This window comes from Nocardia tengchongensis, from assembly GCF_054781395.1.
The window spans coordinates 55,136-284,485 of the sequence record NZ_BAAGUM010000020.1 but is presented as its reverse complement, the minus strand read 5'-3'; the positions used below and the strand labels follow the sequence as shown (position 1 = coordinate 284,485).

The window sequence follows — 229,350 nt, the reverse complement described above, 5'->3', positions numbered from 1 at the left end:
GCGGCGCCGATCCGGCTGTCGAGTGCGCAGCCCGCCGCGCCGAGTACCTGCACGGCCCGTTCGCTGTCCGCCACAGCGACGGCGGCGGCGTGTTTCGCGGCAATGGTGAGAATGAGGGCCTGCGATGGCCCCGTGATCGGCGCCCGCGCGTTCGCAGAGGGCTTGCGCACCTTCCGCATCCGCCCAGCAGCGGCCGAGCGTGGCGCGGATCAACTGGTGTTCGCCCAGCGCGGTGCTGTAGCCGCTCGAGACTGTTTCAGGGGGTGGGGCGCGCAGCGGAGTTGGTGGCGCGATCGATTTTGGCGGCAAGGGCCGACAGCAGCCCGGTGAGCAGGTCGATGGTGGTCTCGTCGATGAGGTTGCCGGCGTCATCGAACCGTTCGTGGGAACGGAATGCGATCAACTCGGGTTTGACGACGATATCGCTCTCGGTCCATACGAAGACCTGGCGCAGCGCGAGTTGTGCCCGCACCGAACCGAATTGGGTGGGCGCCGCGCCCATGATCGCGGTGGGTTTGTGTCGCAGCGGAACTCCCTCGGTGTTGGTCCAGTCGGTGCTGACCCAGTCGAGGGCGTTCTTGAGTACGCCGGGGATCGAGTAGTTGAATTCCGGGGTGGCGATGAGCAGGCCGTCGACGGCGGTGATCCGGTCGCGCAACTCCGTCACGACGGCCGGGCGCAGGTCGGGGGTATCGAGATCCATGTCATAGGGCGGGATTTCGCGCAGCTGGTCATAGATCTCGATGTCGAGACCGGCGGCGAGCTTCTGGGCCGTGCGCAGCAACGCGGTGTTGTGGGAATCCGCGCGCAAGCTGCCGGAGATCGCGAGAATCTTGTGGTCGGTCATGCGGCGGTCCAATCGTTTTCGGTCGCGGCGACCTTGTTGCCGTCGGTGGTCATGTTCGGCACCTGGTCCGTGTGTTGCTGCATCTGATCGAACAGCGGGTGGTCTTGCACTGGAGCAAACATCGTCTGTCCCTCACTCGTTGCCGTCTGTGCATGACGACCTGCGGATCAGTGACACGTCTCCGACCCTAGGTTCGTGCCGACCCATCAGGAGCGGACGATTCACGCCAACAAGATGACTTCGGACGCCACCGATTCCACAAGGGTGGATCCGGTCCTGGGCCGGTAGCCCCTTCAATCGCCTCGGCCCTCCACCGCAGTCGGGCAAGGGTTGTGGAGACCGAGTCGGCGCCGCCGTTTCTTCCCGGCTACCCCGAGGCTTGGGCATGAGACAAGGCGCTGTAGGTGACGTGGCTGGCCGACACCATCTCGATGCTGGCGACCGTGGCCAGGCGCTCTTCGGTATCGAGCGGGCTTCGCCCTTGCGGGAGCGGTCTCATCGGTGCGCCTACTGGCGCGCGTGCGAGAGGCGGCCCAGCGCGTGGCAGCAGGAGTACCCGGGGCAGCAGATCTCGCTCGCCGCGCCGCTGCTGCGGTGGGTTCCTATTGCGATGCAGCTGTGAACTTCTCGACCCAGTCCGCATAGCGTTCGATTGCCCACTCGACCGGTGACGCGATGATCTCCGGGCCTCCCGCCCAGGGGTGCAGCTCGAGAATCCGTTCGGCGAGCCGGTCTTTGGCGGCGGCCGATGTCTTGAGGGTGACGCGCCACTCCTGACCCTCGCCGAGTTCGTCGTTGTGCCAGAACACCGACATGGCTGGGCCGGTGACCTCCGCGCCCGCGGCGAGCCGCTCGGCGACCACTGTGCGGGCGATCTTCTGTGCGTCCTCCTCGGTCGGAGTCGTCGAGGTAAGTGACCACACCCTTGCAGCTGCCATGGGGAAACAGTAGGCCCTAACGCACATCGATGCGGCTGCGGCGCGGCGCGGCCGCAGTGCGCAGCGCACAGTACGGATTGTCTTTCGCGGAGACATATCGCTGCTATGGGTGGGGCGCATGACGCCGGACACCCCACCGCCCACGGGGGCCGTGGAATGAGCAGTAATCTGGGATCGGAGGCGCCTTCGGCGACAGCATGGTCGAAGAACTCGACTACAGCGGCGCCTTCGAGGTCGATGAGCGCGACGACGGATTCGTTGGGGTCCATCGGCTCGTCCGCTGTTTCGCCCATTCCGTTGAGTAGCCAGACCTCGAGAAGGCCGCCGTCGACAACACGGGGTGGGCGCGTCCTCGACCGCAGAACCGGAGCCCGGGGAAGCCGCGCGTGAACTGCAGCAGCGCGGCCAACTGTGTTGCCCGTCGACACCTCACCGCTCGGTATCCAGGTCTGCCGTGGCCGGGGTGTCAACGCCATCGCCCTCGGCACGATCTTCGACCTTCGCGCCAACGCAGGCCCTTCGACAGCATTCCGATACTCGGGGGCAACCTTGGATTCCTTCAGAACGCAACTACCGCACGAGCATTCGTCGACACCGCCGCTGTTCCCACCGCCCCCGGTGCGCGAATACAAGGGATCTCGACAGCCCCCTGCCTCACCACCGACCCCGCACACCTGTGTCGCGGTAGCTCTAGATGGGGTTCTGGACTGGTGCGGCCGCCAGCGTGCCTTTCACACAAAGGTAGACGTTGTCGACGATGATGTCGGCGGCGTTGGGAGCTGCGACTATACGGAGTTGAACCGAGGCGGGGGCAGTGCCCGTGGTGACCAAGGTCTCGGTTTCGAGGCGCAGCCGGTGCGGCTCGGCGGGTTCGAAAGTCGCTGTGGCGATGGGGTCGCCGCCGCGCAGCAGTTCCAGCCTGAGGGCTTGCGGATCACAGTCCGGCACGAAATCGACTCTGGCGTAGAGGAAATATGCCATGCCCGGCGCCTGGCTTCCACCGTGGAGCTGGATTGCCGTGTCGGTGTCGTCGAGCTCGATGAGTGGCCGGCGTTCTCCGGTGGACCCGAAATGAGCTTGATCGCCGCCGGATCGGCCGTAGTTGCGCAGCGGGATCGGCGAACTGCTGCGCGCGCGCCGACCGTTCGGATGCTGCGCGGCGTCGAATCGGATACGGTCGTCGAATACCGCAGAGGGTGGTTTGCCGTAGTCGTGTACCCAATCTCGCAGTCGGGTCCAGCGTGGCCTGCTACGGTTGGTGCCGATCAACAGTGCGGCTTCGGTGAGGCTGCCGTAGGAGCTCGAGGCGCCGTGGGCGAGGGTGGTGAGGAATTCGGCCATTCCACCATCGAATCTGCGCCAGCGGTCGGCTTGGTCCAGGTGATGCAGATGCATGGCGATCGGCCACGAATCGGGGTTGTCTCCGATGCGTTGCCAGAAGAGCATGTCCCCGTTCCACGTCTTGCCCCACATGAGCAGCTCCGCGTGCTCCATGCCTGCGGTGACCTGGTGGCGGGGGCCGGGGCCGAATTCCTCGAAGAAGCCGATGCGTTTCAGAAAGCGGTTCCGGTCCAGTAGGGAGGTCATGGAGGGCCGGATTCCTGTCTGGTAGCCGGGAAAGAACACCGACAGCTCCTGGTTGATCTGCCCCTCGCCGTAGAGGTCGATGAAGTCGCGGTAGTCCGAGGGCAGGGCAAAGCCCATGGCGCGCTCGATGTCGTCCCATGGCGGACCGACTACCGGTGGCAGTGGGGGAGGCGGCATGAGCGAACTCAGATGTGCGACAGCGGGATGCATGGACGCCCTCTCGGTCGATCGTGCCGAACCGTAACAGCCGAAACGTGTTTCACCAGCGGTGAGAACAGGCCAACTAACGCCTGTCGCCGTCGCCACCGTCAGGCCGGCGATTCCTTCGGCAGCCACAGTGGCGGGCCGACGGTCGCAGTGTCGACGCGTTGTGGTCGACGCCGAAACTCGTCGGGCTCTGCCCGGTCCAACGGCGGAAGGCGCACCGCAATGTCCTGGTGTCGGTGTATGCGGGTGTTCGTGTATCCGAGACGAGCGGTCCCCGACCGGGTGGACAGGTCTTCTCGCATCAGCCTCACGGCATTCGTACTGGAGGGACTCGACCTCCGGGCGTCAGTTGGTCCCGAGTTCGCGCAAGCGGCGTTGCAGCGTGCGTCGGCTGATCGCCAGCTGCTGCGCTGCTGGGTCGAGAGTGAGGTTGTCCGCGCGGAGCCCGATCTCGAACGTGGCGTGCAGGTTGTCCCGCCAGCTCGGAGCGAGACAGGAGGTAGCCAGGACGGGTTCGGCGAAGAGGGGCAGCACACCTGCCAGATGCAGGTGCGCAGTGCGCCCGCGTCGAGGACGGCTATCTCGGCGTGGGGTGCGCCGAAATCGATTCGGCTGCGGTCCGGGTCGCATTCAGCCGACGACGGTGGAATACGCTGAGCGACGAATATACTGAGCGACCGTAAGGTGCGCACGTTTCGAAGGCCGGTCCAGCCACAACACCGCAGCAGTCACCTCGCTCCCGGCAGCAACTGTCGGGAGCAGATTTCAGCGATTCCCAACAGCCAATAGATAAAGAAGCGGAACCTCTTCTCCACACCAAATTTTTTTCACAGTGACAAATAGCCGAGGCGATTTTCACATTCAGGCTGGCGGGGTCAGCGCGCTTCAGTAGCCCAGGGGCCTCGTGTGAGGATTTGCTTGCTGAACATTAGCTGCTAGATTGGAGCCATCCTCTTTCACCCCGTATCTGTTCATTACGTACCTCATACTGGCGACGACGCTGGCTTGCGGATCAGTCATGTCTTCTTCGTTACCCTCCTTGAAATTGGACAAGAAGGTGCCCTGAATGGTCTGCGTCAGACCTTTCGATGGGTGTCCAGCCTTGGCATTGGAATCCCAGTTATTTACTGCGTCGGGATCACCTCCGGATTCACGATCGATCAAGACCAGATAGCCGTCCGTCCAGTTCTTTCGAGCCAGAGGATCCGTGATACCGAGATAGTCCAATGCACCGTGGATGACAGCCGTCAATTGATTTCGGTCCAGACGTTTATGCGAACCCTTGACATATTTCCAAGGGTAGATGGGAGGCGTGTACGTAGATCTATCTGCGCCTCCATTATTGGTAACTCCCGAGTAGTCGCCCGAAGGGGAGACGGGGGTGCTATATCCATTTGGGCTCGCCAACGCGGCACCGTCGTCGGCACCGGGAAATGGCGATGCGTTTACATCGTCTGCGTGCGACTGGAGTTGATCGTAGGCTTGGTCGACTGCGTTTTGAGCGTCACCTACGGTCTTTTCGATTTTGCCGGCTGCGGTAAGTTGGTCTCCAATGCTCGGCTGATCGAGCATATCGTTGATACCGGTGATGATGGCCGTGACCTTCGTGTAGACGTCCGAGACCTGGGCAGTGACGGTGTTGGCGACTTCGGCCGACTTCGCCGCGATGTCGGCCACCTGGGCATCGAGGGTGTTCATGTCGGTCTCGAGGAGCTTCGCTTGCTCGGCGGTTGTTTTGTAGTTGTTGTGCAGCTCGCCGGCCCCGGGCAGCTGCGGTCCATCGGTCTTCAAGCTGTCGACGGTAACGCCCTGAGCACCGCCGTCACCGAGCACCTTCTGCAGTCGTTGCAGGGCGTATTCGGCGTGGGCGACAGCGAATTTCAGGATCGGCGCGTCAGGTCGTAGCGGCGGCAGGGTCAACAAGGTTGCCATGATTCACCTTCCGCCACGCGCTCGGAACAGAATTTGACGATCGCGAAGCGTTGCCACTCGCTTCAGGAACGGGTTGGTCACTTCGCGATCGCCGTGTCCTATGAGTTATTCAGCGATTTCGGTGTCGATGAACGAGTTGAACGGCAGGTTCACGTTGTCACGCTTGCCGTTGAGCCCGCGCTGCACTGCCGATCGCAGTGCCGGGGTTGCCTGATTGAGCAACTTCTCGAGCTCCACGGTCGACAACTCGGACAGTGAGAGGGTGCTGCTCTGGCTCATGATGGTCTCCTATCGATATGGAGCCGACCCGGGCGGGTGCTGGCTCGGACATAGTCGCCAGTATGAACGGCGCGCCATCACCGGCATCCTCCCGTTGATGGGAAGAACTCGGTGATCTGTTGCACCAGAGCTGATTTCACGATCCTGGGTGCCTTGGAGGGCGGCGTTTTCGATCGCGCTCTGTCGCCATTGCCGGGATCAGTTCTGCACCGGCGCTGGTTCGTTCTGCCGGCGGTAAGCAGTGGCAACCTCGGAGTGGATTCGGCCGCGGGGCGCTATGTCGAAGCCGTTGTCGCGGGCCCATTGTCGGATAGCCGCGTTTTGTTCACGCTCGCTGCGGGCTTGGTGTTTGTTCTTCTTCGCGCGTGGCGCTCGCGTGACTTCGCGGGCGTGTGTGCTCCATTCTTCGAAGGCGCTGCGCAGGTCGGTGGCGTTCGGGGCAGAGAGATCGAGTTCGTACACCACGCCATCGAGTGCGAACGAAATGGTCTCCACCGCTTCGGAGTTGCCGTCGATGTCATCGATGAGGCTGACGACTACCTTGCGGACCATATATGGGCTTCCTTTCGTTCGAGGGTGGGGTTGAGAATATGTCCGGTGGAGGCGGTCCGCGACCCAGCCGAACCTGTAGCATCCCGGACCTCACCCGTCGTCCGACTAGTACCCAATAGTATTCCCACACATGGGAATAGACCGGGGAGAGTGTGGTGGGATCCGAGTACAGTCCTATTCAGTCCGGGGGTGCGGCTACTCGACTTCCTGCAACCCCGGACCAACCACGATTTGCCCCTATATCGCTGCGGCCAGCCTCCAACTCTTGCCGTCGGGTGACTGTTCGGGGCAATTCAACGAGCGCGGCGGACTACCCTCCCCCCCGTGCGAGATCGTGGTCTTCTCCCGTCCCCGGGCTCCATTCAGTGCGTGGAGTCCGGGGACGGGCCCCGCTGACTCGATGTCTGCGGACCGTACCCTGTGGCCGTAGCTCCTTTCCCGGGGACGTGCGTCGGATCTCAGGTCAAAACGCCGTCGATGCACAGGCTTGCCGAGCGCCAGGTGGGTGCCGGCTTCACCGATTCCGCGTCGAACGTCCATTGCGATACCGGGCCGACCGATCGCCATAATTGAGAGCCGCCGGCGGAAACGACTTCGAAGAGGTCTTCGGAACCGTCGATGAGCTGGCTTCCCACGCAGTAGTCGTTGTAGGCAGTGCCCGGCTGGCGGGCGCCGGGGCTGAACTGGCCGAACGGATTTCGGACCGATCCCGGACTCGCGACGGTGCTGCGATGACCCTGTGCCGACCGTGCGATCCAGTTCGGTGCGCCGAAAGTATCCGTATGGCAGCTGAATGCGAGGCCGCCCGCGTAGACGGTGCTGCCGGGGACGTAGCCGGCGCCTGCCCACAGGCAGGCGGCTGCGGGCATATCCGCCGAGGCCGGCGTGGTGGCCGCACCGAGTCCGAATGCGCCGAAGACGATCACCGAGGCGACCGCGAGGCGGGTTCGAATTCTGGATGCGCGGCTGCGGCCCAGGCTCTGATTACGTTTTGCGAAGGTGACCATCGACGTCTCCGTTGTGCGAGGTGTGCGCGCCGATGTCGTTTCGCGTGACGGCGCTCTCACTGACCTGGTCAATGTACCGATAGATAGCGGCACGTTAAGTCGGGAGCGTAGCCACGTGTGGGAAGATCGCGAGCGATCAGGAGTTGTTCAGTACCTCGGCGAGGTCCTCGTCCTCGTCGATGCGACGCTCGATGAGACGCTTGACCAGTTCTCCTGCCGCCTGTCCCGGTATTTCTCTGAGGGCAGCCACCTGCGTGGCGAGCTGCGCCAGATCCTGCGAGCCACCGGCGGAGGCGGCGAAGGGCTCCCACGCATTGCGGCGCAGGAGTTCGACGAATCGGCGGGCGATGCGGTCACAGTCGGATTTCAACCGTTCGATCTCGTGCAGAGCCTCGTCGCATGGCACACCCAGCGCTGTGATCCGATCGAGCAGTCCGGCCATCACGGGATCAGCGACATGGTAGGTCGTGGCATCGACCGGTTCGAAGATGCCGGCGGCGACTACCCGGGCAAAGCCGCTGGGGATGTCGGCGAATCGTTGCTGCAGCTCGGTCGCGGAGATGGTGGCGCCGTTGCTCGTGTGGGTGCTCGGCGGCTCGGGTTCCTCCACTCCGAGGACTGCGCCGAGGTCGTCGCCGCGGTCCCAGGCGGCGAGTAGTTCCTTGATCCCGTTGAGTTTGATGCCTCGGTCCAGGAGCCGGCTGATCGTTCGGACCCGGTTGAGGTGCTCGGCGCTGTAGTAGCCTGTCCGGCCTCGTACCTGGGGTGGCTGCAGCACGCCTCGTTCGTGGTATACGCGGACGCTGCGCACGGTCGTACCGGCGGCCTGCGCGAGTTCGTCGATGGTGTATTCGGCCGCTGCTGCCATACCTCAAGGAAACCACATCGACCCTCGGCGGGTGCGCGCACTGTTGTCACATCGGCTATCGTGCCGATGTCCGGCGATTTCCAGCCGAGTGTCACCATGACCGGCAACAACTCACCGTCACCGGGTCGCTACGAGCGGAAATCCTTCCCGCTCTTGGTGATTCGTTTCGATTGCGCGGCGACGACGGTCCTATTCTTTCCCGATGAATGACTCGTCACACGCCCTGGTGAGTGCCACAGATCGTGAACACGCGTTGGATGAGTTGTCGCGGCACTTCAGCGTGGGGCGGCTGTCGGCGCAGGAGTTCGAGGAGCGCAGTTCCCAGGTCTGGCAGGCCCGCACGCGACGGCAGCTGGCCGAACCGTTCGCCGATCTACCGGCCCCTCCCTCATCTGCGGAGGACCTGAGCACTACCGACACTCCTTTGCCTTCCCTGGTGGTGCGGGTCGGTGCGATCGCGGTGGCGGCGATCGTGTGCCAGCTGGCGCTCGGCAGCGCGTGGTGGTTGTTGCTGCTCGGGGCCATCCCTGTGGTGCTGGTGGTGGGCATGAGACGCCGATGATCGCCGCTACCAGCGTGTTCGGGGCCGTACATAGTTGGCGAGATCGATCAGTCGATAGCGGTGGAGCCGCTCGGGAGCCGAACGGGCCACGAGACGAAGACAGCTCTCGAGGCCCCGCTGGAGTGCTTTCTCGGTAAGCTGATATCCCAGGATCGTCGTGTCGGGGTGTTCTGGATGGTGGCCGCGGCGTAGGCATTCGAGCGCGGCTCCCACCACGAGGACGCGCAGTTGGGGGGCGCGGGGTTCGTCGGCGAGTTCGTCGAGTCGTGCCGCGGCGGTGGCGAGTTGCGAGGGTGTGATCGCCGCGGGTGGGCGCGAGATCAGTAGCAGGCATCCGGTCAGCGCGGCCACCGCGAAGTGGCGGGAGGATGTGGGTACCTGGTCGAGGATCTCGACTGCCGCGAGGACCTCACCGGCGGCGACCAGCCCTCGGGCGTGGCCGACCGCGGCAGCGATCGCACCATGATTGACCTGCCATACGGCCTGGAAGTGCTCGCAGGCTGTGGTTTGCCAGCGGTCGCGATCAGGGCCGGCGCTTAGGTCTTGCGAGACCAGCTCTGCGGACGCGGCCAGCGCCAGCGCCGGTGCGATCTCGCCGGGGAGCATGGCGTGGACGGTCTCGAAGTGCCGATGGGCTCGGTCGGGATAGCGGTCCAGCAGTGCGGCGATGCCGATGTACCACTCGATTCGCCAGTCCTGCAGGTATCGGGGCCGCAGTTCGGCCAGCAGCTCACACGCCGGTACGGTTTGGCCCAGGTCGAGGTGGGCGCGGACTGCGGTGAGGGCGCCTTCGAGTTCGTAGGAGGGTGGTGCCGGGATGGTTCCGGCGAGAATGCGGCTGTGTGTGCGGTGCAGGGCGTCGAGGGCGTGGCGGGCTTCGGTGTGCAGCAGCGGGGACAGCAGCGGTGCGGAGGGGTCTTCGGAATCGATGAGCGGCACCGGTAGCGCGGCGACGACATCGGATGGGTCCAGTCCGGCGTGCTGATGGATCCCGCTGACTATGCCGTCGGTTTGTGCGACGAACGTGTCGATGCCGAAATCGCCTCGCATGGCGCTGAATTCGACTGATGACTGGGGATGCTCGCCGCCGGTGTCGGCGGCGAGCACCATGCGCAGCACGCCAGCCAACTGGCAGTACATGGCGTATGCGGAGGGAAAGCGGCGCTGGGGTTGGGGGTCGGTGGCGCGTTGTAGCAGCCGGTGCAGTGCCGGATATCGGCGCAGGACCGGCTGTTGGGCGGGGTCGAGGATGTCGGGGGGGAATCCGCTGTCCTCGCTGCGGGGTAGATCGAGGACCAGCGCGGCGAGGGTGCGGCCGACCGCGTGGATGTCGGAGGCGACCGTTGGCCCGGTCGTGGTGAGTTCGGGGGCCATGTATCCCGGTGTCCCGTAGATGCTGCCGTAGGAGTCCATCGCGGCGACCGCGCCGAGGTCGATGAGTTTGACCTCCTCGTCGGTGACCATGACATTGTCGGGTTTGAGGTCGTTGTAGGCGAGCCCGAAGGAGTGCAGATAGTCCAGTGCGGGAAGGATTTCCATCACGTAGGCGATGGCTTGCGCGGCGGGCAGCACATCGGGTACGCGCTGTTCGAGCATGGTCTTCAGTGAGCGCCCGCCCACGTATTCCATGACGATGTATCCCTCGGGGGCTTGGTCGTCGATCGCGTGTTTGACGAAGTTGTAGATCTTGACGATGCCGGGATGGGCCATCTCGGAAAGGAATTGGCGTTCGGCGACCGCGACGATGTGTGCCTCGAAGTCGAGGGGGTTCTGCAAGCCTTTCAGGACCACCCATCGGTCGCTGACGTTGCGGTCGACTGCCAGGTAGATCCATCCGAGGCCGCCGTGGGCGAGACAGCCTTGCACTTCGTATTGGTCGGCGACGAGATCGTCGGCGCGCAGTGGCGGGCGGAAGTTGAACGGTGATCGGCAGTGTGGGCAGGCACCTGTCACCGGGCCCGGGAGGTCCTCGGTGCTGCGGCCGACCGGGTGTGTGCAGTTCCAGCAGAACCGTTTGGGTTCGGGAACTTCGGGATTGCTGAGTACCACCTGTCGGGGATCGAGCGGCGTCACCCGGGGCAGGGACACCAGGCCGCCTCCGAGGCGGCGCACGCTCGGGCGCGAGCGAGTGCTGCGACCGGACAGCGATTCGCCGTCGGGATCGCCTGCGGCGTCGGGAGTTTCGGTCGAGGTTTGCGGCCGCGGGGACATTTCGACCGGTGGCATGCCGGGCGGAACTCGTTGTATGACCGAGGTTTCGGCGAACGCGATGCGCGTGGAGTTCATTGGTCGCTGTGCGGGGTCAGGCTCGGGTGGTCGCCGTGTGGCCCAGGGATGCAGCTGTCGCGGGGGTGCCTGGGTGGCGCGCCTGCGTCGGTCGGCCCAGGGGTGAGGCGGCGGACCACCGTAGGTGCTGGGTTGATCCGGCATGGAAACCTCTCGCGCCCGCCGTGCAATCGAGGTCTCATTCTCGGGTCGGCGGCCCGACTGTGCGCGTGAGCTGTTCCCGGGCATGGGAAGTGACCGCCGTGGAGGACGGTGGGTCCGCCCCGAGACAGCTGTCCCGGGGCGGAGGGTGGCGCTACTGCCCCTTCGGCTGGTGCGCGGTGTCGGGTTCGTCGATCGCGTCCTGGGGTCGCGGGCCGGGCTGGGGAACGACGGGGTATTGGAGAGGCGCGCTGGGGCTCTCGCTGGGATCGGGCGAGTCCTTCAAGCGGGGCCGTACTTCGACCACTACCGGGTACTGGCCGGTGAATCCCTGCCGCTCGGTGGCGATGCGCAGTACTCGGGCGCGGACCGCGAACCATCCGATGGCGAGCAGCGGGACCATGACCACGAGCGTCGCCAGCACGGCGCGCCGCTGCACGGGGTCGTTACTGAATGCCATCAAAGCGACCACGCCGGCCAGGAATATCAGTGTCGCGATGCTGGTGTAGGGCGCTCCCATGAGCCGGAAGGCCGGGCGGTCGGCTTGTCCTCGGCGCCACCAGCGGTAGAGCTGTAGCTGGCAGAGCACGATCGCCGACCACGCGGCGATGGTGCCCAGTGCTGCGATGTTCAGCACGATCTCGAAGACCTGGTCGGGCACGGCGGCGTTGAGCGCGACGCCGAGTAGGGCGATGGCGCCGGTGGCGAGGATGCCCACGTAGGGCACACCGCTGTTCGACATCCGTGCGGCGAGCGCGGGCGCGCTGCCGTTCATCGACATCGACCGCAGAATGCGTCCGGTGGAGTACAGGCCGGCATTGAGGCTGGAGAAGGCGGCGGTGAGTACCACCAGGTTCATCACCGATCCTGCCGCGGGCACACCGAGTTTCGAGAAGAAGGTGACGAACGGACTCACCCCCGCGTGGTAGGCGGTGTAGGGCAGCAGAAGTGCCAGCAGGACCAGCGAGCCGACGTAGAACAGGGCGATGCGGGCGATCACCGAGTTGATGGCCCTGGGCATGATCTTTTCCGGGTTCTCCGCCTCACCGGCCGCGGTCCCTACCAGTTCGACTGCGGCGTAGGCGAAGACAACGCCGGTCGTGACGAGGATGAGTGGGGTGATCCCGGTCGGGAACAGGCCGCCGTGGTTGCTGATCACGCTGAGCCCGGTGGGCTGTCCGGCGACGGTGAATCGCCCGACGAGGAAGATGGCGCCGACGATCAGGAACACGATCAGCGCCACGACCTTGATGATCGCTGCCCAGAATTCGAGTTCGCCGAACCACTTCACCGAGATGAGGTTGATGCTGACGACCAGGGCCAGGGCGACGAGCGCGATCAGCCATTGCGGGATCGCCTGGAAGGTAGTCCAGTAGTGGACGTAGGTGGCGATGGCGGTGATGTCGACGATGCCGGTCATGCACCATTGGAAGAAGTACATCCAGCCGACGACGAAAGCCAGCTTCTCCCCGTAGAACTCGCGCGCGTAGGACACGAACGAACCCGAGGACGGCCGATGCAGGACGAGCTCGCCCAGGGCCCGCAGGGTGAAGAACACGAATACACCGCAGATGGCGTAGATCAGGAACAGCCCCGGCCCGGCGCCGGCCAGGCGTCCGCCGGCGCCGAGGAACAGACCGGTGCCGATGGCTCCGCCGATGGCGATCATCTGTAGCTGCCGCGGATGCAGGGACTTGTGGTATCCGGCGTCCTCGGCAGCGAAGACTTCCGCAGACGTATCGGGAGGTCGGACGGTAGTCATGACGGAGACCTTTCACGTGACACGGGTCATACCCGATTTAATGTACCGTTATCGAACGGCGCAATCAACAGGTGGATCAATGTTCCGGTCTTGGCAAACGGCTCTTCAGCGAGCCGTCGAGGGTAGGTCCGAGTTCGAGGTCGATTGAGTGAGCCGCTAAACATCGATACGCTCAGCAAGTCAAATACTGATGGAGTGGCCGTATGGCATGGTTCGAGCGCGAGTTCATCGCAGTCCCCGAAGATCAAAAGAACCAGTTGGTCTATAAATGGCCGGATCTCAATATCCGCCGCTACAGTCGCGCGATCGTCAATGCCGACGAGGCCGCCGTCTTCGTGCGCTCGGGCCGGGTGGTCGGCACGCTGGGCCCGGGGCGCCATCGTATCGACGCCGAGGAGTTGCCCGTCCTCGGAGCATTGGTCGATACCTTGACCGGCAACAATTACTACCGCGCCGAACTGTACTTCGTGTCCACCCGGGAGTTTCCCCGAGTCAAGTTCGGAGGGCGGCTGTCCGACATCACCGATCCGGTCAGTGCGCAGGTGGTGACGATGCGCGCGTTCGGCGAATTCGCCCTGTCGGTGCGGGACCCGGCCGGGCTGATCACCGCGCTGGTCGGTACGGCGCGCCCGGCTGATCCCGCGGCCACCCTGGCCTGGTGCGCCGATCAGCTGCTCAAGGTCATGAAAGTTGCTGTTACGCAGGGTGTCTCGCGTGGGGATTGGCCGGTCCTGGGTGTGTCGGCGCATTTGCCCCAGATCGAAGAGGCGGTGCTGCGGCCGACCAACCTGGTGTTGTACGAGTACGGGCTGCGTGTCGCGCGGCTGGGCAACTTCGATATCACGCTCGGTCCCGAGGACGCCGAACGGCTCAAGCGCCTGGCCAAGGACACTACCTATGTGCGACTGGCCGGAGACTACCAGCGTTACGCCGTGGGCGAGTTCGCGCTGGGCGCGGGCCAGGGTTTGGCTCGTGGTGTCGGGGACAGCGGGTTTCTGGGTGCGGCGCTGGGAATGAATGCGCTGCAACAGCAGACCGTGTTGTCGGCGGCGCGACCGCTGGGCACGGCGGCTACCGGAGCGTTCTGCCACACGTGCGGAGCCGCCAATTCCGCCGCGACCAGGTACTGCACCCATTGTGGTCTCGAGCTCGCCGGGGCCCGGTTGTGCCGACAGTGCTCGGCGGCGCTGTCGGAGGAGGCCAACTTCTGCGGCAATTGTGGAACGGCGGCGACCTGAGCGCAGCAGCCGAGCTGACCGAGGACGCGCCGTCGATCCGATTTCTGGGCGGACGGGCGGAGGTCCGGGCCGAGACCGTGGCCCGGACCCTGTTCGGTCAGACCAGGGCAGATGATTCGACGCCGCCGGCCATGCTGCGTACCTGCCGTGCCGCGACCGACAGCGAGGCCAGATCGAGTGTTCCGGCGGCGAATATTTCCTCCAACGCCGTTTTGGCCCGGGCCAATCGCGACCTGTTGAGCGATTCCCAGAAGGCGATCTTCTCGGCCGGGTCTTCAGCGGGTGAGGTCACCTTCAGCACGTCGAGGGTGAGCGAGCGCAGCGAGTCGTAGAGATCATCGCGAACGGCGAGTCGGGCGAGGGTGTGCCAGCGGTCGCTTCGCTGCAGACCCACGACGGCATCGAGCAGGCGCAGTACCTCGAAGTGCCGCTGGAGGTGGTAGTAGAGGGCGAGTACTTCTCGTTGTTCGCGTTGGGCGATCTCGGCGATGTCGACGATGTCGAGCATCGGGAATCGGTAGATCATCAGGTAGACCTGCTCGGCCAGGCTGCGCGGTGCGCCGCGTTCGATGGCCGATCGGGAGCGAGTGATCAGGTCGTCACGAATCGTGCCGGGCTGCCAGGCCGGCACCAGCGCGCTCATGGCTCGCATCGCGTGGCGGTATCGGGCGATGTCGGTGCCGATGGCGATGGGCTGCGGTCGATTTGTCAGCAGCCATCGTGAGGCCCGGTCGAGGGTTCGTTTGGTCTCGAGCTCGAGTTCATCGCGCACGGCTGTGGGCATGGGGACGGTGCGGATGCGATGCCACAGCTCGTGCATATCGAAGATCTCGGTGACCGCGGTGAACGCGCGCACCGCGTCCTCGACCGTGACGCCCATCTCTTCGACGAGGCGGAACACGTAGGTGGTGCCGCCGTCATCGACGACCCGGTTGACCACGGTGGTGGCGATGATCTCGCGTCGCAGCGGGTGACGATGCACAGTGCTGCCGAAACGTTCGCGCAGCGGTTCGGGGAAGTAGTTCGGCAGTACCGAGGCGAAGGCCCCGCTGTCGGGAAGGTTCCCCGCGAGAAGTTCCTTCTTGAGCGAAAGCTTCACGTGGGCGAGCAGATTCGCCAGTTCCGCCGACGCCAGACCGGTTCCCGCGGCGATCCTTCGGCCCATTTCGGCATCGGAGGGCAGTCCTTCGAGGTCACGGTCGAGCCCGTGGCGGCGTTCGAGGTCGGCCAGGAGCCGGCGATGGACGGCGGCCATGGCCGGTGCGTGCGCCCGTGAGAGCCCGAGGCGGAGGTTCTGGGAGATGTTGTCGCGCAGGACGAGTTCGGCGACCTCGTCGGTCATCGAGGCCAGCAGTTCGTTGCGTTCGGGCAGGGCCAGCTCCCCCGCCGCGACCACTCCGTCGAGCAGCACCTTGATGTTGACCTCGTGATCGGAGCAATCCACCCCGGCCGAGTTGTCGACGGCGTCGGTGTTGCATTTGCCGCCGTGGCGACAGAACTGGATCCGGCCCAGCGCCGTCACACCGAGGTTTCCGCCCTCACCGATCACCTTGACACGCAACTCGTTCGCGTTCACGCGCACCGCGTCGTTGGACTTGTCGCCCACATCGGCGTCGGTTTCGGTGCTCGATTTGATGTAGGTGCCGATACCGCCGTTCCACAGCAGCTGCACCGGTGATTTCAGGATGGCGCGGATCATCTCCGGCGGCGACAGTGTGTCGGTATCGGGATCCAGGCCGAGCGCGTTGCGCACGGCGGCGGTGACCGGAATCGACTTGGCTGTGCGGTCGTAGACGCCGCCACCGGCGCTGATGAGGTCGCGGTCGTAGTCAGCCCACGACGAGCGCGGCAGCGCGAACATGCGCTCGCGTTCGGTGAAGGAGCGTTGGGCATCGGGGTTCGGGTCGAGGAAGATGTGGCGATGGTCGAACGCCGCGATCAGGCGGATGTGGCGAGACAGCAGCATGCCGTTGCCGAACACGTCACCGCTCATGTCGCCGATGCCGACGACGGTGAAGTCCTGTGACTGGGTGTCGATGTCGATTTCGGCGAAGTGCCGCTTTACGCTCTCCCACGCTCCCTTGGCGGTGATGGCGATGGCCTTGTGGTCGTAGCCGACCGACCCACCCGAGGCGAAGGCGTCGCCGAGCCAGAAACCGTAGTGTCGCGCAACGTCATTGGCGATATCGGAGAACGTCGCGGTGCCCTTGTCGGCGGCGACGACCAGATACGTGTCGTCGCTATCGCGGCGCCGGACCTGCGGCGGCGCGATGACCTCGCCGGTGGTCCGGTCGATGTTGTCGGTGAGGTCGAGCAGACCGCAGATGAAGGTGCGGTAGCAGGCGATCCCCTCGGCCTGCAGTGCGTGGCGGTCGGCGACCGGATCGGCGGTGGCGGGGGGCGGCTGTTTGACCACGAATCCGCCCTTGGCCCCGACCGGGACGATGACGGCGTTCTTCACCGCCTGCGCCTTGACCAGGCCCAGGATCTCGGTGCGGAAGTCCTCGAGGCGGTCCGACCAGCGCAGGCCACCGCGCGAGACCGGGCCGAAACGCAGGTGCACGCCCTCGACCCGCGGGGAGTAGACGAAGATCTCGAATTGCGGTCTGGGCTCGGGCAATCCGTCGATCGCGCGGGCGTCGAACTTGAACGACAGATAGTCGCGGCGGCCTGCGGACTCGTCGGTGCGGAAGTAGTTGGTGCGCAAGGTCGCACCGATCAGGCCGAGGATAGCGCGCAGAATACGATCGGCATCGAGGCTCACCACCTTTTCGATGTGGGCGCGGAGCCGCTGCTCGATCGCGTCGGCGCGCTCGGCGGCGATATCGCTGTCGGTGGCGGGGTCGAAGTGAGCCTTGAACAGTTCGATGAACGCCGACGAGGTTGCCGGCTGGCCGAGCAATACTCTGCTGATGTTGGCGAAGGAGTAGGCAAAACCCGTCTGCTGCAGATATTTCGCGTAGGCGCGCAGGATCGAGATATCGCGCCAGTGCAGTCCCGCGCGCAGCACCAGTTCGTTGAGGCTGTCTATTTCGGTGTGCCCGGACCACATCGCAACGACGGCCTCGGCGCAGAGCCTGCGCAGTCTCGTCTCCGGCAGGCCGGGCGAGTCGGTCAGTGCCGCAGGAATACGCAGACCGAAGTCGTAGATCCAGCGCCGTGATCCGTCGGGCAGGGTCAGCGGGTAGGGCCTCTCGTCGACGACTTCGGTACCGAGACTGTGCAGGATCGGCAGGACACGGCTCAGTGACACGCCGTCGCCGTGGACGTAGAGGGTGAATCGCCACTCGCCTTCGGAGGTGTCGAGCGAGCGGTAGAGGTCGGTGTCTATCGCCCCGTCGTCGAGGGCGTAGAGGCGCCGCAGATCGGCCAGAGCCCGCGACGGCGGGAATTCCTGCTGATAGGTGGCCGGGAATGCCGCCGAGTACACCCTGGCCAGCTCGCCCGGGAGCTCCGGAGTCAGCGCGAGTTGCGCGGCCAGCAGGTCGACCCAGGTGCGTGTCGTCGCGAACAAGAGGTCTTGGACGCGTTCGCGATTGGACTCGGAAGCGTCGGCCGGTCCGGCGTCGGCACGGCGGTGAACCGTGAAATAGACGACGGCCAGATCCGATTCGCTGGCCCGCGCGGAGTAGTCGATCTGTTCGGCGTCGAACTCGGCCTGCAGAATGGCGCGCATCCGCAGCCGCACGTCGGTGGAGTAGCGGTCGCGAGGCAGATAGACCAGGCAGTAGAGCGCGGTGCTGCGCACGTCGGGTCGCAGAAACAGCCGCACTTGACGCCGCAGACCCAGATCCATGATCGCGGAGACGGTTTCGAACAATCGGCGATCGTCGGCGGCGAACAGTTCGGCGCGCGGGAAGGTCTGCAGCGTTTCCAGCAGGGCCTGGCCGGAGAAGGAGTTCAGTCCGAATCCGGCCCATTCGATCACCTGGTGCACACGGCTCGAGATGACGGGGATGTCGAGGATGTTCTCGTGCTGTCCGGTGACGGTGAGGGTGCCGATGAACACGTGTTCGCCGCGCACTCGCACGGATTGCTTCGGATCGGCCGAGCCGACGTGGTCCGACACGGTGATGACGTAGCCGTCGGAGGCGCCGGGCAGGATGGGGTCCAAGGAGCTGTTGGACAAACGCAGTACCGGACGATCCGGTCCCGAGAGCGGGACGTCGATGTCGGCGTCGAGCCGTCGATGCAGCACGCCTAACCCCGCGTCGGGCAGCAGTTGCGGGCTTGCCGCCGAGCCGGAGGCCGGATTCTGCGGGACGGGGTCGGCATCGATGCGGTGGTAGCCGTATCCGAGCAGGGTGAAGCGGCCGTCGGCGAGCCAGCTCAGGAGTTTGGCGCAGTCCACGGCGTGCGGGTCCGGTGCGGCGAGGCTGTCGAGGGCCTGCGCCACCGCGAGCAGCGTGCTGGTCATCGCGGGGGTGTCACCCGATACCCGGCGCAGTGCCGCCAGCAGTGGTGGGAGCGCGCGCTCGATGCGGTCGAGCTGGTCGTCATCGACCGACTCGGCCAGTTGGATGTGGATCCACGATTCGGTGATCGTGTGGTCTCCGATGTCCGGTTCGGTACCGCTGGTGGGCGCGATGGCGCGCAGTAGGCCATGGTTGTCGCGCAAAGCGTCGATGACCGGGTGCACGATGTCGGTCACGGTGGCGCCGAAGCGGCGCAGCATCGAGGACACCGAATCGACGAGCAGGGGCATGTCGTCGTTGACGATCTGGATGGCCGGCCCCAGTCCGCTGATATTGCCCAGGCGATAGACGCGGATACTCGCGGCACCGGGTCGGCGTGAGGCAGCCAGATCCAGGTGGTGCCGGAAGATCCGGCTCGCCCGTGCGGTGACCTCCGAGGCCGGCGCACCGGATGGGAGCCACCGGAAATAGATGGCTTCGAAGGCGGTCGGATCCTCGCGGAGCTTCTGCCATGTGATCGTCTGCAGCGTGGTTGTCACCATCGACCGCACCTTCCCGAGATTTGAGCCGGACCCAACAGTCACAGCAACCTATTTAACGCGCCGTTAAATAGTGGACCATTATTTAATGTAGCAAACCTGTTCGGCGTGGGCGAGGGTGTCGACGCAGGACGGACGGGCGCCTTCGAGAGGTGCGCCTTCGCGGTGGCTCACCCGGTCAGTGCGGCCCGCCGCAGGAACGTGCGAGCCGCGGACTGATCGGCGAAAGGGGCTGTCTCGATCCGCAATCCGGTGCGGGTGTCGGCGTACCAGAGGGCCATCGTCGGCGCAATGGACGCGAAGACAGCGCCGTCGCTGACGATCGACGCTCCCGCGGCTCGCCACCGGCCGATGTCGGCGGTCATCCGGTCCTGCGAGACGACGCGAATGGTCAGCGACAGATCACGGCCGCGGCTCAGACCGCCCGCCAGCAGTGCGTCGTGAGCGGACAGGACGCATTGGTCGGCGTCGGCGGCGGCGCTGTCGGGGCAGGATAGGGCCACCCGCAACGATGCCGGCAGTAACCCGGCCGGACTCGTCGTGCCCAGCGGCAGCAGTGCCGGGGAGCACCACCGCAGAATCGCGAACGCGAAAACCGCCAGCACGACGATTCCGGCGAGAGCGGCGGGATATCGAGTGAGCAGCGATCGTGCGGTTCGTTCGACGCCGGTCACCGTTTTGCCGACCTCGGCGACAGCGCCCCCGGCTGCCCGGGCCGCGACACGTTCGGCGTCGGCGACGACCTTCCGCAGGCCCGGCAGTCCCGAATGCGCCGCTGCGGGCTCGAGTGGGGCGCCGCAGTGCGCACACGTCGATTCCGCACCGGAGCTGCGGTGCTGGCAGTACTGGCACAGCGAATGGAGAACGCTCAATGTCCTTCTATCACAATCGAAGACAGGGCCGTGATGTTCACGGTGGGATCACCTTTGGACGCGAGGACGGTGACCGTGATCCTCGATGCGCTCACCGGCGGGCTCATCTTGGTGACCACCAGGCTGCGCTGGTCGAGGGTCTGCTGGGTGTAGATGGTGGCGTTGGCGTCATCGAATCGGTACGAAATGCGGCTGGCCGTACGGTATTTCGTCCACTGGTCGACACCGTCGGCGCCGATGGCGTCCCAGCCGGGCACGATCCCGATCGACTCGACCTGGTAGGTGCCACCCAGATCGATGGTGAGGACCTGACCGTCGACCTTGTAGGCCCGTGCACACGACCATGCCTTTCCTGGTCCGGCGAAGGCGTCCATCGCGGGCGTTCCGCCCGGTGGACAGTGCGATTGCGCGGACTTGACCTGCAGTGCGGCCGCCGCCGAGGTGGTCGTGGTCGTGGTCGTGGTGTTCGGCGCGGCGGCGGTGCCCGCGGAGGTCGGTGCCGCCGTGGCGTACACCGGGGCGGCCGGGGGGCTGGACTCCCCCGCCGACACCAACAGGGCAACGATCACCACCACCGTCAGCGCGGCACCGATCGCCAAGACGGCTTTCGGTTTTCGGATGACAGCGACTAGTTCGCGCGCCCGATCACTGCGCGGTGGTGTGGTGCGGCGGGGCGGCTCGGGTTCGGTCCGGTTGTCGGGCGCGGATTTCGCCGAGCCGGGCGCGGACAGTACGCCGGACAGGTCCAGGCCGGCGGAGTTGTCGCCGGTCTGGCCGTTGAGCAGGGCGAGGATGCGTTCGCTGGCTTTGGGTCCACCGGCGCCCGGGTCGGGGGCTGCTACGGTCGAGCCGCCGAACGCCGGGTCGGCGGTGGAAGGATCTGGGCCGAGGTCGAATTCGCCGACCGACTCCTTGGTGTCGGGTTTGGTGGTGCGTCCCAGGGCCGGATCAGCGAGAAGTGCGTCCAGGACCGCCGTTCGGTGCCGGAGAAAGTCATCCCCGCAGTCCTCGTCGGGCATGTCCGGGATCGTATCGAGATGCGGGCCACATTCGATTCACCGCTACTCTCGCTGATGGGAATGGCCCGCCGAGGAATTCAGCGTTTCCTTTCTCCGGTGACGAAATACTCCGGGGGCACATCGAATACCCGGGCGAGCGCGATGATCAGATCGAGCCTGGGAATCGCGTCACCGTGGATGAGCCGGTAGAGACCCGATTGCGACACGGGTACGTCGGGGTAGGCCAGCTCGAGATGCTGGGCCAGGGAGTACAGGGTCAGCGACCTGGTGGCTCCGTCCTCGGTCGAGACCATCGATTCCGAGATCAGCGCCGAGAGCCGGCTGGAGAAGATGGCCGCGGCGGCTTGCCGCGGTGCGAGTTCGTCTGCGTCACCGAGCAATTGGACCTCATCGCCGTGCGGCTCGGATTCGGCTACCACATCGGCAGACATTACCGTCCCCTCTCCCTGTAGCTCAAAGCGCGGCTATCGGAGCCGATGGTGGTGTGGACCGCACCGACGGCTCGCCAGTTTCGCCGGTGACCGCTGCAGTGGTGGTGGATTCGACATAGCGAGTCTCACCGCGCGGCTCGATGAGATCGACTCGAACCGTGCGCATGGGGATTCCGACGTCGACGGTGTGCGCGTCGACCTGCTCGATCGCCAGATCGGCCGATCGTCGCCGCGGTTCGCCGGGCTCGCTGATGGTCAGGGTGGTCGGGGCGTCGGAGCTGCTCGGCGGCAGTTGGTCGAACACCGCGATGGTGGCGCTGTGCGCGGTCGTTGCGTCGTCGTCTTCTTCGCCCGGTCCGGGGGCCAGCCGCAGTGAGTGCGGGTCACCAACAGCCGCGACCAATTGCCACCAGCGGTGGGGCCGGGCGGAATGGACCACCACGTCCGCGCCGACCACCATGGCGCGCAGGACGATCTGCTGGGCGACTGGCAATTCCGCGCGGACATCGATACTGCGCCGACGCGGGTTGTAGCGAGTCGGATCGAACAGTGGCAGGGCCAGAGTGTGTCGGGGCTGTCCGCTGATGGCGCCCAGGATCTGGCCGTTGGGTCCGATGGGCACGGCGAGTTCGGCGAGCAGCTCGGTGGGCGCGGTGCCGCCGTGGGGATCGGGGGGTAGGTCCCGGACGGTGGTCGTGGTGGGCAGTGAGGCCAGCAGCGCGGTCGATTGATGGCCGACGAGCGGACGTAGGTAGTCCGGTGGCGCCTGGGCGAGGTCTGGGCCGATGAATCGGACCAGTCCGCGTGGGCCGCGCGCGTGGCCCGACAGTGACACCACCAGTGTCGTCCTGCCTCGATCCCAGCTCCAGCAGTCATCGAGGCCGCCCTCGCCCAACCGGTTCCAATCGACGGCGAAACTGCTGACGGTGCGACCGGGTTTGGTCGAATCCAGGTGAGTCCATGTTTCGTGCAGGTCGGGGAGTTCGACGCCGGCGTGGAGCATGCGGATCGCGTCGCGCATGGCGGCCGCGGGGAGTACGTGGGCGGAGATTCCGTGTTCCCGGAGTCGCCGGGCGATGCGATGTGCGGCCGCGGCAAGGGTGTGGGGGCCCGATATCTCGCAGGGGGCGCGCTGGGTCAATCGTGCCAGGTTGGCTTCCTGGTCCAGGCGCACGACAAGCCAGGTGAGTCGGTCTCCCACAATCGGATGGGAGCCGATGAGCTGGTCGTAGAGCATGCTGTAGCCGTTGGAGGCACGGGCTCGCCGGCCGGTGGTGACGATGTCGATGTCGAACTCGATGCCGTATTGCTCGAGCATCGGCAGCAGTGCGGTCACTGCGACGGTGTCCTCGGTGTAGACCTGTCGGTCGGCGATGACGGTCGGCAGGTCCAGATCGGGTGCGAGTTGGATCATCGCGACCAGTGTCGGGTCGCCGAATCGAATTCCGCAGGTCCCGTTCGCTGTGTGGATGTCGTGGATCTCGCTGGCAGCGTTGCGTTCGCGGGCGCGTGCTCGCCGGCCGATTCGATAGCTGCTCCAGTCCAGGCACCATCGGACCGGTGTGCGTTCACCGACGCGCACCGACACCATCGCGAGGGACAGCGACGCGGTCAACGCGATGGCCCACCACGGGGTGCGCCCCAGCATGGCGGCGAGCAGCGGAGCGCCGCCCACGACCAGCACCGCGAGGGGTCCGCGGTCGATGCCGGCGACCCCGATCCGCGTACCGGTCACTGTCGCCTCCGAATCGCCTTGTGTGCCACGCTGATTCCCGACCCGAGCAGTACGCAGCACAGCAGAACGCCCGCGGCTACGCCGCCGGGCCGCCCATCGGCGGGGCGGGCCGGCGGGGGAATGACCAGTGGTGCGGCACGGTAGGGGCCGGTGGCCGACTGGGGTGGGGTGCGAAAACTCAAGGCTGCCAGCGGATCGATCATTCCGGCGCCGATGCTGTTGTCGGTGCCGCGCGCGGGTGCGTGCGCGCTGGCCTGCAGGCGCACGGCGATCTGGGCCGGGGTTTCGTTGGGGAATCGGGACCGCAGCAGTGCCGCGGTTCCGCTGACGTAGGCGGCCGCGAACGACGCTCCACCGACGGGGACAAGTTTGTCGGGCGCGCCGACACCGTTGATGAGTCCGCCTCCGCCGGGTCCCAGCGATTCGATTCCGGTTCCGGGCGCGGCGAGCGACACCCACGGTCCGGTGAGGGATTCACCCATGGGATCGCCGGTCGCGCTGGTGAAACCGACTGTCAGCACCTCGTTTGCGAACCATCCCGGGGTCGCGATGGTTTTGACACCGTCCCAGTTGCGGGGGTCGTTGGGACGGCCCGGGTCGATGTCGGGGTTCTGCGCGCACCCGCCGCCGCCTGCGGTGCTCCCGGCGCCGGCGACGATCAGCGCGCCCCGGATGTGGAAGGCGTAACCGACCGCGGCCGAGAGCGTCGATTGGTCGACGCCGAGGTCGGCGGGCACACAGATCGGCAGGGCCACGGTGATCACGTCGGCACCGAGGTTGGCGGCATGGGTGATGGCGCGTGCGAGCTTTCTGACCTCGAGGGAAAGCTGCTGGGCGGCGTCGAGATTCTGCGCGGCGTCGGGTGAGAAGGCGCCCGAGCGGTAGCGGATGGAGATGATTCGGGCATCGGGTGCGACGCCGAGGAACCCGTCACCGGGATCGGCGGCCGCGCCGATGATGCCCGCGACGAGCGTGCCGTGCGCGTCGCAGTCGGACAGACCGTCACCACCGGTCTGCATGTAGTCCCCGCCGCCGACCAGGTTCGGCAGGCGCGTGTTGGGGCTGATCCCGGTATCGAGAACAGCGACGGTGACTGCGGTGCCGCGGCTGAGCGCGCGTGCTCGCGGCAGGTCCAGGGCACGATCGGGTGGAGGGCTCTGCGACAGGTCGCTGTCGGGCAGCACCCCGGCCGCGAGACAGCCCTTGACCTGCTTCATCGGGTATTCCGGGCTCGGCGGGTCGTCGGGGGGGTTGGTTGCCACCACCACGGTGGGTGGCGCTACCGCCGCGGCGGGACCGGCCGCGATCGCCGCGGCGAGCAGGGCCGCCAGCAGCGACCCGGTGCGGCGGGGTGTCATCAGATCCCCCGGATCGCAGTGTAGATGCCCATAATCCAGCACGCGAGGACCGGCACGACCAGGATGAATGCGTACTCGATCAGGTCGATGATTCGGCGCAGTACCGGGGACAAGCGCACACCGGGAAGCCGTGCGCCGGCCAGACATCCGGCCACTGCTGCCGCGGTGATCGCCAGGGCGACGGCCGCGCGTGACGGCGCGGTCGTGTAGGCACCGGTCTCCACGAATCCGACGCCGGCCGCGATGGCGACGGCGCCGATGACGAGCGTGATGGCTTGCACCCGGTCGGGGTACCAGCGTGGCCGCATCACGAGCAGGCCGGAAATCGCTGCGGCCATGACGATTTCGCGCACGCCGCCGGGACTGACCCGGGCCGCGATGATGGTCGAGGCCGCCAGCGTGAGCGAGGCCGCGATGATGAGTCCGCGCAAGCTGGTCACGGCGAGGCGGGCGCGGGCTTCGATTGCGTTGCGGTAGCGGGCGCGCTGCGATTCTTCTGCTGCGGTCCCTGGTTCGTCCGGGTCGACCGACTCGGCGTCGAAGATGTCGGTCAAGGTCGTCGCGGTGACCTCGCGTCCGGGATCGGGCAGATCCGGTGGCCGGATCCGCGCGATCACGGTGGCCAAACGTGGTGCGCCGGACAGCAGTACCAGTCCGGCGAGGGTAGTGGCGCCGGCTGCCTGGCGAACCGACAGATCGAGGTAGACGATTGCGCTCGCGGCCGCCGCCGAGATCAGCCCCAGCGTCGTCATCGCGATGAGGATGCTGGTCCCGGTGTTGATCGAGCGCAGCAGTGACGCGGCCGCGACCGCGGTGACCGCGCTGCCGGCGACGAGGTTCGCGGCGGTGAAGAAGCCGGGTTGCCCGTAGGGGGGCGGAACGATCATCGCGGCGCCGGCGAAAACCAGGGGCAGCGTCGAGAGCGCCAGTCCCAGACATGTACGGGGTGAATGGTTTCGGCGTCGCGCGATCAGGGCTGCGATCCAGCAACTGGCTCCCAAAAGCAGTGCCGGGGCTGTGCACCACAGCAGTGACGCGGTGCGCGTCCAGGACCACGTCAGTACTGTGGCGACGGCGACGGCGCCGACCCCGAAGGCGGTGAGGCTGGTCAATGCCGCGGTGGCCGAATCGAATTCCGCGAATTCCTGCTCGTTGGTCAGCGCCAGCGCGTCGGTGATGTCCTCGACGACGGGGGTGAAGACTTCCGAGGATTCGACAGTGGAGAGCACGAGCAGGGCGCCGTCGGCGATGTCGTGGTCGGCGAGGCTGCGCCAGCGGGGAATCGGGGCCTGACCCGGCCGGGCCAGGGTCCACTGTCCGCTCGGCGGGGTGAAGTCGACCGTGTCGTCGTCGATCGCGTCGGCGAGGACGGCGAGGAGGTCGTCGATGAAGGTTTCGATGCTGAATTTTGTCGGTACGACGGCGTCGACCTGGAATGTCGCGACCATGATCGCGACTCGTGCCCGCGCTACGTCCGCCGAGGGCGATGTGGTCGATGCTGCCGGTACCGGGGCGAACGCGGTGCTCACTGCCAGCCGCCCCGATCGCCGCGACCGGCCAGATGGTTGGGGAATCCGTCGGCGAGCGCTGCGGCGAGCTCCTCGAATGCCAAGGCGGTCTCTTTCTCGAGCAACCGGAGATCGATCTCGCCGCCTTCGGCGAGATGTTCGTCGTAGGGGAGGACGAAGGTAGGTCGTTGTGCGGCAGCGAAGAGTTCTTCGATCCGTCCGGTCTCGACCATGGGTTTGGCCGGGTGCTGGTGCACGATGGCGATGATCGATTCGGCGGCGAGCCGGTGCATGCCGTGGGTGTCGAGCCATTCGAGGGTGGCCACCGCGCCGGTGACACCTCGCACGGTGGCCGGTGTTACGACCAGGATCGCGTTGCTGTTCTGTAGGACGGTGGCGGTTGCGGAATCAAGTACGCCGGTGCCGCAGTCGATCAGCAGCAGATTGAAATGCCGCCGCAGGACCTCGGTGGCGGCGAGGTATTCGCGACCCGAGAGTGCTTCCACGGCGGTAGACGACCAGGGGGATGCGATGACCGCCAGGTCTGCTTGGTTGATCGCGGTGAACGATTGCACGGCGGAGAACGCGTCGAGGTGCGGGGCTTGGGCGAGATCGCGCAGCGTCAAGCCGTAGGGGTGCCGGCAGGTGCGGCCGGAGAGGTCGCCGAAGTCGGGGTTCGCGTCCACCGCGACCACCCGATCGGGGCGCAGGTCGGCGAAGGTCGAGCCCAGTGCGGCGACTGTCGTAGTCCGTCCGACTCCGCCCTTCACATTGACCACCGCCACCTGGTGGGTGTTGGTGAGTTGGCGGCGAATGCGGGCACGGCGGTCCTCGGTGCGCTGTTCGGCTGGGGACAGGCCGAGGTTGAAGCCGACCTTGTTCAGGGCTCCCCGCATGCCGCTGGTCGAGCGCAGGTGTGACTGTCTGCTCGCCACGATCTCCGAGAGCAGTTCGGCCGGTGTCAGAGCGATCGGGAATGCTGCGGGCCGTTCGGGGGCGGCGCGCGAGGGATCGGGAACCAGCGCGCCCGGGGTGAAGGATTGCCGGTTCGGTTCCGGGACAACGACTCCCGCCGCGACCATGGGCGGCGTGGGCGGGTGTCCGCTCGGATGTGGCGGCGCAGGTGGCGCGAACGGGTGTCCGCTCGGCGACGGCGCGGGATGCGGGTTTGTGTGTTCTTCCGTCCAGCCTGGCGTGTAGGGGGCTGCCGGACGAGCGTTGTGATTGTAGGAAGGGTCCCCGGTCTGCGGTGGCGGTCCGGGGACGGGAGCGTCGAGGTCGTGGTGGGCGAGGCTACCGGCGAGGCGCGGCATGGGTCCCGCCTGTCCGTTCGGTGGCGCGGCGGGCGCGGGGGTGGGATTGGGGGCCGGGTTCTCCCCCGCTGTGGGTGTCTCGCCCGGGGTGTTGGGCTCCGGTGGTGGCCGATGGGTGCGGCCGGTGACGGTGTCGCGCCAGCTGTTGGCGGTGGCGGCGGTGCTGGTGGGTGCCGGGGGCTGGGTGAAGAAGTTGTCGTATCCGCCGCGTGGTCGTGTCTGCCCGGCTGTGTCACCGTTCGTGCTCGGTGCTCGGTTCAATTCCCTCATCCTCTCGACAATCCCAGAGGGACAATCACCTTCGGCTGGCCTCGAACCAGCTGCCGCCGGGCAGCAGGTCGGCCAGCGCTCGAACCGCCGCGGACAGGCCCGCCGTGTCGCCGGGCAGCAAGGTCGCGCGCACCTGCCCGTCGAGCGCGCGCTGGGGGACGACGGCGATTCGTCCGGCCCGGGTGTCGAGCACGTTCAGGGCCAACTCCGGGGTGGCCGTGCTGCCGTCGTGGTGTTCGAGCATGTACACCTCGGCGCGCCGGGCCACGGTGTCGAGAGCCCCGGTGAGCACGCGCGCGGTCCGCGCCGAAGCGCCCAGTTCGATCAACGCCTGCCGTCGCTGGACCGGGTCGGCGGGCACGGTGTCGAGCTGGTCGGGGGTGGTGGTGAACGCGTCGAAGGTCAGTGCGGGGACCGGCCCCAGGGCAGCGAGCAACGCATCCGCGACGGCATCGAGCCGTTTGCCGCGGGGGAACAGCGGCTGGATGACGATGTGATCGCCGTAGCGCAGCGCGAGCACGTGGGTGTCGCCGCCGCGGACCAGCGAGAACCGCAGCATTCCCCGCGGGCCGTCGTCCCATCCTGTTTCCGCGACGCGGGCGACGAGCTCGACATCGGGCCTGTACAGACACTGCAGCCACTGTTCGACCTGCGGGTGCACCCGGCCGTCCTCGACGATGCCGGCTTCCGTCAGCTGATCGAAGACCAGAGCGCGTACGCGGTCGAGGTCCTCGATGCGGAAGATGTTGGGCAGCACAGCGAGCACGGCGGGATAGGAGTCGATGCCGGCCATGTCCTGAAGGAGCAGGGCGGCATCGACATTCAGGTCGATCGCGATGAGATCGTTGGTCACTACTTCACCGGTGAATCGTCACTGCGGTACAGCCCGACGCGCGCAGGCAAGCACCGCGCGAGCTATGGCCACACAACGCCTATCAACCGACCTTGATGCTGGAGATTGAGGACGCAACCTTCTTGTCCACGATGTCAATATCGCCGTTCGAACCAAGGGCGGCCACAATTGCGCCGTTCAATGAGGTCAGATTCGACTGGTGCACAGATGACTTGTCATCGAACTGCTTCATCACGGAGGCATAGCCGTCACCACCCGCACCATCGAATCCGGCGGCTCGGAGCCGATCCTTGAGCTGGTTGATCTCCTGGAGATTCTGCATCATCTTGCCGATGAGACCCTTGATGGTATCGTGATGCGAATCGACTGCACCGAAGCTGGCAGAAATTACTGGTTGCGACATTTACCAAACCCTTTCAGTAATAAATTTCAGATGGCTTGCAATCCGTGTTATTGCCAAGTGGAACTGTCGACCTTGGAGGCCGTTTCATCCTGGCCGTACTGTGCGATAATCCTGTCTTTCCCCTGGAAGTCGGTTGCATCGAACTGCACTCCCGCCGCCTTCACATCGTCCGCGATCTGACTCAAAGTCCTGGCCAGCGCCTGGCCGCTTTCGATCGATTCACCCAGCTTCATGGTGGCGGCTTGGGCCGCCATCCCCTTCGCCACCGACGGGAATGCGTCACGCACCCCAGCCAATTCTACGAGGTAGGAACTCAAGTCACCATGAAGGAGCAGCGTCTGATCGCCGATTTCCTTCATTTCGGCGGGTGAAGCGGTAAAATGCCCAGAAGCCATTTGTAAGTCCTTTCAAATATGAACTGAATTTCGCCTCGGATGAAGTCGACCGAGGACGTATCGGGTGCGCTCTACTCGAAATCCGATTTCGCATCGGAATCGAGCACTCCGGACGCCAGGACCCTTTCCGAGGCGGACACCGGCTCGGTGTCACCGGCGTCGTATTCGATGACACCGAGCCCGGGTGGGTGGTCGAGTACGGGAACGTCGGTCGCCCCACCCGCCACGAATGTCTTCGACCCGTCGCGCTGTTCGTCGCGCCTGCGGCGGAGCTGGGCCCGGGGCGCGCTCGCTCCGCGCGGCGGCGACCGCTGCGGGAGAGGTTGCTCGGCCGGAGTTCCCGCCCCCGCGCCGAATGCCTGCGTGGCGGCGGGCTTCCAGCCGACGGGCATCCGGGGTCCGGTCGCTGTTTGCAGCACGGTGCCGCCACCGCGGGTCACACCGAGTGCGGCCGTGCTTGCCGCACCGCCGTTCAGTCCGACCAGCGTGGTCGAAGTCTGCGGGGTGCCGTAGAGCCCGGACTGCTCGGGCACTGCGGGGCCAGCGCCGGTGGGATCGGCGTCGCCGCTGCCGGAGGGCAGCGGCGGGGCCTGCATGTCCGAACCGAGCTGTTGCGGGTCCACCGGACCCGGCTGCCCTCCGCCACCTCCGGGTTGCCCCGCACCGGGTTGCCCACCACCAGGTTGGCCACCAGCGGGGGGACCCGAAACCGGCGGGGAGCCACCAGGATTCGACACCGGGCTGTCCAGGACCCGAGCACCGCCGCCTGACGCGAGAGCCCCGCCAGGGCCGGTTGTACCGATGCCCGGACCCGACCTGCCGAACAGGTCACCGATTCCGGTGGGGAGGTTCTCGAAACCTGTCAGGGACGCGGGTGTCACCGGCGCACCGCTGGCGATGGCGGGCGGTGCGGACGAGGGCGGCAGCGCGCTCAACCCTGACATCGCGCTCTCCGCGTACATGGTCATCACCGTTGCCGCTTCGAGTCGTACAGCCATATGCGCCACCTCGCTGGCCGCCAACGCCGACGCGGCCAGTCCCGTAATGGAATTCGAGGCGACCGCTGCGATTTTGGCGGCTTGGATAGCGGCGAGTTCTGCCACAACGTGCACCATCGCGGCCTGCGCGGTCGCGGCGGCGACTTGCAGGCCCTGCATCACCAGGGCGGTGTGCGCGGCCTTTTCTGCTTGTCCGCGCAGCCAGGCGGTGAGGTTGTAGAACGCCTGACAGATGCTGGTCCCGGCCGGTCCGGTCCAGGCCAGCGACATCGCGTAGGTAGAGCCATCGGATGCGTCCGCGGCGGCTGTCAGCGCGGTGGCGAGCACGGCGTACGCCTCCGAGGCGAGCTGTAGCGGGGCCGGGCCGGGTGAGAGAAGTAGCTGCGCGGCATTCACCTCCGGCTCTTGCGCGAAGAAGTTGACGCAGACAGGCAACATTGCGTGTACTCCGGCCTTTCGGACGGGCGATGCGTGATCAGCGGGTCAGGGTCGAGTGCCCGCCGACCCGATCTCGGCCGCGCCGCTGGCATCGGCGACTTCGTAGCTGCAGCTCGCTGGAAGCAGCAGATTCGATCCGCCCTGCCAGTTCACCACCGCAGTTCCGATATCACGGTAGATCGTGTTTCGGTGGTCGTTCAGCACGCTCCAGATGCTTTGGCTAACAACGTCGCAACCCGTGAAGGCCACTGCGACCGCGGGCAGCGATGCCGCGGGCATCATCGTCTCGACGACGACGCTGGTGAAGGTGACCTGGTGAGCGCTCTGCTGGGCGCCGGTCGCCCGGAGCTGATCGGGAAGGACTGAGACAGCCATGAATCGTCTCCTCAAGACTGATTTGCCGACCCGGATCGAGTGGCCTGCGCTTACGCTATTTCATTCCCAATGGTGGGAAGATGTGTCGCTCGGGTTGAAGAAGAACCCGGGTACGGGACCTAAATAGACCGTGTTTCGAGTGCCTGGCGGATCAACCGCCGGGCAGGTTCACCGGTCACGGACTGGCGAGCGAGCGTATCGAACGCCCGCAGGTACAACGCGATCTCTCGTGGCTGGGTAACGGTCAGCTTGGCGGTAGAGCCTTCTTCGGCGGCTAGCCGGTTGTCGTACAAGACGAAGTTGTTGAACAACACTCGTGCTTCGGCTGTCATCGGGATGATGCCGAAGGTGACTCGGGGAAGGCTTCCTGCCGTCAGGAGCCGGTCCAACTGACCGATCATCACTTGGTCGTCACCGACCGTGGTGTACAGCGCGGCCTCACCGATCAGGAAGTGAAATCGCTTGTCTCGCTTGTACAAAGCTTGCTGCCGCTGCATCCGAGCGGCTACCGCCTGATCGATGTCACCGGGTAGTTGGTGGAACTCACCGACCCACCTCAGCATTACTTCGGCGTACTCCGGTGTCTGCAAGAGCCCGGTCACGATGACCGGCTGGTAGTTGCGGATGACCCGCGCCTCAGCCTCGATTCGCTGGAGCCGCTCTTGTCCGGCCTTCAGGCTGGAGCCAAGAAGCCGCTTCCACTCGACGTACGCGGAATCGACCGCGTGCAGGGTGGCCAGAAGGTCTTCCAGCTGGTCTTCGGCATCAGAGTGTTTGCAGTACGCGCGGATCACAGCATCCGAAGCGTGCAGCTTCCCGAACTCGTACTTGGATACCTTCGACTCGTGCCAGCCTTCGAGGCGGGCAAGCTCCCGGCCGGATAGCCCCGCGCGTCGCCGGATCTCGCGGAGACGCTTACCGAGAGCCTGCCTTGCCTCCTCAACAGAATTTGTCACCGCACGTACTCGGCATACGGTGTCGCCAACGGCCAGAGGCGCTTGCGCACCTCACGGGAGTAGGCAACGATCCGCGGATCGGTCGTGACAGCAACACCACCGACCGCGCGCCCGTCCTGGTCAGCCAGCGTGAACCCCACCCGTTCGTCATCGAGCAACCAGAAGTCATCGGGTGGAACCTCCCCGGCTGTATGCCGGGGCAGGTACCGGATGATCTCCCCTGCTTCGGTGTTCAGCTCCGCGAGCGTCAACAGCCATCGGTGATAATCGGTGTGCGGCACCGTCACAACTCGTACACGGCTTACGGTCACGCCGCGCTCGCCCAACTCACCGATCAACTCGGACCAGTCCCGGAACCACTCCCGAAGGTCGAACGGTTCATCGTTCAAGAACCGTTGCAGCGGTTCGGATTCACCGGGGACGCCGTACGAGTCCCGGACTTCCAGCCGGAACGCTTCGTGTTGCCACTCTCGCAGTAGGTCACGAGTCGGCCGGAACTCCACCGAAATACGTCCTCTCTGCTCGGGTCACCTCGATAGCGGTCTCGTAATCTTCCATGGTCATTTGGTCCAGGGTTTCCGGGTCGGTGATCGGCCGGCCGGACACCCGGAAGGCCCCGCGACCGGTGTCGGTCAAGGTGGCACCGATGAAGTTTCGAGACTCCGCGAAACCTGTTAGCAGGTGCGGAATCTCCACCGCGTCAGGGTGATCGGTCTTCCATCCCTGGAGGACGTACGTTCCTTCGTCCGTCGCGTACAGGGATGGACAATCGTCCTTGCCGGAGCCACCTTTACCGAGCAGATGCAAGCACATGTCTTGTCTCCTGTCGAGCTGTATGCCAGTTCTTGCAGAACATCTTCATGGTGGCTGAACCGGGGTTATGCCCGCAGCGAGACAGCTGGATTTTGGCAAGTATTGGCACACTCGTAGCCCGGCCGCTGGTGCCGTTCGTAACGTCGGTTGAGGCGTCCAGGGCCGGTGCGAGAGGCCCAGCCCTGGACTGCCACACCACGGGAGAGGGGCGGAGATGGAACCAGACGCGTTGCCCGAATCACTCCGGGAGGCAATCGAGATGGCCCGCGCCACGGCTGAGCCGGACAAGGCCGTGATCTACATCTTCCGGCCGTTTCTGACCACGAAAGCGGATCTGGACTGGGCGGAGTTCTACGCCCGGCAGAGAGCCCAACAGCTGGGATTGCGGGTGTCCTGGGTTCTGGTCGTGGACAACTCGGACTCAGACCGGATGGGGATGCTGTACCGGCTTCTCCGCCAGATCGATTGTGCTGTCGTGATCACTCCGACGCTGGCGCATATCGGCGGAAACCCCAGGCGTCTAACGGCTTTCGAGGAACTCCACACCGTGAACCCTGTGGAGTGCTTTCAATGGCGGACCAGGGTGGCCCGGTGTGAGCTCGAAGAAGCTGTGGCGGAGGACCATTGCGATGCTCGGGTAGCCGCGGAGAGGGGTGGTCTATGACCTGATCCGACTTTGTAATACCCTTGAAGACCCTCCGGTTCGCTCCACAGCGGCAACAGCCCCGGGGGTTTGCCGCTGAAGTGCTGCAAACCGATGTTGCATGACCATAGGATCGGGTTGATCTGTCTGCGGGGTACGTGTGGTTTCACCGACGCTGGTTGCGATGCCAGGTTTGGAGGATGGGCGCGGTGGTCCGTATGAGCAAGAGCTTTGGTCCGCTGCGGGTGACGGCATCGCGTAGAGGTGTCGGCTACAGCGGAAAGGTTGGCCCTGTCCGCGTGACGCGGCGGGCGGATGGCCGGGTGCAGCGGACGGTTGGCATCCCCGGGACGGGGATTTACGACACTCGTACGATCGGCTCCAAGGCCCGCTCGCAGGCCCCTCCCCCGGCGCAGGCCGATCGCTCAGGGGCCTCGGACGGCAACCTCACGCCGCGCCAATTCATCGTCACTTTCGTGGTGCTTCTAGCAATCGACCTGGGTTTGAGCTATCTGGCGGTGACATTGTCCGGCTGGTTCTTCATCGGGGCGCTGGTTGTCTCCTTTCTTCTCGTGGGCCTGTTTGCCGGCGTAGGTGCCGTGTAGTCCTGGCGGTCTCGTGTCTATTTCGCAATGTTCGGCTCACGAACGGGGTCTGGAGGGCCCTCGCGTCATGCCTGATCCGGCGCCATGGCGGCCTGTACCAGGTCTCGTCTGGAATGCAGGGGCTCGACCAGAATCCCGCGTCCCGCAGGCTGTTTGGTGGCTTTCACGTCTCCGATGAGCGTGCCGTCGAGTTTGGAGCCGTCCATGATGAATCCGGAGGAATTCATGTTCTTGATCTGGCCGAGCACGTTGTCGTAGAGGGCGGTGTCGGCTTGGGCGATATTGCGTGCGGCGATGATGTGCAGGCCGGTGTCTCGGGCGTCGACGATGAGGCTCTTCAACGGGTCGAGCGGGTTCATCTGCCCGCGTTGGGCGACCATGTGGTAGTCGTCGATCACGACGAAGATCTCCGGGCCGCTCCACCAGGAACGGTGTTTGAGTTGCTGGGTTGTGACGCCGTCGGGCGCGCGCCGGGAGATCATCTTCTGTACGAAGGCCGGCAGCCCGTCGATGAGATCGCGTTCGCTGGTGAGGTATCCGATCGATAGTTCGGCGGGCAGCGCGTCCATGTGCCGGCGGCGGTAGTCGACGAGCAGCACCCGCGCCTGGTCGGGGGTGAACCGTCGCCGTATGGATTCGAGCAGGCTGGCGATGACGGTGGATTTGCCGCAGCCGGAGGATCCGAGCACTACCAGATGGCTGGAAACGCCGAAATCGATTGCGGCCGGGCCGAGATCGGATTCGCGGATGCCGAATGGGACGATGAGGCGTTCGGCGAGTGTGCTCGCGGGCCGCAGCATGGCGGCGATCTCTTCGTGGGTGACGCGGGTGGGCAGCAGCCGCACCTCGGGTGCGTGTCTGCCCGTGTAGGTGTGTTGCAGGGCCTCGATCGCGGCGTTCATGCCCGCGGCGGCCGATTCCGGGTCGCCCACGCCGTCGATGCGCGGGAGTGCGGTGAGCATGTGTAGTCCGTCGGTGGAGACGCAGCGTCCGGGGCGGTTGGCGGGGACGGCGGTGACGATGTTGCGGTGGCCGGTGAAGACGGTGTCGCTGAGATCGCCCAGGCGCATCTCGAGGCGGGTTTGGATCAGGTCTTTGATCGCCGGGCGGATGGCGACCCAGCGCGAACTGCTGACGACCAGGTGGACTCCATAGTTGAGGCCTTGCAGTGCAAGCGATTCCACGAAAGCGTGGTACTCGTCGAAATAGGGTCCGCTCATCGCGAATCCGATGTCCCAGCCGTCGATCACGAGGAAGACATCGCCGTAGTGGTCGCCGCGGGCGGTGAGTTCGGCCGATTCGAGCGGGCGGGAGCGGCGGCGGCGGAACTCCCGCATGGAGTCGATGCCCAGTTCGGCGAACAAGGTCTGCCGGTTGGTCAGCAGTGAGTTGATGAGGGCGAAAGTGCGCCGGATGCGGTCGCCGTCGCGTGCGGAGGCGACCGAGCCGGTGTGTGGCAGTGCCCGCAAACCGGTCAGACCGCCGGAGAAATCGAGGCAGTAGAACTGCACCTGTTCGGGTGTGTGGGTGAGTGCCGCGGACAGTACCAGGGTTTGGAGCGCGGTCGATTTGCCCGACTGCGGACCGCCGACGACCGCCACATGGCCGCCGGCGCCGGACAGGTCGACCGACCATACCTCTTGGCGCTGCAGGCGTGGCTTGTCGATGAGTGTCCAGGGGATCTGTAGGGTTCCTGGCTCCACCGCTCGCGCAAGCCGGTCGAGTGTCGCCGGGACGTTCAAGGGCGGCAACCACATTCGGTGTGCGGCGCGGCCGTGGCCGGCCAGTTGCTGCAGCGCTGTCTCCATGATGGTCACCGGCTCGGTGTCGGGGGTCTCGGGTTCGGCGACCACCGGTTCGGGTGCGGCCCGCCGTGTTTCCTCGATCTCGGCGGCGGTGAATCGCTGTGGTGGCCGGTAGCCGCCGCCGGTGCGGCGGGCACGCTGGGTGCTCGTGGCAGCGATCTGGGCTGGTGCGGAGTAGTGCCCGCCGACGTATGCGGCTTGGAATCGTTGCAGGTCGCCTGCTCCGACGCGCAGGTATCCTGCACCGGGTTTTTTGGGTAGGTGGTAGGCGTCGGCGGTGCCGATGGCGTCGCGGGAGTCGCTGGTTTGGTTGGTGCGCAATGCGATTCGATACGAAAGGTGTGCTTCCAGTTCGCCCATGCGGCTGGCTGGGACCTTTTGTGAAGCGAGCAGCAGGTGGATGCGCAGCGAGCGGCCCAGGCGTCCGATCGCGACGAACAGTTTCGCGAAGTTGGGGTGTTGTTCGAGGAGTTCGGCGAATTCGTCGAGGATGATGAGCAGGGTGGGCATGGGGTCGAGTTGGGCGCCCTGTTCGCGGGCTCGCTCGTAGTCGGCGACGCTAGCGAAGTTGCCGGCGTCGCGCAGAATGCGTTGCCGTCGCGCCATTTCGCCATTGATCACGTCTTCCATGCGGGTGACGAGGTCGGCTTCCTCCTCCATGTTGGTGACGACGGCGGTGACGTGTGAGAGTCGGTCGAAGCCGAGGAAGGTCGCGCCGCCCTTGAAGTCGACCAGCAGCATGTTCAAGACGTCGGGTGAGTGTGTCGCGACGGCGGAAAGTACCAGGGTGCGAAGGAATTCGGATTTGCCTGAGCCGGTGGCGCCGATGCACATACCGTGCGGGCCCATGCCCTCCTCGGCGGATTCTTTGATGTCGAGGTAGACGATGCCGCCTGCGGAGTCGTGGCCGAAGGGGATGTTCAGCCGTGACCGGTCGGCGTCACGCCTTGTGACCCAGTGGCGTCCGACGCGGATGTCACCGGGATCGGCGATGCCGACCATGTCCTCCCAGGAGGTACTGCCGGCCTGTTCGGCGGTGACCACTTCGACGACTGTCGACAATCGATAGGGAGAAATGGTGCGGGCCAGTGTTGTCATGCTGGACAGGGGCATGGCATCGGCGTGACCGACCTGGCGTGTGCCTCGCGCGGTGAGTTCGTGCAGGGCGTGGTCGGTTTCGACGGTGAACCGCAGTGCCCGCGGTAGTAGTTGCTCGGTGGTGGTGAGCCGTAACCAGGTGCAGCCGTCGACCCCGGAGATGTCGCGCTCGTTGGCCGCGCCGCCGACAGCGACGATCAGCAGGAAGTGTTTACGCTCGAGCGAGGGTTGACTGTTCGCCGAGAACGGGCCGCGATTCAACCCGGCAAGCACCTTCGTGCGGAGTTCGGCGACGCTGCGGTAGACCATTCGGGTCGAGCCGATGGCGTCGGTCTCGGTGGGATGCTGGGTGTGTGGCAACCATTTCAGCCAACCCCATTCGGGGGCATCGGGGTCGGGCAGGACGGCGGCCACGCCGACCTGATCGGGTCCGTGCAGTACAACGGTTTCCGCGACGAGGGCTCGTATGAGGGCGGCGACGGCTGCGGGGTCGCCGTCGAATCCCACTTCGGGTGTGGAGAGCAGGTTGATCGCGATCGGCATGCCACCGACTGTCGAGTACGCTTTGGCGAAGCGTGTCACCTCTACCACGCCGACGGGATCGAGGTCCGCCAGCGGCGCCGCTTCCGGGACGATCACCCGCACCTGATTGGCGATCCGGCCCAACCCTACCCGGACGCGCAGGAATTGCGGACTGGCGACCTGTACTTCCCACATGCGTTGACCGCCGATGAGTCGCGCGATCCCGGCGGGACCGGGGTGGGTGTAGTGCAGATAGGTGTGCAGTTCCGCCTCGGAGGCCAGCACTGCCTTGCGGCTCTCGGCGATGCTGCGCAGATAGTCCTTGCGTTCCTCGTTGAGGGCGGCCGCGCCACCGGATCCGTTGCCGCCGATGGCGCCACCGGCCATGCCGAACACCGAGACGAGCATCATGATCGGGAAGAACATCGTGGAGGGTGACAGTGTGCCGCCGCCGCGGAACATCATGACCATCATTCCGGCCATGCCCGCCATCATGACAACCGGCATGATCATCTTGATCCGTGATGGTGGAACAGGTTTCGGGAGTTCGGTGGGGGGCTGTAGCCGTAGTTCGGTCACTGCAGGGGCCTTGGGGCCCCGGATCATCCTGGCGGGCCGCACGAATCGGCGAGTGCTGGTCACGGTTGTCCTCCGGGCAAGGCCGTGGCGGCTTTGTCGGTGGCGATGCCGTCATGTTGGATTTGAGCGTCCTTCTGCGACAGGGTGGGTCCGATCGCGAACAGTGACACGATGTTCCACGGTGCGGGGATCGGATTGCGCAACGCCAGCGCGGTCAGGGTCTGGTCGGTACTACCGGCGGCGGCGACGCCGTAGCGGACGCCGCTGTCGGAGATCCAGAACAGCGACTCCCGCAGTGGCGAGGCCGGTTCGGTCCCGGTCACCCGGATGAAGCGGCCCGTGTCTCGCGGCAGGTAGGCCGCATCTGCGGTGGTGCCGCGGGGTCCGGTCGCTGTCACCAGGGGGACGGTGCGGGTGAGTTCGTCGGTGGTCAGTGGCAGTTGCCCTCCGACGAGCAGTTCGGTGGTTGCGTTGGCGTCGTTGGCGCCGCGCGACCAGTGATAGCAGGTGACGTGGTAGCGCTGTGGGTCGAGCAGGTGAACGGCCGCGACGGGATAGTCCGCCGTGCCCGGCCATCCGCCCGGTCGTAGATTGGCCGCGATGACGTCGGGGCCGACCGCATTGGTCGATACCTCGCCGTGGGAGTTCGCGTTGCGGAACATGGCTGCCAGCGCGGGGGTTATCTGCACGACTCCGGATTGGGATACCAGGTAGTAGGCGGTATTCCGGTCGAGGGTGGAGGTGGTGAGCACCGAGCCGACCGCAACCGACAAACCCGAAGCGAGAGTGACCGTCTGGCCGGAGCCGGGCACCTCGGGTACCCGCAACGGGGGGGCTTCGGGGATGGCGCCGAGCAGGCCCTTGGATGCCGGGGCCACGGGTGCGGTCGCGTCGAGACCGAGGGCGAGCGTGACGGCGGAATCGGCGAGATCGATGGCCGCGCGCAGGATGCCCCGATCGTGATCGGCGTAGACGAGCCAGGTGGTGGTTCCCTCGCGCAACAGGCGGGCTTCCCCGTCGGCGGGGCGCCTGGTCGTTTCGCCGTCGGAGGTCAGTGGGCTTCCGATGACGACGGTGCGTACCGGTGATCTGCTGGTGGTCGGCAGTCCGGTCGCCTGATCGACGGGCGCCGCGGAACCTGTGCTGGTGCTGTCGCAGACGGTCCAGGTGGAATCGCGGGTGCCGTTGTCGACGATGGTTGCGGGGGCGCCGGGGATGCCGACGATCGGGCCGCGAGGATATTTGGCCAGCTCGTCCTGAGAGACCGGGACGGGTTTTTCGGGCGCTCCGACGATCAGGCGCGCCGAGGTCAGATTCAGTGCGGGGTAGAGCCGATTGCCCACGTGGACGAACAGCGCCCCGCTGTCGCGTTCGGCGACGATGTGGGCGTTGCCGACCTGTTTGACGGGTTTGAAGAATGCCATCACCGCGGATCCGGCGATGACCACACAGGCCAGGGCGATGCCGATGGACAAGGCGGTGGCGCGTCCGCGCTGTGGGTCGTCGATCATCGACGCGTCGCGTCGGACCAAGGCGTGTTCGATGCGGCGGAACAGGAACCGCCACCCGGAGATCTGGTGTTTGGTCACCACGCGGAAGCGCGCCACCATGGTCGTTCCTTCCGTGGCGGCGTCAGACCGAGGTGGCCGGCGCCAATCCTTCCAGCGCGGCGGTGATGTCGTTCTCGGTGATGGTCATGAGCTCTTCGTTGGTCATGACCGCGATATCGGCATGCTGTCGCGTGAATCGGTAGTCGCGTTCGGCTTCCGCGGATTCGACGACGTTGCGCACGAATCGGCCGTTGCCGGCGAGATCGATGAGACTGCGGCCGTTCCGTGTTTGTCCCGAGAGCCGTTCACATCGATCCCGCAGGGCCTCGCGTGCCTGCGGGGACAGGATCGAATCCTTCTTGCGGGCAATGTGATCGGCGATCTGTACCAGTTCGCCGGGGTCGTAGCTGGTGAAGCGGATGCGTTTGGTGAAGCGGGAGGCCAGGCCGTCGTTGGAGGCGAGGAAGCGGTCGATCTGATCTTCGTACCCGGCGATGACGACCACGAGTTTGTCGCGATCGTTCTCCATGCGGGCCAGCAGCGTGTCGACGGCTTCCTTGCCGAAGGCGTCGCCGCCGGAAAGGCCTTCTTGGACAAGGGTGTAGGCCTCGTCGACGAACAGTACGCCGCCGAGCGCCGAGTTGATCAGGGCATTGGTCTTGGGTGCGGTGTGGCCCAGGTGAGTACCGACCATGTCGTTGCGAGACACCTCGATGACCTCGGCGTTCTCGACGACGCCGAGCCCGGCGAAGATCTTCGCGATGACACGGGCGATGGTGGTCTTGCCGGTGCCCGGAGGGCCGGAGAAGATCAGGTGGTGTGAGCGTGAGTCGACGGCGAGTCCGCGTTCGGCGCGGACCTGGTCCATCAGCACTCCGGATTTGAGCCGGTCGACCTGTTCCTTGACGGAGTCCATGCCGATTTGGGCCTGCAGCAGCTGCGATGCTTCCGCCAGCTGCGTCTCGCGCTCGGAGCGCGCCGCGGTGGCCGCCACTTCGGCGGGGTCGTCTCCGGAGGTGGGGTCCCAGCGATTTGTCCGGGTGGCGATCATCTCGGCGTTGGTGATGTCGAATCGGTAGGTCTTGTCGGCGAGGGCCTGCTGCCACTGCGGTCGTTGCGGCCAGAGCGAAGAACCCCGCAATCCCTTCAGGATGCGGTCGGCGGCGTCGTGATCGCCGTTGTGGCGCAGTACCATTCCGAGGAGAAAGTGTGCGTCGGCCCAGATGTAGGACAGGCTGCCGGAGGCGCTGTCCTCCACGATGCGTTGCGCGCGAGGTAGTGCTTCGCCGAACCGGCCGAGCTGTGCGAGGGACTGAGCGGTCATGAGTTCGGCCGCGATGTCGAGCAGCGCGTCCTCGAGCACCGGGGTCGCGTTGCGGGCTTCGAGGACGTCGAGCCAGCGCTGAGTCCGGAAATACAGTGAGATCCGCACGAATTGGGCGACGTCGTCGCGCGGCACCTGGTCGATGATGGCGATGGCTTCGCCCCACTCGCCGCCTTCGGCGTATTGGCAGGCCTGTGCGATGGCGATCTGATCGCGGTCGGCCATGGCGACGCGCAGACCGTAGACTCCGATCTCCACCTGGCACCACAGGGAACGGTCGGAGAGTCCGGCGCGCTGCTGGTCCCGGTAGAGGTTGTGGACCGATCGGTAGGCGCCGTAGACGACTTCGGCGTTGATCTCGCCGGCCATGGCTCGCCCGAGCCAGGCATCGCACATGTCCGGGTCGAGATCGGTGGCGGCTCGGAACGCGGCCAGCGCGTGGTGGTCGTTGCGTACACCCCCGGCGACCATTGCGAGACTTTGAACTCCGGTGTAGAACGCGTCCTCGGCCGCTGACAACTCGCGCTTCCCTTCCGCCGATCCGGTCTGCACGAAGGGTAGACACGCAACCGACGCTCATCTTTCCCATGGATGGGAAGGTTCATGGCTGATTCCACAGGTTGAATGGCGAAATCATGGCAATACCGCTACAGATCGATCGCGTTCACGCGACCACGGCCGCACTCTCGACGGCTTCCGGGCCACTGACCGCGGAATTGGTCGAGTATGCGTGCGTGGTACGGCTCCACGAGGTCGATTGCGTGACACCTGGCATACGCGAGTTGCACGGCTATCCCGCCACGGGTCCGTTTTCCATTGTGTCGCTGCGTATTCCGACCGGGAATGACGCAGACTCGGCGACGTCGCTCACATTGACTCCGAGAGCGGGCATGCGTTTCTACCAGTCCGATCTCGAGCAGCGCGCGCGCCTTTCGCGCGATCTCGTCGAGATCGATCCGCGGATGCCGCCGGAGGGCACGGTGTCATTTCGCCAGCAGCGAGGCAGCAGAACACTCGTCTTCGAATTCACCGCCCGGACACGGTTGCTGCGGAAGCTGACCGTCCGGGAGGACCGCGACAGCACGGCCATGGTTTCCCCCAGCGCTGGGAATGGGCGGGTCGATATCCTACCGAGCTTTATGCCATCATTTGACGAGCCGCTGAATAGCGGCTAATGCGATCGACGGTGTGCACCCCTCATCACACACCGTCGATCACAGACTGGGTCACCACAGCCCAGCCATCTGTGGGAGTCGGCTACGTCGCTCCTCTCCGACGCGACTTCGACGGTGTCCGGTGGCCCTGGGACAGTCACCGGACACCACCCGGACCGCCGGCTACGCACCGACCGTGGCTGCAGGCGACGACGACTTCTCCCGAAACCGCTGCGCAACAGGCACATCCAAGGCGGCGACGACTCCGCCGTCGAGGGCCGGGTCGTCGACGCCGAGGCGGATCGAGCGCTGGGCATGCGCGCTGTTGGCGATGTCCGCGTGGGTGCTCGCACGCCATCCGAAGGGTATGACGTGGATACGGCCGCCCTCGCTCACGAGCAGGTCGGCGATCTCGGTGAGCAGGTCCAGGGCATCGGCGAGCTCGGCGAGGACATCGATTCTGGGACGAGCACTTTCACTGCGGGAGGGTGGTCTCAGGTAGCCGTCGACGACGATCGCCGTGGCTCCCGTCTGCGCCGCGATACGGCGGATGAGCTTCACTGCGACACTGCCCACGGCGCGGTCGCCGTGCTCCATCGCGATCGTGACCACCAGGCAATCCGAAAAGCGATTCACCGCCCCGACTTGGGCGGTATCGAGTCCGATTGCGCACGGGCTCGGTGCTGTCACGGTGTACTCGAATGCGTGGCAACGGCTGGTGATGATCCGCATGATGGTCGAGCTTCCTTCCGGGATTCAGAGCACCACCGAGCTCGACGCGCGGGGAATTCCGGCGGATGGTCGTCGTGCTATCAGGTGTCATCGATTCTCCGAGCCGTCCGATTCCACACCTGCACCGGTAGAGGAGGTGCGCGCTCACCGGTGGCCCCGCCGGAGAGCGTTCTCCTGAAGCTAGGTCACCGTGCAGTGCGGCGCGCATATCCGCATGCGCCAACTTGCGGATGATTCGCGACACCCGGAATCGACATCGGAACTCGCCCGGACCGCAAAGTCCGTGCAGCCCACAGAAGTCAGGTCTTGCACAGCATCTCACGTCACCGCGTCGTCGAATTCTCGCCATTGGGAATGGTTGTCCGGTATTTGTGCGACGGCAAGACGCTGCAATGGTGCGATGGGAGTCAGCGCGCGAATGGGATCGGTTCCGACTGTGGTCGCCGTATACGAACTCGATGGCAATGACGGCTGGGAACGGGTGGCCGAGTTTCGGCTCTCGGCAGCGAATGTGGTCGAGTTGTTCCTGTTCGGTGAGCGCCGATGCCCGCTGGCGCTGCACTGGTACCGAGCGGGCATCGAAACCCCGGCGACGGCGCCGCCGGTGACTGTATCCGACGGCCCGCGTTTCATGCGCGCGTTGCTGCGTCCGTACCAGATGAGCTACTGCCGGCTGGTGGACGAGAGCGGTGATCACCACGGCGTCAAGACGTAGAGCGCGAGCACGACGACGCCACTGCCGAGGGCGCCCGCGGCGGCCTCGATGGCGAGGTGGCGGTGGGAGTGGCCGTGCAGCCACAGCGCCCACACCGGGGCGAGGGTCCGCAAGACCGCGAACATGAGGGCCAGCGCGCACGCGCCTGCCAGTCCATTGCCTGGCAGCAGTGGATGCAGCCACGCGAATCCGATGGTCATCGCATAGATTTCGGTCTGGGTCCCGAGGAGTTGCAGGGTGAGGGATCGAGGGTGACGGTTCTCGACCTGCGCAGTACCCGCCGCATAGCGATTCCCGTGATTGTTTGCCGTCCACGGGTTTGCATACAGGATCACCATCGCGGCGAGGTGGAGGATCCCCGCCGCCGCGCCCCACACGGCTATGAGAAGTGCGGTCATGACCGTGTAGGACCCATCACAGGACCCGCACGACGATGGCGTTGCGGGGCATCCGCGAGTATTTGACGGTCGAACCCGAGTTGGGTGCTTCGATGACCAGGCCGTTGCCGGCCGCCAGTTGCACGTGCTCGGGACCGTGTCTGCTGAACGAGCTCGCCGGAAACACGAGGTCGCCCGGTTGCGCGTCCTGAACCGAGACCCGTGAGCCGCTGTATATCTGCTCATATGTCGTGCGTGGCAATACGACACGACCGGAGGATGCCTGCGCGATCGCGTACTGGGTGAGCCCCGAGCAGTCGAATCCGCCACGGCTGGGTCCGCCGATACCGCCGCCGCCCCAGACGTAAGGGGTGCCCAGCCATCCGCTCGCAGCGCGTACGGCATCGCCGCCCGAGGTCGCGTCCGACAACACCGGCGAGCGGCGGCGCGACCGTAGTCGTGGTCGCCGACGCCGTCGCGGGCTGTTCGAGGCGGTGATCATGGCGGGCAGGGCGGGAGGAACGATCCGTGCGGCGAGGCTGCGGGCCGCGGCGGTATCGGAATCGACTTGTTTGGCGGCCTTGGTGATCGCGTTCTGCGCGGCATCGAGCAGAGCCGGGCCACTGAACCGGGTGTCGTTGACCGCGGTGATCGCCTGGACCCGGGTCCGCAGATCGGCGATCTGATCGGTGAGCCGGTTGCGGCCATCGACGGTATAGCCGCCCCATTCGGCGACTGCCCGATTGACCACTGCGTCTTTCCTCGCGTGTGTCTCGGCGATCAGCTTCTGCACCGCACGCGCGTCGGAGTACCCGACCGATATCGATCCGGACAGGGTGTTCGGTTCGGCGGCGATCGGCGGCGCCGCTGTGGGCTGGACCGAGTCCGGCTGGCCCGCGCCGTAGAGGCCGAGCAGTGAATCGAGCACGTCGTGCAGGTTTCCGGTCAGAGCGGTCGCCATTCGCACCCGCCTTTGCCGCGCATCATCGATCGCCTCCAAGTGCAGCAGTTGCTGTGTGGCTCAGCCGATTTCGACACTCTTCTGCATCATGCGCATCGGCTGTGCCCGCACATCGACTATGCCTGAGCCCCACCGTTGGGCCTTCCCATCTTCGGGAACCTCGGACAATGGGCTCGATACGCATAGGAGGCGGAACCGACGGATATGACAACCCCCCAGACCACACCGCAGCCGTCGGATGGGACTGCCGGTGATACCTCCACCGCCGCTCTCGGTCCGCCCTATTGGCCGGTACCGACATTCCCGTGTCCGGCGGGAGCAAAGCCGGGAGTGCAGAGCTTTTTCGCGATGGTGCACATCGAGATTCAAACGGCCGTGGATCTACTCGGGCGTGGCACGACCGAACCGCCACCGCCGGTGGACGATCCATCGACCGAGCAGATCATCACCGATCTCGGCCAAGGTTCGGCGAGCCAGCCGTACCAGCAGGCGATGGCACAGATGAAGAGTCGCCAGGACGCACTGGTCCAACTCGATGACCAGGTCTTGCAGGTAGCGAATGTGGTTGCGGCCGGGAAGGATCAGACCCTGGCCGCGATCCAGCGGATCGTCGAGCGTACGGTGACCGATCTGCAGGCCAAGTCGGCCGCGTTGGGAACGCAGACGTTGCTCCCCGCGCAGGAGAGCGATCTCATGCTGGAGGTCTCCGATACGGTCGACGCGGTGTACGCGCAGGTCGACAAGGCTGCCGCGGCGAACAAGCAAATGGCCGGAGGCGGCCAGAGCGGAGGTTCGAACGGCGGCGCGGGCTCGGGGACCGGAACCGGGGCAGGGACTGGAGCCGGGTCGGGCGACAGCGGAATGAGCGGAATCATGAGCGGCCTGATGTCGATGCTGCAGATGCTGCCGATCGTGGGCATCTCGATGTTGCCGGAGCTGATCAAGCTGTTGAAACCGGATGATAAGAAGAGCAACACCCATCACGACGATCAGCAGCACCCGGATGCGAAGACACCCGGCCAACCGGGCGCGCCGCAAGCCGACCCCAATACCCCCGCGGTGACCGCGCCCGGGTCACCGGGAAGCCCGGCCGCCGCGGATCCGAATGCGCCCACTGCGAACGCCCCGCAGTCGAACGTGCCGGCCTGACAGTCAGCCGCTGGCGAAATGCCCTGTAGTACAACGCGTTCAGCTACTTCTTGCTGAGATCAGACCTGCTGTGGGGGCTGCTGCGGTGCGAGGTTCGCGGGTACCGGCGTGGCGTCGATGCCGGCGCCCGGGGGGTGGCGGTACCCCTCGAAGGCACCGTAGGCGCCGATTCCGGCATTCGGCGGGTTCCACGGATCGTCCAGCTCGACCAGCTGGCCCTTCATCACGATCCACTGTTTGCCGTTCTCGATCCACAGCAGTGCCGAGCGATTGGCCCATTTCACGACGTCCCCGGTGTGGACTTGGGCGGGTTCGATCGGGGTCCAGGTGGATGCATCACCTGGGGTTCCCTGGTATGCCGCTGCGGCGTCGGCGGCGCCGTCGTTGCTGTGTTCCTTCGCGAATTTGAATGCCTCCGCCACGACCGGCGACAAGCTCTGCGACGGGTGACCTGGAAACAGGTTCGGGTCGCCCGCCGGGTCTTTCGCGTCGGTAGGCGCTGTGGTCGATGGGGGTGCGCCGTTGTCCGGTGCGGCGGCAGGTTGGGGCTGGGCAGGCGCGGGGTCCTGCGGTTTGCCGTCGCGGTCGTTGGTCTGCTCGGCGGGGCGATTGTTGCCATTGTCCTGCGATGTGAGTGACTTCATCGCATTTATCATGAGCAGTGTGTTCATCAGGCCACTGCTCTGATCGCCGGAGCTACCGGATGTCGCCCCGCCTGTAGTCGTTTGGCTGGTCGCTGCTGCCTGAACGATCTTCGCGATGCCTGCATTGACCGCGTCGGTGATGCTGGTGTCCGTGCCAGGAGTCCCGGGAGTCGGAGTGCCAGACGCCGGAGTGCCGGGGGCCGGGGTACCAGGAGCTGGCGTCCCTGGCGTCAGCGGCCCCGGAGCCGGAGTAGCGGGCCCTGGTGCGGCCGGGCCCGGCGTAGCGGGCCCCGGCGTCCCCGGACCAGGAGAACCGGGCCCCGGTGTGGCCGGCCCCGGAGTACCAGGCCCTGGAGCACCGGGAGCCGGAGCAGGCTTCGCGGGTCCCGGATCAGCGGGATTCGGAGCAGTTTTCGTGGGTGGGCTTCCTGGCGCTTGATCGCGGATTTTGGTGGCGGGGGTGTCGAGCTCTTTTTCGAGTGAAGTTTTGATGGTGTCGACGTCGTCGAGGCAGTTGTTCAGCGCGCCTATCAGACTGGTCACCGTGTCGGGACTCAGTTTCGTGTTGTTGATGTCGATGTTGCCCGCGGGGGTGTAGTGGATGTCGATGGGCGGTGCCTTGCCCGATGACGGTGCGTTCTGCGCGTGCTGCGGGGCCTGGAGCACCTCCTTGAGGTGTTTGATCTTGTCCCAGATGCTGCTGACCGACGCCGCGATCGTGTCCGCTGTGCCTTTGAGGTCGAGCTTTACGACGATGTCATTGTTGTGCAACGCCTGTCCGGCCTTATTGATCGCGGTGATGTTCGCCTCGTATTGGCGGGCCACCTCTCCGACGTCACTCGTGTCATGGAATCCAACGGCGCGAAGTTCCGCACGGGTATCGGGGGCGTCCTTCGGCCTCCCCGATTCGACGTAGTCGAGCGTGTCCTGCAGCCCATTCTGCACTGTCTTGACAAGGCTTTTGAGGTACTTGGGTGAACCCATCGGAGCTTGCAGAACGACCGAACGGGAGTCCTTGTCGCGGATGGTCTGCAGAACTGTGCCGTTTTTGTCGACCACGACGAGGCTGCCGTCGTCGTTGAGTCTCAGGGCCGCGGCATCGGACAGTCCGGCGAGACTCGACCATTTGCTCAGCTCCTGATAGGGCGTCGCAACCTTGATGTCGAGCGACCCATCCGCGCGGAATACCACGCGCGATGCGGCACCGCCGTCGTCGGTCGTGCCCGACTCCCATAGGACGTTCCCGATCTTGTCTTTGAGGACGAGGTTGCCCTTTTCGAGGCCGAGGGAGTACTGCCCGTTGACGAGCTTCTGACTCGGGTCCAGCGAGTCGCCCACTTCGAGTGTGTACTTCGAGGTCTGCGAAGGCGGGCCTTGCACCGGGCCCGCATCCTGTCCGAACCATTTCTGTTCCCAGGAATCCAGGCCTTGCTGCGTGCCCGCAGGTTTCGCGATCCTTTCCGGTGCCAAGGAATCCCCGCCTGGCTGCGTGTCCGCATGTTTCGTGGACGGCGCCTGCGGTTGCGGCGGCTGCAAGTGCGGGCTTTGCGGCGAGTCTGCAGGTTTCGACGGCGCCTGCGCCTGCGGCGACTGCGAAACCCGCGGGCTTGGCGGCGTGTCCAGAGGTTTCGTGGACGGCGCCTGCGGTTGCGGCGGCTGCGAGATCGACGGCTTTGGCTGCACTACCAATGGATGTAGCGTCGTGTCCGAGAACGGCCAGCCCACTAGCGGTTGCTTTGATTGCCCCGCATCAGGCTTCTGGTCGGCCGTCACCGGAGTACCGAGCCTTCACCAGGGCTGGACGGGGCCGAGGCTGTCATCGGATGTGTCGTTCCTCCAACGGGTTCACCGATGCCGGTGGTGCGTCCCCTGGGGTGCTCGTGGCTCCGGTCGGTGGTCCGGTGAGGACCACCGGGGGCGTGATGGAACCGCCGGTGACCGCAACGGATGCCTGATCGGCGGTGGGTGCGTGCACTGTCGCCGGCTTCTCGACGTACTGGGGGTGGGCCACGATTTGTTCGTTGGCGTAGATGGCGTCTCGCAGTGTCTGGCGGGTGGGTTCGGCGGCGAGCAGCAGGGCCAGTTCGGTGCAGCGGCGTTCGAAGACCATGGCGCGCAATAGTTCTGCTTCGTTGTCGATGCGCAGGGCGCCGAGTTCGATTCGCCCGGCGTCGACCCGGCGAGACAGCATGGTGGCGGCCAGCAGGTCGTCGGCGTCTCGGAGGTCTTGCCATAGTTGCGCGGGCACAGGATGTCCGGTGTGGACGGCGTCCAGGATGCGAGCGCGCAGGGCGCGGGCCGGCGCCGCCTCGGCGGGTGTGTTCTGCGAACGACCGACCTTGGCGTGTGCGGTGGCGGCCAGTTCGATGCAGTGTCGACCGATCGCCGAATCCGGTACTGCGGCAATGGTTTCCAACACGTCGGTGGTCGCTACGAGGGCGAGCCGGTCGGCGGTGTCGGGGGTGGGATTTCGCAGGTCGACATCGTAGGCGGGAGCGACCATGCCTTCAACCGCGACATCGGTGAGCGCGGCGCGCAGGCTCGCGTCGATGGGTCCGGAGGAGACCAGTGCCGACATCGTGGTGTCTGCTTTCGGTCCCCACACGAGTGCGAATTCGGCGAGCACTCGCGCCGGGTCGGCTACACCCTCCCAGGGTGAACCGCCTTCGGCGTTGAGCAGTTCGTCCCAGACCCACGGTGTCGAGACCTGGCTCGGCAGGTACAGCCCGGCCGGCAGCCAGCCGCGGCCTTCGTTGGAGGTGATGAACACGGCGATGCCGGTCGGTCCGCGCATGACCGAGACCGCCCAGGTCAGTCCGACCGTCGGCGCGTCAGCGGCGGCCAGCACAGCGCTGAGCAGAGTGCGTGCGAGCACGAGGTCTGCGTTGACCGCTTCGTTCACCACGTACGCGGGAGCGGAGTCCTTGTCCTTGGCCGCGGCGACTGCCGCGGCGAACGGTGTGGGCATCGGAGCCATCGAAGCGCTGTCGTCCGCATCGGCCGTTGCTCCCAAGGGCGGGGTGGGAGGGTCGCCTGCAGCGCCGCTGACGGGTCCCATGGGCATGTCCGAGGCCGGGGCGCCGGCGTTGCGGGCGGGGTCGAATGCGGGATCGCCGGTTGGCGTGCTCACCGGCGAGATGCCGCCCGGGGCCTGTGACTCGGGCGACGGGGAGGACGAAATGGCAGGCGTGATAGGCGCTTGGGGCGTCGAGTCCGGCGCGGCGGGGTTCGAAGGTGCGCCGGTGTGTGTGGGGGTTGCGGGGTGTGTGGGGGTTGCGGGGTGTGAGCCGACCTGTGTGACTGGATCGGAGGTCGGTCCGCTCGGTGTATGCGCCGCTGGTGTGGCAGGTCCGCCGGTGGGTGCGGGTCCACCGCCCGGCGATCCGGCTCCGGGCGCGTTGTCGGTGCCCGCGGCCCGGATGGCGGCGGCGCCCGCGTCGTCGGTGGCGGCGTACTTGGCCGCGGCGTCACTCAGGATGCCCGCGAGATGCTTGTAGTGGTTCGCGTGCGCGACGCCCGCATCCTCGCGTGCCTGGTAGTAGGTCTTGAGGGCGTCGTGGACGTGGTGTGCGATCTTGCCGTAGTTTTCGGGGAAGCGTTCGAGCCAGTCGGTCGGCTGCTTCGACCAGTTCATGACTTCGTGATACTGCTGCTCGAGCTGAGCGCTGAGCTTCGTCAGCACCTCAGGGTCGATACTGATTCCCTCTGCCATGCGTTCTCGAGCTCCTTCCCGCGTCTTCGACTCGACAATTGTCGAGGGTCCACGGCCTGGCGACCCGAGCCGGATTCCCGCCTGTGGGAAGCCGGCTTCGGCGACGCCGGTCAGAATCGTTGCGCTCGGCTGTGCGGCGCGAAATGGGGTCACCGTGTCGTGGGTACCGCGGTTCGGGGGGTCGCGCAGCCGAGCGTTTCCGGCGATGCGCGCCCGCCTTCACAGCTTGGTTCTCGTGGTGGTCACCCGGCGCGGATCCGGTTCGATATCTGTTGCGGCGGTTTTCTTTTCGGAGAAGACGGGATGGTCGGCGAGGTGGGAGTGGGTGTAGACCGCATCGCGCAGGCGGCGTGGGTCGGGTCCCTGTGCCAATAGGAGCACCAGTTCGTTGCCGAGTCGTTGAAAGTTCAATGCGCGCAGGGTGGCCAACTCGGGGGGTTGTTCGGTTCTGAGCTGTCCCAGCGGAGTACGCGCGACATCGATCCGCTGTGCCACCGTGGTGGCTGCCAGCAGGTTGTCGGTGTCGCGCAGTTCGTCCCACCATTCCTCGGGGACCTGGCGGCGGCCGCGCATAGTGGTGAGAATGCGTTCGCGAAGGTCGCTCGCCCCTGTCGCGTCACCGGCTGCGGCGGTGGTGCGGGCCACTCGTGCATGTGCGTCATGAGCGAGGTCGAGGCAGCGGTCGCCGATGGAATCCTGTGCGATCGCGGCCACCCGGTCGAGCAGTCGTGCGGAGGCGGTCAATTCCAATCGGTCGACCAGTCCTGGTCCGGGTGCGGCCAGCGCCATTTCGGGGACGGCGGTGACCGCTCCTTCGAACGAGACGTCGCGCAGTGCGGCGCGCAGCCGTGGTTCGATCGGCAGTGACGAGGTGATCGCCGAGATCTCGGTACCTGACACCGCGGCCCGGGCGAGCCCGAATTCGGCCAGGATGCGGGCGGGATCGGCCAACCCTTCCCAGGCCGGCGTGGCCGAGTCCTCCCACATCCACGGTGTGGATAGCTCGCGAGGCAGATACAGCCCGGCCGGAAGCCAACCGCGGCCTCCGCTGGAGGTGAGATGGGCGCTGACTCCGCTGCGATGCTGCACCACCATCACCGCCCACGCGGGTGCGATCGGTGATCGGTCGACTGCCGCCAGGATGCTGCGCAGCAGTGTCCGCGCAAGCAGCAGATCGCCGTCGACCCGCTCCCCCACCACGAAGTGCGGACCCGCGGCGGCTGCCGCCGCGGTGCCGACGGCGTCCGTGACCAGTTCCGCCGCAACGTCATCGGTGTCGGTGTCGGTGTCGGTGCGGTCGGGGCGGTACGGGCGGGGCGGTTGCAGCCGAGTGCGGTGCTGAGTGGAGTGTGCAGACCCTGCGGATCCGGTGCCGGCCGGTGCCGGACTCGCTGGCGAGCTCGACGCTATCGCCCGGGGCGCTGGTCCCTGGCCGCGGGCCTGGGACGACAGCGAGGTGAGCGGCGGTTGATGCGAAACCGATTGCGGTACACCGGCTTGCGTGGCAGCGGGTGCGGTGACTCCGGAGAATTGCGGTGTCATGCCCATCGGTGCGAGGACGCCGCCCGCGTCGGCGGTGAGCCCGGATGCGGTCGTGGGGTTTTGTGCTGGTGGCGAGTCGTGCTCTGGCTCGGGCGAACTCACCGAGGTTCGGGGTGACCCGGGAGGGCCGGGTACCGATTCGGTGTCAGTCGCATGATCGGGTTCCTCGGCCGGTTCGGCTTCGGAGGGGTGGTCCTGGGTCGTATCGGGGCGGGCGTGGGGCAGGGCGGGTGATGTATTCGACTGTGCTGGAACGGTTCCCGCGCCATGTGGTTGCGGTTGCGCGGCAATGTCGACCGGGCCCGGCGATTGCGGTTCATCGGTCGCGAGATTGTCGAGCAGGTTCGCGTCGGTCGCCTCACGCACACGATCGGGGAGGCCGGATCGACGCGGTCCGCAGAACGAGTCCTGTTCGGTCGGCGTTGCGCCTGGGATCATCGCCTCCCCCGCCCGGTCGTGCACGAGGTTGGTGAACGGTTGCGGTGTCGCGGCGGGCACGGTGGTGGGCGGGTCGGCGGTCGGCGCGGACGGGTCCCGGCCTTGTTCGTCGGGCCCACGGTGCGTGTTGCCCGGCGTGGGCGCGGGCGGGCCTGCCGGTGCGTGCCCGTCCGGTTGAAGGCCTGGTCTGTGCTTGCCGGCGGGGCCGGCATCGTCGTGGCGATCCGATTGCCCGAGTAGTTCGGCGGCCAGGGCCAGTCCGGGAATGTCCTGCGGACCGACCATGGTGACTGCGCGAGTCACATCGGCCTGAGCCTCGCGCAGGATGGCGATGGTTTCGCGGGCCCGCTGCTGGTCGTCTCCGCCCGGCGGGTCCTCGGTCTGTGCCGCGGGCAGGTTTTCCAGGCGTGCCTCGGCGTTCTCGACGATGGCGCGAATGCGATGGCGAGTCCTGTGTACGAGGTCGGCTATCTGATCGAAGGCGTCAGCGGCGGCGTCCAAGGCCCGGGCGAGTTCCTCGGCTCGGTGTTGTTCGGAGCGCATGATCGCGTCCACCTGCTGCAGCCCGTCGGCGCGAACTCGTTCGTTGAACTCGGAGCGGGCCGCGCCGAGCCCGATCGTGTCCAGATTCTGCGCGGCTTCCCGGGCGATCAGTGCCTGCGAACCCCAGAGCTCCGGGCCGAGGGCAGGCCAGTTCTCGCCGACTATCGTGTGCCAGTGCGGGTGTTCGAACGGCGGTTGCATTCGGCGGTCAGATCGATGTCCCGGCCTGCTCGATGAGGCCCGCACCCGCGTGGTCCGCCGCGCGGTAGGCGTGCGCGGCGAGGACCACCTGTGGGTGGGTGGCGGCCGAGCAGACGCCCAGTGACGATCCCGCCTCCACGAGGGGCACGAGTATTCGGGTGGACACCGCGGTCACCAGCGCACTGTCCAACGGCGACGTCGGACTACTGTGCGGCACAAAACTGTTCACCGTATCCAGGACACACCCGGTGATGGCGTCGCATGCGGCGGCGACGCGAGCGGAGGCGGCGATCACCTCGTCGGGGTCGTCGATGTCGAGCGCGTCGGTCATCATGAGCTCCTGTCGTCTCAAGGCCGGAAGTTGCCGAATTCGGCGGCTTCCATGGCCCGGTAGGAGGTTTCGGTCGGCAGGTCGAACGAATCGATGGTGTAGGAGCGGGTTCCGTTGCGTTCCATCTCCGATCGCAGCCCCAGTCGCGATTTCTGATGCGCAAGCCGGGCCAGACGGACGATTTCGGCGGCGAGCCAGATGTCACCGTTGTCACGGGCGTCGTCGGTGAGGTGCAGGCCGACGATCTCTCCATCGCGGTTGCAGGCGACGCCGGCGGTGTGGTCGGGGTTGAACACCTCGTAGGTGAGGCTGCGCCAGTCCGGGGCGGCCTGGTCGTCTGTGTCGAATTCGTCGGGGTGGTCTGTCATGGGCGTGACCTTTCAGTCTGCTCGGCCGGGCAGCGGCGAATCATGGTCCATCGCAGGCATTTCCAACTCTGCGGTGAGTGCGGCCCAGGTGAGGTTGTTGACGCTGAGCACGCGCTGCAACTGCCAGAAGCGGGTGCGCAGATACAGTTCCGCGGATCCGTCGTCGGCCACGTCGAGGTGGTCGGGGCCGTCGATGGCGGGGTTGAGGGTGATCGTCGTGACGGGCGGCGCCGTGTCGTCGACGGTGAACAGGGTGGCGCCGCCGGGGATGAAGGTGTGCCGGCAGCGCGTCCCGGCCGGAACGGCCAGTTCGGCGCAGTTGGTGGTGATGGTGATCTGTGGGTCGAGCAGCAGTTGCGCGACCCATGCTCGTGCGGTGGCCTCGGGTCGATCGGCGTTGATGCCCAGCGCCGCGATGACGGCCAGATCCAGCACCAGGACGGAGTCGGTGGCGGTGACCCCGACGACGATCAGCCGTTTCGGTGTGCCGGTCGGGTCGGGGAGGTCGTCGGCGGGCAGGGTCATCACGTCGGTGCCGGGACCGGTGACGGCAGCGGGAAATGCGGTGATGGTGCCGGTGGCGATGTCGACGGTGTAGGCGATGATCGGGCTCAGTGCCCGTTCGCCGATGCCGCTCAATCGCACCAGGCCTTCGTTGTGCAGCCAGAGCACCGCGTCGGCGACGGTGACCTCGTCGACATCGCTCATGAGGCGCGCTCGGCGGCCGTGTCGGCGGGTTCGGGGTCGGCCCAGGGGTCGGAGTCCATCAGCGCCTGGTACTGCCGTGCGGCGTCGGCGGTGCTCTCGCCGATCGCGGCCATGATCTCGGCGACCAGTTCGTGGTTGTCGAACCGGGCGGTGGTGCCGGGGGCGAGGTAGAGGCCGGTCAGTCGGCCCATGGCGTCGATCTCCGGCACGACCGCGCCGGTCGGTGACGGGCGGCGGGCGCGGATGGCGTTGATTCTTTCGCGCATCTCGGCGATTCGATGCCGTAGGTCGCGTGCGGCATCGAGAGCGGCTTGGACGTCGGGGTGCATGTCGCTCATGTGGAGCCTCCGGTGTTGGTCGGCGCGTGATTGGCGGGGGCCGGGGTGGGTGGTGTGACGCTGGGCGCGATGGTCGGTTTCTCGCCGATCACGGCCTCGGTGTGCGCGGTGTCGTCGACGTACATGAGCCGGTCGGGGTGCCAGGCCACGACGCGGGAGCGGTTGTTGGCGCCGGCTGCGCCTGCCATGCCCGGTGACATCGGCATATAGGGCGGCGAGTAGCCGGTGCCAGCGCTGGGTCGGGCGGTGGCCGTCGCGGGCAGTGCGTCGATGACGGGAGCGCGGGCGACGGTGGCGGTGTTCGCAAGCGCGGGTGCCTCGACGACAGGCAGTATGCCGGCGTCGTAGGGAGCAATCGATGGAATGCTCGGCGACCCCGGATCTCCACCGGGCCCGCTCGGGCCACCGAGGTCCGAGAGCGCCGGAATGGTTGGCAGCCCACTGTCGAGGTAGGGGGATTGGTCGGTGGCGGGGTCGGTGATGGTCGGATCATGCTGGGACAGTTGACTGTTCGCGCCGGTCAGTGAGCTCAGCAAGGTGGGCAGGAGCTGGGTGAGCATGCTGGCGTCGCTGTTGGCGTTGTTTGCGGATGTGGTGCCGCTCTTGGTGGGACCACTACCGGTGGTGGCGGGATTGCCGGTCTTGGTGGGGTCGCCACCGGCGGTGGGCTTACCGTCACCGGCCGTGGTGCCCAGCGCCGCCGTGTAGTCCGCGGCCGTTTGTGCCGAGCGCGCGTTGTGCTCGTTGAATTCGGCGAGCGCCTGTTCGATCGCGGCGGCGTTCTTGGAACGTATCGCGGCCAGGAGCTTGTTGCGGGTCGCTTGGATTTCCTGCGGGGTGGGGTGACGGTTCTTGGCGGTCTGAAAGGCGTTCGCGTAGTCGTCGATGCTGGTGGCGTGGGCATCGAGTGCGTTGCCGAGATCGTCGAGTTGTTGCCAGAAGTCGCTCATGTGGGCGGCCACCATCGTCCCGACCGGTGTCCAGTTGTTCAGCACCGGAATGGTCCGTTGCAGCTCGTCGAGCCCGGAATTGTGAGCGCCGGCGCGGTATTGGCGGATCGCATTCGCCAAGGCGCGCGCGGGTGCAGTACCGGGACCTGAATGCAGTTGCTGGGCGAAGGTGAGCGGATCGACGGCCACCGAAGCGGGCGGCGGCATCGTGGGTGCCGACCGGGGTGCGTAGGGCTGCGGGAGCGCGACCCGATTCACGGGTGCGTCCCCGCCGGCACCGCCACCGAGAAGCTCCGCGCCGGACTGATCGGCTCGGGTGTAGTCGACCGCCGCGGCACCGACCTGGTAGGCGTGCGGTGCGATGCCGTTGAGGGCCTGGATCAAATCGTTGACCGTGGATTCGTACCTCGGGTTGATACCGGTGACTGCGGCGTGGGAATCCGCGTCCTGGCCAGCGGGCTGCAGCCAACCCGAAGGCAGCGCCGAGTGCATTCGGTGTACCAGCCCGGCCAAGATCGCGGCCGCGTCGAGCAGCTCACCGGGATCGACGTTCAATTCCACGCTCGTGTTCCTTCTGCGGCCGGTTTCAGGTCGTCATCGCCGCAGCGGGTCCGTCCGCGGGCGAGGCATCGGTGGCCGGACCTGTTACTGCCGCGCCGGGGCTGGTTCGGTCCAGTTCGATGCCGCGCGGACGCGCGAAGCCTGCGAAGCCCTTGAAACTGCCTGCGCTGTCCGACATTTCGTCGGCGAGGATCTGAATTAAGCGGTCAACGATAACTTCGACCTGGTCGGTGTCGGGGTTCGAACCATCGAGTCGCCGCACAATGGCGGTCTTTTCCGGGTCCTGCCAGGTCACGACGTCTCCGGTCATCAGCTCGCTCGGATCCTTGCTGTCGCCGATCTTCTTGTCGTCCGACCACTTGGCCGAGGTCTTGGCATAGGCCTGGCGCGCGTCGAGGACGGCCGGGTCGTGGAAGGCGGCATCGAGTGCTTGCCACACCGTCGGGGAGACCTGCTGGGTCTTGCCGTCGTAAAAGGTGAAGGGCACCGACCCGTCTGCGGCCGGGGTCGGCATCGCCGAGGGGACCGCGGGCTGTGTCGCAGGGTTGTTGCCGACCGGTGTCACCTGCTGGGGACCCGTGGGCGAGTTGCCCGGTGTCGCGGGCGTCGTGACGGGGGATTGCGGAGTCACCGGTGCGGCCTGCAACGGCATGGGGCCCTCGGGCATCTGCTGCTCGGAATACGGATCGCGCCCGTAAGGGTCCTGGTTGGCATTGTCGCGCTGCCCCATCAAGTCCTGGAGCGCAATCAGCGACCCCATATCGCCCAATCCCGACGTTGAGGGGCTATTGGACCCGCTCTGTGTCAAGCCTGCCTGGGTCGGTGTATCGCTGGTGTTGATGGCCGGATTGTTGAGCGGATTGGCCGACGGCGTTCCCTCGGGGGTCGCCGGGCTCGGCGCTGCAGGGGTGCCCAGCGTGCCCGGCGTGCCCGGATCTCCCGGTGTTTTCGTCGGACTGTCGAGCCCCAGTGTGCTGAGCAGCTTCGCGGCGTCGTCGGCGTTCGATGCAGGGGCGCCTGGCGTACCGGCGCCCGCGGGAGCCTTCGCTTGGAGCGCGCTCAACGCGTCTTGGGCGTTCTGCTGCCCGTTCTTGAGGGCGTCTATCGCGTCCTGCAAGCCTTTCATCTGCGTCGCCAGATCGTTAGCAGCCGCCTGCTGGGGCTTGATTCCATCGTTAGCCTGCTGGAGCGTTCCTTCTACAGCAGAATGGGCGTCGTTCAAAAATTTCATTACCCACAGATTCTCATCCATATCGGCAGGCGGAACGGTTCCTGCACTGTCATTGATGTTTTGGATGATCTGGTTCACTGCCGCTTGGGCATTCTGAGATACGGTCGAGGTTTGCTTCGCGAGGGGCGGCAGTTTTTCGTCGAGAGCCTGCATCTGTCCCAACAATTTATTGAGACTCGACACCAGCGACTGATATTCACTCCACATTTGACCGTCACCGCTCGAGCTACTTGCCGACGGAACGAATGTGGGGATTGCAGGTGGAGGCGGTGGCGGGTTGGGGTTCCCATTCCCGAATTGATCGTAGAATAGGCTGTGATAAAAAGCGGGCAGCCTCCTGTATTCCGTCTCCAACGTCGGACTCATGATGTATCTCCGATCCCAGGGTGGTGGCGTTTGAGCATTCTGCCGTCTCATCAGGGCGGCATTGGGCATGAGAAGATCAGTGAGTTTTGGGATGGGGCCGGCGTCCACTAAAGTTACCCGACTTCATGACGAGCCGCGAGCGACGGAGTGGATATATTCACAGTTGGGATAGAATCAGGAGTCGGGACTTTCGAGGCTCCTGGTGTACTTCCGGCCGGCAATTTCAACATCAGCGAATTCGCCATTTCAGTTAACACGCCGGTCTTCACCGACCGCAAAGCTAGTGGCTTTAATGTTTTGACAGGAGATTTTTTTAATGCATTGAGCAGAGGTTTTTTTAATGCTTTTACAAGTGGCTTCGATCGGGCGGCGAAACCATCAGTCACTGCATCGACAAGTCCGGTAGCAGTGGCTTCATACCAGTGCTGCCCCTCGTGGGACGCAACCAGCCCGCCGACCAGTCCAGCCGCCGCGCCGGAAATCCAGGGCGCGGCCGGCGCTAGAACCGGAATGGCGGTCGCGGCCGCCAACCCGACCATCCCCGCCACGCTGGGAGCCCAGTCCTTCACGACATCCAGAAAGCCGCTCATACAATTCCTCACCCATCGCGCGTCGAAACTGGGGCGGCTAGGCAGGTCGACCTTCTCAACTCATCAACCAGCGAGCCGACGATGCTCGACGTTCTTCGCACCAATTCTCAGGGCTTCTCAACGCTGGGAACGTGCCGTCCGCGGCCGACGATCGGAGAGGATCGTTCACACGTCAATGACCAAGGATTAGGGCGATCATTTCCCGAAAGCTCGCTACCCTGCAATGGACACGCGCGAACGACGAAGTGCTGCGAGAAGCGGTCCGGACATAAGGGTCGACCTGATGCTCGCGCGTCACTGACCCGGGGATGGTTCACGAGAGCCAGCGCAGCAGCTTCAGTGGGTCGGTTTCGGGGCCGACGGCTCGGTAGAGCCGCGCCGCGACCTCGGCGCGTTCGCTGAGAATCGTGGTGTGGTCGGCGCCGAATATCTTCGGCACGGCCAGCGCCAGTCCGGCCCACGCCTGTGGGCGTAGTGGATCGGTGCGCAGTTCGCGGGTGTAGAGCGCGACTGCTTCGCTGCGGTATCCGGCGAGATAGGCTCGGTCGCCCTCGAGTTGTCCGGGCAGGCGGCGGGTGGCCGGCGCGGCGGTGCTGGTTGTCTTCAGCAGGGCCGCCAGGGGCAGCTGCCGGTGGTGGTTGGGGATCCGCCGCTGGTCGGTGTGGGTGACTGCGGCTACTTCGGCGCTCGGCGGCTGGTTCGCCGCCCATCGGGTGGCCAGGTCGGCGATCCACGCCGGGTCCGGTTCGAGGTTGCGTACTCGCCAGAAGGTTCGGTGGGCGGTCATGGCTTCGGCGGCGGCGTGGACGGCCTCGGGTGGGATGGGTTCGTTCTGCCAGGGCAGCATGGCCTGGGCCAGGGCGTTGATGAATCGGTGTCCTTCGGCGGTCAGCAGCCCGGAGGTCTGTGCCTGGCCGACGGCGACCGCGACTTGGGCGCGCCACAGTTCGAAGTCGGTGTGGGCTTGCTGGGATCCGTGGCAGTCGGAATTGCGGTGTACACGCCAGAAGTCGGTGACGCCGAAGAAGGCGTAGATCCCGTGCAGCAGCCCGAAGATCGGGCGTGGATCGTCGCGCCACGGCGCGTAGAACCGGCATCCGGGATCGGCGTCGAACAGTTGGACCTGGTCGGTCAGGAGGTTGAATTTCGTGTGCTGAATCTCGTGGATCAGGGTGAGCGCCAACTGGCATCGGTCGGCGGGGGCGGTCGTGTAGACACAGCCGACTCCGTGGGATGCGGTGTGACTTGTGCTGGCTACCACCGGTTTTGCGCTGAGTGGGGCGAGGCTGCGCAGGGCGCTGCGCATCGGCGGGAGATACTGTCGGAGGTTGTCGCGCAGCAGGTGCCACGCGTCGGCGAAGTCTCGCTGCCAGATGCGGGCCTGCTCGGCGTCCAGTCTGGGTGGTGGGGTCTGTGCCGGCATCAGATGCCGGAAGGGGTCGAGGTCGTCGAGCCAGACGTGTGGTTCGCCGTCGGCTGCATGTATGCGGCGCAGCGGTAGCCATTGCGGGTGTGATTCGTCGGCCGGTGAATCGATGTCGATGCTGCCTTCGGCCCAGGTGAAGCTCAGCGTGCCGGTGGCTGTCCAGCGCAGCTCGCAGGGTCCGTTGTAGCCTTCGGCGGTGAGCTGGGCCAGTCCCAGTGTGGGAAGCATGATCACGCCGTTGCGGATCACCAGTCGCATGGTGCCTTCGGGTAGGCAGGTGATGCACGCTGCGGCGGCGAGCCATCCCAGGTAGCCGCAGTCGGCCCACAGCGGAACCTCGCAGTCCCCCGGTTCGGCGGTGGTTCGCCCCAGTACGTGGGTCAGCCATGGGCCTGTGTGCGGGTAGCACAGCATCGTGGCGACCGTGTCCTGGTGCGTTAACTGGAGGTCGGCGAGAGTCCGGTAGGCCTCGTGTATCCCTGCGGTCGCGGCGGTCTCGGGTGCGTCTGCGTCGAGGGTGTCGATCAGGGTGCGCAGCAATATCATTCGCACGCCGAGCATGCCGTCGGTGAGGGCCGCGACGCTTTCCGCGGAACCGTAGCCTGAGCTCAAATCCATGATGATGGTGTCGATTTCGGGTGCCGCGCCGGGCATTGTGTGTCTCCTGTGGTTGCGGGTCGCGCGCCGCGGGTCATTGCGCGGCTGTGCCGAGTGCCGCGCCGATGTCGGCGCGCAGGCGGCCCTCGATGTGGGTGATGAGTGCGGTGAGGTCGGGGCAATACACCGACGGGTTGCGGAATCCGGTGTCCTCGCGATAGCGATGGACATAATGCCCACCGCCGCAGACGGTCTGGAACGTGCAGGCGCGGCAGGTGTCGCTGAGCGCGGCGGCGCCGATCTGGCGGGCCGCGATCGCGGGTTCCCACATCGCCTCGTCGAGCGGGTTTCCGTCACCGCGGACCGGCAGGCCGGCGGCGCCCTCGAAGGCCGATTTCAGCTCGTCGACCTGTTCGAGCGAGCCGTCGGTTTCGATGACCGCCAAGCGAATAGGTTCCAGCCCTAGGGTTTCCGACGCCACGGTTCTTCCGAGCAGGAGGTCGATGATGTTGTCGAACAGGCGTACGCGGGTTTCCAGTTCCGGTGCCCGGTACCACCGGTCGAAGATCTCGATCAGCCAGTCCGCGTACGGGGTGGCCGAGGACCCGGGAGTGCGGCCCGGTGGTGGTGTGGTCCAGTTTCCGTGGGGCAGCAGAAAGTCGACAGCGGGTGGCCGGTGGCGTGTCAGCGCTTCGTAGGTCCGCAGGGGATCGTTGGCCAGGTCGATGGTGCACAGCAGCCCGGAGAACAGGCGCCGGTGCTCCGGTGCCCGTAGCCGTTGCAATCCGGCGACGATCTTGGCGTGGCTGCCACGTCCCGCGTGGTCGAGGCGGTGCCGATCATGCTCGCTCTCGCCGCCGTCGAGACTGACGCCGATCCTGACGTTCCAGCGCGCGCAGACGCGCAGGACATCCTCGTCGATCAGCACGCCGTTGGTCTGCATTCCCAAGCGCACCGTCGCGATCGGAGCGATGATCTCGGTCGCGGTGCGGGCGAAGTAGTCCAGGTCGAGGGGGCCGACCAGTAGTGGTTCGCCACCGTGGAATACCAGATTCACCGCGGGCAGTGCCTGGCGGGCGGCGTGGTCGGCGATCATCCGGCAGGCATCGGTGAAGACGTCACGACTCATGGCTTTGGGCTTGGATCGCCAACTCTGATCGGCCATTTCGTAGATGTAGCAGTAGTCGCACGCCAGATTGCAGCGGCCGTGAATTTTCACGATGAACTCTTCGAAGGCCAAGGGACGCCATCCGCCCCGGCGCAACTCCGCAAAGTCCAATCCCCACCCTGGCCACGGTAATTCGCTCGTGAGGTGTTCCATGGGCTCGGTCCTCTCGAGTTCTGGTCGCTACCGGAATTGGGCAGCATCGATTACCCGTTGTCCCGCGCGTGTATCGGGGTTGACGGAAGGCGTGATGTGTTCCGGGGAATATGGCCGTGTCCCAGCATCGCGGACTTTACTGTTTCCCGCTCATATTCGCTGCTCGAGGCTCCCCATACCTGAGAACTGGCTGGCAGCGGGACCGCTCGGCCGTAGGTTGCGTCGCGCCCGGCGTCGGGTGACCAACAGGAGAACACAGGTTTGCCGGAAGGCGTTGATACACAATGTAATTGTCGGTAGTCTCGCTGATATGGCTGAGCGTTCATCGAGCAGCCGATCGGGTCGGCTGCGCCGAAAGCCGAAAACGTCAATGGGTTTCGAGGGGTGTCGGGGACGCGTCATCGCGGGTCGTCTGCGCGCACGATTCGCTGACCGACGATGGCGGCGGCGAGTCACCTGGACGGTTTCGATCCTCTTCGTACTACTGATATTTCCCGGCTTGGTGGGCGCAGTGGCGTCGGCGCAGAGCGGCGGTAGCTCGCAAATCGACGGGCTCAGCTGGATGGATGTCCGCGACTCCTACAATGTCCCGCTGGCGAACTACCAGTTCGTCACGGACCACGGCGGTCTGCTCGACGCCGGCACAACCGCCTTGTGGACCATCATCTCCATGGAATTCGCCGGATATATCGTCATTGTGATGACAGCGATCTGGCTGATCGGCTATGCGCTGAGTTTCCAATGGCTGAATATATTCGCGACCGCGCTGCGCGGTGTCGCACATACTTTGAGTTTCCAGATCGCGACGCCGGCTCTGCTGATCGTGGCCGCGACCATCGGCGCGTTCTGCGTGGCATGGTTCGTACTTCGTGGGTTCCATGCCAAAGCCACCCTCCAGGTGGTGACGATGCTCGGTGTCGCCGTCATCGGACCGATCTTTCTGTCCGATCCGCTGGCCGATGTGCTGTCGCCCGACGGAATTCTCTCGCAGGGACGCGATGTCGGCCTCACGGTTGCCGCCGGACTCGACGGCGACTCGAACCCGAGCCCGACCCATCTGGTCGTCTCCATCCAGCACGATATGGCAGACAATTTCGCCCGCCGCCCGCTTCAGCTGTGGAATCTGGGTCACGAGGTCGATACCACGCCCGCCTGTCGCGATGCGTGGTCGACCGGGGTCGTCACCGGCAATCGGAAGTCGATGGAGACGATGCTGAAGAACTGCGGTGACGATTCCGCCGCTGCCAAGGTCGCAGAACCGTCGGTGGGTCAGGTCGCGACCGGTCTCATGCTGCTGATCTGTGGCACATTGCTATTGATGTTCGCGGCCTTCCTCGCATTCCGTGTCATCAAGTCTGCGCTCGATTCGATCTACCACGCCCTGCTGGCGATATTCGGTTTCGCCGCCGGTGGATTCGTGTATGGAGCGCCGCAGACGTTTCTGGTGCGCAATGTCGTGCACAGCATGATGTCCGCTGCGCGGATGACGGTGTTCGTGATCTTCCTCGGTCTCTATACGCTGGTCATCGGCAGCTTGTTCAAGCAGGTGCCCGGTCACGAGATGGCGGTGATGGTGACGGTGTCGATCTTCCAGACCGGCGCGGTCTTACATGTCAAGGACGTCAACAGCGGTATCACCAAGGGCGGCGATTGGTTCGCCAACCGATTCGCGGTGGCGATCCAGAGCGGCATGAGCACATCCTCCGCCGGCGGCGGGTCCGCGCTCGGCATGGGCGCGGCAGGGGCGAAGGGGCATGGCCTGGTTGCTCGGCTGGGCACGGTCAACACGATCAACCAATCGCCGGTGACGGCATGGCTCGCCGGTGGTGTCCCCAATCCCCTGAGTCCGATGGCGCGCAAGCGCGCCAAGGTCGAGAGGCAAAATCTCGCGGTCGCACCGATGAACAACGAGGCGGCCCGCTGGAATCAGTTGGCGCGTGACAACGCCCGAATCAAGGTGGGCACGACTGGGCGGCCTCGTCGGAGGACCGCGCTCGAGCTGGCCACCATGATCGACAAGCTGGGGGACGAAAAGGTCCCCGAGAGCCAGTGGATCCCGATGATGGTGGAGGCCGGTGCAACCCCGACCCAGGCCAGCCAGACGATGCGTGCGCATGCCGTGCAGAAGGCCATGCTGATCGACGGCTACGGGGTTCCGGCAATACAGAAGGCCATTGCGGCGGCCTACGCCATCGACAATCATCTCGACCACGACCCGGCCACGAGAGAAGCGATCGCCGCGAAGTCTGTCATCGGCGCCAACAATGCCAAGACAAGCTCGTTGAAGCCCAACCGTGCCCTGTCACCAGCCGAAAGAGAGTATGCCAAGAAATTCATGGCTCTGCCCGAAGACAAAATGAGGAAGGAGGTCGAGTCCAAGATATGGAAGACAAAGAGCAAAGATCTCAAGTGGTACATCGGCAGCAGCATGACCAAGAGTCACGCGGACCTGACCACACAATACGAGAAGACATTCAGCGATCCGAAGATGAGGGGCACCGCTCAGGAAGAGATTGAACGAGGCCTTGTGAGGCAATCGGCTCGAAAGATGGCGGCCGCGGGTGACGATCCGTGGAAGCCTTGATGCTGAACAGTGTTCAGCTTGCGTTCCCACCTCCGCTTGTCGTCTGCCCTGTTCGGCGGGGTTTGACGTAGAGCCGCGGCCCACTCGGTCATCTGTGTTCTCACACCAACCCTGTGCAGGTGCAAGTTCGGCGCAGAATCAGTCAGATGAGGTCGCTACGTCCACCGCCCGGCAGTGAAACTGCTGGGCAGGGCAACAAGTTTCACGTTCGCGCCGGTGTGCGGGGCTTCGACGCACTGCCCATTGCCGATGTACATCATGACGTGGCCGGGTCCGTCGCTCTGGAACTCACAGAAGATCAGATCTCCGGGCCGGATGTCGGCGGGGTTCACCGCGGGCAGCTGCCGATACTGCTCTTGGGAGGTGCGCGGCAGCGCTACGCCTGCGGCGGCTGCCGCGTATTGGACCAGGCCCGAGCAGTCGAAGGCGTCAGGTCCGGTGGCGCCGTAGACGTAGGGTTTGCCGAGTTCGGACAGGGCCACCGAAATCGCTGTCTGCGCAGTCGCTGTCGTTGCCGGTGAGGTGATGCCCGCGTGGCTGTGTCCGGCGATGTTGAACAGGTAGAGGGCGGTGAGTTGATCGATGGCCGCTGCGGTGTCGGCCGCACTGATTTGCCCACCGGCGACGATGGTGCCGCCTTGCTGTAATGCGGCGGCGATGATGTCGTGGACGCGTTGCTGTCCGGCGGGGGTGTAGGCGGAGGCTCCGAGTGCGCTCAACGCCGTGTTGAGCTGGCCGAGAAGGCTTTTCACAGCGGCGTAGTCGAAGGTGTGAGTGCCGGCGAGCGCCTTGAGGTAGAGGGCGAGCTGGCTGTCGATGTTGTAGTAGGCGGTGGCCACATTGTGTTGATAGAGCTGGGCGGCGGACAGCGCCGCCGCGGCCCCGGTCGCTGAATCGCTGGACTGCGCGCCGCCGGTGGGTGCGGGTTTGGTCGACGTCGACGGCGGCGCGGTGGTCTGACGATTGCCGTACGTGTCGCGCAGCAGCCGCAAGGCTTTGATCGCGGCCTGCGCGCTCGGCGAGAGGTTGGCAGTCGATCCGGCCGGAGCATGTGCCGCCGCGGATGTCGGTGCGGGCGAACCGTTTGCGCTTGCACCGCCCGCGCCGGCCAGAGCTGCGGCCAGTATCGGGAGCAGCGCGGCCCCCGTCAGCGGGGAAGGCGCGGTCCGGTGTGCGTCGGGCTGGGGCCCGTCGGCTGGCGGGTCCGCGGGCCGGGCATTGCTGGGTGGTGCTGGTGTCGTGACCGATCGAGGCGGCGGATTCTGCGCTCGAGCCACGGTGGCCCGGAGCGCGGTGGGTGACGCGGGTGCGGCGGCGGGCGCGGGCCGTGTGGTGTCGCTGGCGAGACCCGGTGCGGGCGAGCGTGGTTCGGTCGCGGGACGGTCAGCCGACACTGCGGGTGTCGTGTCTTGCGAGGGTTCGATGGATGGTGCCGGGTCGATATCGGCTGACGGGTTCTTGCGGAGGGTCCACGGTGTCTTGGGACTGGTCCGGTCCTTGCTGACGGTCGCAGGGCGGGGTGTGTTTCCGTCTGCCGGACCGGTGTCGGTGTCGGGTCCGGGTTCACTTCCGGCCTCGGGTGCTGTGTCCTCGGATGGTTCCGCGGCACTGGTCACGGTAGGCCACCGAGAACTCGTTTGATGCGGACATCATCTCCGGTCGGCAGGCTCGCTTCGGTGACCTGTCCGGAGACCGGATCGCAGCTCACGATGCGCGCGGACCCGATCGAGACGCCGACACGAGTGGGTGCATAGCCGCGGTAGCCCCAGAACACCAGATCACCCGGCGAAACCGCCGAGGGATCGACTTGTTGTCCGCACAGGCTTTGCGCCGCGAGGGTGTCCGGCAAGTCGATGACCGCGCGAGCGACAGGATCCTGGCATCGTGGCGACGCGGTCATCGTCGAATCGTCTTGCGCCACAGCGCCGTCGGCGGCGCTGGTTCCTCGCGGGCCGGCCCCGGTAGTGGTCTGCTGGCATGTGCCGGTCAGCGAATCTGTTGAGGCGCTGTGGATCACCGCTGCGGTCAATGCTGCCGGATCGAGGGTTTGTCGTTTGCTGTTCGCAGGCCCGCTCGCCTGTGTGAGGGCGGCCTGTCGGGCGCATTCGGAGGCCAAGCCCTGGTATCGGATTGTCAGCGGCGGCTGTTGGAAGGGTGCCGATCGCATCGCTGTCGAGCAGGCCCGGTACCAGTCCGATACATGGGTGTCATCGGGTGCGAAGGTGACACTTGCGTAGGGGTTGGTCGTCGGTACCGCCTCCGTGGGCGGTGTGCTGCTCGAGCAGGTAGAGGACCCGGCGGCATGTGCTGATGCCTCGGGATCGGGCCCGACAGCGGTTTCGCATTGGCAATGGAACTTGCCGGATGTCGCAGAGGCGCCGCCGACGGCCAAGATGATCACGGCGAACGTCGTCGCCAGGAGCACGAACGCGCCCGCGATGATTCGCCGTAGCAGGCGCGCGACGCCGGGTATCGCCAACAGTCGAATCATCGTCTGCTCTTTCCTTCGGTTGTCTCGAAAGGCCCGCCGGGTGGCGTGAGTTACTGGAATACGGAAGGCATCCCGGAGGGTGTCCAGTCTTGGGTCTCGGTGGCGTCCTCGACGGCCTGCATGGTGACTTCCAGCCTCATCGGGTTGGTCGGATCATCGACGAGGTCGGTGACGGCTCGGTGGACTCGCGTGGCGTGCTGTTCACCGAGCCGCACCCACATGCGTCCTGCTGCGGCCCGGTCGATTCCGTTGTTCTGGAGCCTCGCGACGCCCTCGGCGATGGTGCCTCCGCTACCGTTTCGCGCCTTCCATTGCCCGCTTGCGGTGTCGTATTCGGTCAAGCCCGCGGTGTGGGCGAGGTGGCCCAGGATCTCGAGTTTCTCGCGGGTGGGGTCGGTGAGGTAGTCCTCGAGGTATCGCTGCTGGTTGTCGTCGAGCTGCCCGCCGTGGTGCACGCCGCGCGCGTTGGCGGACTGGAGTTGGTGCGACATCGCGTGCAGGGTGGCCACTGCGGCCGCGACGTCGCCGGTGTCTTCCTCCGTGAGCCCGGAACCGGATCCGGCCGATTGTGAGGCAAGATCGTGTACCCGGCGCATCGCGGCGGCCGTATAGCCGAGTCGTTCGTCCTTGCCGGCGCGGTTCGTGTATCCGCTCTGGGCTTCGCCCCATGCCTCGACGGCCTTGCGGGTCATTGCCTCGTCGCGAAACCCTGCGCCCGACAGTGCCGCGGACAGGTCGGCGCGCCCTGCACCCTCGCCGATCGCAGCCTGGATGGCGGCCGCCGCACCGATGTAGGTATCGGTGCCACCGCGTGTGCCCGAAGCCAGAATGCCTCGGCGTGCGGCTTCCACGTATCGCCTGCGATGGACGTACCTCTGTGCCTGCCAACCACCGCCATCACCGATGCCGCGCGCCGAGCCCGCGCCCGGCTCCGGGGTGTGGTTGTCCGGTTCGGGCCCTTCGGACCTCGGTAGCAAAAGACGCAAACCGCGCATGGCCATTCCTGTGACCGGGGAGCCGACGACGGTATTGATCGCGCTGAAGGTTCCGATCACTCCGAGCCCGTGTCTGCGGGCTCCTATGGTGCCCATCCCCAGGGCGAGTCCGCCGGGCTGGTCGTCGCCCTGTATTCGTAGCGCGAATCGGTTTGCGAGCCAATCGTTTCCGCGGTCAAGACTTTCGGTGAGACGTTTGAGTTGGATGATGGCGACGACTTCGAGGATCGCGCCGATAACGAAGACCGGCATGACCTGACCGCCGGCCTGCCGGAACAGGTCACCCAGGACCAGGACATAGATGCCGAGGAAGACGATCTCGGCGGACATGCGGGCGGCGGCGAAGAATCCGTGCACCAGGTTCCGGACCAGGAAGGTCTGGCTGGGTCCGTAGATGAACCCGCCCGCGGCGAAGCCGAAGATGCTCATCAGGCCGTGGTAGACCGAATCGAGTCCCGAACGCACGATCCGCAGCGACAGCACCGCGGCGAAGGCCAGCAGCAGGGTTCCGGTGAGCAGGACGAGCAGTCCGGCACCGATCTGCCCGAAGGACGGATTCTTGGTGGCCGAGTATGCGTCCCGATCGCCACAATCGTGGATTCCGGTTTTGAGTTGGTCCTCGTCGCCGACCTTGACTGCTGTCGTCCAGGCCTGTCGGCATGCGGGTTCGCCGTCGATGACATGTCCGAAGTTCCAGGTTTGCAGTGGGCGGCGGGCGAAGTTGTCGGCCAGGTCTTGCTGCATCGTCGAGATCAGTTGTCCTGGTTGTGGACTCCGATCGCCATTGAGCCCGGCCGCGACCGAGATGCCCACGTCGCGTGCTTGACTGAGCCAGCCGTTGGATGAGAGCACCTCCGCCAGCGGGTCGGCGAACATCACTGGACCGAGAATCGCTACGCACAGCATGGTGACCACTTGGACGGTTGCCTTCGCGTGAAGGCCGCGCAGCACGAACCAGGCGACACAGAACGCGCCTACGGCGACGGCGGTGATCAGTATCGAGGACGCGCCGAACGTCTGGGTCAATGATCGGGCGACGGTCCGCAGCGGGGCGGCGAGCAGGTCGAGCCATTGGAACGAAAGCACGTATCCGATCAGCCAGATGCCGGTGGTGACGATCACAATCCAGCCGGCGAATTCGACGCCGATGACCACGATCAGTCCGGCGCGGGCGGGATCGAGGAGGCTGGTGTGGGTGTCGGTGGCGAACATGTAGTCTGACAGGTCCACCCCGGTCGAGTCCCGGACGTTCATCCAGCTCAGCGCGCTGTTGGACGCTGCGCCACCCGATCCGGTCTGGGCTTGTGCGACCGTTCCCAGCAGCCCGGGGAAGACGAACAGCCCTATCACGATTGCGCTGACGGTCACGCTTCGTCGGCGCGGTGGCGAAGAGGTGATCCAGGTCCTGCCGCGGCGCAGCACGGCGCGAGGCTGCCATCGCTGTTCATCCCAGAACTGCTCCGGGTCGAACCGGGCGGTCACCGTCGGCGAATCATGGTGGCGCCCAGCCGCGTCGGTGGTCATGGCATCGTCTGCTGACTCGCCGTCGCGACGCGTGCGGCTGCGGGGGTGCTGGTGATCGCGACCGCGCGATCGGCGCGGGCGGGGCCGAGGACCTTCCCGCGGCCGATGCGATTGAGCGCATCGCGCATGAACATCTCGCCGCGACGTTCCTCGGGTACCTGGCGGCCGGGCCCGATGGGCGGCGAGGTTTCCTCGCGCAGGATCTGCACCAGGTAGGGCGCTTCGTCGAGATCGACGCCGAGCCATTCGAGACTGTTGCGAGCCAGTGTCTCGTCGCGTTGACGGAAGACGAATCGGTTGGGGATCAGATTGTGGGCCGCGCCTTGGAAGTCGGTGGCCGGATCGTGCGACGCCAGGGCGATGGCGGCCAGGTGTTTTCGGCCGTCGCGGCTGAAGTCGGAGGTGACCGCCGCACCGACCTGTGTTTGGGTGAAGTGGTGCGCTTCGTCTCCGACCAGCAGACCGAATCGCCCGCTGTCGCTGAGGAATGCCTCTCGGGCGGCGACTCCGACGAGTTCGTAGAGTGCGGTCCCGAGCCTTTTGGTCAGGGGGAGTCTGTTGTAGAGGTGTGGGGTGGTGAGTTCCTCCGCGCTCGGTAGCGCCACGTTGTGGCTGCGGATGACGGTGGCGGCGGCGTCGAGCCGCAACGGGGGCAGGTTCGGATCGAACAGCACCGGGACGCGATCGACGACGGTGCCCAGGCGGGCGGCCAGATCGGCGTATTCGTCGCTGATACCGGGTGTTTCGCGCAGGTGGCGTACGGCGTGGAACAGATCCAGCAGTGACTGGATGCGGTGTTCGGCGATTCCGCGTGGTGTGAGCAGGGTGCTGGCGGCGGCTCCGGCTCCGGAGGTGGGTGAGAGATCCAGCAGCGGCAGAATGGAATCGAGGGCCCGCTCCCCCGCGATGCGTGGTTCGAACATGCGCAGCGGATCCAGCGACACTGTCGGGTTGGCCAGGTCGATGACGACCGCGTTGTCGATGGCGGCGGCGAAATGTTCCCATTCGCCGACCTGGCTGCGGTCGATCGCCAGGAACTGGCCACCCATGTCGTGTACCAGTGCGGCGATCAATTTCAGCAGATACGACTTGCCGGAGCCGAGTTCGCCGGTGACGGCGAACGAGGCGGACAGGTCGTGCAGGGCGGCTTCCATGATGCCGAAGTGGATGGGCTCGAAATTGCCCGACATCAGGTTGATGCCGATGACCGGACCGCTGTCGTCACCGATCTGGCTGGTGGTCAAGGGCACGAATCCGGCCCACATATCCGAGGGGACGATGTGGGCGTAGTCGTCGAAGGCACGACGGGATGGGCTGCCGGGCACCAGCATCGACCACAGATCGACCTGTGCGCCCAGCGGTGCGGTCAGGTCGATTTGGAATCGTTTGTACCGGCGTTTGAGGGTGTTGACCGCGTCCATGGTCACGTCGCGGGCGGCGCCGCCCACCGCGATCACCGTGGTGAACGAGACTTCCGATTCGCCGCCGTTGACCTCGAAGTGGTGGTTGTACTCGCCGAGCATCTGGGCTTTGGACAACAGGGTGTTGTGCGCGAAGGACACTTCCTGATCTCGTTGGTCCATCTGCTCGCCGAGGCGGCGCAGGTTGGTCTCGTTGGTCTTGAGGACCTGGTCGGCGGGTTTGGTCGATACCCGGATTCCCCAGTCGACGGTGACGTCTTCCAAGCCTTCGAGCACATTGAGGAACTCGCTACCGCCGGGAAAGGTCATGCCCGCGTACGGAAACGAGTGCGGAGTGAGCATGGCCTGATAGGAGGGTCGGGCTTCGAGGTCGGGTTGGACCACCTTGATCACCGGCACGAACGAGGGCCGTAAGCGCCGGCTGTTGTCGGCTTGAGCGCCTTCGTCGAGCGCGGCGGACCGGAACACGGCCGCGGTCGCGTCGTCGAGTGCGCCGACTCGCGTCGGTGCGATCGGATCGCCTGCGGCGCCTCGGGACAGGTAGTGCTCCCACAGCCATTGAAATAGCGCGGCCGGCACCGGGGTCGGGTCGAAGTCGCTACCGATCCTGGACAGGATCTCGTTCGCCTTCTGCTCGTAGGCGTCCAGGTCGGCGCGCGCGATGGCGGCGGCGTCGGCGGATGCCCTGCTGCCGCGCCACATCCGGGACAGGGCAGATACTCCGGGGTTGGTCGATCCGACCGGTATCGACAACAAGAAGATGCGGGTCTGCGGCTGGATCGCTCGCACGCGCTCGAAGGCGGCGACGACTTCGACCGCGTAGGCCTCGCATTCGTCGAGGTCGACGCCTTCCACCATTTTGCTCAGGACATCGCGAGTGTTGAGGCCGGCTTGGATGCCCAGTAGCAGAGAGCCGCTGGGCACGTTGTTGATCAGCGCGTGATGGGCGGCTTTCACATCATGTTTGTCGGCGGCCTTGCGCAGGCCGTAGCCGAGCGGGTTGATGAAGTACGTTGCGGTGACCAGGCCCTGGTGGGTGAACTGCAGGTGGCCTCGGATCGCCGCGGTGGGTTGCAGGTCGCGATCGAAACTCATCGGGACCGTCCTTCGGTGATCGCTCGACGGTCACCGACGAGGAAGTCCAGCAGTGTGTTGCCGGACTGTTCGGCGGGTGCCGGTCGCTCGATCATGGGGGTGGCGGGCAGGATGATGACGACCGATTCCTCGATGAACAGGGTGTTTCGTGCCGAGGCGGAGTCGACGGGCATACCGGAGGCCGATACCGGCTTGCGGTCGAGGATCAGCCGGCCGACCCAGAGCGCGCGAGAGGTCAGGCGAACCCCGGTGTAGGGCACGAGGCCGAGTGCGAAAACGATCACCGCGGTAACGAACAATCCGGCGATGAAGGTGATGGCGGGGTTGACCGGGAAGGACATGGAGCTGACCGAGGTGACCAGCAGCAGAGCCGCGGCGGCGGCGACCTGTGGGAGGGTGTAGGGCCCGAACGGCAATTTCTGCCCGTTCTGCGCCTTTCCGATCATGGTCGGGACTCGTTTGACCGGTGTGAAGACCTTGATGACCTGGCTCATCGGCCGTACTGGCCGATAGGCCGTTCAGGCACGACGTGGCTCGAGTCCGCCCTGGCGAAGTACACCAGGCTGGGTAGCACCCAGAACAGGACCGCGGCGACCAGCGCCGATCCGACGACGGAGATCACCTTGCCGGGTGAGAGCTTGTTCTTGGTGGCCTCGGAGATCAGGATCGCCATGCTCGCGATCGTGAGGATGAGGATGCCGATCCATCGGACCATTTGCAGGATCAGGGACAGAATGGTTTCTAGGCTGGTGCCCATGCGGGGTCCTTTCCCGGTCACTTTTGTGTCGCCGGCGGAATCTGCACCGCGCTCGAGGGCGTTCGTGCCGACGGGGTCGGCGTCGCTGACGTGTCCCGCAAGGGTTGGTCGGTCGTGGCTTGCAGCGGACTCCGAAGTGCGGGAACGAGATCCAGCGACTGCACCTGCCATTGACCGGCGGCGCGAACCATGACCAGCGGGTAGGCCAGCGTCGGTGCGACACCGCCGTCGATCTTGGGATTGACGGTCGCGAGGACTCGAGAGTGATCGGCGGTGGTGCCGCAGCCCGGGTCGTCGGCGCGGACGGTTGCGGTGTCGACCGTGGTGAACGGTGACGGGCGCAGCGACACGATCCCCGAATCCGGTGTGACGTAGCGGGTGATGTCGCCGGAACCGGTCAGCATCGCCTGCAGGAAGCCGGCGGCGACCTGCGCGAGCGGGGTGTCCTGGATGCACGAGGTGGCGTAGTCCAGGGCCAGATCCGCGCCGCGACCGGGAGGCTCGACCGCCGAGGGCAGTGCCAGGGCCCGCAGACGTCCGTCGACCACCGACACCGCGACCCGGTAGTACTGGCGTGCGTCGTCGGTCGCACCGGGCCGTTTGGCGATGCGCACCGATATCGTGACGGTCCAGATGTCGGTGTTTGCGTTCGACAGGCTACGTGCGACATACACGATGGCCGGATCTGTCACTTGTCGTGCTGTGGTGGGCAAGCTGACCTGCTGTGCGCCGCCGACGTATTCGGCGATCCGATCCTGCTGGCCGGTAGTGGCGCTCAGATATACGACGACGAATTCCCGAGCGAACCATTCCGCGAGGTCGGCGCGGCCGATCAGCGAAATCGTCGAATTGTCCGATGGCCCCGGTGGTGGTGTGGAAAAGGCGTCCAGCACCGCGTGGCCGCCGCCGAGAACGGCGAGTACTGCCACTATCGCAACGATTATGTTGTCGCGACGGCGGCGAGCGGTCATCCTGCGGAGCAGGATCTCCCCTGAATCCGCGCGTCTGCCGCCGGTGGTAGTCACCCTCGAAATGGTAGAGACCGCGCGCCCGACCCTATTCGGTCTTGTTCCCATTGATGGGAAAGTTGTCAGCAGATCACGGTGCGCCGCATTTGCTCGGCGACTTGGTGGCGCAATTGTCGGTCATAACCGATAGGTGGCAGATACTCACTCGCTTCCTCGGGTGGTGGCGGAAGTCGTGAGACGGGAGGCTCGCCGGTGGTGCAGGCGAACTGGACCAGCGCCAGTGGCTGGTTGGAGTAGCCGGGATAGGGGTAGATCATCAGCGAGCTCGGGGTGTAGCCGCCGTCATAGTCGAGGGTTCGGATGGTGGCTGCGACGGTGTGACCGCCGCGGACTCGGTCGGTCAGCTCCTTGAGCCGGGCTGGTTCCTCCGGGTGGAAGACGTCGCTGGGCTTGAACAGATAGTCCCACCGTATCCACGGCGCGGGGTCGGTGAGCCAGTGCGATATGCCGGCGTGGTCGAGGTGAACCACGGCGAGATGGATACCCGCTCGACGGTGCGCTTCGCGTAATCCCACGCTTTCGAGCGTCGGCCATTGCATGACGGCCTGGCGGGAGGTGATGTCCTCGATCAGCCACCAAGCACCGCGGCCGCGCTCGTCATCGCGCGCTCGAATCGTCACGCACCAGCGGCCGGGCGATCCAGTTTTGTCGGTCACCGAAGCCTCGAACTGTAGCTTCGCGCCGGGCTTCGGGTCGTAGAGGAGATCGAGAACTTCGACATGGCGGTCGAATCCCGATATCCGATGAAAGAACTCGGCAATGGATATCGCTGGTGTGTATTCCTCGGGAGAAATACCGGCGAGTTGTGCGATGCCGCTGGGAACGGCGATCGTCTGGGATTCGAGATCCCAGATCGCCCCGACGGCATGTGTCGGCGGCGGCAGGGAGATACTGCCGGGGCCCATCCACAGCCGCACGGCGTGCACATCTGCGGCCGGGCCGAGTACCGGTCGGATATGCAGGACGTGTGCCCCGGATTTGGTCGGGATGCTCAGATCGACGTCCTGCGCCAGCTCTCGGCAGACCTGCACGGCGTCGGTGAGAGAGGCCGTGCTCAGGCCGTCGTAGAGCGCGGGAGTCTTGGCCAGCTGCCGTTGCAGCACGCGCTGCCACCCAGCGAAGTCACGTGGTATGCCTCCCATCGACGCCACCGAGATGGCCTCCGGCGTGAGTATCTCTGCCGTTATCCACGGAATCACCGAGCCGCTCTGCATAACACCCGCCCGTACCAGCCGTCCTCACGATGCGAACTCTCCTCGATCACATCCGTCTGTCAATGTACCGTTATCCAGCGGCTCGTTCAACACGTTTAGCTTGCTGTCGTTCGGCGGATCTTCGGCAAATGCAGGTGATCGGTGGACCGGGGCCGTTGTGCGGACGCCGAACTCAGTCCCCCGCAACGGTTGCGGCGAGCACACCGGCCCCGGCGAGGACGCCGACCTCGCCCAGCGTGGAGGGCACGACCCGCAGAGCAGGAAGGTAGGCCTGTTTCGCGTGGGCGGTGACGGCCTCACCGAGCGGCTTCCACAATGCCCGACCGGCCGCGGCCATGGTGCCGCCGACGACCACCAGGTCCACATCCAGCAGCGCGGCGGCAGAGGCGATCGCACGGCCCAACGCTGTTCCTGCTCTGCCGACCGCCGCTACGGCAATATCGTTGCCGCCCTGGGCATCACGTGCCAATTCGGCTACAGAGCTGCCTCGCCAGCCTTGTGTGCTCGCCCAGCGGACCGCGGCGCCGCCGCCGGCTACGGCCTCCAGACAGCCACGTCCGCCGCATTCGCACCGCTCGTCATAGCCCGGAACCAGTGTGTGACCGATACTTCCGGCGTTGCCGGTGCGGCCCACCACCGTGAAACCGCCCACCGTGAGCCCCCCACTGATGCGATCGGACACCGAGATGGTGACCGTATCCATGACGCCTTGCGTGGCTCCGAAGTTCTGTTCGGCCACCGCCAGGCACGCACCGTCGAGAGCGAGCGGCACCGTCGCGGCGGGAAACACCTTCCGCACAGCCTCCACGATCGCGAAACCTGCCCGCCACTCCGGGATTTCGGTGGGGGCGACCACTCCGGCGGCCATATCGATCGGACCAGTGCACGCGATGCCGACAGCGTCGACGTTTCCACCCGCGGAGACCTCCATCAGAAGGTCGCGGCAGCTGTCCCATGCCGCCCGGGCGGGATAGCTGATTCGACGGACCTGATCAGTGCCGACGTCTGGGGCCACACGGCAGGCGGCGAAGCGTCCGTCACCGATCTCCAAGGCCAGTACGGTCATGAATCCCCTATCACTGCAAAGAATTTCATTCGAATCGGCTCCGGCGCCCTACGCGCTCTCGGTTCCGGCGGGCAGCAATGGACGTCCGAGGACGAGATGGCGTCGGGGCGCGGACGGCGCGGACTCGATGCGTGAGGGACTGGTGCCGTTGTGGATGATCCGCATGGGCCGCTTGCGGTCGAAGGGGGCGATGCGGTGGCGGTCCAGATTTTCGACCACCTTGCCGGAGTTGTCGTAGGGCACTCCGGCCCAGATCATCGATCGGGGTGCGTCGCCGCGGTCGATGAAGCCCTGTGCGAGCTGGGCACACTCGACCAGCAGGGGGCAGTCGTGGCAGATCTCGACGGCGACTCGCCAGGAGTCGGGTGTGCCGATATCGAGGTCCCAGTCGTTCGGTCCCTCCGCACACGGCGGGCGGTCTGGCCCGATCGTGTGAGCGGTCGTATCGGCCGCGCGAGTGGTAACCCCGCGCAGCGCAGGGGTATGGGTAGAGCTCATAGCCGTCTCCGGAAAATGCGAGGGCACAAAGGCTTTGGTGGTGCCCCAGTGATCGGACGGGCGTCAGGGCTGCTCGACAGTCCCCGGAAAGCCGGCTGCCATCGCCGGCAATTTGCACGTTAATCGACGCATGTGCCGCCCCGCAAGGTTTACGCCGTTATATAACGGCTCATTGACTTGGGCGCCGTGTGTGTTGCATCGTTGTACGATTGCGTTTTACACCGCATGCCAGAGCTACGTGCAGGTTTGATCCCGAGGACGATCGCAACAGTGGACTACACCATCGATGAACTGGCGCGAGCGGCCGACACTACCGTGCGCAGCGTTCGCGTGTACCACGAACGTGGGTTACTCCCCTCACCGGATGTCCGCGGCCGGATCGGCTACTACGGCCACAACCACCTCGATCGGCTGCAAACCATCAGCCGGCTGCTGAGCCGCGGTATGAAGCTGAACGGTATCCGCGAACTGCTGGACGCGTGGGACCGCGGCGACGGGTTGGCCGAGGTTCTCGGGGTGACCGATCAACCGGTGTCCGAAGCGGTCGAGGACCCGATTCCTCAGGAGTACTCCCCCGACCTTCCGGACTATCTCAAGAAGGCGCTCGCAGCCAGCGATGATCCGCTGGAAGGGTATCGGCTGGTCAATCCGCGCTGTTGCGATCTTGCCACCCGGCTCGTGGATGCCGGGCTCCCCGTTTCGGCAGTGGTTGAACTGGTCGAAAGGCTCCGGCACGACTGCGAGCGGCTGGCCGATCGCTACGCCGAAGCGGTGTTGTCTCCCCTTGCAGGCCAACCGTATGCGGCGTCGGAACGCGCTCCCAAGGACCGAACGGTCTTCGACACGAACGTCGCGATCGCGCGACTGATGACGACCAGGGCAGTCGCGGAACTGATCGATCAGGCATTGGCCCGGCGAGAAGGGCTACCCCCGACAGCCGCCTGAGGCGGTCCGGTGAGCTCGGGTCACGACCCGGTTGCGGTGGTCTCGACGAAAGTCCGCCGGGGCCTGACCCTGCCACCGCAGCAATGCCCATCGAACCCACGAGCATCGTGGTATCCACGTCGTGCCGCCGCCACCGACTGAACCGGAAGATTCGTCTCGTGCAGCAGGGTGAGGGGTCCCCGTAGCATGCGCCGAATTTCGGGTGGATATGGCGTAGCCGCTGGTCAGCGACGGTCGGTCCCTGGACCGATTGGGCTGATGAGCTCGCCGTATGGCCTGCGGTGAGGGTTGGACGTAGCGGCGCAGGTTCTCGGCCTTGCGGTGGCGGGACTTGGCCATCGGTTCCAGCAGACTGGCGCCGGCCTCGCCGAGGTGAATGAGGCCGCAGTGACGGAGGTCGTGCAGGTCCCGCCCGGTTCCGGGGCCGTCGATGGCGGCGTCGAGTAGGTCGCGGGCCTGGTTGTAGGACGACCGGGCCAGCCGGTGTCGGGGCACACGTCGCGGTCGGCGAGGTACTTCCCGGGTCCGGGCCGCCGGTGTGTGAGGAACAGTGGTCCGTGGGTGCGGTCCTTGATCAGCCGTGGCGCAGCCGCGCGGCGTTGGCGTCCCAGGAGTGGTGGCCCGGCAGCCAGTTCGGCCGCGAGTTGGCCCTACATCCACACCGGCGGTACCAGGAACCCCCGGGTCGAGGGGCCGGGATTCATGGGTTGGAACTCGGGCACGCCAAGCGGGAAAGCGCATAGACGAGCTGTGGGCGGTCCCGCAGCCTGGACTGCGGGACTCCGCGATGGTCACATGGTGATGTCGCCGTGAAAATCGTGGCCCTGCACCACCTTTCCGGACACCGTGCCAGAGATCTCGTTGCTGACATTGCCCTCCCCGATGGCCCCGCCGAGCGAGATCCGCGCTCATTCGGTGCGCAGCTGCGCACCGAATGCCGGATCGGTGAGCTCGGCATGCTGGAGCGCCTGCGCCAGCTGCCGCACCTGGGGCGAATCGGTGCCCGCGCAGACCGCCGCCTCCAGGACCGCGGTCTGCTCCGCGCTCTTGGCGAACTTCTTGCGCACCAGGTCATACAGCCCGGTCGCGGCCATCACGGTCAGGACAGGTTCGACCATTGCCGTTCTTCACACTCGAGTGGCTCACTCACAGCGGATCGCCACGCTACCAAAGGGTTTCACCGACATTGCCAGATTTTGCCCGTCCGGTCATCTCCGGCCGGGATGGGACCTTCGGCTCGAATACATCGGATACAGCTGAAAGTTCCAGCGCTCGGGGACCCGGGTCGTGCTGCGGCGACGAGCACACGTCCAGTCGAGTTCGAGCGCCCATTCGACCTCGTTGGCAGTGATGGTGGGCTCGAACACGAAAACCTCCGGATTACTGTCGGAGATCTTGAACGGGAAGTCCGCGCTGTGGGCAGTGATCCGCGGCGGATCCGGGTCGAGATCGACCGCGAAGCCGCGCACCGGCATCAGCCCCGTGAGCCCATCCACGTCCACGGACGGTCGCGGAGGGGTCCGAGCAATCACTACCACCTGCATCCCGTGCAGCACGACCGCTTGCCGAATACGGGTCTCGAGCAAGACCTCGATCTGCTGGCCGCCACTGACCGGGAGACGCTCCCCGTCAGGGCCGTCCGGGACGAGCGGTTCGATTGTCACCGAGTTCGTCGAGAGGATTTGGGTGCTCACCGTGATCGGTGCATCGAGCAGGGGCGCGGAGCTGTCGTGCATGACGGTGACGTCGCCGTGAATGTCGCGAGCCTGCACCACCGTTCCCGCATGGTCGCCGGTGATCTGATTGCGCACCGAGTCGTCGGTGATCGGGTTGTTGTTCTCCGGCGGCGGACTTCCCCACCACCGGCGTCGTTGACCACTCACTGACGCCCCCTTTCGGCTACTCCCGGCACTTGATCAGTGACAGGCCCAGCTCCCCAGCACGGTGGGCCGGTCAGGGAGTTGGCGTGGAAGGAACGTGATGAAACCTGGCGGGAAGGGGCGTCGGTACGAAGCGTGTCACGAGCAGGAATCGTCCCCGACTGATCTCCGGGAACTCCCGCAGACGCGCAAGTTCCTCGTCCGCGAACACCCGCCTCGCCACGAACCCCAACCTCCAGCACACCTACCAACCTCATAGGCCGCCAAGCCAACCACCAACCATCCTGGCTCGCAGCAGAACCCAGCGAATCATCCCTCACCAGGTGCAGGGCCATTTCGGCGATTTGTTACTGGGACCCCGTGAGGGTCGGTGTAGGCGGCATTGAGGTCGGCGAGTCGGTCCTGGTCCCGCCCGGCCATGTAGCCTCGCCTGTCCAGGGCATGTTCGCCGATCTCGACCTGTAGGCCCCAACTGCTCAGGACGCCGGCCGACTCGTCGATCGCGCCCGGATTCTCCGGGAAGCTGGCTGGACAGACGAGCCGCAGGTGGTCACCCACGCCCAGCTGGGGCCATGACAGTGCCTCCGGCCGGGTTGGTCAAGTCATGTGTGGGTCGGTAATGAAGCAGTTGGCGCAGATCGGGCCGCCGTGCGGGTCGTGGGTCACCGGTCGGCGCCTGGCCTTGGCGCGTGAGTATCTGTCGATGCGGGAATGCGCGATGTAGGCGCGGCAGACGCGAACTCCATTGAGTGGCTTGTCGATACGGGATCGAGCTGGGCGACAACGGCGTGAATCACCGACACCGGGTCACGATCGTCGATGTCAGAGCATTGCGCGCATCACGGCTTCGGTCGGGGGACTTCACACGGTTGGTCTCCCCGCGGGCAGCGCGGGGCACTCGCGGTGCTCGCAAGGGCCGCAATACGAGTCCTGACCTTTGCCGGCCGAGGCAGCACATGCCGGAATGGTGTGCCGACGACGATCATCGCCGGAAGATGACGCAGAGGCTGGCCTTCCCAGCCGGAGCGGTCGGTGGCCAGCTGAGCGAAAGACATTGGGGCAGCCTCGATTACTGGTTAGCCGATCCGTAGCAAAAGCCTGCGAAAGGCAGGGCTGCGATGATGGGACGGCGTCCGCGTCCGTGTGCAATCTGGATGCCAGGACGTAGCGGGGCCAGATCAAGTGCGTTGGGCGTGGGCAATCACCGGGAGATTCCGCCCAGCTGCGATGGCCGGGACCGGGAGCAGGGAAGCAACAAACCTGTGGCACTGAGCGACCGACAACGGTCGGCAAAGCAGGTTGAAGCTTTAGGGAAGGTCATTGGGGGTGGGCTGAGGCGTGATCTCTATCCACAGCCGACGCCAGCTTACTACAGGTTTCTTTTCTAGGAGAAGAACTACATGAGGGCCCGATTTTGTGCGTGTCACCTGCGGAAACCATAGGGCGTCGTCCGCAAGATATGCGTGGGGTGTCCGCAAGATATGCGCGGCTTCCTGGGGGAATGCGGTGAGCGGTGTCCGCAGGATATGCGTGGATAACCTGCGGACGCGGTGAACTCACAGCACAACCCTGTGGATGGTGTCCGCAGGATATGCGTGGATAGATGGCCTATCTATCCGTCCGCTGGTTATGCGTGATGTCTTGCGAGTCTTCCGGGATGTTGCTGCGCGGCGGACGGGCGAGAAACAGTTGCGGACCTGCGAGAAGCCGCCGGTTCCGCGCACCCGGGCCGGTGGCACGCTTCGCATATCTTACGGACGCCGGTTATCCCCAGTCCGCAGGATATGCGTGGACAACCCCTCGGCGTCCGCGAGATATGCGCGGCCGCCAGCTTGTCCGCGAGGTATGCGTGGGTTTCGGCGTTGGTGAGGACGATGCGACGCGTGTCCGCAAGATATGCGTGGCCTCGGGGTGTCCGCGAGATATGCGCTTCCCGCCCCACCACTGTCATCGCAACCTGCCCGTGTCCGGTATGTCCGCGAGTTATGCGTGTCGCTGGTCCCGAGCCGACAGTCCTCGGGTGCTGTGACCTGCGACTACGTGAGTTTCGGTGGGATGGGTGCGTCGGCCGGTGGAGGTGGCATGCCATCGAAGATGGCGCGCGTCACCTCGGAACGCCCCCGCCGGTTGTGTGATGTCCGCTTATTATGCGTGGGCCCAGGGCGCGCCAAGGCCTCTTGACCTGCGCCGATTCATCGATGTCCGCGATCTATGCGTATTGCCTGGACGCGGGTCGGTCCGCGATTATGCGCGAGGTATTCCCGGACACGGGGATAGTAAGAGCTGGTGTTTTCCGGTCAACGTGCAATGCTAGGGTCCATGCCCCGCCCCAAACGCAGCCCGTTGGACATTGTCCGCGCGGCAGCGGAGGTTTGGGATGGCGAGCAGGAAGTCGGTTACCTTGCTCGCGTCTTCACCCAGACTTCGCTGCCCTACCGCGACCCGGGCGACGTGCCGGCTTGGGGTCGACGCAACGGCGACCTGTCATTGACCGTTCAACCCGGTATGACCACCGATTCGAACAACAAGACGGTGTCGATCGGCTATCCCTATGGGACCATGCCGCGGCTCATACTGACCTTTTTGTCGACCGAGGCGGTTCGGACCGGCTCGCAGGAGATCGTCCTCGGCGACAGTCTGACCGACTTCATGCGCTCGATGGGTCTGGCCGCGACCGGGGGGAAGAACGGGTCGCTGACCCGGATGCGCAACCAGTCGCATCGACTGTTCAACGCTACCTTGACCATCGAGTACAAGGGTGATGCGAACCGGCGGATCGGCGCCAAGCTGTATGTGGCCAGCGCCTACAACATTTGGTGCGGGGCCGATGACGAAGATGGACACCCGTCGTTGTTCAGCTCGACCGTGCGACTCAGCGACGAGTTCTTCCGTGAGGTCACCGCGCACCCGGTGCCGCTGGACATGAATGCGATCAAGGCGTTGGGCGGGTCGGCCCTGCGCTTGGACATCTATGCCTGGTTGACCTATCGCATGTTCTCAGTGAAGCGAGAGACGACGGTGCCGTGGGAATCGTTGATGATTCAGTTCGGTTCCGCCGCGGACAGCTCCGATCGCCGTCGGCGACACCAGTTCCGACGCGACTTCACCGAGGGGCTCAAACAGGTGATGGTGGTGTACCCACAAGCGAACGTGGACACGACGGATGCGGGTGTAGTCCTGCGCCCAGGCCTTCCTCACATCCCGGCGTCCCCTGGGTTCCGTGCCTTGGCGCGTTGATTACCGACATCTGCCGCCGCCTGACAGCGGCCGGATCCAGCATGAAATCTTTTGCGGTGGAGCATAATTCGGCAGACCGAAGTGGCCGGCGTTTTCGGATCGCGGTGTCCGGTGTCGACGATTTGGGTCCGCTACGGTAGTCGCAGTCAAGGGACTGCTCGCCCCCCTGTTCGACGGCTACCCTCGTCGGTGCCGCCCCAGGGTTGGTACGACCTGGGGCGCCACGACCAGCAATGCAAGGGAATCGATCTAGATGTCGGTGCCGGCTTCGTCGTCCGGGTCGGATTGGCCCTCGAGTCGCGCGATATCGTCCGACAAATACAGCTTCAGGGCGTAGTCGACCAGCGCGCTACGGCTTCCCGCCTGCCATTCGACGGCCAGTGAGTCGAGCATCTCGATGTCGGCGGGGATGATGCCGGCCAACGGAATCTTCACGGGCGGCTCTTCATGGCGGCGGCGCCGTGGCCGGGAATGGTCGACTCGCTTGAACAGTCGCCCTGTGGGCTTGGGATTGGCCTGGGCCGCAAAGTGCTGTTGGATGTCCTGCTCGAAGGTCTCGATGGCGTCGAGCACCACCTCACCGTAGCTGCGCCCCTTCCCGCGGCGTTCCTTTTCTCCATGGGTGCGCTTGCGCAATGCTTCTGCCACCACACTTGCGACATGGGCCTCGGCGGTGCCTTGACCGGTCTTGGCGCGTGTCTGCGTAGCTCGGGGACGCTTGGTTGCCTCGGGTGGGCCTGCGGTGGCCCGGGGAGCTGCTTTACGAGGCTTGGGGGCGGGATTCGGCCGATGTGGTGAGCCGTGCGGTGGATCGCTGAGCTCGATCGACGGCACCGGCGGTGGCGCGACAACCGTCTCGGCGGGAGGCACCGGAGGAAGGAGGTCGTCGATGTCGTCGAGATCGTTGTCCCTGAATGCGCCTTTCCTGGCCATTTACACGCCCTCCTTCGCGCGTTCGCCGGCCGCGAGGCGGACGAGTACTTCCCTGGTCAGCTTCTGGTAGTCGGTGGCCAAGGGCTCGGTGTCACGTGACCATTTTTTCGAGGGCTGGTCGTCGGAGTCTGCGCCATCACCGTTGCGGGGTGGTGCGAAATCGATGAGCTCCTCGGCTGTGCGGTGGAAGGCACGAGAGTCGAGAGCGGCGGCTTTGTCCTGGCGGATGAAGTTCTTGAACGGTTCGATCCCCGTGCCCTCGAGAAGGTCCATGATCTTGCCGAGTGTGTCCTCGTTGCGTCGGACTGCGCGTGGATTGCAGTCGAACAGAACCATTCCCATCAGTTCGACCATGGCGCCGTTCTTCCGAGCCCACAGGTACCTGCGGGCCAAGAGCTCTGCGCCGTCGATGCTCGCGTCGTCTTCCTTGGTCGGGACGATCAACCAGCTCACGACCTGCAGCAGCAGATCGAGCACCCCGCGGTCTCCCGGGCCGGAATCGATGAGTACCAGGTCGTAGCCCTCGCTGTCGACCAGGGCCGACAGCGCGACCAGCAAATTCTGCCGTGGATCGATGCCGTGCTGTTCGGCGTTGGTGACAACCGTTCCCGCCATCGCGAGAAGCTTTCCGCCGCAAACGACGTCGAGTCCCGGTCGCACGTCCCGGACCGGCTCGAGGGCGGAGCCGTACTGCAAAGTCATTGCCAGGGAACGGCCGTCGTCGGAGTCTGCGACGCCGAGGTCACGTACCGTGCAGTTGCCCTGCTGGTCGGCGTCGACTACCAGCACACGCTTGCCGCGCAGCGCGACCGCGACTGCGATGGCCGCGACGATCGAGGACTTCCCCACTCCCCCTTTTTGGTTGGCCACCAATATCGTTCGTCGGACCGCACGGAGATCTGACAGCAAACGCGTACTCGTCACGCCGTGGACAGTACCGGAGGCAGTGCGGAAGGAACAACCATCTCGGAGGGGTGTGTCGCAGGCAGAGCGATGGCGACGTCTCCGCCTCAGTTCAGGGTGAAATCTCCTGTAAGCCAATTGCTCCGAGCTCCGGCCAGAGATTCACCGCTTTCGATGGTTCAGGCCGAGATCGATAGACCGACAGTATCGCGCATCAAATGTCGCGTACTTGCTCAGGTGGTTGTTGATATCGCGGCTCAGCAACTATCAAATGCCTTGTCGAAAGACGCTTTTGATGGCCGATGGACGGCCGATGACATGGTCGGTACCGAGAGACTTGTATGGACGCCAACAAGGGTAGGCGAGTACCCCCGATATCCACCCTCGTCCACTGTCCGGTCATATGCGCTCATCTCGACTTCACCAGCGTCACTGCATGTCATACGTGGTATGAGCGGTTCTACGAGCAGAAGATGCGTCGGCATCCTCGCCTGTGGATTTGCCGATGAAGGCGTAGTGGGACGACTCGGAAACATGGCTCGCGCAAAGAGTTCTGTAATGGACTTGGGAGGGGGTGAAGCGATGGGGTGATGATTCCCCATTTCATGGGTAGTCGTCAGGGTAAGTAGTGGCGTCGTGGAGCTGGTCCTGAGAAGAAGCTCGAAACAGGTAGCACGATCAGTCGAAGCATGGTTCTGGACCTGGATCTTGTACCTGATCATGTTCAGAGCTTCATGTCCGGTGCAGTATCGGGTGGAGTCGCCTGCCTTGACATAGGTTGAGGCAGTGGACGATTCCCATGTCATGCCCACGGCATCTGACCCTTCCGCTGACAGGGTCCGCATCATCGCCAGCAGTAGGGTCGCTGCAACGGTACGAGGCATTGCCGCGTGCTTGTCCCTTCTCGTCGCCAGTGCACAGCTCAGTGGAACGCTCCGACGATGCGCGCAGTTGACGCCCAGATAAGAGAGCGTCTGAATGGCAGTTCCGGCCGCACGACCGAGAACCCGGTATCTGATGGTCTCTGCGACTGGCCAACTGACCCCACCTTCAACCATCATGTGCGCCTTGCATGGAATCAGTGTTGCCACCCGGAACAGAGCTTTCTCAACGGTAGCTGAGAGGATCGATCGGGTGGACGCTGCAACAGTCATCGAACCGATCGATTCAGCAGCCCCATGAGCTGTCAGAGCTCCTGGGCAAGCGATGTCCTGTCTTAACGTCTTACATATCGTCTTATCGACAGTCGCAGGATCGGTCTTGAGTACTGTCTTATGTAAGACGTTAGGTCTGGCCAGAGAGTGGGTGCGAGATAAGGGTTCTGTCTGTGTAGTAACTGATCCTCGCAGTTCAGACGCTATTTTTTCGAGTGCGGTATCTCTCTCGGATGCCTCACGTCTGGGTGACACGCTAGCGTGGATCGAGCCGTTTGGGCGGCTCATCGGGTAGGGGAGCGCAGCTCGACCGAATGGCGAGATCGCTTGTGCGATCATGGCGCTCACCTCCCTAACGGCAGTCTCGATCACTCGTGCTTCACGGTGAATCCGCGTTGCCGTGAAGTCTAACGTCGATCGCCTATGCCATGCCGATCGAGGCGTCATCGTCGTGTCCCACGCCCACCTCTACTCGTGCTCGAGCGCGAGACACAGGACCGTCGGCGACTAGTGGGTCGTATCGTCCGCGATCACTAGTGCTCCTGTTCTTCGTCGGGCCAATACCCGATGCTTTCAAAGCCTTGCGATCGTCGCGGGTAAGTTCCGCTGTGAGCGTCTCGGTATCCGTCGCGGTGACGTCCACGCGCCACTATCCGCGGCAATGGGCGTCTCGAAGCTCTGAACCCACCGCCGCGTCGTACGGATACGAGGACGAAGGGTTGTCAGCGGGGGAGTGGGGTGCACATTTGGCGATCCCCAGCGTGGGTGGAGCAACAAACTTTGTCGAGAGTGCGCCCCCCGTCGAGCACTCCGGGACAGTCGAGAAGTTGACGCGCCGCGGAAAGTGTCCGCCGCCTATGCGTTCCTACGATGCTGTCCGGCGAAGGATGTCGCTCGTACTGGACTGGACAATGGGAACGGGTATTTCGTGCGCCACCGATTGCCTTCATGTGTCGAGCCCCGGCGCTCCGTTCGTCCATCGGTGCACAATGTCTCGTCCGGTGCTGGCGTGGCCGCGTGTGTCGGGTCGGTTGTCGTGCACGGATCTTGGGCGAGTTCAACGCAGTATGACGGAGTAGTTGGCAGCTGTTCTTCGGGCGCGTCCTCGGTCGGCCGCCGTCGAGCGGGCGGCGCGGGCGAAACACGCACAGTTGCGAACAATGGCCACGCGATCCGGAGGTGATCCGAGTGGCCGATGCTTTAGCTCTGATCAGCGGGTAGCTGATAGCCGTGAGGGTCGGCGCCTGCGGCGGTCGATGTGCCGCAACGCTTCTCTCGTAGTGCGGGAGCCTGCGGGCGATGGTTGTGCTGGTTCTTCGGTGCACTGTGCTCGCGGATGTACCTGGGCGGACGGCGGAAGTCAGTATTGTGCACAGTCCGTACTCGCATGGGATCCGAATTCAACCGATTGCGCGGGGCCTGCTGCTTGCCCCTGTGTCGATACGCTTCTCGGTGCGCTCGAGGCGGGTGTGGGCCGCGTCTTGAACGACATCACACGTGTGTCGAGTGTCTGCGGATCGAGGGTGTGGGAGGTGACGCGAGCCCCGCCACCCACGTTTGCTGGCGAGATGCTGAAATCAGTCGATTTACGGCCAGTTTGACCGTTTTGGAATGCCCTGGGGACCTCTCGCGGGCCGAATTGGCCTCTATTCTGTCCATAGAGCGATCGATACCCCGTTTTGAGGTATGGACATGGGCCTGGCCAGAAAAGTTCGACAGCGTTCGATCTCACGCGGTTTGAGGCTCTGACCTGCAGCAATCACGGGCGGCAGGCGGGGGCGGCGGCGTGAGGGGCCGTTCTCAGCGGGCGAGGACTGTTGTGCCGAGCCGCTTGCCTCGACGGTCGTGCCCGGTCGACGTCCGATAGGACGTCGAAGCATTCTGCGACTACCTACACAGCCTGCTCGAAGCGCCGACCGACTGGCTTCCCGCGGCGGTCGCGGAGATCCCGGTGTCGGCCGGCCGTCACCGCCGCCGGGAATCAGTGGCCTGATCGCGGCCGGGGCGCACCGGAAGATCCGTGCTGGATGGTGCGGCTCAGTCGCCTCGGGGGCGTCGTGTGCGGTGTTGTTTCCCGTGGCGGCCTATTGGATTGGTTGAATGGCGGGACTCGATTCTCGAGAGCATGCGAGTAGTCTTGCTACGATTTCTATTATGAAAGCTAATACCTCGGTGAGCGTGGATGAGGCCGTGCTCGAACAATCCAAAGAGGCTGCTCGCGAGCTTGGGGTCACCTTCTCAGTGTTCGCCGAGGCCGCACTGCGGGACCGCGTGCTGATCACTGCCGCACGGATCGCCGCGGACTACGAACGAGCCCAGGGCCGCGACACCGCCGAGTACTTCGAGCAGGTCGAAGTCGAACGCGCGGCCATGGCCGACGCAATCCGCGCTGACAGCACAGCCTGGTGACTGCCGCCGTCCCCGCCCACGGCGAGGTCTGGCACTACCTTCCGAGCATCGCCGGACGCGAGAAGCCATCCTCGCTCGGCAGCGATCGCGTGCTGATTCTGTCCCGCACCGCTGCCAACACCATCTTGCCGACCGTGCTCGCCGTCCCGGTCGAGCTGACGCCGAAGATGCCCGGGTTGGCTGTCCCGTTTTCCGATGCCGACCCTCTTCCTGGCCTGTCCGCGGTGGTGTACCGAATCACACCCCTGTACCGGCCGTGGCTGCACGACCGCATCGGCGTCGTTAGCGAGTCCACGCTGCGGCAAGTCGTGGGCGCGCTGGTCGGCCTTGTCACCCCCGACGCCGTGTTAGGTCCCGGCCGGTAGAACCCCGAGAGAAATTCGGGCATGCGCATCTCCGACGTCGTGGCTGAGGGCCCCCGCATCTGGGCGGACGGATGTGCCCCGCGCGTCCGGTGGCCTGACGTTGTGCTGATCGAGCCGACCGCTGGACAGGCTGCCGGCTACAGGCAGCCAGTGCGGTGTGCGTGGCCGCTGCCCGCATGGGTGTCCTGCTCGATGGAGCCGGGATCGACCCGGTTGTAGGCGGGAATGCTTTCGTGGTATCCGGGAAGCCGCTGGCGGATCTTTTTCCTCGCCGCTTTCGAGGTCTCTCAAGGACGGATGTGCGTGTGCACATCATTCGGGTGCCCCAGGCCTATTCAAACGGACCGTCTGCTCGATCAGGATTGCAGATCAACATTCCTGGTGCCCTTGCGCTCTGCTTTGCGGGACCGAGAGGGACGCTTCAACCCGCGTGCGGACCTCCGCGGTTGTGACCGCTCGTCCGCCACACCGAAACGAGGAGAGATGGACTTCGCACCGAGTGAACACGCGGCCGAGCTGGCCGAGCGTGTTCGCCGCTTCGTCGACGAGGAGGTCGTGCCCGTCGCCCCAGTACCACCACGACGTCGCGGCGTTGCGTGATTCTGGGGCGATCCATGGAATGACCAGCGCCGATGTCGTTGCCCGACACCCTTCGCGCGAAGGCTCGGGCCGCGGGCGGCTGTGGAATCTGCTTCTGCCCGCCGCGCACGCTGGTGAGCCCGCATCTCGATCAATGCAGCCTGCCTGATGGTGCTTGGAGGCTCGATGCAGCTGGTGCGTCCGAACCGACCAAGCCCTGCATGGGGGATTGTGGCGGTCGGCCTATGTGCCCGAAGTCCACACTCGGGCTCGCGGCGATGCTGGGCACACTCGGACCGAATCGGCGACGGCGATGACCTCGGGTGTCTGTCTCGCGCCCGGTGCGAGTCGTACGCTCCCTCTGATAGGCAACATGAAGGGACAGTTATGGCCATCAAAGACTCCAATATCGACACCGTGCTGGGCACGCTCAGGGTGCGGGTGACAGGCAGCGGAGACGACACGATCGTCATGTGGCCGAGCCTGCTGATGGACCACTCGTTATGGGATGCCCAAGTCGCCCACTTCTCGACCAGGTACACCACCATTGCCGTCGACCCGCCCGGCCACGGTGCCAGTAGCCGGCTCACCCGCCTTTTCAGCCTCGACGAATGCGCCGACTGTGTTGTTCAGGTGCTCGATGCATGCGATGTGGCCCGGACACACTTCATCGGCAATTCCTGGGGAGCCATGGTGGGTGCAACTCTTGCTGCCCGCCACCCCGACCGGGTGCGGTGCAGTGTGCTGATGAACGGCACCGCTTCGGTGGCCTCTCGAAGCCAGCGGATCAGGTTCGACGCGCTGCTGGTGATGGCCAGAATTCTTCGCGGCATCCACCCTCCCCTGACCGGGGCAGTGGTCAAGGCATTCCTCGGGCCGACATCGATTGCGACACGCCCTGAGGTGGTTCGATACGTGATAGCGACAGCTCGGGCCAACGACATCACCTCCGTTGCCCCGGCAGTGCGAAGCGTGGTCTGCCAACGTGAGGACCAGCGCCAACTGCTGAAGTCGGTTCGTACCCCCACCCTGGTGATCGCAGGGCAGCAAGACGCGACTTTCCCACCCGCAGAGACGGCGGAGATGGCGGCGGCGATCCCTGGCGCGGAGTACGTGCTTCTCCACGATGCCGCCCATCTGGCCGCGCTCGAAGTACCCGATGTGGTCAACAGCTTGATCGACGACTTCCTTCATCGGCACTCCGTCGACGGCTGATCACTCGCCGCGGGCATTGATCGGGCGTTGCCCGCGGGCCGTGCGCCCTGGGTGCGGGCAGCGCAGCCGAAACCGACCAAACTGTCCCAGGATCGAACGCTGGCTACTGTGGTGGCCGGGAAGCGTGCTCAGCGGTGGTCTCCGTAGCAGATCGCGGGCCGGTGGCGCGAAACCTGCAGTCCAGCATTGGATATGTGTCGCACGAAGCGATCTACCGCACCCTGTTCATCCGGGCCCGCGGCGAACTGCGCCACGAACTGACCCGCGCTACCTGCGCAGCCGGTGCGCCATGGGTGGAGCGCGAGTTACGTGCCGGCCTGACGGGCGCGGCGAGTGTCGGGGCGTGCTCAACACTCCCGACCGCGCCGCCGAGGCCATCGACCGAGTGGTGCCCGGATACGTGGAGGCAGGCCTGCTCTTTCTGAGGTGTTGCGAAGACCGCCTGAACCCGCAGGCAGTTGCGGACGGTGCAACCGAGGCCACGGCCCGAGATCTCGGGTCGTTGATCTTCGAGTCCTCGCGCCTGGCCGATTCGCTCAGCACGCCATGCGGTAAAAGTAGTGCTTTGGCATTCGCGGGCCGGCGAGCGGGTTGAACGCCCTGGCTCGCCACATCTCACCCAGTCTGCTGGGTACCTGTCACAGCGCGGCATGTGGTGATGATGAGTTCGTCGAGCCGTGCGGGTAGCGTTTCGCGGCCGAGCAGATGTCGCCGTACCGCACCGTAGGGGACATCGACGACCGCGAATAGCACACTCGTGTCATCGATTCCGCGGTTGCGCTCGAGGAAGGCTCGCAGCGCATCGATCAGGCGTGTGTTCACCTCGGCTCGTGCGCTGGCCAGCTCGTCGGGCCAGCGAGGTACCAGATCCTCCGGTCGGTGCAGCACCAGAAGCGTTGCATCAATGGGATTTTCGCGGCACCAGCGCGGGGTGTGCAGGGCGGCCTGCTCGAGATCGTCGGCTGCCAACGCCGTCAGCAGGCCCTCCTGGAACCGCTCGACCGTTCGCAGCCACAACGCGGCCAGCAGCAGATCCCGCGACGCGAACCGGTGATACACCGAGCCCACCGGTCCCTCGAGCCGCGCGGCGATCGACGCGATGGTGATCGAGGCCGCGCCGCCCTCAGCGGCCAGCGCCCCCGCCGCGTCGAGGATCCGGTCTCGGGTGAACTTCGCGGGTCTTCCCATCACATCTCCTCGTGGTTATAGTTCCTTCATTCTAGAATATCGATTCTAAAAAGGAGTGTCGATGTCCGACTCCACCGATGTGGTCAAGGCGTTCTACTGTGCGGCGCAACAGCACGACGCCGCCGCGATCCTTGCCGTGCTCCATCCCGACTTCGAGGCTCACGTCGCGCCGGGCATGCCGTGCGCGGCCGGAGGCAGCTTTCAGGGTCCGCAGCAGGCGCTGACCCGGATCTGGGGTGCGGTCTTCCGAGACTTCGACACCGCGCCCTACGACGAGGTGTGGCACGAATCCGGCACCGCAACCATCGTGGTCACCGGCCACTACCGCGGCACTGCGCGGGCGACCGGCCGCCGCTACGAAGCCGAGTTCGCTCATTTGTGGCGTGTGACCGACGGCCGCATCCGTTGGCTGCACCAATACACTGACACCGCCCGCTGGCACGAAGCACTCACCGGCGCATGACAACTCACTCACCCGGTCCAGCCCGGGCATGGGGCATCCCGGCTCATGCCGGTCTCGGGCAGATGGGGACAGGTGACTCCACCGGGTAAGACGAGGATCGTCTACTGCAAGGACGAGAACAAACGCACTCGTGACTACGAGCACACGTCGTTCATGTTCCTGGGTACGAATTCCGGGAGCGGAGCGCGCGGAACAAGTTCGGGGAGATGTTCAGTTCGTTCGTGCCCGAAATCAGCCGGGACGCGGAGAAACGTATCAACTGGGAGGTCCGCGGCTGGCGTCTGCTCCCGGCACTCGGACTGGACTTTGGGTGTCGTTTGCCACCGTCGTGGGACCACCACGGTGCCAGTCGTGGGACCACCGACGGCAGTACAGAAGTGGAACAAGTTATCGCACTGCCGAGTGGCGAACACATCGTCCCCCAACGACCGATATGCGGCTACGAGGGTGCATTCGGTCAGCCTCGGTGTGGGCGGTCCGCACAGCGCTGCCAGCGGCATCGAGATACGTTTGTGCGTCCAGTCCGGACGTGGGTTGATCGCGCCTCGACGATGGGCCATCTATCCTCCGTCGGCATATACGTCTATTTACCGAGGTCCTCGATGAGATCCAGGGCTGGGTACAGAACCGCGCGCAGTGGGCGGAGTCTCGACAGCGCCACGACGCGTTCGACGAGTGGGGCGACTCGGCGGATCAGTAGTCGGGTGCGTTCCTGGTCGGGGCTGCGGTCGTGGACCCAGAACAGGACGATGCCCATGTGGGCCAGCCACAACAGATTCGGCAGCTCGGCCATCAGCCGCTTGTCACCCTTGACGTCATGGCCGATGACCAGGTTGCGCATGATGGCGATGGATGATTCTCGGGCGGGGCGGCTTTCGTCGCTGAACGGACTGAGCGGGCTGGTGGGCTCGGCGGCGCTGGCGAAGAACTTGCCGCCGAACTCGTGATAGGGGGCGGCCACGTCGACGAAGGCCAGTTCCATCGTCTGCCATCGGGCGGCGAGCGAGTCACCGCGGACGGTCTGCTCGACCCGCTGTTCGTGCAGGGTCTGGATCAGCTGGTAGAAGCCCTGAACCAGGTGTTCCTTGGAAGCGAAGTAGTAGTAGGCGTTGCCGACGCTGACACCGGCTTCGCCCGCGATCGCGCGCATGGTGGTCTTCGTGTAGCCGTTCTGCTCGAACAGACGCAGGGCGGCGTCGATGATCTGCTGGCGAGTTTCCTCACCGCGCGCGGTCGCGGGCTCGGGGCGGGTCATGAGGCTCAGGCTAGTGCGGCCGTGGCGACCGGAACGGGAGGGACCGGGTCCTGCTTCTCCTGGTGCCTGCTGCGTCGGATCTTGTTCAGGGCGATCAGGTTTGCGAAGTGCATGCCGCCGAGCACCAGCAGCACCATGCCGAGTTTCGAGGCCAGTTCCTCGATCGCGGCGCGCCCGTCGACGACCGGTCCGCTGATGCGCAAGGCCAGCGCCACGAAGCCCGCGTTGACGAGCCAGAACCCGATGACCAGCAGATGATTCACGACTTCGGCGAGATCGCTGTCTCCGTTCATGACATCCACCAGAAACCGTGCGCCGGTGCGGTGCAGGGTGCGTGCCACCCAGAATGTGAGCGCCAAGCTGACGGTCACGTAGGTCGCGTATGTGGCAACAACGAGGTCCATTGTCCCAGCTCCTTCGTTATTTGAACGTGTTCAACTCTGAGGGTAAGCAGAATGCTGAACACGTTCAAGTATGAGAGTTGCGACCGCCGCGCATGGCTGTGGAGTGCGCCGGCTTCGAGGTGACCCGCATGGCCGAACTGCTCGGTGTTTCGACCTCGGGCATAACCGGTTTCTGCAGGTCCGCAGCTTAACCCGAAGTTTCGGTGCGGGTGTAGCGCCGGCGGGATCTGGAAGTGAAAATCCTTGCCCACGATCGCTCTTGGGGTGGCACCTACGGTTCGCCGCGCATCACGGCGGATCTGCTCGCCCAGGGCGAGCGAGTATCGAAGAACACCGTCGCGGTGATCATGGCCGATCTGGGTATCGAAGGCATCAGTCCGCGCTCGTTCAGGACCACTACGGTTGTCGATGTGGCGGTGTCGTTCCCACCGGATCTGGTCGGACGTCGCTTCGATCAGGGTGGCCCGGACCTCGTGTGGTTGTCGGATATCGCCTATCTGAGCTGTGGTGAGGGGAACATGTTCCTCTGTGTGATCCGTGACGATCATTCCGGCCGAGTGCTCGGCTGGGCGATCGCCGATCACATGCGCGCCGAACTCTTGTCCACGCGGTGGATCGGGCCGTGTTCGTGCGCGGCGGACGCTGCACCGCCACCATCCTGTACAGCGTCCGCGCCAATACACGGCCACGATCACCGCCGAGGCATGTGCTCGGCATGGTTTGTTCCGGTCGATGGGCGCGACCGGGATCTGCTGGGACAACGCCAGTGTGGAATCGCTGTGGTCGACGTTCAAACACGAGTGCTACTACCGGAACACCTACGCCACGAGGGCTGAACTCGCTCCTGCAGTTGAGAATTGGATAGGCTTCTACAGCCATCGGCGGCGGCATTTGGCCAACGGGATGCGCTCACCCATCGACTATGAGCAGTCCCTCAATGCCGCCCCGAAGCAAGCTAGCTTTTCGGGTGTTTCTCAGTTGGGTGACTTCCAGTCCGGATTGCGACCGAACCAGCCGGCGAGGCGGTCGTAGGCTGGGGCATCCGGGGTGACGGCGACCTCGAGTCCGAAAGCTTTGTCCGTACCGCGAGATTCGGAACGTAGCATCCGCTGTGACCAGGTCAGGCTGTGCTCGGCGAGTTCCGGGTCCAAGGTGGTGCGTTGGTCGGTGGCGCGGGTGAGATCCCAAGCGTGCATGGCCATTTCGGCGATCTGCTGGTCCAACCGGCCACGCAGAGGAGCTTCGCCGTCGCCGGCGGGAACCAGGCGGTCGGGGTCGGCACTGCACCATATCTCCAGCAATGCGGAGGCACCGGTGCGGAACTGCGCCGCCCAATCGCTGTGGAGCTCTTCGGCCGGTGCCTGCCAGTCCGCTATCTCGCCACGGGCCGCCACCGCGAAGTTTCGGAGACTCTGGCCGACGATGTGCCGAACCAGGGCGTGGACGTCCCAGCCTTCGCAAGGGGTTGGTAGCCCCGATTGCTCGGCCTCGATCGTCGAAATTACCTCGGCCATCTGTGTCAACGCCCGCTCCAGACGCTCAACGGTCGTGTCATAGTCATTCACGGGTGCCGATTCTCCTCAGCTGATCGCCCCAGTCTTGGAAAAACCCGTCACGCCGGGAGCGGATGACCCAAATATCCCAGTGCCTCGCTGAGTAGGTCCGGGGACACGGAGCAGGGCAATCCCACGACTGCGCCCTGGGCCTACTCAGCGACTTGCTGAGCGGTTTGCTCAATCACTCAACAGGATTCGCGTGCGGAGCAGGTCCGGTTTGGCTGGTGGCGGTGAATGAGGTTGCGCCGTTTCAGTGGGTCATCATCGCCGCTGGCGAGCTGATAGGAGATATCTGGATGCATTCACACGATGGGAGGCTGAGACCGATGAGCCGTTCGAAGGATGATGCGGCCGCGCTGCACACAGCGCTGGTCGACGCCTACGGGCCTGACTTCGACATCGACAGCTTCACGCCGGATCCCGACGCCCCGCCGGTGGATGTGTCCCGACTGGAGAATCCGACCGACCTGATGATGCGACGGGATGTGACGTTGGCATTGCCGTGGCTGGTGCTGCAGCGGCTAGAGGCTCGCGCCGGCCAGGCCGGCGTCACTGTCGACGAGCTCGTCAAGGAGTGGGTGGTTGTGGAGGCCTCTGCCGAGGATTCGGTGCCGCGTGACGACATCTTGCACATGCTCGCTCAGCGTCAGCGCCGGGCTTGAGCATTCGCGCATCCTTCGCGGGCCTGGTCTGATGCCGGGCCCGCGACGTGTCTCCGGGGACCAGATCGGTCTGGTCTGGTTCCGTGTCCGGCAATCTATCTCGCCGACGGTAGGTTGGCGGCCGTTCGACTGTTGTGGCATCGCCCTCAGCTCGCCGATGTCGGCTTCACCCGCGAGAAGCCTTGCCGTGGTTCCGATCTCTTCTCTGAAACATGCCAGCCGACTCGCGGTCAGGGGTTGGCGGCTCGAGCCCATTCGGCGATTGCGTTCGCGCGCTTGAGGTCGACGGCCGCGACGTTGAGGGTGCCATCAGCGCGTAGGACGACGGTGTCGGCGGCTGCGAATCTGCTCACGATGTCGATGGCGCTGTGTGCGCGGTCCTCACGTGCGCATCCCAGCTTTCGGCGAGCTCTTCGAGACTTGATGGGGTTCGAGCCTCGACGAACTCGGTGCTGATGGTGATCGATCGCCGCACCCTTTCGTATTCGTCGGTCGGGCCGCCCGTGATTGCCTGGGTGGGGGCATGAAGGACCGTGGGTTTGGAGCGCAGCCACCGAGAACGCCGAATGTGCAGACTAAACGCCTATTTCTGGGAGGCAACATGAGAATGGTAGTGCCGCAACGACATCGAATGTCAGCTGACTTCGCCTGGCGAAAGCCAGTTACGGACCCCGGCCCGGCGACAACTGCGTCGGGATTGCCCCGTGACCGCGTTGAGAAGTCGTGGTAGCGACTATGAGCGAGGGTTCGCTTCAGCTATGTCTCGACGGGGTCTTCCGTCGACGGCCCGCGAGGCTATAGCCGTGTGCCAACGCGGCAACGACGCCCAGGACCACGAGGATTCCTCCGATCCCGAGCAGGGACGTCGGGGTTGGTGGTGCGATATGGACGGGACCGACCGGACCACTGGGAGACCGACAGCTCACCGAGTAGAAGCCCGACTCTGGGACAGAGAACTTTCCGATGGTCGTCATCTCGGTGCGCTTCCACATCTTCTGAGCAGGAGCCGTGAACATGCGTTCGATTCCGCTGTTTCCGGACATGGGTGCGATCGCGCACGTGATCTGATCACCCTTCTCCACATTTGCCCTGATCGAGTACGGTGTGCCACCTTCCAGCATCTGCGCCTGGCCGTTGCCTCCGGTCAGATGCTGATCAGTCCATACCGTGGCGGCGAGCATCACTACGATCCAGATGCTCGCGCCCAGCAGGGCGGTGGGGATCAGCACACTCCACGTCCTTCGGGTTGCGTAGGAACGCAATACTTTTGCGCGAACGATCGCGAGCTCCTCTTGGATCGATGTCGTGTGGAGTTTTGGTCGCCGCGCCATCCGGCCGGCGTTCCTGCTGGGTCGGTCCGATCGAAGAACGCACCTAGCGGCAAAGCCCGCGGAGGCAACACTCCGGCATAACCTGCGGACTAGGTGAAGATTCCGGTCGGATTGCCGATCCGATGATGTTGTTTCGCAGGGCGTTTCGGCTGGTCGAAGTCGTATCCCACCCAACGGTTCCGGTTGGTCCAGCCGACCAGGTCATAGCGCCATCGGAACGGGTGCAAGCGGGCGACGGTGTCGAAAAGGACGGCCCCCAGGGCGGTGTAGTCGTCGTGCGCGGACAGCAGTGCCCGCTGTCCGCGCGGCGACGCGTTGAAGAAGGAATCGAACATCGCGATCGATTGGTCGGTGGTGAGTCGTCCCAGACCCCACAGCCCGCGCATCCGCATCCAGTAGACCATTCGGGCTTGCCAAGGCCACAACGCGGCGACCGGATCCCGCTCCTCACACACCGCGGCGACGGCAGTATCGACCAGCGCCAGTGAGTCGGCCACGCTGTAGCTGGTCGTCGGGTGCATCATGCCGCCGCGTGAACCGAACGGAATCACCGCGGCCGCACCGCTCTTCGGCGGCGGCTGATCCAGTGAGTAGTGCGGCGCCTCGGTCGGCTCCTCGCCGGTAACCCGGACGCCATGAGCGGCAAGCCGATTCAGCAGACGCTTGCGCAATTCACGCTGAGGCATGCCACCACGCAGTCCGAGGCTCGTTTCCTCGAAGACCACCGTCCCATCGCCCACCGGGCACCGCATACAGGAACGAGGGCGGCTCCTGCGGTCCGGTTCCGTTGCTCGCACGCCAGTCCAGCAGCAGTCCTTCACCGTCACCGACCATAGGTACTGCGGCTTGGGCTGGCACGAAAATGCCGTGGGCGCTGACTGCACGACGTTGTTTGACCGGCGGAAGTCCGCGGGTATCGAAGACCATTGCGGCACCGACGATCGTGCCGTCTGCGAGCTCCACTTCGTGTGCATCCACTCGGACGGCGCGGCCGGTCAGCACTGTCGCGTCATCGAGTGGCAGCGCATCACGCAGTCCCTGATTGGACAGTACACAGTAGGGTCGCTCGATTCGGTGTTCGCGGCTGGTCCACGCGGTCATGGCCTCGAGGCGGGCCGCAATCACACTGGACGGCAGCCACTCCGGCAGTTCATCGACCCAGCAGGTGTAGGTCGGCGACCACAATCGCTGCGGCCGCGCATCGATCGCTGTGACAAACAAGCCGGCCCGCATCGCGCGATGGGCCAGCGCACGACCCGTCGGCCCCAGCCCGACAATACAAACATCGATCTCCAAACCCACTGGCGCACAGTACGCAGCGGCCGACCCGGTACCCACTGCTGGGAATTCCCCGACCAGTCAGCCATGCAATGGCTGCGGCAGGGTGCTGTGTTCCGCAAGCCGAACGCCCACCGGAACACCGGGGCTCGATGGTTCCGGCCCTGGTCACCGCCGTTCCGATAAGGCGTTCGGCGAACTGTTCCGGTGACCCGCACCGGGTTCACCGTCGGCCACGTGCAGTACTACGCCGACGTGCTGCGACCACTGATCGCGCACCGCGAACACCTGAGCCGGTTCGTGCTACGGCGCGATCCCCGCGACATCTCCCGGGTCTGGGCGCTGCACCCCGAAACCGGTGACTACCTGGAGATTCCGTATCGCACCTGGACGCGCCCGGCGATCAGCGTGTGGGAGCACAGCGCCGCGGTGGTGCGGTTGCGTGAGCAGGGTCGCGCCGAAATCGACGAGAACGCCCTGTTCTCGATGGTCGAGCAGATGCGCGCCATCACCGATACCGCGACCGCGACCAGCCGCAAAGTCCGCCGGAACACGGAAGCGATGCGTGCAACCCGCGTGCAGCTGACTCCGGAACAGCGCGAGGCGCGCTGGCGCGAAGCGGAGAAGCTGGGCATCAAGATCCGCCGCCGCAGCACCACCGCGACCGCCAGCAAGGACAGCAAGTAGCCCACCGACATGGCGTTGCACACGGGCCCGGCTTGGCCGGGCTCGCAGTGTGTTTGTAGCGTGCCCGGCCGGATCCGGGGGCGGCTTGCCCGCTTGGCATCCGGGACCGGGCGCAGCCCGGTTCGTGAACTAAAACATCGGCCGGATCTCCTTCCACGCCTGTTCGAGATTCTCCATACTGGTCGGCGGGCTGATGATGACCACGAAGGCCGGTGCCGTGCGCCCCACCGGGAGAACTGGCGTGCTACGGGGCATCGACCGGCAGCGCTGAGGCCACCGATTCGCCGGACTTCCACCGGTTGGTGCTCCCCATTGTCCAGCAGGTGTCGGTGTTCTGTGCGAGTGTGGGATCGCGGATTCCGTTGGTGGAGTGAGTATTCGGGCGAGTCGGTAGGAGGGCGCCGCTGTGTGGGAGATCGACCAACTGAGCGAAGACCAGCTCCACGAGGTCTTCAGTGTGAATCGTCGGGAGCTGCGCGCACCGGGGTTCCCCGAGCCCGAGCCCGACAGCGACGGAGTACGACGGTGGCCGGCGGACCGCGTATGGCAGTGGCTGGCCGCGGCGCGTCCGCAGGCCGCGGCGGTGGTGCCGTTGCGGTACTGGCCCCGTGGGGAGGCGGTCTATCAAGGAGCGCGCGAGATCAAAGACGGTGTGGCACAGGACTGGTCGGTGGACGAGGTGGTGCTGCGAGTGGCGTGGTCGACCGTGGAGGCATTCGCCTCCGGCGGGGTGGCCGCGGCCGCCCTCGAACTCTCCCCTGCGGTGTCGCGGGTCATCAAGGTACGCCACGATTTCGGGCTCCGCGGGCCGTCCCTGTGGGTGCATGAGGAGTCCGGCCACAGGATCGAGGGCGACAAGACGGTCTGGCCCGAACTCGCGCTGGTCTTGGGTGGCCGGGCACCGTACTGGCCCTACCGGCTGCGGGATCTCGCCGCGATGCAAGCCTGGCGGCCCGGCGACCCACCGGCTGTGGTGTCCGCGCAGATCGAAGCACCCGATCCCGTACCCCTGCTGCGGCTGGCGACCACTATTCCCACTAGCGACACCGCCCACGCCGTGCTGGTCACACTCGCGCAGCACTCCCAGCACCGGACCAACACCGGTGTCGCCCACACCATCGAGATGATCACCGACGATCCGAACATGTCGCCGTGGGTCGAGCTGGCCGCGACGAACCTGCCGGTGCCCGAGCCCGACGACCTCGATGAGGTCGTCCTGCGCGATGGCTGGCTGACCATCGCCGCCCGCACCGACACCCTCGGCCACCAGGTCATGGCCGAGGTCCTCAAATCCGGGGACAACGCCGGACTGCCCTACACCGCCGCAGAGTACGTCGACCCCAGCACCGGGCTCGGCAGGCAATGGGCCTCCCGGCTGCGACCGACCCGCCCATACGCGGGCTTCGAAATTCTCTACGGACACCTCGATCCCGCCGCGAAAGACACGATCACCGACCATCTGACCGATCCGGCCACCGACGCGCCCGCGGTCCGCTTGACCTCGGGGAAACTCCTCGCCGCTGTGCCGCACCGACTCCCGACTACGAGCCCCCTGGTGGCGGTGACCCTCGATACACCGATCTGGGTCCGCCTCGCCGATGGCACCGTGCACCTGGCTCCCCGGCGCGACTACCCCGGGATCAGCTGGGGCTACGCGGGTGCGGGCACCAACACCCTGGCCCTGCTCATCGCGCGGTTGCTCGACGACATCACCGCCCCCGCCGCCGACGGGTTCCACGGCGGCGGGCCCGGACTCGAGAAACTGCTGCAAAACGCGGGCGACGGCACCACCTTCACCCGCGCCGAACTCGAAGCGGCCCGCGGCGGCCAGGTGTAGAAGCTGCCGGGTACCGGGGGCGTGGTGGGAATTCCGTTGTGCGGCACCGTACCCGGATGCCGATTCCGCCGATGGGCGATCACGCGGGCCGCCAGAATCGTCGGTGGGGCCAGGTAACGTGGCCGGCCACGGACAACCGCTGGGCATCCACACCACAGGGGGAACTCACATGTCCAAAGGCAATCGCAATCGCGCCAAACGCGCGGCGGCGGCCCAAGCGGCACGACCGCAACCCGGAACCCCGGCCCTGGCCGTACCCGGTTCCTCGGTGCGGATCCGCCACGCTGCCGACGTCGAGGAGCTCGCGCAGTTCGAGAGGTGGGCGAGCATGGCGGATGCGGGCGGCCCGGTCACCGCGCGCAGGCTCATCGAGGCGCACAACCAGGGGTTCCTGGCCACCTCGCTCGACTTCAGGACCTGCGGTGCCGCCGACGAGCGCGCCTACCGGGCCGGCCAGCTTGAGGCCATGAACTGGGCGCACACCTTCGCGCTGGTCGCAGTAGACGACAGCGGCCCGATCGGTGGTCTGCTGGCCGGTCCCTCGGAGTACTTCCTGTCGAGGATGCCCCCGCAGGCGGGGCCGGAACCGATCATGAAGGGGATTCTGCGGACCTCGAAACTACACTTCGTGTCCGTCGACGACGCGCACCGCCGCAGTGGCGCCGGATCCGCCCTGGTCGCGGCTGCACTCAGCATCGTGAAGGGTTCGCAGGCCGATGTGTTCTATGGGCAGTACGAGGCCGACGACCACGGCCTCGAGCGCTTCTACCGCAAGGCTGGATTCACCGTCCACCCCACCGGAACCGGGCTGGACTTCTCGTCGATCTTCGGCTTCAACTACGGGCCTGCACCCATGCCCACCGAACGCTTCTTCACCAAGAAGTTCTACTGACCGCAGATACCATTGGTCCAGTTGACGATTCGGGGAAGATCATGGTCGATTGACACCGAACTGCTGAACCTCGCCGCCCGACTACGCGAATCGCACACCCTTGCCCAATTCCGCGACATCCGCGCCGGTGTCGAGGCAGTCGCCGAGCTGGTGGCGGCCCTGGAATCCGAGCAGGTGGCCTACGAGGTCATCCGGCGGCTCTATCTCTATCTGGATGTAACCAGCGCGGAATAGGAGACAGTGCCCGCGCCGTGTCGGTCGTCCAGGATCGCCTCGACCCGGCGGCGTAGCCGCTCCCGGGTGCCGGTCGAGCGTTTTCCTCCACCCCCGCACTGTCCACCCGCGCGCCCTCCACGCCACGCTAACCACCCCGCAGTTGGCGAGGTGGTCGACGATGCCGTGTCCTCGTCCTCGTCGGGCCGCGACGGATGCCCGTGAACGGTGTGGCGCCTAGCTGGCCTTCGTGGGCGGGCGACGGAGCAATCCGTCATGTCGACCTGAGACGCAATCACTTTCGACCTCGCACCGACACCGCCCACCTGCTGCCGCGACTGATCGCCGGCCGTGAACACGGACCACTGTTCCTGTCCACGTACCGGCCCGGACCGCATCGCCACGCCACCACCGATTCCGCGACATCTGCCCCGATACCGGTCACATCCGCCTCGGTTACGACCGCGCCCGCGTCCTGCTCGCCCACTACGGCGACGGCCTGCGTCTGCATCAACTGCGCCACAGCTCGGCCACCCACCTCGGCGAAGCCAACGTCTCGGCCAACGTCATCATGGCCAAAACCGGCCACAAGAGCCTGCGATCGGTCCAGCGCTACGTCAAACCCGGCCTGGCTGCAGTCCACCAGGCCACCGGAGCATTGTCCGCGCCCCGCCGCAGAGGGTGAGCCCGACGGGGAATCCCGCCGGAGGACGTTCGTCGGCCCTTGCCAGATGACGTAAAGGCCTAGCTCAGCGCACCCCGAAGATCGCCCAGTCACTGACATCTGGTGGGAAGAACTACTGACATTCGTGGGAAAATTGCAGGTCAAAGCGCTGACATTCCGGCGGGAACTGCGATTCGCCAGTGTGATGTCAGTACTCATTCGTCACGTGGAATGTCAGTAGGTCAGTGTGTTCCCTTTGACATGTACTCGACCTCATGGTGGTCGAGCGCCCCGAAAACCGGCTCGGGCGTGGCGTTCATCCTCGGCCACACCCAAGATTGTTGGCGGCTACGGGTCCTCAACCAGTGGGAGCGGCTTATGGTCCTCGCCACCGACACCGTTGCCCACCATCACCGCCCTCGTTCAGCACGAGCTCGGCCCCCATCTGCCCGGCGACCCCTGGTCTCGGATGATCCGCTTCCCACATGTGGGAAGCGGATACTGTGCACCCGTGTCGAAAATCAACAGCAAGCTCGCAGCCGTGGCCGGGATCGCCGGGCTCGGAATCACTTTGACGCTCACGGGGGCGGGCCCCGCGTCGGCGACGATCACCGTGCTGGATCACGATGGAACATATGCGATTCCGGGCGATATCGCGCCGGGTCAGTACATGACCTACCATGCAAACGACGACTGCGAATGGGTGGTCTACGACGCGGCCGGCAACGCCTTGTTTTCCGGCGGCATCGGCTCCGCGATCCGAGGCAGCAACGGCCAGATCCAGATCGGCATCGGCGGCGGCGCAGCTACATTTTCCACCACCAGTTGCGGGACGTGGCAATTGGTCAGCGGTGGTCGCCAGCCCACCGGCCCTACCTCGACAGGCTCCTCCGGCCTCGGCTTCTGACAGCACGCACGCCATCGCCATCGCCATCGATCCGCCCTCGACGCCTTGAACTACGCCGCGTCCCGGCTCACACCATCGTGAAAACAACTGTGGGACATGAGAAACCAGCTTCCGTGTGACTTCCAGGTCGGCACTGTCGAGGGTGTTCGTTACCGCGTATGTCAGTCGATGGCGGCGTGTCACTGACCGGTTCGTGATCGAATCTCGAGGTAGACGGAGCTCGCCCGATGCTGGTGCGGGCCCGCGCCGAGCCTGGCGACCCTGCACCGCGCGATCCGCCAGGGTTCACCGGCGCGCTGCCCGGCGAGCTGAAGGTCCTGCGTGGCGACCATTGGCGGATGACAGCTCCTGGATCTTCAGCGAGCCACAGGGCCAGCGGGTCTTTCCCGTGCCCACCCACGCCCGGCTGCTGCTCCTGGTAGCTGTGTAACTGTTCACCGGAGCGATCGTGGAGGAGCTCAAGGCGATTCCGTGCGAGTCCTACATCGGTGACGCCTTGATCTTCGATGATTCCGTCGTCTGTGGTCATTCCCTGTGTGTGGGTGATCCCGCCTGCGGCGCGACCGCTGATCGATGCGGTCCGCCTCTTTCAGGAAACCTGCCCTAAACCGGCTCCACCGCGCCGATGCCGCCCTGAACAAGATCCGTGGCCGCGCCCCGAACTGCTCGCTGCCTGACCGCGCGAACTCGGTGTTAGGACCGCCCGGTCCGAGACTTCAGCCAGGTCAGTGACGTCTGCGCCGCACGCGCCTGATATGCCCGCAAACCCGGCGACCGTGGTGGCCCCGGCAACCGAGATTGCGTCGCCCAATACCCAACCATCGCGCACAGCAGCGAATCCACCGCGACGGGGTCGAGATCCCGTGTCGTCGGCTGGTCGGCCAGGATCGGATCGGGGTCGATCCCGGCTCCTGCGATCGCGGGAGCCAGAAACGCCAGGTCCACCCACGCCGCACCACGGCACGGCCACGCCCAATCCACCACGACCACCGTCCCGCCGGCGGTGACAAGCAGGTTGTCCGGGCGAAGGTCGGTGTGTAGCAACGTCTCCCCTTCCGCCCAGGCCAGCCACCGCGTCTCGGGTCCGGCCAACTGGTCGAGATTCCGCAGCGCCCACTGGTCCAGATCTTGCGGCGGGCCCTGCTCTGCGAAGCCACTCCAGCATGGTCGCCGTCGAATTCGCCCGCTTCCTCGGATTGCCTGTCACCGCCCGCGCTAATCTGACCGACATCACCAACTCGGCCTGCGCGGTGCTCTGCGACGTCGGCACCGACCTGGTGATCGTCGATGAGATCCACAACATCTCGTTGGCCACCCGGGCGGGCGCGGAGGTCTCCGACCAGTTGAAATACTTCTCCGAACGCATTCCGGCGACATTCGTCTACGCCGGGATCGACGTCGAGAGCGCGGGCCTGTTCTCTGGCATCCGCGGCCGCCAGATCGCCTCACGGTTCATCACCTTGGCCACCCATCCCTTCGCCTTCGGCACCAAGACCCAGCGCGAGCACTGGCGGGCGGTGGTAATCACGATGGAGCAGGCGCTGCGGCTGCACCGCCACACCCCCGGGGCGCTCGCGCGCCACGGCGAATACCTCTACCAGCGCACCGGCGGCATGCTCGGCAGTCTCTCGCACCTGATTCGCGGCGCGGCCATCGATGCCATCCTCGACGGCACCGAGAAGATCACCAAAGCCCATCTCGACGGCATCCGCCTGGACCGGGCCGCACAGAACCTATCGGAAACGGCCCCTGGCAAGCGTTCTCGCGGACGCAAAGGGGTCGCATGACACCCAGACCTGGGTTAGCGCGCAGATTACCGATCCCGGCCCCGACCGCACTGCACGAGGCCACCGATTCCTACCTGCGGCGGCTGGCCACCCTCAACCACATCCAATTCAACGAACTGAAGCTGCACCTGGGCCTGGAACCGCACCGGGAAGTTCACGCCCTGGCCCCGGCGAATCTGCACCGGCTGGCGATCTGCACCGGCTACATCACCGGCCAACTGACCGCGACACTGCCCGAACTCGACCCGCCTCACCTGAAGTCGGGCCTGTTCACCCGGACACGACACCCAGCCTGCACCCGCTGCGCACGCCGCCACCGCGGCTGACGAATCTGGGTCTTCCACCTGCGTCACGTCAACCTCTGCGCCCGTCACCGGCTTTGGCTGACCGCGGTCGACCGCCGCAGCGACGCCCTGCTCGATCTCAGCCCAGCGCCGGCGGTCCTGCGGGCGCAACGGCGACACCGCCGTCTGGCCCGAACGCACGGGTCACGCGAGATGGGCTACGCCTTCCACGTCGCGCGCGAGGTCTGGGGCGAGTTCAGGACCATGCCCTCGAGCAACCGGGGTCGACGAGATCCTCAACGTGATCAGCCCCGACCGCAGCCGATTCCTGCTCGACGACCCGCAAAGTCAGGCCGCGACCTATCCAGGCGTCGTCGCCACCGCGGCCCTGCTGGTTTCCCCACGCTGGCAGAAATTGGCTGCGAATCCACGCACTCGCAACCGATTCCGCAACGAGATCGACCGCTGCATCCTCGGCAGCATCCGCCATGGGCCGATTCAGAGCAAACCACTACAGCAATGGATCGACCAGGTCGCCGACGAACGCGCCGGACAGCGAGCCGAATTGGCGGCGCTGATGGCTCGCAACGGCCTGCCCGCATACCGGATGCGCGAAGCGGAAACCCACGCATCGCAGACCGCGAATCCGTTCTCCCGATAGCAAGGTTCAGGCAGCCAACTCGGCCACAGCTTGCTTCGCCGGGATCACGTCGTTCATCCGGAGCACGGAGTCACCCGCATACAACGCCGCTCGATCCGCCCACGCCGCCGGGTTACCCTCGAGCGGCGCGATCGGGCTGAACAATGGCAGCCAAGGGCGTTGCAGACGCAGCATCGCGCCGTTCAGCCTCTCCGGCGTCAGCCGCGCCAGGGGACCACTCGAGGCATTGATCAGCGCAGGAACCCTCCGAACTGCGCCGTCCTCGCGGCACCACCGATCAGTCACGCCATTTGGCACCACCCGATGACGCGCCGGCCACCCGAGCCCGAACACGTTGGTCTCCAACGTCATCCGCGCGTCCAGGATCCGACGCTGGTATTCCGGGTGAGCACCGGACTCATCGGTCAGCAAGAACCGAGTCCCCGCCACTACCGCTGCCGCTCCAGCGGCCAACGCTGCGGCGGTGTCAGCCGCGGCCGCCACTCCGCCCGCGAGCAACACCGGCTTATCCTGGGCAATCGCGACGGCACGCGGGAGAAACTCAAGGGCTGCAACGGTTCCCACCAAAATGCCACCAGCTTCCCTGCCCTGAGCGATCAAGCCGTCGACACCCCACGCCACCGCAGTCCGGGTTTGTTCTTCAGTGCCGACCATCATCAGCACAAAGATCCCGGCGTCCTGAAGCTCACGCACCAGCGCGAGATCACCACCGAACGCCACCACGACCGCGTCGACGCGCGCGTCCAGGCACGCCCGAATGTGATGACGACGCGCGAACGGCATCAGCAGATTCACCACCACCGCCCGCTCGGGGGCTTGTTCACGCACCCGGGCGATGGCGGCGCGCAGTTCAACCGGAGGCATCATGCCAATGGTCCCGAGCCCTCCAGCTGCCGCTACCGCGGCAGCGAGGCGACCACTCGCGATTTCCCCACTCATACCGGCCTGCGCAACAGGCACATCCAGCCGGAGCCTATCCAGAAGATCCACGGGCCCGACTCTATGCGCAATACGACGACCGGGTCCCGACACAATAATCCAGCGCGCAGCCCACCACTTCCACAGACATCAGATCAATTGAGTCGGGTCGAGGTTCGACGACTCAATTAATCTGATGCATTGCACCTCAACTGGCCGCCTTCGCATCAGTTCAACTGAGCCAGGACACCGGCGAACGGCAGGATCGCGCCACGGTGCGCGCCCGCCAGCGCTGGGCCCAGGTCCATACCCTGCTAGACCAGGGCACGAGCATCCTGGCGATCAGCCGTGAGCTGGGCCTGTCCCGCGGCACCACACGCCGCTTCGCCCGCGCCGAGTCGGTCGACGAGCTACTGGTCAACAACCGCCTCGGATTCCGAGTCAGCCTCCTTGAGGCATACAAGCCCGAGCTGCATCGGCGGTGGAACGAGGGGTGCACCAACGCAACCCAGCTGTTCGAGGAGATCAAGGCTCGCGGCTATCAAGGCAGTGAGAAGTTGGTGCGCAACTACCTGCAGCCCTTCCGCGCCGTCACACACGTCCCGGTGGCGCCGTCCAAGCCGCCATCCGTCCGCAAAGTCGTCGCCTGGATCATGGCCAACCCCGACACCCTCGCTGCCGAGCATCGGACGAGTCTCGACGCGATCCTGACAGTCAGCCCGGAATTGGCTGCGCTGACCGGGTACGTCCGCGCGTTCGCCGACATCATGGGCCAACGGCGCGGTGGGGATCTCGAACGGTGGATGGCCGCCGTCGATGCCGACGACCAGCCCGGGCTGCACTCGTTCGTGCGCGGCTTGCGCCGCGATCAGGACGCGGTCACCGCTGGTCTGACCATGTCCTGGAGCAGCGGAACGGTCGAAGGCCACGTCAACCGCATCAAGATGCTCAAGCGCCAGATGTTCGGCCGCGCGAAAACTGACCTGCTCCGCAAGCGAATCCTGTTGAGCGAGTGAACAACCCGGTCGGTCGGATCACGAAATTTGTGCCAGATCCATTTTTCACGTGCTGCCGACACTTATCGGTGGTCAGGCGGAAAACGTCAGCTCAGCGCCCCTTTCGTGTGCAGTCGAGCGTCCCACTGACATCTGTGATGACGAATCCCGCACGCATCTTCCCGTGAGGGAAACCTCAGGTCGCGACCACTCGTTTACTGACATTTCAGTGACGAGAACTACTGACATTCAGTGACGAAGCTGCAGGTCAGCGCACTGACTGCGATTCGTCAGCGGATTGTCAGTGGGTTCTCGTCACGACAGATGTCAGTAGTGGACTGGTCGTTCTCGGTGCCTCATCGGACAGTTAGTTGAGTGTGTTCGGTCGGGGTGGATTCGTCGGGCAGTCTGAGAACGCGCATGTCGTGTGTGGGTGAGCCTCGTGTGACTCGACGGTCTCCTCGTTCAGCGGTGTCGTGTCACCCTGGATCTGTACGCGTCGCAACGGAGTGGTGCTGATACCACAGGGCGGTCGAGCCGATCACAGCATTTTCCAGTGGCAGGTAGGGCTGGCCGTGATCTCGCCAGCCGAGTGCCTGCACGGTGACGCGTAGCTTGTGGTCGAAGCAGATGGGGTCTTGGATATGCCAGCGGTACATTCCGAACCGTTGGTAGGAGCGGTAGATCTCGTGCGGTGGGAGCACTTGAACCAGTCCGAGATATGGAGTGGAGTAGGTGCGGTAGGTGCTGTCGAGATCGAAGTTCCAGGCGCCACCGAAGTAGTCCTCGGTTCCGGTGCCGCAGATCGTGGGGAATTCGGTGTCGTCGTCGAGGTAGAACTTCAGTTCGCCTTCACCCCACCAGCCGGGTGCGTTTGGTTCGACGGCCAGATAGGTGCCGACATATCGGCCGGGGCCGGCTATGTCGTCGACGATCGTGTGTAGTGGCGGCTGACCTACCCGATCGGTACGCCGCCATTGCGCGTGCAGGTGGCCGGCCGACTCATCTACCTCCTGTTCGAGGTAGGTGATCTGGTAATACACCGGTACCGTGTTTTCGCTATCGTTGTGGAGTGTGATGCGGGCAGACGAGCGAAATGGCATGGGCCAGTAACTGTTCAACCCGCCGGCTGGCGCGACGACCACCATGTCCGAATTCACGAGTGCCAGCTCGTCCCAGGCGTTGCAGAAGAACGCCCCCACAGGCACGTCTACTGCGGGTTCTGGCGCGCCATCCCAGTACATGCGCAGTCTTATCCGTTGCAGTGAGCTGCGATCGGTGGTGAGCCAGAAGTGGCGAATCACCCCTGGACCGGATACGTCCATCGGTGTGGCCGATTCACCGGCTGCCAACTCGATTGACGGCGACACCTTCCAGCCGCGGCCCAGTTCCGCAGCTGCACGAGCGCCGGTGCCGTGCGTGGCCCGCCCGCCGCCGCCCGGCGCACCGGTCGGGTTCTCCGGGCTGATCGATCGGGTGCGGGTCCCGTTCAGTCGCCAGATCTCGGTCATGTCACCACCCGCTGCAATTCGTGCTGTAGCGCATCCAGTTCGGCGCTTCCGGCCATTTGCCGTGTGAGTTCCGGCAGGTCGATCTCGGGCTTCTCATAGGTGCCGATCGTGCTGCCGCGTTCGAGCAGCAGGAACCGGTCGCCGACCGGGTAGGCGTGGTGAGGGTTGTGGGTGATGAGCACGACACCGAGCCCGCGGTCGCGGGCGGCCACCACATGCCGTAGCACCGCACCGGCTTGTTTCACCCCGAGTGCGGCGGTTGGTTCGTCCAGGATGAGTACCTTGGCGCCGTAATGCACCGCGCGGGCGATCGCGATGCATTGGCGCTGGCCGCCGGAAAGTGTGCTGACGGGCTGTTCCAGATCGCGGATGCCGATTCCCAAGTCGGACAGGGCTTCCCGGGCGATGTGCTGCGCTTTGCCTCGGTCCAGTCGCCGCAAAGGTCCGACCCCGAGGGTCGGCTCGGAGCCCAGAACGAAGTTACGCCACACGCTCATCAGTGGCACCAGCGCCAGATCTTGATACACGGTGGCGATGCCGCGATCCAGCGCGGCACGTGGTGAGGAGAGCCGGGTCGGTTCGCCCTCGATCCGCAGCTCACCCGTGTCGTGCTGGTGCACACCGGACAGGATTTTGATGAGGGTGGATTTGCCGGCACCGTTGTCGCCGAGCACGCAGGTGACCTCGCCAGCGTTGACCACCATGGACACATCCTGCAGCGCCACCACACCGCCGTAACTCTTTCCGACAGCGGTGGTTTCGATCAAGGCGGTCATCGGCGTGCCCTTTCTGCTCGCTTGGAGAATGCGGTGTTCACCAGCACCGCCGACAACAGCAGGATGCCGAGGAACAGCTCGAACCAGTCGCTGTTCCAGCGGGCGAACACGATGCCTTGCTGGGCCATACCGAAGGTCAGCGCGCCGATCGCGGCGCCGACTACCGACCCGAAGCCTCCGGTCAGCAGGCAGCCGCCGACGACCGCGGCGACGATGTATTGGAACTCCAGTCCGATGCCCTGGCTCGCCTGCACGCTGTCGAACCGCAGAATGTTGCCTGCGCCCACCACCCAGGCGGCGAATGTGGTGGTCATGAACAGCAGGATCTTGGTGCGCCCGGCCGGGACACCGACCGCTCGGGCGCTCGCAGTCGAGCCACCGACCGCGAAGATCCAGTTCCCGAATCTGGTGCGCGTCAGCACAAGCGCGGCGATCACCGTGAGCACGATCCACCACACTGTCGACGCCTTGATCTGGGTATCACCAACGCTGGTCGTGGAGGCGAACACCGCGCCCGCCGAGGAATAGCCAGGCGCGCTGCGGATACCCGACACCTGCACGGTGCCGGTGATCCATCGCGTCACACCGAGGTTGACGCCTTGCAGCGCAAGGAATGTGCCGAGGGTGACGATGAAACTCGGTAGGCCCGTGCGGATCACCAGCCAGCCGTTGAGCGCACCAACCCCCAGTGCGAACACCAGCGACACCCCGAGCGCAGGCCACACATTCCAGCCCGCATTCACCGCCAACAGCGCGGTGACCAGCGCGGTCGATGCGGTCATCACACCCGCGGACAGATCGAACTCGCCGCCGATCATCAACAGCGCCACCGCCACGGCCATGATGCCGATCGACGACGCGTCATCCAGCCACGTCGAGACACCCAACGGGCTCAGGAACTGCTCGGTGACGACCGAGAAGAAAACGAACACCGCTGCCGCGCCCAGCGCCGCTGCGGTTTCCGGACGCAATGCCAGCCACTGCAACAGCGGCACACGCCGTCGCGGGCGCGGTTCACGCTGCTCTGCTCGGTTCGGCGCCGACTCGGACGACGGTGCGACTACAGTCATTTCACACTCCCCGATCGGTCTCAGCGTGTTCCCTGCGCCACGAGTGAAGCGACGGCGTCGACGTTGGACTTGTCGATGAACGACGGACCTGTCTCGATGGGTTGACCGCCGCCGACTGTGTTCAGGTTCGTCTTGTACAGCTGCAACATCACCACCGCCAGATACCCCTGCTCGTACTGCTGGGAGTCGGCGGTGAACAGCACTTTGCCCGCGCGGATGTCGTCGAGCAGCTCGGTGTTGACCGTCATGGCCCCGATAGCGGCGACGGAATGGGCTTCTTGTACCGCATCGACTGTGCGGGCGGCGATTTGCGCGTTCAGCGTCAGCACCGCGTCGATCGACGGGTCGGCTTGAAGTGCGCCCTTGACGCGCGAGACCACCTCGGTCGGGTTGTTGATATCGACGACCACGGTAGTCATCGGGTTACCGAAGCCCTGGGCAGCGCCGCCGCAGAATTCGTCACCGCTGATCTGGCCAGGCATATGGTCCACGCACAGCAGCTTGGTCTTCCCGGCATCGTGCAGGCGTTTGCCCGCAGCTTGTCCGTCAAGCCGCTCGCTCACCCCGACGTGACCTATCGCGCCGAAACGTGCGCTGTCAGCTGCGCCCTGGGTCATCGTCACGACCGGAATGCCCGCGGCGACAGCACGTTGGATGGACGGGCGCAAAGGCTCCGGGTAGGGCATCGACACGGCCAGACCGCCGATACCCTGCGCTACGGCGTTGTCGATGAGCCTGGCCTGCGCACCGGGATCATCGGCGGAGTAATAGTCGACACGGATACCGAGCTGTTTACCCGCGGCCAGGGCGCCGTTTTTAACCACGCTCCAGAACGCGTCGGCCGGACTGCTGTCGGTAACCACCGCAACCGAACGCAGGGTGCCCGCCGCGACCGGAGCACTAGTCTGTGCGGGGCTCGTTGCACTCGGCGCGCTGCACGCGGCCAACACAATGCCGGCGGCCAGCCACGGGAGGGCACGCCAACCCCGGTGGACGCGTCGCAACGGTGTTCTCATCGCTTATCAACCTTTCTGTCAGCCGAAAATGGCATGGGCGTAGCCCGAATACGACCGAAGTCGCGGTCTATGGGTGTGGTGACACGGGGTCCATGACGTAGCGCTCACCGGAGGTGATCCGGCGGGGCGCCGCAGCGGATAGGCCGAGCAACAGGAAGAATTCACCGTGGTCGACATTCGACCTCTGAGCTATCCGCCGCCAGCCGTCCGACACAACACCGGGTAGCTCGACTGAACGGGCGCCGATCCATCTACAGGGACGGGCATGCCTTCACAGTCCCGAATGGTGGGAGTGCGGTCACGGCCGATCAGGCCGGTAACGGTGAGACCAGAACTCCAGACCTCAACCAGCGCAGCAAGCTACCGAACGTGCCCGGTTCTGCACGAAACGCTGCCAGCAGTGCTGAACAACCACTCTCGACGCCACCACTATCAATCTCCTCCGACACGTCTGAGTCGCCGCAACACTCCCACCTCCACGGCGGAACCCCCTCCCAACCCACCCACCAGCACCGGGAAGCCGCACGGTGCGTGATCGGCGCGTGGTAACTCGCGTCACCATCCTGTCTGTCCGGCAGTTGGGCTTTCCTCTCGAGCGTGTCAGTGAACTGCCGCGTGTCGTCACCGTGATCGTGGTCCAATTCGCTCGGGATCCCAGTGGCCTCGATGTGACAGCGCAGGCCAAGGAGGTTCGAAAGGAACCTGGTCGTGGCCGAGGTGAGCGTGCGTGCGTTACGGCTTGCCGCTGCGCACCGGTTGACGGCATTGGATCAGGTCGGCGAACTGACAAGCCAGCACGTGCGGCTCACCGCGCAGACCGTCGGTGTCCCCGAGCGCACGGTGTGGCGGTGGGTTCAGGCCGGGCGCACGCCGCCACCGCCGCCCGCGCGACCGGTTTCGGATCGACGCGGAACTGCGTGTGCGCCTAGCGTATTGGCGCGGTAACGCCTCCGCTCTGCACCGAGAGCTCACCGACCGCGCCCACGGCGGCGGCCCGCCCGCACCGAGCCTGGCCACCCTGCACCGCGCGATCCGCCAAGACGTGTCGCCCGGAGACCTGGCCGGACTCCGGAAAGGCGAGCGGGCCCGCCGCAAGTTCGACGTCTATCTGCAATGACTCCCGATCAGGTGGCGCGCGTGATCCAGGCCTTCCACCCGGTGTGGGAGAACACCGATTCGAAGATCGTCGCCTTCGCCGACGCCCACGCCGGTCACGGCAACTTCCGTAATTGGGCCAAGGTCACCGCCCACACTGTGCGCGCCATGAAGCGCCTTGACCGCGAACAGGTCGACCAAGACGTGCTCGGGTTGGTGTTCTCCAAGATGTCCGGCCGTACTGAATGACTGTCGCGACCGATACCGGCCCACCGGTCACGGTGCTGCTGGACCCATGCGACGACGTCAGTGTCACTCGTGCCCTGCTCGGCGCGCACAATCCTGCCGCGGGCGTGATTGTGGTCCATCCGACGCCAGCGACCAGCTCCGCGGACGCCCTCGGGGCCGATGTGATTGCCGCACTGGGGCGTCCGGTCACCCGGCTGACTGACGAGCGGGTCAGTGGGGGAGAGGCGATCTGGGCCGGATCAGCGTCCTGGCTGATCGCCGACCAGATCGCCCACCTCGTCGTGCTGCGCGCCCACCGCCTGCGCGACCGCCAGCGCACCCGCCTGCTCCAACTGCGCTGGTTGACCAGCGTGCATCTGGTCCTGGTCTGGCACACCTGCCACACCGATCCCGCCACCGAGTTGGATTTGATCGGGATCCCACATCGGGTCAGCACGGACCTGACCGACTTGCTCAACGCTCTGAAACCGCGGCGACGGCATCAGCCCTGGCTGGTCACCGACCACGGCGACCTGCCTGCCGTACCGCTGGTCGACTTCGCCCAATTCAGGGCCACGGCCGCCCGCTGCCTCGACCGGCGGCAATTCCAGCGCATCGATACCGTCTACCGCCACAGTGCCGCCATCGTGTGCCGTGCCCTCGCCGATCACGAAGGTGTGCCGGCCGCCGGACACGAGCATTACATCGAGCATGCCTGGCGTGAACGCGCGGTACTCGGCGACGACAGCGCGCATCTCGGCCGCCTGTGGCGTCGCCGGCCCCATGGTCCGGTCCACGACTTCGTCGCCGAACACGTGGCCCCCGGCCCGGGATCGCCCCGATTCACCGATCTGCAGTGGCTGCGCCGGACCCTGGGCGGACTGGTCGCCGACAGTCCCGGACGCCACTACACCGTCACCGGGCTCCGCGGCGCGCAGGCTGCGTTCGGGCTACACGGCTGGTACCTGGAACTACGCAGCCTGCCCTGCGCGGTCGGTCCCGGACTGACCACTATCCCGTTCACCGCCGAGTTGGCCGCCCGGATCCGCGACGGGCTGTCGAGCACCGTCCGCGCCGCCGCCCTGGCGGTCACCGCGTTCACCGGCGCGCTGCCCGCTGAAATGAAGATCCTGCGTGGTGACCATCTGGCCGAGGATGGCTCCTGGATCTTCAGCGGGCCACAGGGCCAGCGCGTGTTCGCGGTACCCACCCACGCCCGGCCCCTGCTGCTGGCCGCCCGCACCTACCTCGAGCTTTACGACCCCCGGCGCCAGGGGCTGCTCATCGACGCGACCGGGATGTATGGCCGCACCGTGCGCGCCTCCGTCGACGCCTGCGGAATCCTGCTGCCCGCCCGCCACCCGTACAAACACACCTGGCTGGCGAACGCTACCGCGTATCGGCACTGGCCGCGACTACGCCCCAGCGAGGACGCCGACCTGCGCTACGCGCTGCCCCTCGACGACCACCCTCGCACCACACCCGCCGGCACAGACCGCCAACCCTCCACCGACCCGGCTATCCCCGTCCTGCGACGCTCGGATAGAACCGGCGCTCGCCCCCAACCCGTCCCCTTCAAGCTCTGCCTCGACGAGTACGAAAGGCGCAGGTCCTAACGGGTCTGGCCGAAGCATAGAGCCGCCGAAGGGGCAGCTATTGCGAGTATGCTCGGATGCCAAACCCGCACGATTCGAGGCATCCTCAAGCGACCCGAACATTGCCGCGGTTTCGCCATCGAAGAGCCTTAGGCCCCGAAAAGCACCGCAAAGTAAATATTATCGGCGGTCAGGCGCGAAGGCCCAGGTCAGCCCCCATTTCAGCGTTTCACTGACATCCGCGACGACGAATCCCACACCCACCTCTCTGAGGTGGAAAACCGCAGGTCGCGAGCGCCCGGTTACTGACATTCAGGTGACGAGAACTACTGACACTCAGTGACGAAGCCGCAGGTCAGCGCACTGACATTCGGGTGACGAGTCGCACGGTGACGAGTCGCACACATCGACATTGACACCGTTGTGATTGTTCGAAGTCGTGTTCAGTGCTGACGTGCGGATTCGGTTGCGATTGAAGGGGACTTCGAACTTCGGCGTGTCTCGTACTCGTGTTCAGTACCGTGCGTTTTGACTCGTACTCGTCTTCAGCACGGGGGTTGTCGAGATGGCCGGGAATTTGTCGGATCGTGGTGTGCTGACCACGGCGGAGGCGGACTGGCAGACGGCGGTGCGCCGCGCGGAGGTGATCGGCCCTCTCGCGCAACTGGATCGGGTGAGCGTGCCCGTCGCCGACGAGGCCGCCGCCCGGTTGGAGGTGACGCAGCGACAGGTCTATGCGCTGGTGAAACGCTGGCGCGACGGGGAGGGTGTGGCGTCGGATCTGTTGCCGGGCCGCTCGTCCGGCGGGCGGGGCGGGGAACGGCTCAGCGGCGAGGTGGAGGCGATCGTGCGCCGGGTGCTGCGGTCGCGATACCTGAGCAGGCAGCGGCGGTCGGTGGCGGTGATCTGCCGCGAGATCGACCGGGAGTGCAAGATGGCCGGGCTACGTCCGCCGTCGCGGTCTTCGGTGGCACGGCGGATCGGCAAGCTCGACCCGATCAAGACCACGACCGCGCGGGAGGGCCAGAACGCGGCGCGGTCGCTGCGGGCCGCGGGCGGGGCAGCGCCGCCGGTGGAGGGGCTGTTGGCGCGGGTGCAGATGGATCACACCCCGGCGGATGTGATCGTGGTCGACGAATTCCATCGGCTGCCGATCGGCCGCCCCTATGTCACCGCCGCGATCGACGAGGCCACCCGGTGCGTGCCCGGGTTCGTGGTCACCCTCGAAGCGCCGTCGGCGACGTCGGTGGGATTGTGTCTGGCGCACATGGCGATCGACAAACGCCCCTGGCTGGAACGGCTGGGGGTGGAGGTGGTGTGGCCGATGAGCGGCAAGCCGCGCGAGTTGTTCGTGGACAACGCCAGCGAGTTCAAGAGCGAGGCGTTGCGGCGCGGCAGCGAACAGCACGGCATCGCCGTGCAGTACCGGCCTTTGGGGCAGCCGCATTTCGGTGGGGTGATCGAGCGGCTGGTCGGCACCATGATGACGATGGTCCACGAACTGCCCGGGACAACGTTTTCCGACACTCGTTCGCGCCGCGACTACGACAGCGACGCGAAAGCCGTTCTCACCCTTGCCGAATTGCAACGCTGGATGACCCTGGCGGTGGCCTGCTACCACGGCGAACCGCACGAGGGTCTGGGCGGGCGGACTCCGGCGGGGGTGTGGGCGGAGAAGGCCGCCGCGGCGGGTGCGCTGCCGACCGTGACGAACGAGACCGCGTTCCTGGTCGACTTCCTGCCGGTGGAGCGGCGCTCGTTGCGGCGCACCGGGTTCGTGCTGGATCACGTGCAGTACTACAGCGACGCCTTGAAGCCGTTGATCGCGGGCCGCGACGGGCTGGGCAAGGTGGTGCTGCGCCGCGATCCGCGTGATATCTCCCGGATCTGGGCGTTGCACCCGGAGACCGGCGAGTACCTCGAGGTGCCGTACCGGACGTGGTCGCGGCCGGCGATCAGCTTGTGGGAGCAGCGGGCGGCCACAGCGCGGCTCCGCGAGCAGGGCCGCGCCGAGATCGACGAGAGCGCGCTGTTCGCGATGGTCGAGCAGATGCGCCATATCACCGATTCCGCCACCAAAACCAGCCGTAAGGCGCGTCGCAATACCGAGCGGCACAAGCGGATTCGGTCCTCGGCCCGTGCTGGGTCCTCCGCGCCAGCGCCGCCACCGCCTGATGCTGCGGTGGTGGTGGCGCGCCCGTTCGAGGTGATCGAGCAATGGTGAGCGGGGAGCGTGTCGACTTGTCGCACCTGCACGTCTCGGCGCAGGCGATCGCGATGCTGCCCGGTGCCGAGCGGGTGCGGCATGTGCGCGCGGATCGGTGGATCGGCTACACCCGCGCCACCGAGGCCCTCGCCAGGTTGGAGGAGTTGTTGGAGATGCCGAGTAAGCAGCGGATGCCGAATCTGTTGCTGATCGGGCCGACCCACAACGGCAAGTCGATGATCATCGAGAAGTTCCGTCGCGACCACCCGCCGATCTCGCACGATGATCGGGAGGAGATTGCGGTGCTGACGGTGCAGATGCCTTCGGAGCCGAGCGTGAGCCGCTTCTACGTGGCACTGCTGGCGGCGCTGGGTGCGCCGATCCGGCCGCGCGCGCCCCGGCTGGCCGACCTCGAACAGTTGGTGCTGCGGCTGTGCCGCGCGGTCGGGGTGCAGATGCTGGTGATCGATGAACTGCACAATATGCTCGGTGGCCGCGCCGATAAGCAGCGGGAATTCCTGAACTTGCTGCGGTTCCTGGGCAACAGCCTGCGAATCCCGTTGGTAGGTGTCGGGATCCGGGACGCGTATCTGGCGATCCGCTCCGACGGGCAGCTTGAGAACCGGTTCGCGCCCCTGGCCTTGCCGCGCTGGGAGCCCGGCGAGGAGGCGTGCGCGTTGTTGGCGAGTTTCGCGGCCGCGTTCCCGCTGCGCCGGCCTTCGCTGATCGCGACCGAGGAGATGGCGACCTACCTGCTGACCCGTTGTGAGGGCACGATCGGCGAGCTCACCTGCTTGCTCACCGATGCCGCGATCGCGGCGATCGACTCCGGTGAGGAAGCGATCAATCAACGCACCCTGCTGCTCGCGCCGTATGTGGGGCCGACCGAGCGGCGGCGGATGTTCGAACGCGAACTGGCATGAGGGCCGCGCCGCGGTGGCCGTTGCATCCGCCGCCGGGGACGTTGGAGTCGCTGTCGTCGTGGCTGGCGCGGATCGCGGAGGCGTACGGGGTGCCGGTGGCCGAGTTGTTGGGGCCGAATCTCGGTGTGCTGGCGGCGATTCCGGAGATGCTCGATCAGGAATCGCCGCCGGAGCTGTTGGCGGCGTTGTCGCAGCGCACGGGGGTGGCGGTGGGCAGGTTGGCGATGATGACGTTGCCCGGGTGGGTGCCGTGGCTGTTCGACAGCTACCCGATGGCGGCCCGCGATGCCGAGGAAACCTTCGACAACTATGTGCGTCAGTACTCGGTGCTGCTGGCGCCGGGCGAGGCCACGCGCTTCGAGTTGACGCGGCGGCGCACCTGGCGTGGCCCCTGGATTCCCGCCGCCGGGCTGAATCGGTCCTGCCCGCTGTGCACCGCGGCGCCGGAGCCGGTTCGGGCGCTGGTGTGGGATCTGCCGCTGACCATCGGCTGCACGCAGCACCGTCGCCGACTGCTTTCGTCGGAGCAGGTGGCGCAAACGCAGTTCTACGGGCAGGACTTGCTTCCTGTTCCGATCGCCGAACCCGTTGCGACCGTGGAGAACTACACCCATCAGGGGCTGACCACCGGGCGCGTCGCGTTGCCGGGTCGGACCGTGCATGCCGGAGTGTGGTTCCGGTTGCTGCGTTGCCTGCTCGACGAGCTGAGCCTGTCCACCAACCCCCTGCGCAAGGCACCGGCACACATCCTCGCGCAGGTGTGGGAGGCCGCCGAGTTGCCCGAGCGCGCCGGAATGCGGATGTGGCAGCCGTATGAGAGTCTGCCGTGGCCTCGTCAGGAAGACCTGCTCACCGCGGCAGCGGTCGCTGTGGAACTGGTTGCCGCCGGGCGGATCCACCCGCGCGGTGTCCTGGGCCCGCTGCTGAGGGCCCCGGTGCACGACTCGGTCTACCCCGGCGACGATCCGGCCCGTGCCCGCACACCGGTGCCGATCGGCGACCTGCGGTCGGCGATGCGGGTCAAGGACTGGGCCGCCATCAACGACCTCGTGGCCGATGTCGAACGTGCGATGCGCACCGATCCCGACACCGCCCGCGACGTGCTGGCGTTCCTGGTCGCATTCGATCCGACACCGGCACGCATCGCCGAGGAACGCGAACTGTTCATCCGGAAATGGGGCGTGCCTGCGCATTTCTTGCGGACCCGCGCCGAAACCGAGTCTCTGCTGACCGACATGGGGCACGAGCCGGGTGAGATCGCGCGGGTACTCACCGAATACGCCGAGGAGGCACCACGGCGCGGCGTATCCCGCTGTGTGACAGCCGATCTGTTCACTCCCGACGATCTCGGGCAGCTGCGTGCCCGGCTCGAGTTGTGAACCTCCGTCTGGCTCGCTGGCCGGTACACCTGCCGCCGGAGCCTCTCGAGTCGCTCTCGTCGTGGCTCACGCGGCTGGCAGGCGTCTATGGCTTGACGGTGAGGGAGCTGCTGGCGGATCTGTGCGCCGAGGCCGACGTCACCGTGGGCACGGTCTCGGGCCTCCTCGACATCGACCCGCCGCCGCCGGTGCTGGCCGTCCTGGCCGAACGGACCGGGGTGGCGGTGCCGAGGCTGAGGACGATGACGTTGTGGGGATGGGCTCCCTGGCTGTTCGACCGACTCGCGGCGCGGGAATTCGAGGAGTACGAGACGTTCGACAACTATGTGCGGTGCCAGTCGGTGTTGCTGCTACCGGGCGCGCAGGGACGCAACGCGGTACACGGCTTGGGCCGCTGGGCGGGGCCGTGGCAGCCACGGATACGCAGGCCACGCGCCTGCCCGGCGTGTGCGGTCGACCCCGGGCGGGGCCGGGCGCTGGTGTGGTCGTTGCCGCTGATGATCTCTTGCGTCGAGCACCGCTGCCGCCTGGAACGGTTCGCGGCGGTCGCGGCCGGGACGCGCGGCGACCCGCTCCCCCCGGTCGCGGTGGCTGAGGACGTGTCGAGGTTGGACGGCTACACCTTCGCGGCACTGACCACCGGCATGGTCGAGCTGCCGGGCCGGACGGTACACGCCGGGGTGTGGTTTCGGCTGCTGCGCTGCCTGCTCGACGAACTCGCCATCGCCGGTTGGGCAGCCAGCGCCCGCGCTCGCGCGATCGTGGAAAGGGTCTGGGACTGCGCCGATTACCCGACGCGGGCCGGGCTGGCGGTCTGGCCGGCGTACGAGCATATGGACTGGGAGATCTAGGAGAAATTCCTTCACGCTGCGGCCGCAGCCGTGCGCCTGGCCGCCGACGGCGTGATTCCTGCCCTGGGCGAACTCGGCCCCGCCCTGGTCAAACCCACTTACCGGCCGGTGACGCCCGGAGATCCTCCCGCAACGGCCTATCCGCCGCGCGAGCGCGGTTCGCTACTGTATCCGCCCCGCTGGTGGCCTGCGCGGCCGATACCAGCGGGGCCGCCACGCAACTGGCAACACGGCCTCGGCGCATACGTCGCGGGCCGCTACGCCGCCGCCCGCGTGAGCAGAGACGCCGCGCACACCCTGCTCCAGCTGCTCACCCGGGGATGCCGGACCCTCGACTGCTTCGAGGAACAGCGGATATGGCTGTTCTCGCAAGACATTCCGCTGAAATTCCTGCCCACGGCCGACCGGTTCGGCCGTCACGACCTTCAACCCGACCCGCCGCGAGAACCGAGTCGGTGACCCCCGGCCGGCTATCCCTGAGCACCCGTGTCCCCGGCCACGCGGAGAACGAAACCGACCGTTCTACCTGCGGAAATGGGGCGGGTTGGACTGTGAAACCTGTCGGAGGGTGCTGCGATGCTGGGGGCTCGCTGTTTCGCGCCTGGGCGGGAACATATTTCAGATAGCAGGGGATCAATCATGGGGTACACCTACGTTTCTGCGTACGACACCGGTTCGCTCTACAAACTCGGCAAGGCGGGCACGCTGTCGTCGCGGCAGAGCTCTTTGCGCACCGGCAGCGCGGGCAAGCTGGAGCTGTTCGATTTCGTCGAGACCGAACACGACTTGGCTGGTGAGCGGTTCCTCAAACGGCTGTGGGCCGACCGGCAGGTCAAGCACCGCAAGGAGGTGTACCGGCTCACCGAAGACGAGGTGCGCGCGGGGATGGCGCAGCTTCGCCACTACCTGTCCGAGGTCTTGCCAACGGAATTGGCCGAGCAGGAGCAGGTGGCCGAACTGGAGGGGGTCGACAACGACGAGGTCATGATCGAGCCGAGCGCGGACATCGTCGCCGCTCATCGTCGGCTGGTGGCGATCGAGGACGAGCTACGCAGGCTCACCGAGGAGGCCGAGCCGCTGCGGCGCGCGATCATGATCGCGATCGGGAAGAACCGCGGCATCACCGGGATCGCCACGTTCGACAAGGCCGACTCGCCGCGCTGGTTCAACGACACGCGAGCGCAAGCCGAGCACCCGCAACTGTGGGAGCAGTTCAAGAAGACCACCTACGACAATGCCGCGTTCAAGAAAACCTACCGCGACCTGGCCGACTCGTTCATGGAGCCGCCCAAGAAGCGCAAGTTCGTCCTGAACCAGGATCTCGAATCCTGAACCGAATGCGGCTGTCCCCGTATCGGTTCCACATCGGCTGCTCGCGGTAGAAGGCATACCCATGGCGTACGTCACGAAGGTCTGTGTGTTGTGCGGCAAGCCCGTCCGTACGAAAACCGGGGCGGATCGTCATGGGCCGTGCCAGGTTCGAGAGACCCAACGGCTTGCACGACGGGCAGCGCGCCGAGCGGCCGGGGAACCGTCGGTGTGTACCGAATGCCGCGGCGAGATCAACTACGACGCTGGATTCAGCGGTCGGTGTCAACAGTGCCGAGAACGACTCAGGTATATCCCCGAACCGCTGCGGCGTGTGATCTGTCCGCCGGGATCGCTGTGCGTCTATTGCGGTGCGCTCGCGACATGCATCGATCATGTACGCCCGATCGCTGCTGGTGGCGACAGTTGCGCCGGAAATCTCGAACCGTCGTGTGCGCCATGCAACCTGAACAAGAACGGCCAGACGCTCGCGCAATGGTTTTGCGGGGTCGACTCCACCGAGATAGGACGCCGAGCAGCGCGGTACAGCATCAGTTGCAGTGAGAAGGTGGCAGCGGAGTGGGCACGGCTTGCCGGATCGGAGCATCCATCGGCGCGGTGATCGGGGATCTGCAAGCCTGAACCCGGTTTTCGGGTCCCCGACCGCCGGCACGGGCCTATCGTTGACTGGCATGGCCACCGCGACGATCTCGTTCGACGATGCACTGCTGGCGCAGGTCCATCGGGCGGCCGGGGAGAACCTCTCGACGTGGGTCGCCGCCGCGTGCCGGGCCCGGCTGCTGACCGAGGCCGCGGCCACCGCCCAGGAATGGGAGGCAACCCATCCCGCCGACGCTGCCGACGCCCGCACGGCCGACGCCGCACAGGTGCTGGAAGGCGAGGTCGAACGCGAGATTTCCGAACAGGCCGAGCAGGTCGCGCGCGCCCGCGCCGGTGCGGGCACCGAACCCACCACCGCCGACTACCTGGCCGCCTACGGCCATGTCCGGGCACTGCTCGACCAAGGCGAGCGGCAGCTGCGTGAGCAACTCGGCGGCGCGCAGTGAGCGAGTCCCGCTATCCGGTGCCGACGCCCGAGCAGGTCGAAGCCTTCATGAACAATCCCGATCTGACCTGGGAAGACGTGCCCGTCGACGAGGCTCCGCCCATCATGAGCGAGGCCAACGCGGCCGAACTGCTGCGCCAGGCCGCCGAGAAAAACCGACCGCTGTAGACACCGATTCGCCAGCCGTGGTCGGTGACTACCCCGACCACGGATGCTTCTCGGCGTTGTCGAGTGACCGCAGCACCGATTGCAGCTCGCGGCGCATCGGCTCGGTCCAGCGCCGGATGTCCGGGCGCGGGTCGGCGAATGGGTCGATCCATTCATGGTCGGGTTCCCATGCCCCGGGCAGTGTTCCGACCTTGTGCCGCTCGGTTCCGGGAAGTTCGTACTTGAAGTCGTCGGGTTCGAACCGGTACCAGTTCTCGTCTCCGGCCCAGCGGATCGCGACGGAATGCTCGTACCGGCTGATGCGTATCTCGGGTGGCTCCACGCTCGGATAGCTTGCCGCACAACCGATCCACGTGCACGAACAACGACGAGTTGCCCCCGGCGACTCACGCGGTGGGGTGGTCGGCGCAGATGAGTCCGTGCCGGGGGTGCGCACGCCATCCGGCCTCAAGCAGCCAGGAGCGGACGGGTTCGGCCACGGTGTGCCATTCGATGAGTTCGGCTGCCAGGTCGCCGACCAGGATCGGGCCGTTATCGCACAGGCCGCAGTCGGCGGCGGCGATCTGCCCGCCCGGCTGGCACGCCGCGCAGTGCCGCCGCTCGATCACCGCGCCGACCTGGTCGGGGTCGGGTTCGAGCCAGCTGATGGTCAGGTCTTGGGTTTGCTGCTGGGCCGCGTATGCCTCTGTCGGGCGGTTGCCGCAGGTCGGGCACGGGACAGCGAGTTGTTCGCGGCGCAGGCGCATCTTCTCTCGCGCGAGTTCGCGGATCGACAGTCCGCCGGCCACCGGCGCCACCGAGGGGGACGCTTCGATGACGGACACGGTCACCGGTTCCGGATCGGGTTGCACCGCAACGGTTTCCGCTTCCACGGTCAGTGAGGCTATGGGCGTCGCGGGTGCGGGATCGACGGGACCGGAGCGGGGGCGCCCGCCGATGCTGGCCGGGTCGAGATGGCCGTAGAGGGTGCCGCGTTTGACCCCGAGGATGCCCGCGATCTGGGCGACGGTGTGGCGTCCCTCGTCGTAGAGCCGCTGGGCCTGCTCGACCTGGTGGGCGGTGAGTTTCGGGCGGCGTCCGCCTTTGCGGCCGCGGGCGCGGGCGGCTTCGAGGCCGTCGCGGGTGTTGGCGATGATCAGCTCGCGCTGCAATTCGGCCAGCACGCTCAGCATGCCGAACATGGCGCGGCCTTCGGCGGTGTCGGTGTCGATGCCCTGCTCGATCACCTTCAACCCGATGTTGCGTTCGCGCAGCACCGAGCCGAGGGTGATCAGGTGCAGCACCGAGCGGCCGAGGCGGTCCAGGCGGGTGATGACGATGGTGTCCCCGGCGCGGGCGAGGGTGAGGACCAGGTCGAGTTTCGGGCGCGAGGATTTCGCGCCGGAGGCGGTGTCGATGTGTATGTTCGATTCATCCACCCCGGCGCGGCGCAGCGCGTCGATCTGATGCGCGGGGTTCTGGTCGGCGGTCGAGACCCGCCCGTAGCCGATCAACATGTTGTCGAAAATAGCCGAAACCGGGTTTGTCGACGTTGATTTCCGGCATGGGTTTCCGACACTCGCGTCCTGGCGTTTCTCCCGCTCGCAGATGGTTGTCGGCAAATGATCGTTTGCCGACAACCATCATTCGGGCCGAACATGCTCCCCAACCCGGTTCGCACCGAACTACCGGCATCGGTATACACCCGGTATGAGCTGTTCGAATTCATTGTTTGCAAGCTGGTTTGAAACGATGTGACACTATGCACACCGCACCAGGTCTACGCGAGGAGTGTTCTGCATGGCTGTCCGGTTCAAGCTCGGTTACTACTCACCTGTTACAGATGATCCGCTACAGCGTGAGCATGTCGGTTACTTCCCGCGTATGACCGAAGAGGAGGCATGGGCGGCAGGCCGAGGCGTATGGAAGGCAAACAAGGAACGGCTTTCCCGGGAGAAGTTCGCCCTGATCATCGGTGATGGTCAGGTTTGTGCCGTTGCCGAGATTCACGGTGTGTCCGTCCATGAGGATCGCGTCGCCGTCGATGGTGAAGTGCTGGCGCAAGGTCACCCGGTCCGCGACGCCTGGATGGGGAAGCCGGATCCGGTGGTCAACGCCTCCCAGAACCCGGTCGGTTACTGCGACCTCCCGGAAGAGGCCGCGTTCCGCGAACGGCCCTGCGGATGCGGGTGCGGCGAGATCTCGACCCGCGACTTCCTGCCCGGCCACGACGTGCGTGCGTTCCAGGACCGGGTACGCAGGATGTTCGGCGGATCGGCACTGGAGTTCATCCGTTGGGTCGACCGCATGGCCGGTGAGCACGGCGTACCGGTTCTCGCCATCCGCAACGCACCCGCCGTCACCGCGGTCCCGGACCTGCCGCCGGACACCAGACCCGAACCCTCGGTCGCGCAATACGATTCGCTGCTTGCTCACCCACGCCCGGCCGACGGGGAACCCGATGAGCGGCAATAGAATCGGCACACACATCAAATACCGCGAGTTTCTGCCCTGCCCGGGTGCGTGTGACGGTGAGTACATGTCCTGGCCGCCGGGTCGGCTCACCGACGACCTCGAATGGGAGATCCGCACCTGCCCCGAGGGGTGCGGTACCGAGATCAAGACCGTGCCGCGATTCTGGACCGATCCCGCCGACGCCACCGAATGGTTCGGCGGCTGAACCCGACACACCCCAAGCGCTGTGCTCTCCGATCCGGCCGGAGGTGTTGCGTGATCCGAGCCCCAATTATGTTGGGTGCGTGCATAATCGATGATCGGCCCCGGTCTTTGACCGGGGCCGATGTCATGGGTCGGTCTCACCCGCTACGCACCATCGGCTTCAGTGAACACGGGCTACCCATCCTCGCCATCCGATCTCAACCCATCGGTGGCCCTGGCGCGGCACCGTGCGACTCCGAAGGTTCGGTGTCCGGCACGGCATCTGACATCTGACGCAGGTGCCGGTGCGAACGACTGAGATTGCCGCTGCGGCCGTGCGGGTCGGTCCCAGGGTGCGGGTGCGGCCGTATTCTCTCCGGCCGCGTCCGTGCTGGTGGCGGGAACGACACCGGATACGGCGGCTGTCGAGCTGGAGCCCGGCCCATCGGTCATGTGTTCGTACCGGTCGGCTGCTTCGGTGCTGCGGTCACCAGAGGTCGCAGCGGGGTGGTGGCGATGCGCTCAACCACCGCGGTGAGGGGACGGGCCGCAAGCCACCAGCCCAGCACCGCGACGGCAGCGCCGAGGACGAGCCCAGCGAGCACATCGCCTGGGTAGTGAGCGCCGGTGTAGACGCGGGAGAACGCCAGCAGCACAGCGAATCCCGCAGCGAACGCTCCGAGTCGGCGGGTGTAGATCAGCAGGCCCGCCGCGGCGGCACCGGCGAGCACCGCGTGGTCGGAGGGGAAGCCGTAGTCCGAGGCGCAGTGCACGAGCACGAGGATGTCGTGACGGTCGTTGCAGGGCCGTTGTTCGGCGATGGTGTTCGCGATCGGCTGGTTCACCGCCAGCGCTGCCAGCGTCGCCGCTCCCGCCCACACCGCCGCCGCGACTGCGCGCGTGTCGTTGCGGGAGCGGGCGATCCACCACCCGGCCAGCAGCGCAACACCGATCAGGATCGGGCCGTAGGTGGTGAGGTCGTACATCGGGGTGTGCAGCCATCCGGTGCGGCGGGCGAAGGTGTTGATGTCGTCGAACAGGTCCGGGTCCGACCAGCGCGCATAGCTTGTCGCGGAAATCATCACGGCCTTCCTCATCCCTGGTTCGTGTCGGCCGGGCCGGACTGGGCGGGGTCGTGCATGGCCCGGTACACCTGGTCGGCGTAGTCGGCGAGGACCTCGGTGCACTGTTTGAGGCGCTGCTCGGCCTCGCGGGCCTGGGGCAGTTCGAGCACGTCGCGCAGTTTCAGATCGCGATACCAGCGCCGCAGCCGCTCCAGGCTCTGTTCTTCCTCCTCGAGTTCGGCCAGGGTGAATTTCTGTTTGCCGATCTCCTTGCCGATTTCGGCGTCGAATTTGTCGCAGTCGGCCACGAATTCGGCCCATTCCTCGGCTCGCGCCGCCGTGAACGCCGCCCGCAGCGCGTTCGCGCTGTCCTCGTCGCGGCCGGTCACCTCGACACAGACCAGCTCCCCGTCCCCGCGCCGCGCCACCTCCCGCGCGGCGGCGACCGCCGCGGTGAACACCGGTGTCGCGGGCATCGCCCACACGCCCTGCGCCAGCGGCACCGCACCCACTCGCCGTAACTCCCGCCACACACCGACCCGTAGCCGCGACGGCTCACCGGCCAGCCGCACGATCACCAGCATCCATGTCACAGCCAGCGACCATACCTGCCGTCACTGTCGGCCATGTAGTAGCTGTTACATGTCGTGGTGTGACCGGGAGTGTCTCCGGGTGGTGTGCGAGTGCCGGTCCTCAGCGTGTCCTCAGCGCCGGTTTGTGAGGGTGGCGTGGTGAACACGTATTCCCGGCTGCTCGGCGGTCGATCGTGCAGCATCTGATCGTCACCTACGGCGTGTCCGCGATCTTGCTGCTCATGGTCGCCGAATCGGCCTGCATTCCGATCCCGTCGGAGGTGACCATGTTGCTGGGCGGGGCGTTGGCGGCCGGTGCCGTCAGCGGAGCGCACCCGAACCTGATCGCGGTCATCGCTGCCGGTACCGCCGGCAACGTGATCGGCAGCTACCTGGCCTGGCTGGCGGGCCGCTACGGCGGCCGCCCCGTCCTGCACCGGTGGGGCCGCTACATCTTCCTGCGCAGCCATGACATCGATCGCGCCCACGACTGGTTCCAGCGGCGCGGCGCGGCATCGGTGTTCTGGGCACGCCTGCTGCCCGGTATCCGTACCTTCATTTCGTTGCCGGCCGGAATCGCCGAGATGCCCGCCACCCGATTCGGTCTCTACACCCTGGCCGGGTGCCTGCCGTGGACAGCGGCGCTCGCGGTCGCGGGCTACGCCGTCGGCGCCAACTGGCAGCAGCTCGAGGACACCCTCCGCGGGCCGAGCTACGCGATCGCCGGATTGGCGGGCATCGCGATAGTCGCCGCGGTCGTGGTCGTCCGCCGTCGCCAGCGACGCGCTTCGCAGCCTCAATGAGGCTGCCGCCCACAATGGTCCGACAGGGACGGGGCCGTTCGCTGTTCCTCACAGCGGCTTCTCAGCGTGGCCCTGACAGGCTGTGTGCGTGACAAACCGTGCGACAGTTGCCGTTTCGCCCACGCGAGGGCCGCTGACCAAAGTTCCCGAGATCACCGCGTTGTTCTGGGTGATCAAGATCCTGTCCACCGGCATGGGAGAGACCTTCTCCGATTTCCTCGTCAATACTGTGGCGCCCGAGCTCGCGGTGGGCGGCGGGGTGCTGTTGCTGAGCGCGAGCCTGTGGCTGCAGTTCCGCGCGCCCGGGTATCGGGCGTGGACCTACTGGACCGCGGTGGTGATGGTGAGCGTGGTGGGCACCATGGTCGCCGACGTCGTGGATTTCGTGGTCGGCATTCCGTTACCGGCGTCCACGGTCTTGTTCGCGGTGGTCCTCGCGGGCATTCTCGCGTGGTGGTACCGCAGCGAGAAAACCCTGTCGGTGCACAGCATTACGACACGGCGGCGGGAGGCGTTCTACTGGGCGACGGTGATGACCACCTTCGCGCTCGGCACCGTCGCCGGTGATCTGACCGCGGCGACCCTGCACCTGGGCTATCTCCCGTCTGCGGGTCTGTTCGCCGTGGCAATCGCTGTCCCGGCCATCGCGCACCGGTGGTTCGGCCTGGGCGCGGTGGCCGCGTTCTGGTCGGCGTATGTGGTGACCCGGCCGCTGGGCGCATCGGTAACCGACTGGCTGGCATCCTCCCACGCCGACGGGCTCGGACTCGGTACCGGCTGGGTGACCCTGGCGGTGACGCTTCCGATGCTCACCGGAATCGCCATACTGGCCAGGCAGGCCAGAACCGAGTTCAGAGAACCCGCCGGGACAGAGGCCCGTTGATTCGTGATCTCACTCCGTTCCGACCGTCCCCTTCAGGGCGAAGTCGTCTTCAGGTAGGACTCGACAATGTCAATGTCAGCTGGGCGAGTTGCTGGCTCGCTGGCCGTACTGCGGTGTCCTAACGGTCGGATTCGGGTGATACCGCCCCTCATGCCGTATCACCCGAATCCGATCAGTAAGGAAGTGTAGGCTAACCTAAATTGGCTGGCGTGCTCCGGATCGGGATCGACATGCGCACCTGCCGCTGCGGCACACGGGGTGAAGGCCCCGGCCAACGGCTCGGGGCCTTCACCCTCTGTCTGTGCGGGCTACTTCAGGCGCAGGCTGCCGAACAGGCCGTTCTTCTCGTCGTTGGGGCCCGCGGTGAAGTAGAGGGCGTCGGCGTCGCCGAGGCTCTCACCGTTACCGAACATCAGGCCCCACAGGCCCTCGATCTCGGCGGGCTTGCCATCGGCGTCGCGCAGGTAGTCGACGAACGTGCCGGAGGCGTCGTCGAGGGCCAGGATGTGGCCTGCGCCGCCGAAGTTGCCGACCAGCAACTTGCCCGACAGCGGGCCGAAGCCCTGCGGGGCGATGGTGACGGCCCACGGCGCGTTGAGGCGGCCGTCGGCTTCGAGGGTGCGAACCAGCTTGCCGTTCTTGTCGAATTCGGCGACCTGGCCCTTCTTGGCCTTGTTGCCTGCGTTGTTCTCCTGGTCCTTGTCGGCCTTGTCTTCTTCCCCGGACTTGAACTTGGCCGGGTTGTTGGAGTCGGCCTGAGTGAGGGCGTAGGTGACGAAGACGCGGTCGCCGACGGCAGCGACATTGAACGGCGCCGGATCGCCGATCTTGGCCTTCTTGCCCTTCGAGGCGTCGGCGGGGTCGATGGCGTCGCCGGTGGCGAAGGGGTTGGCGAAACCGGTGGTGGGCACCAGCTTCCAGTCCTTGTCGAAGGTGCGGACCTGCGGGTCCTTGCCGAAGTCGGCGGCCAGCAGCTTGGCACCGGACGGGTCCAGGGCGATGCCCTTGAACTTCATGCCCGCGGCGGTGCCGTCGTATTCGAGCACGGCCGGGCCGTCGTGGCGCACGATGGCGCCGGCCGCGCCCTGCTCGGTCCAGCCGGAGATCTTGCCGGAGTCGGTGGCGAAGATGAAACGCGCGGAGCCGGTGAGCTTGTCGTCCTTGCCGTCGTAGCTGACCGGCTGATCGCGCACCACGAACACATCGGAGGTGATGGGCGCGCCGTTGAACACGACACCAGTGGTCTTGCCCTCGCTGTCGTCGCCGTCGGAGTCGGGGACCGAGTCCGCGCCCGGGATCTTCACCAGCTTGAGCGGATCCTGGAACATCTTCTGGTACTTGGCATCCGGCGAGGCGGTGACGTCACCCACGAACTGGTAGGAGTTGCCGCCCGCGCCGACCCAGAAGTGCCCGCCCACGCCCTTGGGGCGGTCGGCGATGCCCCAGGCGTTGATGAAGTCGGGGAAGGTGAACTGCGCCTTGTCCTCAGCCTTGTTGGAAGCGATATTGACCTGGGCGTAATGATTTCCGTCGAGCGCCTTCACGTCGCCATCGCCGGACTTCGTGCTGCCGCAGGCCGCCGCGACCACGAGCGCCGCGCCGAGCGCCGACACGCGCAGCAGGGTCGTGCGCATCGGCGGCATGCCGCTCGAGCGTTCGTTCATTCCAGGTCCTTCCAGCTCAACGCCCAGGTGCGGCGTTAGGTGATGCTAACCATAGCTGGAAGGATAGGCGGTGTCGTTAGGGGACCCTAAATCGGACTCTGGCCTGGTGATGCCGTGCACCATCGGCTGACCGAACCAGCGAGCCTGTTGTCGTTGCGTCAGCCGAGTGTGGCCAGCAGGGTGGCCAGGGACCGGGTCTCGGTTGCGGGGTCGGGGTGGCTGGCGCGGATCGCGTGGAGCACCTCGTCGATCTGGCCGTCGAGCAGCTTCCACACGGACCCGTCGAGGGGCTTCAAGCTCGCCTCGTCGCGATCCCACACGGTTTCGAGGTCCTTGATCCGGGCCTTGGCCTCGGCCTGCTTGCCGGCCTGCACCAGGGCCTGCGTGTCCTGGGTGATCGTGCGGAACTTCGCGACTTCCACCAGCGGGAAGTGCGCGCTCACCTGGCCCGGGGCAGCGGTGGCCGGTGCGGGCGATCCGTCCTCCTCGTTGGCGGACGCGGCATGTGGCTGCCCGGCCGCCCACACCAGTAGCGTGCCCGCGAGGATCGCGACGATCGCGTAGTAGCCGAGCATGATGCGTTCCCGCGCGGGATTACCGGTCGGGGCCCCGGTGCGAGGCCGCTGGTCGGCGTCGATGACATCGGCGCGGGTGCGGGTGAGGAAGACGACGGTGGCGAGGATGGCGGCCAGGAAGATGACGCTGGTGCCGGCGGTGCCGACGCCGAGGCCGTGATCGACGCGCGGGGAGGCGAACCAGTCGCCCAGGTTCGCGCCCAGTGGCCGGGTCAGGATATAGGCGAGCCAGAACGACAACACGGCGTTCGCGCCCAGCCGCCAGCCGATGGCTATCGCGGCGATGAGCCCGGCGGGCAGCAGCACCGATGTCCCCGGTCCCCATCCGGTGGCGTCCAGTGTCCAGTCACCGGCGGCGGTTCCGAGGGCGAAGGTGACCAGAACGGCGAGCCAGTAGAACATTTCGCGCCCCGCGGTGACGATGCTGTGGATCGACAGCGTCCGCTCGCGGGCGAACCAGACTCCGAACACGACCGCCAACACCGCAGCGAACACTGAAGTGCTCAACGCCAGTGGGACGTCGAGGTTGTCGGTGAGGATGTCGGTGTACAGGGTGCCGGTGACGCTGAGCACGACCACGGTGAGCCAGTAGACGACCGGCACGTACCGGTTGAGCCGCACCTGCCAGCCCAGCACCGCCGCGAGCACCACCGTGAACAGCGCAGCGGTGAGGTTCAGGCCGACGCCGAGGGTGGTGTTGATCCAGTCGGCGAAGCTCTCGCCCACCGTGGTGCACAGGATCTTGATGGCCCAGAACCACACCGTGACCTCGGGCACCTTGCTCAGCATGCGCTTGGTCTCGCCGAGCTGGGATGTCGTCATATCCGTCACGGCAGACCACCGTAGCGATCACCCGCTGTGGCGACGCTGAGAACGAGGAGTACAGAACCGGACCGATCCCTGGTGCGGCGGGCGGAATCTGGTGATGGCATGGGACTGGGTCGCTCCCACCGCGACCGTTCTCGTCGGTCGAGGTCGACGTCGACCGACCTCGGCATGGGCACCGGTGAAGACGGCCCGAACCGCGAAGCCTGTTCTCCGGTCGCCACGGGTCGGTGTCGATGTCCGCGCGGCCGACGCGGATGCGCTTTTGGACACGCCTTGCTGTGGCGACGCCTGGCCGGTGCCACCGTTTACGCTTGCCAAGCGGTATCCCGTGTGGGTTTGTTCTTGTGATCGTCGCGGACCGGAAGGCTCAAGGCATGCGACGTTCGTTCACCGTTGCCGTGGCCGCCGCTACGGTCGCGACAAGTCCGGCCATGCTGGGCCCCTGGGCCAGTGGCGCCGAACTCGGCCGCGCCCAGCCGCCCGGCGGGGATATCTCTGGCGGGGGAGTTCATCTGACGGCGTCGGTCGACAGCGTCGGGGCGAACCCGCCCGGTGATCGGACACCGAACTTCCTCATGACGTTCTCCCATGCGGTGCAGATGTCGGGCGATTACTCGGTCACCGTGGACGGTGGCCAGATCACCTCCGGTCAGGCCGTCGCGGGGTTCATCCTGGGCTGCGGGATCAGTGTGGATGGCGGTGTCACCGTCGGGATCGACCCGCATCAAGGGCTGGTCGGCAGTATTTCCCCCTCGATCAGCTCTCCCAGCGCCTCGGTCAGCCCGCCGAGCGTCACCGCGGTGCCCACCTCGACCAGCCCGCCGAGCGTCCCGGCCGGCCCGCCCAGCGTGAGCCTCGATCTCGACCCCACAATTGGCGGAATACTGGGCTTGTCCGAAGTCCTGGCCGCAGACTTGGGACCCGGCCAGATCACCAAAGCGACGACGGCGACGGCCAGACTGGACACCCACACGACCTTCCCGTATCGCATCAGGTTCAGCGACACCTCGCTCACGGTCGCCCAATGCGCCTCTCCGGTATCGGCGGTCCCTTTCGTCACCGTCACGGTGACCACCGCTAGAGGGATGGCGCAGACCACCGCCTACGGCGACCAGTTCACCTTCTGAAAAGCCCGACCGGATCCAGTCCTACGGCAGGGACTTGGTACACACTCGACAAACACCCACGTCTGCACCATTGGCGCGAGATCGACATTCTGAATTCTGAGCGCCCCTGCGTTTCAGAAGGCGCTGTTCGGCAGTGTCGATGTCGGCGAATGACCATCCTCGACATGAGGGCGGTGACATTCTTCGGTGTGGCCGGCGTCCGCGCCCTGATCGCGGCCCGCGGTTTCGCCGACCGACCCCACTGCGCGATGCACATCGAGGGCCCCTACTGCGTCGGGAATACTCGGCCGCACCAACTCATTTGCGGCGGCGACTGGTGATCGATGGTGCTGTGGGGTGAAGCCTCACCCGGACGGGGCGAGGCTTCACCCCTGGATCGGCTGCGATACCGGCCGCGTATCGGACGCGGCAACTCCGACGCTACCGCCCTACCGTCACCGCATCCGGCAACCGGGCCACAGACGATCGCGGGATGATTGCCTCGGGTGAGCATCCTCGGACACCGAGACCAGGGCACGTTCCTCGTCGGCTACCGCGGTCGAGGCCAAGTCCTTGCCGGAGAACGCGGCGGGTACGCCTGGTCGGGCCGTAGGGGAACTCGACCACCACATCGTCGGCGAGGTGGTGGTCGAAGAATCGGCCGCTCTTCGTCCTCGACCTCACGCACTGGGCCGGCGAGGCCGCGCAGCCGCGTCAGCACGACGTCCGCAGCGACACCTGTTCGACAGGTGCTGCCCCCGACTAACGTCGCCCAGCATCAGCAGCCCGAGCACCTCGTCGACCTCGCTCAGTCTAGGCGCACGACCAACCGCCGCCCGCACCGCGCACAGCAGCTCGGCCGCGCCGAACCCCGCACTCGACGACCGCGTCGGGCACCGCGGCGAGAATGTCGAATGCGTTCTCAGCATCTTCTAAGCGGCGAAGGAGCAGTCTGTGTAGGTATCGGTTCCCTCCAGCGCAAGGCTGGCGACGCCGGGTCCGTGCTGCTGCATCGCCACACTCAAGGCCGAGGCCGAGCTGTTCCACCGGATTCAGCCATCGTGACAGGCGGCCGGTCTCACCGGCCGAGCTCCCTGCGCAGACGGGAGGCAGGAGATCATGCGGTACGGCACTGCGTTGCGCGAGGAGATCGGCCGGTCGGGGGTGACCCCGTTGGTCGGGATTTTCGACATGTATTCGGCATCGATCGCCGCGCAGTATTTCGAAGGAATGTTCGTGTCCGGTTTCGGGTTCGCCGCCTCTTACTACGGGCTGCCCGATATCGGGTTCATCGCCTGGCCCGACATGGTCGGATTCGTGCAGCGGTTACGTCTGGCGTTTCCGGACCGGCATCTGCTGGTCGACATCGACGACGGATACGCCGACGTGGAGGTCGCCTGCCACGTGGTCGAGCAGTTGCAGATGCTCGGCGCCTCGGGGGTGATCCTGGAAGATCAGCAGCGTCCACGCCGGTGCGGCCACGTGGCGGGTAAACAGATCCTGCCGCTCGAGCAGTATCTGGAAAAGCTGAACCTGGTGCTGGCCACGCGCACCGACCTGGTGGTGGTCGCGCGGACCGACGCCACCGACGAGGACGAGATCCTGCGACGTGCGCAAGCACTGGCCGCAACCGACGCCGATGCCGTGTTGGTCGACGGTGTGCGCAGCGTGGAACGGATCCGGCAGGTCCGCGGCGTGATCGGCGCGAAACCGCTGTTGTTCAACCAGATCGCCGGCGGGCTCTCGCCGCGGCTGTCGTTGACCGAGCTCGGGGCACTGGGAGTCGATGCCGCGATCTACTCCACGCCGTGTCTGTTCGCGGCGCACGCGGCGATGACCGAGGCACTGGCGAAGCTGCGTTCCGAGGATGGACGCTTGCCCGAGATCGGCGCCCACGATATCGATGTGGCCTCCTCGACTGCCCTGCTGGAGGCCAACATCTCCCGCCGCCACCACCGGCGCACCGACCTCGCATAGGCACGGTGACGAGGCTGCGGCGACGGCCCGCTCGCCGCACGGCACCGGCACGACTGCGTCCCCCAACCGCGCGGCAGCCCGATCACTCACTCCACACTGCGCCCTCGCGGTCAGAACACCCCGATCCGACAGCGACGAATCCCCCGGCCATACCGCGCAACTCCCGCGCTGAAGACCGAGTACGAGCCAAAAGCACGCGACGGAGCCACTGAACAGCACTTCGAACATCACTGAAGACGACTTCGAAAACTGACAACCGTCAATCCAGATTGACGGACCCAGTTCTCGGAACCAGTTCAGGTCAGCGTCCGATAAGGCGTATTAACGGAAGGGAAACGCACCGAAGTCCATGTCAGAGGCCAGATTTCGGGTACGATTCTGCCGGTGACGTGGCCGAACCGCCGGAGCCCGGCGTGCGGCTGCACCACACCAGCCGCACCCTGGGGGATCTGGCCGTCACGTGACGGGTCGGCTCCGCATGTAGTAGAGAGAACTTGGAGGGGGAACCACATGAGCGCCGCCGGAGAGACCGCGCCGCATCTCGACCGCCCGGACCCGCGCGTCCTGGGCCTCAGCTGGGATGCAGGCACCGTCCGCCTGGTGCTGGACAAGGAACTGGTGCTGACCATATCGCCGGAGGTGGCGGCGTGGCTCGCCGCCCAGGCCCGCGTCTGCCTGCACGCCGCGCTCAAGGCGGACCCCACGGCCACCGCCGGCGGTTTCGTCCACGAGCTGCTGACCGGCGATCCTCACCCTCGGCTCACCGAGGACGCATACCGGGCCCTGACCGGCGGCGGCGCCACCGATGGGAACGCCTCGCCCGCAGTGGGCGGGTCGCGGGCAGGGGAGCGATCGTGAGGACCGACGCGGAGGTGGGGGAGCTGGCCCGGCTGGCGTTCCGCACGGCCGGGCAGGTGCGGATGCTGGCCGAGCGGATGGCCGCGCTGGGGTTCAAGGCCGACGGCTACGAGCAGGCTGATATCGCCCGCTTCGCCGACACGATGCAGGGCATGGCGCTGCGCGCCGCGATGAGCATGGACGACGGCGACGCCCAGCTGTCCGAACTCACCGGCCGCCAGGTTAACCGACTCGACCCCGGCGACTGACCGCTCCGAGCACCGGCATCCGCGAGTGGCCGTCGAGCCGGACCGCCCGCGGGCCCGACCACGAACTCGCCCGACAGCAGCAACCACCACTTCGGGAAGGATCCGCCGATGTCTCGCGCGACCCCGCTCGACGGCGAAGCCGTCATCCACACCACCTGGCCCCTGCAGGGCCCCTACACGGCCGAGGCGCTGGGCCAGCTGATGGCCGCCCTGGACGAAGCGCTGCGCTACGCCAACCACGCCACCATCGGCAATCCGCTGCGCACGCTGCCCGAACCGGGCGACGGCGCGCGGGTGGTCCGCCGTTTCGCCGGCGCGGTCGACAAGATGCCGCAACTGGTCGGCCAGCTCGCCCGCTGGGCCGACGCCGTCGCCGCGGACCCGCGTCTGCGCACCGGCGCCACGGACGGCACGACCGCGCAGACCCACGCCGCCACGGCGGCGGGCGCCCTGCGTGACGCCGGGCCCGCCCTCGCCGCGCTGCAACGGCAGCTGGCCATCGCGGCGTCCACGCTCGACCAGGGCCTGCACTTCGACGGCGACGACCAGGACGACGACGAGCCGCTGAGCTGGGAGCAGATCAAGGCGCGCCGTCCCAGCCCCGACGAGCGCGACGCCCGTCGCGAGGATCTGCTGCGGCGGGCGCGGCTGGTCCGGGAATCCGGATTCGACGACTACCGGCTCATCTGGTCGAGCGGGGAGGTCGCGCAGGTCGCCTACCTGCTGCGGGATCACGACGAGCTCACCTCGATGGGCGAAACGACCGCCACCGTGCTGGGCACCCTCGCCGCCGACCTTTTCGGGTACCGCGACGGCCGCGCCGAAATCGAAGCCGGTCACCCCGAAACCCTGCGGTGGCTCGAGGAGCTGCACCGGGAACTCGACCGATGAACCGGCCCACCGCCGCCCGGCGAGGTCATCGGCGCGCCGAGGGCCCACCGCTACACGTGGTGCCCGACGTTGCGGAGCCGGAGGACGACGAGCTCGACGCCCGGGTCGCCGCCTACGCCGCGGCCGCCGACGCCGACAACACGGTGCGCACCTACACCTGGGCGTGGAACCGCTTCGACCGGTGGTGCGACGAGCACGGCTACACTGCGCTGCCGGCGAGCACCCGCGTCATCAACCGGTTCCTGGTCACCGCAGCCGACGACCCCAACCGCCCGGCGTCGCGAAGCTCGCTCGAGGTGCTGCGCGCCGCGATCGCGTGGAAGCACGCCCAGGCCGGACTCCCGGATCCGACCATGGACGCCCGCGCCCGCACCGTGCGCCGGGGCATCAACAAGTCCCGCGTCGAGGCGGGGGAAACCGACAACCGGGCCCCGGCCGCGGTGGCCGCCGACATCGAGGCCATGGTCGACGCCGCCCGGGCCGGAGCGGGCACCTGGCGCCGGCAGGTCGCCGCGCGCCGCGACATCGCGCTGATCCTGCTCACCTACGACTTCGGCCGCCGCCGCGGCGAAGCCGCCGGCCTCAGGCTCGGCGACCTGAACATCGTCGACGACAACCCCGACCGCCAGCCGCGACTGCGAATCCGGTTGCGCGGCGGCAAAACCCACCAGGACAGCACCGAATACGTCTACCGGCCGCGCAGCGCCCGCGACGGCCGGTACTGCACCTGGTGCGCGCTGGCCCGCTGGATCGCGGTGCTCAACGCCGCCGACGATGCCGCCGCCACCGCCCGCGGAGACGACGCCGGCGCCGTCACCGCTGCGGTGTCCATCGCCGTGCAACGGCTGCTGCGCCGCGACGCCGGCGATCCCGTCGAACACTGCTGCGACGGGGTTACGTGGCTGGCCGGCCGGGCACGCGCGTATCTGTTCCGGCCCGTGGCCAACGGCGGGCTTCCCCACGCTCCCGACACCGCCCTGTCCGGCCGTTCGGTGGACACCGTCGTCCGCCAGCGCGCTCTCGCCGCCGGGATCGGGCCCCGCCGCGGGCACAGCCTGCGCGCCGGTGTCGCCACCCAGCTGTTCGACGACGGCGCCACCGTCGAGGAGGTCATGGCGCTGCTCGGACACAAGCGCCCCGAAACCTCCCTGCGCTACGACCGCCGCCGCGCCCAACGCAGCGCCGACGTCGACACCGGGCTGTGACCGGCATATCGGTTGCCCCGGTGCGGATTCCGGGCCTGCGGGGTAAGCAGGCACGGGAGTGGCGGCAGTTCGTATGCTGGGCGGCGGCCGCGGAACTGCCCGCGCTGCCCACCACCGCCGACACCGTGCTGGCCTACCTCGCCGAGATCCCGGGCACCCCGGCCACCCAGCGCGGCCGCGTCAGCGCCCTCAACGCCGCCCACAAGGCCAAGCGACTGCCGATTCCGGGTGCCGCCGAAGCGGTACGCCGCGCGCTCAATCCCGGCCGCGCGCAACGCCTGTCGGGCCTGCGTGCGCACGCGGACATGATCATCACGCGGCTGCCGGTCACCGGCTGGCCCGACGCACTGACCGACCGCCGCGACGCGGTCATCCTGCTGCCGGCCACCGAAGGACTGTCCTGGCACCAGATCTCGGCCCTGACCCAGGCCGAGATCACCCTCACCGCGCGGGCCGTCACCGTGGGTGCGCAACCGCTGCTGGTCATGCCCGCCACCGGCACCTCGGCCTGCCCGGTGCGCGTGTTCTCCCGCTGGGCCACCATCGCCACCCACGCCCCGGCCGCCACCGGCCATATCGCCCTCGAGCGACTCCTCGCCGACATCGGCGAGGCCGCCGCACGCACGGACGACACAGAGGCGGAAGTGTATGTGCCGCAGCAGTTCCCCGACTGGTACGCCAGGCAACCGCTGCTGTGCGGATTCGACGAGCGCGGCCTGGCGCACGGCTACATCGACGAACTCGAGCCGCTGGCGCCCGATGCCGTCGCCGAGATCGCCACCGCCCACCTGTTGGCCCCACCCGTGCCGGGCGCCGGCCCGGACCTCGACACCGACTGGTACGAGCGCGGGATCGCCGCCCGCTACGGCATCTAGCGGCGCGCGGCCCGCGACTTTGCCGCACCAATCTCAAAGGCGGTGTCCGTCTCACGAATGACATATCGTGCCATGATCAAATCCCTACTACGGGGCGAAACCCGGCGGCTCGTAACATCTTTCTAAGCCGCATTTCGGTGGGCGGTTGCGAATGCCTGCGCACAGCGCAGAGCTGGTGACAGGGAGCGGCGTTGTATTTGTCGTGCGTGCGTGCTGAAAACTTCCGGATCTTCGGAACAGGCCCCGGGGAACACGGTGTCGAAGACAGTCGCCTGAATCTGGAGCTCGATCGGGGAACGAACGTCCTGGTGGGCGAGAACGACAGTGGTAAGTCCGCGATAATTGATGCGATCCGGATCTGCCTGCTCACCACCGCCGCGGACTATTACCGGGTCACCCGGGACGACTTTCACGTCGGCCCGAAAGGCAGGGCGAAAGCCTTCACCATTACCTGCGGCTTCACCGACCTCACCGTGGAGGAGCAGGCGACCTTTCTCGAGTTCGTCACGACCGACCGCAAGGGCACGGCCAGCCTTTTTGTCACCGTCCACGCCGAAGCAATGGACCCGCCGCGGCCACAGCGCATCTCGGTCACTACCCGGACCGGATCCGACGGCAGCGGTCCGGCGCTCGACGGCGCGGCACGGGAGTTGCTCAAGGCGACTTACCTACGTCCGCTGCGGGACGCGGAAGCCGAATTGCGTTCGGGCCGAGGATCACGGCTCTCTCAAATCCTCGCCGGCTACCCAGCCATGATCGCCGAGGAAGTGAACGACTTTGATGAAGAGGCCGATACCGCGAGCACTCTGGTAGGGATCCTCCGTCGTGCCGAGCACCATCTGGCCAGGAACAGTTCGGTGGCGACGGCACTCGACGACATCAACACCGATTATCTGAGCGAATTCGCGATCGGCTCGGACAACTTGCGGGGCCAGGTCACGGTGTCCGGGGACGCCACTCTGGCCCGGGCTCTGGAGCGGTTGGAATTGGCGTTGGCCCCGGAAACAGGTGAGTGGACTCGGCGAGGACTGGGGTACAACAATGCCCTGTTCATGGCCGCCGAACTGCTATTGCTCGGCAACAGCGACATCGCCCCCTTGCTGCTGATCGAGGAGCCCGAAGCACATCTGCACCCGCAACTGCAGGCCCGGATCATGGACCTGTTGCGCAAGCGCGCCCAAATCGACAAGGGCAGCAAGCGCTCGACCGCTCCGGTTCAGGTTCTCCTGACCACCCATAGCCCGAACCTGGCTTCTGCGATCCCGGTGGAGCATTTGACCCTCGTGGCCAAGGGGCACACCTTCCGGCTCGCCCCGGACCTGACCCGCCTGGACGCCGGCGACTACGAGTTTCTGACCCGTTTCCTCGATGTCACCAAGGCAGGCCTGTTTTTCGCCCGCGCTGTTGCGATCGTGGAGGGTGACGCCGAGGCGATTCTTCTACCCGCATTGGCTGAGGCGACGGGGGCTTCGTTCAACGAGTGCGGCGTCACCGTTGTGAACGTCGCGACGGTTGGCTTGTTCCGCTACAGCCGCATCTTTCAACGCGACGGCAAGCAGATCCCCGTGGCAGTCGCCTGTATCCGTGACCGTGATCTCGTGCCTGAGGGGACACCCGACGACATGCGGCGCCAGTTGAAATGCGTAAAAGAGATGCAACCGGAGGAGATCATCCGGCATGTCGAGAACCTGACCGCCGACGACCGCGGCAACGTCAAAACCTTCGTTTCCGACCACTGGACCCTCGAATACGATCTCGCCGCCGCATCCTGGGAAATGGCGACACTGATGCATCAAGCGGTGCAGGCGGCGATCGCATCGAAGTCGGCCTGGCCCGGCGAGGACGCCCTCGCGCAGTCCGACACGGCCGCGGCCAAGGAAGTTACGCAGTGGCGCGACGACGGGAAACCGTTGGAGACCGCCGCGATCGACATCTACAGGCCGCTGCGCATGAAGAAAGCGAGCAAGCCGATCGCCGCACAGCACGCCGCACGTCTGCTCGGGACCACTCCCATCACGCAGGAACAGTTGCCCGACTACCTGGTCCAGGCCTTCGCCCACCTGCGCGCGGGGGCCCGACGTTGACGACCCCCAACCACACCGATGCCCTCACCCATGAACGCATTCGAGCACGCGCCTCCGAACTGAACCTTCAGCTCTCCGACCGGCAGCAATGGGACTTTCTCCAGAGTGTCGACACGCTGGACTTGCAGGCAGCACCGGGCTCGGGGAAGACCAGCCTGGTCGGACTCAAACTCCTGATGCTCGCCGAACACTGGACAAGCACGACCCGCGGTATTTGCGTGCTCTCGCACACCAATACCGCCAAGGACGAGATCATCGCCCGAATCAGTAGTTCCCCTGCCGGTGCTCGGTTGCAGCGCTACCCCCATTTCATCGGCACGATCCAGTCGTTCACCAGCACGTTCCTCGCGTCGCCGCATCTGCGCGGGATTGACATCCAAGTCCAGACCGTCGACAACGATGTGTACGCGGACCGGGCCAAACGCGTCCTCGCTAGCGATCAGCAATTCGGAGCGTTGAAGAGCTATCTCGGCCGACAGAGATTCGGTGACGACGTGGTCGGCGCGGCCGAGTTCAGTTTCGAGTCGGGGCAGCTGGAAGTGCGGTCCTCGCGGGAGCTGCCCTTCGGGCCTGACACCAAGAGTTACGAACAGTTCACGAAGCTGAAGCGTCTCATGGCACGCCAGGGTATCTTCCGCTACGCGGACATGTTCGCGCTGGCCGAACTCCACCTCTCCCGGTGCCCGGCCCTGGGCCGGGCAGTCGCACACCGCTTCCCCTTCGTCCTGATCGATGAAATGCAGGACACGAGCGCGCTACAACAGAATCTGCTGAACCAGGTCTTCGGCGACCCTTCGACCATCGTGCAACGCGTCGGTGACATCAATCAGCGAATCTTCACCGACGCCGCCACCGCCACGACCGCGTCCTCGTTCCCGCGCCCGGACTCTCTGGAACTACCCGTCAGCCGCCGCTTCGGCAGCTCCATCGCTGAATTCGCCAGCTCACTCACAGTCCACCGCCGCCAGCACATCCGCGGCGCGGGTCCCGCCGGAACGATCGCGGTCCTGCTCTACGACGAAAACTCGGTGACCCAGGTCGTGCCTGCCTTCGAACGGATCGCAGCAGAGGTCGTCCCGCTCCCGATGCTCCAGCAGCATCCGCCACGAGTCCTCGCCGCACGCGTGCGACCCGGCACGTCGAAAGCGTTCCCGCAATCCCTTGCCTGCTACGTACCGGGATACGCCGCGACCATCCCAGACGGTCGACAAGCCTCACTGCTCATCACCGCGCGCGCAGCACGGGAACAATGGCGCTCCGGTGCAAGCCACACCGCAGTCGACCTCCTGTGGGAGGCGGTGAGAACAGCCACCAAGTCCGCCACGAATGAAGCCCTGCCGACACTGCGCTCCCTGAGCAGAAACCCCGGGACTCCGGGCGCCAGCGCGAGGGCCCTGCTCCTGGACGTCCTAACCGACCCGAACGACGACGAAATCAGCTGGGACCGTCTGATGAAGCGCATGACCGGCTCGCTGTCAGAGCTCTTGAGTAAAGCCGGTTCAGTTCCGATCACGTTGGGCGAACTCGCGCACTACGTCGCACCGCTACCAGGTAGCTCCCCGACGGCTGCGGGCCACCAGGAAGCCGCAGCGGAGACGGTGCACAGTGAACTCGGGTCCATCCACAGTGCCAAAGGCGAAACTCATACCGCGACCCTGATTCTGGAATGCCTGAACCGCAGCGGAAAGAACTACGACGTCCACGAGGTGCTGCGACTGCTTGCAACAAACGGGGACCTCAACAGCGCAACCCGTACCGTGCAGGAGATTGCCCAACTGGTATTTGTCGGCGCAACACGACCCACCCAGCTGCTCGCATTCGCGGTCGACCGAGATCGAGCAGCGCCATACCTGGACTTCTTCGCCTCCAGCGACTGGGCCGTCCACGACCTCACCCCTCAAAGCGCCGGGTCGAGTACTCCGCCTCCAGCGGTCGATGCAAACCTGATCATGGGGTCTGAGCCGCAGCCCCACCAGGGCGGAAATCGAGCAGACAACCGGGGGTCCCGGACTGGATTACCGAAGATCCAACGAAGTTGACCAGCTGACCCCGCCCGGTTGATCCCTCGGAGGCCAGGCGGGTCCATGACCGCAGCAGATATGGGAGCCCGCCCCGAAGGGGGTGGGGCGGGTTCGGTGATCATGGTACCGGGTGTGAGTGCCTCGCAGAAGTCTTCGGCAGCCCTGGGTACAACAGACCTGACAAGCACGTGTTGCGGCCCCCGGGCATTCGGAAACCCGGCTTCAATCTGACGGATTCCGTATCGGTTGCGGTTGCGGTGCTGAGGTGTACCCGGGGGTAGTGGCGCAACCGGCCGGAATCCGGCGCTAACGCAGCGATGCCCCGGAGCGTAGACCCGAGGCATCACGAAAGTGGTTGTGGCTGTTGCTATTTCTTGCCGGATCTGCTGGCATTGGTCGCGGCCGCGGATTGGGCCCGGCTGGCGAACCCGGATGTCGCCGTGGCGCTGCTCGGATTGCGGGCACCGGCGCTCTGGATCGCGGGGGCCCTGCTGGCGGTCATCTTGCCGCCGCTGGCGTGGCTGCCGCTGTTGCCTCTGGACTTCGACATCGCTGTACCTCCTTCGAGGTCCGTCAGGGATTGTCGGTGCTGTGTGCAAGGCTGCTGCGCGATACAGACGATCAAGATTCGAGGGGTGCGGAATGAGCACGAAGGCCAGTGGAACGTTGGACCTCACATCATTCGAACCGGAGGTGCTCGACGAAGGCCTGGGCGCCGCGCTTGGCCGTGTGCGGATCACCAAGACCTTCCAGGGCGGCCTGGTTGGCTCCAGCACCGTGCACATGCTGTCGGTCGCCGGCATCGAGGGCAGTCCCGCCGCCTATGTCGCCGTGGAGCGATTCACGGGTGAACTCAACGGCCGCAAGGGCTCCTTTGTCCTCCAGCACAGCGCGCCCGGTAGCCGTGGTGAGCAGATCGCGATCCGCGTGGTCCAGGGAACAGGTTCCGGTGACCTCGCGGGGATCACGGGTGCCTTCGAGATTCAGTCCGACGGTAGCCACTCCTACGTTTTGGAGTACACGCTGGACTGACACATGCCCGCCTCACCGTACAAGGTCAACCGGTCTCAAACAGGTGAGGAATCCCTCTACGGGCTTAGCGCCGGATTCCGGCCAGTTGCGCCACTATCGAAAGTTGTAGCGGGATTCGATGGGTCGAATTCGCTGTGGGTCAGTCCTGGTGTGATCTCGGCTGGTAGGTGTCGCTGGAGCTGGCGGGCAGATTCGATCGAGAGTCTGTCAGGCCGGTGCTCATTCATGGCCGCTCGAACACATTGGTGCCCCGTTCCGCCCGAGCAGGCTCGTTGCGATCCTCACGCGACCTCATTGTCCTCGGCTCCCTCGTCGAACCGCCCTCCAGGCACGGGAAGGCCGCATCCAATCGAGGGAAGGACCATGCCCGCCCCTCGCCGGCGTCGTCGATTCCGTATGCCGTTGCTGGCCCGTCGTGTGGCGATCCGGCAGGGGTCAACGCCGGTGTCGAGATCTCGACCCGCGCAGGAAGATCGATGCCACAGGACAACACTGCTGAAAGTCATTGCCGCACAATGTGAACAGCGACCCGTGGTTCCTTAGCGCCGGATTCCGCGGACTTGGACCTCAACCCCCGGGTCGAAGGTACGAGGCGACACCGGGCCCAGCTCGTCGGCGCAGACTACCGTGGCACTTTCGGGTGGCTGCGTGTAGAGACCGACGATGTGGGTTCTTTTGGGACGAAGTAGGGATCCTTGCTCGTCGTCCACGACCGTGGCCGACGCCATCGAACGCCCTCTGCGACAAGGATTCTGCGAACCTGACTACGTCCTACGACGATGCCTTCGGCGCGCAGGACATCGGTCAGGGAATCCAGCGTCCAGCACGAGGCTGCCGCGTCTTTCTCGGCGTGCAGCCCACCGTCGGATTGCTGCATCAGACGCCCTGGCGGCGTTGTGGCGACCGAGGCCACAGTGCGGTTGCGCTCGGCCTTGGTCAGCCGCGGCTTGCCGCCCTGACCCGGCCCGGTCTCCCAGCCCTTCCAGTCGGTGAGTGTTGAACCGGTGCAGTCGTTCTCGCACCGTCTGTCGATGACATTCCAGCTCGCCCGCGATCTGCGCGGTCGACTTGCCATCCCAACTCACCGTGATCATCCGCGCCCGCCGGATCCAATCTCCAGGCGCCTGCCGAGCTGCGGCCAGTTTTCGAATCTTGCGCTCTTCCAACACATTATGCGCGGTCCACGCAACCAACACCTTCGGTAGAACCCACCTCGACCACGCCCGAACCACCAAGAGCAGCAACAAGTTACACGATCATTGAGGAACGCAGCCTTAGGGCACCTCAGTGCTAGTGGTGGCTCATGTTGTTGGGATTGAGTGGGCTGTTCGGGTTGGCAGGGTTGGCAGGGTCGTTGGCCCAGCGAACACCGGTGCACCAGTCCTGGAAAGCCTTGTCGTCCTTGAGTTCTGGCCGATAACAGTCGGCGAAGTTGTACGTCTGTGGATCGGCCGGCGCGACCTCTGTCGTGGGCTCCGCGGTCGCTGGAACCGACAGGGCGGTGAGTAGTCCGGTGGCGATCCCGCCAGCGATCACGAACCTGGTCAGCGCATTGCGCCACTTGCTTATCGAGAGCACTTCGTTCCTTTCATTCGCGGCAGCACCACCGTTCCATCATTGGGGCCCCGACTGCGGAATTCCTCGATCCGGCGCGGGACGAGTTCGGCGAATCCGAGACCGGTAATCCATTCCCGCACAGCTTCATAGGCGATGACATTGCCGGTGCACGGGCCGAGCGCGACGCCGACGATCACCTCGACGCCCCGAACATGAACATGGTGACCTGTGGTGGCCAGGCCACCATCCCGATCGTGGCCGCTGTCTCGCGGGTGACGCGCGTGATGTACGCCGAGATCGTCGCCTCGATCGCGTCCCGCTCCGCGGGTCCGGGCACGCGGGCCAATATCGACGAATTCACCGAGACCACCTCGCACGCGATCCGAGCCGCCGGCGGGGCCGAGCGCGGAAAAGCGGTGATCATCCTCAATCCGGCCGAACCGCCGCTGATCATGCGCGACACGGTCTATTGCCTGGTGGATGCCGCCGATCCCGGCAGCCGCGAACGGATCCGGGCATCGATCGCGACGATGGTCGAGCAGGTCGCGGCCTACGTGCCCGGCTATCGGCTCAAACAAGAGGCCCACCCCACGAGGACCTCTTGCTGTCGGTGGCCAACTCCCTCACCGTCGTCGAGCACGGCGCCATCCGCGTCGACGCCTCGCTCGCGCGACACCGCCCCGACGCCGCGAACACCCCGATCGAGGCATTCATAGCCTCCGCGGACCTGCTTGAATGGGTGCACGGAGGCTATGTCTTCGCCCTGCAGGACGCCGCCGACGATCTTGTCCGTCCGCTGCAGGACCGACCGGTCCGGGCGGACAGGGAAGCGCTCACCCTCGGCTACGCCGGGGTGTACTCCAACTTCCTGCGCCACGCCGAAGCTACCGCCGAGTGGGCGGGCCCCAATCGTTGATCGTCACCTGCCCTTCGACGCCCGCTTGGCCATACCGGCCTCACCGGCCGGCTCCGCGGCCATCTCCAGGATCTTGGCCAGTTCATCGAGCTTCGCCCGCGTACCGATCACGTTTGTTGCCACCTTCCCAAACAAACTGTTGTGCCCCGAGCACGGTAAGCGGTGCCGAGACGGTACGGGTCACTGAAGCAGATAGACGTGCTGGCACACGGTCCCGGCCAGCGGCCGTCAGCAGAACGGGACGCCCACCGAACCGTTGAGGCTGGTGTGGAAGAGGATGCAGACCAGGTTGTTGGCGACTGAGTAGGACCCGCTGGAGGAGCCGGTGGCGGTGCCATCCACGGCCTGGGCCCCAGTCGGCGCGGGCGCATCAGCCTGGGCGGGAGCAGCCAGCGCGGCAGCGGGTGCGAGCAGCGCCGCGGACACGGCGAACGTGGCGAGGGTCTTCTTCGAATTCATCTGCGACTCCATCGTTCTTGATCTTGACGGGAGCCAGTATGAAACCCCGGCCACGGGCACCGATAGCCCCAACATTTGGGGCCGCCGATAACGGGGGCAAGATGAGTGAAATTGAAATAGCGGCGGATAGCCCGACAGGGAACTCTCTTCGGCTTATGATAGATCTGGAATTGTCAGAGGCCCAACATGTTTGGGGCTGGATTGTGGCTCACCCGGCAACCAGATACGTCAATGCGGACGGTAGCCGATCCGCTCCTTGTTCCGCGCGATCGCATTCAGTGACGGCAGCCGTGCTGCGTTGCCGCGATGTCGGCGGGTACCCCGTGGGCTACACAGACCATTGCGCTGCCCTGAGTCACGTGGCTGGTCGACATTTCCGAACACCACACCGGCGAAGGCAAGCTCTATTTGGCGACGGCGTTGTTGAGAGCGCGGACAGCGAGCGCCGATTTCATGCGGGAGTCGATGGAATAGCCCACGATCCGGTTTCGAGCCGACCGCTGGATCGATGCCGCGGTCGCCGTCCGCGGTGGCTGGTACCGTGCTGCATTCCGACCGTGGTGGGGAGTTTGACCTGACCCCATGATTTCGGTCCGGGGAGTGTGAGAGCCTTGCGGCCCACGAAGTGGGCAGGAAGGCTCGAAGACCATGGCAACCCGCAAGAGGCACACCCCTGAGCAGGTCGTGCGCAAGCTGAGCGAGGCCGACCGGCTGCTGGGTGAGGGCAAAGAGATCGCCGACGTGTGCCGGACCCTGCAGATCACCGAGGCCACCTACTACCGGTGGCGCAACCAGTTCGGCGGACTCAAGGCCGACGACGCCAAACGGTCGAAAGACCTCGAACGCGAAAACTCCACTCTCAAGCGCCTTCTCGCCGAAGCCGAGCTGGAGAAGGCGGAGTTGAAGGAGATCGCCAAGGGAAACTTCTAGACCCGGAACGCCGGCGGGCGGCCGTCGCGCACCTGATGCGCGTGCTGCAGGTCAGCGAACGGTTCGCCTGCCGGGTCACCGGGCAGAATCGAAGCACCCAACGCCATCCTCCGGCCGCCACGACTGCCGCGGATCCTGATGCAGCGCTGCGCGATTGGTTGCGTGATTGGGCGAGAGCGCATCCACGGCAGGGGTTTCCGCCGCGCCTACCACGATGCCCGCGGCGAGGGCTGGACGGTAAACCACAAGAAGATCCAACGCCTCTGGCGTGACGAGGGACTTCGAGTGCCACAACGGCGCCGCCGAAAACGCCTGGGCGCCACCACTGCCACAACGGTGACCGCGAACGCGCCGAATCGGGTGTGGGCAGTGGATTTCCAGTTCAACGCCACCGACGACGGGCGCCCGGTCAAGATCGTGTCGATCGTCGACGAACACACCCGTGAATGCCTCGGCGGCCTGGTCGAGCGGTCGATCACCGCCGATCGGCTCATCGACGAACTCGACCGCATCGCCGTCGACCGCGGGTATCCGGCCGCTCTGCGCTGCGACAACGGACCCGAACTCGCCTGCGCGGCGATGGCCGATTGGGCCGGGGAACGGGTCGGTTTGGCGTTCGTCCCGCCTGGTCAGCCCTGGCGCAACGGCTACATCGAATCCTTCAACGGCCGCCTCCGCGACGAATGCCTGAACATCAACAGCTTTTGGTCCCTCACCCATGCCCGCGTCGTGATCACGGACTGGAAGGACGAATACAACCACCGCCGAAGACATTCCGCGCTGGGCTACAGCACTCCAGCCGGATACGCTGCAACCTGCATCCACCGATAACCGGCTCTCACACCTGGTGGACCGAATCACGGGGTCCCGTCAAGTTCACCGCCGCACTGACCGTGAACGCCTGCACTCGCCGCAAGTTGAAACGATCGATGGGCGATACCGGAATATGCTGGGACAAAAGCCCTTCCGAATCGCCGTGGTCGACATTCAAGCACGAGTACTACTACCGTCACGTCTGCGCGACGAAGGCTGAACTCGCTGCCGCAGTTGACATTTGGATCGATTGGTACACCACTCGACGCTGCCACTCGGCGATCGGGATGATCAGCCCGGTCCGCTACGAGCAATCTCTGACAGCCGCAGCCGAATCTGCGTAAACCCCCGTCCACTATTTCGGGGGAACCTCACACCCACAGCGACCGCCCGACCCACCTGATACCGCACCGCTGCTCATACCCAGTCTGGATCACTGTTGCGCTGCCGTGACATGAGATGACCCGTGATGGCAGGCGTCGACAAACAACGGCGCAGTTCGCTATGCTGTTGAGACTATGACCGGTTCCGCCTGCTTCGGCAGGTCCAGGGCCGGTCCTCATTTTTTTCCAGGTACAGCACTCTCCCCAGGCACAATGTTTCTGTGCCCGTGCCTGTCAAAGCCTTCAAGTCCTACGACGATCAGCTCGACATCCTGATCGCTCGGGGTATGGATGTCGGTGATCGTGATACTGCGATCTCACAGCTGCGACGTCTCAACTACTACCGGCTGAGCGGATACTGGTACTCGTTTCGGCGTCAGGCTGGCAACGGCGTCAGGGCAGACGAGTTCTATCCCGGCACCACTCTCAGTGATGTCGTCGCACTCTACGATTTCGACAGCCGTCTACGGACGGCCACTTTCGACGCGCTGGTTCCCGTCGAATTGGCTCTGCGCGCCTCCCTGGGCCATGCGCTCGGCGAGGTCGACGAATGCGCTCACCTGCATGCCCGTTCCCTGAGCATCCGCGCAACCGGCTCGGACTACGATCGCTGGACCAAGAACTATTTCGACAAGCTCGGCCGGTCGAAAGAGGAGTTCGTCACCCATCACCACAGCCGCTATGGCGGGACTCTGCCTGTATGGGTTGCTGTCGAGATCCTCGACTGGGGTGGGCTGAACTACCTGTACGAGTTCGCTTCCGACGCCGTGCAGTATCAGGTTGCTAGTGAGTACGGGCTCACCAGACCGCAACTGGGTTCCTGGCTGAAGTCCCTCAACGTGATTCGCAACATCTGCGCCCACCATGGCCGACTGTTCAATCGAACACTCACGCTCACGCCGAAGCTCCCACGAGGAGGTGGCATCCCGGCGCTCGGCCAAGTCGGCCCTGTCAAACACCGAACCTTCGCTCAACTCACCCTGATTCAGCACATGCGCGAGGCGCAAGGGGTCGCGACCTCTCGTGTGCTTGCGGCCGTCGTCCACTCCTATCCGCACAACCTTGCTGTCCCGATCAGCCATATGGGTGTGTGGCCGCAATGGGAGCACTCGCCGCTATGGAGCTGATCGATCATGGCCGGCACCGCGAACCGACCAGTACCGGAGACACCCCCGAGCCGAGGGCGCGATGATGCAGCCAGGTAACAACTCAGAACCGAATACCGCAGCCCTCGAATACCTGCATGACACCAGCATTTCGGTGGCCCCGGTGCAGATTCCGGGCCTGGCTGGTGAGCAGGCGCGCGAGTGGCGCCAGTTCGTGTGCTGGGCGGCGGCCGCGGAGCTGCCGGCACTGCCCACCACCGCCGACACCGTGCTGGCCTACCTCGCCGAAAACGTGGGCACTCCGGCCACCCAGCGTGGCCGCGTCAGCGCCCTCAACGCCGCGCACAAGGCCAAGCGGCTGCCGATTCCCGGTGCCGCCGAAGCCGTCCGTCGCGCGCTGAACCCGGGCCGCGCGCAACGCCTGTCGAGCTTGCGTGCGCACGCGGACTCGATCATCACGCGACTGCCGGTCACCGGCTGGCCCGAGGCCCTGGCCGGCCGCCGCGACGCGGTCATCCTGCTGCTGGCCACCGAAGGGCTTTCCTGGCAGCAGATCTCGGCCCTGCGCCAGTTCGAGATCACCCTCACCGAGCGGGCCGTCACCGTGGGTGCCCAACCGTTGCTGGTCCTGCCGACCACCGGCACAACGTCGTGTCCGGTGCGGGTGTTCTCCCGCTGGGCCGCTATCGCCACCCACGCACCCGCCGCCACCGGCCACATCCGCCTCGAACAACTCCTCACCGACACCGGCGCGGCCGCCGCCGACGCTGAGGACGGAGAGGCGGAAGTGTATGTGCCGCAGCAGTTCCCCGCACGATATGCAGTGCAACCGTTGTTGTGCGGGTTCGAGGCGCGTGGCATGGCGCACGGCTATATCGACGAACTCGAGCCGCTGAGCCCCGATGCCGTTGCCGATATCGCCACCGCCCACCTGCTGGCTCCGCCCGAGCCGGGCGCGGGCCCGGACCTCGATACTGGCTGGTACGAGCGTGGGATCGCCGCCCGGTGGCGGATGAAGGCTGTCAGCGACGAACTCGACGACCTGCTCGACCGCGTCGACGCCATCGCCGCTCGCTACGGCATCTGACTCGTGCCGCTGGGGCCTCAGCGTTCCCGGTGGCGGTCAGGAGGTTCCCTGAGATGGTCGGGCCCGAGCATGGTGGGGTTTCTCAGGGCGTAGATGCGGCGTTCCAGCACATCGAAGGGCTGCTGGCTGAGCCTGTCCAGCGCCTCGCGGCGGACACCAGCGGGGACAGCGAGCCGCGCTTGGTCGAGGAGGTCACGTTCCTTGTGCCGCTCGTCGCGCTGCATTGCCAGCGTTTCGTGGTCGAGATGTTTCGCTCTATCGGTGAAAGCGGCGAATTCTTTTTCCGGGCTTCGCATTTCGCGTATCCCTCCCTGTTCGGGCACAACCCCGTCCAGGGTGGGATTTCGAATCCTGTACCGGGCGGACCATCCCGAGGACTGCGCGTTCGGCGGCAGGATGGCTGCTGGCGCGGCTGCTGTTCAGTGCTGAGCTACTTGGGGGTCGACGAGGTCGGCGACGACGATTAGATGTTCGGCGAGTTGTCGGGCCTCGGTCGCGGTGAGACGAGTCCAAACCTCCCCGGGAGCGGTCAGCTCAATATTGGTGTCGCGCTTACCGTCCTGGTCGCCCGCGTTAGCCTGCACGGAGACGGCGCCCTCGAAGTAGTCATCGGCAAGTGTGAGCAGAACCTGCAGTTCGCTCGAGTAGTGCGCTCCGCCATCTGCGTCGTAGTTCGGGTCGGGCTCGTGGTGATCCATACACCACGAGGGACACGGGAGGAGTTCGTCGGTCATGCCGCGGAGTCTAGATTTCGAATAGCTCCAGCTTGGGCGACGCGCCAGAGGAGTTGGGCCCGGGTGCCCCCGATTCCTGCCGTCGCGAGGAAGATCAGGCCAGGTTGGCGTGGCTATCCGACCGCATCTGGCGCGCACGCGGCATCATCTGTGCAGGTAGACCCCCAATTCGCGCCTCAGGCAGGAGGAGTCAAGTCCATGGCAAGCAAGCGCGGCCGCAAATCACGCGACCGTTCCGCCCGGCCGTCCCCATCGCCGCGCAAGACCTCTAACCCGCCCATCCTCGCGGCTACGCGGCGGTTCTTGCGGGCCCTCGAGGAGTTCGAGCATGCCCGCGAAACACATGACGGCTCCGACCCTGACCTACGGCTACCGGATTCGCTCGATCTTCTGTCTCGCTCTGCGTGCACGGTGGCCACCGATCTCGGGGAGCTGCAGTTCGCCTACGACATCATCGAGCGCAAGCTCCCGGTGGCCCCGGCGGGTCCGAAAGGGATCAACTGGCGTGCGCCTCTGCGCCCCGAGGAGCTGATCTACTACGCCGAGATCGCCACCAGCGCCGACGCCGACTACCGGACCCAACGCGAGCTCAATGCCGCCGCGGCCGCGCAGCGTGCCGCCGTCCGCCGCGTCGAGCTCGACCACCAATGCGGGCGACCCACCAAAACCAGCGGGGCACCCTGCGCGAACCGCCCGGTGTATCTTCCTGGGGCCGGACATGGGGGCGGTCTGGGCGGGCGTCGGGGCCGTGCGTGAGGATCTGGTGCCAGCGGCGCAACACTCGCACCGGGCAGGTCGCGGGGTCGCCGGTGGCGGGCAGTTGCAGCAGCGGCTGAGCACCGATGCGGACCTCGGTGCCGGTGCCGGTGCCGGTGCCCGTGACGGTGACCTCGCGTTGGGTGAGATGGGGGCCGTGCAGCTGGCGCGGGCAGTGTTGCAGCGCTATCCGCTGCTCGAGGTGCTCGGGCCACGCGAGGGCTACCGACTGCGGTCCTCGTGGCTCACTTATGCCCTTGCAGAGCTGCGTGTTTCGGCGTTCTGACGGTTTCACCGGCTGATTCGAGAACCCCTGGGCCGCGCCGTCGGCCTTCGGTGATCAACGCTGTCGCACCCGGCGACTGACCGGCATCGACACGGCCGCGCGGATTCGAGTTCTGTCAGGCGTGGTTCGCTGCGTGGGTGACTATCGGTCGAGTTGAGAACAGCCGCTGTCGAGTGGGGCGTCGGCGAAGCGGTCGATGAGGAATGCCTGTGCGGTGGGGACGAACAGGGCACCGGCGAGAAGGTGGTTGCTGCCCGGGTATTCGAGGTATTGGACGGTGACGCCTCGACGACAGTATTCGGTGGCGAGGGCGCGTTCGCCGGCGGCGACGATGACGCCGTCGCCGATGCCGTCGGCGTTGCCCGCGCCGAACAGCATAGGTGCGGTGGGAGTGCCGGTGTCACCCATGCGGTTCTGGGTCAGGATGTGGGCGAAACCCGGGATCGCGCGGTAGTTCTGGTATTCGGGACTAAGGAGCTGGGACAGGTGCAATCCGGGAAATTGCGGTCCGTTCGAGACGCAGTGGTCGGCGATCTGGGCCATGACATCGCGGCCGTAGTCGGACAGGTATGGGGTCAGGTCGAGATCGAAACCGCGCGCAGCACCTTGCATGACGTAGGGCAGCACGAGGGCCCATTGGGGGCTGCCATCGACATAATCGATGGTGTCGGCCATGTCGACGGGCATGCCGCCCGCGGTGACACCGACGATGTTCAGCTCGGGTGCATAGGACGGGGCGAGCTCGGCCGCGAACTCGGTGGCGATGGATCCGCCGGAGAAACCGGACATCCCCACGGGCGTCTTGGCGGGAGCGTCGAGTACATGCAGGGCGGCGCGGATGCCGTCCAGAGTAGCCGTGCCCGAGAGCCGCCCGGCTCCATAGGCGAGTTTGGTGCCCTCGTAGTCGGATACGACAACCGTCAGCCCTGCCGCCAGGTAGCCGGCGATGATCACCGCGTCCTGCGGTGCGCCACCACCGCCTCCGCGCAGCGCGTATGACGGATCGCAGCCGGCGCTCAGTGAGTCGTATGCGCTCTGGTAGGAAACAAGTCGCAGTGGGCCCGACGCCGACGGTGGGCGAATCACCGTCGCGACCGTCGCATCAGGCTTTCCGAATTGATCGGTCGTGGCGTACAGGACCTGGGTGGCTTCGATCGGCAGCTGCACCGTGGTTGGGGCCAGAGGTACTGTGCGCGTCCGCAATACGGCTCCGGGTGCACTGATCGGCCAACCGTCGGGGCCGCGGTAGAACGGATCGTCGCCCGGCGATGCCAGGGTCATATCCGCTGAGGCCGGTATTGCTGCCGCGACTATGGGCGATACTGCGATGAGTGCTGCCACAAGGGCAGTGCGGCAACGAATTCGAACTTTCATCCCACTCCTCTCACTGTGCCCGCACCGCACGGTACGGTGATGTACCACTGCGGTGGGAGCCCCGACAAATCGGGGCACCCCCAGTCCTGGTTGAGGTTTCGGATAGGGCGCGGTGGGTTCGCATTCATCCGGTGTGCGCCAAGTCCGGCCCTACAAGCGGGACCGCGATGCCCGGGGCGCCTGGCCCGGGCTGCTACTCGGCATGCTCGCCGAAGAGCATTTGGACAGTTGGCGATCCGGGTCATCAGGTACACGAATGCGCCGGGCTGGAGTCCAAGAATCGACACCGACAAGCGTCGGAAAAACCGGCGCGAATTCTATTCCGACGGCGTGTGGAGGGCCGCTCCCCGTCCGCTCGCGTCGCTCACATCCGCGTTCGCTTCCCTCTCGCGGGTTTCGATCGGCAACCTCGATCCCCTTCGGATACAATGAAATTCATCCTGATACACCGTTTACAAGCCGGTCTGGTGGCGCCGTTGTCGCGCATCCAGGTGGCGACGCCGGCGTGCAGGGAGTGCCCGCGGCCGCTGGCCCCGACCGCGTCGGCGCGGGCGGCGACGAGGCGGTCGACCGAGCGGCCGGTCAGGGCGGTGTCGGCGTCGTGCGGGATGCCGCCGTGCGACAGCGGCCGGAACAGGCGGGCGCGGGCCCGGAACGGGGCGGGCCAGTCGTGGCAGCGGTGCTGGTGCGGGTCGCTGTCGTCGGTGCGGATCACCCGTTGCACGGCGATCGAGACTGCATCGATGATCTGGTCGGCGGCGGGGCTGGTTTCCGGGTCGTCGTCGGTGTGGCCGTGTTCGTCGCGCAGCCGTATGCGGGTGGTGTGGGCGGCCTGGTCGGCAGCGGTGAGCACGACCTGCCAGCGGATCAGCGCGCACCACGGGCACCACAGGGCGTCGGTGGTGCCGGGTTTGAGGTAGAGGTCCTCGGCGCTGGTCTGGCTGGCTTTGCTGCCGTGCAACCGGATTCGCAGCCGACCGGTCCCGGCGGGGCCGTCCACGACGCGCAAGTGCCCGATGTCGAGGCCGACGGCCTCGCTGCGGCGCAGCGCGGCGGCGTACATCAGCACCAGCAGCGCGATGTCGCGACGCGCGGCGACCTTCTGCCGCCAGGTTCCGGCGTGGTCGTGGATGTGGGTGACGATGTCCTGCAGCACCTCCAGGGTGATCGGCGGGGCCTGGTCCGGATTTTCGCCAGCCTGGGTGCGGCGGATGCCGCGCATCGTGCGGCGCACGGTGGCGTCAGCGGTCGGATCGGGCAGTCCGGCCCCGGAGTGCATCCGCCCGATCGCGGCCGCCCACACGGTGAAGGTGTCTTTCTTCAGCGCGCGTTCGGTGTCGGCGGCGCACACCGCCAGGTAGCGGGCCGCGATCCGCGGCGCGGCCGGGAGCGCGGTGTGCCCGTGCTCGGCGCACCAGGCGGCGAACCCCCGCCACGCCGAGGCATAGGTGCGGACGGTGTTGTCGGCGTCGGCGGCCGCCATGAAGGCCGCGATTAGTGCATCGGCGTGGTCATCGGCCGACGCCGGGCCGTCGGCGCCGACCAGGCGCAGCGGCGGTGCGTCGACGGCCGCAGACAGGGCCCGCTGGTTCATCGCTGCAGGTCCTGGCGCATCTCGTTCAGCTACGCGAGGGTCTGCCGGTGGCCGTCGGCGATATCGTCGTGGGAGCCGTCGATGCCTCACAGGTACCCGGCGAGGGTATTGCGCACGGACGTGGTGGAACCCAGCCGCGCCGAGCGCGATGCCCGGCGCGGGGCCCTGGTGCGGTGCCGTTGTGGCGCACCAGGGCCCCGCCGATGAATGCGGTGATCAGGCTTATCAACGCTCCGATAACGATGAGCAGGACGTAGATAGCGTGAGTCATTCTCGTTTCCAATTCGGTTGTGGTGGTACCGAATCGGGATGCTCCGCGCTCGGCGGTGTGGCTCGATTCGATCGGCCGCCGCACACACTGAAACAGGGTTCTCCATGGGCTTTTGTCGCGAAAAGCCCATGCGATGCGGTGCCGTTTTCACCACCGCGCAATGCCGCGGCCTCGAGCATGAACAGGGCATCGGAGTGGATGATCGCTGGGCATGGACAACCCCTCTGATAGGGGTCCGGCCGGCGTCTACGGCTAGGCCGTCGCCGTTGTGCCCGCAAGCCAGGACGGTGAGCGCTGCCTTGCAGCGGCATAGACGACCATGGAGGAAAGTCCGGCTGATGATTGCCGGCTACCTTGAGCCCGGACTCCCGGCGACCGAGCAACTGGGTGTGGACGCACTGCGGGCCTGGCCTAGGCCGGGCCCGCAGTGTTGGGGTTCAGGGTTGTTCAGGCCGAGCGGCGCTGGCGCTGGGCAAGCATGTGCAGGATGACGTCGCGGGGCACGGAATCATCGGCGGACGCCTCCACCGTGACCCACTCCGAGACGAGTTCTTCGACGCTGGCGCCGGCCTTGGCGGCACGGGCCCGGAGCTGTTGCAGCACCGGCCACGGCAGTTTCAGGCTTACGTCCTGGGTCATCACCAGATCGTTGGGATCCTCCAGGCGGGGCACGTCCACCGGCGCGGCGTTCGGGTCTGGTGTGAAGCTGTCGATGTCGAAGTCGGGCCCGTAAGCGTCAACCAGCGCGGTGTACAGCGCGGCGGCGTTATCCTGCGAACGGCTCATCGGTCTCGGCCTCCCATCGTGTGAACTCGTCCAGACTATCGCCGATCAATTCGCCAGCGGCGATCACGATCGACTCGAACGGTGCGACCTCTCGAACTGCCACGAGAATCGGTCGACCGGAATCTGTCCGGCCTGCAATCAGTGTGACTGTTAATTCATGCCCCGTCGAGGGACGCGCCCAGCGGCGACGTGCTCTGAGCACTTGGAACACCTCTGCGACCGTGACTCCACGCAATCGGGCCTCGGCCCACGGGGGAATTTCGATTGGCACCAGCGCACCCTACGCCCTGGGCTCACTGCCGACCCGAGCTGCCATCGATCCCATCCGCAGGCTGAGATGCGAGTGGGACAAGCAACCTCGGGACCCATCATCGCGATGGACGCGAACAGCCCGGCCTTCCACCGCGATCCGCCCTGGCTGCTGCACCGACGCCGGCTTCGACGCCGCAACACCCACGGCCTCACGCTCGACCGGCGAGCCCGCGCGGTCACCTCGATCTGGCGAATCAGCGACGACCTGGCTCAGGACCATCGACCGGGGCCTGCGACTGATCGGCAGCGTCGGCGGCCTGGTCACCCCGCAGATGGGGCGGGCGGGCCGGAGGCCACCGAATCCGGTACAGGCGGTGTCAGGGAGTGTCGACCAGACCGTTGGCCTGCGCCCAAGGTGTGTACGCCGGACGGTACCGATCGTGGAGGCGATGCAGGTCGAGGAATCCGTCGACCCGCAGCACGCAGGGATCGGCGATAGCGAAGGCACCGAGGATGTCCGAGGCCAAGGAGTGAGCCGCTCGAACCACCGCCCGGGGGTCGCTGACGAGCTCATCGAGATCGACCGTGACCCGAGCCGGATCCTGTTGCGTCACAACTGCCAATGCATGATTCGCCCGCTGGTGAGCATCGATTCCCGAACCCGCGATCGAGCTAATTGGCGTTTCGACCGCAACGGGCCCGGGCACACCGCGCTCGAGCACGGTCAGGAGGAATTGGCCGCGGATTTCGCAGTCGCCGCCGGCACCGGAGTTCGCGGCGTGGTGGGCCAGCAACGAGGTCAGCGCCACCAACTGCAGTTCGAGATAGTCCTGCTCGACCCTGTGGGAGACCTCATCGACAGATGTTGCATCGCCACTCACTCGGACCGGTGCCGCAGCGAACCCCGCTCCGTTGTAATGCAATTCGGCATGGGGGTACGGCGAGGGGTCCAGGAACTCCGTGGTGCTGGCGATCATGGCGCGCCGCACGCCCGCATACGCTCGTATGGGTCTCGGGAATCCGCCCAGCGGTGGTGCCGTGTAAGTGGTCCACGTGGTGAAGAACCCTTCGGCGCCGCGCAGCGCATCCGTTCCGGTCCGCCGGTTGTCGGCGGCAATGCTCGGGTGCAACGACACCGCCACCCACGGCGTCCGCGAGAGGGCGATCCGCGAAACTCCAGAGCCAGGTGGAGATTCGGCGCTGAGCCATACGTTCGTGTGCCTCGCTTTGTTTGAGGATGGCGGTGCCTGCCTGGACGATGCCCAGGTCTCGCATGATGGTGGAGGGTTTGGTCTCGATCACGGTGAGATCCCTTCTGGCTCAGTGGTTTTCCGGGTCTGAGCGGAACCGCCGATCCGATGCGGTCGCGGGTGTGCTGAGGCAGATGATGCACGTCCGCGGCTGGTCCTCCTGTGGGCAGGCCCGTGCGGGATCGGCCTCCCGGATGGCCTGGCTCATGGGCACCGGCCGTTTTGCGAATTACGAACGCTACGTCGTCGAGGTCGACCGCAAAGACGATCGGCGATGGCAGTTCGAGACCACCCTGGACTTCGTCCTCGACGGCATCGCCGCGCGCCTGGCGATCTGAGGATCTCCACGACACCAGGACCGGTCCGATTCACCGATATGACACCAGGGATGACCATGGCCGACGACACCCGACCACGAACCGAAGCACTCAGGTGGTGGGTGATTCCACGGTGGTGAGGGTGCGTCGGACAGTGCCAGGGGTGTCGCCGTACCACCGTTGGACAGCGCGGCGGAGGGCGCGGGCGTCGGCGTAGCCGGTGCGCGAGGCGATCGATGTCACGCTGAGTTCGGTGTTCTGCAGCAGTTGAGTGATCCGCGTCCGCCGGACGGTGTCGACCTCCCAGCTCCAGGAGGTGCCGTGGTCGTCGAGGCGGCGCTGTAGGGTGCGCGGGCTCAGGGCGAGCCGCTGGGCGACCAGAGGCAGGGTGAGCGCACCCTCGTTGTAGGCGGCCGACAGCGCTGTGCGGAAGACGTCGATCCAGGTATGCAGGGGAATTGCGGCGGCCAGGCTGAGTTCGGCGTGCCGACGCAGCACGTTCGACAGCCCGGGTTGTGTATGGGGTAGCGGGACTCGCAGGTCCTCGGCCAGGAAGGTCATCGAGCTGACGGGTGCGCCGAAGTCGATCGCGCGGGTGCCGTACAGCTCGATCAATGCGCCGTGCTGCGGGGGTGTTTCGGTCGCCAGCTCGACACGCACCGGGGTCAGCGGGCGGTGCGCGGCTTCACGCATCCGGCGCAGGTACAGCCCGAGCGCGTAGGCACGGACCGCGCAGGCGGCGTGGTAGCTGGTGTCGGCGAGATTGACGTGGCGCACCGTGATCAGCTCGCCGTCCTCGACGACCTCGAGTGTCTCGGTGCTCGCGTCGCCCATGGTGGCCAGGTAGGTCGAGGCATCTCGAATGCCTTCGAGCACGGTGGGGGCGGCGGTGATCAGGTAGTCCCAGAGTCCTAGCGTGCCGAGCTGGGACCGATGTGTCATCAGAACCGCGGCCTCGGTCCAGGGTGCGTTGAGGGCGACCAGTTCCCAGAGCCGGATGTTGGATGTGGCCGGAGTTCGGTACAGGTCGTCGTTGAGATGCTGCGGAGCCAGACCCAGCAGGTTGGTGTATGTGCTTGCGGGGATACCGAGCTGAACCGCGCCATCCACGACCAGGCGCGTGATCGCAGTGGACGTCGTCCCGGCTGTGTCGATTGCGGTCACGAACGATGAGCTTAGGACAATGCCGACCGGTCGGCATTGTTCTGCATCAACCCGCCGCATTCGTTGGAATGGGTGACCCGAGGAATGCAGAAGAATGTGTGCTGAGCTGCGAGAATTCAACTGCTGGCTCAGCGGCATCTACTGCAGTCGACGGTGCCGCGCGGACAGCACGCCGGCCCGAGGTTCACATAGGGTCAGCTCTTGGCGTCCTGCCCAGTGCCAGCCGGGCGCGCCTTCGACGCTACTTGCGGCAGACGCGCAACATCACGGCGATGTCGGCCGGCACCCCATTCGCGGTGCAGTCGATCGCGGTGCCCTGCGTGAGTAAGTGCGAGAAGCCCTGCGACGACACCTGGAACAGGGATCCCGTGGGCTGCGGTGCGGCATCGGTGTGCTGTGACCACGCCATTGCCCAGTATTTCTTGCATTGTGGTTCCCCGAGCACGATCGGGCCCGACGGGACGCGGCTCGCGTCCAGCACCTGCTGCGGCTGTTGACGAGTCACGTATTCGCACGCCGTGCCGTGCGTGTCCGTCACCGACGTGGACCGCGTCGTCGTCTCCTTCGACGTAGTCGGAACGCCAGGCCTGATCACCGGGCTCCAAGCAGGCGTCGTGGTGGACGCGGCGCTCGCGCTGCTCGTCGAGACGGACCCGGTCACGGTCGTATCGTCTTGGCAGGCTGTGGCATCCATGACTGCCGTGGCCAGAACGACTGCTGAAATATCGGCTCTCACTGGGGCGATTCGTCACATCTCGATGGCCGACAAGATCACACAGCATGATCGTCGAACCCGGCCTAAATCACTACAGTCGCGACGCTGACAACGATGAATCGCGTGTCCGGGTGGCGTCGGAGGTCCCCTTTGTGGCATGGAACAGGACCTTGCCGAGAAACGATGTGGGCATAGCGTTTCGCACATGAGCAAGTTCATCGAAACACTGACACCGCAGAACGCCACGCTATTGTTGGTCGATCACCAGGTCGGGTTGTTCGCCGCAGTCCGCGATTACACCACCGCCGAACTCAAGCACAATGTCGTCGCATTGACCAAAGCCGCACGGGTACTGGGTGTTCCGATCGTGGCGACCACGACCGCCGCCGATTCGCTGTGGGGGCCGCTGGCTCCGGAACTGGTGGAGGCGTTGCCGCCCGAGCTGGAGATCATCGACCGGACCACGGTGAACGCGTGGGACGACCCGCGGGTCGTTGCGGCGGTGGCGGCCACTGGGCGTCGCAAACTGATCGTCGCGGGCATCTCCACCGAGGTGTGCCTCACCCTGCCCGCGCTCTCGGCCACGGCCGCGGGCTATGACGTCTACGGCGTCATCGACGCCTCTGGCACCTTCAACGACACCAAACGTGCTACCGGACTGCTGCGCCTGCAGCAGGCGGGCGTCATCGTCGTCGACCACTCTGCGGTCGCGGTCGAGATGCTGGCGGACAACGCCAGCCCGCTCGCCGGTGACCTCTACGCCGCCGTCGGCATGGATTTCGGCATCCTCAACGGCCAACTGCGCCAGGCCTACGGCAACCAGTCCTGACATATCTTGCACAGCAAAACAATCGAGCATTCGCGCAGATGACGATCAACGGACACGGCCACCACGGGCAAGCACGCCTGAGCGGATTGTCGGCCAGCGCGGAGAAGTTGTCTGAACCTGTCGTTCGGCACGGTTCAGGCGACCTCGGTCCGGGTGGTGTCGGTCGGGTCGGTTGATAGCGGCGGGGTGATGTCGCGGGGGCGTTCGAGCAGTTTGCCCGTCTGGAACCGGGCGCTGTTGCCGACGAGCGCGACGAGTTCGGGGGCGTTGACCTTGCGCCAGCGTGTTTGGGCGGCCTCGATCAGCTTGTAGGCCCTGGCGATTCCGGCCGCGCGGGAGCCCGGTCCTTTGGTGACTTTGGTTCGCAGCCGGACCGAGGTGAAGGTCGACTCGATCGGGTTGGTGGTGCGCAGATTCCTCTCTCTGTTTTGCGCAGCATGGCGGTGTCATCGGTCGCGGCCGGCTACAAGATGGGCCAGGGCCTTCAAGTCCGGGGTACGCAGGTCGGTGGGCAGCGCCATCAGCGCGGCCGTGACACACTTTTCGACGTATTCGGTTGCCTTGTGCTTGCCGCCGGCCGCAACCACGAGTTCGGTGGCTGCGGCTATCTCGCAAGGAGTCATCGGCTGTGGGGACAGGTAGAGTTCGGTCAGCGAGCGCGCGGCCGCGGTGTCGGATTCCAAGGCCGCGATCACCGGCAGAGTTCGCTTGCGCCGCACCAGATCCTGGCCTGCGGGCTTACCAGTGGTCGCGGGATCGCCCCACAGTCCCATGATGTCATCGCCGAACTGGAAGGCCAGCCCCAGTTCCTTCCCGAAGTTTTCCACGGCTTCGACGGTGTCCTCGGGTGCTCCCGCGCACAACGCTCCCAGGGCTGCGGCGCATCCCATCAGGGCCCCGGTTTTGCCGGCAGCCATGGCGATGTATTCGTCCATGCTGACCCCTGCGCGGGTCTCGAAGACGCAGTCCTCCTGCTGGCCACGGCACACCTCGATCCCGGCCGCGGCCAACCGTGTGGACACAGCCGCCGCGAGGCCCGACGGCATGTCAGCAGATACCATCCGAAACGCCAGGCTGTGCAACACATCACCGAGCAGGATCGCATCGTTCACCCCCCACACCGCCCATACCGTCGCTCGTCCCCGCCGCAGACGATCACCATCCATCACATCGTCATGGACCAGGGTGAAGTTGTGCATCAGCTCGACAGCTGCCGCGGGGCGGGCGGCTTGGGTGCCCGTTAACGATCGTGTCACCAGGTACATGAAGCGCTGATCGGGCTACGTGGCCCGGAATCCTGAAGCTGGCCCGAGCCGCAAAGTAGGTGCCCCAGAGTCTCAAGAATCGGGGTTCCGGAGAGACTGGTGATCGCCGAAAATCCAACGAGGTTCTCGTAGCTCCTGGTCAGGCGCGATGTGGCTAGGGGGTTGTCTTGTTCAGGTGGCGGTAGATGGTGGGGCGGGTGACGCCGAACTCGGCGGCGATCTGGTCGACGGTGTAGCGGCGCTTGCCGTGTTCGTCGAGTTCGTCGTACATCTGCCGGGCCAGCTGGACCTGTCTGGGGCCGAGTTTGGGTTTCTGGCCGCCGGTACGTCCGCGGGCGCGGGCTGCGGCCAGCCCGTCGCGGGTGCGTTCGGACATCAGGGCGTGTTCGAATTCGGCTATCGCGCCGAGGATTTGGAAGAACATGCGGCCGACGGCGGTGGAGGTGTCGATACCCTGGTCGAGCACGACCAGGTCTACACTCCGTTCCTGGAGCATCTTCGACAGTTCGATCAGGTGCTCGAGGGAGCGTCCGAGCCGATCGAGCTTGGTCACCACCAGTTGGTCTTTGGGCCGGTTGGCCACCAGCAGGGCTTTGGTCAGCTCCGGCCGGGAGGCCAGTTTGCTGGAGGCTTTGTCTATGAAGATCTGTTCGCATCCGGCCGCGGTGAGCGCGTCGTGCTGGGCTTCGGGGTGCTGGTCCCGGGTGGAGACCTGCCCGTAGCCGATTCGCATGGCGCGAAGTGTATTGCGAACCTCCAACAGGTTGACGTTGGCGCGTACACGGCAACCGTTACAGATCCTGTCTGCGGAAACTTGCTGCGGCGGAGGGTGTCTCGTGAACGAACGTTACCTTGACGCGCCCGGACGGCTCGATTTGCGGTCGAGCCCGCCCCTGTCCCAAGATGAACTGGCCCAAGAGGGGTGGCCTGGTTCAGGCGAAACCCACGCAGCCGCTCTTGGATACGGCAAGGATCGTCACCACGACTGCGACGCCGACCAGGACCAGCGTCAGCCGAGTGCGGCGTAGCACGGCGGCGACGATGAAGGGGGCAACCCAGATAAGTCCGATGACGATGGCCCCGGTGGCATGGTCGGCCGTTTTGGGGCTTGTCCATGTCGCCCTAACGTCGCAGCCGGCGGAGAACGCGTTGATCGTGACGAGGACCAGGCCGGCAAAGCCCCACACGGTGGTAATCGCGACAGTGGCGATCGCTTTCAGGGCCCGTTTCCAGCCGAGCCGCCACCGAGGTGGTTGAGTAGTTGTCATATGCCGATCATCGCCGAGTGCGGCGGCCATCTCGTCATCGGCGCCAGCTGACCGCGCGAGAACACCGCCACTTCCCACCGCGAGTCACAGGTTTCGGGATCTCGACGGAGCCGTAGACAGTCCCGGATCATCTCATCCGGTGAGGGTCAGACGACTGGTCATGTTCAGTTTGACTTCCCCGTAGGGCAGGACGTGTTCCCAGAACAGCGGGGTGACCCCGCGTTTGTCGGCGGCGGTGACGAGGATGTCGCCGGTGTCGGGGTCGTCGATGAGGTCTTGGATCATCAGGGTGTTGACATAGACCAACGACGCCTGGACGATTCTCAGGCACTGCACGCTCAGCTCCTGCTCGTCGATCCGGTTGGACGACAGTTCGCCGGTCTTGCCGTAGTAGATGACGCTGTTGGCGCGGTTCCACGACTCGATGACATTGAGACCTTCCTCGATCTCGCGCTGCAATTCCCGACTCCGCAGGTAGCGGCACATTCTGTGGAATCTGAAATGTCAAGTTCACGCCGATTTGCCCTGTTTCACCGAGACGATCGGCAACAGGGTGGCCGTCGCCGGAGCGCCGATTTCTCGTGGTGTCGACCCAGCCGGTGTGGGAACGTCGACCAGTCGTTGGAGAAGCTGGTCGAGTGCGGCCTGACCGTCGTCGACGGCGGCGCGTTCGTCGTCGGTGAGGGGAACGCTGGCCAGCATCCGTTGCAGGTTCTCCTTGGCTTCCAGCAGCTGGCCCTTGCTGGAATCCTTCGGTGCGTAGAAATCGCAACGGGCGCAAGCCATTCGGTGCGGGCACTGCTCGAAGAAGCTGTAGGTGCAGTAGCCGTGGCCGCGGTCGTAGTACTGCCATGGGTCGCCGCTTGCGGCCTCGCCGGAGGTGACGGCGTCGCGGTCGACGAGGACTTCGATGGTGCGGACGTTGCGGGCGAAGTAGCCGGCGTCGTCGTAGGCGCGGGCCAGGGTGTTCGGGGTGATCTTGGCGTAGTGCTGCGTTGACGCCGGGCTGCGATGTCCGAGCCTGGCTTGCAGCTCGAACAGGGTCATCGGCTCCTTGGCGTTGTAGAGCTGTGTTGCGATGGTGGACCGCGCCCGGTGGCTGGTGATGTTGCCGCGAACGTCAGCCGTCGGCACTCCCGCTTTGCGGCAGAGTGCCGGGATGATCGTCGAGTTGATATAGGACTTGCCGACGTGACGAGCGCGGAAGGCGAACAGGAACTCCGCGTATTCGCCGGTCTTGCGATCGAGCATCTTCGGCTGTTCGGGGCGGACGGCTTGCCAAGCCTCGATCGCTTGCCCGAGCAGCGGATCGACCGGTTTGGTGAAGGCGGTGCCGGTCTTGTGGGTCGGAATATCCAACAGGCATACGGCATCTCGGGCGAGGACTTCGTCGGTGTCGCCGGGGATCGGCATCCCGTCGTGCTGCCAGCGGATGCAGCCGACCCGTAGCCGGGCGATTTCGTCGCTGCGCTGGCCAGCGAACAGCCAGGTCAGGGTGATCGCGTGAACGAGTTCGATCGGATAGCACGGTCGATTGGCGGCAGCGACCGCCGGCAGATCGCCGGACTCGATGTTGAGTCCTGCCCAGAGGAGTTTCGCCCACACGTCATCGGCGATCACGCGCGGATTCGGGCCGATTACCGACAACACGCTGCGTGGAGTCCCCAGTGCCGAGGTCGGATCGAATCGGTCGTGGAATCCACTCCCATTCCTGCATGTCCCGGAACACGGTCCTGGTCGGTTGCGTCCACCAGAGTGGTGTAGCGGCTAGTAGCTCGGCCGATGAGGCCGAACCCCGGACATGAGGGTGGTCACCGCGTGATCCTCGAAGGAACTCTCACATTCTCTCGAAGGAACTCTCACGCGATGACCGCTATCCAGCCTATCGACCCAGGCCAGCTGCTGTCCGAGCAATTGGCTGCCACCAGCCCGGATCTGCTGCGCACCATGCTCTCGACGTTCATCCAGACCCTGATGAGCGCCGAGGCCGACGCGGCCTGCGGCGCCGGCTACGGCGAACGCAACGACGACCGCGTCAATCACCGCAACGGCTACCGCCACCGCGACTTCGACACCCGCGTCGGCACCATCGACCTCGCCATTCCGAAACTGCGGTCGGGCAGCTACTTCCCGGACTGGCTGCTCGAACGCCGCAAACGCGCCGAACGCGCACTGACCTCGGTGGTCGCGACCTGCTACCCACTCGGTGTTTCGACCCGCCGGATGGAGAAACTCGTCGAATCCCTGGGCATCACAACACTTTCCAAGTCCCAGGTGTCGATCATGGCCCGCGACCTCGACACCCAGGTCGAAGCGTTCCGCACCCGCCCACTCGACCAAGGGCCTTACACGTTCGTCGCCGCCGATGCACTGGTGCTCGAGGTCCGCGAGAACGGTCGCGTGGTCAACGTCCACTCCCTGATCGCCACCGGGGTCAACAACGACGGATATCGGGAAATCCTTGGGCTGCAGGTAACTTCGAGTGAAGACGGCGCGGGTTGGCTGGCGTTCTTCCGCGACCTGGTCGCCCGCGGCCTGGCCGGGGTGAAGTTGGTGACCTCCGACGCCCACGCCGGTCTGGTCGCCGCGGTCGGCGCGACGCTGCCCGGGGCCTGCTGGCAGCGTTGCCGCACCCATTACACGGTCAATCTGATGAGCGTCTGCCCGAAATCGTCGTGGCCGTGGGTCCGCACCCTGTTGCATTCGGTGTTCGATCAAGCAGACACTGAATCGGTTGCCGCCCAATATGATCGGATGCTCGACGCCCTGGCCGAGAAACTGCCGAAAGTCGCCGACCACCTCGACGCCGCCCGCGCCGACCTGCTGGCGTTCACCGCGTTTCCCAAACAGATCTGGCGTCAGATCTGGAGCAACAATCCGCAGGAACGGCTGAACAAGGAGATCCGCCGGCGCACCGATGTCGTCGGGATCTTCTCCGACCGCGGCTCGATCATCCGCCTGGTCGGCGCGGTGCTGGCCGAGCAGCACGACGAATGGATCGAAGGCCGACGCTATCTCGGCCTGGACGTCCTGGCCCGCTCCCGCGGCCTGGCCGCCACCGACGAACAGGAGGACACCGCTTCGGCAGAACTCACCGCCTGACCGACATTTCGGATCATGCGGTGACCACCCGAGTCTGCGTCGGCCGACCGAAGCATTCGACGCATGCATGAGCGACGGTGCGAACTCCCAGCTGTGGGAAGGACGGAAGTTGTGCCCGATGTTAGGGTTGCGGTTGATGAGCTCCCTCCCTCGAATCACGCGTTCGATCCTTGTAATGCTTTGCATGGCAATGGGACTGGTCTGCGGTCAAGCTGCGACTGCGGGCGCGGGCGGCCTCGACCGGAACCCGGTGCTGCTGATCGGTGGAATCTACGCGGATCAGGCGCGGCTGGAGACCCTGCGGGTCTGGCTGGGTGAGCGAGGGTACACCGCCTTCTCGATGGTGCTGCTCGGCAATCCCAGTGGGACAGCATCGATCTCGGACTCGGCGCAGGCCGTGGCCGACAAGGTCGCCGATATTCGCCAGCGGACCGGCGCGCGGCGGGTGGATCTCGTCGGCCACTCCATGGGCGGTCTGGCGCAGCGTGATTACGTGAAATTCCTGGGCGGATCGGATTCGGTCGGCACCTATCTCGACTACGGCACACCCGAACAAGGCGACGACCTCTCAACGGTGTGCTCCGCGGTATCTCCGGGATGTCGGGACATGGTGCCCGGCTCGGAGTTCCTGACGCGACTCAATGCCGACCCCGCGGTGCCGCCGGGCCTGACCGCCTACCACCTGTTCTCCGAAAGCGCGGGGGCGGAGAAGAATCCGTTGCCCGGCGCGACCAATGTCAGCCTCCAGTCATTCTGCCCCGGCCGCACCGTCTCCCATGGTCAGGAGCCCATCGACGGTGCCATGCAGGAACTGATCGACTCCGCTCTGCGCGGCGCACCCCTGGCGACCAGCTGCCCGTAGGCGCGCACGACGCAGGAACCGTCGGACAGGCGTGTTTCGGGTCGACCAGGATGGGGATTCCGCCGCAGGCCGCAATTTGGCCGGCGCTGGCCGCGCTCGCCGAGGGCTACAGGCGCGCGAGGCAACTGGTGTCCGGCCGGCTTCCCCGAACACGTCGGCAGATGCTTGTCGACCGCTTCGGAGAGGGCGCGGCGGAATACATCTGCGGTCGCCCTGTCGGCGCTGCCGTCGGTGTTCTTGCGTTCGGATGGGAAGCGGCACCCCGTGGTCTGCGGCGTCGGTGTCGAACTGGCCGAGCACGTTTTCGATGAACCAGCGCAGGCAGCGGTCGGTGTCGTTGATCAACGGGGCCAGCCGGGGCTCGGTTCTTTACGGCGAGATCCCTTGCCGTAAGGGACATTCAGCTTCCCGAACCGGCCCAGCTCACAGCCCATCGTCGAGATCGAGCATGCGAGCCTCGTTGATGCGCAACCCGAGGTCGGCCGCCACCCTTGCGACCGCGTAGTTGCGGGCGGGGGGGGACTTGCGGCAGGTCGCCGACTCTGTCCGGCACCCGGCGAACAGTGCCTCGATCTCCTCGACCGTCGGCGGGGTCGGTAGTTGCGGATCCACCGCGGTGCGGGGCCGGTTGATCTCATCGAGGGGTATTCGACAATTCGCCCGGTGGGGTTGTGCAGTTCGACCTTGTGCCGCAGATCGAGGAAGTGGAAGAACACAGTGAGCGCGGCTGCACGGCCGGTGCGTGTCGAGGGCTTCGCGTCCCGCAGCACCTTGCCGAGAGAGGTGTCGGTGTCCCTCGGGCTGCCTCTCCCACAACGGATGCCCGAACCAATCCCGGATCAGCTCGAGGTGATTCACGTCGTTGCGGATGGTCGAGTCGACCAGGCTGGCCGATGCCCGAGCCAGCACGAACCGCGATAGCACATCGGTTTCGAAATCGGCGATTTCGTCCTTGGTTGCCGCAGCGCGAAGCACGTGCAGGTCCCGCACGGCCGAGGGCGCCAACCTACGCCTGCTCGATTTCACTGTCCGTGAAGAACTTCGGCTCGGCCGCAAGGTGATCGGCCGAGCCGAGGCTACTTCACCCGGGGGATCCAACAGGGAAGCGCCAGGCAAGCCTGGTCCTTTCAGCCTTGCCTGTGTGCCCGGTGCAGGGCCGTCGAGAAATGCCGCCGACCGGCGGCGAGGAAGGCATAGAGCCCGCCGGCGACCAGGCTGCCCGATAGCCAGGAGAAGTCGGTATTGGCCAGGGCTTTGGCGAGGGGGCCTTGCATGGTGGGGACCAGGCCGTATTGCCAACTCCAACTGGCGAGCAAGCCGGCTGCGACGCTTACCAGGCCGGGGATGTTGAGCTTGCCGTAGGCAGAGGAGGCGGCGTCGCGGTACAGGTCGGGGATCGACGGGGTGCGGCGGTGGATGAGGAAATAGTCGACGAGCAGGATGGACATCCAGGGGCTGATCCACATGAGGATGGAAACCATCCAGTTGTCGAAGGCGTGGGCGAAGCTGGATGAGTTGATGAAGATGGCGAGAACGATAGTGGCGATAGCACCGGCGAAGAGGGTGATCTTCCAGCGGGCGATGCGGATGCCGATGGTCAGGGCGGCCAGCGAGCAGGAGTAGAGGTTGAGGATGTTGGTGGCGACCGGGCCGTGCATGATCAGCAGGAGTACGGGGATCGCGAGGGCACCGAAAGTGCCGACGACCAGGGTGGACGGGTCGGCGCTGCCGCCGGCGCTGGCGAGGCAGGCGCCGAGGGCGGCGAGCCAGACCGTCGGAATGTACATGCCGGAGGCCGAAGCCCAGAAGACGGTCCGGGCGGGCAGCTTCGGGCGGGCGAAGCGGCTGTAGTCGGCGGCGTAGGGGATCCAGGTCAAGCCCCAGCCGACGCCGATGGCGGTGATGAGCTGTGTGATGGCCGTGAGCTTTTCGGCGGGGGTGTCGGCTTTGGAGGGTGACCAGTCCAGGTGGGTTCGGGCGAGCGCCACCACTGTCATCACCACCATGACCGCGACCGTGAGCGGTACCGTGTACTTCTCGAAGGCGCGGATGGCGTAGAAGCCGTACAGTGCGAGGGCGAGCTGCACGGCCATGATGACCGCCGCGACAGCGATTTTCAGCCCCAGACCACCTCGGATGCCTATCTGGTCGAGTACGGCCAGGACCAGGTCGAGCACCACCCAGCTGTTCACGCCGACCCAGGCCATGGTCAGCAGACCCTGCACGATGGCCGGCAGCGCCGCGCCGCTGATACCGAAGGCCGAGCGCCCCAGCACCATCTGATTGACGGCGGTGCGGTGGCCGATCACATTGAACAGGCCGAATATCGCGCAGCCGAACAGATTTCCGACCACGACGACGATCAGGGTTTCGAGCAGGCTGAGCCCGAGGGTGATGCCGAGCGCGCCGAGCACCCAGTTGATGGGAGCGATATTCGCGCCGCACCAGATCCAGAACAGTTCCCAGGATGAGCAGTCGCGCTCCTGGTCGGGGATGGGCGCGATGCCGTGCTCGTCGAAGCGGACGCCAGTATCGGTGGGGGAGGTGATCTCAGCGGTGCCGGGAGGTTGTGGAGAGGCCATAGCAGTGTTCCTTTGTAGTGAGGTACCTCATAACAGCACCGTTGCTGCCAAGGAAAGGATGGATGTTCATCCACCAATCACTGGTGTGCCGTGTACATTCCACCAGGTGTTGACTATTAGCAGGCTCGTCGCGGATCCCGCCCTGGGGCTGCGGGTCGTGACGAGGGAACTCACTGAATCCTTGGGGACGGAGATCCACTGGCTGCACACTACGGAGCTCGCCGACCCGTCGCCGTATGTCCGGTCCGGCGAACTCGTACTGACCAATGGTCTGTGGCTGCCACATGTTTCGGCGGATCGGTTCGTGGCGGCGGTCGCGCGGGCGGGTGCGGCCGGGTTGGTGTTCGGGCTCACGGCGCAAACCCCGTCGCTGCCCGAAGGGCTTGGCGCGCTGTGCCTTTCACACGGTTTGCCGCTCATCGAGCTGTGTGTCGGGGTGCCGTTCGCCGCGCTCACCCGAGCGGCCGCCGGGATCCAGAACGAGGTGCTGCAGGCGGAACTGACTGCCACTGTCCATCGTGGCGACGCCCTCGCCACCGCTCTCTCGCGCGGCAGCGGTGCGGCGGGTGTACTCGAAATTCTGCGCGGTGAAACGGAATTGCCGCTGCTTGTGGTAGACCGCAAAGGTCGCCGCCTGGCCAGTATCGGCTGTGAGCCGACCGATGAGCAGGTGCGGATGGCTGCGGCCGCGCTCAATCGCACCCCACCGCCGATCGAGGTCGATCTGCTCGGGCGCGGACCGGCGGTGTTGTATCTCGTGGAGGGTGCGATGGGGGAGATCGACGCGGGGCTCTATTGCCTGGAACCGGCCGCGACTCTCACCGCTGCTGATCGGGACGCGCTGGCCCAGGCGGCGCGCTTCCTGAGTTTGGAGGTCACCAAGCAGCAGGCCGTACACGCCATCGAGGCGCGTTTCGCCACCGAGCTATTGGAGATGATCCTGTCCGGGCCGCGAAGCAGCGGTGAGGTGATTCGCCGCCTGCGGGCCTATGGCGTGCCACCGGACCGATCGCTGGGAGTGCTCGTGTCCGCACCGGTCGCCGCCTCCGACGCCGATACCCTGCCCGGCGATATCGCCCACGCGGTCGGGGCGTTCTTCGCCACCCAGGGCATACCTGTCTTCACTGCGGCGGGCAGCCAGGATGTGGTGTCCATCTGCTTGTGGGAATGCTCTGCGGACGAGCTGGCGCGCTTCGCCCGCGACCTGGCGGCGGAGGTCGGCAGACGGGTCTCCGCCGAACGGGTCGTGATCGGCGTGGGAGATATCGCCACGGCTGGTGGACTGCGGGAATCGCTGGTGCGCGCCCGCGAGGTCTGCCAGGTCTTGCGAGTGCAGCATGGCCCGGACACCGCTGTCTTCGCCGATATCGCGACCTTCCGGATGCTGCTCGGTCTACTCGACGACCAGGTGCGGCAACGGTTCTCGGAGCAGGTGCTGGGCGTCATCCGTGACCACGACGCCCGCGCCCGCACCGACCTCGAGCACACCTTGCGCACCTTCCTCGCGCACGGCGGTCAGTGGGCGGTCACGGCCGCTGCCCTGCACGTCCACGTCAACACCCTGCGCAATCGCATGGCCCGCATCACTGAGCTGACCGGCCGCAATGTCAATCGCCTCGAGGACACCATCGACCTGTACCTGGCTCTGGTGGCCGAACCGCTGGGCCCGGCCAGGGGCCCGTCCACCTACTGACCGGCCTCGATCCGGATGTGCTCCGTCGCCTCACACGCGCGTCGACGTGAGCTCACCCATGTCCGCACCCCGAGCAGAACATGACTGGCGCAGGGCATTCGCTGCGGATCACTTTCCGGCCGTGCGCTACCGCCGCCGCGGCCCAGCGGCCCGCCCCGTGCACGGCAGGGCATCGTCTCCCGCCACCCACGTGTGCTACTGCGGGTAGACGGTTTCGTCCACGTTGTAGGCAGGCAGGGGACGGGTCGGGGTGTGCGTGTCCTCCCGTGCCCAGCTCGCTACGTCGCGGCAGCGGCCGAAGGTGACGTCTCCGCGTTCCTGGGCGTAGGCGATCAGGTTGCGCAGGGCCAGCATCCGGCCCGGACGGCCGGTCAGGAACGGATGCATGCACACGTTGAACAGGCAGCCGTAGTGACGCATGCCGTCGAGCTCGGCCCGCCACATCTGCTCGACCTTGACCGGGGACTCGATGACCGAGCCGATGCGCGGTGCGGGCAGGTAGGCGTACTGCTCCCAGTCGTCCAACGACCAGTGCACGGGAAGTTCGATGACCGAGCCCTGTGGGGTGTCCACGTGGTACGGCCGGTCATCGCCCATCAGCGAGGAGTCGTAGGCCAGGCCGTATTCCGCTATCAGGGAAAGGGTTTCGCGACTGGCGCTCCACATCGCGGCGCGATGCCCGGCGATCTCGATGCCCTGGGACGTGAATACCTGCAGGGCGCGTTCGAAATCGGCGCGCTCGGCGCCGGGGGGCAGCGAGGTGGGCGGCCGGTGGCTGTAGGAGTGGTGTGCGACCTCGTGCCCGCGCTCGACGATCGACGCGGCCAGTCCCGGGCGTTGTTCGGCGACCCAGCCGGGTACGAAGAACGTTGCGGGAACACCCATCTCGTCGAGCAGGTCGAGAATGCGCGGCACCCCCACATCCGGTCCGTAGGCCTGGTGTGACATCACCATGGGGTGCTCGGCGTAGTGCCGGCCCTCGGCGAGAATCGGCGTCTCGGCGTCCACGTCGAAGGTCAGCGTCGCCACCGCGGCCCCGCCGCGGGTCCAGGTTAGAGCGCTCATTCGCCGGTGCGCTCGCGCCATGCCTCGGCGCAGTCCAGGGTTGCCATGGGGTGCAGCATCTCATGATCGAACGAGGAGAGTTCAGCCCCGGTCTCGACCCGGCGCGGCAGGTCCGGATTGGCCAGTGCGCCCGTACCCAGTGACAGGATGTCGGCGTGCCCGCCGGTCAGCACATCGGCGGCCTGGGGCAGATTGTGCATGCCCCCGTTGGCGATGACGGGGCGACCGGACACCTCCCGCGCCAGCTGGGTGACGGTCGTGCCGCTGGGGAGTTTCGCGGTTTCGAGGAAGTCCCGGCCCTCGCTGGCGATGTGCAGGTACGTCGCTTCGGTCAGGGCCGCGAAGATGGTGCGGGCGTCGGCTTCACCCTGAGGCCAGCGATAGGTGAAGTCGTTGACCTTGGTCTGCGACAGCCGGACTCCGATCGGGAAGTCTGCGAGGGCCGCGCGAATCGCATGCAGCACCCGCGCGGTGAGCCGGATGCGATTTTGCACCGGCCCGCCGTATTCGTCGGTGCGCTGGTTGGTGTAGTCGGTCAGGAACTGATCGAGCAGATAGCCGTTGGCCCCATGGATCTCGACGCCGTCGAAACCGGCCGCACGGGCGTTCTCCGCTGCCGCGACGAAACCGGCCACGACATCGTCGATGTCGTGCGCGGTCATCTCCCGGGGCGCGTTCCACGCTCCACCGACCCCGCCGTAATCGACCATCATCTGCCCGCGCGGCGCTACCGCGGACGGCCCGATGGTTTCGAAACCGTGCGCATTGCCCTGGGAAATGGCTCCGGCGTGCATCAGCTGCGCGACGATCGGAGTCCCGGCCGCGTGCACGGCGTCGACCACCGCGCGCCAGCCCGCGACGTGCTGTTCGGTGACCAGGCCGGGCTGGTTGAAGTAACCCTGGCTGTGGGCGGCGTCGGGATAGATGCCCTCGGTGATGATCAGGCCGAATCCGCCCAGCGCGTATTCGCGGTAATACGCGGCCATCTGCTCGGTGGGAGTGCCGTCGGGGGTGGCCGAGACCCGGGTCATCGGCGCCACGGCGAATCGGTTGCGCAGTTTCAGGGTGTCCAGCTCGAACGGCTCGAGTGCGGGGTGGGCGAGTTCGGTGGTGGTCATCGGTGGTTCTCCTCGCTGATCGGGGGAAGGACGGTCAGGGCCAGTGGCGTGGGTCGTGCCCCGTTGATGGGGTTGTGGTCTTGTGGGCAGGCGGAAACCACCACCAGGCAGTCCATTTCGGCGCGGAAGGTGATGGCGTCCCCGGGCGCGGTGGCGGCCTCGAGCCAGGTCAGGCTCTCGTCCGCGGCTACCGGAATGCGCATGAACACATTGATCGGTTGCGGAATGAACGGCGGCGCAACGTATCCCAGCTCGGTCACGGTGTGGCGCAGATTGTCGGCGCAGTTGGCGTGTTCGGGATCCCCGTACGCCGCATAGCGTTCCGGGTCGCAGGCCGCGATCAGCATGTCGTGCACACCCGGCGAGGTGTCGCCGGTATAGGTAAGGATCGGTCGCCGCCGGTTGGTCACGAACGACTCGCCGAGCGCGGGAAACAGTCGCGCGGTGTGGGTGCGCGTGTGAGAGGCGCTGTGGTGCTCGGTGAGGTCGTGGGCGTTGTAGGCGAACACATCACCCACCTGGCCGCCATCGACATCGGTGATCCGCAACCTCTCACCGGCGCTCAGGGTCACCGCCCGGGCTCGCCTCGCCGGCACGGTAATCGGCTCCGGATGGCTCAACACTGTCATGCAGCTCAGTCAACCGAACGAGCTGGCGCTGTCGAAATGGACGATCACACAGCATCATCGGAATTCGATGGATCTTCCTACATATCAAGGCGGAAATACTGCTGGGTAGCGTCCTGTCCATGACCACCGCCACCGCCATGGGGCAGGCGCTCGCAGCGGGCGATACGACCTCGGCCCAACTGGCCGCAGCCGCCGTAGACCGGGCCCGGCAATCGGATTCGACCGCGGTACTCGTCACCGTCACCGCCGAGCGCGCCGGACACCAGGCCGGGGCTGCCGATCGCCGCCGCCTGCGCGGCACCCGGCGCGGTCCGCTCGACGGAGTCCCGATCGCGTGGAAGGACGTCTTCGATATCCAGGGCACGGTCACGACCAGCGGTTCGGCCAGCCACCTGCACGACGAACCCGCCGCGGTGGACAGCCGCCTCGTCCGACGCGCCCATGACAGCGGGCTGGTCACCATCGGCAAGACCAACCTCAGCGAGTTCGCCTTCTCCGGTCTCGGGATCAACCTCCACTTCGGCACCCCCGCCAATCCCTTCGACCCGGAGCTGGTCCCGGGCGGGTCCTCATCCGGATCCGCGGTGGCGGTCGCGCGCGGCATCGTCCCGCTGGCGGTCGGCACCGACACCTCGGGATCGGTACGGGTGCCCGCTGCCTACTGCGGAATCATCGGGTATCGCGCCAGCCCGGGACGCTACGGTGCGAACGACTTCGCGCCCCTGTCCAGCACACTCGACAGCACCGGCATCCTCGCCACCAGCGTGAACGACATCATCGCTCTCGACCGGATTTTCGCGCCCATTCGACGTGGCGAGCACACGCCGCTGCGGCGATTCGTCGTGCCCGGCGGCGAGTGGACAGAAGACCTCACGCCCGGGATCGCCGCCGATTTCGAGGCCGCACTTGCCAAAATCCGGTGCGCCGGAGCTGATATTCGCAGGCGCGACATGGCATCGCTGAGTGCTGCACAGGAATTGATGGACGGGCTCGGCACCATCGTGGGCGCGGAGGCATACCGGCTGCACCGTCACCGTCTCGGCTCCAGCCTGCCGATCGAGCCCGCCACCCGGCGAAGGCTCGAAAACAACTCGCACACAGCCGATTCCATCGCCCCGGTATACGCCAGGATGAACGCCTTGCGCGCGGAATTCGCCGCTGAACTCGACGGTGCGGCACTGCTGTGCCCTACCGTGCGTCACCCACCGCCGCGCCTGGCCGATCTCCGAGACCCGGCCGACTACGACAGCGCGAATGCCACCACGCTGCGCACCACAATGGTCCTTAGCTACCTGGGCACCTGCGGAATCACGCTACCCGTGCGGGCTTCGGTAGGCGGGCCCACGTCTGGGCTGCTGCTGTCGCTGCCGTCCGGGCGCGACGGCGACCTGCTGGCGCACGCCGAGTGGGCGCGACACGTCTTCGTAAATGCGCAGATGTCGTGACGGTGGTGTTCGCCGTCTCGGATCACGCCGCGGGCAGGTAGGTTGCGATCCTGGTGATGCCGGTCGCAGCGATGACACCCGCAATCGGCGGTCGCAACGCCTGAGTCATTGTATGCATATGCAAGCAGGAAAGAGGATGTATGTACAAGTAATGATGTGTATGCTGGTGCCCGTCAACCCGGTCGGTCACCCTCGTGCCCCGAGGAGTAAGTCGAATGTCGTCGAAGGTCAACGCCGTGGAGAACAGCGCCGATGCGCAGGTGTGGAATCGGCTGCTGGCCTTGCACGCCTACGTGGAGAACCGGCTCGCAACTGCCTTGCAGCGCGGTCACGGCCTGGGGCTGTCCGAATATCGCGCCCTGAGCTTCCTTGACCAGGCGCAGGACAACGAACTGCGCATGACCGTCCTGGCCGACAAGGTCGGGCTCAACCAGAGTTCGGTCACCCGCCTGGTCGGTCGTCTCAATGCGGCCGAGTTCACTTACCGCGATCCGTGCCCTGACGACAAGCGTGGCATGTACACCGTTCTCACCGATGCCGGTCGTGCCCGCTACCGTGAAGCCAGTACTACCTATAGCGACACCCTTACCGCCGCATTCGACGAAGCTGCTGCCATCGATCCAGCGGTCGCCAGCATTCTTGCCACCGTGCGTGAAGCCAGGTAATCACGCCAGCAGGGGGTAGGTAGCTGTGATTGCGGACGGTTTGTGTGCGGCTCACATGATCGGCGACTGAACCGCCCTGTGAGTGCGATCCTGAGGTAGAGCCTCGGCAAGGCGCGCCGATGGCGAGAGCGAGCACGACCAGAACAGAGCGCCCCTGTTGCCTTGGAAGTTGTCCGGAATCCTTTTCTCGCCCAGATGGCGGTGAACTGGCACTGGAGATCGAACCGATGCGTTAGCAGGGCGGCTCCCGAGCCGGGCCGGGCGGGAGTCTCGGAAGCGTTGTCCAAGTTCGCCGCCGATATCGAGCTGGCTCCGAAAACGGTGGAGGCGTATCGGTTCACGGCGGCGCCGCGGCGCGGGCATTGCGTCGGTGAAGGAACTACTGGGGTAGGCCTCGATCTCCACGACGAATCGCGCCCGCCGCCGCAGTGAACGCCGCATCCGATACGCGGGATTCCCGCGGCAGAAGTCGTTGCGGGAGTTCGATTTCGACGCCGACACCAACATCGACCCAGCAGTGATCTCCACCCTCGCCAAATGCGATTGGATCCGCGAAGGGATGCCGCTGTGCTTGATCGGCGACTCCGGTACCGGCAAATCGTATCTGCTGATCGCGTTGGGCGCCGAAGCGGCCATGCAGGGATTCCGGGTGAAATACATCCTGGCGTCGAAACTGGTCAACGAACTCGTCGAAGCCGCCGACGACCGACTGCTGTCCAAGACCGTCGCCCGCTACGGGCGGATGGATCTGATCTGTCTCGACGAACTCGGCTATATGGAACTCGACAAGCGCGGTGCGGAACTGTTGTTCCAGGTACTCACCGAACGCGAGGAGAAAGCGAGTGTGGCGATCGCCTCCAACGAAAGCTTCTCCTCATGGCCGAAGACGTTCACCGACCCCCGGCTTTGTGCTGCGATTGTCGACCGGCTCACCTTCGGCGGCAACATCATCGAGACCGGCACCGACTCCTACCGGCTCACCCACACCACACCCGCAGCTAGCGCTAGGCCGAACCCTGCGGCCCATCTGGCGAAACTGGGGGATGTGCCCTGCTCGGCCACCCGGAGGAAACCGCTTTCTTGCAGCGCGGATACCTGCGACCGCCCGATGAGCGGCAATACAGTGCATTCCAAGCCGAGACTCAAAGTGCTTGCGCAGCGCATCAGCGCAGTCCTCGTTCGGCAGCGGTGGCCGCCGATGCGCCGCACAAGCGTCGAATTCTGTGATTGTGTGTGCCGCAAGGGTTGGGAGCCGCCCTGTCGGTGGGCTTCTCTACGCTGCCCCCCATGGCCGCTTCGAGAACCAGACCGCACCACGCTGCTGCCGACCACTCCACCCTCGAGCTAGTCAGCACCGATCGTGCTGAGACGAGCACCCCCTCGTCACCGGGGGCCTCGCTGCCCGTGGTGCTACCGGGCGATGGTGGGCCCTCGCCGGTGGGGACGGTGTGAGACGTGTTCAGGTTCGAGCGCGAGGTCGGTGTCTCCTACAGCCAGATCTATGTCGAGAGTGCCCGCGGGGGGATCGACTCGCGTATGGACGAGGCGTTCGCCGGGCAGAGCTCAGGACTGTGTGGCGCGGCGGTACCCGGCGCACTCTTTCTGCGCACCGGGCTGCACACTGGCCGCGTCGGCTTCACCGTCGAAGTGCACGGCCAGGCTCCTCCGCTGGATCCGGAATGGGAAGACGTCGTGGAGGTCTCTTTCTACCCGGTCTCGGATCAAAGCTTCCTGTCGCAGTGGGCAGGCGAAGCCTACTGGGAACTGGACTTGAAGGAAGGGATCGACTACCGGGTGCGGTACTGCGCGCAGGGCATGGACCAGGCACGGGAGAAGGACGTCAGACTCGACGATGAGCCACTAGTGGACCGTTACCTCCTGCAGTTCTGGCCCGCCCCGCCCGAACCGGATCGCGTGGTACGCCAGACCTCGAAAAGTGCGGCCTACTGTCACGACTATGCCCGCCGGCAACCCGATTTCGAGCTCGGCGTGCGGGCCGTCATGGCGCAACGGCGGGCACTCCTCGCCCCTGGTGCGGCCGAACCGGTTCGCGGCGTCGAATCTCCGGACGGGATCGCGGGTATGGTGGTCATCTCCCGCGAGGCCGATCCCCAGTCTGTCCGCGAGCAATTGACATCGCTGAGCTCCTATCCCTCGGCGCTGCCATGGGATTGGGTCGCTGCCTTCGACGCCGAGCATGCCCAGGACGATCGCGTCGGTTACATCCAGGCGTTCCTCGAAGAGATCGGTGAGCAGGCCTTTGCCCTCGGCACCGTTTTGGCGTCGCTGGATTCCGGGCAAGACTACTGTCTGGCCTTCGTGACACCGTCCCAGTTCGAACTGCTCTCGCGGCTCACCGGACACAAGGTGGGCATCGAAAGCGTGCGGTATGGCCGCTGGACGCCGCGCATGCGCCCGGAACAGAGCGCCGCGATCAGAGCCTGGGCCATAGCCAACAGCCACAGGGCAACAGCAGCCCGCGGGGTGGCGCGCATTGCGTGGCTCGAAAGCCCCACCTCACCCGAGGAGGCTGAACCGGACCGGCTCGGCTGACGCGTTCGGCACCCGGAAATCCCCGCCCGCTACCCCGTCCCAGAGGCAATAGAGTGGCTGCGTTTCCCCGCCTGGGCCACAGTCCACCCGGATACGGCCGAAGGAAGCCAGCCAGTGACAACTCGGCCTCTCCTGAACGCGGTATGAGCGTATGTCCGGCCGCGGCTACGCGGGTCTTGGGCGGGCTTCAAATGGCCCGGCTCGTTCGAGCCGCGGCCACTGAACCTGCTCGTGCGCAACCTTGTCTGGAATCACTTCCCGTGCTGGCCTTTTCGTCCAGGTTGTCGTCGCGATACGACCGGCCCGCTTCACCCTGCGGACCCGTTGGCCCCGTGCGGAGCGGGGTCGTTGTCGATGATGGCGCCCAGGTATCGAATACTGCGCGGGGCACCGGGGACCCATTTGCTGAAGTCATCGGTGAAGCCGGGCTTGTACTCGGCCGGGCACGTCGGCCGCAAGGCTTCGGTTCGGTGCGGGCCGACCCAGGTGGTGGACTGCTTGCCGAGGCCGGTGGTGCAAACCATCTGCCAGGTCACTCGATAGGTGTCGTCGGAATCGTTGCGGCACGTGTAGTCATCGCCACAGACCAGTCCGGGACCGAGTTCCGTGGCGGAGGACTGCGGAGCCGGGGCGATCACCGCAGCGGCGACCAGTACCGAGAGTCCGGCAACCGCACAGGCGGGATTCGAAAAGCGTTGCGTTCCAGCATGATCGAGAACGCTAATCAGCTCGGAGGGCCCCGACAATCGGGGTTTTCCCCAAGAGCCACACGACGAACCTGAGCTTTGTACAGTCGCCGCGAGAGCAACCTGGAGGATCGGCTGGGCTCGCCGCCTCGGTCGCGGGGGTACCGGTATAACGACGCATGATCGGCACTGACGTGTGTTCAGCCGGCACCAGATGGATACTGCAGATTGCTCATCCGAGGTGCCGCGCTGGCCGTTCCAGCAGCGCGACATGGTGATGTGAGTGTGTTGGCGCGGCCACGGCGCCCCCCGATTGCGAAGGGCAAGGCCTGTTCGTCAGTTCACTCGATCAGCGGCAGATTGGTGCGTTTCGTGTAATCCTGGCGAGTTCTGCAAAACGACGGGCGTCACCCCCGAACGGAGACGGGACCCTCAGGTCGCCCATGCCGAAGACGCCGCGGGCATGGCCGTTGACCATGTTCGCGGGTTCACTGCCGCAGCTGCTTCGACCAGTCACCGCGAGGGCGGTAGCCACGGCCGTCGCCGACCTGCTTCATCCCGCCGGGAACAACGTCCCCATGGTACGGATACTGTTCGGTCACCGCCGCCAGCACGAACTTCAGGAAGCCGCCCTCGAACAGGTCCCACTCCCGCATCGAGTCGAACTTGGCGGCGACCGGCCAACGGTCCGGGTCCGGGCCCCGCATCAGCCAGAAGAAGTGGTCGGAGTTGAAGTTGTTGCCCCACTTCAAAAGCCCGCCCTCGGCCGGGAACAGCGGATACGGGCACTCGTCATAGTCCCCGCCCTGGTAGGCCTGGGCCAGCATGGCGCAGTATCTGTAGGGGTCCGTGGTGGCGTACAGGAATCCCTCGAAACCCAGCGGCTCCCCGATCCGGGAACTGGGCGCTGCCGATGGTGCGTAGATGTGCAGCTCGTTGCTAATGCTCACCATCCCGTACCGGTCGATGAACGCCCGGTAGTCCGCTGGTAGTTGGAAACCGATCGCCTCGGGACCGAGCTCCCACGGAACCGGGATCACTCCGCCCGCGGGCGGCGGCCCGATCACCGAGCCGAGTCGGTCCAGCATTTCCTCGATGTCCATGTCCGCTCCCATCAGCGGTCCATTCTCGCTCGAGGCCATCCATTTCCCAGAGTTGGAAACCCGGGAGCAGGTTCCGCTCACCCTGATGGTCGCTGGTCAGCTCGCTCATCGGCTAGTTAGAGACTGGTGTCAGGATCGGATCCCGGCCAGGATTTGATCCAGGTGCCCGGTGGGATGCTCCCTATATTCGGCTGCCCGCCGTCTGTTTTGGTGTGGCTCTCTATTGGCTTGCCTCCCATCGGGTGCCGTGCAGGGAGTGGCTGAAGAGGGGCCTGCCCCATGCTCGAACTAGCGGTGCCCTCCCGCACGGACACCACGATGTCGACCACGGGAGGAACCGGCGATGACCATCATCATCGGAATGGATCCACACAAACGCTCGGCCACCATCGAAATCATCGACACGACCGGAAGGGTCCTGACCGGCGGCCGGTATGCCACCGACACCGCCGGATACACCGAAATGCTCTCTGCGGGACGGAAGTTCGTCGATCGGGTCTGGGGCTGTCGAGGGTTGCAACGGCATCGGGCGCCACCTGGCGCATCGGCTGGTCCACGACGGTGAGACCGTGATCGACGTGCCCGCGAAACTGTCGGCGCAGGTGAGGGTGTTCGCGACCGGCAACGGCCGCAAAACCGATACGGTCGACGCCCACTCGGTCGCGCTCGCCGCACTGCACGCACGGAATCTGCGACGGGTCGAAGCCGATCCGGATCTGATCGTGCTGGGTATGCTCGCCGATCGTCGCGACGAACTCGGTCGTGCCCGCACCGAAACTCTGTGCCGACTCCACCGGCTGCTGCTGGAGCTGATTCCCGGTGGCGCCAAGACCTTCCTGTCATCGCGGCAGGCCCGCGACCTGATCGCCCCGATCACGCCGCTGGATGCCGCAACAAGGGTCCGGCTGCGGTTGGTCGTGGAGTTGATCGAGGATCTGGAAACCATCGACCGCAAGACCAGGGCCGCGGACAAGGAGTTGCGGCAGCTGGTCACCGACCGCGGTTCGACCTTGATGGAGTTACACGGGATCGGACCGTCCTCGGCGGCGCGGCTGTTGGCCGACACCGGCGACATCCGCCGCTTCCGGGACCGGGACCGATTTGCGTCCTGGAACGGCACCGCACCACTGGATGCGTCTTCGGGAGATCAACAGCGACACCGGCTTTCCCGAGCTGGAAATCGCAAGATCAACCGAGTGTTGCACATCATGGCTATTGTCCAACTCCGCAACCGCACTGCAGGCCAGCTCTATTACGACGGCCGCAAAGCGGGTGGGAAGACCTCGATGGAAGCGCTGCGGGCCCTCAAACGACGACTGTCGAACGTGATCTACGCGCGGATGCTCGCTGATCAGCGGCGCCGTGAATGGGCAGGCCCGGGAGGGCAATCGGGAACGACTACTGACTCCAACGCGACCGGCTTCAACCCACACACCGACCCTTCGGACAAGCCACATCCCGGACCCGAGATTCAGGTCAACCCCACACCCACACCGAAGTCTTGACATAGAGGGGTGCCAATAGCGGACGGTCTGCGGCGCACCGGGTTCCGGCCGCCAGTGCCCCGCGCTGGCCGGTTCGGTCAGCGCGCCCGGTAACGGCTTTCCGAGCGCGACGACGAGTTCGGTGTCGGCGTCTACGGCTGCGGTGCCGACGCGGGATGCGCCATGTCGTAGAGGCTTCGTGCTTTCTGCATATTGACTTTTCGGGCGTCGTCGAGAGCGAGAAAGTAGCCGCACTGCCACTTCTGGGACTGCATCGCTTGTCTGTTCTGGGTCTCGGACCAAGGCGGATACACGCGAAACCCACGCTTTCCGCCACGACCTGCCACGGACACGATGCCGTGCTCGACCAACGCGGTCTTGGGGAAGACGAACTGACCGAAGCGTTGCCCCTCTCGGACGGTGATCACCAGCAGATCGATGCCGTCTTCTGCAGCGCATGGTTCGGTCGAACCATCCATGGCACGCTTCCATACCGTCACGAACAGACCCACCTTCGTCGGTGTCAGCTTGCCCACCCGGAACCTGACCGACCCGCGACCCACGCGGGAGACGAAAGCTCCGTACTCAGCGTTCTCCGTCTCCGGAACCGGAGCCGAAACCTCCAAACCCAGACGGCGGAGAAGATGCCTCGCCTCGGCGACGTCGGGATGCACACCAACGGAAACCAATCCGACTCCTCACTGAACCGACTCTTTCCCACACCATCTAATCGCGATCCGATGGTGGAAGCCGTCGCACTGCGCGGGCTTGGGCGACAACGAGCGTATGAAGAGCGACCCCGGTGTGCGCCCGCATCCTCTGTAAGCAGGCGCTGACCATCGCCGTCCACAGTCGTGACCGCCCAGCTGAGGCTGGGCGCTGTCGAACATCGGCAGTGACGACCGGGCTTTGGGTGACTTCGATGCCGTGCGGAGGAAGTTACGGAAGCCGGCATCGAGATCCATAGCGGCACAACCGTTTCAGGGCGTATCTGTGCTCCTTCCTCAGCTGGGAGCCGGCCGCTGCGACAGCGAGCTGAGCCGGCTGAGTCCGCGTTCGACCGGCCTTGCTTGCTCGGGGAGGCGCGTCGTCGTCTGGCTCGGACTGTTGCGGTTCTCACTGCGGGGAACAACGCTTCATTGTGCCGCTAATCATGGAGCCGTTAACTAGCGGTACATTAGTTCAATCGTCGTTCCGGGCCCTCCCGGAGTGACCGTGCAGAGAAGACCGCTATGACTACATACCAAGCGCGGAAAATCTTCGCCGCCTCTCTCGTGACCGCCGCGCTCGCAGCGATGGCTATCGCTGCAGCACCGCTCGCCTCGGCGGCCCAGGGCTGTCACTCGAACGACGGCGGCAGCACTCACTCGGGCGGGTCCCACAGAGCGAACAGCCTCTCCGACAGCCACGGCAACTTCCACGTCCCGGGTGGTGTCGTCAACGTGCTGGGATGCACTCCAGGTTCCGCTGTACGCCCATGTGAAGGCGGCAGCCACTAGTCGAGTTGCAGTGCGGTGGGGCATGCATTTGGGATGACTATTCGTTCGCTGGGTTGTTGAACTTGAGTCCGAAAATGCTTCCCACTGCTGGGAAATTGCTGCGAGGCACGTGATTCGGAGTTGCTCTTCTGCGTGTCGACCGTGGTCGGAGGGTATCGCGCAGTAGATTCCGCGACGTGTGACCTTCGCGCATCGAGCCCCCGCTGGTTAACCACATGTTGTCTGTCGGCGACAATGGCAGGCATGAGTTTGATGTCGCATTGGCCCCTGGCCGGATTGCGGGTGCGGACGCCGCGCCTGGAACTGAGGATGCCTGACCTGGAGGATCTGGGCGCGCTTGCTGACCTGGCCGTGCAGGGAGTGCATGATCCTGCGGTGCAGCCGTTCACCGCGGCGTGGACGGATGCAGAACCGGACGAACGTGCGCAGCGGGTGCTGCGGTGGCATTGGCGATGCTGGGCCGATTGGCAGGTCGACGCGTGGACGCTCAACCTCGTCGTGCTCCGGGACGGGGAGACGGTCGGTACCCAAACGATTAGTGCGACGGACTTCGCGGTCTGCTCCGAGGTGAACACCGGATCCTGGCTCGGCCGAACCCACCATGGCCAAGGAATCGGAACCGAGATGCGGGCGGCGGTGCTGGAGTTGGCCTTCGCTCATCTCGGGGCCAACTCGGCGGTATCGGGCGCGTTCGAGGACAACCTGGGCTCGCATGGTGTCTCATACAAACTCGGGTACGAGCACGACGGGCTCGAGGTGCACGCGGTGCGCGGAAAACCGGCGGTGATACGACGGCTACGGCTGAACCGTGCTCGATGGGAAGCCCATCGGAGCCTGCCGGTGGAAGTGACTGGGCTGGAGGCATGCCTGCCGCTGTTCGGAGTCCGGACAACATGGTGACGACGACTCGTGCCAGCGATTGACACTCAGGTTAGTGGCGAGTGTGTACGGCGGGTCCTCCGGTGCCAGTTCTTCGAGTCGCCATCTGGTGGTCTCGCAGAGGCTCGCGATACCTTCTGGGGTCCACGTCCAACGGAATGGCTACCCGGAGCCGGGCGAGTTTGATGGCGCCCTGCGTGTCGATCTGCACATGCAGAGGCTACTTTTTGGATCAGTGAGCCCGAACGCACTCTCTTGCCGCATACCGCGCTGACCGAACCGGCCAGCGCGGGGCATCGGAAGATCAACGGGCAGAGCGTCGTACGACCGCCGGCGGTGCGCGCTCATGGCGAAGGCCGCGCAGTCCGTATGGCGGAGTATGCAGCGTCGGCTGGGTCATAGAAACGAGGGGTGCCGGGGGAGGGACCCGGAACCACGCGTAGCGAGTCCGCTGAGTTGCGCGATGCCCGCCGTCGGATCCGGTTGCTGGAGTAGGAAAACGAGGTCCTGCGGCGCGCCGCGGCGTATCTGTCACAAGCTCAGATACCGGGAAAAGGCTCTACCCGCTCGTGAAAGAGCTTGCCGCCGAGGAGATTCCCGTGGCGGTGACGTGCCGGGTGCTGCAGCTCGCTCGCCAGCCCTAGTATCGGTGGCTGGCCGATCCGGTGACCGCAGGCGAGGTAACCGAGGCGTATCGGGCCAATGCGTTGTTCGATGCCCACCGCGACGACCCCGAATTCGGCTACCGGTTTCTGGCCGATGAAGCCCGCGAGGCCGGCGAAACGATGGCCACGCGGACCGCGTGGCGGATCTGCTCGGCCAATCGGTGGTGGAGCGCGTTCGGCAAGCCCCGGCGCGGTAAGAGTGGTAGACCGGGCCCGACAAGCGCATCAGCAGGACGTTCCCCACGTCCATACACCCAAGGCGCAGAACGTCTTTCTATGCCCGATGAGCGACTCGAGACGCGGAGCAGTCAGATGAGAAACGGGTTGCCGATTGGAAACTCGTTGATGTACGGTCAGCTCATGCAAGAAGCACAGACACCACAGCAGGCGCTGGACATTGCCGCCGCTACTACTCGGCAGGCGCATGAGGCCGCCGCTTTGCCCAGCTGGGGACCTATCGCCGCCGGTGTGTTCGCAGGACTGTATGTCACGCTTGTCGGTGTGGCGATGGTATTCGAACTCGACGACCCGATCGCATGGACGGCCGCAATCGGCGCAATCGCCTCGTTCGCGGTGTGGTACGCAATTGTGCGGTGGCTGCGCCGAGTTCGGCGTGCGCGCGGGCTCATTCCTGTTCCGCTGGCGGAGTGGAAGTTCATGGTGGTGCTGGTTGTGGCGCTCCTCATTCCGGACTTCGGCTTCGGAAATCCGAGGCTGGGCGCATTGCTGCAACTGCTGGCCGGATTGATCATGGGCGGATGGAGCTGGTTCGACCAGGCACGACCACAGATCGCATCGTGGAAGACGCGACGGTAGATCGCACCATGGAAGAGCTGAACGAGCTGTTGGCCTCCCTGCCGCGCCTGAAACTCGTCGCATTCCTCGATGGCTGCACCGAAGCCGAATTCATGGTCGTCTCCGACCTCTGCGAGCTGAACAAATCCACCCTCTCCAAAGCGATGACCGTCCTGGAGACCGCCGGATACGTCACCATCACCAAGGGCTATGTGGGGCGCAAACCGAAAACCTGGCTCGCCCTCACCTACAAGGGTCGCACCGCCTACCATGCCCACCTCAATGCCCTCACCGTTCTGACTCGCAGGGCCAGCGAGACCGTGTCCGAGTCCTGACCGAAATTCCAGACACTCGCACAGGAGCGGTTCGTGGCCGAGAACGCCCGGATGACGTCGGTGTGATATTGATGTCCACCGCGGACCGAGGCGGCTGACCGGTTATCGGCCAACACATCCGGGTCGTCGGACTGGACGTCCGAACATGCCTGTGGTCTCAATGGGTCAGTGCAACACTGGGTTTGTCCGGGTGATCGAGGATGGGATGCGCGATGGGTTCGACAAGACCGTTGTCGGAGAAGCGGACACCGTTGACCGAGGCCGAGGTCGAGGGGGTGTGGCGGCGGTGGTGATCGGGGTAGGCGATCAAAGTCCTTGCGCGGGAGATGTGCCGGTATCCCTCACAGCATCGCGATCGTGACGACCGTCGACCAGCTCGACGGCCGTGTGCCGGACCGTCTGCTCGCACCGAGTCGTCTCCTGGCCTCGGTGGCCGATGGCGAGATCGGCCGCGGCCCTCGAATCTCTATGGGGCACAGCGGCGGTCAATACCTGGAACGCGCGCAGCGCCGCGGTGGGCAAGTGGCTGAGCTGGTGCTGCGAACAGGGCTGGGACGCACCGGCCGTTCCCGCCACAGCTGGCCGGCTCATCGCCCGCCGCGAGGTCCGTATCCGGGAGAAGACGCTGTGGCGGATGCTGTGCGAAACGTGTGCTCGCGCAGAAGAACTGCTTCAGGTCAACATCGAAGATCTGGACCTGGCCGGGCGCTGTTGCCCGGTGAAATTCACAGGCGCAACACTCTGTACCCGCCGCCGCGGCGCTGCTCACCACGAACACGTCCTGGAGACCGTGTACTGGGATGCCGGCACCGCCCGGCTGCTGCCGAGATTGATCAAGGACCGCAGCGTTGGTCCGCTGTTCGTCACCCACCGCTGCGCCGGACCCGGCAAGTACCTCGCCGACCGCGACATCTGCCCCGACATCGGGCTGGCATGACTGTCCTACGACCAGGCGCGCGATCTGCTCGACGCCGCAACCGCCGTCGACGGTCCCGGAACTGGGTGGGACCTGCACGAACTCAGGCTTTCCGGTCTGACATATCTGGGTGAATCCGGGGCAAGCCTGCTCGAACTCATGGCCAAAGTCCGACATCGCAAACCCGAGAACCTATGCCGCTACTTCAAACCGTCACCGCAGGCCATGCGTGAGTTCACCAGCCTCCTCGGCCCGGGAGCCGAACGAAGGCGCTGCCCAGCAGCTACACGAACTTCGTTGTTTCTGCACTGTTGCTACAGGACCCTCTTTCGGTGCCTGCAGCCTGCTCGCCTGGCTCCGCGGAATTACTGGCGAAGTCGGGTCACCAAGGCTTGAGAGTCTAGTGAACCCCTTTGTGTGGGAGCAGGATTCGACTTCTCACGAGTGGAGAGAGCGACGGCGTCCCGCACGGTATCGACCGCCATAGACTCGCGGCGCGAATGTTTGAAACACGATCCGTTAGAAGGGGAACCGCGATGTTCGATAGTAAGAAGCCCGTGATCCGGCGAGTCACGGCCCGGGTATGCGTCATTGCGGCGCTTTCGGCGATCCCCCTAGTGGCGACGGATGTTTTGGCCAACGCAATGCCCGGCAACTCCGCTACCAACAGCTGTCCGGACCAACCGAATCCGGGCCCCGACTACTGGCACCAAGACCAGGGCTGGCGGAACAGCTATCCTGGTCCGCCCTCGATCGGCGGCTACCCGCCACCGTGGGACGCCCCTTTCGACGGGGACTACCGGCACGGCCGCCCGGGCCTGCCGCCGCGCCTGTGCACCGGCTCATTCGGAAGCTGCTGACACGCCCGATGGAGGGTGCCGGGCGATCGCAGGAACCGGCTGCTACTGCGCCGAGTCCATCACCACGATCGCGCGTCGCATCCTGACGGGTTGCCTGCTCGTCTTCGTGACTTTCTGCAACAGACGGCCCTCCTCCGGGCGTACCGCTCGCACAAACACTCCCGGTCTGCGAGCCACCGGCACCACCTCCACCGGCAGCATCACCGACACCGATATGACCCGGGAAGGCCCGCTCACGGTTCATGGTGCTGCCGTTGGGGCTGAGCGCGCTCGACATCGGTTCCGCCGCAACGGAAGACACCCTCACCTGGGTGGAAACCGCGGCCATCGCGCACGAGGAACGCGCGGTCGTGTTCACCTACGAGCCTGAGCGCGACCGCGGGCAGCCCGTCGATGTGGCGGACATGCGCCCTGACCACCGGCTATCTCGACGGTGCGTCACCGAGCACCGTGCCTTCGCGGCGGGGGTCCGCGCCGCCGATCCAGCCGTTCCCGTCGCGTGTCAATGCCGATGTGCCGCTGGACTGAGGAGCTACCGAGACCTGATGGCCCCGTTGACGTAGTCCCTGTACCAGCGGATCGTGGTCGCCGTTGTCGGCGGCGTTCACGTTCGGGTGTTCGCCGCCGATATTCGTGGTGGGGACGTTGGCGGCGCCGAAGTCGACCATCGATACCGCCTGCTGCGGGTTCAGGCCCCAATCCAGCATGGCGACAAGCGTTTTGACCACGAATTGAATGATGACCGCGCCGCCCGGCGAACCGGTGACGAAGGACAACGGTCCGCGGGATCCGTCAGGGTTTCGGTCGAAGACCAGTGTCGGCGCCATCGAACTGCGCGGCCGCTTCCCGGCGTCGATCCGGTTGGCCACCGACACACCGTCGCTGTCCACCGGCTCGGCCGAGAAGTCGGTGAGCTCGTTGTTGAGGATGAATCCGTCGACCATGTGAAACGAGCCGAACGCGGATTCCACGGTGGTGGTCATCGACGCCGCATTGCCGTACTTGTCCACGATCGAGATGTGGCTGGTGCCGTGCTCTGGTTGCTGCGCACCGTTGCCGACCAGCACGGGGCCGAAGTCGCCCGGCTTGGCGGTACGCATGCTGTGATTCGGGTCGATGAGCGCGGCACGCTGCTTCAGGTAGTTCGGGTCGATCAGCGTCTGCGGCGAATTGCCCGGCAGCGGAACGAAATCGGGGTCGGCCACATACTTGTCGCGGTCGGCGTAGGCGAGCCGTTCGGCCTCGGAGATCAGGTGCACGGCCGTCGCGGTGGGTGTACCGCCGTCGAGTGCCGTGTTGCTGTCACCGTCGGTGTTGCCCGGCTTCATCGACGCGAGATCGAAGTGGGACAGGATGCCCAGCGTGGCCGCGACAGCGATGCCTCCCGAGGAGGGATTCGGCATGCCGCAGATGTCGTGAGTGCGGTACGCCGCGCACAGCACGGTCCGTTTCTTCGCCTGGTACGCGGCCAGATCCGCCGCGGTGGTCAGCCCCGCGGTGCGGCCACTGGTGGTCGTGGCGATGGTGTCGGCGATGTCGGCGGCAATCGCTCCGGTATAGAAGGCGTTCGGTCCGTCGGTGGCGATGGCGGACAGTGTCTTGACGAAGGCCGGGTTGGTCAGCGTGGTGCCGGGGCGTTTCGCGGTGCCGTCGGGTTGCAGGAAGTAGGCGCGCGCGTTCGGGTCCTTGGCGAGATCGCTTGCGGAGTCAGCGATCTGGCTCGCCATTCGAGCGCCGATCTTGAAGCCTTGGTCGGCAAGGGTGATGGCCGGGTCGAACAGGGCCTTCCACGGCTGCTTGCCGTGGTCGTCGTGTGCCTGTTCGAGCAGGCGCACGACACCGGGGGTGCCTATGGAGCGCCCGCTGGCGCGGGCATTGGGTTGTGGTGCGGTGCGGTCGGTTTCGCTGATCCAGCGCAGGTAGTCGGGGGTGGCACGGGCGGGCGCGCTCTCGCGGCCGTCGTAGGCGTCGATCTTGTTGGAGGCAGCGTCGAAGTACAGCAGGAACGCGCCGCCGCCGATACCGGTCGCTTGGGGTTCCACCAGGCCGAGGACGGTCTGCGCCACGATGAGCGCGTCCGCGGCGGTACCGCCGTCGCGCAGCACCTTGCAGGCGGCCTCCGTGGAGACCGGGTTGGCGGTGGAGACTGCGAAAGTTCCGGTGCGCACAGGCCTCATACCGGTGCGGTAGCCGGTGGCGATCTCCGGATTCGTCGCCAGATTCGTCGAGGCGGTGCCTGCGGGGACACCGGAGGTGACCGGGACCCCGTTCGGAGTGGTGGCGCACGATGCCTGGTTGTGGCCCGAAGGGGACGAGCAGGCGGTGACCAAGCCGGACAGGAGCAGCACGGTGGCGGCAGCACCGGCCCACGTCTGCGATCGCATGCGCCTCATGATTCGGACCCTATCGCTGTGATCACCAGTGGGAAGGCTTGGTCGTGATCATGAAGGACACGGGAAGCAGGTGAGGATGGGGCGGACGCGGCGGGTCACCGGGTCCTGTCGATCGGAGTGGAGTCGCGGCGGTGCGGTCACGATCGCGCCAGCGATGCATGCCGGCGAAGTGTCCGCGGGCGAGGCCACGCGCATGATCTCCTGCGACGGCAATCCCACCAGTCTGAGCCGGGGCATCGCCCACTACGGCCGGATTCATAGAGCCCTGCATTTCCTGCGCCTGACCGACGACGAACCCCTACCGCCGTTGTGGCAATGGAAGTTGTGGAGCGGATGGGGGCTGATGCCCGAGATCAAGTGGGCATCGACCGATATGCGGGGCGGGGCTTGGGTGGACGACGAGGCGAAGGCGCTGGCTACGCTCGGGCCAGAGCTGATCGGGCTGCGTTCGCCCGGTGATGGCGAGGTGTTGCGCGGAGATCTGGCGGCAATTTTGTTCGATGCCGGCAAGTTCGATGTCGACTACCGCTTCGGGGATTCCATCGCCGGCCTGGTGCAGCACTGCGACGGGGTGGAGGTGCGGTTCAAGGAGCTCACCGCAAATGAGCGACACCCCCGAAGTTTTTCCATGGCAACACGTTTGCGACGCTATTGGCAGATGAACTGTGCACTGTGTTCCGGGTTCACCGAGCAGGTGAACACGCCACCGCGGCCGGCCCGTCCGATCGTCAAACCCGTTGGCTCACAGGCAAGTTCGTAGTGCGGCGTGCCTGGAACGAGTTGGCAGTCTTGGAGGGGGCGCCAGGGGGAGTCGGGCTGCTGCGGTGGCCACTCGTAGGTGTCGAGTTGCAACAGTAGCGAGGTCGGCGCTTTGCAGTCCGGGCAGATCAGATCCGGCATGTCGCTGGTTGACCAGTTCATGCTTCCCCCGATTTTGAAGCCGGGCGCGGCTGACAGCTGGTAGTACAACGAGGGTGGATGTTGTCGAGCACCATGGTGGTGCTGTTCGTCGGTATCTTCTGGTTCGGGCCGCCACCGGACCAGTTGTTCACGGATGTTGTGCGGAAGTTCCTCGTAATAGGGGAGATCCGATATCCGTTCGGGGTCGAGGATGCAGGCGCTCATTGTGATGGTGCTGCCGAATTCCTCGTCGAGTTCAGCGGTGGGGGGCGATTGGATGCCCGTGATGTCCGTGGACCGCTGCCAGATGACCTCGATGGAGTTGCGATCGGCAAGCCCACGCCACATCAACTGCGCGATGTCTTTGCCTGCGGGAAAGGTGATCTCGGGGAAATCAGCGGCGAACAGTTGCCCGAGCGGTATCAATGGGATCGTGCAGGGCTTGCTCAGAAGCCCCGTACGTACGGCCACGCTCACTCGGTCTGCACGGCGACGAGGGGCGGCCTTCCGGCGCAGCCAGGCGGCGCGCTCACGAGCGGTCAGCTGATCCGGCGGCACAGACAAGGCGACTCCTCGCGCGATGGAGTGGGCCAAGTTGTGCGCACAGTCGATGGCACCGCACCGTGGCCACGGTTGCGTGTCCGGCCACAGGATCGGGCCCCCGATATGGCTTTCCGAAATTGTCGGCCGGCCTGGACGGGGGTGCAGGCGAACCGCGAGCCGCGCGTAAGTGCCGATGTCAGGAACGACCTGCGCGAGATCCGTAATCAGAGCACCGGAGGTATGTGTCACCCCGACATTCTCGATGCGGACACCACCCCAGAGCTTCCCATTGCTGGGCACAGAAGTGCGAGGCGACACCCAAATGTCAGTGACTCAATGACGTCAGAATGTCAGCAGATCCGGGTGACGCTCGCGATGTCGATCAGTCCGCGAGGGCGACAGAGCTGTGGGCGTTGTCGGGCGGGGCCGACAGCCGTTCTCCACTGTTTTTGCTACCGGAAATCGAGTCAGGATCGTTCCGTGTGTTGCGGGGCGCTGATGACGAGCCGGAACTCCCGGCACCCACCTGGGTTGACCAGAACCGCTCCGGGCGGCACGACCTCGGGTGATCTGTTGCCGACGACCGACCACCAGCGTGGGTGGGGACCTGCTGTTTGTGAATCCCGGTGGTCACGACGAGGATGCACGGTGCTCCGTAAGGGGAGACCATGATGCTGCGCTATATGCCGTGGAAGGGCCTGGCCCTGCGCCAGATCATCGTGCCGATCGAGCGCGCCGCCAGCGCTATGCGGCTCGAGCAGTACTGTTTGCATGTCGCACTAGTTCTTCAGGGGTGCCCTGAGCCGTAACGATTCATCCTCAGGGTTGATGCTGGATGTGTGTGGACAGCCTTAGATGGGAATTTCAGGCAATTTGTATCAGTCGCGTTGAAGGGAAGCCCGTTGTGAATCTCGCCATTATCACCACTTGGGTGTGGTTGGCATTTGAAATCGGTCTGCGCGTGCGGGATCGACTGCGCGGTATCGGCTCTACCGCCGATGACGGCGGCACCCGCGTGACCATCGGGTTGCTGGTGGCCGTCGCGATGACCGGCGCTAATCTCGCGGCCATCTTCCTCCCCGCCGAAAGCCCCCTCCGCTTCCCCGGCCCCAGCCTCCCGTGGCTGGTCGCCGGCATCGCGTTGATGTGGCTCGGCTTCGCCGTCCGGGTCTGGGCAATCACCGTTCTGGGCAAGCACTTCCGCACTACCGTCGAGGTCGACGCCGAGCAGCCCGTCATCGACCACGGCCCTTACCACTGGATCCGCCACCCCTCCTACACCGGAATCCTCGGAATCACCGTCGGTTTCGGGCTTGCCTCCGACAACTACGTCTCTCTCCTGCTGACCACGGTGATCCCAACCTATGCCCTCCTGCGCCGGATTGCCCTGGAAGAGCGAACCCTCGTCGAGGCCCTAGGCACGGCCTATGAGACCTACCGCGAATCCACCAAGCGCCTGGTCCCCGGCGTCTGGTGAGCGGGCCCATCCGAAGGTGCGTCAGGATTGCTTGACGGTTGGTGGGCGACGCGGCGGCCGATGGTGTGCCATCGGCCGCCGATCTGGACGAGGTGATGGATACCGCGGCGGGTGGGTGAGCCTGGATGAGCTGGTCCGAACCCCGGTCGGTGATCGTAGGCGATCGATGACCGGGTGATCGGTGAGCGTATGACCGAAAGTTCTACCGTCCGAGCGGCTCGCGATCGGTGAGGTGATCACCTGGTGTTCGTCTGCACCGATCAGAGGCGTTCCGACGATCGGGGACCTGTGCGGTGGCTCTGCTCAGGCTGCGGCGATGACCTCGATCTCGAGCAGCCACTGCGGGTTGAAGATTCCGGCGAGCACGACCGTCAGCGCAGGCTTGTGGTCGCCGAGGACCTCGGTACGGACGGCGGTATTGGCCGCAGCGAGCGAGCGGTCGCTCAGATAGGTGGTCACTTTGACAATGTTCGCGACGGTCAGCCCGGCATGTGCCAGCGTTCCGACGATATTCGCCCAGATCAGTCGGCACTGGGCCGCCGCGTCGTCCGGCACGTTCCCGACCCGATCCTGCGGGATCTGACCGCTGACGAACAGCAGACGCCCCGCCCCGACTACCTCCAGCCCGTTGGTATATCCACCGACCGCCGCCGGAACCGAATCAGGATCGTGCGCAACCATTTCCATGATTCGCCAGCCTAGCGACTCTTCGTCGCTACAACATGGACAATTGAGCCGAGTTTGGGTCGCCGTGCGGCGGACCGAACTCGGCGATCCTGTTTCAGGCTGTCATCGGCAGCCTGGCTTTGAGGAGTACGTCCGAAGTCCCGGCGTTACCCGGACACGGGCAGAGGGCGTCTGAGTTTTCCTGTTGACCTCTGTTGCCGGTGGTGTGACCCCGGCTGATTATGCACGCAGCCCGTGCCCGATGATTCCTGTTGCGACACAAGGAACTTCAGGCAAATGCTGCAGTGATCAGCATGGGTGATGGCGAGCGTGAGAGCGCGCTTGGGGAGTTGGTGACGTTCCGGCGGGGCTTCTACGAGTGCCTGACCGGGCGAGCGGATGCATTGTTCGAGCTGTGCGAGGCGGTGCTGTGCGCCGACGGTCCGGTACGCCCGGCTGGTCGGTTTGTCTCTGGCGCTGCAACACGGCCGCGGCCGCGGCGCTTCGTATGACGTGGTGAACTGCGGGCGGGTCGAAATCGACCGGCTGCGAACGGTTTTGGCCGGGGTGCGGTTGCCTCGTGTGGCCGACGGGCGGTTGGTGGTGGTGGATGTGTCGCCGTGGCTGCGGCCGGATGGGGCGAGGTGCCCGGATCGGGCGTTTTGTCACGCCTACGGGCGTGGCCGTAACGAGCATCAGTGGCAGCGACTGTCGACCTGGTCCATGCTGCCCGCGCCACGCATCCCGACCTGTCACGCACGTGGACGCGCGCCGGTACCGACATTCCCAAATGAACCCGCAAGTGTGGAGCGCGATCGACGTGTTCGTCTCCGGGATGATGGCGGTTCCCGCGAAATCATCGGTCGCCTCCGGAGGCACCGGGGGGGGAGAGGTTCACAAGGATCGGCGATAGGTCGCGGGCGATTGCCCGGTCCATCGGTGGAACGCACGTGCCAGGGTCTGCTGGTCGCTGTAGCCCAGTTGGCGGGCAATCGATTGCACCGGCCGCTCACGATCGTGCAGGAGTGCGACGGCCAGCTCACGTCGAGCTGTCTCGAGTTCGATACGCCAGGTGGTGTCGTATTCGGTCAAACGCCGTTGCAGGGTCCGGCTACTCAGTGCGAGCCGATGGGCGACCGCGTCGAGGGTGATCGCTTTGTCGGTGCTGCTGGAGAGCGTTTCCCCGAGTGCGGAGCGGAACGTCTCCAGCCAGGTGGGTACGAGTTCGGTGCAATCGATCACCGCTTGCGCGTAGAAGTGCAGAATTTCGCGCAGCTGCGGGTCGTGGTCGAGTGACCCGCTCGTTGGTCCGCAGTTGAGGAAGGTGAGCGTGTCCGATTTCTGGTTGAAGTGAATGTTGTCGGTGCCCAGGGCTTTCACGAGGTACCCACGGTGCGTGGGCGCGTGATGGGCGAAGTCGACGCGCACCGGTGTGGCTGCCTTGCCGAAACCTTCCTGGGCTCGCCGTACGGCCACAGCCAGCGCGAACTCGCGATGGACGGTGTCGACAGGTTCGCTGGTGTGGGTGTCGACGAAGCTCACGTGGAGTTGGTCGCCGTTTTCGACGACTCGGAATTCGGCGGCTGGGTCGCAGATGACCGCGCTGAACCGAGCCGCGTCACGGAAGCCCTCCGCCAGTGTCGGTGCGCTGCGAAACAGGTAGTCCCACACGTGCAGCCGCCCGAACTCCGCCGAGGCCGCTGCTTGTACGCCGACTTCGCGACCGGCTGTTCGGACCAGGACGTCCCACAACTGGTACAGATCCGCGGTCGGGATCCGGGTTCGGCTGTAGGGCAACAGTGATCGGTCCAGGCCGCCGATGTGTGCCAGGTGTGGTCCCTGTACCCCGGCCAGCTCCGCCACATCCAGTACGACCCGAACTACATGGGAGGACACGGTGTTCGCGAGCGCAGGCCGCTGGCCGCACACTCGGGCCGGAGAGTTCTTGTTCTGAACACCCATGATCGACTTCAGGTGGGGTGTGGCAAGTTCTTGGACCTTCATCTGTGCTTCGACCTTGTCGAGGTGGGTGAGAGTGGGCATGGGGGTGTCCTTCATCGGGTGGGGTGTGATGCGGTGGGCGGTGGACCGACGTGCAGGACTGCCTGTACGGCGGCCCGCAACTGTCGGCGGGCCAGGGGATTGGCGAGTCGGTCGCGGTGGAGCAGGATCGCTGTCGGCAGGTCGACCAGGCAGATGGTGAGGGTGTCGATCGCAGCTGGGTCGGCGCGCTCCCACAGCCGGCGCGCGAGCTGTTTCATCAGCTCGACGAGTTCACGCTGGGGTGCGTCGAGTGCGGCGCGCTGGTCTTCGGGCAGGTCGTCACCGAACAGGTCGGTGCGGCGCACCCGCAGGAACAGTTGCGTGGAGAGTGGATGCTGCTCGGCGAAGACCGCGGGCGCCTCGGCTGCGGCGAGCACCGCTGCCACCGGGTCCTCGGCCTGGCCGACCTGTTCGGCCTGCACCGCCAGGAATCGTTGCGCCGCGCGAATCCAGGTGCGACACAGCAGTTCGGTCCTTGACCCGAATGCGTGATAGAGCGCCCCGTTGGAGACGCCGGTGGCGGCGGCGACGGCGCGGATGGTGACCGTGCTCGGTCCCGAGCGCACCGCGAGGTTCTCCGCGGCGTCGAGGACGACGTCGGGGTTGTGCATGCGGGGTCGGGGCATGCCAGCGACGATAACAGAGCAACTGCTCTGTTATGAAGGACTTGCATGCTCCAGCAGGTCAGAGCCGTCCCAGCCGGTTCCGCCGGGCGGATTCAGCAACACCGGCGCAGCCTGCGCGACCCGTCGCGCGATGTCGCCGCGACGGGTCGGGGGGACGCAGGCCGCCAGTGCCATCGTTGCGCCGGTCGCCTGCACGGCGGCGACGCCGAGGCAGATCAGCACACACGCGAACCCGGAACTCGTCTCGACCAGCGCCACCACCATGACCGTCATTGTCGCCTGCCACGTCTGCGAATACTCCTGCGCCCGTGGCTGTTTCGGCCCGAGCTCGAGATTCCTGATCGAAGAGGCACTGGCTCGGCCGGTGTTGTTCGCCGCGTTCGCACGCCGACGCGGCGCGGTTGTGCTGCGTGTTGTAGGCCGCTTCGATGGAATGATCGACACCGCGGTGCCTGTGGTGGGGGAGGTGTCGGCGAGCCGCCCAGGGCGAAACCTACGCGTTCGCCGGAAGGTCCGTTCCCGCACCGCGTTTGCGCACCGCGACCAGGTCGTGGCGTGCCGGTGGCAGGGTCTGCTCCTGTGCGCCCTCGATGGTGAATCCGGCATCGGTGATCATCTGCCGGTCGTCGGCTCCGGGCTGGCCCTCGCTGGTGAGGTAGTCGCCCAGGAAGATCGAATTGGCCAGGTGCAGCGCCAGCGGTTGCAGGCCGCGCAGGTGGAGCTCGCGGCCGCCGGCCAGCCGCACCTCCACGTCGGGGAAGAAGAAGCGGAACAGCGCGAGGATGCGCAGGCACCGGTCGGGGGTCAGTTCCCACTGTCCCGCCAGTGGCGTTCCATCGAATGGGATCAGGAAGTTGACCGGCACCGAGTCCGGGTCCAGCTTCAGTAGTGCGAAGGCCAGATCGACGATGTCCTCGTCCGACTCGCCCATGCCGAAAATCGCTCCGGAACAAGGTGACAGCCCGGCCGCGCTCGCCCGCAGCACGGTGTCGACGCGATCGTCGAAGGTGTGCGTACTGCAGATGTCGGCGTAGCGCGCCTCTGAGGTGTTGAGGTTGTGGCTGTAGGCGTGGGCCCCGGCCGCCGCCAGCCGCTCGGCCTGGCCCTCCCCCAATAGGCCCAGGCACACGCAGATCTCCGTCTGCGGATGGTCGGCCGTGATGGCGGCAATGGTGTGCTCGATCCTGGTCAGATCCCGTTCTCCGGGCCCGCGCCCGCTGGCGACCAGGCACACTCGTTTGGCCCCGCCCGCAATCGCCTGCCCGGCGACCCGCGCGGCCTGCTCGGGCGTGATCCAGGAGTACTTCAGCACACCCGATGCCGAGCCCATCCGCTGCGAGCAGTACCCGCAGTCCTCCGGGCACAGGCCGCTCTTCATATTGACGATCGTGTTGAGTTTGACACGCGCGCCGAAGAATTCGTGTCGCACCCGCGAGCCCGCCGCCACGACGTCGATGAGCGGTTGGGTGCCGCTCAGTAATGCCAGCGCCTCCGCCCGGGTCGGAGCCGTTCGGCGTAACGCCTTGTCCACCAACAGATTCAACAGTCCATCAGTCATGCCAAGGCAATCTACCTCGAGCTTGAACACCGTTCAAGTATTGGAAGTATGGGGTTGACGTGGCCTTTTACGACACCTAATAGTCTGGGGGCGGGTGAAGTTTGCCGAATGTTCACGGGCCGAGTGCCCGGACGGGCGGTCCGGATGATCGGTAGCTTCGGGATCGGGAGGCAGGGGGTGCGGGGGAGAAGCCGGCTTCATCGATGATTGGCATCCCGCTCCGGGCCGGGTCACCGGCTCGACGCTCGCCCCGGAGCCGCACGCAGCCATGCTGGCCGCTTCACCCCATCCGGCCGCGCCCTCGTATCAGCAGGAGCAGGTCCTGCGGGCCACCCTGGGCAATCTCGATGCGGGTGTGCGCAGCCTCGCGGCTGTGCATGATCTCCTTCGAGGTTCCCGGTCGCCCGGATCTCGCGGCCATGGTGCGCACGGTCACCCGGTTCCTGCGCCGGCACGACACCTTTGTCAGCTGGTTCACCCACGAGCCGTGCGGGTTGGTGGTGCGGCGCACCGTCGCTGCCGAGGTGATCACCGTGGTCACGCAGGATTTCCGGCACGTCGAGTCCAGCGCGGACATTCGCGAGCACGTGCAGTCGCTGGTCCCGAATGCGTTGCACTGGGCCTGTCCACGGCTGTCGCTGCGGCCGTCGCATCGGCCAGACCGACGACCGCCGTGTCAGCTGGCGCCTGGTCGCACACCACGTGGTGCTCCGGCGAGGTACGCGCGCGAGCAGGGCCGCGGCGACGGAGAAGCGCACGGTCGTGGCTGGGCATCGGTGTCCGGCCGAGGCACGCCCCGACACCCGGTGCTGGGATTCGCCGGGCCCGTAGCAGACGGGCACCGCTGCGACAGGGTGTCTGCGCGGGAGACTCCCCGACGTTGTCACCAAGGGTCCGGCGGTCGAGGTTGTCGTGTATGGGAATAGTTGCCCCTGGCTGAGTGATTCAAGGGTTGCTGGACGATCGCGTCGGACTTGCGGCGGCGAGGGTTGTCGCGAGGGCGGGCCTGAGCGGGCCCACCAGTGGTCAGCGCGTTTGAGGTCAGGGTGCTTGAAGTTGGTGCGCTCCGCCGCGGCTGCCTGTGGCAACCGCGGCGGCGGGGGCGATGGCGGCGAGGTCGTGAGTGGCGGGGTCGTCAACGAGGTCGGGGTTGGACAGGACGTCATCGAGGATCATGCCGAGCAGGGCTTGGCGGTGGGTGGGGGAGTCGGCGGCCGGGCAACCCGGCTCAGTTGCTATTGCTGGTGGAAGGAGGGCTTTCCGCTGCAGCTCGAAAGGCCGTGCATTTGACCCGCGACATCGACCGCTCGTTGGCGCTCCGCGCGGCAGTGGTCGTGCGTGGCCTTGTTGGTCGGCGGATCCTGGGGTGTCCCACGGTGTTCGTCGATTTCGGCGGTTATCTGGTTGAGGGAATGCGCTCTGGCATCGAGGATGGGGAGATGTCGAGAGTGAAGTTCGTGCGTCGTGTGGACGGTTTGACCTATGAGTTCGCCCGTGAGGGCGAGGTTCATGGGTTTCCGTCGTATAAGCGTGTCGACCTGGATATCTGGTGCCGCCGACTCCCGGGCTTCGGGTGGGTGGTGTGCTCGGAGTCCGGTGAGGTGTCCAGTCGCCCGTTCGACGACGCGGGCCTTGGTGATCTTCCGCCCGAGGGCGTGTGGGTGAGCCGCAAGGGTGACCGCTCGTATGTCTATGACCTGGTTCGCGTCGATTCTCAGGCGGTGGCAGATCGCGAAGTCCGGTAGAGCTGTTTGGTTTTCAGCCTGGCGTAGAGGACGTCGCAGCGACGCCCTCGGCGCGACTACACGGTGGCGTTTGTACAGCAGCTTCTGGCTCCCCTGCGGGTTCGCGCACCGCGGGGACCTCAAGTTGTTCGGTGGCGGCCAGAACCTTGCGAGCGACGAGCACCATGCCGATGATGGCCGTGCCGAGTCCAGCAAAGACCAAGGGGTGCAACGGTTGTGCAATGATCGACCAGGCCAGTATTGCGGCGGTTACAAGGACTGACCACCTCAAGCTGTAAGCGGGAACGTCTGCGGCATGCCACTACCTTCTTTTGCGTCACGTGACACTATGCAAGAGGTGTCCGCCACACAGGCGCTGCCGATCATCTCGCCGCCGATACTCGCACCCACAGGAGAGCCGCCCGAAGCCGGGGCTGTGCAGCTCGTCGTGACGGGCGGAGGACTAGTTGGTGTGGTGATGCGGTAAGCGCTGTGGCCAGGGGACGAACCGCATCGCACGCGCAGGGGAGCAGGCTGTCGGAAAAAGAGAAAGCTGTTCTGACCGCAGGTTGGTGATCTCGGCGCGGTGATCGTCGGACAACGTCGCGGCATAAGCAACGTCTTGGTCGGCACATGCGATCTGCAGGGGTGGTGGCGTGGCATGATCAGCACTGACTGGCGCGGTCGCGAAGACGGCGGTCGCGGTCGGGCAAATCGGCTTCGGGGCAACGCATTTGGCGATTCCCCTGGTCCTTTCGTGGTGTGGCCACCGCTCGCGGATGCGGGCTTCTACCTGTCGAGCCCCTGCCCGAGTGCTTCAGCGCTGTCAGCCGAGGAGGATTCAGCTGGCGCCTCGTCCACTGCGGCGGGCGGCCCGCCCTTGCTGTTACGGGGCAGCAACGGCTTCAACCGCCGCCCGCTGGGCATCGCTCAGGTCCGCTCGCCCCGCCACCGCTGCGCTGGCCGCCGGGGTCTGCGTCTGTATTCAGGTCTGCTCGGTCGCTACCCGAAATACCGCAGACCTCGCCCATACGCCAACGCAGACCCCCCGAACACACAGATGGGTTGGCACCACACAGCAGCGCCAACCCATCGCACACTTCGACACAGACCGCAGGTGCCGGCTTTCTCGGCACTGTCTACACGGCCCCGGCGACTGGCTCAGCCCCCACTCCGGCGGAGTTGATGCCATGGCGCATCCAGTCCGCCGGCGAAGTCGTCAGTAGCAATTCACTACGGGACCAACAGGCACACAGCCGTTCTTGCCGAACGAGTCCAACGAGCCCGTCGAGGGAAGTCCGGCAATCGGCTGCGGCCCTTGCACATCCGCTGCGGTCGACGGAGGATCCAGTGTGATCTCGGCGACGGCCGAGCTCGTTCCGAACATCAGCACCGCCGCGCTCGCGACGACCGTTCCTACTGCCAACCGTGTGATGAACAAATGCGGCTCCTTTTCCGAGTGGTAACGGCACGAGAGTAACCGTGCAAACGAATCGTGACTCGCCATGAATTCTTCTGCCCCCCAATATCGGGGGATCGCCTTCGCGGTGGCGTCGAAAGTCGCTTTTTCGGCGTGAATTGCCCCTTGCTCGTCGGCCAGGGCCTGGTATGGATCATCTCCATGTCTGATGGGGTACACGTCAGCCGGACTATTGCCCCGGTAGCCGAGGTGGCCCGGGATATTCCGGCAATTGATCACGTCCTGTTTCGGTTTCGTGTCGCGCGAACTAGCCGAAACCGAAGTCGCGGAGACGTTCTCGACTTTCTGAACAGCAATGGCATCGCTCTTTCCAGCAGTCTGGCCCCTGAGACCGTGTCTCACGTCGTGATTCGTTTGCAGTGTGTCGTATTCGGTTGCGCGGCATGATGTCGGGCCGTGATCGATGAGCTGTCGCGCCGGCTGGTGCCAGACTTGTGGGAGCTGGCCGAGCCGCTGCTGCTGAAGTTCGGCCTGCGCAAGCAGGGCGGCGGTACCGCGCCGGCCGACCAGCGGGCGGTGTTCACCGCGGTGGTGTACGTGCTGACCAGCGGTTGCGCGTGGTGGTTGCGGCCGCCGTCGTTCGGGGTCACCGTGCCGACGGCGCATCGCCGGTTCACGATGTGGACCAGGGCGGGTCTGTGGCGGCGCCTGCATCGGGCGGTGCTCGACGAGTTGGGCAGTCAAGGCTTGATCGACCGATCGCGGGCGGTGATCGACGCGGCGAGCGTGCGAGCAATTCGGGGGCGATCTGGCCGGGCCGAATCCGGTCGATCGCGGTAAATCCGGTTCGAAGATCCATGTCCTGTGCGACCGTTCGGGAATCCCTCTGGCCGTGGGGTTTCGTCGGCCAACACCAAGGGTGCCGAAGCGTTCAAACCGTTCGTCAAGGCGATACCTGCGGTGTGTTCGCGGCCTGGACCGTGGCGGCGCAGATCCGCGAAGCTGCACGCGGACATGGCTTATGACATCGCCGATCTGCGCTGCTGGGTCCGCGGCCGGGGTATCGCCGTCCGGATCGCTGGCGAGGGCATTGAATCGTCGCAGCATCTCGGATGACGCCGCTGGGGCATCGCGCGTACGATTTCGTGGCTGAGCGGCTATCACCGGCTCAACCTGCGGTTCGAGGGCAAGGGCATCTGCGTTTTCCTCGCCCTCGCCGCCGCACTCACCTGCTACAAGAAGCTGGCGACGGCGAAATCGGCGACATGAGTTACGGTCCTGGCGGGTAGGCGTGCGTGGTCAGTGGGAGTTGCGGTCGAACGATGTTGGCGACGCCGTCGAGTATGCAGTGCAGTCCGAATTCGAAGATGCTGTGCGGCTGAGAGGCTTCGAAGGCGTCGGTCCCGAAGCGCGCGATCATCGGCAGTGTGCCCGAGGCGAACGTTTCCTGGGCTTCGCCGCTGCGCGCGCCGATCCATTCCTCGCGGGTGTTGTTCGCGAATTGTTCCCGGGCCAGCGGATACGCCGCGCTCTGGGTGTGGGTGGAGACCAAGATCGCGATCCGGACCATGGTCGGGAAGTCGAGGCCGAGATCGTCGACCGCGCGGATGCGCCAATCGGTGTACGCCATCAGTCGCGGTGCGATCGGTGGCCGGGTGGTCAACGCGAAAAGCTGTGGTACCCAAGGGTGTTCGCGGTAGATCTGCCATTCTTTGCGGGCGGAGAGTTCCAGCTTCGCTCGCCACCCCGGCGGGCCGGGTTCGGGTAGCGGGTGATCCCCGAAGACCGCGTCGATCATGAGTCGCCCGAGGTCCTCTTTGCCGGACACGTAGCGGTAGAGCGACATCACGCCGACGCCGAGTTCGGCGGCGGTGCGGCGCATGGAGGGTCCGGCGCCGCCTTCGCGGTCGACCAACTCGATCGCGGCCCGCACGACGCGATCGACGGAAAGCACGGCATCGGCCACCGCCGGGGATTCAGGGGCGCTTTGTTGTTTCGCCGCGACACGGTCCCGATACGCTCGCGCGCGGCATGCGCGGGAACAGTATGTGGCGGGTCTGCCGCGCACCGCAGGGGGCAGTTCGCGGCCGCAGATCTGGCAGTACGGCATACGAGCCTCTTTTCGTCACGGATCTTCGAGCGGTGACGAAAGTCTACCTTGGCGGCTCTGTTGTGTCGAAAATCGTGGCGATCTCCGTATGTGAGCAGCTCAATGCGACAGTTGACATGCAAGTGTGCGATATCTGCAGGTCCTCGGTACGGTGTATTTATGACTCGTACGGTGTACTCGGGAAATGTGTCGGAGGCGGTACTCGCGCGTAACAGCGTGGAGTTGCGTGAGGTGGTGAAGGTGTATGGGGAGGGCCCTACCGCGGCCAGAGTTCTCGACGGAGTGAGCTGGGGGTTTCCTCGGCGCACCTTCACCGCGGTCATGGGGCCGTCGGGCTCGGGAAAGAGCACGCTGCTGCAGTGCGCGGCAGGGCTGGACCGGCCGACGTCGGGATCGGTCTCGATCGAGGGAACAGAGCTGACGACCCTCGACGAGGCTACGTTGACACGCCTGCGCCGCGACCGGTTCGGCTTCATCTTCCAGTCCTACAATCTGGTTCCAACCTTGACCGTGGCGCAAAATGTCACGCTGCCCATGGAATTCGCTTCCCGGCCGATTCCGGCCGGTGCTGTGCGCAACGTACTGGCCCGGCTCGGCCTCGAGCAGTACGAGCACTCGCGGCCCGCGGCGTTGTCGGGTGGTCAGCAACAGCGGGTGGCGATCGCCCGCGCGTTGCTGGGCGATCCCACGGTGATCTTCGCCGACGAGCCGACCGGCGCACTGGACAGCCGCGCCGCCGCCGAAGTGCTCGGCTTGTTACGGGCAGCGGTCGACAGTGGGGGCCGCACCATCGTGATGGTCACCCACGATCCGGTCGCCGCGGCGGTGGCCGATGCTGTGGTGTTCTTCGCCGACGGGCGGGTGGTGGACGTGTTGCCTCGCCCCAACGCGGGCGCGGTGGCGGCGCGTATGGCGCGGCTGGCCGATGGCTTCGCCGAACAGGGCGGGATGCGATGATGTGGCGTTTTGCCCTGCGTACCGTACGAGCGCGGGCCTCTGCCTATATCGCCTCGGCGTGTGTGATCGGTGCTGGAACAGCGTTGCTGACCGCGTTCGCGGCGCTGGTCGAGACCGGCATTACCACCCCGGAGGGCAGGGGGGAATCGCTGGCCATTCTGGCCGCGATCATGGGTGGTTGGACCGTGGTTGTTGTGGCGTTCGGGATCGCCTCGACGGTCACGCTCGTAATTCAGCAGCGCACACAGGAACTGGCCCTGATCCGATTGATCGGAGCGGTTCCGCGGCAGGTGCGCGCAATGGTAGTGGTGGAGACGAGCGCGGTCGCGTTGCCCGCTGTGGTGGCCGGGCTCCTACCGGGTATCGGACTGGGCGTGTTCCTGCTCGATCGGATGGTCGGGGTCGGTGTGGTTCGGGAGCCGATCCAGCTTGCCGTGAGCGGGGCGACCATCGCTGCGAGCGCGGTGATCTCGGGGCTGTCGGCGGTGGCGGCGGCGGTGCTCGCCGGTCGGCGCGCGGCGATGGTCGCGCCGGTGCTCGCACTGGCCGACCCATCGGGCACGCAGACGGGCCCGGTCTCCCGGGCGAAGACGATCATCGGTGTGGCATTTCTGCTGATCGGCATCGGCTCCGGGATCGGTACGCTGTTCATGGCCGACGGGCCGCTGCTGGCCGCGGTAGCCGGGCCCGCGTGCATCGGTGTCGCGATCGGCCTGGCGCTGTTGAGTCCCTTGCTCGTCGTGATGCTCGGGCAGATCGCGGCGCTGGTGCCGAGCAGTGTCGGCCGATTGGCGATGCGTAATCTGTGCGCCCGTGCCATGCAAGCGAGTACGGTCGTCGGCGCGCTGGCCCTGCTCGTCGGTATCGCCACCGGCACGCTGTACATGCAGAGCACCGAGGACAGCATCGTCGATCACGCACCCGATGACATCGGACCGCAGTTCGCAGCCGCGAACTACCTTGTCGTGGCGATGATCATCGCGTTCTGCTCGATCGCGGTCAGCAATTCGCTGATCGCGGCGACCTGGCAGCGCCGCAGGGAGTTCGGCCTGCTCCAGCTGACGTCGTCGACGCGGCGTCAACTGCTGGGCGTCGTGGCGGTCGAAACTACGGTCGCGACCCTCATCGCGGTTGTCCTGGGCACGATTGCGGCAGCAGCCACCGTCGTTCCTTACAGCATCGTCAAGACCGGGTCCCCGATCCCGGCCGGTCCGTGGTGGATGTACCCCGCGATCGTGGCAGCCGGTTTCGCCATCGCCCTCGCTGCGACCTTGTCGACGAGTGTTCGTGCCACCCGCATGCGACCGGTCGTTGCGCTCACAACGCCGTGAGCCCACTCGGGAACGACCCCACCGGCGCACCCGCGTTCGGACCGACATCGAAAGCAGGTAAGCCATGACCGAGAACCGATAATTCGGCCTAGTCCTCCTCGGCGTCAGGATTCGTCGGCGAAACCACCGCGCGCGACCTCGCGGGCGCCGCACCCGAACCTGCGCGAATCGCGCCGGCCGGGCGTTCATCACAGAAGCTGCACACTTTGTGACAACCTGGGACCCGCCGCCGCGAGATAGCTCCTGGTAGTGGTCGGCACGTCCGATCAGAACGTCCTTGAAGCTCTCGTCACGCGGACCGCCGTCGTGATCGCCATTGCAAGCCGCCCATGTCAGCGTTTCCGAGCGTCACCAGCACGACCGCGACGGCGACGACACCGACCCACGCGGTGCGAATCCCCTCGTGCAGCACCAGGCCCACGACGACAGGGGAGGAGGCGGCGGCCGTCCACGGCGGTGGCTGGCCGAAATTGCGCAGCATGTACAGCGCGATGACGGCCTCGAGCATGAGCAGGAACAGCCAGACGGTGTGCCGCGCAGCCCGAACCGGGGTTCCAGGTCGATACCGGAGCTGTCAGCGTGAGCCATCGCCCCACACCAGTGTCACGGTCGTTCCCTCACCCGGCTGGGATTCCACGAACGCCGAACCGCCGGCCAACTGGCGCATACGACCCAGGATGCTCATGGAAATGCCGAGACGATCGAAGCAGACGGCGGCCAGGTCGAAACCCGCGCCGTCATCGCTGAAGACGATGCGAATGCTGCCCGTGCTGACCGTGGCGGTGACGGTGCGGCGCACCTCCCGGCCCGGAACGGCGGCGTGGCGCAGGCTGTTTCGCACCGCCTCGGTGAGCGCGGCGGCAATGGTGCTGGCCGAGTGCACGGGCATGCGCAGGTCGTCGTAGCCGGGCCAGGTGCGGGTGGCGAAGCGGACGCTCGGATTGATCTCCTGCACCGCGGCCCGCAGGAACAGCACCGCGGAGCGGGCGTCGAGCAGGTCGGGATCGCGCTGGGCGTCGCGGCATTCGTCGAGCTGCTCCAGGGTGCGCTCGGCCTGGCGTTGCAGCACATCGGATTTGGCGCCGGCCCGGGACGCCTCGAGCAGGGTGGAGAGCACGGCGTCGTGGATGAGGGCGGCGAAGCGGGCGCGCTCCCGGTCGCGGGACTGCGCGGCGGCCTGAGCGGCGGCACGGCGGCTGGTGATGGCGGACTCGCGATCGACCCGCGCCGCGGCCCTGGTGGCGACGGTCCCACACCAGAGGAACAAGACCGACAAACCCGCCGAACGCAGGAAGTTCTCGGTCACATGCTGCGGAGTGACCGAGCTGAGCGTGTACACCGTGGTCAGCGCCGCCGAGGTCGCGGCGACCAACAGATAGACCACAGCCACCCGGGTGGACCAGGCCAGCACCGCCAGGGTGACCGCCAGCGCGGTCACCTGGTAGGGCCAGACCATGGTGGCGTCCACGGTGTGCATCTGCAGCCCGAACGGGATGGACGCTAGAGCGCCCAGGAAACTCAGTGCCGCACAGCCGCAGACGAAGCGGATGGCCCGCGGACCCGACACCGCCGACACCACGGCGATGATCGGATACCAGCCGAAGACCAGCACCACCGCGGTCACCGTCCACCATGCCGGCGCGTAGCGGCCCTGTTGGGCCACCCCCGGCAGTCCGACACCGCCGACGATGATGCCGGCGATACCGATGGAGATGCCCACCCGCCGCATGATGCGGTCGCTGGCGGTGGCCGGGTCCTCCCGCCCGCGCAAACGCTGGGTCAATGCCGCGAGAGACGACATCGGCCGGGGTGCGGCCGCCGATTCCAGGGTGCCCGAGATCGTCACGTCCGCGGATTCCGCTCGGGAACGGGCAGCCACCCGTCCTCGACGGCCCGCTTGTACAGATCGGTTTTGGTCGGGGCCGGGCGGCCGGCGACGGCGTACTTCTGCCGGATGCGGCCCAGATAGTCGTTGACCGTCTGCTCCGAGAGCCCCGCCATGCGGGCCACCCGCGAGGCCTTCTCCCCCGACGCGTACAGCTGCAGCACCTGCTGCTGGCGCGGGCTCAGCCCGACATCGGACAGCTGCGGGTCGCCGTCGATGGCGGCGGCCCAGTCGGTGGTCACCACCTGTTCGCCGTGCGCGGCCCGGCGTACCGCCGCGACCACCGTCGGCATGTCCTCGGACTTGCGCACCACACCCAGCACGCCCGCCCGGGCGGCCGACCGCACCAGGAACGAATTGTCCGCCCCGGTGAACACCAGCACCTCGATCCCCCGCGCCCGCAGCGCCCGCACATTGTCATCGGGTGAGGATCCGTCCGCGAGTCGCAGATCCAGCACCACCAGATCCAATCGCGGCCCCGCCGACAGCAATTCCGCCACGGTCCCGGCCGTGATCACCAATTCCAGATCGGCTTCCGGGGCCAGCATGGCCGACAACCCGATTGCCACCGACTCATGGTCCTCGACCAGCCCGATGCGGCGTATCCCCGACTCTTGCGCCTCCACAGCGGCCGTCACCTCTTCCCACACTCCCAAGCGACGTTCCTTGCCACTTTGCGTCGGGCCAGTATAGGAAGCGGCGGATTTGCCGGGTCGGACCACCACCGAAAGCTACCGCGGCCGCCGGTTCACTGATCTGGTCGGTTCCGGTTTGTCTGATGCTGCGGCCCGGTGTTGCTCGCCGCAGTTCGGTGTTATCTCCTTTACACCCTCGCCGTGGCCACGGCTGTCGGTGGCTAGGACCCGTGTGGAAGGGTTGCTTGCGCGAATCGGACCAGGGCGCCGCTGACTTCGTGTGGTTGCTCCTGCTGCACCCAGTGTCCGCAGCCTGCGAGGATGACGGTCTCGCGCAGTTGCGGAACGAACTGGGGCAGTGCATCGATCAGGTCGGAGGCATAGTTGCCGAAGGAGTCTCGGTCGCCATACACGAACATTGCAGGCACCGCGATCTTCGCGCCGGTCCACGCACCCATCAGTTCCCAGCTTGCGTCGATGGCCCGGTAGTAGTTGAGGCCGCCGCTGAATCCGGTGTTCGAGAACGCCGACACATAGGCGTCGAACTCGGCCTGGGACAACCAGCTCGGTAGCGTGCCGGGATCGGGGTGGGCGTCGAGCCAGCGACCCTCGGGTGCCAGTACCGGGTTCCAGAAGGTTTGTGCGGCTCCAGATCCGGAGTGGAACACGCCGCGGAAGGTTGCAGCGATGTCGGCCGACAGCTCGGTGTCGGCGAGGCCTGGCTGCTGGAAGTACTGGATGTAGTGACGCTCACCGAACCGTTCTCGCATCATCGCCCGCAGGCTGTGGGGGCCGCGCGGCACATACGGCACGCTCATGCCCACCACGCCACGCACCAGGTCGGGCCGCAACAGTGCGGTGGTCCAGGCCACCATCGCACCCCAGTCGTGCCCGGCGACCACCGCAGGCTCGCCTCCGTAGGCGTCGATCAGCCCGACGACGTCACCGGCCAGATGCAGCTGCGTGTATTGCGCGGTGTCCGAGGGCCGATCGGTACCGCCGTAGCCGCGTAGATCCGGTGCGATGGCCCTGTAGCCGGCAGCGGCCAGTGCCTGTAGCTGGTGGCGCCATGAGTAGGAGAAGTTCAAGAATCCGTGCAGTAGGACGACCAGCGGCCCACGTCCCTGCTCTGCGACCCGCATACGGATCCCGTTGATATCTAGGAAGCGATACTCGATATCGGTCATGGCGCAGACGGTAGCCAGAGGGGGTTTCGCCCGGAAGGGACGTTCTTCTGGGTAGGGTACTGACATGCAGGTAGGTGTCCAGGAAGATGCGGCTGGTCCTGATGCGGAAGGTGACGCATTCAACGGCGCCTGTCGGGGGCGCACGGTTTTCGATCACATCACCAGCCGTTGGGGTGTGCTGGTCCTCGCGGCACTGCGATTGGGCCCGCTGCGCTTTTCCGCATTGCATTCCAGGATCACTGGTATGAGCGAGAAGATGCTGTCGCAAACGCTGCGGACGCTGGTTCGCGACGGGCTGATCGCCCGTACAGTCGATGCCTCCGTGCCACCGAAGGTCAGCTACGCGCTCACCTCGCTCGGACGTGGTGCAAGTCAACCGTTGCAGGGTTTACTGGACTGGATATCGGCGCACAGCGCGGAAGTAGAACAGGCTCAACGCAATCACGACAACGTGCGAGCCGCAGAGGCTTGATCTGCGGCTCGGTCGGCGGGATTCGCAACGTGGCCTGCTTGCCACCGCGCGGCCCAGGTGTACTGATCTGAGGGGTTGGGGACGCGGCTGGCGGGTGGGTGTCCGTCGAGCGCGGTGTGGCCGCGGTGGTGATCGTAGGTGTGCAGCCAGCCGGTGAACGCGGCGCGGCGTTCGGCCTCGGATGCGTAGGGCGCGCAGGGGCCCATTCCTCGAGCAGGGTGCGGTTGAATCGTTCGACCTTGCTGTTGATTTGGGGGCGCTAGGTTCGGATCTGTTTGTGTGTGATGGCGGTATCGGCCAGCGACTGTCCCCACAAGCCAGACCTGTGGCAACTGCCGATCGTCGGTGAGTGCACGTTTGATGGTGATGCCGTTGGCGGCGAAGAAGTTTCGTGCTCGAGCCGAGAACGCGACGGCGGTTTCCTTGCGTTCGTCGGGCAGGATCTCGCTGGAGGCGAGCCGGGAATGGTCGTCGAGGGTGTCGTGCATGTAGCTGGAGCCGACGTGGCTGTCTCTGTTGCGGTCGCGGATCTTGCCGGCGGTGCGGGTGCGGTTGCGTTGCCCGACTCGGCGCCCGAGGACGCGGTGCCCGCTTCTGTTGGCGATGTTGCCCAGCTTGTTGATGTCGACATGCACCAGATCCGCTCGTGCGGGTGCTCGTAGCGGCGGATGACCCGGCCGGTGGCACGGTCGAGACGGGTCAGCTGATCCGGTGCGCCGTGGCGGGATTCAAGCCCGGCAGGCAGGTGATGTGTGCTGGCCCTCACCGGCGCAGCACCCGGAACTTTGATGATGCGTCGTTCGGTACGGGTCGGTGTCCGGTTCGGGCTGTGGTGCGGGCGGGCTGGACCTGTCGGTCATCGCGGCAGCTCCCTGATCGCGGTAGCGGTCGGCCCATCGTTTGGTGGTGGTGGGTGAGACTTGGAACCGTTCGGCGGCCCGCCGCAGCGGCCAGCGATCTTCGACGACTCAACGCGCGAGCCGCAACCGGCCCAACTCCGGCAACGGCGCATTGCGGTGAGACACGAAGACCTCCGACGGTGTTGTGCTTGCTTGGCAGCTCGCAGTTCAGTCGGAGGTCTTTGCCATGTCAGCTCGCCACGCCGTCACCAACGTCCATGGTCAGTACACGTGCCTAGCTGGCCTGGCTAGGAGACGAGGCAGCCGGTGGCGTTGGGTGTGCCGGGCGTGCCGGGGGTTGTGGTTTTGGCGGAACCGGTGGTCAGGCATTCCATCAGGCTCTTCAGGAGTGCGGTCGGAAAGGCGGAGGAACCGGACGCCGGTGAATCGGCGATTGTTGCAACGTCGGGGGCCTGTGCGGACGCCGCAAGCGGGGACAGGGACACACCGAGTGCGATACCGGACATTGCGACCAGGCCGATTGCCATGCGCTTCATATGTTCTGACCTTTCGGAAATTGGATATCTGACCGACCTTATCGAGGACGAATCGGAATGAAATGCCAACATTTCCATGGGCGTTCGTAGACCCAGTCGACGACTCGCCAATACGCGTAGTGGTCGACGTAGCCGAAGGCCCGCGGCGCCATTTTGTGGCGGAAATAGTTGCATCAGGCCTGCGGGCATTCGATGACTTCTGTGGTGGGTCAATGCCCGCACCTTGTCCATCGTGGAGGCCAGTGCCTTTTTCGATGGTTAGGTGTAGATGGCCCGTTTCCCGGTTTCGCCAAGCTCGGCGCCGGATGCGTCGGCCCAGGAAGTCGGGCCCCTCGTCGATGTGGCAAACCCTCGTTTTCTCAACCGACAGGCGCAAGCCCATCGGAGCGAGCGCTGAACCAACCTCATCCTAAAGCGCTTCGGCATCGATGCGTTTCCCCGCGATCATGACCACGAAGTCGTCCGCGTCAGTGTCTGGAAGTCGCTGTGCGACGGAAACGATCGATTCGTCGATGGCCGGCGCAGTTTGACCGAATGACACCGAATCCCACGCCAAGGCACCGTCTTCGCGCGCTGATGGACGATGCGTCGACGCTCGGCGTCATGGCGATCGCCGTGGCGCTGCTGATGATCGGCGGTGAGTTCGACTGTCCGGCGGGGTGATGACCGCGGGTTTGGGTGGCGGCTACGGTACCGGCTGTAGCTACCAGGTGTCGGCCACCGTGGACGAGGACGCCTATCGGATCACCTTCATGGACAACGACTATCCGATTCGCAGCAACGGCAACCTCCAGGTTTCCGGTAACACTGCGTCGCTGGCCTGGATGCGCTCTACCACCGGCACGCACGTCGTCCCGGCCTTGTTCACCGTCGGTGATCAGGCGCCCGCGACGACGACCGTACAGGTCGGCGGTGGCGGGGTCAGCCTGGGCAGCACCTGTCTCGCCCAGTAGTGGCGGATCGTTCTGCCCTGCCGGTGCCAGCGGTCTGCCAGCACCCGGCGGGCAGACTCGGGTCGGCCGGTGCACCAGCTTGCCGGCGGCCTGGACCGACTTCGACGGGGGCGAGGCCCGCTTCCTCGACGACGTGGGCGCCTGGCAGACCGTGGAACCCTCGACCGACTTCACCTCCACCGCCATGCTGGCCTTCGCCTTGTCTGAGCTTGCCGTTTAACCAGTTCGATTTGGTTGCCTTTTGTGGCGGGTCGGACGGTGCATGCCTCGCCGGTGGCCAGGATTCGCCCGACGTCGTGGCGGGCGCGGTGGCGGGTTGGGAGGGCCGGCGGGTCCGAGGCGGGTGGGTTTCGGGTGCACCCGACCCACTGACATCGAGTGATGAAACCGCAGGTCAGTCGGTGACATTCCGGTGATGACTCGCAGAACATCACTAAAAGGGACTTCGAAACCGGCACCCGAGCGGGAGGACCTGCGGCATTTCTATCCCTCGCCGCAGCGCTACCGCGACAACGCGTCCAAACAATGGATCACGCACCTGCACCAAATGCACGTCGTGTTGTTCCATCGGGGTCAGGTCGCCACCGAGCCCCGCAAGAAGATGCCGTCCTGGGAGCCGCCCCTGAACCTGCCCCCGCGGATGCTGGTCGTCGCCGAAAAGTGGCTGGCCGCAAGACGTCTTACCGATCGCCCCTCAACGGTCAGCAAGCTGGAGTTGGGGGCCTGCCGGGATACGAGCGAAAGGGGCAATGCCCGTAACGCTGCCGGTCAGCGCTGCGGAAGGTCTGGCTCGGTGCCGCGGGTTGCTGATTAGGGCTGTCAGGCGTCGTTGTCGGCGAAGGGCGGTATACGGGGCCAGCCGGGATACGGGCCAAACCTGCCGCGGCGTGTTGCAGTGTCTGGCCAGTGAGCTGAATGTCGATGACCGCGTTATGCGGTGGGCGCTTGGGCGAGGTGGGGCTCGAGGGCGCGGTAGAGGGTGGAGCGGCCGATCTCGAGGTGTTTGGCGATGGCGGTGACCGACTCGCCGCGTTTGCGGCGGTCGATAGCGACGGCGAGGGTGTCGGGGTCCACTGCTGGGGGGCGTCCGCCTTTGCGACCTTGGGCTGCGGCGGCGGCCAGTCCGTCGAGGGTGCGCTCGCGGATCAGCTCGCGTTCCATCTCCGCGGCCATGGCCGCGACCATGAACAGCATCTTCTCGGCCATGGTCTGACCGTTGGGTTTGTGCAGGCCAGCGCAGATGCCGGTGAGGATGTGCAGGTTGACCTCGCGGGCGTGCAGCTGGTCCTCGAGCAGGACGGGGAGTTCCTTCATCGAGCGCGCGACCCGGTCCGGCTTGGATCACGAGTGTGTCGCCGGACTTGAGCATGGCCAGTGTCGTGCGCAGCTTCGGCCGGTCGCCGCGCGTGCTGGCGGTCTCCACGATGACCTCGCGGCAGTCGGCCGCCTCCAGTGCGTCGAGTTGGAGCTGGTGATCCTGTGATCGTCCGGACACCCTGGCGTAGCCGATCCGGACGGTGTTGGTGCGCGCCATCCCCGGATCGTCCCGCAAAACTGTCCCGGAACTCAACGTCGGACACCCGGTTGCGGGACGCATTTCGGGACGGCCTGTCGTGGGCTTTCGCGACCGCTCGGTGGTCGTCCCGGATTCGACCGATATCGGGACGACCACCCCGCCAAGCTAGACGTCGACCGAAGAGAACGACGACGAATCGAGACAGCGATCAACGTCGCCCGCAAATGTTTGGACCGACCGACCCGGCTACCCGGCGCTTGCGGTCGCCGACTGAATTTGCCGATGAAGGCTGCCGCCGAACGTTCGAGTCACATTATGCCGCAGCGTATCCGGTGAATTCATGCGCGGTCACGGTGACCATGCGACCGCCCATCGCCCGCACCTGCGAGTGGACTCTGGGATCACCACTGGGCGGCAACAGTATCGACCACACCGGAGTTCCGTCGACGCCATCGATCGCCTGCACGGTGACACCGTCGGTCAGGATGAGATGGGTTGCGTCGGTGATGCCGTCATAGCTGGTGAATTTCGTGGCGTGTTCGAAAGGCGAGGGCCGCTGCCAGATTCGATGCCCGTCGGCGAGATCGAGCCCGGAAAGCGTTGTGCCATCGAGTGATCGGACGATCACGGTATCGCGCACCACACCCTCGATCGCGTCCTTGCGCCCGGCTGTGTCGTCGATGCCGATCTCGGGATTGGTCCACAGGATCGCGCCGGTGGTGCGGTCGTAGGCGCTCTCGCCGGTCAGGATCGGCAGTGGCGACGCGGTGGCGACCGGGTACCACTCGAGCATGAAACTGGCATTGGCGACCTCGGTGATGCGGTGCCCGTCGCGACCGAGCAACGCGACCTTTCCCGCGCTGCCGCTGCGATCGATCACCTGCGAGGCGATCATGCCTCCGTCGAAGACATAGCCGACCGGTCCGGTGAAAAGCGGATCGCCCGTGTGCAGATCGTAGACGCGAATGTCGCCGTAACGCCCGTACCGGAAGTAGTTCGGTGCTCTGATGATGGGAATGACGGGCTCTCCGGGAACCACTGTCGGAAACGTCTTACGCCAGCTCGCGGCGATATCGGAGACGGTTCCGCGCGTGAAGACAGCGGTCTGCCAATCTGCGGTTCGGCCCGCCACCGTGACGACACCGTCGCGAGCGTCGACCTGCTCCACCTCGAAATCGGTGATGTGGTCGGTGAGCACCGTGCCCGTCGCGCTGTCGACGATCAGGACCCGATGGGTGTCCCAACAGCTCAGCAGGCCCTGAAACACCTGCTCGGCGCAGGCGGCGATCGCGCCGACATCGATTGTCCAGCGCGGCTTTCCGGTATCGGGGTCGATACCGTGCAGTCGCACCGCGCTGACCGGCTGCCCGGCCCCGCCACCCGCGCTGTCCGGCACCGCGGTGGCCGCCACGATCGTGGTCCCGGCATCCATCGGCGTGCCGTATCCGTAGTAGACGTTCAGACTGTGCGGAGCGGACAGTAGAACCGCGCCGGGGTCAGCGGACAGATCGGCGGCGCGCACCGTCCAGCGAGGAGTGGGTGCGGAGTCGAGGGTGGGGTCGATACGAAACTTGCCGCCCACCACCGGCGTTGCCTGCTGGGACTGCCGTGGCGAGCGGTCCGCCCATACGAACGCCGCGACACCCACCACGACGGCCACGACCAGCACCGCGATCCAACTTCGACGCCTGTTCGGACCGGTGAACCACTGTGCAGCCGTGTTCATGCGGAGAGGTCTCCTTCATACATCTATCTGGACCAGGCACTGGCCGAACTGTGCGAATCTGCAAGGTATCAGCCATCGTTGAAGGGTGGCGATCGCGAGGACGACCCATCGCTGGTGATTTCCCATAGCTCGAAGATCAAGTTCTCGGCGCGGTGGGATTCGCCGACCTGGAGATGCCGCGTCTGAGGAAGCAAACGAGCTTCAGATGGTGACGCCGCAGTCGATCTCGACCATGATCGGGACGATGTAACAGACCCCAGCGGGTGGTGGCCATCAAGAACCCTTCTTCGAAGTGACACGCTGCCGCGTCTGGCGTGGCGCGGGGGCGGCCGCGGTAATGTCGCCGGGGAACAGCGCCCCCAGCACCAGGTCCAGCGTGGTGACCGGCACCGCGTCCGGTGGGGACAGATCCAGCACCCAGTCGCCGAACCGGCGGATGTGTGGGTGATGTACGGGGAGATCGTGGCCAGATCATCGGTGTCGATCGGGTGCCCGTCGGAAGCCAGCGCGTTCGCTGCGGCGGTGATGTCGCAGGCGTTGGAGTAGATCACGCAGTTCGCGAGCAGCTCGTTGAACTTGACGATCTTCTCCTGGTAGTCCGGGTCGTTGCGCCCGATCGCCTCGCCGCCGAAACGCAGCCACGCGGAGAAGCCGTGGAACGCCTCGGCCTTGTTGGTGATCGCGGTGATCTGCTCCCGCAGCTGCACGTCGGCGAGGAACCGTAGCAGCGTGATCGTGCGGATCACCCGTCCCATCTCCCGGAACGCCCGGTAGAGGCGGTTCTTGCGGGAGTTGTTGCCCAGGCGGCGCAGCAGCGTCACCGACGACAGGCGGCCCTCGCTGATCGAGATCGCAGTGCGCAGCAGATCGCTCCAGTGCGTCTCGATCAGTCCCCAGTCGATCACGTTGTCGCCGAACAACGAGTCGATGTGCTCGAAGCCGGCGTCGGCGCTGGGCCGGTAGAAGTTCAGGTCGGCCCAGTTACGGATACGCGGAAGAAGGTCGAATCCCAGCAGCGCCGCCAGCCCGAATACCGGCAGCGACTGGCCTTGGGTGTCGGCGTGGATGGTGTCGGGCTGGACGTCGGAGTCGTTGCGCAGCAACCCTTCGATGATGTAGACGGCCTCCCACACCCCGCACGGGATGAAACGAGAGAACAGCGCAATGTAGGTGTCGGAGATGTGCCGGTAGGCGATCCCGCCATACCCGCCATAGCGGATATGGGACTCGGCGAGGATGTTGTTGGCCCACGTGTCCACCTGCGCACCGTCCACCGCGACCACACGGCCGTCGCCCCACATGCCGGCGACGTCGAGCTTCGCGAACTCGTTGATCACGTCGGTGGACGCGGCGTCGATCTTGGCGCAGGTGGTGTGCTTGTTCGCCGCGATCGACAACTCGTGCGCCGACACCTGGTCCCGCATGTGCCGCGCGACCTGCGCCGGGCCGAGCAAGGTGCCGTTGGCAAACACGGTCAGGACGTAGCGGGCCATCGCGTCGCGGATCTTCGGGTCCGACCCCGACGCCGGCCCGAAGTGTCGCGGCCACCCGACCAGGTGCGCGGTGCGAGCCAGGATGTCCAACAGCCCACGCTCCGGGAGCCGCTGGTGGATCGCCTCCTCAAGCGCGAGCGCCGACGGCCGCCGGTCGACGCCCTTGCGGCGCCGCAGGACCGGGCGCCCGTCCTCGAAGGACAGATAGGTGTTGTGCGGGAGCCCGGCGTCTACTACCGCGGCGATGTCGCCCAGGGCCGCCCGGTAGTGCGCCGTGAGCTCCTTCGGGTCCGACGGGATCCCGGCCTGGCCGCAGAACTGCTCAGCCAGCGGCACGCACTCGTCCCAGGACATCAGCTGGGCGTGCAGGTTGGCGTAGGAATCGGCGCCGACCAGCGCGATATCCCCGGAGCGCAGCTCGGAGGCGAGGTAGGAGAACACACACACCTCCGGGTGGCGGCGCACCAGCTTGCCCGGCCGGTCGCGCACCAGCAGGATCTTGCGCCACGCCTCGGTGACGAAGTCGATGTCGATTGCCACGGTCACCGCGTCGACCCCACGCACGACGGTCACCTTCTGCGGGACGTACTCGCCGGTGCGGCCCCGGATCGCGCGCAGGAACTCCACCGCGTCCAGCACGCTGTGATCCGCGCTGGTCGCCTCCAGCTCCAGGGTGTCGAGCAGGGTGAACAGCGCCGAGCGGTGGCTCTTGTAGAACTTCTCCTCTCCAGCAACGGCAAGTAGTTGTTGCCGTGGTGCGCCGACCTCATGCGCCGCCGACACTGCTCCACCCCACCCGCGGCCGCCAGCGTCTTCAACAGCAACCGACCGGCCCGCTCGGCCACCGCCGCGGCCGGTCCCGCGCCGTCTCCGGCCGGGGCGGAGGCCTCCCGAGCGCCGGCCAACACGTCGCCGAACACATCGATCAGCCGCTCGGTCTCGGCGCGGTGCTGCTCACGCAACTGCTCCAGCCGCTCTTCGCCCTTCTTATGGATCACGGCCATCCGCTTGCAGAACATCGTCGCGACCTCGTCCCGAGCGCAGGTGCGGCACTCATGGATCAGGCTCGCCAGCAACGTCAGCCGCTTCGCGTCACCGATGTCCCGCATGTCGCCCACGTCGGTCACCCGGGCATCACCAGCGAAATGCGCGATCTTTGTCGCAGGGATGCCGTCGAGCCACTGCTCGGTCACGCCGAGCTCGTCGAGCGCCTGCAGGTAGGCCAGGCGCAGCTTGAACTTGCCCAGCGTTGCCGTCTTCGCCGGTGTCTTCAACCGGTCGAACTCACTGCGCCCCGATGTCGGGTCCCGCCACAACAGCCGCGTCAGCCGGGCCTTGGCAGCCAGGTCGATCCGGGCCGCGACCATCGCGTACAGCGCGGTGTTCGTCTCCGCCCGGATCGCCGCGACCAACCGGTCCAGCGTGGAGAACCCGGGCAACTCGCACCGCGCCCGCACCAACTCCTCCAAGGCCACGTTGATCAAATCAGCCGGGTTGTCCTTCGTCGTGACCGCCCTGCGGATCGCCTCCTCCGCGATCACACGGGCCTTGCCCGCGTCGTACTTCACACCCACCAACGCCCGGACCAGCCCACGATGCCACTTCGCGGTCCGGTCCGCGTCATGCTCGGCCCTCACCTCATCGGACAGACCCAGCAAACCGCGCACGTGCTCGACCACCACCGCGGGAACCTCGTCCAGCTTCGGGAAATACCCCAGCCGCTGATACGACTTCAGCCACACCACCAAGGCCAGCAGATGCTGATCGCTCTGCGTCTTCTCCCGCGCCCACGCGACCTCGGCGACCGTCGGCGTGAACGCCTCAACCAGCTCCCGCGCGGGAACAACTCTCTTGAACCGCGGATACGCGGTGCGATCGATCGCCGTCACAACCCAGACCCCGAGCAAGAAACCGACGTAACGCAGCGCAGCCTATCCAGCCCGCGCAGTCCGACACTGGTCGGGTTTTGTCACCCCGAGCTCACCACCCCGCTGACTGACAACCTCGGAGCATATCCGCCCTGCCCAGCAGATTCGGGAGCTCATTGCCTCTTTCGCTCGTATCCCGGCAGGCCCCCGAGTTGGCCATCCGCCGCTTCGGGGAATGGCTAGGGCACCACGACCCTGACGTTGTCTCATGGGCGGACGTCACGCGCGATCACTGTCTGGAATGGCTGGCGCACCTCACCGAGGAACCGACCGGCCGCAGCGGCAAGCCGCTCGGGACCGTGTCTCGCATTCAGCGCGGATCCGGGTTGTCCCAGTTCTTCCGGGACACGGCGGCCTGGCAGTAGGACGACGTCCCGGGCCGGAGTTTGCTCGGAGCCGGTGATTTTCCGAAGAATCCGATCAGGGTTCCCCGGTTCATCCCGGACGACGAACTCGACCGGCTGATGCCGGTCATCAGCGCGCTCGCGTGTTCATTCCAGCGGGCTGCGTTGCTGATTGCACGCTGGTCCGGGGCCCGGCGCGACGAGATCCGCCGCCTCCCACTCGATTGCCTGGACCGCTACGCCGACGGCACGGGTCGGCTGCGGCTTCCGGCGCGCAAGACCTACAAGGAGCGCGTCGTCCCCTTGCACGACGATGCGGTCGTCGCACTGGAAACCATCATCGCATTGCGCCGGAACGCACCCGAGCGGCCGTTCACCGACGAACTGACCGGCCAGCCCGTCCGCTATCTGTTCATGCAGCACGGCAAACTGCTGTCGACTTTCTACCTGTTCGACACGCCAATCCAGAAGGCATGCAAGGCCGTTGGACTGGTAGCACCAGGCGGACGAGGCGGCACTGGACGAGGCACCGTGACCTCCCATCGATTCCGGCACACGGTCGGCACACAACTCGCCGAGCGCGGGCCAAACTGCACACGATTATGAAGGTCCTCGGGCATTCGAGCGTGAGCATGGCGCTGGTCTACGCCCAGATCAGCGACCAAGAGGTCCTGCGGGACTACAAGGCGGTGCTCGAACCCGGCGCGAACCTCGCCGGCCCCGCAGCCGAAGAGCTGAAATCCGGTGCCTTGACTGAGGAAGCAGTCGACTGGCTGAAGACGAACTTCTTCAAGACCGAGCTCGAACTCGGTCACTGTCTGCGTCTGCCGCAGGAAGGGCCATGCGAATGCGATCTCTACTTGACCTGCGCGAAGTTCGTCACCACTACCGCCTACGCGCCACGGCTGCGGGCCCGGCGACGGGTCGAGCAAACGCTGGCCACCGATGCGGCGGCACACGGCTGGGACCGCGAGGTCGAACGCCACAACTGCACCGCCAAACGGATCGAGAAACTGCTGACCGATCTCGACCAACTACTCGAAAGCACTGACGACACAACGACAGAGGACCGCCTTGATTTGTCCACATAATGACCCTGGTCAACTTCGGGCTGTTCGACCTGCTCGGGATGCAGCTCTCGCCCCGGATCCGGGACCTGGGCCGGATCACCCTGTACCGTCCGGACCCCGCCGCGACACCGAAGCCCGGTTCCCGCATGCCGGACCGTTGATGACCCGCCGTGCCAACCTCGAGCTGATCGCCGAACACTGGGACGATCTGCTGCGGCTGGCCGGGTCGCTGAAGTTCGGGCACGCCACCGCCTCCCTGCTGGTCGGCAAGCTGTCCGCCTCCGGACGGCAGAACACCCTCGCCACCGCACTCAAGGAATACGGGGCCCTGCGCCGCGCCGTCTACGCCGCCCGCTACCTGTCCGATCCGGACTATCGGCGCAAGATCTCCCGCCAGCTCAACAAGGGCGAATCCCTCCACGCGCTGCGCCGAGACCTGCTGTACGCCCACGAGGGCATGATCCGCGCCCGCCAGCTCGACGACCAGACCGAGCAAGCCTGGTGCCTGACCCTGGCCACCAACGCGGTAATCGCTTGGACCACAGAGTATTACGGGCTCGCCGTGGACCAGATGCGCCGAGCCGGGCGCCGGATGGACAACGAAGTGTTGGCGCACATCAGCCCGGCGCACAGCGAGAACATCAACTTCTTCGGCGCCATCGAGGTCGACATCGACGCCGAACTCGCCCAGCTCGGTCCGACCGGATACCGGCCGCTACGGGTACGCGACACCCTCTTCTGACTTCACGGCTCCGGGCGTGGCTGCGGTCCTCATCGAACTCCGCGCTGCTGGTCGCGCCGCTCGAGACGGCCAGCGCTGAATTAGAGTGTTCCGGATGCCCGACCCACTGCATTTCGACAACCATGCTGAGGTCTACCACCGGGCCAGGCCGCCGTACCCGGCTGTACTGTGGGCCGAGCTGCAAGATCTCGGAGTGCTGCGGCCAGGAATCCGAGCCATTGATCTCGGTGCCGGTAGTGGACTGGCCACCGGAGGACTCCTCGAGGCGGGCGCGTCGGTCGACGCGGTCGAACCAGGCCCGACCCTGGCGGATCGTCTGCGTCGGCGCTGTCCAGCCGCGGTCGTGCACGCCGTCACGGCCGAGCAAGTTGAGCTGCCCACCGGATTCTATGATCTCGCGGTCGCGGCCACCGCCGTGCATTGGTTCGATCTCGAGGTAGTCGTGCCGAAATTGCATCGCTTGCTGCGACGCGGCGGCCATTTCGCCGTGTGGCGCAACGCCTTCGGCGACCCCACTGTCGCGATCACGCCGTTTCGCGAGCGAGTCGCCGAGATCGTGGCCCGCCGTACAGCGGTGGAACCACGGCGCGTGCATGGTGAACTCGACACCGACGCGTGGGCTGCTCGCCTGACCGCCAGCGGGCATTTCGTCACCACGCATTCGCGCCACTTCCCGTGGTCGATCGAGATGCAGACCGACCAGATCCGTGACCTGTTCACCACATTCAGCGACTGGAAGCCCGCCGAAGTGGATGAGGCAGCTCGAGCTGTGGACGAACTCGGCGGCCGGGTGACCGAACACTATGTCACGCCACTGATCGTGCTGCGGCGCAACGAATCCGCCAACGCCTGAACACACGGTGCAGCAGTCGGGACCGCGTTTGATCATCGCGTCGGCCGCGCGATCGACTCCGCCGGACTCGGAGACACCGGTGCGGTCGCGGACCGCGATCGACCGGCTCATCGCCCGCCGTGAGGTAGATCTGCGGGAGAAGACGTTGTGGCGGATTCTGTATGAAACCTGCGCTCGCGCAGAGGAACTGCTCCAGCTCAACATCGAGGACCTCGACCTGGCGGGCCGGTGCGCCCGGGTGAAATCCAAGGGCGCCAAACCCCGCACCCGCCGCCGCGGCGCTGCCCACCACGGACACGTCCTGGAAACCGTGTACTGGGACGCTGGCACCGCCCGGCTCCTGCCCCCGGCTGATCCGCGGCCGCACCCACGGCCCGGTATTCGTCACCCATCGCCGCCCCGGACCGGGAAATACCTCGTCGACCGCGACCTGTGCCCCGACACCGGACTCGCGCGGCTGTCCTACGACCAGGCCCGCGACCTACTCGATGCCGCCACCGCCACCGATGGACCCGGCACCGGCTGGGACCTCCACGAACTTCGGCACTCCGGGCTGACACACCTCGGCGAATCCGGCGCGAGCCTGTTCGAACTGATGGCCAAGTCGCGTCACCGCAAGGCCGAGAACCTGCGCCGCTACTTCAAACTATCCCCGCAGGCGATGCGCGAACTGGCCAGCTTCATCGGCCCCGGCGCGTCCCGGACCCACTGACCAGCAGTTACGTCATATCCGCCCGAAATTCGGCCGATACTACGGCGACCCCTACCGCAGGAACCCCGTCCTTCCCCTGTGCGGCCGCAGCGTCGTTCACCGGCCGCGCCGCGGCCGAGACCTGGCGGTTGTGGAACGTTGAGCCGTGGTAGGCGGCCGTGCGCGCCGGCGCGGTGGCGCGGTGGCGCGGTGGCGGAACCGAATCGTTTGTGCGCGGTGCATCCCGCTAACTTTGGGGGAGAGGATTGCCTGCAGGCTGGTGGTCGCTTTGTTGTGTTGCAACCCCACCAGCAGGGGGTTGATCAGCCGATGGTTCGACTGGCCATAGCGATTTGCCGGAGTGTTCACGCCTTCGAGGCAACCGGCTCCTGGGTCGGGGTATTCGGCCAGGCCAGCATTGCCAGCGCGGCTACTCGCTCCAGTTCGTCCCGGTCCGCGCCGTCCCGTGCGGCCTGCGACATGCCCTGTAGAACTGCCCCGGTGAAGCGGGCCAGGGCGCGGGCGTCGGTGTCGGCGGGTAGCCGCTCGGCGGCTATGTCGTCGCGAATCCGGCGCTCGAAGTCGTCGATAGTGTCGTTGCGTAGCCGCTCGAGCAGGTGCAGCACTTCGTTATTGGTGGTGTTGATGCCCGCATGGATGACCATGCAGCCGGGCGGGCGGCCCGGCAGCGAGTACTCGACGGCTGCCTCCCGCAGGGTGCGTTCCGCCGTGGTGCGGGCGGTCGGTTCCTCGTCGAAGGCGCGGGCTGCGAAGCCGCCGTAGCGCGTGCTGTAGGCCGCGACGGCCTCGTTGAACAGCTTCTGCTTGTCGCCGAATGCCGCGTACAGGCTGGGGGTGCCGATCCCGAGCGCCTTGGTCAGATCACTGACCGAGGTGGCCTCGTAGCCGTGCTCCCAGAACAATCGCAACGCCTTGTCCAAGGCGGCTTCTCGGTCGAACGAGCGGGGGCGACCCCGGGGTTGTATGGCCACATCTGGAATTTTATAGCGTCCGCTAGTGAATGTGTTAGGGTCCTATTCTGTATCGATCGCTAGAGAATGTGATCGCCGAGCGAAGGGCAAGATCATGGGCGTGCTTACCGGCAAGACGGCGCTGGTCACAGGCAGCGGGCGGGGCATCGGGCGGGGCATCGCCCAGCGTCTCGGGCGCGACGGCGCGCGGGTCGGCGTGCACTACAACGGCAATGTCGCCGCCGCGAAGGAAACTGTCGCGAGTATCGAGGCGGCGGGCGGTCAGGCGTTCGCGTTCGCCGCCCCGCTCGGCGCCCCCGGCGACGCGCAAGCCCTCTGGACCGCTTTCGACGCGCACGCCGACGGGCTCGACATCCTGGTCAACAATGCCGGGACCGACGGCGTCCGGGCGGTGATCGAGGATACCTCCGAGGACGACTTCGACCGGGTCTTCGCCGTCAATACGAAATCTCCGTTCTTCGTCACGAAGTTGGGCCTGGACCGGCTGCGCGACGGCGGCCGCATCATCAATATCTCCACCAACCTCACTCGCGGCGCGGGCGTGCCGGAACTGCTCGCCTACACCATGACCAAGGGCGCGATCGATGCCTTCACCTCGGTGCTGGCCAAGCAGGTCGGCGCCCGCGGCATCACCGTCAACGCTGTCGCGCCGGGCGTGGTCGACACCGACATGAACGCCGGATGGTTGCGCAACGACGAAACGATGGCGGCAGTCGCGGCCATGTCCGCGATGAATCGTGTGGCCGAGCCGGCCGAAATCGCGGATATCGTGGCCTTCCTGGCCTCGAACGACGGCCGCTGGGTCACCGGCCAATGGATCGACGCCACGGGCGGTGCGCTGCTATGACCAGCATGAGGCTTGCTGTCGTCGGACCTGTTGCGGGCTCGCCCGCGGTCCGAAATGATCTCGTTCAGTTGGTCTTCCAGTAGACTGGACAGCACCATCGGCCGCATGGGCGACCTCGTACTCTGGACCTGGAACTGCGGACGCTGTTCGCCCCGCGTACCTGAGGTGTGACGATGGCCGGCAGTTTTCGATGCGGTCCCGGGCCCGATCGAGGTTGCCGACCTGTCGAATCCATCGCCCTTACGGGTGAACTGACAAACCGACCTTCGACCGCGTCCTCGGTAGTTGTGTTCGTGTATAGCGGTCGTGATCGTTTGTGTTGCATGATGTTCGGCTCGTCGTCAACGATCGATCGAAACGTCTTGTGCCGGAGGAGTTGTCGGTTCTGGGGGTTCCGGTAGTAACCGGACGAAAAACAACGACAATGGCTTGACCAGCGGTGATGCTTCTAGTCGCAAGCGGTCATTGCGTTCAGGCGGGCTCGAGGTGGCGGTAGATGGTTTTGCGGGAGACGCCGAAGGTTTCGGCGATCTGGGCGACGGTGTAGTTGCGTTTGCCGTGGTGGTCGCGTTCGTCGTACATCTCGCGGGCCTTGATCGCTTGCAACTGGGTGAGCGCTGGTGGCCGGCCGCCGACTCGTCTTCGGGCGGGGGCCTGATTCGAGTTCTTCGAACGATCTCGTCGGCTTGGTGTGCCAGAGTGGACGTCACTCCGTCAACCAACCGTTTGGGTGGAAGGGCTGCGAGGCGAGGACATTCCGATGGACGTACAACACTGGATCGGGTTGCTCGGCGCCGCCGACGACCGAACCTGGACCAACGCGCAGAACGAATTGGTAGCTGCGGGTAAGGATGCGGTGCAGCCGCTTTTGCGGGTGCTGCACGAGGATTCCACACCCCGTGCAGAGCAGGCATGCGTTACGGTGTTGCAGCAGCTCGGGCTGTTCGCCGCGCGGGGGTTGGTCGAGACACTCGCCTCGCTCCGATCCTCCGGCGTAGTGTCCGAGGACGCAGACCGGGTAGCGCGCCGGGCCTGCCGGGCACTCGGTGTCCCGGAAGTAGGTCAAGCGCTGTACTACGCGCAGCGGCTCACCTCCGAGCGGATCCCTGAGCGTAGGAATACTGCAGATGTCATGAGCGTTTGTGGGGAGTTGGAATTCGCGCCGCTACTTGTACCCGCGCTGGCCGATACTGATGAGTCGGTCACCGAATCCGCCGTCCAATCGTTCGGCCGGTTCGGCCCTGCTGCGATCCCGCTGCTGCAGCGTGTCCGGCGCTCCCCGGCTCCGGAACGGCGCGGCGCGCTCGCTGCCTTGGCCCAGGTCGATTGGCGCGCTATCGAACCCGCCGATGTAATGGCGATCCATCGGCTCATCATGAGGAAGCTGCAAGCCGAAACGCCACGCCCCTACCCGATACCTGACGGGTTCGAGTGGTACGCGGTGCCGACCGAAGACCAGGCCGCCGTGCTGGACGCATTCGAACTCTCGGATCCAGTGCCCGCGACAATGGCGATGGGGTCCTCAGTGTCCGGATGCGGGCTGCGGTATGTCAGTCCTGCATTCGACGGCTGGACGCTCGTGTTCGGTCCCCCGGTCCCCGCATGCAGGCTCGACGATCACCGGCGAATGCACGAGCTGGATCACGCGCACGGAGACGACGAGCTGATGGCACTAGCTCGATTGACCATGTCTCTGAACGAACCGGAACCATACTGTGTCGAGCTTAGCCGCCGCTTCGGCGAGGCGCACTGGTACAAGGAAATCGGAGAAGGTAGCTATGACTCCGGCGGTTGGTGTATCGCTGTCGATGGGAAGAACATTCGCTACATCAGCCAGGACGCTCACGAACTGACGGACCTGAGCGAATCCGATCGGTTGCATCACGCGGAGGAAGGACTGCGCGGCGAATCCGTGTCCGACTGGCTCGCGGCGAACGGCTTTCCGGCCGACATGTGGGACGACATATTCGGCGAGATTCTGGGTGACCACATGTTCCAGCGGCTGGAAGCGCCCTTCGATGACGCCGTTGCCGACCGGTGGGACGAATTCGCTCGGCGGACCGGGATCCCGGCGCGGCGCAGCGCCTGCACCGTCGCCGAACGCGCCTCCGTGGGACCGCACATGCTCGGACCGGCCACGCGGGTGATCGGGCACGGGGTGCTCGCGCACACGATATGCGGACGGGAACGACACCACGGTGGTGCAATCGTCATCTGAATCCAGATGAGGTCTCGGCATCCGCCAGGATTCCTCGGCCGCCTCACCCCAGTACCAACTCCTCCAGCGTGGCACCCCGTGCGCATCCGCGACCCGGAAGCCGTCGTGCAATGACCTCTCCACTTCCAACTCTCGTCCCGCATCCATCACCGCCGACGTCGTCGAGCCCCCCCGCAGCACCGTCGTCACCGGCGACGCCACCCAACAGCGCGAGAACACCGCCACTTTCCGACGTGAGTCACAGCGCTCCTCGCCGGGATGCCGTTGTGGGACAAAAACGATCATATTTGTCCCACCGGTCGCTCCAGACGATGGCGCACGCTTTGATCACCAAGAGCTCGTCGCAATCCGCGACCTGGTCGATCGGCGCGTAGACCAGATCCAGATTCCCTAGCTCCTGTCGCTCGGTTCGGTCAGCGCCCCATGCGGCTGGTGCCAAAAATTCACCGATAGTCGACGTCAGGATCCACCAGAGTAGCCACGGCGTCGCGACTCAGCGGCAATTATCCTGCTGGTCAAAGACCAGGCCCCCTGACCGGTGCAGCCGCCGCCAACGTCGCGCCGCGAACACCAAGACCAGTTTTCATGATTCGAGTTCTCCCGAGTTCAACAGCATTTCGCGCTGTCACCACCCACCCGGTCACGGGCCAAAGGCAGCGGACATCGACCAGCACGCAGGAGAGAACGATCCCCGGATCACGCAGGCAGGCAGACGAGTTCGCGTCCGATGCCGTGTGGAGTCTCGTCCCCAGGCCGTCGCGCGCAAGCGACGCCAACGCCCCTGCACGGCACCACAATGGACGTGACAGGCCGAATGGACGAGAGCGCCCGAAGTGCC

The 229,350-nt window shown here is 65.8% G+C and carries 216 protein-coding genes and 12 pseudogenes (1 of these 228 running past the window's edge); 96 read left to right on the top strand and 132 right to left on the bottom strand.

The features are described 5' to 3' along the window. The 11 genes from ACYVKL_RS38380 to ACYVKL_RS38330 form a co-directional block, all read right to left on the bottom strand. A protein-coding gene (locus ACYVKL_RS38380; protein ID WP_379172339.1) for a hypothetical protein crosses the window boundary here: on the bottom strand, positions 1-179 show its 5' portion. It extends 22 nt beyond the left edge of the window; only the first 179 of its 201 coding nucleotides appear in the window; its start codon is at positions 177-179; its stop codon lies off the left edge, out of view. A 77-nt stretch (positions 180-256) separates the two neighbouring features. Further along, complete coding sequence (locus ACYVKL_RS38375) at positions 257-847, bottom strand: NADPH-dependent FMN reductase (RefSeq protein ID WP_379172337.1); 591 nt, start codon at positions 845-847, stop codon at positions 257-259. Then, positions 844-969, bottom strand: a complete 126-nt coding sequence (locus ACYVKL_RS38370) for a hypothetical protein (protein ID WP_379172335.1) — start codon at positions 967-969, stop codon at positions 844-846. The genes ACYVKL_RS38375 and ACYVKL_RS38370 overlap by 4 nt, the downstream gene beginning before the upstream one ends. 480 nt (positions 970-1,449) lie before the next feature. Continuing rightward, on the bottom strand, positions 1,450-1,785 hold the full coding sequence (cutA, locus tag ACYVKL_RS38365; protein ID WP_379172334.1) for a divalent-cation tolerance protein CutA: 336 nt from the start codon (positions 1,783-1,785) through the stop codon (positions 1,450-1,452). A gap of 690 nt (positions 1,786-2,475) precedes the next feature. Next, positions 2,476-3,708, bottom strand: coding sequence for an SMI1/KNR4 family protein (locus ACYVKL_RS38360; RefSeq protein ID WP_379172332.1), 1,233 nt, complete (start codon positions 3,706-3,708; stop codon positions 2,476-2,478). A gap of 216 nt (positions 3,709-3,924) precedes the next feature. Continuing rightward, positions 3,925-4,113 carry a hypothetical protein gene (locus tag ACYVKL_RS38355; protein ID WP_379172330.1) on the bottom strand — a complete coding sequence of 63 codons (189 nt, stop codon included), beginning with the start codon at positions 4,111-4,113 and terminating at the stop codon, positions 3,925-3,927. 351 nt (positions 4,114-4,464) lie between these two features. After that, positions 4,465-5,511, bottom strand: a complete 1,047-nt coding sequence (locus tag ACYVKL_RS38350; protein WP_379172328.1) for a transglycosylase SLT domain-containing protein — start codon at positions 5,509-5,511, stop codon at positions 4,465-4,467. A gap of 105 nt (positions 5,512-5,616) precedes the next feature. Beyond that, entirely contained in the window at positions 5,617-5,790 is a 174-nt protein-coding gene (locus ACYVKL_RS38345; RefSeq protein ID WP_379172326.1) for a hypothetical protein, read from the bottom strand. Between the two features lie 198 nt (positions 5,791-5,988). Continuing rightward, complete coding sequence (locus tag ACYVKL_RS38340; RefSeq protein WP_379172324.1) at positions 5,989-6,342, bottom strand: histone-like nucleoid-structuring protein Lsr2; 354 nt, start codon at positions 6,340-6,342, stop codon at positions 5,989-5,991. Between the two features lie 458 nt (positions 6,343-6,800). After that, positions 6,801-7,349 carry a hypothetical protein gene (locus tag ACYVKL_RS38335; protein WP_379172322.1) on the bottom strand — a complete coding sequence of 183 codons (549 nt, stop codon included), beginning with the start codon at positions 7,347-7,349 and terminating at the stop codon, positions 6,801-6,803. A 136-nt stretch (positions 7,350-7,485) separates the two neighbouring features. Then, positions 7,486-8,217, bottom strand: a complete 732-nt coding sequence (locus tag ACYVKL_RS38330) for a MerR family transcriptional regulator (protein ID WP_379172320.1) — start codon at positions 8,215-8,217, stop codon at positions 7,486-7,488. Between the two features lie 202 nt (positions 8,218-8,419). On the opposite strand from ACYVKL_RS38330, the gene ACYVKL_RS38325 reads away from it, so the two are divergent. Then, positions 8,420-8,779 (top strand): DUF1707 SHOCT-like domain-containing protein, encoded by a 360-nt coding sequence (locus ACYVKL_RS38325; protein WP_379172317.1) that lies wholly within the window; start codon positions 8,420-8,422, stop codon positions 8,777-8,779. Between the two features lie 6 nt (positions 8,780-8,785). Here ACYVKL_RS38325 and ACYVKL_RS38320 read toward each other — a convergent pair whose 3' ends face one another. Both ACYVKL_RS38320 and ACYVKL_RS38315 read right to left on the bottom strand, forming a co-directional pair. Further along, a complete protein-coding gene (locus tag ACYVKL_RS38320; protein WP_379172315.1) occupies positions 8,786-11,005 on the bottom strand; it encodes a serine/threonine-protein kinase in 2,220 nt (739 codons plus the stop codon). 355 nt (positions 11,006-11,360) lie between these two features. Further along, on the bottom strand, positions 11,361-12,968 hold the full coding sequence (locus ACYVKL_RS38315; RefSeq protein WP_379172313.1) for an amino acid permease: 1,608 nt from the start codon (positions 12,966-12,968) through the stop codon (positions 11,361-11,363). A 203-nt stretch (positions 12,969-13,171) separates the two neighbouring features. Between ACYVKL_RS38315 and ACYVKL_RS38310 the strand changes: the two genes are divergently transcribed. Beyond that, entirely contained in the window at positions 13,172-14,206 is a 1,035-nt protein-coding gene (locus tag ACYVKL_RS38310) for an SPFH domain-containing protein (protein ID WP_379172311.1), read from the top strand. A 97-nt stretch (positions 14,207-14,303) separates the two neighbouring features. Here the strand turns inward: ACYVKL_RS38310 and ACYVKL_RS38305 are convergent, their stop codons facing one another. The 16 genes from ACYVKL_RS38305 to ACYVKL_RS38230 form a co-directional block, all read right to left on the bottom strand. Further along, positions 14,304-19,163 (bottom strand): NAD-glutamate dehydrogenase, encoded by a 4,860-nt coding sequence (locus ACYVKL_RS38305; RefSeq protein ID WP_379172309.1) that lies wholly within the window; start codon positions 19,161-19,163, stop codon positions 14,304-14,306. 167 nt (positions 19,164-19,330) lie between these two features. Then, positions 19,331-20,032, bottom strand: a complete 702-nt coding sequence (locus tag ACYVKL_RS38300; RefSeq protein ID WP_379172308.1) for a hypothetical protein — start codon at positions 20,030-20,032, stop codon at positions 19,331-19,333. Continuing rightward, a complete protein-coding gene (locus ACYVKL_RS38295; RefSeq protein ID WP_379172306.1) occupies positions 20,029-21,051 on the bottom strand; it encodes a hypothetical protein in 1,023 nt (340 codons plus the stop codon). The genes ACYVKL_RS38300 and ACYVKL_RS38295 overlap by 4 nt, the downstream gene beginning before the upstream one ends. Positions 21,052-21,128: 77 nt before the next feature. Further along, positions 21,129-21,482, bottom strand: a complete 354-nt coding sequence (locus ACYVKL_RS38290; RefSeq protein ID WP_379172304.1) for a helix-turn-helix domain-containing protein — start codon at positions 21,480-21,482, stop codon at positions 21,129-21,131. Positions 21,483-21,504: 22 nt separating this feature from the next. Then, positions 21,505-23,217, bottom strand: a complete 1,713-nt coding sequence (eccE, locus tag ACYVKL_RS38285) for a type VII secretion protein EccE (protein WP_379172302.1) — start codon at positions 23,215-23,217, stop codon at positions 21,505-21,507. Next, positions 23,214-24,575 carry a type VII secretion-associated serine protease mycosin gene (gene mycP, locus ACYVKL_RS38280; RefSeq protein ID WP_379172300.1) on the bottom strand — a complete coding sequence of 454 codons (1,362 nt, stop codon included), beginning with the start codon at positions 24,573-24,575 and terminating at the stop codon, positions 23,214-23,216. Before mycP ends, eccE begins: the two co-directional genes overlap by 4 nt. Beyond that, positions 24,575-26,104, bottom strand: coding sequence for a type VII secretion integral membrane protein EccD (gene eccD, locus ACYVKL_RS38275; RefSeq protein WP_379172298.1), 1,530 nt, complete (start codon positions 26,102-26,104; stop codon positions 24,575-24,577). The genes mycP and eccD overlap by 1 nt, the downstream gene beginning before the upstream one ends. Beyond that, on the bottom strand, positions 26,101-27,657 hold the full coding sequence (locus ACYVKL_RS38270) for a CpaE/TadZ family protein (RefSeq protein ID WP_379172295.1): 1,557 nt from the start codon (positions 27,655-27,657) through the stop codon (positions 26,101-26,103). Before ACYVKL_RS38270 ends, eccD begins: the two co-directional genes overlap by 4 nt. 34 nt (positions 27,658-27,691) lie before the next feature. Further along, positions 27,692-28,519 carry an ESX secretion-associated protein EspG gene (locus ACYVKL_RS38265; protein ID WP_379172293.1) on the bottom strand — a complete coding sequence of 276 codons (828 nt, stop codon included), beginning with the start codon at positions 28,517-28,519 and terminating at the stop codon, positions 27,692-27,694. Between the two features lie 82 nt (positions 28,520-28,601). Beyond that, positions 28,602-28,922 (bottom strand): WXG100 family type VII secretion target, encoded by a 321-nt coding sequence (locus ACYVKL_RS38260; RefSeq protein WP_379172291.1) that lies wholly within the window; start codon positions 28,920-28,922, stop codon positions 28,602-28,604. A 47-nt stretch (positions 28,923-28,969) separates the two neighbouring features. Continuing rightward, complete coding sequence (locus ACYVKL_RS38255; RefSeq protein WP_379172289.1) at positions 28,970-29,317, bottom strand: hypothetical protein; 348 nt, start codon at positions 29,315-29,317, stop codon at positions 28,970-28,972. A gap of 71 nt (positions 29,318-29,388) precedes the next feature. Continuing rightward, positions 29,389-30,753 (bottom strand): PPE domain-containing protein, encoded by a 1,365-nt coding sequence (locus ACYVKL_RS38250; RefSeq protein ID WP_379172287.1) that lies wholly within the window; start codon positions 30,751-30,753, stop codon positions 29,389-29,391. 45 nt (positions 30,754-30,798) lie between these two features. After that, a complete protein-coding gene (locus ACYVKL_RS38245) occupies positions 30,799-31,128 on the bottom strand; it encodes a hypothetical protein (RefSeq protein ID WP_379172285.1) in 330 nt (109 codons plus the stop codon). Positions 31,129-31,247: 119 nt separating this feature from the next. Next, positions 31,248-32,084: a helix-turn-helix domain-containing protein gene (locus ACYVKL_RS38240; protein WP_379172283.1), complete on the bottom strand. Its 837-nt coding sequence runs from the start codon at positions 32,082-32,084 to the stop codon at positions 31,248-31,250. After that, complete coding sequence (locus ACYVKL_RS38235) at positions 32,081-32,587, bottom strand: DUF6879 family protein (protein ID WP_379172281.1); 507 nt, start codon at positions 32,585-32,587, stop codon at positions 32,081-32,083. Before ACYVKL_RS38235 ends, ACYVKL_RS38240 begins: the two co-directional genes overlap by 4 nt. Next, positions 32,565-32,897 carry a hypothetical protein gene (locus tag ACYVKL_RS38230; protein WP_379172279.1) on the bottom strand — a complete coding sequence of 111 codons (333 nt, stop codon included), beginning with the start codon at positions 32,895-32,897 and terminating at the stop codon, positions 32,565-32,567. Before ACYVKL_RS38230 ends, ACYVKL_RS38235 begins: the two co-directional genes overlap by 23 nt. A 214-nt stretch (positions 32,898-33,111) precedes the next feature. Between ACYVKL_RS38230 and ACYVKL_RS38225 the strand changes: the two genes are divergently transcribed. Together ACYVKL_RS38225 and ACYVKL_RS38220 are read left to right on the top strand one after the other, a co-directional pair. Beyond that, positions 33,112-33,561 (top strand): hypothetical protein, encoded by a 450-nt coding sequence (locus ACYVKL_RS38225; protein WP_379172277.1) that lies wholly within the window; start codon positions 33,112-33,114, stop codon positions 33,559-33,561. A gap of 179 nt (positions 33,562-33,740) precedes the next feature. Continuing rightward, entirely contained in the window at positions 33,741-34,145 is a 405-nt protein-coding gene (locus tag ACYVKL_RS38220) for a DUF4236 domain-containing protein (RefSeq protein WP_379172275.1), read from the top strand. A 65-nt stretch (positions 34,146-34,210) separates the two neighbouring features. On the opposite strand, the gene eccCa is transcribed toward ACYVKL_RS38220, so the two are convergent. From eccCa to eccA, 3 genes are all read right to left on the bottom strand, one after another. Continuing rightward, complete coding sequence (gene eccCa / locus ACYVKL_RS38215; RefSeq protein ID WP_379172273.1) at positions 34,211-38,083, bottom strand: type VII secretion protein EccCa; 3,873 nt, start codon at positions 38,081-38,083, stop codon at positions 34,211-34,213. Positions 38,084-38,208: 125 nt separating this feature from the next. Beyond that, entirely contained in the window at positions 38,209-39,759 is a 1,551-nt protein-coding gene (gene eccB / locus ACYVKL_RS38210) for a type VII secretion protein EccB (RefSeq protein WP_379172271.1), read from the bottom strand. Between the two features lie 22 nt (positions 39,760-39,781). Continuing rightward, a complete protein-coding gene (gene eccA, locus ACYVKL_RS38205) occupies positions 39,782-41,494 on the bottom strand; it encodes a type VII secretion AAA-ATPase EccA (protein WP_379172269.1) in 1,713 nt (570 codons plus the stop codon). Between the two features lie 164 nt (positions 41,495-41,658). Here eccA and ACYVKL_RS38200 point away from each other — a divergent pair, with 164 nt between their 5' ends. Next, entirely contained in the window at positions 41,659-42,198 is a 540-nt protein-coding gene (locus tag ACYVKL_RS38200; RefSeq protein ID WP_379172267.1) for a hypothetical protein, read from the top strand. Positions 42,199-42,360: 162 nt separating this feature from the next. Here the strand turns inward: ACYVKL_RS38200 and ACYVKL_RS38195 are convergent, their stop codons facing one another. Continuing rightward, positions 42,361-42,909, bottom strand: a complete 549-nt coding sequence (locus tag ACYVKL_RS38195) for a hypothetical protein (RefSeq protein ID WP_379172265.1) — start codon at positions 42,907-42,909, stop codon at positions 42,361-42,363. 436 nt (positions 42,910-43,345) lie between these two features. On the opposite strand from ACYVKL_RS38195, the gene ACYVKL_RS38190 reads away from it, so the two are divergent. Further along, positions 43,346-43,624: a hypothetical protein gene (locus ACYVKL_RS38190; protein ID WP_379172263.1), complete on the top strand. Its 279-nt coding sequence runs from the start codon at positions 43,346-43,348 to the stop codon at positions 43,622-43,624. Here ACYVKL_RS38190 and ACYVKL_RS38185 read toward each other — a convergent pair. Continuing rightward, positions 43,603-44,022: a hypothetical protein gene (locus tag ACYVKL_RS38185; protein ID WP_379172261.1), complete on the bottom strand. Its 420-nt coding sequence runs from the start codon at positions 44,020-44,022 to the stop codon at positions 43,603-43,605. The two genes, ACYVKL_RS38190 and ACYVKL_RS38185, sit on opposite strands and share 22 nt — an antisense overlap. A gap of 16 nt (positions 44,023-44,038) precedes the next feature. Then, positions 44,039-44,962, bottom strand: a complete 924-nt coding sequence (locus ACYVKL_RS38180; protein ID WP_379172259.1) for a C40 family peptidase — start codon at positions 44,960-44,962, stop codon at positions 44,039-44,041. A gap of 348 nt (positions 44,963-45,310) precedes the next feature. Between ACYVKL_RS38180 and ACYVKL_RS38175 the strand changes: the two genes are divergently transcribed. Next, on the top strand, positions 45,311-46,111 hold the full coding sequence (locus tag ACYVKL_RS38175; protein WP_379172257.1) for a hypothetical protein: 801 nt from the start codon (positions 45,311-45,313) through the stop codon (positions 46,109-46,111). A gap of 59 nt (positions 46,112-46,170) precedes the next feature. On the opposite strand, the gene ACYVKL_RS38170 is transcribed toward ACYVKL_RS38175, so the two are convergent. From ACYVKL_RS38170 to ACYVKL_RS38115, 12 genes are all read right to left on the bottom strand, one after another. Next, positions 46,171-48,528: a hypothetical protein gene (locus ACYVKL_RS38170; RefSeq protein WP_379172254.1), complete on the bottom strand. Its 2,358-nt coding sequence runs from the start codon at positions 48,526-48,528 to the stop codon at positions 46,171-46,173. A 43-nt stretch (positions 48,529-48,571) separates the two neighbouring features. Then, positions 48,572-50,467: a type VII secretion target gene (locus ACYVKL_RS38165; RefSeq protein ID WP_379172251.1), complete on the bottom strand. Its 1,896-nt coding sequence runs from the start codon at positions 50,465-50,467 to the stop codon at positions 48,572-48,574. Between the two features lie 219 nt (positions 50,468-50,686). Next, positions 50,687-53,191, bottom strand: a complete 2,505-nt coding sequence (locus ACYVKL_RS38160; protein WP_379172249.1) for a hypothetical protein — start codon at positions 53,189-53,191, stop codon at positions 50,687-50,689. A gap of 7 nt (positions 53,192-53,198) precedes the next feature. Next, positions 53,199-53,522, bottom strand: coding sequence for a hypothetical protein (locus ACYVKL_RS38155; RefSeq protein ID WP_379172247.1), 324 nt, complete (start codon positions 53,520-53,522; stop codon positions 53,199-53,201). 17 nt (positions 53,523-53,539) lie between these two features. Further along, entirely contained in the window at positions 53,540-53,890 is a 351-nt protein-coding gene (locus ACYVKL_RS38150; RefSeq protein ID WP_379172244.1) for a hypothetical protein, read from the bottom strand. 12 nt (positions 53,891-53,902) lie between these two features. After that, positions 53,903-54,598 (bottom strand): hypothetical protein, encoded by a 696-nt coding sequence (locus ACYVKL_RS38145; protein ID WP_379172242.1) that lies wholly within the window; start codon positions 54,596-54,598, stop codon positions 53,903-53,905. After that, positions 54,595-54,936: a hypothetical protein gene (locus ACYVKL_RS38140; RefSeq protein WP_379172239.1), complete on the bottom strand. Its 342-nt coding sequence runs from the start codon at positions 54,934-54,936 to the stop codon at positions 54,595-54,597. The genes ACYVKL_RS38145 and ACYVKL_RS38140 overlap by 4 nt, the downstream gene beginning before the upstream one ends. Continuing rightward, positions 54,933-56,447, bottom strand: a complete 1,515-nt coding sequence (locus ACYVKL_RS38135) for a PPE domain-containing protein (RefSeq protein ID WP_379172237.1) — start codon at positions 56,445-56,447, stop codon at positions 54,933-54,935. Before ACYVKL_RS38135 ends, ACYVKL_RS38140 begins: the two co-directional genes overlap by 4 nt. Positions 56,448-56,472: 25 nt before the next feature. Next, positions 56,473-57,885, bottom strand: coding sequence for a hypothetical protein (locus tag ACYVKL_RS38130; protein ID WP_379172235.1), 1,413 nt, complete (start codon positions 57,883-57,885; stop codon positions 56,473-56,475). Positions 57,886-58,157: 272 nt separating this feature from the next. Beyond that, positions 58,158-58,634: a hypothetical protein gene (locus ACYVKL_RS38125; RefSeq protein ID WP_379172233.1), complete on the bottom strand. Its 477-nt coding sequence runs from the start codon at positions 58,632-58,634 to the stop codon at positions 58,158-58,160. 313 nt (positions 58,635-58,947) lie between these two features. Then, positions 58,948-60,714, bottom strand: a complete 1,767-nt coding sequence (locus ACYVKL_RS38120; RefSeq protein ID WP_379172231.1) for an HEXXH motif domain-containing protein — start codon at positions 60,712-60,714, stop codon at positions 58,948-58,950. 37 nt (positions 60,715-60,751) lie between these two features. Then, complete coding sequence (locus tag ACYVKL_RS38115) at positions 60,752-61,978, bottom strand: FxsB family cyclophane-forming radical SAM/SPASM peptide maturase (protein ID WP_379172229.1); 1,227 nt, start codon at positions 61,976-61,978, stop codon at positions 60,752-60,754. Between the two features lie 499 nt (positions 61,979-62,477). Between ACYVKL_RS38115 and ACYVKL_RS38110 the strand changes: the two genes are divergently transcribed. Continuing rightward, positions 62,478-64,562, top strand: a complete 2,085-nt coding sequence (locus tag ACYVKL_RS38110) for a hypothetical protein (RefSeq protein ID WP_379172227.1) — start codon at positions 62,478-62,480, stop codon at positions 64,560-64,562. A 155-nt stretch (positions 64,563-64,717) separates the two neighbouring features. Here ACYVKL_RS38110 and ACYVKL_RS38105 read toward each other — a convergent pair whose 3' ends face one another. The 10 genes from ACYVKL_RS38105 to ACYVKL_RS38060 all read right to left on the bottom strand — a co-directional run bounded on the left by ACYVKL_RS38105 (position 64,718) and on the right by ACYVKL_RS38060 (position 76,651). Beyond that, positions 64,718-65,956, bottom strand: a complete 1,239-nt coding sequence (locus tag ACYVKL_RS38105) for a C40 family peptidase (protein WP_379172225.1) — start codon at positions 65,954-65,956, stop codon at positions 64,718-64,720. Positions 65,957-66,174: 218 nt separating this feature from the next. Continuing rightward, complete coding sequence (locus tag ACYVKL_RS38100; protein ID WP_379172223.1) at positions 66,175-67,053, bottom strand: NlpC/P60 family protein; 879 nt, start codon at positions 67,051-67,053, stop codon at positions 66,175-66,177. A 50-nt stretch (positions 67,054-67,103) separates the two neighbouring features. Beyond that, a complete protein-coding gene (locus tag ACYVKL_RS38095) occupies positions 67,104-69,572 on the bottom strand; it encodes a hypothetical protein (RefSeq protein WP_379172221.1) in 2,469 nt (822 codons plus the stop codon). Beyond that, entirely contained in the window at positions 69,569-72,088 is a 2,520-nt protein-coding gene (locus ACYVKL_RS38090; protein ID WP_379172218.1) for an ATP-binding protein, read from the bottom strand. The genes ACYVKL_RS38095 and ACYVKL_RS38090 overlap by 4 nt, the downstream gene beginning before the upstream one ends. Beyond that, entirely contained in the window at positions 72,085-72,582 is a 498-nt protein-coding gene (locus ACYVKL_RS38085) for a hypothetical protein (RefSeq protein WP_379172216.1), read from the bottom strand. The genes ACYVKL_RS38090 and ACYVKL_RS38085 overlap by 4 nt, the downstream gene beginning before the upstream one ends. After that, the gene (locus ACYVKL_RS38080; protein WP_379172214.1) at positions 72,579-72,845 is read right to left on the bottom strand and encodes a hypothetical protein; all 267 of its coding nucleotides are present in this window, start codon (positions 72,843-72,845) and stop codon (positions 72,579-72,581) included. Before ACYVKL_RS38080 ends, ACYVKL_RS38085 begins: the two co-directional genes overlap by 4 nt. A 17-nt stretch (positions 72,846-72,862) precedes the next feature. Continuing rightward, the gene (locus ACYVKL_RS38075; protein ID WP_379172212.1) at positions 72,863-73,774 is read right to left on the bottom strand and encodes a conjugal transfer protein; all 912 of its coding nucleotides are present in this window, start codon (positions 73,772-73,774) and stop codon (positions 72,863-72,865) included. A 161-nt stretch (positions 73,775-73,935) separates the two neighbouring features. Next, on the bottom strand, positions 73,936-75,087 hold the full coding sequence (locus ACYVKL_RS38070; RefSeq protein ID WP_379172210.1) for a GAF domain-containing protein: 1,152 nt from the start codon (positions 75,085-75,087) through the stop codon (positions 73,936-73,938). Between the two features lie 172 nt (positions 75,088-75,259). Beyond that, positions 75,260-76,153, bottom strand: coding sequence for an ROK family protein (locus tag ACYVKL_RS38065; protein ID WP_379172207.1), 894 nt, complete (start codon positions 76,151-76,153; stop codon positions 75,260-75,262). Between the two features lie 48 nt (positions 76,154-76,201). Beyond that, positions 76,202-76,651: a hypothetical protein gene (locus ACYVKL_RS38060; protein ID WP_379172205.1), complete on the bottom strand. Its 450-nt coding sequence runs from the start codon at positions 76,649-76,651 to the stop codon at positions 76,202-76,204. A 270-nt stretch (positions 76,652-76,921) separates the two neighbouring features. On the opposite strand from ACYVKL_RS38060, the gene ACYVKL_RS38055 reads away from it, so the two are divergent. Next, positions 76,922-77,596 (top strand): MerR family transcriptional regulator, encoded by a 675-nt coding sequence (locus ACYVKL_RS38055; RefSeq protein ID WP_379172203.1) that lies wholly within the window; start codon positions 76,922-76,924, stop codon positions 77,594-77,596. Between the two features lie 908 nt (positions 77,597-78,504). Here ACYVKL_RS38055 and ACYVKL_RS38050 read toward each other — a convergent pair. From ACYVKL_RS38050 to ACYVKL_RS38040, 3 genes are all read right to left on the bottom strand, one after another. Beyond that, a complete protein-coding gene (locus ACYVKL_RS38050; protein WP_379172201.1) occupies positions 78,505-78,714 on the bottom strand; it encodes a hypothetical protein in 210 nt (69 codons plus the stop codon). Positions 78,715-78,804: 90 nt separating this feature from the next. Then, positions 78,805-79,479 (bottom strand): hypothetical protein, encoded by a 675-nt coding sequence (locus ACYVKL_RS38045; protein ID WP_379172199.1) that lies wholly within the window; start codon positions 79,477-79,479, stop codon positions 78,805-78,807. A gap of 306 nt (positions 79,480-79,785) precedes the next feature. Beyond that, positions 79,786-80,034 (bottom strand): LD-carboxypeptidase, encoded by a 249-nt coding sequence (locus tag ACYVKL_RS38040; RefSeq protein ID WP_379172197.1) that lies wholly within the window; start codon positions 80,032-80,034, stop codon positions 79,786-79,788. Between the two features lie 1,761 nt (positions 80,035-81,795). On the opposite strand from ACYVKL_RS38040, the gene ACYVKL_RS38035 reads away from it, so the two are divergent. Continuing rightward, positions 81,796-82,713 (top strand): replication protein RepA, encoded by a 918-nt coding sequence (locus ACYVKL_RS38035; RefSeq protein ID WP_379172195.1) that lies wholly within the window; start codon positions 81,796-81,798, stop codon positions 82,711-82,713. Positions 82,714-82,962: 249 nt separating this feature from the next. On the opposite strand, the gene ACYVKL_RS38030 is transcribed toward ACYVKL_RS38035, so the two are convergent. Then, positions 82,963-83,646, bottom strand: a complete 684-nt coding sequence (locus tag ACYVKL_RS38030) for a hypothetical protein (RefSeq protein WP_379172193.1) — start codon at positions 83,644-83,646, stop codon at positions 82,963-82,965. After that, positions 83,647-84,570, bottom strand: coding sequence for a ParA family protein (locus ACYVKL_RS38025; protein ID WP_379172191.1), 924 nt, complete (start codon positions 84,568-84,570; stop codon positions 83,647-83,649). 3,287 nt (positions 84,571-87,857) lie between these two features. Here ACYVKL_RS38025 and ACYVKL_RS38020 point away from each other — a divergent pair. The 3 genes from ACYVKL_RS38020 (at position 87,858) to ACYVKL_RS38010 (ending at position 90,271) form a co-directional block, all read left to right on the top strand. Next, positions 87,858-88,112, top strand: coding sequence for a hypothetical protein (locus ACYVKL_RS38020; RefSeq protein ID WP_379172189.1), 255 nt, complete (start codon positions 87,858-87,860; stop codon positions 88,110-88,112). Continuing rightward, the gene (locus ACYVKL_RS38015) at positions 88,109-88,477 is read left to right on the top strand and encodes a hypothetical protein (protein WP_379172187.1); all 369 of its coding nucleotides are present in this window, start codon (positions 88,109-88,111) and stop codon (positions 88,475-88,477) included. The genes ACYVKL_RS38020 and ACYVKL_RS38015 overlap by 4 nt, the downstream gene beginning before the upstream one ends. Positions 88,478-89,443: 966 nt before the next feature. Further along, positions 89,444-90,271 (top strand): alpha/beta fold hydrolase, encoded by an 828-nt coding sequence (locus ACYVKL_RS38010; RefSeq protein WP_379172185.1) that lies wholly within the window; start codon positions 89,444-89,446, stop codon positions 90,269-90,271. A gap of 615 nt (positions 90,272-90,886) precedes the next feature. Here the strand turns inward: ACYVKL_RS38010 and ACYVKL_RS38005 are convergent. Further along, on the bottom strand, positions 90,887-91,459 hold the full coding sequence (locus ACYVKL_RS38005; RefSeq protein WP_379172183.1) for a TetR/AcrR family transcriptional regulator: 573 nt from the start codon (positions 91,457-91,459) through the stop codon (positions 90,887-90,889). Positions 91,460-91,520: 61 nt separating this feature from the next. Between ACYVKL_RS38005 and ACYVKL_RS38000 the strand changes: the two genes are divergently transcribed. Further along, on the top strand, positions 91,521-91,922 hold the full coding sequence (locus ACYVKL_RS38000; RefSeq protein WP_379172181.1) for a nuclear transport factor 2 family protein: 402 nt from the start codon (positions 91,521-91,523) through the stop codon (positions 91,920-91,922). A 583-nt stretch (positions 91,923-92,505) separates the two neighbouring features. On the opposite strand, the gene ACYVKL_RS37995 is transcribed toward ACYVKL_RS38000, so the two are convergent. Together ACYVKL_RS37995 and ACYVKL_RS37990 are read right to left on the bottom strand one after the other, a co-directional pair. Next, positions 92,506-93,177 carry a TetR/AcrR family transcriptional regulator gene (locus ACYVKL_RS37995; RefSeq protein WP_213556977.1) on the bottom strand — a complete coding sequence of 224 codons (672 nt, stop codon included), beginning with the start codon at positions 93,175-93,177 and terminating at the stop codon, positions 92,506-92,508. 5 nt (positions 93,178-93,182) lie between these two features. Next, positions 93,183-93,581: a hypothetical protein gene (locus tag ACYVKL_RS37990; RefSeq protein WP_213556978.1), complete on the bottom strand. Its 399-nt coding sequence runs from the start codon at positions 93,579-93,581 to the stop codon at positions 93,183-93,185. 233 nt (positions 93,582-93,814) lie between these two features. Between ACYVKL_RS37990 and ACYVKL_RS37985 the strand changes: the two genes are divergently transcribed. Then, positions 93,815-94,417: an IS3 family transposase gene (locus ACYVKL_RS37985; protein WP_379172179.1), complete on the top strand. Its 603-nt coding sequence runs from the start codon at positions 93,815-93,817 to the stop codon at positions 94,415-94,417. Beyond that, positions 94,314-94,613 carry an integrase core domain-containing protein gene (locus ACYVKL_RS37980; RefSeq protein WP_379172177.1) on the top strand — a complete coding sequence of 100 codons (300 nt, stop codon included), beginning with the start codon at positions 94,314-94,316 and terminating at the stop codon, positions 94,611-94,613. Before ACYVKL_RS37985 ends, ACYVKL_RS37980 begins: the two co-directional genes overlap by 104 nt. On the opposite strand, the gene ACYVKL_RS37975 is transcribed toward ACYVKL_RS37980, so the two are convergent. Further along, positions 94,556-95,146, bottom strand: coding sequence for a TIGR03086 family metal-binding protein (locus tag ACYVKL_RS37975; protein ID WP_379172175.1), 591 nt, complete (start codon positions 95,144-95,146; stop codon positions 94,556-94,558). The two genes, ACYVKL_RS37980 and ACYVKL_RS37975, sit on opposite strands and share 58 nt — an antisense overlap. Positions 95,147-95,463: 317 nt before the next feature. On the opposite strand from ACYVKL_RS37975, the gene ACYVKL_RS37970 reads away from it, so the two are divergent. Next, positions 95,464-95,799 carry a hypothetical protein gene (locus ACYVKL_RS37970; protein WP_379172173.1) on the top strand — a complete coding sequence of 112 codons (336 nt, stop codon included), beginning with the start codon at positions 95,464-95,466 and terminating at the stop codon, positions 95,797-95,799. 230 nt (positions 95,800-96,029) lie between these two features. Here ACYVKL_RS37970 and ACYVKL_RS37965 read toward each other — a convergent pair whose 3' ends face one another. The 4 genes from ACYVKL_RS37965 to ACYVKL_RS37950 all read right to left on the bottom strand — a co-directional run bounded on the left by ACYVKL_RS37965 (position 96,030) and on the right by ACYVKL_RS37950 (position 98,432). After that, positions 96,030-96,152, bottom strand: a complete 123-nt coding sequence (locus ACYVKL_RS37965; protein WP_379172172.1) for a hypothetical protein — start codon at positions 96,150-96,152, stop codon at positions 96,030-96,032. Between the two features lie 399 nt (positions 96,153-96,551). Then, positions 96,552-97,028, bottom strand: coding sequence for a hypothetical protein (locus tag ACYVKL_RS37960; protein ID WP_379172169.1), 477 nt, complete (start codon positions 97,026-97,028; stop codon positions 96,552-96,554). A 191-nt stretch (positions 97,029-97,219) separates the two neighbouring features. After that, entirely contained in the window at positions 97,220-97,816 is a 597-nt protein-coding gene (locus ACYVKL_RS37955; RefSeq protein WP_379172167.1) for a lycopene cyclase family protein, read from the bottom strand. Continuing rightward, positions 97,803-98,432 (bottom strand): lycopene cyclase family protein, encoded by a 630-nt coding sequence (locus ACYVKL_RS37950; RefSeq protein WP_379172165.1) that lies wholly within the window; start codon positions 98,430-98,432, stop codon positions 97,803-97,805. The genes ACYVKL_RS37955 and ACYVKL_RS37950 overlap by 14 nt, the downstream gene beginning before the upstream one ends. Before the next feature lie 180 nt (positions 98,433-98,612). Here ACYVKL_RS37950 and ACYVKL_RS37945 point away from each other — a divergent pair. From ACYVKL_RS37945 to ACYVKL_RS37920, 6 genes and pseudogenes are all read left to right on the top strand, one after another. Then, positions 98,613-99,095: pseudogene (locus tag ACYVKL_RS37945) on the top strand (Mu transposase C-terminal domain-containing protein); the annotation flags it as partial. 406 nt (positions 99,096-99,501) lie between these two features. Beyond that, entirely contained in the window at positions 99,502-100,932 is a 1,431-nt protein-coding gene (locus ACYVKL_RS37940) for a hypothetical protein (RefSeq protein ID WP_379172162.1), read from the top strand. Positions 100,933-101,101: 169 nt separating this feature from the next. Next, a complete protein-coding gene (locus ACYVKL_RS37935) occupies positions 101,102-101,824 on the top strand; it encodes a GNAT family N-acetyltransferase (protein WP_379172161.1) in 723 nt (240 codons plus the stop codon). 21 nt (positions 101,825-101,845) lie between these two features. Continuing rightward, the gene (locus tag ACYVKL_RS37930; RefSeq protein WP_379172159.1) at positions 101,846-102,058 is read left to right on the top strand and encodes a hypothetical protein; all 213 of its coding nucleotides are present in this window, start codon (positions 101,846-101,848) and stop codon (positions 102,056-102,058) included. Between the two features lie 403 nt (positions 102,059-102,461). Further along, positions 102,462-102,722: a tyrosine-type recombinase/integrase gene (locus ACYVKL_RS37925; RefSeq protein ID WP_379172651.1), complete on the top strand. Its 261-nt coding sequence runs from the start codon at positions 102,462-102,464 to the stop codon at positions 102,720-102,722. A gap of 490 nt (positions 102,723-103,212) precedes the next feature. After that, complete coding sequence (locus ACYVKL_RS37920; protein ID WP_379172157.1) at positions 103,213-103,608, top strand: hypothetical protein; 396 nt, start codon at positions 103,213-103,215, stop codon at positions 103,606-103,608. 693 nt (positions 103,609-104,301) lie between these two features. Here the strand turns inward: ACYVKL_RS37920 and ACYVKL_RS37915 are convergent. Continuing rightward, the gene (locus tag ACYVKL_RS37915) at positions 104,302-104,718 is read right to left on the bottom strand and encodes a phosphotransferase (protein WP_379172649.1); all 417 of its coding nucleotides are present in this window, start codon (positions 104,716-104,718) and stop codon (positions 104,302-104,304) included. A 53-nt stretch (positions 104,719-104,771) separates the two neighbouring features. Between ACYVKL_RS37915 and ACYVKL_RS37910 the strand changes: the two genes are divergently transcribed. From ACYVKL_RS37910 to ACYVKL_RS37900, 3 genes are all read left to right on the top strand, one after another. Beyond that, entirely contained in the window at positions 104,772-105,395 is a 624-nt protein-coding gene (locus ACYVKL_RS37910) for a TniB family NTP-binding protein (RefSeq protein WP_379172156.1), read from the top strand. After that, positions 105,392-105,721, top strand: a complete 330-nt coding sequence (locus tag ACYVKL_RS37905) for a hypothetical protein (RefSeq protein ID WP_379172155.1) — start codon at positions 105,392-105,394, stop codon at positions 105,719-105,721. Before ACYVKL_RS37910 ends, ACYVKL_RS37905 begins: the two co-directional genes overlap by 4 nt. A 259-nt stretch (positions 105,722-105,980) precedes the next feature. Next, entirely contained in the window at positions 105,981-106,340 is a 360-nt protein-coding gene (locus tag ACYVKL_RS37900) for a hypothetical protein (RefSeq protein ID WP_379172153.1), read from the top strand. Between the two features lie 6 nt (positions 106,341-106,346). Here the strand turns inward: ACYVKL_RS37900 and ACYVKL_RS37895 are convergent, their stop codons facing one another. Then, positions 106,347-107,330, bottom strand: a complete 984-nt coding sequence (locus tag ACYVKL_RS37895) for a nitronate monooxygenase (RefSeq protein ID WP_379172151.1) — start codon at positions 107,328-107,330, stop codon at positions 106,347-106,349. Positions 107,331-107,533: 203 nt separating this feature from the next. Here ACYVKL_RS37895 and ACYVKL_RS37890 point away from each other — a divergent pair, with 203 nt between their 5' ends. Next, positions 107,534-108,274 (top strand): transposase, encoded by a 741-nt coding sequence (locus tag ACYVKL_RS37890; protein WP_379172149.1) that lies wholly within the window; start codon positions 107,534-107,536, stop codon positions 108,272-108,274. Positions 108,275-108,732: 458 nt separating this feature from the next. Here ACYVKL_RS37890 and ACYVKL_RS37885 read toward each other — a convergent pair whose 3' ends face one another. The 4 genes from ACYVKL_RS37885 to ACYVKL_RS37870 are packed head-to-tail and all read right to left on the bottom strand — an operon-like array spanning position 108,733 to position 112,473. After that, positions 108,733-109,764, bottom strand: coding sequence for a glycoside hydrolase family 172 protein (locus ACYVKL_RS37885; RefSeq protein WP_379172147.1), 1,032 nt, complete (start codon positions 109,762-109,764; stop codon positions 108,733-108,735). After that, positions 109,761-110,540 carry an ATP-binding cassette domain-containing protein gene (locus ACYVKL_RS37880; protein WP_379172145.1) on the bottom strand — a complete coding sequence of 260 codons (780 nt, stop codon included), beginning with the start codon at positions 110,538-110,540 and terminating at the stop codon, positions 109,761-109,763. Before ACYVKL_RS37880 ends, ACYVKL_RS37885 begins: the two co-directional genes overlap by 4 nt. Beyond that, on the bottom strand, positions 110,537-111,610 hold the full coding sequence (locus ACYVKL_RS37875; RefSeq protein ID WP_379172143.1) for an ABC transporter permease: 1,074 nt from the start codon (positions 111,608-111,610) through the stop codon (positions 110,537-110,539). The genes ACYVKL_RS37880 and ACYVKL_RS37875 overlap by 4 nt, the downstream gene beginning before the upstream one ends. Before the next feature lie 20 nt (positions 111,611-111,630). Further along, positions 111,631-112,473: a substrate-binding domain-containing protein gene (locus tag ACYVKL_RS37870; RefSeq protein ID WP_379172141.1), complete on the bottom strand. Its 843-nt coding sequence runs from the start codon at positions 112,471-112,473 to the stop codon at positions 111,631-111,633. 1,072 nt (positions 112,474-113,545) lie between these two features. Between ACYVKL_RS37870 and ACYVKL_RS37865 the strand changes: the two genes are divergently transcribed. The 12 genes from ACYVKL_RS37865 (at position 113,546) to ACYVKL_RS37810 (ending at position 123,445) form a co-directional block, all read left to right on the top strand. Beyond that, entirely contained in the window at positions 113,546-113,743 is a 198-nt protein-coding gene (locus ACYVKL_RS37865) for a hypothetical protein (RefSeq protein WP_379172139.1), read from the top strand. Then, positions 113,740-113,970, top strand: a complete 231-nt coding sequence (locus tag ACYVKL_RS37860; RefSeq protein WP_379172136.1) for a hypothetical protein — start codon at positions 113,740-113,742, stop codon at positions 113,968-113,970. Before ACYVKL_RS37865 ends, ACYVKL_RS37860 begins: the two co-directional genes overlap by 4 nt. Then, the gene (locus ACYVKL_RS37855) at positions 113,967-115,565 is read left to right on the top strand and encodes a hypothetical protein (protein WP_379172134.1); all 1,599 of its coding nucleotides are present in this window, start codon (positions 113,967-113,969) and stop codon (positions 115,563-115,565) included. The genes ACYVKL_RS37860 and ACYVKL_RS37855 overlap by 4 nt, the downstream gene beginning before the upstream one ends. A 544-nt stretch (positions 115,566-116,109) precedes the next feature. Next, a complete protein-coding gene (locus tag ACYVKL_RS37850; protein WP_379172132.1) occupies positions 116,110-117,768 on the top strand; it encodes a Mu transposase C-terminal domain-containing protein in 1,659 nt (552 codons plus the stop codon). After that, positions 117,762-118,673: a TniB family NTP-binding protein gene (locus ACYVKL_RS37845; RefSeq protein ID WP_379172130.1), complete on the top strand. Its 912-nt coding sequence runs from the start codon at positions 117,762-117,764 to the stop codon at positions 118,671-118,673. The genes ACYVKL_RS37850 and ACYVKL_RS37845 overlap by 7 nt, the downstream gene beginning before the upstream one ends. Beyond that, positions 118,670-120,052, top strand: coding sequence for a TniQ family protein (locus ACYVKL_RS37840; RefSeq protein WP_379172128.1), 1,383 nt, complete (start codon positions 118,670-118,672; stop codon positions 120,050-120,052). Before ACYVKL_RS37845 ends, ACYVKL_RS37840 begins: the two co-directional genes overlap by 4 nt. Next, positions 120,049-120,903 carry a TniQ family protein gene (locus ACYVKL_RS37835; RefSeq protein WP_379172126.1) on the top strand — a complete coding sequence of 285 codons (855 nt, stop codon included), beginning with the start codon at positions 120,049-120,051 and terminating at the stop codon, positions 120,901-120,903. The genes ACYVKL_RS37840 and ACYVKL_RS37835 overlap by 4 nt, the downstream gene beginning before the upstream one ends. A 30-nt stretch (positions 120,904-120,933) precedes the next feature. Beyond that, on the top strand, positions 120,934-121,362 hold the full coding sequence (locus tag ACYVKL_RS37830) for a hypothetical protein (protein ID WP_379172124.1): 429 nt from the start codon (positions 120,934-120,936) through the stop codon (positions 121,360-121,362). Positions 121,363-121,479: 117 nt separating this feature from the next. Beyond that, entirely contained in the window at positions 121,480-122,235 is a 756-nt protein-coding gene (locus ACYVKL_RS37825; RefSeq protein ID WP_379172122.1) for a GIY-YIG nuclease family protein, read from the top strand. Between the two features lie 61 nt (positions 122,236-122,296). Further along, positions 122,297-122,833, top strand: coding sequence for an HNH endonuclease signature motif containing protein (locus tag ACYVKL_RS37820; RefSeq protein ID WP_379172120.1), 537 nt, complete (start codon positions 122,297-122,299; stop codon positions 122,831-122,833). A 70-nt stretch (positions 122,834-122,903) separates the two neighbouring features. Next, positions 122,904-123,278 carry a hypothetical protein gene (locus tag ACYVKL_RS37815; RefSeq protein ID WP_379172117.1) on the top strand — a complete coding sequence of 125 codons (375 nt, stop codon included), beginning with the start codon at positions 122,904-122,906 and terminating at the stop codon, positions 123,276-123,278. Further along, positions 123,275-123,445 carry a hypothetical protein gene (locus ACYVKL_RS37810; RefSeq protein WP_379172115.1) on the top strand — a complete coding sequence of 57 codons (171 nt, stop codon included), beginning with the start codon at positions 123,275-123,277 and terminating at the stop codon, positions 123,443-123,445. Before ACYVKL_RS37815 ends, ACYVKL_RS37810 begins: the two co-directional genes overlap by 4 nt. A gap of 28 nt (positions 123,446-123,473) precedes the next feature. Here the strand turns inward: ACYVKL_RS37810 and ACYVKL_RS37805 are convergent, their stop codons facing one another. Both ACYVKL_RS37805 and ACYVKL_RS37800 read right to left on the bottom strand, forming a co-directional pair. Continuing rightward, entirely contained in the window at positions 123,474-123,767 is a 294-nt protein-coding gene (locus ACYVKL_RS37805; protein ID WP_379172112.1) for a hypothetical protein, read from the bottom strand. Positions 123,768-123,831: 64 nt separating this feature from the next. Further along, on the bottom strand, positions 123,832-124,941 hold the full coding sequence (locus ACYVKL_RS37800) for a recombinase family protein (protein WP_379172110.1): 1,110 nt from the start codon (positions 124,939-124,941) through the stop codon (positions 123,832-123,834). Positions 124,942-125,224: 283 nt separating this feature from the next. On the opposite strand from ACYVKL_RS37800, the gene ACYVKL_RS37795 reads away from it, so the two are divergent. Together ACYVKL_RS37795 and ACYVKL_RS37790 are read left to right on the top strand one after the other, a co-directional pair. Continuing rightward, positions 125,225-125,899 carry a hypothetical protein gene (locus ACYVKL_RS37795; protein ID WP_379172108.1) on the top strand — a complete coding sequence of 225 codons (675 nt, stop codon included), beginning with the start codon at positions 125,225-125,227 and terminating at the stop codon, positions 125,897-125,899. Further along, positions 125,886-126,104 carry a hypothetical protein gene (locus ACYVKL_RS37790; protein WP_379172105.1) on the top strand — a complete coding sequence of 73 codons (219 nt, stop codon included), beginning with the start codon at positions 125,886-125,888 and terminating at the stop codon, positions 126,102-126,104. The genes ACYVKL_RS37795 and ACYVKL_RS37790 overlap by 14 nt, the downstream gene beginning before the upstream one ends. Positions 126,105-126,531: 427 nt before the next feature. Here ACYVKL_RS37790 and ACYVKL_RS37785 read toward each other — a convergent pair whose 3' ends face one another. Then, positions 126,532-127,164, bottom strand: a complete 633-nt coding sequence (locus ACYVKL_RS37785; protein WP_379172103.1) for a phosphatase PAP2 family protein — start codon at positions 127,162-127,164, stop codon at positions 126,532-126,534. An 11-nt stretch (positions 127,165-127,175) separates the two neighbouring features. Beyond that, positions 127,176-127,730, bottom strand: coding sequence for a Chromate resistance protein ChrB (locus ACYVKL_RS37780; RefSeq protein WP_379172647.1), 555 nt, complete (start codon positions 127,728-127,730; stop codon positions 127,176-127,178). A 182-nt stretch (positions 127,731-127,912) separates the two neighbouring features. Between ACYVKL_RS37780 and ACYVKL_RS37775 the strand changes: the two genes are divergently transcribed. Continuing rightward, positions 127,913-128,521, top strand: coding sequence for a DedA family protein (locus ACYVKL_RS37775; RefSeq protein WP_379172100.1), 609 nt, complete (start codon positions 127,913-127,915; stop codon positions 128,519-128,521). An 88-nt stretch (positions 128,522-128,609) separates the two neighbouring features. Continuing rightward, positions 128,610-129,404, top strand: a complete 795-nt coding sequence (locus tag ACYVKL_RS37770; protein WP_379172098.1) for a COG4705 family protein — start codon at positions 128,610-128,612, stop codon at positions 129,402-129,404. Positions 129,405-129,712: 308 nt separating this feature from the next. Here the strand turns inward: ACYVKL_RS37770 and ACYVKL_RS37765 are convergent, their stop codons facing one another. Both ACYVKL_RS37765 and ACYVKL_RS37760 read right to left on the bottom strand, forming a co-directional pair. Beyond that, entirely contained in the window at positions 129,713-131,068 is a 1,356-nt protein-coding gene (locus ACYVKL_RS37765; protein ID WP_379172096.1) for a TIGR03118 family protein, read from the bottom strand. A 158-nt stretch (positions 131,069-131,226) separates the two neighbouring features. Next, positions 131,227-132,465, bottom strand: coding sequence for a COG4705 family protein (locus tag ACYVKL_RS37760; protein WP_379172094.1), 1,239 nt, complete (start codon positions 132,463-132,465; stop codon positions 131,227-131,229). Positions 132,466-132,845: 380 nt separating this feature from the next. On the opposite strand from ACYVKL_RS37760, the gene ACYVKL_RS37755 reads away from it, so the two are divergent. The 9 genes from ACYVKL_RS37755 to ACYVKL_RS37715 all read left to right on the top strand — a co-directional run bounded on the left by ACYVKL_RS37755 (position 132,846) and on the right by ACYVKL_RS37715 (position 143,754). Next, a complete protein-coding gene (locus ACYVKL_RS37755) occupies positions 132,846-133,598 on the top strand; it encodes an MspA family porin (RefSeq protein ID WP_379172645.1) in 753 nt (250 codons plus the stop codon). Positions 133,599-134,696: 1,098 nt separating this feature from the next. Then, the gene (locus tag ACYVKL_RS37750; protein ID WP_379172643.1) at positions 134,697-135,554 is read left to right on the top strand and encodes an isocitrate lyase/PEP mutase family protein; all 858 of its coding nucleotides are present in this window, start codon (positions 134,697-134,699) and stop codon (positions 135,552-135,554) included. A gap of 510 nt (positions 135,555-136,064) precedes the next feature. Then, entirely contained in the window at positions 136,065-136,412 is a 348-nt protein-coding gene (locus ACYVKL_RS37745; protein ID WP_379172640.1) for a hypothetical protein, read from the top strand. Then, positions 136,409-136,660 (top strand): hypothetical protein, encoded by a 252-nt coding sequence (locus ACYVKL_RS37740; protein WP_379172638.1) that lies wholly within the window; start codon positions 136,409-136,411, stop codon positions 136,658-136,660. Before ACYVKL_RS37745 ends, ACYVKL_RS37740 begins: the two co-directional genes overlap by 4 nt. A 108-nt stretch (positions 136,661-136,768) precedes the next feature. Beyond that, positions 136,769-137,551 carry a hypothetical protein gene (locus ACYVKL_RS37735; protein ID WP_379172636.1) on the top strand — a complete coding sequence of 261 codons (783 nt, stop codon included), beginning with the start codon at positions 136,769-136,771 and terminating at the stop codon, positions 137,549-137,551. After that, positions 137,548-138,756: a tyrosine-type recombinase/integrase gene (locus ACYVKL_RS37730; protein ID WP_379172634.1), complete on the top strand. Its 1,209-nt coding sequence runs from the start codon at positions 137,548-137,550 to the stop codon at positions 138,754-138,756. Before ACYVKL_RS37735 ends, ACYVKL_RS37730 begins: the two co-directional genes overlap by 4 nt. Further along, the gene (locus ACYVKL_RS37725) at positions 138,753-139,631 is read left to right on the top strand and encodes a hypothetical protein (protein ID WP_379172631.1); all 879 of its coding nucleotides are present in this window, start codon (positions 138,753-138,755) and stop codon (positions 139,629-139,631) included. Before ACYVKL_RS37730 ends, ACYVKL_RS37725 begins: the two co-directional genes overlap by 4 nt. A 206-nt stretch (positions 139,632-139,837) precedes the next feature. Beyond that, positions 139,838-141,715: an ATP-dependent nuclease gene (locus ACYVKL_RS37720; protein ID WP_379172629.1), complete on the top strand. Its 1,878-nt coding sequence runs from the start codon at positions 139,838-139,840 to the stop codon at positions 141,713-141,715. After that, a complete protein-coding gene (locus ACYVKL_RS37715; protein WP_379172627.1) occupies positions 141,712-143,754 on the top strand; it encodes a UvrD-helicase domain-containing protein in 2,043 nt (680 codons plus the stop codon). Before ACYVKL_RS37720 ends, ACYVKL_RS37715 begins: the two co-directional genes overlap by 4 nt. Before the next feature lie 349 nt (positions 143,755-144,103). On the opposite strand, the gene ACYVKL_RS37710 is transcribed toward ACYVKL_RS37715, so the two are convergent. After that, entirely contained in the window at positions 144,104-144,286 is a 183-nt protein-coding gene (locus tag ACYVKL_RS37710) for a hypothetical protein (protein ID WP_379172624.1), read from the bottom strand. Positions 144,287-144,378: 92 nt separating this feature from the next. Here ACYVKL_RS37710 and ACYVKL_RS37705 point away from each other — a divergent pair, with 92 nt between their 5' ends. Next, positions 144,379-144,768, top strand: coding sequence for a DUF3224 domain-containing protein (locus ACYVKL_RS37705; protein ID WP_379172622.1), 390 nt, complete (start codon positions 144,379-144,381; stop codon positions 144,766-144,768). A 764-nt stretch (positions 144,769-145,532) separates the two neighbouring features. On the opposite strand, the gene ACYVKL_RS37700 is transcribed toward ACYVKL_RS37705, so the two are convergent. Both ACYVKL_RS37700 and ACYVKL_RS37695 read right to left on the bottom strand, forming a co-directional pair. Further along, entirely contained in the window at positions 145,533-145,937 is a 405-nt protein-coding gene (locus ACYVKL_RS37700) for a helix-turn-helix domain-containing protein (protein ID WP_379172663.1), read from the bottom strand. Positions 145,938-146,058: 121 nt separating this feature from the next. After that, complete coding sequence (locus ACYVKL_RS37695; protein WP_379172620.1) at positions 146,059-146,346, bottom strand: hypothetical protein; 288 nt, start codon at positions 146,344-146,346, stop codon at positions 146,059-146,061. 161 nt (positions 146,347-146,507) lie between these two features. Between ACYVKL_RS37695 and ACYVKL_RS37690 the strand changes: the two are divergent. After that, positions 146,508-146,918 (top strand): annotated as a pseudogene (locus ACYVKL_RS37690) (acetaldehyde dehydrogenase (acetylating)); the annotation flags it as partial. Next, positions 146,855-147,217 (top strand): annotated as a pseudogene (locus tag ACYVKL_RS37685) (hypothetical protein); the annotation flags it as partial. The pseudogenes ACYVKL_RS37690 and ACYVKL_RS37685, both read left to right, overlap by 64 nt. 252 nt (positions 147,218-147,469) lie before the next feature. Here ACYVKL_RS37685 and ACYVKL_RS37680 read toward each other — a convergent pair. Then, positions 147,470-147,700, bottom strand: coding sequence for a hypothetical protein (locus tag ACYVKL_RS37680; protein WP_379172616.1), 231 nt, complete (start codon positions 147,698-147,700; stop codon positions 147,470-147,472). 648 nt (positions 147,701-148,348) lie between these two features. Between ACYVKL_RS37680 and ACYVKL_RS37675 the strand changes: the two are divergent. The 4 genes and pseudogenes from ACYVKL_RS37675 (at position 148,349) to ACYVKL_RS37660 (ending at position 152,019) form a co-directional block, all read left to right on the top strand. Then, positions 148,349-149,461: pseudogene (locus ACYVKL_RS37675) on the top strand (IS3 family transposase). Between the two features lie 98 nt (positions 149,462-149,559). Next, on the top strand, positions 149,560-149,787 hold the full coding sequence (locus ACYVKL_RS37670) for an integrase core domain-containing protein (RefSeq protein WP_379172614.1): 228 nt from the start codon (positions 149,560-149,562) through the stop codon (positions 149,785-149,787). Positions 149,788-150,047: 260 nt separating this feature from the next. After that, entirely contained in the window at positions 150,048-150,953 is a 906-nt protein-coding gene (locus tag ACYVKL_RS37665; protein WP_379172612.1) for an Abi family protein, read from the top strand. A gap of 61 nt (positions 150,954-151,014) precedes the next feature. Then, on the top strand, positions 151,015-152,019 hold the full coding sequence (locus ACYVKL_RS37660) for a hypothetical protein (RefSeq protein ID WP_379172611.1): 1,005 nt from the start codon (positions 151,015-151,017) through the stop codon (positions 152,017-152,019). A gap of 17 nt (positions 152,020-152,036) precedes the next feature. Here ACYVKL_RS37660 and ACYVKL_RS37655 read toward each other — a convergent pair whose 3' ends face one another. Continuing rightward, complete coding sequence (locus ACYVKL_RS37655; protein ID WP_379172609.1) at positions 152,037-152,315, bottom strand: hypothetical protein; 279 nt, start codon at positions 152,313-152,315, stop codon at positions 152,037-152,039. Positions 152,316-152,438: 123 nt separating this feature from the next. Then, positions 152,439-152,753 (bottom strand): DUF6907 domain-containing protein, encoded by a 315-nt coding sequence (locus tag ACYVKL_RS37650; RefSeq protein ID WP_379172607.1) that lies wholly within the window; start codon positions 152,751-152,753, stop codon positions 152,439-152,441. Positions 152,754-152,951: 198 nt separating this feature from the next. On the opposite strand from ACYVKL_RS37650, the gene ACYVKL_RS37645 reads away from it, so the two are divergent. Beyond that, on the top strand, positions 152,952-153,509 hold the full coding sequence (locus ACYVKL_RS37645) for a hypothetical protein (protein WP_379172604.1): 558 nt from the start codon (positions 152,952-152,954) through the stop codon (positions 153,507-153,509). 7 nt (positions 153,510-153,516) lie between these two features. After that, entirely contained in the window at positions 153,517-153,795 is a 279-nt protein-coding gene (locus ACYVKL_RS37640) for a hypothetical protein (protein WP_379172602.1), read from the top strand. Between the two features lie 141 nt (positions 153,796-153,936). Here ACYVKL_RS37640 and ACYVKL_RS37635 read toward each other — a convergent pair whose 3' ends face one another. The 4 genes from ACYVKL_RS37635 to ACYVKL_RS37620 all read right to left on the bottom strand — a co-directional run bounded on the left by ACYVKL_RS37635 (position 153,937) and on the right by ACYVKL_RS37620 (position 159,214). Further along, positions 153,937-155,076 (bottom strand): lipase family protein, encoded by a 1,140-nt coding sequence (locus tag ACYVKL_RS37635; protein ID WP_379172600.1) that lies wholly within the window; start codon positions 155,074-155,076, stop codon positions 153,937-153,939. A 457-nt stretch (positions 155,077-155,533) separates the two neighbouring features. After that, positions 155,534-156,763, bottom strand: a complete 1,230-nt coding sequence (locus tag ACYVKL_RS37630; RefSeq protein ID WP_379172598.1) for a hypothetical protein — start codon at positions 156,761-156,763, stop codon at positions 155,534-155,536. A 718-nt stretch (positions 156,764-157,481) separates the two neighbouring features. Beyond that, positions 157,482-157,820: a hypothetical protein gene (locus ACYVKL_RS37625; protein ID WP_379172596.1), complete on the bottom strand. Its 339-nt coding sequence runs from the start codon at positions 157,818-157,820 to the stop codon at positions 157,482-157,484. A 629-nt stretch (positions 157,821-158,449) separates the two neighbouring features. Further along, positions 158,450-159,214, bottom strand: coding sequence for a hypothetical protein (locus tag ACYVKL_RS37620; protein WP_379172594.1), 765 nt, complete (start codon positions 159,212-159,214; stop codon positions 158,450-158,452). A 230-nt stretch (positions 159,215-159,444) separates the two neighbouring features. On the opposite strand from ACYVKL_RS37620, the gene ACYVKL_RS37615 reads away from it, so the two are divergent. Next, positions 159,445-159,660, top strand: coding sequence for a hypothetical protein (locus tag ACYVKL_RS37615; RefSeq protein ID WP_460774199.1), 216 nt, complete (start codon positions 159,445-159,447; stop codon positions 159,658-159,660). 90 nt (positions 159,661-159,750) lie between these two features. Here the strand turns inward: ACYVKL_RS37615 and ACYVKL_RS37610 are convergent, their stop codons facing one another. Both ACYVKL_RS37610 and ACYVKL_RS37605 read right to left on the bottom strand, forming a co-directional pair. Further along, entirely contained in the window at positions 159,751-160,803 is a 1,053-nt protein-coding gene (locus ACYVKL_RS37610; protein WP_379172590.1) for an AraC family transcriptional regulator, read from the bottom strand. Between the two features lie 241 nt (positions 160,804-161,044). Then, a complete protein-coding gene (locus ACYVKL_RS37605) occupies positions 161,045-161,341 on the bottom strand; it encodes a hypothetical protein (protein WP_379172588.1) in 297 nt (98 codons plus the stop codon). On the opposite strand from ACYVKL_RS37605, the gene ACYVKL_RS37600 reads away from it, so the two are divergent. Next, entirely contained in the window at positions 161,331-161,627 is a 297-nt protein-coding gene (locus ACYVKL_RS37600) for a hypothetical protein (protein WP_379172586.1), read from the top strand. The genes ACYVKL_RS37605 and ACYVKL_RS37600 overlap by 11 nt on opposite strands. A 96-nt stretch (positions 161,628-161,723) precedes the next feature. Beyond that, the gene (locus ACYVKL_RS37595) at positions 161,724-162,347 is read left to right on the top strand and encodes an isochorismatase family protein (protein WP_379172584.1); all 624 of its coding nucleotides are present in this window, start codon (positions 161,724-161,726) and stop codon (positions 162,345-162,347) included. Between the two features lie 134 nt (positions 162,348-162,481). On the opposite strand, the pseudogene ACYVKL_RS37590 reads toward ACYVKL_RS37595, so the two are convergent. The 6 genes and pseudogenes from ACYVKL_RS37590 to ACYVKL_RS37565 form a co-directional block, all read right to left on the bottom strand. After that, positions 162,482-162,763: pseudogene (locus tag ACYVKL_RS37590) on the bottom strand (IS256 family transposase); the annotation flags it as partial. A 30-nt stretch (positions 162,764-162,793) separates the two neighbouring features. Beyond that, entirely contained in the window at positions 162,794-163,546 is a 753-nt protein-coding gene (locus tag ACYVKL_RS37585) for a polyprenyl synthetase family protein (RefSeq protein ID WP_460774195.1), read from the bottom strand. Positions 163,547-163,766: 220 nt separating this feature from the next. After that, entirely contained in the window at positions 163,767-164,345 is a 579-nt protein-coding gene (locus ACYVKL_RS37580; RefSeq protein WP_379172579.1) for a recombinase family protein, read from the bottom strand. Between the two features lie 199 nt (positions 164,346-164,544). Then, positions 164,545-164,910: a hypothetical protein gene (locus ACYVKL_RS37575; RefSeq protein ID WP_379172577.1), complete on the bottom strand. Its 366-nt coding sequence runs from the start codon at positions 164,908-164,910 to the stop codon at positions 164,545-164,547. Between the two features lie 102 nt (positions 164,911-165,012). Further along, positions 165,013-165,366: a Tn3 family transposase gene (locus tag ACYVKL_RS37570; RefSeq protein WP_379172575.1), complete on the bottom strand. Its 354-nt coding sequence runs from the start codon at positions 165,364-165,366 to the stop codon at positions 165,013-165,015. 24 nt (positions 165,367-165,390) lie between these two features. After that, positions 165,391-166,530: a tyrosine-type recombinase/integrase gene (locus ACYVKL_RS37565; protein ID WP_379172573.1), complete on the bottom strand. Its 1,140-nt coding sequence runs from the start codon at positions 166,528-166,530 to the stop codon at positions 165,391-165,393. Positions 166,531-166,746: 216 nt separating this feature from the next. Here ACYVKL_RS37565 and ACYVKL_RS37560 point away from each other — a divergent pair, with 216 nt between their 5' ends. Next, positions 166,747-167,982, top strand: a complete 1,236-nt coding sequence (locus tag ACYVKL_RS37560; protein ID WP_379172571.1) for an IS256 family transposase — start codon at positions 166,747-166,749, stop codon at positions 167,980-167,982. A 184-nt stretch (positions 167,983-168,166) separates the two neighbouring features. Next, complete coding sequence (locus tag ACYVKL_RS37555; protein WP_379172569.1) at positions 168,167-168,844, top strand: lipase family alpha/beta hydrolase; 678 nt, start codon at positions 168,167-168,169, stop codon at positions 168,842-168,844. Positions 168,845-169,267: 423 nt separating this feature from the next. Here ACYVKL_RS37555 and ACYVKL_RS37550 read toward each other — a convergent pair whose 3' ends face one another. Both ACYVKL_RS37550 and ACYVKL_RS37545 read right to left on the bottom strand, forming a co-directional pair. Then, entirely contained in the window at positions 169,268-169,456 is a 189-nt protein-coding gene (locus tag ACYVKL_RS37550; protein ID WP_379172567.1) for a hypothetical protein, read from the bottom strand. Positions 169,457-169,971: 515 nt separating this feature from the next. Next, positions 169,972-171,426: a cytosine permease gene (locus ACYVKL_RS37545; RefSeq protein WP_379172565.1), complete on the bottom strand. Its 1,455-nt coding sequence runs from the start codon at positions 171,424-171,426 to the stop codon at positions 169,972-169,974. Between the two features lie 106 nt (positions 171,427-171,532). Here ACYVKL_RS37545 and ACYVKL_RS37540 point away from each other — a divergent pair, with 106 nt between their 5' ends. Beyond that, positions 171,533-173,119, top strand: a complete 1,587-nt coding sequence (locus ACYVKL_RS37540) for a helix-turn-helix domain-containing protein (RefSeq protein WP_379172563.1) — start codon at positions 171,533-171,535, stop codon at positions 173,117-173,119. 195 nt (positions 173,120-173,314) lie between these two features. On the opposite strand, the gene ACYVKL_RS37535 is transcribed toward ACYVKL_RS37540, so the two are convergent. Genes ACYVKL_RS37535 through ACYVKL_RS37525 form a run of 3 tightly spaced genes read right to left on the bottom strand, consistent with a single transcriptional unit; the run spans position 173,315 to position 175,931 of the window. After that, the gene (locus ACYVKL_RS37535; RefSeq protein ID WP_379172561.1) at positions 173,315-174,184 is read right to left on the bottom strand and encodes a polysaccharide deacetylase family protein; all 870 of its coding nucleotides are present in this window, start codon (positions 174,182-174,184) and stop codon (positions 173,315-173,317) included. Then, positions 174,181-175,302 (bottom strand): oxidoreductase, encoded by a 1,122-nt coding sequence (locus ACYVKL_RS37530; protein WP_379172560.1) that lies wholly within the window; start codon positions 175,300-175,302, stop codon positions 174,181-174,183. Before ACYVKL_RS37530 ends, ACYVKL_RS37535 begins: the two co-directional genes overlap by 4 nt. Continuing rightward, complete coding sequence (locus tag ACYVKL_RS37525) at positions 175,299-175,931, bottom strand: DUF1989 domain-containing protein (RefSeq protein ID WP_379172558.1); 633 nt, start codon at positions 175,929-175,931, stop codon at positions 175,299-175,301. Before ACYVKL_RS37525 ends, ACYVKL_RS37530 begins: the two co-directional genes overlap by 4 nt. 119 nt (positions 175,932-176,050) lie before the next feature. Here ACYVKL_RS37525 and ACYVKL_RS37520 point away from each other — a divergent pair, with 119 nt between their 5' ends. The 4 genes and pseudogenes from ACYVKL_RS37520 to ACYVKL_RS37505 all read left to right on the top strand — a co-directional run bounded on the left by ACYVKL_RS37520 (position 176,051) and on the right by ACYVKL_RS37505 (position 180,594). Next, on the top strand, positions 176,051-177,376 hold the full coding sequence (locus tag ACYVKL_RS37520; protein WP_379172556.1) for an amidase family protein: 1,326 nt from the start codon (positions 176,051-176,053) through the stop codon (positions 177,374-177,376). A gap of 215 nt (positions 177,377-177,591) precedes the next feature. Further along, complete coding sequence (locus ACYVKL_RS37515; RefSeq protein WP_379172554.1) at positions 177,592-178,041, top strand: MarR family winged helix-turn-helix transcriptional regulator; 450 nt, start codon at positions 177,592-177,594, stop codon at positions 178,039-178,041. 409 nt (positions 178,042-178,450) lie between these two features. After that, positions 178,451-179,038 (top strand): annotated as a pseudogene (istB, locus tag ACYVKL_RS37510) (IS21-like element helper ATPase IstB); the annotation flags it as partial. 458 nt (positions 179,039-179,496) lie between these two features. Next, positions 179,497-180,594: a DUF6630 family protein gene (locus ACYVKL_RS37505; protein ID WP_379172552.1), complete on the top strand. Its 1,098-nt coding sequence runs from the start codon at positions 179,497-179,499 to the stop codon at positions 180,592-180,594. Positions 180,595-180,902: 308 nt separating this feature from the next. Here the strand turns inward: ACYVKL_RS37505 and ACYVKL_RS37500 are convergent, their stop codons facing one another. Both ACYVKL_RS37500 and ACYVKL_RS37495 read right to left on the bottom strand, forming a co-directional pair. Then, positions 180,903-181,232 carry a hypothetical protein gene (locus ACYVKL_RS37500; RefSeq protein ID WP_379172550.1) on the bottom strand — a complete coding sequence of 110 codons (330 nt, stop codon included), beginning with the start codon at positions 181,230-181,232 and terminating at the stop codon, positions 180,903-180,905. Positions 181,233-181,768: 536 nt separating this feature from the next. Next, positions 181,769-182,383 carry a hypothetical protein gene (locus tag ACYVKL_RS37495; protein WP_379172548.1) on the bottom strand — a complete coding sequence of 205 codons (615 nt, stop codon included), beginning with the start codon at positions 182,381-182,383 and terminating at the stop codon, positions 181,769-181,771. Positions 182,384-182,817: 434 nt separating this feature from the next. On the opposite strand from ACYVKL_RS37495, the gene ACYVKL_RS37490 reads away from it, so the two are divergent. Next, the gene (locus ACYVKL_RS37490) at positions 182,818-183,888 is read left to right on the top strand and encodes an IS110 family RNA-guided transposase (protein WP_379172546.1); all 1,071 of its coding nucleotides are present in this window, start codon (positions 182,818-182,820) and stop codon (positions 183,886-183,888) included. A gap of 131 nt (positions 183,889-184,019) precedes the next feature. Here ACYVKL_RS37490 and ACYVKL_RS37485 read toward each other — a convergent pair whose 3' ends face one another. Then, entirely contained in the window at positions 184,020-184,541 is a 522-nt protein-coding gene (locus ACYVKL_RS37485; protein ID WP_379172661.1) for a MepB family protein, read from the bottom strand. A 1,068-nt stretch (positions 184,542-185,609) separates the two neighbouring features. On the opposite strand from ACYVKL_RS37485, the gene ACYVKL_RS37480 reads away from it, so the two are divergent. The 4 genes from ACYVKL_RS37480 to ACYVKL_RS37465 all read left to right on the top strand — a co-directional run bounded on the left by ACYVKL_RS37480 (position 185,610) and on the right by ACYVKL_RS37465 (position 188,977). After that, positions 185,610-186,266, top strand: a complete 657-nt coding sequence (locus ACYVKL_RS37480; protein WP_379172544.1) for a GNAT family N-acetyltransferase — start codon at positions 185,610-185,612, stop codon at positions 186,264-186,266. Positions 186,267-186,910: 644 nt separating this feature from the next. After that, positions 186,911-187,726 carry a hypothetical protein gene (locus ACYVKL_RS37475; protein WP_379172542.1) on the top strand — a complete coding sequence of 272 codons (816 nt, stop codon included), beginning with the start codon at positions 186,911-186,913 and terminating at the stop codon, positions 187,724-187,726. Then, the gene (locus ACYVKL_RS37470; protein WP_379172540.1) at positions 187,708-188,040 is read left to right on the top strand and encodes a transcriptional regulator; all 333 of its coding nucleotides are present in this window, start codon (positions 187,708-187,710) and stop codon (positions 188,038-188,040) included. The genes ACYVKL_RS37475 and ACYVKL_RS37470 overlap by 19 nt, the downstream gene beginning before the upstream one ends. Before the next feature lie 514 nt (positions 188,041-188,554). Continuing rightward, positions 188,555-188,977, top strand: a complete 423-nt coding sequence (locus ACYVKL_RS37465; protein WP_379172538.1) for a site-specific integrase — start codon at positions 188,555-188,557, stop codon at positions 188,975-188,977. A 1,261-nt stretch (positions 188,978-190,238) separates the two neighbouring features. On the opposite strand, the gene ACYVKL_RS37460 is transcribed toward ACYVKL_RS37465, so the two are convergent. Further along, on the bottom strand, positions 190,239-192,200 hold the full coding sequence (locus ACYVKL_RS37460) for a gamma-glutamyltransferase family protein (RefSeq protein WP_379172659.1): 1,962 nt from the start codon (positions 192,198-192,200) through the stop codon (positions 190,239-190,241). Between the two features lie 163 nt (positions 192,201-192,363). Between ACYVKL_RS37460 and ACYVKL_RS37455 the strand changes: the two genes are divergently transcribed. Continuing rightward, positions 192,364-192,969, top strand: coding sequence for a Rossmann-fold NAD(P)-binding domain-containing protein (locus tag ACYVKL_RS37455; protein WP_379172535.1), 606 nt, complete (start codon positions 192,364-192,366; stop codon positions 192,967-192,969). Here the strand turns inward: ACYVKL_RS37455 and ACYVKL_RS37450 are convergent. Beyond that, entirely contained in the window at positions 192,858-193,673 is an 816-nt protein-coding gene (locus tag ACYVKL_RS37450; protein WP_379172532.1) for a hypothetical protein, read from the bottom strand. The genes ACYVKL_RS37455 and ACYVKL_RS37450 overlap by 112 nt on opposite strands. A gap of 647 nt (positions 193,674-194,320) precedes the next feature. On the opposite strand from ACYVKL_RS37450, the gene ACYVKL_RS37445 reads away from it, so the two are divergent. Both ACYVKL_RS37445 and ACYVKL_RS37440 read left to right on the top strand, forming a co-directional pair. Further along, positions 194,321-194,461 carry a hypothetical protein gene (locus tag ACYVKL_RS37445; protein ID WP_379172530.1) on the top strand — a complete coding sequence of 47 codons (141 nt, stop codon included), beginning with the start codon at positions 194,321-194,323 and terminating at the stop codon, positions 194,459-194,461. 95 nt (positions 194,462-194,556) lie between these two features. Beyond that, on the top strand, positions 194,557-195,129 hold the full coding sequence (locus ACYVKL_RS37440) for a methyltransferase family protein (RefSeq protein WP_379172529.1): 573 nt from the start codon (positions 194,557-194,559) through the stop codon (positions 195,127-195,129). A gap of 303 nt (positions 195,130-195,432) precedes the next feature. Here the strand turns inward: ACYVKL_RS37440 and ACYVKL_RS37435 are convergent, their stop codons facing one another. Beyond that, on the bottom strand, positions 195,433-195,816 hold the full coding sequence (locus tag ACYVKL_RS37435) for a RidA family protein (RefSeq protein ID WP_379172527.1): 384 nt from the start codon (positions 195,814-195,816) through the stop codon (positions 195,433-195,435). 378 nt (positions 195,817-196,194) lie between these two features. On the opposite strand from ACYVKL_RS37435, the pseudogene ACYVKL_RS37430 reads away from it, so the two are divergent. Then, positions 196,195-196,479 (top strand): annotated as a pseudogene (locus ACYVKL_RS37430) (transposase); the annotation flags it as partial. 210 nt (positions 196,480-196,689) lie between these two features. Here the strand turns inward: ACYVKL_RS37430 and ACYVKL_RS37425 are convergent. The 5 genes from ACYVKL_RS37425 to ACYVKL_RS37405 all read right to left on the bottom strand — a co-directional run bounded on the left by ACYVKL_RS37425 (position 196,690) and on the right by ACYVKL_RS37405 (position 200,563). Continuing rightward, on the bottom strand, positions 196,690-197,838 hold the full coding sequence (locus tag ACYVKL_RS37425; protein WP_379172525.1) for a helix-turn-helix transcriptional regulator: 1,149 nt from the start codon (positions 197,836-197,838) through the stop codon (positions 196,690-196,692). 11 nt (positions 197,839-197,849) lie between these two features. Continuing rightward, a complete protein-coding gene (locus ACYVKL_RS37420; protein WP_379172523.1) occupies positions 197,850-198,464 on the bottom strand; it encodes a TetR/AcrR family transcriptional regulator in 615 nt (204 codons plus the stop codon). A 30-nt stretch (positions 198,465-198,494) separates the two neighbouring features. Continuing rightward, entirely contained in the window at positions 198,495-198,728 is a 234-nt protein-coding gene (locus ACYVKL_RS37415; protein ID WP_379172520.1) for a hypothetical protein, read from the bottom strand. Between the two features lie 229 nt (positions 198,729-198,957). Further along, on the bottom strand, positions 198,958-200,022 hold the full coding sequence (gene bioB, locus ACYVKL_RS37410) for a biotin synthase BioB (protein WP_379172518.1): 1,065 nt from the start codon (positions 200,020-200,022) through the stop codon (positions 198,958-198,960). A gap of 280 nt (positions 200,023-200,302) precedes the next feature. After that, on the bottom strand, positions 200,303-200,563 hold the full coding sequence (locus ACYVKL_RS37405; protein ID WP_379172516.1) for a hypothetical protein: 261 nt from the start codon (positions 200,561-200,563) through the stop codon (positions 200,303-200,305). A gap of 745 nt (positions 200,564-201,308) precedes the next feature. Between ACYVKL_RS37405 and ACYVKL_RS37400 the strand changes: the two genes are divergently transcribed. After that, positions 201,309-201,767, top strand: coding sequence for a hypothetical protein (locus ACYVKL_RS37400; protein WP_379172513.1), 459 nt, complete (start codon positions 201,309-201,311; stop codon positions 201,765-201,767). 1,198 nt (positions 201,768-202,965) lie between these two features. Here ACYVKL_RS37400 and ACYVKL_RS37395 read toward each other — a convergent pair. After that, complete coding sequence (locus ACYVKL_RS37395) at positions 202,966-203,568, bottom strand: hypothetical protein (protein ID WP_379172511.1); 603 nt, start codon at positions 203,566-203,568, stop codon at positions 202,966-202,968. Positions 203,569-203,622: 54 nt separating this feature from the next. On the opposite strand from ACYVKL_RS37395, the pseudogene ACYVKL_RS37390 reads away from it, so the two are divergent. Further along, positions 203,623-204,435 (top strand): annotated as a pseudogene (locus ACYVKL_RS37390) (IS5 family transposase). Between the two features lies 1 nt (position 204,436). Here ACYVKL_RS37390 and ACYVKL_RS37385 read toward each other — a convergent pair. Then, positions 204,437-205,120: a TetR/AcrR family transcriptional regulator gene (locus ACYVKL_RS37385; protein WP_379172509.1), complete on the bottom strand. Its 684-nt coding sequence runs from the start codon at positions 205,118-205,120 to the stop codon at positions 204,437-204,439. A gap of 315 nt (positions 205,121-205,435) precedes the next feature. On the opposite strand from ACYVKL_RS37385, the gene ACYVKL_RS37380 reads away from it, so the two are divergent. After that, positions 205,436-206,233, top strand: a complete 798-nt coding sequence (locus ACYVKL_RS37380; RefSeq protein ID WP_379172506.1) for an ABC transporter ATP-binding protein — start codon at positions 205,436-205,438, stop codon at positions 206,231-206,233. A 62-nt stretch (positions 206,234-206,295) separates the two neighbouring features. Continuing rightward, positions 206,296-207,564: an FtsX-like permease family protein gene (locus tag ACYVKL_RS37375; RefSeq protein WP_379172504.1), complete on the top strand. Its 1,269-nt coding sequence runs from the start codon at positions 206,296-206,298 to the stop codon at positions 207,562-207,564. Positions 207,565-207,853: 289 nt separating this feature from the next. On the opposite strand, the gene ACYVKL_RS37370 is transcribed toward ACYVKL_RS37375, so the two are convergent. The 4 genes from ACYVKL_RS37370 to ACYVKL_RS37355 form a co-directional block, all read right to left on the bottom strand. Next, positions 207,854-208,072 (bottom strand): hypothetical protein, encoded by a 219-nt coding sequence (locus tag ACYVKL_RS37370; protein WP_379172502.1) that lies wholly within the window; start codon positions 208,070-208,072, stop codon positions 207,854-207,856. A 66-nt stretch (positions 208,073-208,138) separates the two neighbouring features. Beyond that, positions 208,139-209,410: a sensor histidine kinase gene (locus tag ACYVKL_RS37365; protein WP_379172500.1), complete on the bottom strand. Its 1,272-nt coding sequence runs from the start codon at positions 209,408-209,410 to the stop codon at positions 208,139-208,141. Next, positions 209,407-210,105, bottom strand: a complete 699-nt coding sequence (locus ACYVKL_RS37360) for a LuxR C-terminal-related transcriptional regulator (RefSeq protein WP_379172499.1) — start codon at positions 210,103-210,105, stop codon at positions 209,407-209,409. Before ACYVKL_RS37360 ends, ACYVKL_RS37365 begins: the two co-directional genes overlap by 4 nt. Positions 210,106-210,305: 200 nt before the next feature. Further along, the gene (locus ACYVKL_RS37355) at positions 210,306-211,271 is read right to left on the bottom strand and encodes an alpha/beta fold hydrolase (protein ID WP_379172497.1); all 966 of its coding nucleotides are present in this window, start codon (positions 211,269-211,271) and stop codon (positions 210,306-210,308) included. Positions 211,272-211,335: 64 nt separating this feature from the next. Between ACYVKL_RS37355 and ACYVKL_RS37350 the strand changes: the two genes are divergently transcribed. Beyond that, positions 211,336-211,743 (top strand): winged helix-turn-helix transcriptional regulator, encoded by a 408-nt coding sequence (locus ACYVKL_RS37350; RefSeq protein WP_379172495.1) that lies wholly within the window; start codon positions 211,336-211,338, stop codon positions 211,741-211,743. On the opposite strand, the gene ACYVKL_RS37345 is transcribed toward ACYVKL_RS37350, so the two are convergent. The 3 genes and pseudogenes from ACYVKL_RS37345 to ACYVKL_RS37335 all read right to left on the bottom strand — a co-directional run bounded on the left by ACYVKL_RS37345 (position 211,713) and on the right by ACYVKL_RS37335 (position 213,139). Then, positions 211,713-212,378 carry a hypothetical protein gene (locus ACYVKL_RS37345; protein WP_379172493.1) on the bottom strand — a complete coding sequence of 222 codons (666 nt, stop codon included), beginning with the start codon at positions 212,376-212,378 and terminating at the stop codon, positions 211,713-211,715. The genes ACYVKL_RS37350 and ACYVKL_RS37345 overlap by 31 nt on opposite strands. A gap of 93 nt (positions 212,379-212,471) precedes the next feature. Next, positions 212,472-212,699 (bottom strand): annotated as a pseudogene (locus ACYVKL_RS37340) (helix-turn-helix domain-containing protein); the annotation flags it as partial. Positions 212,700-212,890: 191 nt separating this feature from the next. After that, a complete protein-coding gene (locus tag ACYVKL_RS37335; protein WP_379172491.1) occupies positions 212,891-213,139 on the bottom strand; it encodes a hypothetical protein in 249 nt (82 codons plus the stop codon). A gap of 534 nt (positions 213,140-213,673) precedes the next feature. Here ACYVKL_RS37335 and ACYVKL_RS37330 point away from each other — a divergent pair. The 4 genes from ACYVKL_RS37330 to ACYVKL_RS37315 all read left to right on the top strand — a co-directional run bounded on the left by ACYVKL_RS37330 (position 213,674) and on the right by ACYVKL_RS37315 (position 214,906). Beyond that, a complete protein-coding gene (locus ACYVKL_RS37330; protein WP_379172489.1) occupies positions 213,674-213,802 on the top strand; it encodes a hypothetical protein in 129 nt (42 codons plus the stop codon). Continuing rightward, positions 213,802-214,092, top strand: coding sequence for a hypothetical protein (locus ACYVKL_RS37325; protein ID WP_379172488.1), 291 nt, complete (start codon positions 213,802-213,804; stop codon positions 214,090-214,092). The genes ACYVKL_RS37330 and ACYVKL_RS37325 overlap by 1 nt, the downstream gene beginning before the upstream one ends. A 79-nt stretch (positions 214,093-214,171) precedes the next feature. Continuing rightward, a complete protein-coding gene (locus ACYVKL_RS37320) occupies positions 214,172-214,312 on the top strand; it encodes a hypothetical protein (RefSeq protein WP_379172486.1) in 141 nt (46 codons plus the stop codon). A 195-nt stretch (positions 214,313-214,507) separates the two neighbouring features. Continuing rightward, a complete protein-coding gene (locus ACYVKL_RS37315) occupies positions 214,508-214,906 on the top strand; it encodes a hypothetical protein (protein WP_379172484.1) in 399 nt (132 codons plus the stop codon). 116 nt (positions 214,907-215,022) lie between these two features. On the opposite strand, the gene ACYVKL_RS37310 is transcribed toward ACYVKL_RS37315, so the two are convergent. From ACYVKL_RS37310 to ACYVKL_RS37290, 5 genes and pseudogenes are all read right to left on the bottom strand, one after another. Beyond that, a complete protein-coding gene (locus ACYVKL_RS37310) occupies positions 215,023-215,253 on the bottom strand; it encodes a helix-turn-helix domain-containing protein (protein ID WP_379172657.1) in 231 nt (76 codons plus the stop codon). After that, positions 215,245-215,626: pseudogene (locus ACYVKL_RS37305) on the bottom strand (recombinase family protein); the annotation flags it as partial. The gene ACYVKL_RS37310 and the pseudogene ACYVKL_RS37305, both read right to left, overlap by 9 nt. 295 nt (positions 215,627-215,921) lie before the next feature. Then, a complete protein-coding gene (locus tag ACYVKL_RS37300) occupies positions 215,922-217,334 on the bottom strand; it encodes an outer membrane protein assembly factor BamB family protein (protein WP_379172482.1) in 1,413 nt (470 codons plus the stop codon). A gap of 68 nt (positions 217,335-217,402) precedes the next feature. Continuing rightward, complete coding sequence (locus ACYVKL_RS37295) at positions 217,403-219,181, bottom strand: Tn3 family transposase (RefSeq protein WP_379172655.1); 1,779 nt, start codon at positions 219,179-219,181, stop codon at positions 217,403-217,405. Positions 219,182-219,396: 215 nt separating this feature from the next. Then, positions 219,397-220,716, bottom strand: a complete 1,320-nt coding sequence (locus ACYVKL_RS37290) for a DUF4158 domain-containing protein (protein ID WP_379172479.1) — start codon at positions 220,714-220,716, stop codon at positions 219,397-219,399. A gap of 425 nt (positions 220,717-221,141) precedes the next feature. On the opposite strand from ACYVKL_RS37290, the gene ACYVKL_RS37285 reads away from it, so the two are divergent. The 5 genes and pseudogenes from ACYVKL_RS37285 (at position 221,142) to ACYVKL_RS37265 (ending at position 224,476) form a co-directional block, all read left to right on the top strand. Next, complete coding sequence (locus ACYVKL_RS37285; RefSeq protein WP_379172475.1) at positions 221,142-221,705, top strand: tyrosine-type recombinase/integrase; 564 nt, start codon at positions 221,142-221,144, stop codon at positions 221,703-221,705. Between the two features lie 20 nt (positions 221,706-221,725). Further along, positions 221,726-222,190, top strand: a complete 465-nt coding sequence (locus ACYVKL_RS37280) for a hypothetical protein (RefSeq protein WP_379172473.1) — start codon at positions 221,726-221,728, stop codon at positions 222,188-222,190. Further along, positions 222,184-222,911, top strand: a pseudogene (locus tag ACYVKL_RS37275) (Tn3 family transposase); the annotation flags it as partial. The gene ACYVKL_RS37280 and the pseudogene ACYVKL_RS37275, both read left to right, overlap by 7 nt. A gap of 94 nt (positions 222,912-223,005) precedes the next feature. Next, positions 223,006-223,764 carry a class I SAM-dependent methyltransferase gene (locus tag ACYVKL_RS37270; RefSeq protein ID WP_379172471.1) on the top strand — a complete coding sequence of 253 codons (759 nt, stop codon included), beginning with the start codon at positions 223,006-223,008 and terminating at the stop codon, positions 223,762-223,764. A gap of 79 nt (positions 223,765-223,843) precedes the next feature. After that, positions 223,844-224,476: a site-specific integrase gene (locus tag ACYVKL_RS37265; protein ID WP_379172469.1), complete on the top strand. Its 633-nt coding sequence runs from the start codon at positions 223,844-223,846 to the stop codon at positions 224,474-224,476. Positions 224,477-224,820: 344 nt separating this feature from the next. Here ACYVKL_RS37265 and ACYVKL_RS37260 read toward each other — a convergent pair whose 3' ends face one another. Continuing rightward, positions 224,821-225,447, bottom strand: coding sequence for a TetR/AcrR family transcriptional regulator (locus ACYVKL_RS37260; protein WP_379172467.1), 627 nt, complete (start codon positions 225,445-225,447; stop codon positions 224,821-224,823). Between the two features lie 94 nt (positions 225,448-225,541). Between ACYVKL_RS37260 and ACYVKL_RS37255 the strand changes: the two genes are divergently transcribed. Further along, positions 225,542-226,294 (top strand): SDR family oxidoreductase, encoded by a 753-nt coding sequence (locus ACYVKL_RS37255; RefSeq protein WP_379172465.1) that lies wholly within the window; start codon positions 225,542-225,544, stop codon positions 226,292-226,294. A gap of 471 nt (positions 226,295-226,765) precedes the next feature. Here ACYVKL_RS37255 and ACYVKL_RS37250 read toward each other — a convergent pair. Then, positions 226,766-226,912, bottom strand: a pseudogene (locus ACYVKL_RS37250) (helix-turn-helix domain-containing protein); the annotation flags it as partial. Between the two features lie 142 nt (positions 226,913-227,054). Here ACYVKL_RS37250 and ACYVKL_RS37245 point away from each other — a divergent pair. Continuing rightward, positions 227,055-228,512, top strand: coding sequence for a HEAT repeat domain-containing protein (locus ACYVKL_RS37245; protein WP_379172463.1), 1,458 nt, complete (start codon positions 227,055-227,057; stop codon positions 228,510-228,512). Positions 228,513-229,350: the final 838 nt, after the last annotated feature.

Coding starts and splice junctions, on each gene's coding strand:
- ACYVKL_RS38375 (WP_379172337.1), bottom strand. CDS start 847: ATGACCGACCACAAGATTCTCGCGATCTCCGGCAGCTTGCGCGCGGAT.
- ACYVKL_RS38370 (WP_379172335.1), bottom strand. CDS start 969: ATGTTTGCTCCAGTGCAAGACCACCCGCTGTTCGATCAGATGCAGCAA.
- cutA (WP_379172334.1), bottom strand. CDS start 1,785: ATGGCAGCTGCAAGGGTGTGGTCACTTACCTCGACGACTCCGACCGAG.
- ACYVKL_RS38350 (WP_379172328.1), bottom strand. CDS start 5,511: ATGGCAACCTTGTTGACCCTGCCGCCGCTACGACCTGACGCGCCGATC.
- ACYVKL_RS38345 (WP_379172326.1), bottom strand. CDS start 5,790: ATGAGCCAGAGCAGCACCCTCTCACTGTCCGAGTTGTCGACCGTGGAG.
- ACYVKL_RS38340 (WP_379172324.1), bottom strand. CDS start 6,342: ATGGTCCGCAAGGTAGTCGTCAGCCTCATCGATGACATCGACGGCAAC.
- ACYVKL_RS38335 (WP_379172322.1), bottom strand. CDS start 7,349: ATGGTCACCTTCGCAAAACGTAATCAGAGCCTGGGCCGCAGCCGCGCA.
- ACYVKL_RS38330 (WP_379172320.1), bottom strand. CDS start 8,217: ATGGCAGCAGCGGCCGAATACACCATCGACGAACTCGCGCAGGCCGCC.
- ACYVKL_RS38325 (WP_379172317.1), top strand. CDS start 8,420: ATGAATGACTCGTCACACGCCCTGGTGAGTGCCACAGATCGTGAACAC.
- ACYVKL_RS38320 (WP_379172315.1), bottom strand. CDS start 11,005: ATGCCACCGGTCGAAATGTCCCCGCGGCCGCAAACCTCGACCGAAACT.
- ACYVKL_RS38315 (WP_379172313.1), bottom strand. CDS start 12,968: ATGACTACCGTCCGACCTCCCGATACGTCTGCGGAAGTCTTCGCTGCC.
- ACYVKL_RS38310 (WP_379172311.1), top strand. CDS start 13,172: ATGGCATGGTTCGAGCGCGAGTTCATCGCAGTCCCCGAAGATCAAAAG.
- ACYVKL_RS38305 (WP_379172309.1), bottom strand. CDS start 19,163: ATGGTGACAACCACGCTGCAGACGATCACATGGCAGAAGCTCCGCGAG.
- ACYVKL_RS38295 (WP_379172306.1), bottom strand. CDS start 21,051: ATGCCCGACGAGGACTGCGGGGATGACTTTCTCCGGCACCGAACGGCG.
- ACYVKL_RS38290 (WP_379172304.1), bottom strand. CDS start 21,482: ATGTCTGCCGATGTGGTAGCCGAATCCGAGCCGCACGGCGATGAGGTC.
- mycP (WP_379172300.1), bottom strand. CDS start 24,575: ATGACACCCCGCCGCACCGGGTCGCTGCTGGCGGCCCTGCTCGCCGCG.
- ACYVKL_RS38260 (WP_379172291.1), bottom strand. CDS start 28,922: ATGTCGCAACCAGTAATTTCTGCCAGCTTCGGTGCAGTCGATTCGCAT.
- ACYVKL_RS38255 (WP_379172289.1), bottom strand. CDS start 29,317: ATGGCTTCTGGGCATTTTACCGCTTCACCCGCCGAAATGAAGGAAATC.
- ACYVKL_RS38250 (WP_379172287.1), bottom strand. CDS start 30,753: ATGTTGCCTGTCTGCGTCAACTTCTTCGCGCAAGAGCCGGAGGTGAAT.
- ACYVKL_RS38245 (WP_379172285.1), bottom strand. CDS start 31,128: ATGGCTGTCTCAGTCCTTCCCGATCAGCTCCGGGCGACCGGCGCCCAG.
- ACYVKL_RS38230 (WP_379172279.1), bottom strand. CDS start 32,897: ATGTGCTTGCATCTGCTCGGTAAAGGTGGCTCCGGCAAGGACGATTGT.
- ACYVKL_RS38225 (WP_379172277.1), top strand. CDS start 33,112: ATGGAACCAGACGCGTTGCCCGAATCACTCCGGGAGGCAATCGAGATG.
- ACYVKL_RS38220 (WP_379172275.1), top strand. CDS start 33,741: ATGGGCGCGGTGGTCCGTATGAGCAAGAGCTTTGGTCCGCTGCGGGTG.
- eccCa (WP_379172273.1), bottom strand. CDS start 38,083: ATGATCATGCCGGTTGTCATGATGGCGGGCATGGCCGGAATGATGGTC.
- eccB (WP_379172271.1), bottom strand. CDS start 39,759: ATGGTGGCGCGCTTCCGCGTGGTGACCAAACACCAGATCTCCGGGTGG.
- eccA (WP_379172269.1), bottom strand. CDS start 41,494: ATGGTCGCCGGGGGTGTACGCAACGACCACCACGCGCTGGCCGCGTTC.
- ACYVKL_RS38200 (WP_379172267.1), top strand. CDS start 41,659: ATGGCAATACCGCTACAGATCGATCGCGTTCACGCGACCACGGCCGCA.
- ACYVKL_RS38195 (WP_379172265.1), bottom strand. CDS start 42,909: ATGCGGATCATCACCAGCCGTTGCCACGCATTCGAGTACACCGTGACA.
- ACYVKL_RS38185 (WP_379172261.1), bottom strand. CDS start 44,022: ATGACCGCACTTCTCATAGCCGTGTGGGGCGCGGCGGCGGGGATCCTC.
- ACYVKL_RS38180 (WP_379172259.1), bottom strand. CDS start 44,962: ATGGCGACCGCTCTGACCGGAAACCTGCACGACGTGCTCGATTCACTG.
- ACYVKL_RS38175 (WP_379172257.1), top strand. CDS start 45,311: ATGGTGCACATCGAGATTCAAACGGCCGTGGATCTACTCGGGCGTGGC.
- ACYVKL_RS38165 (WP_379172251.1), bottom strand. CDS start 50,467: ATGGCAGAGGGAATCAGTATCGACCCTGAGGTGCTGACGAAGCTCAGC.
- ACYVKL_RS38160 (WP_379172249.1), bottom strand. CDS start 53,191: ATGCAACCGCCGTTCGAACACCCGCACTGGCACACGATAGTCGGCGAG.
- ACYVKL_RS38155 (WP_379172247.1), bottom strand. CDS start 53,522: ATGACCGACGCGCTCGACATCGACGACCCCGACGAGGTGATCGCCGCC.
- ACYVKL_RS38150 (WP_379172244.1), bottom strand. CDS start 53,890: ATGACAGACCACCCCGACGAATTCGACACAGACGACCAGGCCGCCCCG.
- ACYVKL_RS38145 (WP_379172242.1), bottom strand. CDS start 54,598: ATGAGCGATGTCGACGAGGTCACCGTCGCCGACGCGGTGCTCTGGCTG.
- ACYVKL_RS38140 (WP_379172239.1), bottom strand. CDS start 54,936: ATGAGCGACATGCACCCCGACGTCCAAGCCGCTCTCGATGCCGCACGC.
- ACYVKL_RS38130 (WP_379172235.1), bottom strand. CDS start 57,885: ATGTGGAGTGAATATCAGTCGCTGGTGTCGAGTCTCAATAAATTGTTG.
- ACYVKL_RS38125 (WP_379172233.1), bottom strand. CDS start 58,634: ATGAGCGGCTTTCTGGATGTCGTGAAGGACTGGGCTCCCAGCGTGGCG.
- ACYVKL_RS38120 (WP_379172231.1), bottom strand. CDS start 60,714: ATGCCCGGCGCGGCACCCGAAATCGACACCATCATCATGGATTTGAGC.
- ACYVKL_RS38115 (WP_379172229.1), bottom strand. CDS start 61,978: ATGGAACACCTCACGAGCGAATTACCGTGGCCAGGGTGGGGATTGGAC.
- ACYVKL_RS38100 (WP_379172223.1), bottom strand. CDS start 67,053: ATGATTCGACTGTTGGCGATACCCGGCGTCGCGCGCCTGCTACGGCGA.
- ACYVKL_RS38095 (WP_379172221.1), bottom strand. CDS start 69,572: ATGACCACCGACGCGGCTGGGCGCCACCATGATTCGCCGACGGTGACC.
- ACYVKL_RS38090 (WP_379172218.1), bottom strand. CDS start 72,088: ATGAGTTTCGATCGCGACCTGCAACCCACCGCGGCGATCCGAGGCCAC.
- ACYVKL_RS38085 (WP_379172216.1), bottom strand. CDS start 72,582: ATGAGCCAGGTCATCAAGGTCTTCACACCGGTCAAACGAGTCCCGACC.
- ACYVKL_RS38080 (WP_379172214.1), bottom strand. CDS start 72,845: ATGGGCACCAGCCTAGAAACCATTCTGTCCCTGATCCTGCAAATGGTC.
- ACYVKL_RS38070 (WP_379172210.1), bottom strand. CDS start 75,087: ATGCAGAGCGGCTCGGTGATTCCGTGGATAACGGCAGAGATACTCACG.
- ACYVKL_RS38065 (WP_379172207.1), bottom strand. CDS start 76,153: ATGACCGTACTGGCCTTGGAGATCGGTGACGGACGCTTCGCCGCCTGC.
- ACYVKL_RS38060 (WP_379172205.1), bottom strand. CDS start 76,651: ATGAGCTCTACCCATACCCCTGCGCTGCGCGGGGTTACCACTCGCGCG.
- ACYVKL_RS38050 (WP_379172201.1), bottom strand. CDS start 78,714: ATGGTCGAACCTGTCCTGACCGTGATGGCCGCGACCGGGCTGTATGAC.
- ACYVKL_RS38035 (WP_379172195.1), top strand. CDS start 81,796: ATGCCCCGCCCCAAACGCAGCCCGTTGGACATTGTCCGCGCGGCAGCG.
- ACYVKL_RS38030 (WP_379172193.1), bottom strand. CDS start 83,646: ATGGCCAGGAAAGGCGCATTCAGGGACAACGATCTCGACGACATCGAC.
- ACYVKL_RS38020 (WP_379172189.1), top strand. CDS start 87,858: ATGAAAGCTAATACCTCGGTGAGCGTGGATGAGGCCGTGCTCGAACAA.
- ACYVKL_RS38010 (WP_379172185.1), top strand. CDS start 89,444: ATGGCCATCAAAGACTCCAATATCGACACCGTGCTGGGCACGCTCAGG.
- ACYVKL_RS38005 (WP_379172183.1), bottom strand. CDS start 91,459: ATGGGAAGACCCGCGAAGTTCACCCGAGACCGGATCCTCGACGCGGCG.
- ACYVKL_RS38000 (WP_379172181.1), top strand. CDS start 91,521: ATGTCCGACTCCACCGATGTGGTCAAGGCGTTCTACTGTGCGGCGCAA.
- ACYVKL_RS37995 (WP_213556977.1), bottom strand. CDS start 93,177: ATGACCCGCCCCGAGCCCGCGACCGCGCGCGGTGAGGAAACTCGCCAG.
- ACYVKL_RS37990 (WP_213556978.1), bottom strand. CDS start 93,581: ATGGACCTCGTTGTTGCCACATACGCGACCTACGTGACCGTCAGCTTG.
- ACYVKL_RS37980 (WP_379172177.1), top strand. CDS start 94,314: ATGGGCGCGACCGGGATCTGCTGGGACAACGCCAGTGTGGAATCGCTG.
- ACYVKL_RS37970 (WP_379172173.1), top strand. CDS start 95,464: ATGAGCCGTTCGAAGGATGATGCGGCCGCGCTGCACACAGCGCTGGTC.
- ACYVKL_RS37955 (WP_379172167.1), bottom strand. CDS start 97,816: ATGCCTCAGCGTGAATTGCGCAAGCGTCTGCTGAATCGGCTTGCCGCT.
- ACYVKL_RS37935 (WP_379172161.1), top strand. CDS start 101,102: ATGTCCAAAGGCAATCGCAATCGCGCCAAACGCGCGGCGGCGGCCCAA.
- ACYVKL_RS37910 (WP_379172156.1), top strand. CDS start 104,772: ATGGTCGCCGTCGAATTCGCCCGCTTCCTCGGATTGCCTGTCACCGCC.
- ACYVKL_RS37905 (WP_379172155.1), top strand. CDS start 105,392: ATGACACCCAGACCTGGGTTAGCGCGCAGATTACCGATCCCGGCCCCG.
- ACYVKL_RS37885 (WP_379172147.1), bottom strand. CDS start 109,764: ATGACCGAGATCTGGCGACTGAACGGGACCCGCACCCGATCGATCAGC.
- ACYVKL_RS37880 (WP_379172145.1), bottom strand. CDS start 110,540: ATGACCGCCTTGATCGAAACCACCGCTGTCGGAAAGAGTTACGGCGGT.
- ACYVKL_RS37875 (WP_379172143.1), bottom strand. CDS start 111,610: ATGACTGTAGTCGCACCGTCGTCCGAGTCGGCGCCGAACCGAGCAGAG.
- ACYVKL_RS37860 (WP_379172136.1), top strand. CDS start 113,740: ATGACTCCCGATCAGGTGGCGCGCGTGATCCAGGCCTTCCACCCGGTG.
- ACYVKL_RS37855 (WP_379172134.1), top strand. CDS start 113,967: ATGACTGTCGCGACCGATACCGGCCCACCGGTCACGGTGCTGCTGGAC.
- ACYVKL_RS37850 (WP_379172132.1), top strand. CDS start 116,110: ATGGCCGGGAATTTGTCGGATCGTGGTGTGCTGACCACGGCGGAGGCG.
- ACYVKL_RS37845 (WP_379172130.1), top strand. CDS start 117,762: ATGGTGAGCGGGGAGCGTGTCGACTTGTCGCACCTGCACGTCTCGGCG.
- ACYVKL_RS37840 (WP_379172128.1), top strand. CDS start 118,670: ATGAGGGCCGCGCCGCGGTGGCCGTTGCATCCGCCGCCGGGGACGTTG.
- ACYVKL_RS37825 (WP_379172122.1), top strand. CDS start 121,480: ATGCTGGGGGCTCGCTGTTTCGCGCCTGGGCGGGAACATATTTCAGAT.
- ACYVKL_RS37820 (WP_379172120.1), top strand. CDS start 122,297: ATGGCGTACGTCACGAAGGTCTGTGTGTTGTGCGGCAAGCCCGTCCGT.
- ACYVKL_RS37815 (WP_379172117.1), top strand. CDS start 122,904: ATGGCCACCGCGACGATCTCGTTCGACGATGCACTGCTGGCGCAGGTC.
- ACYVKL_RS37800 (WP_379172110.1), bottom strand. CDS start 124,941: ATGTTGATCGGCTACGGGCGGGTCTCGACCGCCGACCAGAACCCCGCG.
- ACYVKL_RS37795 (WP_379172108.1), top strand. CDS start 125,225: ATGGCTGTCCGGTTCAAGCTCGGTTACTACTCACCTGTTACAGATGAT.
- ACYVKL_RS37790 (WP_379172105.1), top strand. CDS start 125,886: ATGAGCGGCAATAGAATCGGCACACACATCAAATACCGCGAGTTTCTG.
- ACYVKL_RS37785 (WP_379172103.1), bottom strand. CDS start 127,164: ATGATTTCCGCGACAAGCTATGCGCGCTGGTCGGACCCGGACCTGTTC.
- ACYVKL_RS37780 (WP_379172647.1), bottom strand. CDS start 127,730: ATGCTGGTGATCGTGCGGCTGGCCGGTGAGCCGTCGCGGCTACGGGTC.
- ACYVKL_RS37765 (WP_379172096.1), bottom strand. CDS start 131,068: ATGAACGAACGCTCGAGCGGCATGCCGCCGATGCGCACGACCCTGCTG.
- ACYVKL_RS37760 (WP_379172094.1), bottom strand. CDS start 132,465: ATGACGACATCCCAGCTCGGCGAGACCAAGCGCATGCTGAGCAAGGTG.
- ACYVKL_RS37755 (WP_379172645.1), top strand. CDS start 132,846: ATGCGACGTTCGTTCACCGTTGCCGTGGCCGCCGCTACGGTCGCGACA.
- ACYVKL_RS37750 (WP_379172643.1), top strand. CDS start 134,697: ATGCGGTACGGCACTGCGTTGCGCGAGGAGATCGGCCGGTCGGGGGTG.
- ACYVKL_RS37745 (WP_379172640.1), top strand. CDS start 136,065: ATGAGCGCCGCCGGAGAGACCGCGCCGCATCTCGACCGCCCGGACCCG.
- ACYVKL_RS37735 (WP_379172636.1), top strand. CDS start 136,769: ATGTCTCGCGCGACCCCGCTCGACGGCGAAGCCGTCATCCACACCACC.
- ACYVKL_RS37730 (WP_379172634.1), top strand. CDS start 137,548: ATGAACCGGCCCACCGCCGCCCGGCGAGGTCATCGGCGCGCCGAGGGC.
- ACYVKL_RS37710 (WP_379172624.1), bottom strand. CDS start 144,286: ATGTCGAAGTCCAGAGGCAACAGCGGCAGCCACGCCAGCGGCGGCAAG.
- ACYVKL_RS37705 (WP_379172622.1), top strand. CDS start 144,379: ATGAGCACGAAGGCCAGTGGAACGTTGGACCTCACATCATTCGAACCG.
- ACYVKL_RS37680 (WP_379172616.1), bottom strand. CDS start 147,700: ATGAATTCGAAGAAGACCCTCGCCACGTTCGCCGTGTCCGCGGCGCTG.
- ACYVKL_RS37670 (WP_379172614.1), top strand. CDS start 149,560: ATGGGCGATACCGGAATATGCTGGGACAAAAGCCCTTCCGAATCGCCG.
- ACYVKL_RS37660 (WP_379172611.1), top strand. CDS start 151,015: ATGATGCAGCCAGGTAACAACTCAGAACCGAATACCGCAGCCCTCGAA.
- ACYVKL_RS37655 (WP_379172609.1), bottom strand. CDS start 152,315: ATGCGAAGCCCGGAAAAAGAATTCGCCGCTTTCACCGATAGAGCGAAA.
- ACYVKL_RS37650 (WP_379172607.1), bottom strand. CDS start 152,753: ATGACCGACGAACTCCTCCCGTGTCCCTCGTGGTGTATGGATCACCAC.
- ACYVKL_RS37645 (WP_379172604.1), top strand. CDS start 152,952: ATGGCAAGCAAGCGCGGCCGCAAATCACGCGACCGTTCCGCCCGGCCG.
- ACYVKL_RS37635 (WP_379172600.1), bottom strand. CDS start 155,076: ATGACCCTGGCATCGCCGGGCGACGATCCGTTCTACCGCGGCCCCGAC.
- ACYVKL_RS37630 (WP_379172598.1), bottom strand. CDS start 156,763: ATGAACCAGCGGGCCCTGTCTGCGGCCGTCGACGCACCGCCGCTGCGC.
- ACYVKL_RS37625 (WP_379172596.1), bottom strand. CDS start 157,820: ATGAGCCGTTCGCAGGATAACGCCGCCGCGCTGTACACCGCGCTGGTT.
- ACYVKL_RS37595 (WP_379172584.1), top strand. CDS start 161,724: ATGAGCAAGTTCATCGAAACACTGACACCGCAGAACGCCACGCTATTG.
- ACYVKL_RS37585 (WP_460774195.1), bottom strand. CDS start 163,546: ATGCACAACTTCACCCTGGTCCATGACGATGTGATGGATGGTGATCGT.
- ACYVKL_RS37580 (WP_379172579.1), bottom strand. CDS start 164,345: ATGCGAATCGGCTACGGGCAGGTCTCCACCCGGGACCAGCACCCCGAA.
- ACYVKL_RS37575 (WP_379172577.1), bottom strand. CDS start 164,910: ATGGCCGCCGCACTCGGCGATGATCGGCATATGACAACTACTCAACCA.
- ACYVKL_RS37570 (WP_379172575.1), bottom strand. CDS start 165,366: ATGTGCCGCTACCTGCGGAGTCGGGAATTGCAGCGCGAGATCGAGGAA.
- ACYVKL_RS37560 (WP_379172571.1), top strand. CDS start 166,747: ATGACCGCTATCCAGCCTATCGACCCAGGCCAGCTGCTGTCCGAGCAA.
- ACYVKL_RS37555 (WP_379172569.1), top strand. CDS start 168,167: ATGGCAATGGGACTGGTCTGCGGTCAAGCTGCGACTGCGGGCGCGGGC.
- ACYVKL_RS37545 (WP_379172565.1), bottom strand. CDS start 171,426: ATGGCCTCTCCACAACCTCCCGGCACCGCTGAGATCACCTCCCCCACC.
- ACYVKL_RS37535 (WP_379172561.1), bottom strand. CDS start 174,184: ATGAGCGCTCTAACCTGGACCCGCGGCGGGGCCGCGGTGGCGACGCTG.
- ACYVKL_RS37530 (WP_379172560.1), bottom strand. CDS start 175,302: ATGACCACCACCGAACTCGCCCACCCCGCACTCGAGCCGTTCGAGCTG.
- ACYVKL_RS37525 (WP_379172558.1), bottom strand. CDS start 175,931: ATGACAGTGTTGAGCCATCCGGAGCCGATTACCGTGCCGGCGAGGCGA.
- ACYVKL_RS37520 (WP_379172556.1), top strand. CDS start 176,051: ATGACCACCGCCACCGCCATGGGGCAGGCGCTCGCAGCGGGCGATACG.
- ACYVKL_RS37515 (WP_379172554.1), top strand. CDS start 177,592: ATGTCGTCGAAGGTCAACGCCGTGGAGAACAGCGCCGATGCGCAGGTG.
- ACYVKL_RS37495 (WP_379172548.1), bottom strand. CDS start 182,383: ATGGACATCGAGGAAATGCTGGACCGACTCGGCTCGGTGATCGGGCCG.
- ACYVKL_RS37490 (WP_379172546.1), top strand. CDS start 182,818: ATGCCACCGACACCGCCGGATACACCGAAATGCTCTCTGCGGGACGGA.
- ACYVKL_RS37480 (WP_379172544.1), top strand. CDS start 185,610: ATGAGTTTGATGTCGCATTGGCCCCTGGCCGGATTGCGGGTGCGGACG.
- ACYVKL_RS37460 (WP_379172659.1), bottom strand. CDS start 192,200: ATGCGATCGCAGACGTGGGCCGGTGCTGCCGCCACCGTGCTGCTCCTG.
- ACYVKL_RS37455 (WP_379172535.1), top strand. CDS start 192,364: ATGCATGCCGGCGAAGTGTCCGCGGGCGAGGCCACGCGCATGATCTCC.
- ACYVKL_RS37445 (WP_379172530.1), top strand. CDS start 194,321: ATGATGCTGCGCTATATGCCGTGGAAGGGCCTGGCCCTGCGCCAGATC.
- ACYVKL_RS37435 (WP_379172527.1), bottom strand. CDS start 195,816: ATGGAAATGGTTGCGCACGATCCTGATTCGGTTCCGGCGGCGGTCGGT.
- ACYVKL_RS37425 (WP_379172525.1), bottom strand. CDS start 197,838: ATGCCCACTCTCACCCACCTCGACAAGGTCGAAGCACAGATGAAGGTC.
- ACYVKL_RS37420 (WP_379172523.1), bottom strand. CDS start 198,464: ATGCCCCGACCCCGCATGCACAACCCCGACGTCGTCCTCGACGCCGCG.
- ACYVKL_RS37415 (WP_379172520.1), bottom strand. CDS start 198,728: ATGGTGGTGGCGCTGGTCGAGACGAGTTCCGGGTTCGCGTGTGTGCTG.
- bioB (WP_379172518.1), bottom strand. CDS start 200,022: ATGACTGATGGACTGTTGAATCTGTTGGTGGACAAGGCGTTACGCCGA.
- ACYVKL_RS37380 (WP_379172506.1), top strand. CDS start 205,436: ATGACTCGTACGGTGTACTCGGGAAATGTGTCGGAGGCGGTACTCGCG.
- ACYVKL_RS37370 (WP_379172502.1), bottom strand. CDS start 208,072: ATGCTCGAGGCCGTCATCGCGCTGTACATGCTGCGCAATTTCGGCCAG.
- ACYVKL_RS37355 (WP_379172497.1), bottom strand. CDS start 211,271: ATGACCGATATCGAGTATCGCTTCCTAGATATCAACGGGATCCGTATG.
- ACYVKL_RS37350 (WP_379172495.1), top strand. CDS start 211,336: ATGCAGGTAGGTGTCCAGGAAGATGCGGCTGGTCCTGATGCGGAAGGT.
- ACYVKL_RS37335 (WP_379172491.1), bottom strand. CDS start 213,139: ATGAAGCGCATGGCAATCGGCCTGGTCGCAATGTCCGGTATCGCACTC.
- ACYVKL_RS37330 (WP_379172489.1), top strand. CDS start 213,674: ATGACACCGAATCCCACGCCAAGGCACCGTCTTCGCGCGCTGATGGAC.
- ACYVKL_RS37325 (WP_379172488.1), top strand. CDS start 213,802: ATGACCGCGGGTTTGGGTGGCGGCTACGGTACCGGCTGTAGCTACCAG.
- ACYVKL_RS37315 (WP_379172484.1), top strand. CDS start 214,508: ATGACTCGCAGAACATCACTAAAAGGGACTTCGAAACCGGCACCCGAG.
- ACYVKL_RS37310 (WP_379172657.1), bottom strand. CDS start 215,253: ATGGAACGCGAGCTGATCCGCGAGCGCACCCTCGACGGACTGGCCGCC.
- ACYVKL_RS37300 (WP_379172482.1), bottom strand. CDS start 217,334: ATGAACACGGCTGCACAGTGGTTCACCGGTCCGAACAGGCGTCGAAGT.
- ACYVKL_RS37295 (WP_379172655.1), bottom strand. CDS start 219,181: ATGTCCTGGGACGAGTGCGTGCCGCTGGCTGAGCAGTTCTGCGGCCAG.
- ACYVKL_RS37270 (WP_379172471.1), top strand. CDS start 223,006: ATGCCCGACCCACTGCATTTCGACAACCATGCTGAGGTCTACCACCGG.
- ACYVKL_RS37255 (WP_379172465.1), top strand. CDS start 225,542: ATGGGCGTGCTTACCGGCAAGACGGCGCTGGTCACAGGCAGCGGGCGG.
- ACYVKL_RS37245 (WP_379172463.1), top strand. CDS start 227,055: ATGGACGTACAACACTGGATCGGGTTGCTCGGCGCCGCCGACGACCGA.